The sequence below is a fragment of the Streptomyces araujoniae genome (assembly GCF_050871195.1).
In the GTDB taxonomy this organism is placed as follows: domain Bacteria; phylum Actinomycetota; class Actinomycetes; order Streptomycetales; family Streptomycetaceae; genus Streptomyces; species Streptomyces bacillaris.
In genome coordinates this window covers 4,002,783-4,231,455 of the sequence record NZ_CP194070.1, presented here as the reverse complement: position 1 = coordinate 4,231,455, position 228,673 = coordinate 4,002,783, and the positions used below count along the sequence as shown (strand labels likewise).

Sequence of the window (228,673 nt, the reverse complement as noted above, 5' to 3'; positions counted from 1 at the left end):
GGCGCGCACGACGGCGCGCGGGGCGGCGGAACGGCCAAAGGCACGCAGGGGGGAGCGTCCGGCAACGGCACGCGCAAGGGGAGCGCGCGGGGCGGCTGAAGGCGCACCGACGGCACGCACAACGACCGCACGACCAGCACCAGCACACACCAGGGGGATCCGGACCGATGACAGACGCTGCGATCGAGGCACGCGGCCTCACCATGACCTATGGGAGGGGAGGACGTACGCGTACCGCGCTGGACGGGTGCTCCTTCCGGCTCCCCGCCGGACGGGTCTGCGCGCTCGTCGGCCCCAACGGGGCAGGCAAGTCGACCCTGTTGAACCTGGCCGCCGGACTCGCCCGGCCGAACGCCGGTTCCCTCACCGTCCTCGGCTCCGCCGAACCCGCCGCCGTACGCGGGCGGATCGCGTACGTGCCCCAGGACAAGCCCCTGTACCCGCAGCTCACGGTGGCCGACACGCTGTGGGCGGGCGGCGAGCTGAACCCGGGGCGGTGGGACGCCGACGCCGCCCGGCGGATCGCCGCCCCGCTCCCGCCGAAGGCCCGGGTCCGGACGCTCTCCGGCGGGCAGCGGACCCGGCTCGCGCTGGCCCTCGCGCTGGGCAAGCGGCCCGAACTGATGCTGCTGGACGAGCCGATGGCCGACCTCGACCCCCTCGCCCGCCATGAGCTGATGGGCGTGCTGATGGCGGAGACCGCCGAGCACGGCACCACCATCGTGATGTCCTCGCACATCCTCACCGAGCTGGAGGGCGCCTGCGACTTCCTGCTCTTCGTCGACGGCGGGCGCGTCCGGCTCGGCGGCGAGGCCGAGGACATCGTCTCCGCCCACGCCCTGGTCACCGGCCTCACCGACCGCGAACTGGCCCCGCACGCCGTGGTCGAATCCCGGACGACGGGACGTCAGCTCACCGCTCTCGTACGGAAGGAGGGCCCCGTCGACGAGACCCTCTGGGCCGTCACGGAACCCTCCCTGGAGGAGCTGCTCCTCGCCCACCTCCGCTCCCCGGAGGCCCCACCGCTGCTCACGCCGAGCGCGGGCCTCGACGACTCCCGTCGGGCGGTGGCTGCCGCATGAGTACTCCTGTGGCCTCCTTGCGCGGGCCCGCCCGCGTCGTGCTGCGCCTGCACCGGAGAACCCTGTGGGTGGCCGGAGCGGCCGTCGCCGTGGGGATCGCCGGCCTGGCCGTAGTGGCCCTCTTGGCCGACCGGGCCGCCGCAGACCTCGCGAGCGCCGGCTGCACCCTGTCCAGCGACACCAACTCCTGCTTCGCCCCGGCACGCGACTTCGTCGAACGAATGATCCGTATCGACCAGTCGCTCACATACGCGGGCTTCGCCCTCATCGCGCTCCCCTCCGTCATAGCGGCCTTCGTCGCGGGCCCGCTGATCGCCAGGGAGTGGGAGACCGGGAGCATCAAGCTGTCCTGGAGCCAGTCGACGTCCCCCGCCGCCTGGCTGGCCGCGCGGCTCGTCACCTGCGCCGTGCCGGTGGTCGGCGGGATCGTGGTGCTGTCCGCCGTCTTCTCCTGGTCCAGGACCCATCTCGCGTATCCGTTCCCGGCCGTCTGGGAGCAGGCGACGGCCTTCGGCGCGACCGGCACGGTCCCGGTGGCCGGTGCGCTGCTGGCCCTGGCGCTGGGTGCCCTCGCCGGGCTGCTGCTGCGCCGCACGGTTCCGGCGCTGGCGGTGGCCCTGGCCGCATCCGGGCTGGTGACACTGATGCTCAGCACGGTGCGCTTCCACTTCTGGCCGATGGTGAAGGCCACCTATCCCCTGGAGGGCGCCTCCCCCGCCCCGAAGTGGTCGTACGTCGTCGAGGAGGGCTACGCAACGGCCGGAGGCGATCCGCTTCCCGCCGGCACCTGCTCCACCTCGTCCTTGAACTTCCGGGACTGCCTGGCCGGACACGACGTGCAGAACTACGTGCACTACCACCCCGCCTCCCACTACTGGCCCCTCCAACTCGTCGAGACCGGCATCCTGCTCGCCCTCGCCGCGCTCGCCCTGCTCGCCGCCTTCCGGGTCCTGCGCCGCCTCCACGGCTGAGGGCCCACGGCCGAGGACTCCACGACTGAGAGCGCCACCCCCGGCCGGGGCCCCACGGCTGTGGGCACCGCCTCCAGCCCCGAGATCGCCGCCGCCGCGGCCGGTGCCGCTCTCCGCACACTTCGCCGTCCGGGTCCTACAGGGGTGGACCCGGACGGCGAACACGCATTCGACAACCGTCACGTACAGTCACCGGGCGACCGACCCGCAGGCACACCGCTTCCTGGACGTCATGTCTCCGTTACCGGCTATTCAGACGCCCTTGCGACCCTCACGGAATGCAGCCAGCTGTGCCCGCCCCCCGCCGCAACGGGAGAGCCCGGGGCGGCGCGTCCGGGGACGTCCCGGACCGCGCCCCGGACCGCGACACGGGGTTTCCCGGGCCTTCCGCGATCTTTCCCGGCTCCGACGCGCCTGCTTCGCCCTCCACGCGGAACAATGGGTTCATGAGCCAGCAGCCCAGCTCCGAGGTCCCGGTCCAGCCCGCCCAGCCGTCCGCCGGCTCCGGTCGGCCGTCCGCCGCTCCGGCCCAGCCGTCCGTCGGCGCTCTCGCCGCGCACCGGCCGCGCGCCGTCGCGCACTCCTCCTCCGGCGGTGCCGGATTCTCCACCGCCGCCGATCTGGACCCCGATCTCGACGCCGACGCGGACGCGTACGAGCCCGACCGGGACGGCGACGAGCTGCCCCAGGGCCGTTTCCTGGACCGCGAGCGCTCCTGGCTCGCCTTCAACGAACGCGTGCTGGAACTGGCCGAGGACCCGGCGACTCCGATCCTGGAGCGGGCCAACTTCCTCGCGATCTTCGCCTCGAACCTGGACGAGTTCTTCATGGTCCGGGTGGCCGGCCTCAAGCGCCGCATCGCCACCGGCGTCGCCACCCGCTCCGCCTCCGGCCTCCAGCCCCGCGAGGTCCTCGACCTCATCTGGACCCGCTCGCGCGAGCTCATGGCCCGGCACGCCGCCTGCTTCCAGCAGGACATCGCCCCGGCCCTCTCCGACGAGTCGATCCAGCTCATCCGGTGGCCGGATCTGACCGAGAAGGAGCAGGCCCGCCTCTTCACCTTCTTCCGGCAGCGCGTCTTCCCCGTGCTGACCCCGCTGGCCGTCGACCCCGCGCACCCCTTCCCGTACATCTCGGGTCTCTCGCTCAACCTCGCCGTCGTCGTCCGCAACCCGGTCAGCGGCCACCGCCACTTCGCCCGGGTGAAGGTGCCGCCGCTGCTGACCCGCTTCCTGGAGGCGTCGCCGCAGCGGTACGTGCCCATCGAGGACGTCATCGCCGCCCACCTGGAGGAGCTGTTCCCGGGGATGGAGGTGCTGGCGCACCACATGTTCCGGGTCACCAGGAACGAGGACCTGGAGGTCGAGGAGGACGACGCGGAGAACCTGCTCCAGGCGCTGGAGAAGGAGCTCATGCGGCGCCGGTTCGGTCCGCCGGTGCGGCTGGAGGTCGAGGAGTCCATCGACCCGTACGTCCTGGATCTGCTGGTCCGCGAGCTGAAGGTGTCCGACTCGGAGGTCTACCCGCTGCCCGGCCCGCTCGACCTGACCGGCCTCTTCGCCATCGCCTCACTGGACCGGCCGGAGCTGAAGTACCCGAAGTTCGTCGCGGGCACCCACCGGGACCTGGCCGAGGTGGAGTCCGCCTCCGCGCCCGACATCTTCGCCGCCCTGCGCGAGCGCGACGTGCTGCTCCACCACCCGTACGACTCGTTCTCCACCTCCGTCCAGGCCTTCCTGGAGCAGGCTGCGGGCGACCCGGACGTGCTGGCCATCAAGCAGACGCTGTACCGCACCTCCGGCGACTCCCCGATAGTGGACGCCCTCATCGACGCGGCCGAGTCCGGCAAGCAGGTCCTCGTCCTCGTCGAGATCAAGGCCCGCTTCGACGAGCAGGCCAACATCAAATGGGCCCGCAAGCTGGAGGAGGCGGGGTGCCATGTCGTCTACGGCCTCGTCGGGCTGAAGACCCACTGCAAGCTCTCGCTCGTCGTCCGCCAGGAGGGCGACACCCTGCGCCGCTACTCCCACGTCGGCACCGGCAACTACCACCCCAAGACGGCCAGGCTGTACGAGGACCTCGGCCTGCTCACGGCGGACCCGCAGGTCGGGGCGGACCTCTCCGACCTGTTCAACCGGCTCTCCGGCTACTCCCGCCGCGAGACCTACCGCCGCCTCCTGGTCGCCCCGAAGTCCCTGCGCGACGGACTGATCGCCCGGATCAACAAGGAGATCGCCCACCACCGCGCCGGGCGCCCCGCCTACGTACGCATCAAGGTCAACTCCATGGTCGACGAAGCGATCATCGACGCCTGCTACCGGGCGGCCCAGGCGGGCGTGCCCGTCGACATCTGGGTGCGCGGGATCTGCGCCATCCGCCCCGGGGTCGCCGGGCTCTCGGAGAACATCCGGGTCCGCTCCATACTCGGGCGCTTCCTCGAACACTCCCGGGTCTTCTCGTTCGGCAACGGCGGCGAGCCCGAGGTGTGGTTCGGCAGCGCCGACATGATGCACCGCAACCTCGACCGCCGGATCGAAGCCCTCGTCCGGGTCACCGACCCCGCCCACCGCGCCGCACTCAGCCGACTCCTGGAGACCGGTATGGCCGACACCACCTCTTCCTGGCACCTGGGCCCCGACGGCAACTGGACCCGGCACGCCACGGACGCGGAGGGGCAGCCGCTGCGGCACGTCCAGGAGATGCTCATCGATGCCCGGAGGCGCAGGCGTGCGACGCCCTGACCACCCGACGACGACCCGCCCCACCACCGTGAACGGGGGCCTGCCGGGCCCGGAGTCTCCGGATCTCCCCGAGGCCCCCGAGGCTCCCGAGGCCCGTGCGATTCCGGAAGCCGGGCGTCCGGGGGGCGGCGGCCCGGACCACGCGGTTCCCGGCCCCTCCACCGCCCCCGCCCTCCCCGTCGGCACCGTCCCCGCCCCACCCTCCGACACCGCCCCCGCCCTCCCCGCCGACGGTGTGACCGCCCAGGCCGTGCTCGCGCCCTACCTCCAGGGGCAGGCGGCGGACTTCCTGCGCAGCCTGCGGCTCCACCGCGAGCACAGCGCCCCCTCGGACCCGGGCGGCCAGGGGGCCGAGGCGGCGGCCCGGGCCCTGCGGCGCTCGGCCCGGCGCATCAGCGGCTCGCTCCACACCTTCCGCACCGTCCTCGACCCGGTCTGGGCCGACCACCTCCGTACGGAACTGGCCTGGCTCTCCGGCACCCTCGCCCGCGAACACGCCTACGCCGAGCGGCTCACCCGCCTCCTCGACGCCCTGTGCCGGCTCTCGGGGGCCGCCCTCCCGGCGGCGCGCGGAACGAAGCCCGCCACCAAGCCGGGCACCCCACCGGCCACGACGGCCGCCGCCCGGACCGCCGGAGCCCCGGAGGCCCAGGGCCGGGCCGTCCTCGGCGTCGGGGCGGCCCGCGCCGGGGCCCTGCTGGAACGCCAGCTCACCCTGGCCCGGACCCGGGCCCACTCCGCCGCGCTCCAGGCCCTCGGCTCCTCCCGCTTCCACGCGGTCGCCGACGCGGTCGCGCTCCTCGCCTCCGACGTCCCGCTGGCCCCCGGCACCACCGGCCGGGGCGCCGAAGCACTGCTGGAGCCCGCCGAACGCGCCGAGCAGCGGCTGCTCGCGGCGGTGGTCGCCCTCCCCGCCGACGAGTCGGCGGAGCCGTACAACGAGGCGCAGGACGCGGCCTGGCACCAGGCCCGTCTGCTGCTGCGGCTGCACCGGTACGCCCACGAGGTCGTCCTCGGGGCCGCCGACCCGGTCCTCACCGGCGCCGGGCACGCCCTGGACCTGCACCGGGACGCGGCGGAGGCGGCCGCCGCGGCGGCAGCGGCGGCCCGCACCCCACGGATCGCCCCGGCCACCGCGTACGCCCTCGGGGTGCTCCACGCCGACCAGCGGCACGAGGTGGAGGCCGCGCGGGCGGTGTTCCGGGAGACCTGGCCGTACGCGACGGCCGTGACGGCCCCGTGAGCGCGCCCGGACAGCGCCCCCGCGCCCAGGACGACACCGTCCTGGCGGCGGGCTGCGTCCTGTGGCGGCGCTCTCCGGAGGGCGGCGTGGAGGTGTGCCTGGTACACCGGCCGAAGTACGACGACCTCTCCTTTCCCAAAGGGAAGCTGAAGCGCGGCGAGGACCCGCTCGCCGCCGCCCTGCGGGAGGTCCTGGAGGAGACCGGCCACCACTGCGCCCCCGGCCGCCGCCTCCCCACCGCCCGGTATCTCGTGGAGGGCCGCCCCAAGGATGTCGCCTACTGGGCCGCCGAGGCGACGGGCGGCGCCTTCGAACCCAACGACGAGGTGGACCGCCTGCTGTGGCTGGCCCCCGAGGCCGCCCTCGTACACCTCACCCAGCCGCGCGACCGCGAGCAGCTCACCGCGCTGATCGACACGCTCCCCGGCGCGCTTAGCGACGCGCTTCCCGACGCGCTTCCCGACGCCTGAGCCGCCGCCGCGCCCGGGAGGCACGGGACGCCCGGCGGGTGCCGGACCCGGCACCCCGGGACAACGGCCCCCGGCCGCCCGCACCCGCCTGCCCGACACGGTTCACCTGCCGTTCACTCTCCCCCGTAGGCCGCTTCACCTGTTCTGCCTAATTTCGGACGTACACGGTGCGCGGCGCCAGGCCGTAGCAACCCTCCTCATCGCACGCCGTCGTAGAACGAGACGACCACGGCGGCTCCTGGAAGGAACACCCGAAAGTGAAGCTTCAGCGCAAGAACCGGCTTCGTGCCACCGCGCTCGGTGCCCTCGCCGTCTCCGGCGCCCTGGTCCTCACGGCGTGCGGTTCGGACGACAACACCGGCGGTTCGACGCCCGGCAGCGGCGACAAGACCACCGCCGCGTCGAGCATCGACTGCGGCAAGGCCAAGGGCCAGCTCCGCGCCTCCGGCTCCAGCGCGCAGAAGAACGCCATGGACCTCTGGGTCAAGAACTACATGGCCGCCTGCTCCGGTGTGGAGATCAACTACAACTCGTCCTCCTCCGGTGAGGGCATCGTCGCCTTCAACCAGGGCACCGTGGGCTTCGCCGGCTCCGACTCCGCGCTGAAGCCGGAAGAGGTCGCCGAGTCGAAGAAGTCCTGCAAGACCGGCCAGGGCATCAACCTCCCGATGGTCGGCGGCCCGATCGCCGTCGGTTACCACCTGGAGGGTGTCGACAAGCTCACGCTGGACGCCCCGACCCTCGCCAAGATCTTCGACACGAAGATCAAGAAGTGGAACGACCCGGCGATCGCCAAGCTCAACGAGGGCGTGAACCTGCCGGACAAGGCCATCCAGGCCTTCCACCGCTCCGAGGACTCCGGCACCACGCAGAACCTCGGCAAGTACCTCGCCGCCGCCGCCCCGAACGAGTGGAAGTACGAGGCCGAGAAGAAGTGGCCGGCCCCCGGTGGCCAGGCCGCGTCCGGTTCCTCCGGCATCGCCGCCCAGGTGAAGCAGGTCGACGGCGCGATCGGCTACTTCGAGCTCTCGTACGCCAAGTCCCAGGACATCTCCACCGTCGCCATCGACAACGGCGGCTCCGCCCCGGCCGAGGCCACCTCGGAGAACGCCTCCAAGGCCATCGCCGCCGCCAAGGTCAAGGGCACCGGCAAGGACCTGGCCCTGGAGCTGGACTACGCCACCAAGGCCGACGGCGCCTACCCGCTGGTCCTGGTCACGTACGAGGTCGTCTGTGACACCGGCAACAAGCCCGAGACGCTCGACACCGTCAAGTCCTTCCTCTCCTACGCCGCCTCCGAGGACGGCCAGAAGATCCTGACGGACGCCGGCTACGCCCCGATCCCGGCCGAGATCAACGCCAAGGTCCGCGAGACGGTCAACGGCCTCTCGTAACCCTCCGCCGCCGGTCACCACGAGTGACCGCACGCCGCGCGGAGGCGACTCCGCGCGGCACCCGGCAGGCCGGCCCGGCGCACCCCTCCGGACCGGCCCGCCGACTCCACCCCGTACCAGCCCCAACCATCCGGTGCACCGCCGCCAGGGGAGTCCCCGGACTCCCCCACACAGACCGGAAAGACCATGGCTTCCACCACACCGATAGACACACCACCGGCCCCGCCGGCCCCACCGGAACGGGCCGTGCGCCCCAAGTCCACGGGCCGCACGGGCGACAAGATCTTCGTCGGCCTCTCCCGCGGCTCCGGCATCCTGCTGCTCGTGATCATGGCGTCGATCGCCGTGTTCCTCAGCTACCGGGCCGCCATCGCCATCTCGAAGGACGAGGGCAACTTCCTCACCACCTTCGACTGGAACCCGGCCGGTGACCCGCCGGTCTTCGGCATCGCCGTCCTGCTCTTCGGCACGGTCGTCAGCTCGATCATCGCGATGGTCATCGCGGTTCCGATCGCTGTCGGCATCGCGCTGTTCATCTCGCACTACGCGCCGCGCAAGCTGGCCGCCCCCATCGCGTACGTCATCGACCTGCTCGCCGCCGTCCCCAGCATCGTCTACGGCATCTGGGGCGCGCTCGTCCTGGTGCCGTACCTGGAGGGCCTGAACCTCTGGCTCGACCAGTTCTTCGGCTGGACGTACATCTTCGAGAAGACCGAGGTCGGCGTCGCCCGCTCGCTCTTCACCGTCGGCGTGCTGCTGGCGATCATGATCCTGCCGATCGTGACCAGCGTCAGCCGCGAGGTCTTCCTCCAGGTCCCGAAGATGAACGAGGAGGCCGCCCTCGCGCTGGGCGCCACCCGCTGGGAGGTCATCCGGCTCTCGGTGCTGCCGTTCGGCCGCTCCGGCATCATCTCCGCCTCGATGCTCGGCCTCGGCCGCGCGCTCGGCGAGACGATGGCCGTCGCCACGGTCCTCTCCCCGAGCTTCATCATCTCGCTGCACGTGCTCAACCCGGGCGGCGGAACCTTCGCGCAGAACATCGCGGCCAAGTTCGGCGAGGCCGACGAGTTCGGGCGGGACGCCCTGATCGCCTCGGGCCTCGTCCTCTTCGTCCTCACCCTGCTGGTCAACGGCGCGGCCCGGCTCATCATCGCCCGCCGCAAGGAGTACTCGGGGGCCAACGCATGAGCCACGCATCCACCGCCGTACAGGAACGCCCGACGCCGCCCGGCGGCCCCGGCGCACCGGAGTCCGGCCTGAGCAGCCGCTCGCTGCCCCGCCTGGCCCCCGTCGGCTTCGCCGCCGTCGCGATCGTCCTCGCCGTCGGCCTCGGCCTCGCCGCCGGCTGGCACAGCAAGGTGCAGTGGGGCATGATCGCCGCACTGTTCTTCCTGGCCATCTCGTACGCCGTCACCTCCGTGGTGGAGAACAGGCGCCAGGCCAAGGACCGCCTGGCCACCAGCATCGTCTGGGTCTGCTTCCTGATCGCGGTCATCCCGCTGGTCTCCCTGCTCTGGACGACGGTCTCCCGTGGCGCCGAGCGCCTGGACGGCTATTTCCTGACCCACTCCATGGCCGGTGTGCTCGGCTCGGAGGCCAGCGGCGGCGTCTACCACGCGCTGATCGGCACCCTGGAGCAGGTGGGCATCGCCACGGTGATCTCCGCCCCGCTCGGCCTGCTGACCGCCGTCTACCTGGTCGAGTACGGCAAGGGCTCGCTCGCCAAGGCCGTCACCTTCTTCGTCGACGTGATGACGGGCATCCCGTCCATCGTGGCCGGTCTCTTCATCCTGTCGATCATGCTGATCTTCGAGATCCAGCCGTCCGGCCTGATGGGCGCGCTCGCCCTGACGATCCTGATGATGCCGGTCGTGGTCCGCTCCACCGAGGAGATGCTCAAGCTCGTCCCCAACGAGCTGCGCGAGGCCTCGCTCGCCCTGGGCATCCCGAAGTGGCGCACCATCCTGAAGGTGGTCCTGCCGACCGCGATCGGCGGCATCACGACCGGTGTCATGCTGGCCATCGCCCGTATCGCCGGTGAGACCGCCCCGATCATCCTGCTGGTCTTCGGCAGCCAGCTGATCAACGCGAACCCCTTCTCGGGCGCCCAGTCCTCGCTGCCGTTCTACATCTACGAGCAGTACAAGATCGGCGAGGCCGCCTCGTACGACCGCGCCTGGGCGGCAGCCCTGGTACTGATCGCCTTCGTCATGATCCTCAACCTCGTGGCCCGCGGAATCGCCCGCTGGAAGGCCCCGAAGACCGGTCGCTGACGCGGCCATCAGCGACCTCCCGAAAGAAGCAGTGATTTCCATGGCCAAGCGCATCGACATCAGCGGCCTCACCGCCTACTACGGCAGCCACAAGGCCATCGAGGACATCTCGATGACCGTGGAGCCCCGCTCCGTGACGGCCTTCATCGGCCCCTCCGGCTGCGGCAAGTCCACCTTCCTACGCACCCTGAACCGGATGCACGAGGTCACCCCCGGTGGCCGCGTCGAGGGCAAGGTGCTGCTGGACGACGAGAACCTCTACGGCTCCAACGTCGACCCGGTCGCCGTGCGCCGCACGGTCGGCATGGTCTTCCAGCGCCCCAACCCCTTCCCCACCATGTCGATCTTCGACAACGTGGCGGCGGGCCTGCGGCTCAACGGCAGCTACCGCAAGAGCGAGCTGAACGAGATCGTCGAGAAGTCCCTGCGCGGCGCGAACCTCTGGAACGAGGTCAAGGACCGGCTGAACAAGCCCGGCTCCGGCCTCTCCGGCGGCCAGCAGCAGCGTCTGTGCATCGCCCGCGCCATCGCGGTCGAGCCGCAGGTCCTGCTGATGGACGAGCCGTGCTCGGCGCTCGACCCGATCTCGACCCTCGCCATCGAGGACCTGATCGGTGAGCTGAAGGAGCGCTTCACGATCGTCATCGTGACGCACAACATGCAGCAGGCGGCCCGGGTCTCGGACCGCACCGCGTTCTTCAACCTCGCGGCGGTCGGCAAGCCCGGCCGGCTCATCGAGATCGACGAAACGGAGCGGATCTTCTCCAACCCGTCGGTCCAGGCCACGGAGGACTACATCTCGGGCCGCTTCGGCTGAGCCGTACCTCCCCCTGATACGGCCTTGCGGTGCTGCATGGCGGTGCCACCACAAGGCGAAAGGGTCCGCCCCCGCTCTCCCTGGTACGGAGAGCGGGGGCGGACCCATGTACGTACGCGCTTCTGCGGGCCGGCCTCAGCCGAAGAGCAGCAGCACCGCGCCGTAGCTCAGCGCCGCGACGAGGGCGGCGGCCGGCATGGTGATGAACCAGCCGAGGATGATGTTCTTCGCGACGCCCCAGCGCACGGCGTTCACGCGCTTGGTGGCGCCGACGCCCATGATCGCGGAGGTGATGACGTGCGTCGTGGAGATCGGGGCGTGGAAGAGGAACGCCGAACCGAACATGATCGACGCGCCGGTCGTCTCGGCCGCGAAGCCCTGCGGCGGGTCCAGCTCGATGATCTTCCGGCCGAGCGTGCGCATGATGCGCCAGCCGCCCGCGTACGTACCCAGCGAGAGCATCACCGCACAGGCGATCTTGACCCAGACCGGGATCTCGTCGTTGGGGCCCTCGATGTCGGCGATGACCAGGGCCATCACCACGATGCCCATCGTCTTCTGCGCGTCCTGGAGGCCGTGGCCGAGCGCCATGCCCGCCGCCGAGACCGTCTGGGCGATGCGGAAGCCGCGCTTGGCCTTGTGCGGGTTGGCCTTCCGGAACATCCACATGATGCCGACCATCACCAGATAGCCGACGACCAGACCGATGATCGGGGAGAGGAACATCGGGATGACGATCTTCTCCAGCACCCCGGACCAGATGACGTCCGTCCCGCCGGCCAGCGCCGCCCCGACCATCCCGCCGAAGAGCGCGTGCGAGGACGAGGAGGGGAGGCCGTAGTACCAGGTGATGAGGTTCCAGATGATCGCGCCGACCAGCGCCGCGAAGAGGATGCCCATCCCCTTCTGCCCGACGGGCGTGGCGATCAGGCCCTCGCTGACGGTCTTGGCGACCCCCTGGCCCAGGAAGGCGCCGGCGAGGTTCATCACCGCGGCCATCGCCAGAGCCGCACGCGGGGTCAGCGCCCGGGTGGAGACCGAGGTGGCGATGGCGTTCGCGGAGTCGTGGAAGCCGTTCGTATATGTGAAGCCGAGCGCGACCCCGATGGTCACGACCAGCGCAAAGGTGTCCACGAGGTTCAGGACTCCTTGACCGCGATGGTCTCCACGGTGTTGGCGACGTGCTCGAACGCGTCGGCCGCCTCTTCCAGCACATCCACGATCTGCTTGAGCTTCAGGACCTCGATGGCGTCGTACTTACCGTTGAAGAGGTGGGCCAGCAGCTTGCGGTGGATCTGGTCGGCCTGGTTCTCCAGGCGGTTGACCTCGATCCAGTACTCGGTGAGGTTGTCCATGGTCCGCAGCCCCGGCATGGCCTCGGCGGTCAGCTCTGCCGCCCGGGCCAGCACCTCGATCTGCTGCTCGACGCCCTTGGGGAGCTCCTGGACCTGGTAGAGGACGACGAGGTCGACGGCCTCCTCCATGAAGTCCATGATGTCGTCGAGGGAGGACGCCAGGTTGTAGATGTCCTCGCGGTCGAACGGCGTGATGAAGGAGGAGTTCAGCTGGTGGAAGATCGCGTGGGTGGCATCGTCCCCCGCGTGCTCCGCTGCCCGCATGCGCTCCGCGATCTCGACTCGGGAGGCAGAATCCGCCCCGAGTAGTTCCATCAGGAGTTTCGAGCCCGTGACAATGTTGTCCGCGGATGCGGAGAACATGTCGTAGAAGCTCGTCTCCCTGGGGGTCAGACGAAAGCGCACGTGGGGTCCTCGGGATGCTTTGGATTCGGTCAGGCTGATGCTAGGCGCATCATCCGGCCACGGCTAACCGGCGTTCTTCAGTGTCGCCCATCGGGAACGGGGATCAGCACGGGCCCCCGGTCACGTTTCTGTCGGATTCGTTACGATATACCCGGCAGGGGTATATCGGGAGTCAGGTGCGCGGAACCCGCAGCGTGAACGCCCGGCGGACCAGCACCACCGGGCACATCAGGCCACATCAGGAGGACGCAGATGACCACCATCGAGACCACGGGCGCGGGAGCGGCACCGGACGCGGCACCGGGGCGGGAGACGGCACCGGAGCCGGGGCAGGCGGAGACCGGGGAGACCGTGACCGACCACGACCTCGGCATCCACGGCTACCACCACCAGAAGGACGAGCACCTCAAACGGCTGCGCCGGATCGAGGGCCAGATCCGCGGCCTCCAGCGCATGGTCGACGAGGACGTCTACTGCATCGACATACTCACCCAGGTCTCGGCCTCCACCAAGGCCCTGCAGTCCTTCGCCCTCCAACTGCTGGAGGAGCATCTGCGCCACTGCGTCGCGGACGCGGCGGTCAAGGGCGGCGCGGAGATCGACGCGAAGGTCGAGGAAGCCACGAAGGCCATCGCCCGCCTGCTGCGTACGTGACGCTTGGTCGGGGCGAGGCCGGGGCCGGTACGGACGTCGCTACGCGCGTCGGTACGGGCATGAGCGCGGGCGCCGGGCCGCCGCCGGCCGCGCCGTCGCGCGCGACCGGGACATCTGATGCGGGAGGATCACGGCGACCGGGTGGTCGCGGAGGCGACCGGGCGGCGTCAGCGTCGGCGGGCGCCCTGCCGGGGAACGGTCGTACACGCATCCGCGCCACCACCGACCCCACCGTCGAACAGCTCGCCCCGCACGGGGAACTCGCCCCCGGCGTACAGCTCCTCCGCGCCGTACAGCTCGTCTCCGCCGTGCAGCTCGTCCCTGACGTTGAGCACCTCGTCGATCCGGTCAGGACTGAGGCGCTCCTCACGCGCCGCCGAGGCCGCGATCATCAGCTCGCCGCACAGCTCGATCTCGGCGAGGGCCACGTAGTCCTGAGCGTTCGGAGCGCTGAGCGTCACCACCTGCGTCACCTCTCTCTGCCGTCGCCGACCCTGCGCCGATCGCCGACCCTTTCTGGCGCACCGGCTTCCTAGCCTAGGGAGCCCGGTACGTGCCGCGCATGGCACGGACGGACCATTTAGCCCCCTCCCAACCGGCCCCTTCCGTCCCGCCCTCCCCTCGGGACGGGCCGGCGGGCGGCCGTTCACCCCTGCCGGATCTCTCCCGTGTAGATGTCGTCCTCGTCCGGCAGCTTCACGGCGACCGGCGCCCCGAACCCGTACAGCAGCAGCGTCGAGACGACCGTGACCTCCGCCGCCTCCTGGCCCTCGGTGGCGAAGGTGAAGCGGTGGCGGACCTTCCGCAGCCGCCCCGCGTCGTCGAGGTACGCGTCGAACGGGACGGCGTCCCTGCTGAACCCTTTCGCCGCCGCACTCAGGGCACCGCGCGACTGCGGTGACGCGGCCCGCGCGGCCCGGCCGAGGTCGGCGACGCCCCGGTAGTGATGCACCGTCACGCCCGCCAGCTCCGACTTCCCCACGTATGTCACGTCACCGGCGTCCCTCAGCAGCTCGGCGGCGGCCATGGGGTCCGTGACGCCGCCGGTGAGGAGGTTGCCGTCCTTGAGGGCGGTCGTGTCGATCCTGACCCACTTGTCGTCGGGGACCCCGGCGCCGCGGTTCTTCATGTAGAGAGCGCCCGGCGCCAGCAGCTCGGTGATCGGCCGGTGGTCGTCGGCACCGGCCGCGTCGGTGGGCAGCACGACCTTGAGCCGCCCCGTCTGCGTACGGAAGTCGTAGACGCCCTGCCCCCGGATCGTCACCCGGGTGCCGCCGGCCGCCGTCTCCATCGACGTACGGGCTTCCGCGCCGCCCGCCTCCGCGAGGACGTCGGCGGCCCGGTCGAGCGTGTCGAGCGGGCGCTCGGCGGCCACGGCGCGCTGCCCGGATCCGTGGCTTCCACCGCCCCCGCCGCTCCCACCGCTCCCACCGTCGGCGCCGACGCAACCGGCGGTGACCGCGATCACCCCGGCCACGGCGAGGACGCGGGCAGCACGGGCCCCGCCTCCGTCCCTGTACTGCTGCACCACCATCGCCTGCCAACCCCCAACGACTGCCGCTCGGCCGAGCCCTCGCCCGCTCCGCATAACGACCACCGGCGCCCCCCGTCACGCCGCCCCGGCGCGTACGCCGTACGCCCGTGCCTCCGGCCCGCGCTCGGAGGCGGCCCCCAGTACCGTGGACGCGTGCACGAGGAACCCCCCGCCCCAGCCCGCGCCACGGCCCCGCACCCCCCTTCGTGCCCCCCGCCGCCGACCGCGGCGGAGCACCTGACCACGACGATCGAACGCGGCTCGTTCTGCCTGGCGCGCTGCACCTGCGGCTGGTCGGGCCCGGCGCGCAGATCCCGGGACCGGGCCCGCACGGACGCCACCGAACACCTCACGGCACCGCGGCAGCCCTGAGCCGGGCCTTCGTTTCCCGGCACCCAGGACATGGCCGGAACAACGTGGTCCCCCAGGCGCTGAGCACCTGGGGGACCACGTTCAGGAATTCAGGATTCCGGGACCGGGCTCCGGGATTCCGAGGCCGGGACCGGGCTCCGGGGATCGGGCTCCCGGGATCGCGCTCCGGGCTCCGGGGATCGAGCTCCGGGCTTCTGAGGCCGGGCTCCGGGAATCGGGCTCCGGGCTCCGGGCTTCTGAGGCCGGGCTCCGGGACTCCGGAACCCGGCTCCGACACTCCGGAACCGGGCAGGGCCTCCGAAGAGGCACGGGGCATCGGACGAGGAGAGGCCCGGGGGTCAGGCGGCGAGATCCTTCTCCCCCGGATTGCCCCGCCCGGTGCCGGGCCGCGGCTCGGGGATGCCCAGGGCGTCGCCGCGCTCCTCGGCGTACGCGGCGTCCGCCTTCTTCGACCGCACGATCCAGCCGACCCGGTCGGAGCGGGAGATCGCGGCCATGAGCGGGGTGAGCATGGCCATGGCGAGGGGCGCGAGCAGCAGGGCGACGGCCGTGCCGAGGGCGAAACCGCCGATGACGTCGGTCGGGTAGTGGACACCCATGTAGATCCGGCTGACACCCGCGAAGAGCGCGAGGCCGAGCGCGACGAAGCCGAACTTCCGGTTGGCGACGAAGATGCCGACGGCGAGGCCCATGGCGAGGGTGGAGTGGTCGCTGACGAAGGAGTAGTCCGTCTTGCCGTGGATCAGGACTTCCAGGCCCTCATGGTCGTTGAACGGACGTGGCCGTTCGACGAAGCCACGGATCGGGATGTTGATCACCACGGACAGCGCGGCGGCGAGCGGCGCCCAGACGAGCGCGGCGACGGTCGTCACCGAGTCGTCGACGCTCCCGCGCTTGCGCATGCTCCACCAGCACCAGAGGCCCACCAGGACGAGGCCGAACATGGTCCCGTACTCACCGACGAACTCCATGACCCGGTCGAACCAGGGGGGAGCGGCCTTCGCCAGCCCGTTGATGTCGTAGAGCAGACTGACGTCCGGGTTCGACCCTTCGAGTTCGAGTCCAGCCATCTGCTGCGGCCCCTTGCCTTGTCTGCTTCTTCTGTGGCGACGCGCGTCCGTGCGCGCCACCGTGGTCGAACCCCCGTGATTCGGTGTGGTCCCGTTCTCGCGCACGCATGGTCGGTGCGCATGCTGTCCGCTGTCCCTGTCCAGGGAACGGCCCGGCCCCCGCCCGCGTTCCACTCTCCACCGAATGATCACCATGACGTTATCGAAGAGTGACTGGTCGTCGCAGCTCAGGGCCCAGGCTTCACGGAGAGTTCCGGCCAGGGCCGACTACCCGTCAGTTCTTCCGGCGGACATTCACGGAGCATCCCCGGGAAGATCGGTCGGCAGAGCGGCGGCACCGTCCTTGGTGACCCGCGTCGCACCGAAGTAGTCAGGCGTATCGATCTTGTCGAACCGGATGACCGCTCCCGTGAAGGGGGCATTGATCATATAGCCGCCCCCGACGTAGATCCCGACGTGCCGGATGGCGCGCGAGTTGGTGAGGTCGTCCGAGAAGAACACCAGATCCCCCGGGAGCAGCTCGTCCCGCGAGGGGTGGGGTCCGGCGTTGTACTGGTCGTTGGCGACACGCGGCAGCTCGATGCCCACGGTCCGGTACGCGGCCTGGGTCAGCCCCGAGCAGTCGAACCGCCCCTGCTGCTCGGGCGTCCCGTTGCCGCCCCAGAGATACGGGGTGCCGAGCTTCTTCTGCGCGAAGTAGATCGCCCCGGCCGCCTGCCGGGAGGGGGCGACGCGGCCGACGGGCCGGGCGAAGCTCTTCTCCAGCGAGCGGATGATCTTGACGTAGTTCTGCGTCTCCTTGTACGGCGGCACACCGCCGTACTTGATGACCGCGTAGGCGCCGGCGTTGTAGGCGGCCAGCATGTTGTTGGTCGGATCACCCGGGACCTTCTTGACGTACCCGGCCAGCTCACAGTCGTACGAGGCGGCCGAGGGGATCGCGTCGGCCGGATCCCACACGTCCCGCTTGCCGTCCCCGTTCCCGTCGATCCCGTGCGTGGCCCAGGTCCCCGGGATGAACTGGGCGATCCCCTGCGCGGCGGCATGACTCTGCGCCCTCGGGTTCCAGCCGCTCTCCTGGTACAGCTGCGCGGCCAGCAGGGCCGGGTTGATGGCGGGGCAGAGGTTGCCCCACTTCTGCACGAGCGACTGGTACCGGGCTGGCACAGCCCCCTTGGCGAGCGCGACGGCCCCACCGCCCCCCACCCCGGCGAGTCCGGCGGCGGCCGAGTACGTACCGACGAGGAGCAGCGCCATGAAGCACGCCACCGCGCCCACGCCGATGCCACCGAAGACCCAGAATTTCCGCACCCCTCAACCATCCCCCATCGGGGAACCGTTCACGGGTGTTTTCGACGGTGTGTACGAGTCATCCGCGGCACACCACCGGCGCACCCGGAGCACACAGGGGCGTCACCGGCTCACCAGCCCCTCCCTCCCCGCCGAGGCCGGGCCCGAGCCGACCCGGCCTGTGACGAACGATCAGCCTCCATTCGCGGACCAGAAGTCGGAGTGGATGTTGGGCCGGGGGATGAGCTCCACGCCTTCGTAGAGGGGCGCGGTCGCCCTGCTGGTCGAGTCGGCCACCTCGGACTCACGGACGCAGGGTGTGTCCACCTGGAAGAAGGCTTGCCCTTCGCCACCGATACGCAGCCTGACGCCGAATCCGTCGCTGGTCCGGGCATAGATCGCAGGAAACTCCGCGTCGTTGTTCACGACAGTCATGCGGTATCCGCTCTCGCGCCAGAACCGGTCGACAACCCCCAAGAGGCTTCCCCTCCGCTCCGCAGAAATTTCCGTCATCACGACGCGCCTGCGCGACACGTCGCAACTGCCCACCGTTGTAGGGCCATGCGTCCACCGCAGCTCAGGCCGGATCTCACGCAGCACGGCGTCCAGGATCGCGTCAGAGCGCTCCGCGGCAGCCTGCATATCCACTTTCGGATCTCCATCCGTCACACAGCCGAACGCCCCCGCAGCAAGAATTCCGGCAATCAAAGCGGGTCGGAAATTGATCAAAGTGCGTTCTCCTGCTTGACCTGATGGCCGCGCCCCGCCACAACCATGGCAATGCTGTCAGCCGAAGCGGAGTCCACCTTCGGGTCGAAGTACTGCGAATGCGCGTCAAGCGAAAGGCGTCCGGGGCCGATGAGCGGAGGCCCCGGATCCACTGCGAAGCGCCGCGCGCCGAAGCCCTCGCTCGCCGGGTCCCTACCGAACCAGAGGTGGTCGTCGCCGGGGTGGGCGACATCCACCATCAGCGCTCCCGCGGGGCCGAGCGCGCGCCCCGCGGCTGCGAGCAGCCCCTGCTCCTTGGACGGCAGGCGGGTCACCACGTCATTGTCCGCAGCCCCGACGAATACGTGCTCTTTCCCCACGCCGAGATCCTCCGCACGGTCCACGCCAACGCCAGGGCTACCGACGAGGACGATGTCATCAACCCCGGGAATGCCCCCTACCTGCTGCGTCGCCGCTCCGACCGTCCGCGAACCGTACGAGTGCCCGATAGCCGTCATGTGCGGATCGTCGTGATCGTTCGAGACCGCCAGCCCAGCCATAAAACCCCGGAATGCGTGGCCTCCGGTCTCCGCTCGGCCGGTGCCGGCAACAGCCAGGCTGCTCAGGCCGTCCGGGCTCTGAGGCGCGTCGTACCCCAGCCAGACCATTGCGGCGCTTGAGTGGTCGATCTCCCTGGCGGCCGCGGCCGTATCGCGCGCCCGCTTCAGATCCCCCCTGGCGAACTCCTCGTCCAACGACGTATTCAGCCCGGGAACATAAGCGGCCACATTCCTCGACGTATCAGGATTCCCGTACGAAACGATCGCCCGCCCGTTCCCCTCGCCCCCGATGCCGAGCAGATACATCGGCGGCTCCCCCGGCTTCGGCACCGCCCGCAACTGCCGGTCGATCTCCCGCAGCGCGGCCAGCTTCGTCACCGCGTCCGCGTCGTCCCGCCCCGCCAGCTCCCCCATCAGCAGCTGGAGGTTGTCCCGGTTGGCCGCGTCCCGGACCAGGGCCGGAATCCCGTCCAGGTTGCCGATGAGATCCGGGTAGACCGCGAGGTACTCCTCGCGCCGGCCCTCCGTCAGCCCCGCCCACCACGCCTTGCGCTCGGCCGGGGACGCGTCCGTCGGGATGTCCCGTTCCAGGTACCCGTACGCCGCCTCCCGCACCGCGGCCGCGTCGCCCGCCGCATCCGTCCAGGTCGCCGTCCCCGCACCCAGGCCGCCCTCCGCCTTCAGCGCCCGAAGGATCCTCGCGTACCGCCAGTCCGCGTCGGCCGCCGTCCGCACGGCCCGGGCCACCCGGTCCGCGATGTCCTGGGCCGGGCCAGCGTTCGGGTTGGGCGCGACGAGCCCGGAAGGGCCGGACAGGCCCGGGTTGGGCACTCCGGCCGCCCGGCCGCCCGCCAACGGCTTTCCGTCGACCAGGCCCTCCCCCGCCGCCGGGTATGTCACGGAACCGTCCTGATGCACCGTGAACTCCAGGGCCGCCGCATCGTCGAGCGCCCCCTGGAGCACCCGCTGCTGGGCCTTCAGCTCATGAGCCAGGCTGTTCAGCGTGGTCCGGAGCAGCCCGCACTCCGTATAGACGTACTGGAAGTTCTTCGACAGCCGGCGCAGCCGCCCGACCGCCGCCCGCGCCGCCTCGCCCTTCTGCGTCCGGCCCAGGCCGTCCACGATCCGGGTGTCGATACGGTCCCGGGCGGCATCGGCACGGTTGCTGACCTGCCCCCACCCCTCGGCCGCCTCCTCCAGCTCGGCGCACTTCACCCCACGTAACTGCGCCCACGTCAACGCCACCCCCGGCCCACCCGCACCACCGGCCCCACCGACCCCGCTCACCGCTCCTCACCCCGACCGGAGCCAGGTCCGACACCCGCCCCGGCCTCAGCCCCGGGCCCCGCCCCTGCACCTCCCCCTGCCACCGTCACCCCGTCGAACGCCCCCTTGACCGCCTCGTTCACCGCGGACTGGGTGACGGCCACCGCCCGCAGCTTCCCGGCCAGGCTCCGGCACTCGTCGCGGGCGGTCTCGATCCGCCGCTCCCACGACGCCCGTACGGCACCCAGCTCGGCGAGCGCCGACAGCTCTCCGGCCCCGGCCATCAGGCCCGCGTGCGCCCGCTCCAACTCGGCCTCGACAGGACCGAGGTGCGCCACCAGCCCCTCCGTACCCCCGGCAGCCCGCAACCACGGCCCATCGCTGTGCTCAAGGTCGCCACCACCGCGACCGCCCCCGGCCCCCTCCTCCCCGCCACGCGGCTCGCCCCACCACCACGGCCGCTCACCGCCCAGCTGCCCCGCCCGCCCCACCGGCCCCAGTCCGCCCACGCCACCCGTTCCGTCCACACCGCTCACCCCGTCCTCGATCACGGAGCGGCACTGTCCCAAACACGGCCTCGTCGACATGCCGCCGACCCACACGGCGAAGAGCCGGACACAGGCGCGGACAAGGCGGGATCACGGGGCTTCTCGCCGCCCGACTCGGAGACAGGATTCACCCGGACGATGGACACGACCGCTCCACTTCCCCCTGCTGCGGCCATCCCTGACGGCGCATCGCCCCGGCTCACCGGCGCACCGGCAGCCCTCGAACGGCGCATCCGAACACGCCGTGCCCCGCGAACGCTGCAACCGCACCGGGAACCCATGGCCACCGTCGTTGCTCGCGGTCACACCGCGTGATACACAGAGTGACCAGGCAGATGCATGTGAATACCGGGACGCGCCGCAGGTCAGGGCGGCCATGTCGGTCGAACGTGCGAGATCCGGGTAAAGAGACCGGGAAGGCGTCGTGCGAGCGCGGTTTCATCAGCGAAGATAGAAGGCGTCCCGTGCCACACGGGCGCGGAGAAGCTAACTACCCAACAGGGGCGGTGACTTACATGATCCTGGCAGCAGAGAAGGGCGACATCACCACCATCATCGGCGGAATCGCCCCCAACTGGGGTCCGTTCGGCTCGCTGGGCAACGAAGCACGCATCATGATCGAGGTGGTGATGGCGATCGCCATCCTGCTCTGCCTCGGCATCGCGATCTGGGGCGCGGCGAAGCAGCGCATCGGGGCGACGGCGCTGCGCGACACGTTCAGCGCGGAGCAGGGCAAGGGCCTGATCGTGGCAGGGCTGACCGGCGTCTTCATCATCGGTTCGCTCGGCACGCTCTTCACCATCGTGTACGGAATGGCTGTCTGACCGACCGTCGGCCAGACCGCACCGGGCCGTCCCCGCCCGCTCCCCACCATCCGTCCGTCGTGCCCACCGGCTGAGGTTGCGTCTCCCTGATGTCGAGTCACTCCACCGCGCTCACGCGGCAACCAGCACAGCTACCGTCGTCATGCGCGGAACCGCACACGACCGAGGGAGCGAACGCGGCATGAGTCCCGGCGACGAGCACGACTATCGCAGTACGGACCAGGGCGGGCGCGCGGACGATCCGTACAGCACCCTCGGCGGCACCCGCCAGACCCGCACCCGCCTCCCGGACGGCGACGCGGGCCACCCCCACGCCCGCCGCCCCGTCCGCAACTCGCGCTCCCTCATCACGATCACCGGCGTAGTGGTCCTCCTCATCGCCGCGATCGCCTTCGCCAACCGGGGCGGCACGAGCAACGACGACAACGCCTCCCCCGGCACCAAGAGCCCCGGCTCCGCAGGCTCGGCCCCCACCGCCCCCACCGGCACCAAGCCGGTCCAGGGCAAGAACAACACCATCGCCTCCGGCTTCGCCCAGGACGAACAGGGAGCCCAGAGCGCGGCGGCGAACTACTCGGTGGCGCTTGTATCAGACGGAATGTTCGACAAGGAGCGCCGTCGTCAGATCTCCGAGGCCGTCTACGCACCGGACGTGGCCGCTGCACGCATGGACGACCTCGACAAGGTCTACTCCCAGGAGTCGTTTCTCACCAGCATCGGCCTCGATCCCGATGGCAAGGCACCGGAGGGACTGACCTTCATCTCCCGGGCCAACCCGGTCGGAACCAAGATCGAGAAGTATGCCGGTGACACCGCCACGGTCGCCGTCTGGTATTCCGCCCTGTTCGGTCTGGCCGGGGAGGGCTCGAAGAACCCGGTCTCCGAAAGCTGGTACACCACCACCTACCAGCTGAAGTGGGTCGACGGGGACTGGAGGGTCACCGACTTCACGCAGAAGGACGGCCCCGTGCCCGTCGGTCGGGACCAAGCGGCCTCCTCTGCCGAGGAAATGGCCGAAGCCGTTCAAGGGTTCGGAGGGTTCACCTATGCCCGGTAGCCAGTCCCACCGATTCCGATCATTGGCGGCAGTTTTCGTCGGCCTCCAGCTGGCAGCCGTGATGCTGGCAGGTCGCGCAGCAGCAGCTCCGACGCCGACGCCCTCCCCCGAGCCCTCCGAGGATCCCTGCGAACTGATTCGCGGCCCCGCCCGCGACTACTGCGAGAACGGCGAAGGCGCAGGCACCCGCACCCCCACCGACATCGACAACCCCGCCGACCCCCTCACCTCCCTCGCCCAAGGCTGTGCCGACGCCGCCGCCTGGATCGTCGGGAAGCTGAGCGAGGCCGTCGAGTCCACCGCCAACGTGGACTTCACGAACCCCAAGTTCCTCCAGCAGTACGCCGTCATCTTCGCGGCCTCCACCATCCTCACCCTCGTCCTCTGGCTCCTCGCCGTGGCCAAGCGGGCCATCCGCGGCGTCCCCCTCACCACCGCGATCTCCGAGGCCGTCGGCTTCCTCTGGCTCACCGTCCTCGCCTCGGCCTTCACCCCCCTGATCCTCTACACGATCGTCTCCGCCACCGACGGGGTCACCGACGTCATCGCCTCCTCCACCGGAGGCCAGACCGACGTGTTCTTCGGCTCGTTCGCCGAGGCCCTCAAGAAGGGCACCGACATCGGCGGCGGACCGATCATGCTGATCGTCGTCTCGCTCGTCTCGATCGTCGCCGCCGGCATCCTCTGGCTGGAGCTGGTCATCCGCGCCGCCCTGCTCTACGTCGGCGCCCTGCTCGGCATCGTCGTCTACGCCGGTCTCGTCGACAAGAACATGTGGGGCCACGTCCGCCGCTGGGCCGGCATCATGATCGCGGTGATCATGGTCAAGCCGGTCATCGTCATCGTCCTCGGACTCGCCGGAGCGCTCTCCGCCGGCGACGGCCCCGACGCCTTCTCCGCCGTCGTCTCCGGTCTCGCCATCATCCTGCTCGCCATCTTCGCCTCCGCCATGATCTACCGCTTCGTCCCCGGCTTCGGCGACGAGATCCAGGGCGCACGCACCAACCGCAAGCAGGCCACCGACGGCGCCCAGGCCGCCGCCCTCATCAGCTCCCCCGCCGCCCTCGTCTCCCAGGGCATCAAGACCCACAGCGGCCGCACCGAGCAGGGCGGCGGAGGCAGCGGAGGCGGTGCCCGCCCCGGCAACCCGGTCAGCGGCGGCGTCGCCGCACACAGCTCCCGTACCTCCGGAAGAAGCGGGGGCGGGGTCGGCGGCGGATCTGTCCCCTCCGCCGCACCCTCGCCCCGCAGCGGGTCCGCACCCACATCCGGGACCCCCCACAGCAGCCGCCCCTTCCGGGGAGGCGGCTCCGGCAGCACAGGTAACTCGAGCACAGGAGGTGGAGGGCGTTGACGACTCAGTCCCACACGATGACGCCCCGCCGTACGTATCTCATCGGCCGCGCCCGGCCGAACGCGATCGTCGGCAAGAACCGCGAGTCCGGCGAGATCGCCCTGATCATCGCCGGGGCCTTCCTCGGCATGATGAGCGGACTCCTCGTCCCCGTCCTCTCCCTCCGCATCGTCTGCCTCGTCGGCTTCCCGATGCTCGCCCTCGCCGTCGTGTACGTCCCGTACAAGGGCCGCACCTTCTACAAGTGGTTCGAGATCAACCGCAGCTTCAAGCGCTCCCTGCGCCGCGGCACCGCCTACCGCTCCGGCGCCATGGAGGCGGGCGTCCGCGCCGACGGCCGCGAGGTCGAGATCGGCCCGCCCCCCGGCATCGGCCGCATCAGCTGGCTCGCCGCCCCCTTCGGCCCCGACGAGATCGCCGTACTCCTCCACGCCGACCGACGCACCGTCACCGCCGCCATCGAGATCGAGGGGCCCGGCGTCGGCCTCCGCGACAGCGAGGACCAGGAAGCCCTGGTCGACCGATTCGGCACCCTCCTCAAGCACGTGGCCAACGGCGACGGCTTCGTCACCCGCCTCCAGATGCTGGCCCGCACCCTCCCCGCCGACCCCGACGCCCACGCCAAGGACGTCGCCCAGCGCGGCGACAAGCACGCCCCCGGCTGGCTCCAGGACTCCTACGACCAGCTCCAGTCCATGGTCTCCACCTCCAGCGAGCAGCACCGCGCCTACCTCGTGGCCTGCATGCACTACAGCCGCGAACTCGCCGCCGAGGCCAACGCCATCGCCCGCGCCGCCCGCCCCCACAGCGGCCGCCGACTCGACCGCGACGCCGGACTGGCCATCGTCATGGCCCGCGAGCTGACCGACATCTGCGCCCGCCTCGCCGAGGCCGACATCCGGGTCCGCCAGCCGCTCGGCCAGAGCCGCCTGGCCTCCCTCGTGCACTCCATGTACGACCCCGACCACCCCATCGACCACATCCAGGCGATGACCAAGCGCAACGCCTGGCCCGCCGAACTGGACGCGGTCGAGCCCACGTTCCTCCAGGCCAAGACCCGCGAGTCCACCACCCGCGCCCCGTGGTGCCACGCCACGGCCTGGGTGAAGGAGTGGCCGATGACCCCCGTCGGCGTCAACTTCCTCGCCCCGCTCCTCGTCCACACCCCCGACGTCATCCGTACCGTCGCCGTCTGCATGGACCTCGAACCCACCGAGGTCGCCATCGAGCGCATGCTCACCGAGAAGACCAACGACGACGCCGAGGCCAGCCGCCAGGCCAAGATGAACCGCACCGTCGACCCCCGCGACATCGCCGCCCACGGCCGACTCGACCAGCGGGGTGAAGATCTCGCCAGCGGTGCGGCCGGGGTCAACCTGGTGGGGTACATCACGGTGTCGTCCCGTTCCCCCGAGGCCCTCGCCCGCGACAAGCGGACGATCCGCGCCTCGGCCGGCAAGTCGTATCTCAAGCTGGAGTGGTGCGACCGCGAGCACCACCGCGCCTTCGTGAACACCCTCCCGTTCGCCACCGGCATCCGCCGCTGACCCGGGCACCACGGCCCGTCCCGTCACCCCCGCCACCCACCCGCAGGAAGAACCCCAACAAGAGAGGGCGTCGACGCCATGCGAGACCCCCTGTCCGCATTGTCGGATGCCTTCACCTCCTTCCTCTTCGGCAAGGTGGAGACGACCCGGCTCCCCGTCCGTACCTCGACGGGCCAGGCCCAGGCCGTCTACCTCCCCACCGCCGCCCCCGGCCTCGGCGACTCCGGCGTGATCATCGGACGCGAGGTCTACAGCGGCAAGGGCTACATCTACGACCCCTTCCAGCTGTACGGGCAGCAGCTGCCCGCCCCCCACTGGCTCGTCCTCGGCGAGTCCGGCAACGGCAAGTCGGCGCTGGAGAAGACCTACGTCCTGCGCCAGCTCCGCTTCCGCGACCGCCAGGTCGTCGTCCTGGACGCCCAGGGCGAGGACGGCGTCGGCGAATGGAACCTGATCGCCCAGGAGCTGGGGATAACCCCCATCCGCCTGGACCCGACCGCAGCCCTCAACGGCGGCATCCGCCTCAACCCCCTCGACCCCTCCATCACCACCACCGGCCAGCTCGCCCTGCTCCGCACGATCATCGAAGTCGCGATGGGCCACGGGCTCGACGAGCGGTCCGGCTTCGCACTGAAGGTCGCCCACGCCTACGTCACCGCGACCATCACCGAACGCCAACCGGTCCTGATGGACATCGTGGAGCAACTGCGCCACCCCAAGCCCGAGTCGGCCGAGGCGATGAACGTCGACATAGACGACGTACGGGCCTGGGGCCTGGACGTCGCCCTCGTCCTCGACCGGCTCGTCGACGGTGACCTGCGCGGCATGTTCGACGGCCCCACCACCGTCGGCATCGACCTGGACGCACCCCTCATCGTCTTCGACCTCTCGCACATCGACCGCAACTCGATCGCGATGCCGATCCTCATGGCGATCGTCGGCGTCTGGCTGGAGCACACCTGGATCCGGCCCGACCGCAAGAAGCGCATCTTCCTGGTCGAGGAGGCGTGGCACATCATCAACTCGCCCTTCGTCGCCCAGCTCTTCCAGCGCCTGCTGAAGTTCGGACGCCGGCTCGGCCTCTCGTTCGTCGCCGTCGTCCACCACCTCAGCGACGTCGTGGACGGAGCGGCGGCGAAGGAGGCGGCGGCCATCCTCAAGATGGCCTCCACCCGCACGATCTACGCCCAGAAGACGGACGAGGCCAGAGCCACCGGCCGGGTCATCGGCCTGCCCCGCTGGGCCGTCGAGATCATCCCGACGCTCACCCCCGGCATCGCGGTCTGGGACGTCAACGGCAACGTACAGGTCGTCAAACACCTCATCACCGAAGCCGAACGCCCCCTTGTCTTCACCGACCGTGCCATGACCGAAGGCTCGGCCGCCGACCCGGACGACCTGCTCCCCGACGACCTCCGGGCCGCGGAGCTGGAGACGGAGCAGCGGGCTGCCCGGCTCGAGAACCAGCAGCTGAACGAATCGTCCCGGTCCACGGTGGCCTGACATGGCACGCAGACCAGCAGTACAGGGTCCGCCCCCGGAACGGGGCCACCACCAGGCCCGTCGGCACAGCCCTCGCCAGGAGGAATCCGGCGGGGGCATCCCTGACGGTCTGCTGCTCGGACTGATCGGCTTCCTCTTCGCGGCGACCCTGCTCGCCTGGACGGCCACCGGCCTGTCCGGCCTCTTCACCCACGGCTCCTGGCCGGACAACGTCACTTTCACCCGAACCCCCCTGGCTCTGCGCGAACTGGCCACGGCCCCACAGGACCTCCCGGCCGCCTGGCCCCACACACCCCCGTCCCAGCTCTCCGGCTTCGGCCTGTTCTGGGGCCTCTTCATCGGCGAGCTGATGGTGCTGGTCGTGCTGACGGTGTTCGTGCTGGGGTCCGTGGCCCGCTGGCGGCTGGTACGGGAACGGCGCCGCGAGGAACGTCTGTACGGCTCGTACGGGACACCTCATCAGCCCGAGCACTCTCACGTACCCGAGAGTCCCCACGCGTCCCACCAGCCCAACGACACGCCCCACAACGCGCACGAGGCTCCGGCCCCAGGCCCGCTCACCCCACCGCCCCCGCTCACCAAGTCCCCTGAATCGCCACCCCGACCACAACCACGATCGCACCCGGCAGAGCAGGACACACGCCGGACAACCCCCGAGGCTCCACCCCAGCCACCCCCACCTGCCGCCCTCCTGCTCCCCTCCCCCCGCACGCCTCTCCTCGTCTACGCCCCCGCCCCCGACCGGCGCCCCACCGTCGTCCAGGCCGTCCGGGAAGCCGAGGGCCCCGCTCTCGTCGTCACCTCGGACCCCACGGTCTGGGCCGAGACGAAGGACGCCCGCGCCAAGCTCGGCCCGGTGCTCGTCTACGACCCCGGCCACCTCTGCGACACCCCGGCGCGCCTCCACTGGCCGCCCACCGCCGACTGCGAGCACCCCGACACCGCCGCCGTACGGGCCGCAGCCCTCCTCGCCCCGGTCCGCCCGCAGGCCAGGATCGACGCGGCGGTGGCCGACACCGCCCAGACGCTGCTGCAGTGCTGGCTGCACGCCGCGGCGGTGGACGGCCGCCCGTTCCGCCAGGTCGCCCGCTGGGCCTCGGGCTCCTCCGCCCACGAACCGGTACGCCTTCTCCGTACGCACCCCAAGGCCGCCTCCGGCCTGGCCGGCCTGCTGGAATCCGCGCTCACGGCCTATCCGGAACGGCGGGAGGTCGCACAGGAGTTGAATGTACGGGCCTTCTCGGCCCTCTCCTCGGTCCACATCCGGGAAGCCTGCACGGCAAACCGATCGGATTCGGCCGCGCTCGCATCTTTTGCCCGCGAGGGGGGAACGCTCTATGTGGTCGGTGAACCCATCGAGGATCCCCGCACCCGCCCCGGCGCGATGCCCCTCCTCACCGCGCTGGCCTCGCACGTGGTCGAGCACGGCCGCCGCATGGCCGCACGGTCATCCGACGGTCGGCTCGACCCACCAATGACGCTGGTCCTGGACGACGTCGCCGCCGTGGCCCCGCTCCCCCAGCTCCCCGAACTGCTCGCGAAGGGGGAGGACGTGGGCCTGCCCACCATCGCGCTCCTCCGCTCCCGCGAACAAGGCCGGGCCCGCTGGCAGCAACACCTGCACGCCCCTACCTTCGCCCCCGGCTCGGGCCACCCCCTCTGAGCGGCCTTGCGGCCGGCAGGAGAGAAACCCTACCCCTGCTCACGCTCCATCACATACTCCAGCTCCCAGGCGCCCGCGTCGCCCGGGACCGCCGTCCGCTGCCCGGAGGGTACGAACCCGAAGCGCCGGTAGAACGCCGCCGCCCGCGGGTTGTCCTCGTGCACATACAGCCGCACCCGCTCCAGCCGGGGCGCGGACAGCGACCAGCACCAGTCCACAGCCGCCCGGAACAACGCGTCGGCCACCCCGCTCCCCCGCACCCGGGGCTGGACGAAGACGCCCACCAGATGCCCCTGGACCATCTCGGGCGCCTCCCCGAAGCGCACATCGTCCTCCGGGCGCTCGACGAGCACGGTGACCGTGCCCACCCACTCCCCCTCGGGCGACTCCGCGACGAACTGCCGGACGTCCCCGCCCTCGGCAGCCGCCGCCGCACGGTCCTGCCAGAAGGCATCCGGCCGCGCGACCGCCGCCTCGTACGAATCCAGGAACGCCACGGGGGCCACCGGATCCTGAAGGGCCTCCAGCCGCAGCTGCCTGACGAGCGGCCACTCATCGGCCCGCACGGAACGCATCACATATCTCATGGCCCGATCCTCGCCCCGCCTCGGACTCGCCTCAACCGAGTATGTGAGCCTCACATACCGCGCTCGGGCCCGCTCCACGCCTCCGGTCGGCCATCGACGCTCATCGGGACCCGAGCCAGCGGACAGGTGATCGGTCAGGGCATCTCTTCCCCTGAAACGCAGAAAAGCCCCGCACCACAAGGGTGCGGGGCTTTCCCACAAAAATTGTTCGGCGGCGTCCTACTCTCCCACAGGGTCCCCCCTGCAGTACCATCGGCGCTGAAAGGCTTAGCTTCCGGGTTCGGAATGTAACCGGGCGTTTCCCTAACGCAATGACCACCGAAACACTATGAAACTATGAAGACCGGACATAAACACGGCCGTTCATTATTTCAGAACTAACACAGTGGACGCGAGCAACTGAGGACAAGCCCTCGGCCTATTAGTACCAGTCAGCTCCACCCCTCACAGGGCTTCCACATCTGGCCTATCAACCCAGTCGTCTACTGGGAGCCTTAACCCCTCAAAGGAGGTGGGAATACTCATCTCGAAGCAGGCTTCCCGCTTAGATGCTTTCAGCGGTTATCCTTTCCGAACGTAGCCAACCAGCCATGCCCTTGGCAGAACAACTGGCACACCAGAGGTTCGTCCGTCCCGGTCCTCTCGTACTAGGGACAGCCCTTCTCAATATTCCTACGCGCACAGCGGATAGGGACCGAACTGTCTCACGACGTTCTAAACCCAGCTCGCGTACCGCTTTAATGGGCGAACAGCCCAACCCTTGGGACCGACTCCAGCCCCAGGATGCGACGAGCCGACATCGAGGTGCCAAACCATCCCGTCGATATGGACTCTTGGGGAAGATCAGCCTGTTATCCCCGGGGTACCTTTTATCCGTTGAGCGACAGCGCTTCCACAAGCCACTGCCGGATCACTAGTCCCGACTTTCGTCCCTGCTCGACCCGTCGGTCTCACAGTCAAGCTCCCTTGTGCACTTACACTCAACACCTGATTACCAACCAGGCTGAGGGAACCTTTGGGCGCCTCCGTTACTCTTTAGGAGGCAACCGCCCCAGTTAAACTACCCATCAGACACTGTCCCTGATCCGGATCACGGACCCAGGTTAGACATCCAGCACGACCAGAGTGGTATTTCAACGACGACTCCACAACCACTGGCGTGGCCGCTTCACAGTCTCCCACCTATCCTACACAAGCCGAACCGAACACCAATATCAAACTATAGTAAAGGTCCCGGGGTCTTTCCGTCCTGCTGCGCGAAACGAGCATCTTTACTCGTAGTGCAATTTCACCGGGCCTATGGTTGAGACAGTCGAGAAGTCGTTACGCCATTCGTGCAGGTCGGAACTTACCCGACAAGGAATTTCGCTACCTTAGGATGGTTATAGTTACCACCGCCGTTTACTGGCGCTTAAGTTCTCAGCTTCGCCACCCCGAAGAGCAGCTAACCGGTCCCCTTAACGTTCCAGCACCGGGCAGGCGTCAGTCCGTATACATCGCCTTACGGCTTCGCACGGACCTGTGTTTTTAGTAAACAGTCGCTTCTCGCTGGTCTCTGCGGCCACCCCCAGCTCACGGAGCAAGTCCGATCACCAGGCGTGGCCCCCCTTCTCCCGAAGTTACGGGGGCATTTTGCCGAGTTCCTTAACCATAGTTCACCCGAACGCCTCGGTATTCTCTACCTGACCACCTGAGTCGGTTTAGGGTACGGGCCGCCATGAAACTCGCTAGAGGCTTTTCTCGACAGCATAGGATCATCCACTTCACCACAATCGGCTCGGCATCAGGTCTCAGACACATGTTGCGCGGATTTGCCTACACAACGTCCTACACCCTTACCCCGGGACAACCACCGCCCGGGCTGGACTACCTTCCTGCGTCACCCCATCGCTTACCTACTACAAGTCTGGTTCATCGGCTCCACCACTACCCTCAACTCCGAAGAGATCGGGCCGGCTTCACGGACTTAGCATCGCCTGATTCAGTACTGGGCGTTTCAAAGCGGGTACCGGAATATCAACCGGTTGTCCATCGACTACGCCTGTCGGCCTCGCCTTAGGTCCCGACTTACCCTGGGCAGATCAGCTTGACCCAGGAACCCTTAGTCAATCGGCGCACACGTTTCTCACGTGTGTATCGCTACTCATGCCTGCATTCTCACTCGTGAACCGTCCACCACTGCCTTCCGGCGCGGCTTCACCCGGCACACGACGCTCCCCTACCCATCCCAGCCCCCGTTGGGGGTACATGCTGGAATGACACGACTTCGGCGGTACGCTTGAGCCCCGCTACATTGTCGGCGCGGAATCACTTGACCAGTGAGCTATTACGCACTCTTTCAAGGGTGGCTGCTTCTAAGCCAACCTCCTGGTTGTCTCTGCGACTCCACATCCTTTCCCACTTAGCGTACGCTTAGGGGCCTTAGTCGATGCTCTGGGCTGTTTCCCTCTCGACCATGGAGCTTATCCCCCACAGTCTCACTGCCGCGCTCTCACTTACCGGCATTCGGAGTTTGGCTAAGGTCAGTAACCCGGTAGGGCCCATCGCCTATCCAGTGCTCTACCTCCGGCAAGAAACACACGACGCTGCACCTAAATGCATTTCGGGGAGAACCAGCTATCACGGAGTTTGATTGGCCTTTCACCCCTAACCACAGGTCATCCCCCAGGTTTTCAACCCTGGTGGGTTCGGTCCTCCACGAAGTCTTACCTCCGCTTCAACCTGCCCATGGCTAGATCACTCCGCTTCGGGTCTAGAGCGTGCAACTCAAACGCCCTGTTCGGACTCGCTTTCGCTACGGCTTCCCCACACGGGTTAACCTCGCTACACACCGCTAACTCGCAGGCTCATTCTTCAAAAGGCACGCAGTCACGACTGACAGCACAAGTGCTGCCAGCGACGCTCCCACGGCTTGTAGGCACACGGTTTCAGGTACTATTTCACTCCGCTCCCGCGGTACTTTTCACCATTCCCTCACGGTACTATCCGCTATCGGTCACCAGGGAATATTTAGGCTTAGCGGGTGGTCCCGCCAGATTCACACGGGATTTCTCGGGCCCCGTGCTACTTGGGTGATTCTCAAACGAGCCGTTGATGTTTCAGCTACGGGGGTCTTACCCTCTACGCCGGACCTTTCGCATGTCCTTCGCCTACACCAACGGTTTCTGACTCGCCTCACAGCCGGCAGACTGTGAAAGAGAACTCCCACAACCCCGCATACGCAACCCCTGCCGGGTATCACACGTAAACGGTTTGGCCTCATCCAGTTTCGCTCGCCACTACTCCCGGAATCACGGTTGTTTTCTCTTCCTGAGGGTACTGAGATGTTTCACTTCCCCTCGTTCCCTCCACACTGCCTATGTGTTCAGCAGCGGGTGACAGCCCATGACGACTGCCGGGTTTCCCCATTCGGAAACCCCCGGATCAAAGCTTGGTTGACAGCTCCCCGGGGACTATCGTGGCCTCCCACGTCCTTCATCGGTTCCTGGTGCCAAGGCATCCACCGTGCGCCCTTAAAAACTTGGCCACAGATGCTCGCGTCCACTGTGCAGTTCTCAAACAACGACCAGCCACCCACCACCCCACCCCAACAGGGGCAAGTTCACTGGGACCGGATCAGAAGGCAGACCAAACGGCCGCACCCTCAGACACCCAACAACGTGCCCGACACGACGCCCCGCTCACCACGTTCCACGCCCCGAAGAGCAGTACTAGCTGTGACCAGACCATCGTGCCGAATAGTCAACGTTCCACCCATGAGCAACCAGCACCGGACACTCGCCGGTGTACTGGCCCCTGACCAGGCAAAGCCTGGTAAGAAGTGCTCCTTAGAAAGGAGGTGATCCAGCCGCACCTTCCGGTACGGCTACCTTGTTACGACTTCGTCCCAATCGCCAGTCCCACCTTCGACAGCTCCCTCCCACAAGGGGTTGGGCCACCGGCTTCGGGTGTTACCGACTTTCGTGACGTGACGGGCGGTGTGTACAAGGCCCGGGAACGTATTCACCGCAGCAATGCTGATCTGCGATTACTAGCAACTCCGACTTCATGGGGTCGAGTTGCAGACCCCAATCCGAACTGAGACCGGCTTTTTGAGATTCGCTCCGCCTCACGGCATCGCAGCTCATTGTACCGGCCATTGTAGCACGTGTGCAGCCCAAGACATAAGGGGCATGATGACTTGACGTCGTCCCCACCTTCCTCCGAGTTGACCCCGGCAGTCTCCTGTGAGTCCCCATCACCCCGAAAGGCATGCTGGCAACACAGAACAAGGGTTGCGCTCGTTGCGGGACTTAACCCAACATCTCACGACACGAGCTGACGACAGCCATGCACCACCTGTATACCGACCACAAGGGGGGCACCATCTCTGATGCTTTCCGGTATATGTCAAGCCTTGGTAAGGTTCTTCGCGTTGCGTCGAATTAAGCCACATGCTCCGCTGCTTGTGCGGGCCCCCGTCAATTCCTTTGAGTTTTAGCCTTGCGGCCGTACTCCCCAGGCGGGGAACTTAATGCGTTAGCTGCGGCACCGACGACGTGGAATGTCGCCAACACCTAGTTCCCAACGTTTACGGCGTGGACTACCAGGGTATCTAATCCTGTTCGCTCCCCACGCTTTCGCTCCTCAGCGTCAGTAATGGCCCAGAGATCCGCCTTCGCCACCGGTGTTCCTCCTGATATCTGCGCATTTCACCGCTACACCAGGAATTCCGATCTCCCCTACCACACTCTAGCTAGCCCGTATCGAATGCAGACCCGGGGTTAAGCCCCGGGCTTTCACATCCGACGTGACAAGCCGCCTACGAGCTCTTTACGCCCAATAATTCCGGACAACGCTTGCGCCCTACGTATTACCGCGGCTGCTGGCACGTAGTTAGCCGGCGCTTCTTCTGCAGGTACCGTCACTTGCGCTTCTTCCCTGCTGAAAGAGGTTTACAACCCGAAGGCCGTCATCCCTCACGCGGCGTCGCTGCATCAGGCTTTCGCCCATTGTGCAATATTCCCCACTGCTGCCTCCCGTAGGAGTCTGGGCCGTGTCTCAGTCCCAGTGTGGCCGGTCGCCCTCTCAGGCCGGCTACCCGTCGTCGCCTTGGTAGGCCATTACCCCACCAACAAGCTGATAGGCCGCGGGCTCATCCTTCACCGCCGGAGCTTTCAACCCCCACCCATGCAGGCAGAAGTATTATCCGGTATTAGACCCCGTTTCCAGGGCTTGTCCCAGAGTGAAGGGCAGATTGCCCACGTGTTACTCACCCGTTCGCCACTAATCCACCCCGAAAGGCTTCATCGTTCGACTTGCATGTGTTAAGCACGCCGCCAGCGTTCGTCCTGAGCCAGGATCAAACTCTCCGTGAATGTTTACCCGTAATCGGGTGCACACATCACGAGAGCGGAACAACAAGGTCGGAATAAGACCCGTCGTTCACAGCGTCCTCGCTGTGTATCGCCTACCACCACCACACAGTGGCCGTAGGACTTTTCAAAGGAACCACCAACCTGCCGAAACAGGCCGGGGTATCAACATATCTGGCGTTGACTTTTGGCACGCTGTTGAGTTCTCAAGGAACGGACGCTTCCTTCGGTCCCGTATCACCGGGCCCCTCCGGGCGCTTCCCTTCATTCACTTCTTTGTCCTGCTGTCTTGCGTTTCCGACTCTATCAGACGCTTTCCAGTGTCCGATCCCGGTCGAAGCGGGTCCCGCTCCTCGCTTTCCAGGGCTCTTCGCTTTCGCGCTTTTCCCTTTCCGGCGAATCCGACTCTATCAGATCCTTTCGGGCCTGACTCCCAGTCAGCGGGGCTTGTCGTCCCGGCTGTTGGGCCGTTCCGACGCTCAAACTCTAGCGGATTCCTCCGGCGGCTCATAATCGGGCCTTCGAAATGAATTCCGGCATGCCGAAATCATCCCGAGTGGGAGATCGTGCGGAAGTTTGGTTGCCGCGTGCGCAGCGGGATGTGTCGTCACAGAACCGTTGCGGCTCCGTGGCAACCCGAAGAACCTTACGGATCGAGTGGGGCTGTGTCAACCCTGCCCCGAGTCGCCTGCGGGCATGAACTCCGGCCTGCGGCTCCGGGGCCTCAGTCCAGGTCGGTGAGGCGGCCGCCGGCGTCCGGCTGGGCGTGTTCCACCCGGCGCAGGAGGCGGACCAGGAGTTCGCCCAGGAGTCCGCGGTCCTCGCCGGAGAGGTCCTGGAGGAGGTCCTCCTCGAAGTCGGTCGCCATGCGCATCGCCTCGAGCCACTTCGCGCGGCCCTCGTCCGTCAGCTCGACGATGACGCGGACCCGGTTGTTCTCGTCGCGGTCCCGGGTGACCAGGCCCTCGCCGGCCATCCGGTCGATGCGGTGGGTCATGGCGGCCGGGGTGAGGCCGAGGCGCTTCGCCAGTTCGCCGGGGCCGAGGCGGTAGGGGGCGCCCGACAGGACGAGGGTCTTGAGCACCTCCCACTCGGCGTTGCTGATGCCGAGGGCGGCGAGCTGCCTCCCGTACGCGACGTTCATCCGGCGGTTCAGGCGGCCCAGTGCGGAGACGACCTGCTCGACCTGGGGGTCGAGGTCGCGGAACTCGCGCTGATAGGCGGCGATCTGTTCGTCGAGGCTCGGCTCGGCGGGGCCGGGCTCCTCGGTGCTCTCGGACATGGCGGGCAGTATGGCACGCCCCCACCACCCTTGAAGTCCTTCAGGCTGTAGTTTTCACCTTCTAATTTTAGTGCTAAAGTCTTCGAGTCTGAGTTTGGTTCGAGTCTTTGAGGTAGGTGAGTGTGACCAGGGAGATGGGCGCAGCGCTGCGGCGGATCCAGCTGGGCAGCGCGCTGAGCGCGTTCGGGCTCGGGTTCACCGTTCCGTATCTGTACGTCTACGTGGCGCAGGTGCGGGATCTGGGTGCCGGTACGGCGGGAGTCGTGCTGGCGGTCTTCGCCATGGCAGCGCTGGCCGTCCTGCCGTTCACCGGGCGGGCCATCGACCGGCGGGGGCCCCTGCCCGTGCTGGTTGTGGCCGCCGGTCTCGCCGCCGTGGGCGCGGCGGCCCTGGGGTACGCGAGCAGCGTGCCGGCCGCCGTGCTGTCGGCCGCGGTCCTCGGTGCGGGCACCGCAGTGATGCAGCCGGCCCTGGCCACGATGCTCGTCTGGTGCTCCAGCACCGCCACCCGTACGCGCGCCTTCGCCATGCAGTTCTTCCTGCAGAACCTGGGGCTCGGGCTCGGTGGGCTGGTGGGCGGTCAGCTGGTGGACGTGAGCCGTCCGGCCAGCTTCACCATGCTGTTCCTGATCGAGTCCGGGATGTTCGTGGTCCTCGGTGCCGTGGCGCTGACCGTGCGGATGCCCCGTACGGCTTCTCTGGTGGGGGCCCGTCCCGGTGACGGCTCCGCCAAGGGCGGGATGCGGGCGCTGCTCTCGCACCGGGCCATGGTCCAGCTGTGTGTGCTCGGGTTCGTGCTCTTCTTCGCCTGCTACGGGCAGTTCGAGTCGGGCCTCGCCGCGTACGGCACCGAGGCGGCCGGAATCCAGCCCTCGACGCTCGGCTTCGCGCTGGCCGCCAACACCGCGGTCATCGTCGTCGCCCAGTTCGTCGTCCTGCGGCTCGTGGAGCGGCGGCGGCGCAGCCGGGTCATCGCGGCGGTCGGTCTCATCTGGGCCTTCGCCTGGATCGTTGCGGGGTACGCGGGGCTCGGGCACGGCAGCCAGGCCATGGCGACGGCCGCGTTCATCTCGACGTACGCGCTGTTCGGGCTGGGCGAGGCGATGCTCTCGCCGACCGTGGCGCCGCTGGTCGCGGACCTGGCACCGGAGTCGATGGTCGGGCAGTACAACTCGGCGTTCGCCCTGTGCAAGCAGCTCGCGCTGGCGGTCGGCCCGGCGGTCGGCGGGCCGATGGGGGCCTCGCTGCACGGCCCCTACATCGTGACGTTCATGCTGTTCTCGCTGGGGATCACGGTGCTCGCGCTGCGGCTGGGGCGCCGGCTCACCCCCGTACAGGACCAGCCTTCGCTCGCCGCTGTGCCCTCGCGGGTGGTGGCCGTGTCGCTGCCGGACGGTGGCGGGGCGGCCGGTGCGGAGGCGGCAGACGGGGCCGTGTCGGTCACCGCGCCGGCCGCCGCGTCCGCCGCTGCCGGGCGCTGAGCCCGGCCCCCGGACGACGAGGAGTCACGAAGAGCCCTGTCCCGCCTTCAGCGGGGCAGGGCGAACTCGCACCAGACCGCCTTGCCGCCGCCCGGAGTGCGGCGGCTTCCCCATGAGGTGGCGATCGACGCGATGATCTCGATGCCGCGTCCCGCCTCGTCCGCCGGTTCGGCCTGACGACGGCGCGGCAGGTGGTCGTCGCCGTCGGTCACCTCGATGATCAGCCGCCGGTCCGTGCGGCGCAGCCCCAAGCGCATCGGCGGGGTGCCGTGCTGCAGCGAGTTGGCCACCAGCTCGCTGGTGGCGAGGACGCCGAGGTCCCGCAGCTCGTCCGGGAACCGCCAGGAGGTCAGGACCCCGGTGGCGAACGAACGGGCGCGCGGGGCGGCCTCGATGCCGCCGAGGAGGTCGAGCGCGGCGTTGTGGAACAGCTCCGCGTCGGCCCCCGTACGGGCGGGGTGCTGGACGACCAGGACCGCCACGTCGTCGTCGTGCTCGGCGGTCACCCCGAGGGAGCGGATCAGCCGGTCGCAGACCACCTGGGGCGTCCCCTTGGCGCCGGAGAGGGCGCGGGCGAGGGAGGCGACGCCCTCGTCGATGTCCTCGCTGCGGCGCTCGACCAGCCCGTCCGTGTAGAGGACCGCGGTGGAGCCGGGCGGCAGCGCGATGGTGCCCGAGGTGTGGATCCAGCCACCGGTGCCCAGCGGGGGTCCCGTGGGGTCGGCGGCCCGCTCGACCGTGCCGTCCTCGTCGCGGACGAGGATGGGGAGGTGGCCTGCGGAGGCGTAGACGAGCTGTCCCTCGTTCGGGTCGTGGACGGCGTAGACGCAGGTGGCGATCTGGGTCGCGTCGATCTCGGAGGCGAGGACGTCCAGCAGCTGGATGACCTCGTGCGGCGGGAGGTCGAGCCGGGCGTAGGCGCGGACGGCGGTGCGCAGCTGGCCCATGACGGCGGCGGCCCGCACGCCCCGGCCCATCACGTCACCGATCACCAGGGCGGTGCGGCCGGCGCCGAGGGTGATCACGTCGTACCAGTCGCCCCCGACGGCCGCGTCCGTGCCGCCGGGCTGGTAGGTGGCGGCGATCCTCAGGTCGTCGGGCTGCTCCAGCTCCTGCGGGAGCAGGGAGCGCTGGAGGGTGACGGCCGTCTCGCGGTGGCGGCGCTCACTGGTGCGCAGGCGCTCGGCGGCCTCGGCGTGGTCGGTGACATCGGCCGCGTAGACGAGGACGCCGCCCTCGCCCCTTCCGTCTCCCTTGCCGTCCGGCCGGCCGTCTCCCTTGGGGTCCGTTTCGGGGGTTCCGGTGCCGGTGGCCTCCGTGCTGTCCCAGGGAGCCACCGGGGTGCAGGTCACCGTGTACGAGCTGCCCCCCGCGGTCCGGCGGGACTTGACCGTACGGGCGGTGCCGCTGCGCAGGACCTGGTCCAGCAGCGGCAGCACGCTCAGCTCGGCCAGTTCGGGCAGGGTCTCGGCGGCGGGGGCGCCGCTGGGGCGGGAGCCGAAAGCCGTCTCGTACGCCTCGTTGACGTAGGCGACGCGGTGGTCCGGGCCGTGCAGCAGGGCCACGGCCACGGGGAGGCGGCCGAGGATCTCGCGGGCCGAGAGGTCGTCCAGGGCGGGGCCCGTGGCGGTCGGGTCGGAGGCGGTGTCGGGGGTTGCCGGAAGCGTGCCGTCCGGCCGGGCGGCCGCGGCCTGCGCCTGGGCGTACTCGGCCCGGGCGGCGGGGACGGGGCTGCGGTCGTCCCGCGCGGCGGCTCGACGCTGCGTTCCGGGAAGGCGGGCGCTCCAACGCGTGAAGTTCACGGAATTTCTGGCCTCATGTGTCGGTTCGGTGCGTCGCTGCTGGTCACTGTTGGTCACTGCCGGCCGGGTCACTCTGTGCAGGTGTGAGCCCACCTATGGTCACACGCCCAGTGTGACCGACCGTACTGACAGTTGCCGTCCGATCGCTGTCCGGGCGGGGTCCGGACGGCGTCCCGGTGGCGTCCGACGGGTGGCCCGCCGGCTGCCGGACGGCCCGCGCCGGCGGTGCGGTCGTGGTCGGACCGCTGGTCAGCGGGGGGTACGGGGCGGACGTCCGCCCGGCGGGTCCTCCGGCCGCTCGTCGGAGCCGGGGGGCGGTGAGAAGCCGTCGCCCGGTGGAGTGCTGTCGCCCGGCCGGATTCCGGTGCCCGGTGAAGTTCCGGCGCCCGGCGGGGTTCCGGCGCCCGGCGGAGGGGAGAGGTGCGGTGGAGTGGAGGGGTCCGGGGAGGCGGCGGGGCGGGGCAGGGTGCCGGGGCGCTGGGGGGCCACCGGGCCTCCCCCGGCCGCCAGTTCGAACTCGGCCCGGGGGTGTTCGAGCGAGCCGAGGGAGACGATCTCCCGTTTGAAGAGTCCGGCCAGGGTCCATTCGGCAAGGACGCGCGCCTTCCGGTTGAACGTGGGCACCCGGCTGAGGTGGTACGTGCGGTGCATCAGCCAGGCGGGGTAGCCCTTGAGCTTGCGACCGTAGACGTGGGCGACGCCCTTGTGGAGGCCCAGGGAGGCGACGGATCCCGCGTACGAGTGGCGGTACTCGGTGGGCGGGCGGCCGTCGAGCGTCGCGAGGACGTTGTCGGCGAGGACCTTGGCCTGGCGGACGGCGTGCTGGGCGTTGGGGGCGGTCTCCCTGCCCGGCTCGGCGGCGGTGAGGTCGGGGACGGCGGCGGCGTCGCCCGCGGCCCAGGCGTGCGGCATGCCCTCGACGGCGAGGGTGGCGGTGCAGCGGAGCCGGCCGCGGTCGGTGAGGGGCAGGTCGGTGGCGGCCAGCAGCGGCGACGGTTTCACGCCGGCGGTCCACACGAGCGTGCGGGTGGGGAAGCGGGAGCCGTCGCTCAGGACGGCCACCCGGTCCTCGCAGGTCTCCAGGCGGGTTTCGAGGCGTACGTCGACGCTGCGGCCGCGCAGTTCCCCGACGGCGTACCGGCCCATGGCCTCACCGACCTCGGGGAGGATGCGGTCGGAGGCCTCGACCAGGATCCACCGCAGGTCCGTCGGCTTGATGTTGTGGTAGTACCGCGCCGTGTAGCGGGCCATGTCCTCCAGTTCGGCCAGGGCCTCCACACCCGCGTAGCCGCCGCCGACGAAGACGAAGGTGAGCGCGGCGTCACGGATCGCGGGGTCGCGGGTGGCGGACGCGATATCCATCTGTTCGATGACGTGGTTCCGCAGCCCGATGGCCTCCTCGACCGTCTTGAAACCGATGCCGAAGTCCGCGAGGCCGGGGATCGGCAGGGTGCGCGAGACGGATCCGGGGGCGAGGACGATCTCGTCGTAACCGATCTCCAGGGCGCCGGTGCCGTCCTCCGCGGTGGCCAGGGTGGTGACGGTCGCGGTGCGCTTGGCGTGGTCGATGCGCTCGGCCTCGCCGATGACGATCGTGCACTGGTCCAGGACGCGGCGCAGCGGTACGACGACATGGCGCGGCGAGATCGAGCCGGCGGCCGCCTCGGGGAGGAACGGCTGGTACGTCATGTACGGCTCGGGCGTGACGACCACGATCTCGGCGTCCCCGCTCCTGAGTCTCTGCTTCAGCTTCCGTTGGAGACGCAGTGCCGTGTACATCCCGACGTAGCCGCCGCCGACGACGAGAATGCGCACACCTGGCCGGGTGCCGGGGGTCGTCCCCCGGGAGTCTGGAGCCATCACCACCCCATGACGCAACGGAGTCAGAGGTTTGTCCACAGGCCCGGCAAATTGTGTGACCGCGGGGTCCCGCGGGTCGGCCCGGTCCTGTCGGCCGGACGGCGGGGAAGCCGTGCAGGTCAGGTGTGCTGCGAGGGAGGAACGGGCGGGCGCGGGAAGGCGGTCGGCACGCTTCTGCGCCGGTCGGGGGGCGCACCATACGGAACTACCCCCTTCTGAATTGACGCGGGCTCAACTATGTTCGTAACCCGTCGGGAGTCGGGTGCGGATTTCGTTGTGCTCGCTCACCGGCTGACACGGCGGGGAAGTCTCCGGGGGGAGACGTCATAACCGGGGGAAGTTATGCAGATTCAGGATTCGCATGGGCAGTCCGCGCGCACGCACACGTCCACGGACCACGGACGTCTGGGTTCCGTGGGCGCGCTCGGTGTCATGAGTTCGGCCGACGCGGTGCGTTCCGCGGCGGCGGTGAGCGCGGCGACGATCGGAGCCGCCGCGACAGGGACGGCCCCGGCCGCCACCGGTGGCGCTCCGGCGCCCGGTGCGGCGGTGAACGGGCCGACGACAAACGGTTCCGGGCCCGGTGGCCCGGCTGTGAGCGGTTCGGCGGGCGGGGCGTCGTCCCCGGCCGCGGGCCTTCCGCGTTCGGCTCCGCTGCGCGTGGACGCGCAGCGCAATCTGGAGCATGTGCTGCGGGCCGCGCGTGAGGTCTTCGGTGAGCTGGGGTACGGCGCTCCGATGGAGGACGTGGCACGCCGCGCCCGGGTCGGGGTGGGCACCGTCTACCGGCGGTTCCCCAGCAAGGACGTGCTGGTGCGGCGGATAGCCGAGGAGGAGACCTCCCGGCTGACCGAGCAGGCGCGTACGGCTCTGGGGCAGGAGGAGGAGCCCTGGTCGGCGCTCTCCCGCTTCCTGCGGACCTCGGTGGCGTCGGGCGCCGGCAGGCTGCTGCCGCCGCAGGTGCTGCGCGTCGGGGTCGACGCGGAGGAGCCGGGCGCGGAGGTCTCGCCGGGCGCTGCTCCGTCGGTGGTGGGGGACGCGGGCGACGAGGCCCGTGTTCCGCAGCAGCGGCAGGGCGTGGCCCAGGCGGAGTTCCGGGTCGTCGGCCAGCGCACGGCGGCCGACGACGGGCTCGACGGGCTCGGTGAGGATTCGGGCGCGGCCGAGCTGCTGGAGGTCGTGGGCCGGCTGGTGGAGCGGGCAAGGGAATCGGGTGAGCTGCGCGGTGACGTGACGGTGGCGGATGTGCTGCTGGTCATCGCCACGGCCGCCCCGTCCCTGCCGGACGCCGCCCAGCAGGCGGCGGCCTCGGCACGGCTGCTGGACATCCTGCTGGAGGGGCTGCGGTCCCGGCCCTCGGTCTGACGACGCCCGTACGTCGGCCGCGGTCGGCCGCTCTGCTCCTGCTTGTCGACGTCGCCTGCGGCCGCCGCCTGCCACCGTCCTACGGCGGCGGGCGACGGCGGCGGGCGGAGAGCGGAGGACAGCGGTCGCGACAGGCGACCGGCGGGGGGCGGAAGGCGGCGGTCTTGGCGGGCGGCGAGGGTGCGGAATCAACCGTCGTACCGTCCGGCACCCGTTCGGCCGCACGTTCGGATGCGCCCGCCCCGTCGGAACCTCCGGCGAGGGTGGAGAGAGCGAAGCAGCAAGGATTCATTCCCCGAATGAGGGCCCTTTAGCACTCGCATTCGAGAAAACGCCCCGGATGAGTGGTTGGCGGCAGTGAGGGGCCAACGCGATTGAGCCATGTGGCAGTCTTGGCCGATATTCGGGTCCGAGGGTGTATACGGGGGCTTCCGCGATGAGCGGTAACGAGCAGCAGGAAGAGCCGCTCGACGAGATCGCAGCGGCGGGCAGGGGCACGAAGGCCGACGGGATGCCCTCCGGGCAGGTGCCGGCCCAGGCGGGACGCGGTCCGTCGGACGGTGGATCCGAGGGCGGGACCGTGCTGCCCGGGCCGTGGCCGGCCCTCGCCGGGGACGAGGCCCCCGGCGCGGGTTCCGGTGGCGGCGGTGAGGACATCGGCGCGTACGCGGTGCCGTCGCAGCGCGAGGGCCGCGGCGGGGCCCCCGATGTCGGGCTCTCCGACGCCCAGTTGATCGAAGGCATGCGGGACGGCGACAACCTCGCCTACGAGGAGCTGTTCCGGCGCCACTCGGGCGCGGTCCGCCGGTACGCCCGTACGTGCTGCCGGGACGGGCACACCGCCGACGACCTGACCGCCGAGGTGTTCGCGCGCACCCTCCAGGCCGTGCGGGGCGGCAAGGGGCCGCAGGAGGCCGTGCGGGCCTATCTGATGACCGCCGTCCGCCATGTCGCCGCCGCCTGGACCAAGAGCGCCAAGCGGGAGCAACTGGTCGACGATTTCGCGGTGTTCGCCGCGCAGGCCTCACGCACCTCGGAGCTGTCCGACGACGACACCCTCGACCTGGGCGCCGATGTGCTGGCGATGCACGAGGCCGAGCAGTCGATGGCCATGGCGGCCTTCCGGAGCCTGCCGGAGCGGTGGCAGGCGGTGCTCTGGCACACCACGGTGGAGGAGGAGTCGCCCAGCGAGATCGCCCCGCTGTTCGGCCTGACCGCCAACGCCACCGCCGTCCTGGCCAGCCGGGCCCGGGAAGGGCTCAAGCAGGCGTATCTCCAGGCCCATGTGAGCCAGGCGCTCACCACCGGGGGCGACTGCGCGCAGTACGCGGACCGGCTCGGCGCCTACGCCCGGGGCGGGCTGCGGATGCGGGCCGAGCGCGGGCTGCGCAAGCATCTCGACGAGTGCGCGAAGTGCCGGGTGGCCGCGGGCGAGCTGCAGCATGTGAACGCCGGGATCCCGGCACTGCTGCCGATCGCGGTCATCGGCTGGTTCGCCGCCGGGTACTCGCTCAAGGCGGCCGGTGTCGTGGCGGGCGGGGCCATGGGTGCCGCCGGGGCCGGAGCCGCCGCGGCCGCGACCGGCGGGGGCGCGTCCTCGGGTGCGGCCGCCGGATCAGCGGCCGCCGGGAGCACCGCGGGAAGCGCCGCGGGAGGGTCGTCCGCGGGGTCGGCCGGGGGTGCCGCCGCCTCCGAGGGGCTCGGCGCGCCCGCGAAGGCGGGGATCGCTGCCGCCGTCGCCGTGGCCGCCGCCGCCGGGCTGGTGTGGGCGCTCGTCGGTGACGACGCGCCGAAGCCGGAGCCCGAACCGGTCGCCAAGCCCCCGGCGATGGCGCCCGCCGACCCCTCGCCGGAGCCGCCCGCGCCCGCACCGGAGCCGCCGGCCGACCCCGACCCCGTACCGCCCGCGCCATCCGACCCGGAGCCGCGGCCGGACCCAGCGGAACCGGAACCGCCGGCCCCCGCGGAGCCGGCCCCGACCCCGCCGCCGCGCGCGGAGCCCACGCCCACCCCCTCGCCCGAGCCGCCGGAGCCGACGCCCCCGGCGCCGAGCCCGCCGCCGTCCCCGCAGCCCACTCCGAGCCCGAAGCCGCCGCCCGCGCCGCCGCCCGCCCCGACCGTCTACCAGGTCAGCGAGCTGCCGTACTCCCTGTTCGGCGACCACACCGAGCCGGAGGTGGTGATAGGACAGAGCAGCTGGATCTGGCAGCGTTCGAACGTGGCGATCGACGGCAGGCGGTACGCGCACGGGGTGACCGTGCACGGCCGGTCCTCCGTCACCATCCAGCTCAACCGCCCCTGCACCCGCTACGAGGCGATGGTCGGCGTGGACGACCTGTCGATGGGGCTCGGCGCGGTCCGCTTCTCCGTCTACAACGGGGACGGGGCGCGGCTGTGGCGCTCCCCCGTGATGCAGGGCGGGGACCCCGCCGTTCCCGTCGGTGTCGGGATCGGCGGCCAGTCGTCGATCCGGCTCGTGGTGGAGCCCGAGGGGCCGCTGGGCGCGGTGGCCCTGGCCGACTGGGCGGAGTCCCGGATCAGCTGCGCCTGAGCCCGCGGTCCCGGAGGGCCTGCGCCGGGGCCTTCAGCACTCGCGCCCGGCGGCGGGGCCTGCGCCGGGGGCCGGAGGGCCTGCGCCCGGGCCTTCAGCATCCGCGCCCGGCTGCGGGGCCTGCCCCGGAGCTGCGGGGCCTGCGCCCGGCTGCGTAGGCCTGCTCGTGGGGCTGATGGGGGGCGGTCGAGCCGGTCGGGCCGCTGGGACCGGTCGGCCCGGTGTAACGGGTGTGACCGGTCGGCCCGGTGTGACGGGTGTGACGGGTGTGTCCGGTCGGGCCGGGGTGTGCGGTCGGGCCGGTGGGGCTGTTTCACGTCACGGTTGGAGCGTGCGGCGGGACGGGACCACTCCGCCCGCCACCGCGCGCTGGCGCGGTGCCGCCGTGCCCGTCCAGCAGGTGCCCCGGCGGGCCAGCAGCCGCCGCAGCCACAGCTCGGTGGAGGCCAGCTCCGCCAGGCCGTCCAGCGGGAGCGGCTCGCCTTCCGACGCGGCGCGCAGGGCCTTGCGTACGACGCGGGCCTCGACCAGGCCCGCGTCGGCCAGGAGCGGGGCGTCGAAGAGGGCCATCAGGTCGGGCAGCGCGGTGCGCAGGCCGGTGCGGGTGACGGCGGTGGAGGTGGCCTGGGAGGGGGCTCCCCAGCCGGGCGGCAGGTCGTGGATGCCCGCCCCGCCGAGCACCCGGCGCAGGATCGCGGCCCGGGCGCCCGGCTGGACGCGGAGCGATTCGGGCAGCGCGCGGGCGGCCCGGACGACCTGGTTGTCCAGGAACGGGGCGTGCAGGCGCTGGCTGCGGATCTCCGCCGCCTGCTCCAGGATGCGGTGGTCGGCGGCGGCGCGGGCGAGGGTGGCGCGGGCGCGGGCCTCACCGGGGCGCTGGACGGAGGTGGGCCGGATCGCCGCCTCCTGAAGGCGAACCGATACTTCCGCCAGTGCCTCACCCGTCAGCCAGCGGGCCGCCGGGCCCGGGCGCGACCAGGCGAGGGCGGCGAGCGAGGCGTCGGCGGGGGTGGCGAGGTCGGGGGCGTACCGGTTGGCGTCGGGGAGGAGTCCGGCGGCGGTCTCCAGGCCGGTGCGGTAGGACGTCCGGGCCAGTCGGCGCGCGGCCCGGTAGACCGTCAGCGGGACGAACAGCGAGTGCGCGGTGGGGCCTTCGGCCTTGGTGAGGGCGGCGACCGGGCGCAGGAGGTGGCGTCTGCGCCGGTCCATCAGGAGGTCCGCGAGGCGGGCCGGGTGGGCGTCCAGGACCTGCCGGGCGCCGTGCCCCACCAGATGGTCGGCGCTGCCCGCGGCGAGGCGGCGGCGGTGGCGCTCGGCGACGACGAGCGAGGGGCCGGGCTCGTCGGTGAGCGGGCCGGTGCCCAACGAGGCGTACGGCAGGGCCTCTTCGCCCGCCGCGACGACGACGTGGTGCAGGCGCGGGTTGGCGGCGATGGCGCGGGCGCGCTCCAGTTCGTCCTCGTCGCCGCGGGTGGTGAGGTCGTTGAAGGTGACCGCGAGGAGCCGCTCCCCCGCCCCGGTGCCGTGGCCGAGGAGGGTGCCGGGCAGTCCGGGCAGTCCGGCGGCGAGCAGGGCGAGGGTGGCGGAGGCGCTGCCTCCGGAGAGGTCGGCGCCGATGCCCGCGACCGGGGCTCCCCGGGCCGCGCGCCGGTCGGCGGGGCCCATGCCGGGGACCGGCCCCGGGTCCTGCGGCAGGGTTTCGGGAGCGTGGCGGGGCGCCGTGAGCCGGGCGCGTACGGCTTCGACGAGCGCGTCCCGTACGCCCTCCACGGCGTGCACCGGGTCGACCTGGGGCGCGGCGACGGCGAGGGAGGCGACGGCCTCGTACCCGGTGATCTCCCGCGAGCCCTCCCGCAGGATCAGCGCGTGGCCCGGCGGGACCCGCTTCACCCCGGCGTACGGGGTGCCGTCGCCGAGCGCCTCGGGTGTCTCCGGGCAGGCGAGCAGGGCGGCGAGGTGGCCGATGTCGAGTTGGGCCTCGATGAGGTCGGCCAGCGGGAGGGCGGCGGTGGCGAAGGCGGTGCCACCAGCCCAGGGGGTGTGGAAGACGGGGCGGGCGCCGGCCAGGTCGCCCACCACGGTGAGGCGGCGGCCGATCTGGACGACGGCGGTGTAACTGCCGGGCCAGGCGGTGAGATGGCGCATCGCCCCGCCGCGCGCGGCGAGCAGCCCGACGCGCAGCTGTTCGTCGGTGGCCCCGCAGCAGCCGAGGACGGCGAGGCGGGTGGTGGGGGCGCCTTCGGGGGTGGCGACGCCGATGATCCGGATCTCGTCGGGGCGCCAGTCACCGACCGCCCAGAGCGGATCGGGGTCTCCCCACAGGAGTTGGGAGCCCACCGGGTGGACCGTGCGCCCCTCGCCGCTGTTGCCGACCGCACCGACGGTGCCGAAGCTCGCGGCGATACTGCTCCATCCCACCAACCAACGCATCGCCGCCTCCACAGGCTGTGGACAAGCGGCGCGCTGTGCTGGTCGCATCGCCGCTGCGGGACATGCTGCCACGACAGGGCCGCAGGAGAGGGGGTACGGACAGCGCACGCCGGATGAGCATGCGCCCCTGGCAAAGGCCGGGGACCGTGCGCCGCACCGCCTTCACCGCACCACCGGCAACGGAAGTGCTGATTCCGGGAGTTCGGGGCGGCCGGCCACCCGGCGGGCACGCGCGACACCGTACCGTCCGGGAGAGCGGAGGGAGTGTCACCGGGCCGGGGAGAGCGGTCGAAATCCGGCCATAGCCGGACCGTTGGCCATACCGTCACCGGACAGTCGTAATTCAGCCAATCTCATGAGGCTCCGCCGCCCGCGCACACCCGTCCGCGCCCCCCGCGGCGGGCCTCCACGCACAGTCCGGGAGGTGGGCCTCACCTCCCGGACCGGTCCGCCGCCCGCGGGGAATGGAGCGGCGGTTTCCCCCAGCCCACTGAGTCCAGTGCAGTGAGCCGACCCACGCGGTACCCAGCCAAGCCCCTCCCCCAAGGGCCGGGCCAGAGCGCACGGGCGGGCGCACGGCCACACACCAGGAGCACGCCGTCGCCCGGCCCGCGCACCCCCGGAGCGCGGGCCCGGCGGGCCGCACGGACAACAATCCCGCCATACGGACGTCCGCCCCTTAACGGTCGGGATGGGGAGAACTACGCTGTGTTTACTGGTGTTCTCGACAGGGGGGCATATTCCTCGGGGCTCGGCCATATGCGTGTGCAGGCGGAGTACGAGGGTTCGAACCTGGGGAGGCATCGGTACGAATGCCGCGCGCCGTCCTCGGTGACGCGGCGGCTGTCTGTGTGTCGAGGGGTGGCGCATGTCCAGGGAGCAACGCGGGCCGAACGAGAAGCTCGGCACGGTTCTCGCCCTCGCGGGAATCAGTAACGCCGGGCTCGCCCGGCGGGTCAACGACCTCGGAGCACAGCGCGGTCTGACACTTCGCTACGACAAGACCTCGGTGGCCCGGTGGGTCGCCAAGGGGATGGTGCCGCAGGGCGCGGCACCTCATCTGATCGCGGCGGCGATCGGGGCCAAGCTCGGCCGGCCCGTCCCGCTGCACGAGATCGGGCTCGCCGACGCGGACCCCGCGCCGGAGGTCGGCCTCGCCTTCCCCCGGGACGTGGGCGAGGCGGTCAGGTCGGCGACCGAGCTCTACCGGCTGGATCTGGCCGGGCGCAGGGGCGGCGGCGGGATCTGGCAGTCGCTGGCCGGTTCGTTCGCGGTGAGCGCCTACGCGACCCCCGCGTCCCGCTGGCTGATAACCCCCGCCGACCCGTCGGTCGCCCGCGACCCGACGGCGGCACAGGCGGCGATCCTCGGCGGCCGGAGCGGCGGCCAGGAGGCCGGCGGCGCACCCGGTCCGCGCGGGCCGCTGTCCGCGGCGGACGGCCGGGGTGCGCACATCCCGCACACACCCGGGGGCGCCCAGGGCGGCTCCGGCTCGGTGCCCGTGCAGCCCGGCCCGGAGTCGGTCGCGGACGCCTCGCCGCTGCGGGTGGGCCACAGCGATGTGATGAAACTGCGCGAGGCGGCCCAGGACGCCCGCCGCTGGGACTCCAAGTACGGCGGCGGCGACTGGCGTTCCTCCATGGTCCCGGAGTGTTTACGGGTCGACGCCGCGCCCCTGCTGCTGGGGTCGTACACCGACGAGGTGGGCCGGGCGCTGTTCGGCGCGGCGGCGGAGCTGACCCGGCTGGCGGGGTGGATGGCGTTCGACACCGGCCAGCAGGAGGCCGCCCAGCGCTACTACATCCAGGCCCTGCGCCTGGCCCGCGCCGCCGCCGACGTCCCCCTCGGCGGCTATGTGCTCGCCTCCATGTCCCTCCAGGCGACCTACCGGGGCTTCGCCGACGAGGGCGTCGACCTCGCCCAGGCCGCCGTGGAGCGCAACCGGGGGCTGGCGACCGCTCGCACCATGAGCTTCTTCCGGCTGGTGGAGGCACGCGCCCACGCCAAGGCGGGCGACGCGCCGGCGGCGGGGGCCGCGCTCAAGGGCGCCGAGAGCTGGCTGGAGCGGTCCCGGGCGGGCGACGCGGACCCGTCCTGGCTCGGCTTCTACAGCTACGACCGGTTCGCCGCCGACGCCGCCGAGTGCTACCGGGACCTGAAGGCCCCGCGCCAGGTCCGCCGCTTCACCGAACAGGCCCTCTCCCGGCCCACCGAGGAGTTCGTCCGCAGCCACGGGCTCCGGCTCGTGGTCTCCGCCGTCGCCGAACTGGAGTCGGGGAACCTGGACGCGGCCTGCGCGGCGGGCACCCGGGCGGTGGAGGTGGCCGGCCGGATCTCCTCGGCGCGCACGACGGAGTACGTACGGGACCTGCTGCACCGCCTGGAACCGTACGGGGACGAGCCCCGGGTGGCCGAGCTGCGCGAACGGGCACGGCCGCTGCTGGTGACGCAGGCCTGAGGGGGCGGGGACGTCGGGGGCGGGGACGTCCGGGCCCGGAGCGGAGGGGATTCCGGGGCCGGGGCGAGGTGACCGGCGGGTGGCTTCGTCACGCCCGCCGGTCGCCCCCGCCGGATACGCCGTCGGCCACGGCCTCCGGACGCCGTGTGCGCCACGCCCTGCCCGGATCGGGTTTGAGCCCGTTGTCAGTGGGTCAGTGCACTATCGGGGTGGGAGGTGGCGTGATGATGACGCACGCGGCGTACGACTGCGACGTGCTGGTGATCGGCGGCGGGATCGTCGGTCTGTCGACCGCGTACGCCCTCCAGCGGGCCGCTCCGGGCACCCGGGTCACGGTCCTGGAGAAGGAGCACGGCCCCGCCCGCCACCAGACCGGCCGCAACAGCGGAGTGATCCACAGCGGGATCTACTACCGCCCCGGTTCCCTCAAGGCCCGGTACGCCCTGCGCGGCTCGGCCGAGCTGGCCGACTTCTGTGCCGCGCACTCCATCGCCCACGCCACCACCGGGAAGCTGATCGTCGCCACCGAGCGGTCCGAGCTGCCCCGGCTGCACGGCCTGGTCCAGCGCGGCCGGGAGCACGGACTGCCCGTGCGGGAGCTGGGCCCGGCGCAGATCGCGGAGTACGAGCCCGAGGTCCGGGGCATCGCGGCGATCCGGGTCGCCACGACGGGCGTCTGCGACTTCTCGGCCGTCGCCGCCCGGCTCGCGGCCGAGGTGACGGCGGCGGGCGGCGTCGTGCGGTTCGGGGCGGAGGCCGTCGCCGTGGACCGGCGTGCCTGGGGCGTGGCGGTGCGGACGGCGGAGGGGCTGGTGGTCCGCGCCCGGACGCTGGTCAACTGCGCGGGGCTGCACTGCGACCGGGTGGCCCGGCTCGCGGGCGACGACCCGGGGGTGCGGATCGTGCCGTTCCGGGGTGAGTACTACGAGCTGGCCCGCCCGGAGCTGGTCCGCGGCCTGGTCTACCCGGTGCCGGACCCGGCCTTCCCCTTCCTCGGCGTCCACCTGACCCGGGGCTTCGACGGCTCCGTCCACGTCGGGCCGAACGCGGTCCCCGCCCTGGCCCGTGAGGGGTACGGCTGGCCGGTGGTGCGCCCCGGTGACCTGCTCTCCACGCTGAGCTGGCCGGGCACCTGGCAGATCGCCCGCAGACACTGGCGGTACGGGGCGGGCGAGGTGCACCGCTCGCTCTCGAAGTCCGCCTTCACCCGGGCCGTCCGGCGGCTGCTCCCGGAGGTACGGGAGGAGGACCTGCGCCCGTCGCCCTCAGGGGTCCGGGCCCAGGCGGTGCTGAAGGACGGCACGCTGGTCGACGACTTCCTGATCCGCGAGGCCCCGCACACCGTGCATGTGCTCAACGCGCCGTCGCCCGCCGCGACGGCCTCCCTGCCGATCGGGCGCGAGGTGGCGCGGCGGGCGCTGCGCCGGGCTCAGGAGACGGGGTGGAAGCCGCCCGCCGTAGAATCGGGGCATTGTGTCTGAGCAGCCCCTGAACCCCACCACCGCACCGGCCCCCGACTCCGGGACGGCCGACGAGGCCACGCCGGGCGGTCCACCCGCGACCGGCTCCGCGACCGAGGCGCCCACCGACGATGCGCCCGCGACCGACGCGTCCCCGACCGACGCGCACACCGCCGCCCCCGTGGCCGAAGCTCCGACTGGCGACGCGCCCGTGACCGGCGCGCACACCGCCGACGCCGTGGCCGACACCGTGGCCGAGGCTCCCGACGGCGATACGCCCGTGGCCGAAGCGCCGACGGGCGATGTGCCGGCGGCCGACGCGCACACCGCCAGCCCCGCCGACCCCGCCACGGTCCCCGCCTCCGCGATCGACCCGACCGACCCGACCGGGTCGTCCGACTCGACCGCCGCCGGCCTCCCGGCGGACGAGGCCGCCGCGCTGCGGGCCGCCTCCTTCGAGCGGGCCCGCCGGCTGCGCCAGGAGCCCCGCTTCCCCGGCGGCCCCGCCGCCGACCCGGCCGGCTCGCACCACGAGCGCCGGATCCGCAGCTTCCAGCCGCGCCGCAGCCGGGTCACCACCGGCCAGCAGGAGGCCCTGGAGCGGCTCTGGCCCACGTGGGGCCTGGACATCGACGGCAAACGCGTCCTCGATCTGGAGCAGCTCTTCGGCGGCCTGCCGGTCGTCCTGGAGATCGGGTTCGGGATGGGAGAGGCCACCGCGCAGATGGCCGCCGACGACCCGGGCACCGGCATCCTCGCCGTCGACGTCCACACCCCCGGCCAGGGCAACCTGCTGGGCCTCGCGGACAGAGCCGGCTCGACCAACGTCCGGGTGGCCAACGGCGACGCGGTGATCCTGCTCCGCGAGATGCTGGCCCCCGAGTCGCTCGACGGCCTGCGGGTCTACTTCCCCGACCCGTGGCCCAAGGCCCGCCACCACAAGCGGCGGCTGATCCAGCCCGAGTTCCTGGACCTGGTGGCCCCGGTGCTCAAGCCCGGCGCGATCGTGCACTGCGCGACCGACTGGGAGCCGTACGCGGAGCAGATGCTGGAGGTGCTGACCGCGCACCCCCGCTTCGGGAACACGGCGGCCGACGGCGGTTACGCGCCCCGCCCGGCGTTCCGCCCGCTCACCCGCTTCGAGGGCCAGGGCCTGGACAAGGGCCACGTCGTCCACGATCTGCTCTTCGCCCGCGTCTGACCCCCGCCCACCACACACGCGCACGCTCCGGCGCACCGCCGGGCAGACCGCAACCGCACAGACCGCCGTCGGGCAGACCGCAACCGCACAGACCGCCGTCCGGCAGACCTCCGCCGGACGGACCGTCACCCGGCGGGCCACCTCCCGGCCCGTCGGCGGACCAGCGTGGCCGAACAGCGAACCGTCCTGGCCGGATGCACGGTCGCCGGGTGTCAGTGGTCCTCGTTAGGGTCGAGGGGTGTCCGACGGTTCCGTGCAGTACCAGCAGCGGCAGCCGGCGGTCCCGGTCCTCCACGACGAGCAGCGGCTCGACGAGGTGCTGGGCGCCGTGCCGGAGCGCGGCCGGTGGAAGTACCGGCCGCGCCGCGTCGGCATGGTGTGGCGCAGCAAGGTGTTCCGCGCCGGGGCCGTGATCGTGGCGCTGGCGCTCTGCTGGCTGGTGATCCTGGCCCTCGTGCGCGAGGAGACCGGCCCGGAGGGGTTCCTCGTCGGCCTCGGCCTGGCGGTGCTCCCGGTGCCGCTGCTGATGGCCGCCTTCCGCTGGCTGGACCGGGTCGAACCGGCCCCCTGGCGCAATCTGCTCTTCTCCTTCGCCTGGGGAGCGTGCGCGGCCGCGCTCATCTCGATCATCGCCAACTCGTTCGCGGTGCGCTGGATAGCCACCGCCACCGCCGACCCGTCGAGCGCCGACGCGTGGGGGGCGACGGTGATCGCCCCGGTGGTGGAGGAGAGCGCCAAGGCCGTCTCCGTACTGCTGATCTTCATCTTCCGGAGGCGGGAGTTCCGGGGCGTGGTCGACGGGATCGTGGTCGCCGGCTTCACCGGTACGGGCTTCGCCTTCACCGAGAACATCCTCTATCTGGGCAACGCCTTCGGTGAGGACCAGCAACTGGGCAGTTCGGGCCTGGCGTCGATGACGGCGGGGACGTTCTTCGTACGGATCGTGCTGTCGCCGTTCGCGCACCCGCTGTTCACGGTCCTCACCGGCCTCGGCTTCGGCTTCGCGGTCATCAGCGCCCGCCACCACCGGCTCCGCCGGATCGCCCTGCCGCTGCTCGGCCTGCTCGCCGCGATGGGCCTGCACGCCCTGTGGAACGGTTCGGCGGTCTTCGGCGGGCTCGGCTTCTACGCGGTGTACGCGGTCGTGATGGTCCCGCTCTTCGGGCTGCTGACCTGGCTGGCGGTCTGGTGGCGCCGCCGCGAGCTGCGGACGCTCGCCGCCGAACTGCCCGCGTACGCCGCGGCCGGCTGGCTCACGCCGGCCGAGCCGCTGGCGCTCTCCTCGATGCGGACCCGGGGCATGGCCCGCGACCTGGCCCGCCACTGGCACGGCAGGCAGGACCGCTCCCGGGGCCGGGCGGCGGCCCGCGCGGTCGCCGAGTACGAGTCGTTCGCGACGACCCTCGCCGGGCTGCGCCGCCGCGCCCGCCATGACGCGGTGGGCCCGGACTTCGCCGCCCGGGAGCGGGAGCTGCTGCACCACCTCTGGCAGCGCCGGGACATCGCGTCCCCGGCCCTCACCCACGCGGCCCGCGTGACGGGCAGCGCCCCGCGCCCGTACCCGTACCGGCAGCCGATGCCGTACGGACAAGGACAGGGCTACGGCACCGGGCAGCCGCATCCGTACGGAAGCGGCCAGGGGTACGGGTACGGCTACGCCCCCGCCCAGCACCAGAACCCCGGCCACGGAACCCCCCACGGCCAGGCCCCCGGCCACGGAACCCCCACCTATGGCTATGGCTACGGCCAAGCCCCCCGGACAGACCGGCAGCCCTGACGTCGGGGGGTGAGCGTCAGGGCTGCCGGGGTTTCGAGGGGCGGGTGGTACGCGAACGACGTACCGGGATCTCAGACGTTGAGGCCCTTGCTGTTCAGCCAGGCGATCGGGTCCATGGCCGAGCCGCCGGCGGTGCGGACCTCCAGGTGGAGGTGGACGCCGGTCACGTTGCCGGTGGCGCCCATGCGGCCGATGGTGTCGCCGGTGCTGACCTTCTGGCCGACCGAGACGTCGATCGAGGACTGGTGGGCGTACCAGAGCTCGGTGCCGTCCTCCAGCTGGAGGACCGTGCGGTAGCCGTACGAACCGGACCAGCCGGCCGACGTGATCGTGCCGCTGTGCACGGCCTTGAGCGGCGAACCGGCCGCTCCGGCGAAGTCGGTGCCGGTGTGCTGGCCGGAGGACCACATGGCGCCGGACTGGCCGTAGGTCGAGGTGATCGTGTACCCGGAGGCGGGCAGGGTGTAGCTGGCGCGGAGCTTGGCGAGGCGCTCCTCCTCGGCCTTCTTCGCCGCCGCCTCCTCCGCCGCCTTCTTCTCGGCGGCGGCCTTGGCCTTCGCCTTGGCTTCCGCCTCGTCCTGCTGCTTCTTGGCCTCCGCGGCGGCCTTCTCGGCCGCGGCCTTCTCCTCGGCGGCCTTGGCCTCGGCGTCGGCGGCGGCCTGCTGCTGCTCGGCCTGCTGGAGGATCCGGGCACGCAGGGCCTCGCCCGCGTCGGTGGTGCCCTGCTCGGCCTCGGCGGTCGTGATGCCCGCGGAGGTGAGGGGGGCGGCCGCGGCGACCGGGGCGGCCTCGGCCTTGTCGGACATGAAGGCCCCGACGCCGGGAAGGGACTTGGCGTCGGGGAGGTTGTCCGCGATGGAATCGGGAAGGGAGATGGAGACGGGCGGCTTGGACTGGGCGGTGGCCATGCCACCCGCACCGACGGCCGCTATGACGCCGACCCCGAGGACGGTGGAGCTACGGGCGAGCCCCCGCTGCTTGGCCACGCGGTGCTTGCCGCGCACGGGACGGACGGACTCCGCGGTGGGGTTCCACTCCTCCCAGGTCCGCTCCGGACCGCCGAAGGCGTCGGCGCTCAGGGATGACGGGGCCTCAGGGGCAGGCTGGTTGGACGCCACGTGGGCGCACTCCTTTCCTTCCTTCTCGCCTACCGGGTTAGCTGACGGGTTCGGAGCAGGAAGGTCTCCTACGGGCCCCTCTGCCTCACAGTGGAGACACAGGCGTCCGATTCACCCCATGTAGGTGGTTCCCCGGTTCCCTTGCGGGATTCGGCGCTCGCGCACGGCGCCGTCCTGACGACGGCTGGGACGACCGCGCTGCGTTATCGAACGTTAATAGACAGGTGGGCCCGATTCCAAGCTGTTCCTGTTGATCATTAACGGCTACGACAGGGATTTACCCACAACAAACACCGCCAACCGGACAACATGACATCCCCTCACCCACACCTCTTTTTCTGACGGTATGTCAAACGTTATGCGGAGCGGCGCCCTTCAACTACGCACCGTGTCATCGCCCCGGCCCACGATCTTCACCGTCGTCCGCCGCGGCGGCTGCCCCTCCGCGGGACGGCTCACCGCGAGCAGCGCCATGTCGTCCGTCGACCGGCCGCCGGTGTGCAGCCGTACGTCGTCGGTGAGCGCCGAGAGCAGCTCCTCGGGGCCGGGGAAGATCCGGCCGCGGAGCCGGGCCTCGGGGTCGTAGAAGACGCCGTTCGCGTCCCGGGCCTCGGAGAGGCCGTCCGTGAAGGCGAGCAGCGTCGAACCGGGAGGCATCTCCCACTCGTCGGACCGGTCGGGCCACACCCCCAGGTCCATCCCCAGCGGCAACGCGGGCACGCTCGGCGCGAGAACCTCCAGGGCCCCGTCGGCGTGCAGCAGGATCGGCTCGGGGTGCCCGCGGTTGACGAGGCGCAGCGCGGCCGAACCGGGCGGGATCTCGGCCAGTACGGCGGTGATGAACCCCTCCATGGCGTCCAGCCCGTACCGCCGCGTCCCCTCCCGCGCGAGCGCCCGCTCCAGCCGCTGGGCCACGCCCTCCAGCGACCGCTCCTGCTCGGCGGCCTCCCGGAACGCGCCGATGATGACCGCCACCGCCTCCACGGCGTCCAGCCCCTTGCCGCGTACGTCCCCGACGACCAGACGCACGCCGTAGGGGGTGTCCGCCACCGCGAACAGGTCCCCGCCGACGAACTCGTCCGCCTGCGCCGCCTCGTACCGCGCGGCCACCTGGAGCCCGCCGATCCGCTCCGCCGGGGTCGGCAGCACGGCCCGCATGGCGGTCTCCGCGATGACCCGCGCCGAGGCCAGCTGCTCGTTGCTGCGGCGGACCACCCCGTTGATCACGAGGGCCAGGACGGCGGCGGTGAGGACAGTGATCATCTCGATGACCGGGACGACCTGGGTGGAGGTCCCGTCGGAGATCCGCATCGCGATGACGGAGAGGACCGAGGCCACCCCCGTACGGATGGTGCTGGCGAGCGAGAAGAAGGGCGCGGCGATCAGCGGCGCGGCCACGAACAGGGGGACGGCGGTGAAGTTGGCCGGGGCCAGCGAGTCGAAGAGGAGCCCGCCGCCAATCAGCAGCACCGGCAGCAGCCGGACGAACCGCCGGGTCCCGGCGGTCCGGGCCACCACCGGCTTCCCCCGCCCCGTGGAGCCGGGCGTGGCACGCCCGGGGATGCCGAGGCTCCCCCTCACGAGCCCGCGCCCCTTCTCCGCCATCCCCACCACCTGTGCACTCCTGCCCGGTCCGGCCACGGCTGCGGACGGTACCGCGCCCCGTCCAGGCTTCCCGGAGCCGCGCCGTGCGGCGACTCCTCATCGGCCAAATAGGGGGAAGCGGCCCCTTGCGCGGGCGGCCCCCGCCGGTCAGTCGGAGAGCCGGTGTTCCGCGTGGATCGTCAGCGCATCCCGTACGAAGGCGGCGGTGCCGTCTCCGTAGCGATCGTAGTTCTTTCCGAAGCGGGGATCGGCGGCGTACATCTCACCGAGCCCGATGACGTACGAACGGGTGAGCCCGGGACCCGTCTCCCCGGAGGCCAGCCACGCACAGTGCCGCCGGGCGACCTCCTGGGCCTGCTCGCCGCCCGGCCCGGCGCCGGCCTCCCGGGCCCGCGCCCAGTCGCGGGCGATGGCCTCGTGCTCGTCCAGGAAGGCCCGCTTCCCCTCCTCCCCCAGCGAGCGCCACCACCGGTCGCCCTCCTCGTACGCCGCACGCCCCCAGCGCTCGGTCACCTCCCGCTCGTGCGCGGTGTGGTCGAAGCCGTCGAACACTTCCTCGGCCATGAGTTCCACTCCCTCCTCCGTCTTGTGGAGAGTGGTCCGCACCGAGGCGATCTGCCGCCCGATGCGCGCCTGCTCCTGTTCGAGCAACCGCAGATGCGCCCTCAGCGCCGCCCCCGTGTCCCGCTGCCCTTCGAGTACGTCCTTGATGGCGGGCAGCGACAGCCCCAGCTCCCGCAGCAGCAGGATGCGCTGCAGCCGGACGAGGGCGTCCTGGTCGTAGTAGCGGTAGCCGTTGCTCCCGACCCGGCTCGGCGCGAGGAGACCGAGGTCCCCGTAGTGCCGGAGCGTGCGGCTCGTGGTGCCGGCCCTTCTGGCGATTTCCTGGATGGACCACTCCATGCCGGAAACGCTAGATCTTTACGCAACGTCAAGGTCAACCGGACAGCTCAGGTTCCGGAAACGACTCAGGCCCGGTACGCGATCAGTGATCTGCGTACCGGGCCTGGATCTTCAGTAGCGGGGACAGGATTTGAACCTGCGACCTCTGGGTTATGAGCCCAGCGAGCTACCGAGCTGCTCCACCCCGCGTCGGTGAACACAACTCTACGCCATCGGAGAGGGTGCTCCGACCACTTTTCCGTCGGGGCCCGCCGCTCAGCTGCGGCGGGCCCCGACGGGAAGGCTCTAGAGAGCCGCCGCCCCGGTGGGTGCGGGCGCGGGAGTGCGGTCGGTGAGCGGCAGGATCGCGGGCTCCGCGGCCTCGTTGAGGAAGACCCGCCGCACGACCCGCTCCGCGGCGTTTCCGTCGTCGAACTGGCAGAAGCGTTCCCGGAAGGCGGCGCGCAGGCCGGCGGCCTCCTGGCTCTGCCAGCGGCCGCTGCGGAAGGTGTCGATCAGCGCGTCCTCGGTGGTCGCCACGGCCCCCGGGGTGTCGCCGGGGCGGCCGGAGACGAGGTCGAAGGTGACACCGCGGCTCTGGGAGTAGACCTGCCAGTCGTCCGCGAAGACCACGATGGGCCGGTCCAGGTTGGCGTAGTCGAACGTGATCGACGAATAGTCGGCGATCAGCGCGTCCGAGGCCAGGCACAGGTCCTCGACCACCGGGTAGCCGGACACGTCGATGATGGCGCCCTGCTCCGCGAGGCGCTGCAGCCGGGGGTTCTGCGTGTAGAAGTAGTGCGAGCGGACCAGCAGGACGAAGTCGTCACCCAGCTCGGTGGCCACCCGGGCCAGGTCCAGGGTCGGGGTCCAGCCCTTCTGGTAGTCGCGGTGGGTCGGCGCGTACAGCACGGCGGTCTTGCCCGGAGCGATGCCGAGGTCGGCACGGATCCTGGCGACGTCCTCGGCGCCGGCCCGGTAGTAGACGTCGTTGCGCGGGTATCCCACGTCCAGCGACTCGAAGGCGGCCGGGTAGACCCGCTCCCAGTGCTCGGTGGAGTGCTCGTTGGAGGAGACGCTGAAGTCCCAGCGGTCCACGCGCTGCAGCAGCTTGGCGAAGTTCATGCCCTTCGCGGAAGCCGGGAAGTTCTGCTGGTCGATGCCCATGCGCTTGAGCGGGGTGCCGTGGTGGGTCTGCAGATGGACCTGGCCCGGCCGCTTGACGATGGCGTCGGAGAAGTTGACGTTGTTGACGAAGTACTTCGCCCGCGCCATGACCTCCCAGTAACGGCGCGAGTTGGGGACCACGACGTCGAGACCCTCGGGTATCTGGTCGGCGAGGTCCGCGCGGACCACCCAGACGCCCCGCACCTGCGGGGCCAGTTCCTTGGCCTTCTCGTAGATGGCGAGCGGGCTGCAGGCGGGGAGCCGGTTCCAGTACGAGCTGTAGACGGCGAGGTTGGGGTCGATGGCGCGGCGGCGCTCGACGGCGTACAGACCCGCGTACGCGCGCTTGCCGACCTTGACCTTCGCCTTGCGGGCCTTCTTCAGGCTGGTCTTCTTGACCCGGTCGACGAGCTCGGTGGTCTGGAAGGCGCGGTGCGAGCCCTTGGCCAGGGCGCGCATGTCGTCCCCGGTCTGCCCCTCGGGGAGCGTGAAGCCCTCCGGGAGGTGGCGGCGGTAGAAGGCCGAGGTGAGCTTGAAGAACTCCTCGCGGTCCGCGACCCTGACGCGCTCGGGGCGCTTGAGCGCGAACAGCATGTGGAACACCGCCCGCTCGAAGAGCAGGGGCCTCGCCCAGGCCAGTTCGGGACGCGCGGCGAGGAAGGCGAACAACCCCTCGTACTGCTGGAAGATGTCGAAGTGCTTGCGACCGGGCGTCTTGGTGATCGCGCCCTGACGGCGCTGGCGGTACTCGATGCCGACCTGGTTGAGGCATCCGATGCGCTCGGCCGTCACCATCGCCATGTAGGTGACCGGCGCGTCCTCGTACAGGCCCGGCGCGTACTGGAAGCCCTCCTTGAGGAAGAACTCACGACGGAACGCCTTGTTCCAGGCCACCAGGAACAGGTTGAGGTACTCGGGCCGCTCCTCGAGCCGGAACACGTCCGTGCCCGCCTGCTCGATCAGGTCGGCGGCCTCGGTGCGGCCGCCCTTGCCCCACCAGTAGGTACGCACATGGTCGAAGGCGAGGATGTCCAGCCCGCCGACGGCGTCCAGGCGGTCGGCCAGGGCCTGCAGCAGACCCGGCGTGTACGCGTCGTCGCTGTCCAGGAACAGCACGTACTCGCCCGTCGCCCGCGCGAGACCGGCGTTACGGGCCCGGCCCAGGCCCCCGTTCTCCGGCAGGTGCACGGCCTTGACCCGCTCGTCGCGGGCCGCGTACTCGTCGACGATCGCGCCACTGGAGTCCGGTGAGCAGTCGTTGACCGCGATGACCTCGATGTCCCGGAACGACTGGTCCAGGACCGAGTCCAGGCACTCGCGCAGGTACCCTTGAACCTTGAATATGGGTACGACAATGCTGAACCTGGGCATGGGTCAAAAACTCCTCGGATGCTAAGCGGAGGCGGAGGGGGAGTGGACCGGACAGGTCTCAGCACCCTATGTAGAGAATACATACGGCCTGGCAGGCGAAAATCCTGCGCGACAGCGGGGAAGATCCACCGGCGCAGCGGCTCCGGCCGCAGCTGGTCAAAGGGCCTGGGATGCCCGCACGCGTCCGGGACGCAGGCTCCTCGCCTCCATGTCGAGCGCCGTGGACCACGAAGGGTCCACAGCGCCTCTGGCGCCGATTCCACCGCCCGCCCGGCACCGCCCCGGCCCGCTCCCCCGACGGACGGCACGGGTGACGAACCCGACAGCGTCCCGGCCGGACGGAGCCGGTCGAGGCACTGAGGCAGCAGGCCGGAGGAGATTCCCCGCCCTGCGGTCGGTAGGCCGTGTGGGACTCGAACCCACAACCAACGGATTAAAAGTCCGCTGCTCTGACCAATTGAGCTAACGGCCCCGGTCGCATCACCCACGAGCATAGCCCGCCCGGTCCCGGCAGCCGATCCGGTATCGGTGTCGGGCCCTGTCGGGCTGCCGTCGTGTCCCTTTCGGGGCGGGTTGTGCTGTTGATGGGGTGGGGTGTGCCGTCCCGGGGAGGGGACGGCAACAGGGCCCGTACGTCACCGAGTCGGTTCGGTGGCGTACGGGCCCTGCCGGTCTGTCAGGCGGACCTGTTCAGTGGTCAGCCGTTGCGCTTCCAGCGCGGCTTGTCGTCGCGGCGGCCGAAGGAGCCGGTGTTGGTGCCGGTGTTGGCACCGCGGTGGTCGTCACGACGGCCGGTGGGGCGGTCGTGGCCGCCGGAGCGGTAGCCGCCGGAGGGGCGGTCGTCACGGCGGTCGCGGTTGAACGGGCGGTCGCCGCCACCGGAGCGGAAGCCACCGGAGGGGCGGTCGTCGCGACGGTCACGGTTGAAGGAGGGACGGTCGTCGCGACGCTCGAAGGGACGGCCACCACGGTCGTCACGGCGGTCGCCGCCGCCGGAGCGGAAGCCGCCCGAGGGACGGTCGTCACGACGGTCACGGTTGAAGGAGGGACGGTCGTCGCGACGCTCGAAGGAACGGCCACCACGGTCGTCACGGCGGTCGCCGCCGCCGGAGCGGAAGCCGCCCGAGGGACGGTCGTCACGACGGTCACGGTTGAAGGAGGGACGGTCGTCGCGACGCTCGAAGGAACGGCCACCACGGTCGTCACGGCGGTCGCGGTCCCGGTTGAACGACGGGCGGTCGTCACGGCGGTCGTTGCCGCGGTAGCCGCCACGGTCGCCACCCCGGTTGTCACGGCGCTCGTAGTTGCCCCGCTCGTCGCGGCGCTGCTCCTCGCGGGCGGCCGGCTGCTCGGGGACGGAGACGGCGGCCACCAGGGCGGCCTCCGCCTCGGCGGTGACCTCGGCCACGGCGGCCTCGGGGTCGTCGCCCCGCTCGCGGGCGGCGCGGGCGACCAGGCGGTCGGCCTCCTCGCGCAGCTCGACGGCGCGGCGCTGGACGCGCTCCAGCTGCTTCGTCAGGTCGGCGGCCTCGCGCTCGGCCTGCTTGGCGGCGTTGTTCGCGGAGTCGGCCTGGACCTCGGTGAGCGAACGGGCGCCGGTGATCTCGGCGACCTCCGGCTCGAAGACGCCCGCGCCCTGGACGATGTGGCGCGAGGCGTCGACGCCCGCGTCCTCCATCAGGCGGAAGATCTGGCGGCGCTGGTGCGGGAGCGCCAGCGAGACGACCACACCGGAGCGGCCGGCGCGGGCGGTACGGCCCGAGCGGTGCAGGTAGTCCTTGTGGTCACCGGCCGGGTCCACGTTCAGGACCAGGTCGATGCCGTCCACGTGGATGCCGCGGGCGGCCACGTCGGTCGCGACGAGCGCGTTGACGTACCCCTTCTTGAAGTCCTCCAGGACCCGCGTACGGGCGCCCTGGGTCATGCCGCCGTGCAGCGCGTCGGCCTTCACGCCGGACTCGATGAGCTGTTCGGCGATGCGGTCGGCGCCCAGCTGGGTGCGGACGAAGATGATGGTGCGGCCCTTGCGGGCGGCGATGGCGGCCGTGACCGGCGCCTTGTCCTTCGGCTTCACGACGAGGACGTGGTGCGACATGGTCGTGACGTTGCCCTGGGCGCTGTCGACCTCGTGCGTGACCGGGTCGGTCAGGTAGCGCTTGACCAGCGTGCTGATCTCGTTCTCCATGGTGGCGGAGAAGAGCATCCGCTGACCGCCCGCGGGGACCTGGTCCAGCAGCTCGGTGACCTCGGGCAGGAAGCCCAGGTCGGACATCTGGTCGGCCTCGTCGAGGACGGCGACCTGGACGTCCTCCAGGGAGCAGGCACCGCGGTTGATGATGTCGCGCAGCCGGCCCGGGGTGGCGACGAGGATGTCGACGCCGCGCTCCAGGGCGTAGATCTGGTTGCCCATCGACGTACCGCCGCAGACGACCTTCATCTTCAGGCCGAGCACGTCACCGTACGGCTGCAGCGCGTCCGCGACCTGCATCGCCAGCTCACGGGTGGGGGTGAGGATGACCGCGCGGGGCTTCTTCTTGTCGGTGCGGCCGCCGGCGAGCGCCGCCAGGGTCGGCAGACCGAAGGAGAGCGTCTTGCCGGAGCCCGTACGGCCGCGGCCGAGGATGTCCTTGCCGGCCAGGGCGTCCGGGATGGTCGCCGCCTGGATCGGGAAGGGGGTGGTCACACCGTTCTGCGCGAGCTTGCGGACGATGCCCTCGGGCAGGCCCAGGTCACCGAAGGTGATGGTCGGCTCGGCGTCGGCCTCGGCGGCCGGGGCGGAGTCGGAGGCGGTGGTGTCGGCGGGGGCGTCGGAGCCGGTGTCCGTCGCGGACTCCGCGGCGGCGGACGTGCCCGCCGGGGCCTCGGTCACCGCGGACTCGACGAGCTCGGTGAGCGCGTCGGTGTCGATGTTCTCGGGCATGACGGTGCGGTCAGAGCTGGAAATTGACATGCGAAATGCGAAACCTTCCGGAGTCTCGGCACGCGCCCATAACTCCGTGATTTCACAATTTCGACCGCCTCAATGCGGTCCAGCCACGGCAAGGGAGAGTACGCGCCACACGGCGCTCTTCTGTGTCGGCGCCGGGCAATGGGATCAAACGATCTACCACCATACGCACTCTCACCCACATTGCGCAACCCGCACCCTCCGAGTCTCCCGCTACACCGGCCCCACCTGCGGCGATGCCTCCGGCGTCCGCAGCGGCCTGCCCGTGTCCGCCCCGCCCATCGACTGCGTCCTCAGCTGTGCGGCGGGCGAGGCGGAGGGCGGCGGCTCGGAGGGCTCGGGGGGCTCCGGGTCGGGGTCCGGGTCCGGGTCGGGCGAAGGCAGCGGGGCAGGCGGCTCAGGGACGACCGGCGGCGGCTCCCCCGGGCCCGGCGTGGAGGGCGTCGGGGCCGGCGGATGGCCCGGGCGCGAGGGCTGCGGGGCGCCGGGCTCGGGGCGCGGGCCCTTGGTCGCGTCCGACGACGGCGCGGTGGCCGACGCGTCCGGGCTCGGCTCCTTCCCCGGGTTCTTCCGGTCCGTGCCCGCCTCGGCGTCGGCGGAGGAGTCGGAGTGGGGGTGGGCGTCACCGCCGCGGTGGCCGGTGCCGCCGGAACCGGCCACCGTCTCACCGTTCAGCTCGACGGGTCCGCCCGTCGAGTCGGCGGAGCCCGAGGGCCCCGGTCTGGCGCCGCCGTCGCCGACGCTCATACAGCCGGTGGACGCGGCGATCGTCAGCGCGGTGACGGCTGCCCAACGGACGGGGACGGACAACTTGCGCACGGGTGGCACCTCCGGGGCGAGGGGGCGGTGTTCCTGAAGGAAGCGGTGTTCCTGGGGGGCGGCGTTTCTGGGGGGGGTGTTCGTGGGGGGGGGCGGTGTTCGTTGGGGGCGGCGTTTCTGCGAGGGCGTGAGAGCGGGAGAGACGGGGCCTGTTGTCGTACGGCTACGAGCAGCACGCCGTACGCGGTGGCTGTGGTGCCGTGCCCAACTCCCCGGACCCCGCCGGAGACACGCCCGAAACCCCGCCCGCCCCGGCGCGCCCGCCCCGCAGGCCCCTCCCCGGGACCGGCACACCCACCTCGCGGCCCGTCAGCCGGGCCCGGTGAGCCCCGCCCGGCAACCCGTCACCCGGGCCCGGAACGCCCGCCCGGCAGTCCCTCCCCGAGCCCGGAACGCCCGCCCGGCAGCCCGTCACCGGACCCGTACGCGCTCCGCCGCCCGCTCCCCCGCCGCTATCCGAACCCGCCCGCAAGCTCCGCACCCAGGAACACCGCGCCCAGCCCCACCAGCAGCGACGCCACCACGTTGGCCGCGGCCAGGAAGGCCCGGCCCGTCTCGGCCAGGCGCAGGGTCTCGTACGAGAACGTGGAGTACGTCGTCAGCGCCCCGCACAGCCCCGTCGCCAGCAGGGCGTGCGCCGGGGAGGAGACCGCGGCCCCGGTCAGCACCCCGAGCAGCAGGCTGCCCGCCGCGTTGGCCGTGAAGGTGCCCCAGGGGAAGACGTACGCGACGCCGTGGCCCTGATGGCCCTGGACCGCCCGGTCCGTCAGATAGCGCAGGGGCGCGCCGACCGCCCCGCCGACCATCACCAGCAGCCAGTTCACCCCGTGCGCCCCTCGTCCCGTACCCGCCGCACGTTCCCGTCCAGCAGCCGCCTCGTCGCCACCGCGCCCGCCCACACCGCCGCCAGGGCCGCCAGGACCGTCGCCACCATGTACGCCACCGCCGCCACGAGTTCCTGACGGACCAGCAGGCCCGAGACGTCGGCCGCGTACGTCGAGAAGGTCGTGAACCCGCCGAGCACCCCGACCCCCAGGAACGGCCGGACCAGCGGGTGGGTCACCCGGCCCCGCTCCACGGTCAGCACCATCAGGACGCCGATCAGCGCGCAGCCGCTCACGTTGACGGCGAACACCGTCCACGGGAAGCCGCCTCGGGCGGTCGGCCAGAGCACCAGCGCGCCGTAGCGGGCGAGGGCACCCAGCGCGCCGCCCGCCGCGACCGCGCCCAGCACCGGGGCCTGCGGGGCAGCGGGCGGTCCCGGTTCCGGAAGCTCGTCCGGTGCCTGCTCGCTCACCCGTAGCCCAGAGCGTGCAGCCGCTCGTCGTCGATGCCGAAGTGGTGGGCGATCTCGTGGACGACGGTGATCTCGGTCTCGGCCACGACATCCTCGTGGGTCTCGCACATCCGCAGCGTCGGGCCCCGGTAGATGGTGATCCGGTCCGGCAGCACCCCGGCGTACCACTCGCCCCGGTCGGTGAGCGGGGTGCCCTCGTAGAGCCCGAGCAGGTCGGGGTCGCCGGGCTCCGGTTCGTCCTCGACGAAGACCGCCACGTTGTCCATCAGCCGCATCAGCTCCGGCGGAATCCGGTCGAGAGCCTGGCTGACGAGTTCCTCGAACTGTTCCCGCGTCATCTCCAGCACCCCGCCATTGTCACGTACCGGAGGCCGGTACGGGCAGGTGGCCGCGGCCCCTGATCCACTTCGCGGACGTTCCCGGTCCGGTTCGCGGTCGGTTCCCGATCCGGTTCGCGGACGTTCCCGATGCACTTCGCCGTCCGTTCCCGATCCGGTTCGCCGTCCGTTCCTGATCCGGTTCGCGGTGCGTTCCTGATCCACTTCGCCGCCGGCTCCCCGCATGGGCGGGGCCGTACCGGGGCATACGCGCCCAATGGTCCGCGTCCCGTTCCGTGCCGCAGCCCACCGCGTCCGGCACCGCCTCAGCCAGCTCGTCCGCCCGAAGTCCCCTGCGCGTACCCCCGGCGAAGCCACCGGCAGCCTGACAGGGGCCGGCGCCTCCCGCCCGTACGTCCGGGCCCTCGGCATGCTCGGCGTCGTCGTGGCCGGGGCCTGGCTCGGGCTGCTCGCCGTCGGGTCCATCCGTACACCGGTCGGGCCGATGGACACCAACATGACCCTGCGCCCGTCCCTCACCGGCGGCAGCAAGATCAACGTGTCCCCGCTGGGCGCCCTGGAGCTGGACTCGCACATCGCCCCGCTCCGCCTCGACGTGGACGTCGACCGCCTCGATCCGGTGCGCTCCCAGGCCCTGGTGGACCAGCCGGAACGGTTCTCCGGGCTCCAGGACGAGGTCACCCGGGACGTCGCCGCCGGCACCCGCGAGCTGGCCGTACGGTCCTGCGTCGCCGTGATCTCCGGGGCGACCGCCCTCGGCCTCGTCGTCTACCGCCGCCCGCGCCGCGCCCTGGCCGCCGGCGGGCTCGCGCTCACCCTGCTGGCCGCGTCGGGCGTCAGCGCGTACGCCACCTGGAACCCGAAGTCCGTCCTGGAGCCGAAGTTCTCCGGGCTGCTCTCCAGCGCCCCGTCGCTCGTCGGCGACGCGCGCTCGATCGTCACCGAGTTCGACATCTACCAGCAGGAGCTGGCCCGTCTGGTCACCAACGTCACCCGGCTGTACGACGCCACCTCCACGCTCCCCGTCTACCAGCCGGACCCCGGCACCATCCGCGCCCTGCACGTCTCCGACATCCACCTGAACCCGGCGGCCTGGCACATCATCGCCTCGCTCGTCGAGCAGTACGAGATCGACGTGATCATCGACTCGGGCGACACGATGGACCACGGCTCGGCCGCCGAGAACGGCTTCCTGGACCCGGTCCGCGACCTCGGCGCCCCGTACGTCTGGGTGCGCGGGAACCACGACTCCAAGGTCACACAGGCGTATCTGGAGAAGTTCCGGAACGTGCGCGTCCTGGACAACGGCCGGGCCGTCAACGTGGCCGGACTGCGGATCGCGGGCACCGGCGACGCCTCGTTCACCCCGGACCGCACCCGCCCGGTCGGCGGCAGGGCGGCCGCCGAGCTGGAGGGGATGCGGCTGGCCTCCGCCCTCCGCGACCAGGAACAGGCGGGCACCCCGGTCGACATCGCCGTCGCCCACGACCCGGCCACCGCCCGCCAGACCGACGGCACGGTCCCGCTGGTCCTCGCGGGCCACCTCCACAACCGGGTCAACGAACAGCTCAAGGGCGGCACGCGGCTGAAGGTCGAGGGCTCAACGGGCGGCGGCGGGCTGCGCGCGGTGCAGAACGAGAAGCCGGAGAAGGTGCGCGCCTCGGTGCTCTACCTGGACCGCGAGACCCGTCGGCTGCAGGCCTGGGACGAGATCACGCTCGGCGGTCTCGGGCTGACGACGGCCGAGGTCAGCCGCCATCTGCCGGAGGAGAACCTGGAGAAGGAGACCCCCGCCTCCCCCTCCCCCACGCCCTCTCCGACCGGCTCTCCGGGGCGGCCCACCCCCTCGCCGTAAACCGTTTTGGCGATAGCTCCACCCATCCCATATGCTTCTCACGTCCCCGACGCGCTGCAAAGCGAACCGGCGGGCCAATAGCCCTCATCGTCTAGTGGCCCAGGACGCCGCCCTTTCAAGGCGGTAGCACGGGTTCGAATCCCGTTGGGGGCACGTTTCACCGTGTGCGAGACTTGTTTCGCACATTGCTTGGTCCTGTGGAGCAGTTTGGAGTGCTCGCCACCCTGTCAAGGTGGAGGCCGCGGGTTCAAATCCCGTCAGGACCGCTGCAGTCCCTGTGGCTGCGTGGCTGGGTAGCTCAGTTGGTACGAGCGATCGCCTGAAAAGCGATAGGTCGCCGGTTCGATCCCGGCCCCAGCCACTTCTCGAAGGCCCCGTCCCGCGGACGGGGCCTTCGCCGTTCTCACCCCTTCCCGGCTTCCTCCACCGCCGGTTCGCGCCGCCGCCGCCAGGCCCGTACGCCGAGAGCCCCCAGCACCACCAGCACCACGGCTCCCAGCAGCACCGCGTCCGACACCCGCTCGCCCAGCTTCTGCGTCCACTGCTCGACCGCGAACGAGCTGTCGACCCCGAGCAGACCGGGGAGCGCGGTGGTTCCGTCGTACGCGAGGAAGAGCGCGCCCAGGCCGATGAAGAAGAGGCCCGAGAGCAGCGAGGTGGTGTGCAGCTCGAACCGGCCGAGCCGGACGGTCCGGCCGCGCAGCCAGCTGCGGCGGCCCAGGTCGAACCGTTCCCAGAGCAGGGCGAGGACGAAGAGCGGGACCGCCATACCGAGGGCGTAGACCGCCAGCAGCAGACCGCCGTAGACCGGGCTGCCGCTCACCGCCGCCACGGTGAGGACGCTGCCGAGGATCGGCCCCGCGCAGAAGCCCGCCAGGCCGTAGACCGCGCCCAGGGCGTAGACGGAGAAGGCGGTGGTGGGGCGGATCCGGCCGCTGATCTCCGCCATGCGCCTCGACGCGAAGCCCAGGCCGACGATCTGGGCGGCCCCGAGCGCGATGATCAGCCAGCCCGCGCCGGTGACCAGGGCGTCCCGGTGGCCGTAGAAGAGCCGGCCCGCGTACGAACCGGCGGCGCCGAGCGGGACGAGGGTGGTGGCGAGACCGGCGTAGAAGATGCCGGTACGGGCCAGCAGGCGCGAGGTGGAGTCGATGGAGTACGCGAAGAAGGCCGGGAGCAGCAGCGCGCTGCACGGGCTGACCAGGGCGAGCAGTCCGCCGAGGAACGCCGCGAAGTAGCCGATGTCCGCCGTCACTTGGCCGAGTCCTCGGCGTCCCCGGAGCTCTCGGAGCCCGTGGCTCCTTCCGAGCCCGTGGAGCCCGCCGTGCCGGTGGTCCGCGCCTGCTCCGCCGCCGCCTCGATCGCGCGCGTGAACGTCTCCTTCGGCTGCGCCCCCGCGATCGGGCGGCCGTTGATCAGGAACGACGGGGTGGACGTGGCGCCGATCCCGTACGCCTGCTCCTGGTCCTTCGCGACGGCCGCGCGGGCTCCCTCGCCGTCCAGGTCCTTCATGAACCGGGCCAGGTCCTCGACCCCGGCCTCCCGCGCGAGGGCCTTGACCCGGTCCTTGGAGAACCCCTTCTCCTTCGCCCCCTCGGCGTAGGCGGCCGCGTGGAACTCCCAGAAGCGGTCCTGCTGCCCGGCGGCCCAGGCCCCGCGCGCCGCGTTCTCGGACTCCTCGCCGAAGATCGGGAAGTTGCGCCACTCGATGCGCAGGGTGCCCTTCTCCACGTACTCCTCGATCAGCTCGGGCTCGGTGTCCCGGGCGAACTTGCCGCAGTAGCCGCACTTGAAGTCGGCGTACTCGATCAGGACGACGGGGGCGTCGGCGCGGCCCACCGCCAGCTTGTCGCCCGCGTCCCGGCGGGCCAGCTTCGCCAGTTCGGGGTAGACGCCCGCCTGGGCGTCGGCGGAGACCTCGGCGGCGGGGCCGGTGGCGGAGGTCTCCTCCGAGGAGCCGCCGGGAGCGGTCGCCTTGTAGGAGGCGAAGCCGAGGAGGCCGGCGGCCACGACGATCACCGCGCCGTAGACGAGGGGCTTGCGGGACGAGGGCCGGCCGCTCCCGGGCGCGGGCTTCTTCGACGCGGACGTGGGCTTCTTGGGCGTGGACATGCGGCACTCCGTGCTGTGGTGCGGAAGGAGAAGGGGAGAGGTGGTGCGGGTCGGGGCGGGAGCCGCGGCCTACACCCGGAGCACGGAGAGTTCGACGGGGGTCGGGGTGGCGGGGGCCGGGGCGCGGGCCCGTATCCCCGCGGGCTCCTCGGCCGACAGGGCGCCCGTCGTGGCGGGCGGCAGCCCCCACGGGGCGAGGCCGGGGGCCTGTTCGTACGCGGCGCGGGCCCGGGTCGGGACCGCCGGTTCGCCCTCGTGGTCGCGGAGCTTCCCGCAGCCGGGGACCCGGGTGCCCGTGCCGGCGGCCTCCGCCACGGGGGCCGGGACGACGGTGGTGGCCACCCGTACGGCAGCGGTCGACCCGGCGGTCGCCCCGGTCTCCGCCCGAGCGGAGACCGCCACCGGGGAAGGGGAACCGGCGGGGGCGGAGACCGCCACCGGCCCGCACAGCAGCCCCACCACGACCGCGAGCAGCGCCGTCAGACAGCACCACTGCGTACGGGACACGGGACCGGCACCTTTCGTACGGGGAGGGGCTGACGGGACGGGGCCGAGCGTTCGGCTGCCTGAAAGGGTACGTGGCGCGTGACGCACTCCGCCCGAAATGCGGTCGCCACTCCTCGTGCCCGGGTGAGATCCTGGGATCCGTATGTCTACTTCCTTCGCCGATCTCCAGTCCCAGCTCGGACAGCTCTCGCTCCGTGACGCGAACCGGCTCGGCCGGCGCCTCGAAGGAGCGCGCCGCATCCGCAAGCCCGAGGCCCGCCAGTCCGTGCTGGACGAGATCGCGGCCGAGGCGGGCAAGGCGGCCGACCGGCTCGCGGCGCGCGCGGCCCGGCTGCCGGCCCTGTCGTATCCCGAAGAGCTGCCGGTCAGCCAGAAGAAGGACGAGATCCTGGAGGCGATACGCGACCACCAGGTCGTGATCGTCGCCGGTGAGACCGGGTCCGGGAAGACCACGCAGCTGCCCAAGATCTGCATGGAGCTGGGGCGCGGGGTCCGGGGCATGATCGGGCACACCCAGCCCCGCCGGATCGCCGCCCGTACGGTCGCGGAGCGGGTCGCGGACGAGCTGAAGACGCCGCTGGGCGAGACCGTCGGCTGGAAGGTGCGATTCACCGACCAGGTGAACCCGGAGTCGACGTATCTGAAGCTGATGACGGACGGCATCCTGCTCGCGGAGATCCAGACGGACCGCGAGCTGCTGGCGTACGACACGATCATCATCGACGAGGCCCACGAGCGGTCGCTGAACATTGACTTCCTGCTCGGCTACCTGGCCCGGCTGCTGCCGCGCCGCCCGGACCTGAAGGTCGTCATCACCTCCGCGACGATCGACCCGGAGCGGTTCGCGCGCCACTTCGGGGACGCGCCGATCGTGGAGGTCAGCGGGCGGACGTACCCGGTGGAGGTGCGCTACCGCCCGCTCCTCGAAGAGGACAGCGAGGACTCCGACCGCGACCAGATCACGGCGATCTGCGACGCCGTCGACGAGCTGGGCCACGAGGCCCCCGGCGACATCCTGGTCTTCCTCTCCGGCGAGCGGGAGATCCGGGACACGGCGGACGCGCTGAACAAGCGCAACCTCAGACACACCGAGGTGCTCCCCCTCTACGCGCGCCTCTCGCACGCCGAGCAGCACCGCGTCTTCCAGCGCCATACGGGACGGCGCATCGTCCTCGCGACGAACGTGGCCGAGACCTCGCTGACCGTCCCCGGCATCAAGTACGTGATCGACCCGGGCAGCGCCCGCATCTCCCGCTACAGCCACCGCACGAAGGTCCAGCGGCTGCCGATCGAGCGGATCTCCCAGGCCAGCGCCAACCAGCGCAAGGGCCGCTGCGGCCGTACGTCGGACGGGATCTGCATCCGGCTCTACTCGGAGGACGACTTCGTCACCCGGCCGGAGTTCACCGATCCGGAGATCCTGCGGACCAACCTGGCCTCCGTCATCCTCCAGATGACCGCCGCCGGGCTCGGGGACATCGAGAAGTTCCCCTTCATCGACCCGCCGGACCACCGCAACATCCGCGACGGCGTGCAGCTCCTCCAGGAGCTGGGGGCGCTCGACCCGGCGGAGAAGGATCCGAAGAAGCGGCTCACCCCGCTCGGCCGCAAGCTCTCCCAGTTGCCCGTCGACCCGCGCCTGGCCCGCATGGTCATCGAGGCCGACCGCAACGGCTGCGCCCGCGAGGTCATGGTCATCGCCGCCGCGCTCTCCATCCAGGACCCGCGCGAGCGGCCCGCCGAGAAGCAGACCCAGGCCGACCAGAACCACGCCCGGTTCAGGGACGAGACCTCCGACTTCCTCGCCTTCCTCAATCTCTGGCGCTATGTCCGGGAGCAGCAGAAGGAGCGTGGCTCGTCCTCGTTCCGCCGGATGTGCAAGCAGGAGTATCTGAACTTCCTGCGCATCCGCGAATGGCAGGACATCTACGCGCAGCTGCGGACGGTCGCCAAGCAGATGGGGATCACCGTCGAGGAGCCCAAGGGCGACGAGTCGATCCCCGAGCAGGCGGTCCACACCTCGCTGCTCTCCGGGCTGCTGTCGCACATCGGGCTGAAGGACACCGAGAAGAACGAGTACCTGGGTGCGCGCAGCGCCAAGTTCGCGATCTTCCCCGGGTCGGCGCTCTTCAAGAAGCAGCCCCGGTTCGTGATGTCGGCCGAGCTGGTGGAGACCTCCCGGCTCTGGGCGCGGGTCAACGCCAGGGTCGAGCCCGAGTGGATCGAGCCGCTGGCCCAGCACCTCGTGAAGCGCACCTACAGCGAGCCGCACTGGGAGAAGGACCAGGCGGCGGTGATGGCGTACGAGCGGGTCACCCTCTACGGGGTCCCGATCATCGCCCAGCGCAAGGTCAATTTCGGCCGTATCGACCAGGAGGCCTCGCGGGATCTGTTCATCCGCAACGCCCTGGTCGAGGGCGACTGGCGCACCCACCACCAGTTCTTCCACGACAACCGCAAACTGCTGGGCGAGGTCGAGGAGTTGGAGCACCGCGCCCGACGCCGCGACATCCTCGTGGACGACGAGACGCTCTTCGACTTCTACGACCAGCGCATTCCGGAGCACATCGTCTCCGGGGCGCACTTCGACTCGTGGTGGAAGAACAAGAAGCGCGAGGAGCCGGACGCCCTCGACTTCGAGCGCTCCATGCTGATCAACGAGAAGGCCGGGGCCGTCACCAAGGACGACTACCCGGACTCCTGGCGGCAGGGGAAGCTCAAGTTCAAGGTGACCTACCAGTTCGAGCCGGGCGCGGACGCGGACGGTGTGACCGTCCACATCCCGCTCCAGGTGCTCAACCAGGTCACCGCCGAGGGCTTCGACTGGCAGATCCCGGGGCTGCGCGAGGAGGTCGTCACCGAGCTGATCCGCTCGCTGCCCAAGCCGATCCGCCGCCACTACGTCCCCGCGCCGAACTACGCGGAGAAGTTCCTGGACCGGGCCGTCCCGCTCCAGGAGCCGCTGCCGGCCACCCTCGCCCGTGAGCTGCACCGGATGGTCGGGGTGCCGGTCACGGCGGACGACTTCGACCTCTCCCGGGTCCCGGACCATCTGAAGATCACGTTCCGGATCGTCGACGAGCGGCGCCGGAAGGTGGCCGAGGACAAGGACCTGGAGGCGCTCCGGCTGAAGCTGCGCCCCAAGGCCCGCCAGGCGCTCTCCCAGGCCGCCGCGGCGACCGCGGGGCCGTCCGGCGAGTCCGTCGAGCGCTCGGGCCTCACGGACTGGACGATCGGCACACTGGACCGGGTCTTCGAGACGCGGCGGGCCGGGCAGCCGGTGAAGGCGTACCCGGCCCTCGTCGACCAGGGCGACACCGTGGCCGTACGGCTCTTCGACACCGTGGCCGAGCAGCAGCAGGCGATGTGGCGCGGCACCCGGCGGCTGATCCTGCTGAACATCCCGGTGAACCCGGCGAAGTTCGCCTCCGACCGGCTCACCAACCAGCAGAAGCTGGCCCTCTCCCGCAATCCGCACGGATCGGTCCAGGCCCTCTTCGAGGACTGCGCCACCGCCGCCGCGGACCGGCTGATCGCCGCGCACGGCGGCCCGGCGTGGGACGAGAAGGCGTTCCGGACGCTGTACGACAAGGTCCGCGCCGATCTCGTGGACCTGACCGTCCGCACGATCGACCAGGTGCAGCAGGTGCTGGCCGCCTGGCAGGCCTGTGAGCGGCGGCTGAAGGCGACCACCAGCCCGACGCTGCTCGCCAACGTCACCGACGTCCGCGACCAGCTGGCCCGGCTCGTGCCGCCCGGGTTCGTCACGGCCACCGGTCTGCGCCGGCTGCCCGACCTGATGCGCTACCTGGTGGCGGCCGACCGGCGGCTCCAGCAGATGCCGACGGCCGTGCAGCGGGACACCACGCGGATGGAGAAGGTCCACGAGATGCAGGACGAGTACGCCTGGCTGCTCGAACAGCTCCCGCAGGGACGGCCGGTGGCGCAGGAGGTGCTGGACGTCCGCTGGATGATCGAGGAGCTGCGCGTCAGCTACTTCGCGCACGCGCTGGGCACCGCGTTCCCCGTCTCGGACAAGCGGATCGTGAAGGCGATCGACGCCCTGGCGCCCTGAGGAGGAGGGTCCGGCAGGCGCCCCGGAGACGGTGACGGAGCCACCACCAGGAGTGAAGTCGACCTGACCCTCCCACCTCCTGTACAGTCTGGTTTCGCAGCAAGCCGCAAGGCAAGCAGCGAAAACCTGGTCCTGTGGAGCAGTTTGGAGTGCTCGCCACCCTGTCAAGGTGGAGGCCGCGGGTTCAAATCCCGTCAGGACCGCAGCAGAAGAAAGCCCGGATCTCTCCGATCCGGGCTTTCTCGCGTCTTGACGCCCTCCACCGTCGCCGGTACCCCGTAGGGACGAGGCTGTCCCTGTTCCCTCGGCGCTCTTCACGGCGGGGGACGGCCGGGCTCACCGGGAGGTGGCTCGTATGTCCGCGTCCACAGCACGACACGAGACCCGCGCACTGCTCCGCGCCCATCTGGCCGCCGCGTCCGGCTACGGCCACCTCACCCGCCACTGCCCCGTCTGCCACCGGCTGCTGCGCCTCGCCATGGAGCAGGGTGAGGGCGGGACCGCCCCGGAGTCCCCGCCGGCCGCCCAGGCGGCTCCGGAGCCCCCGGAGGGTCCGTCCGGGGCCCGGGAGCGCGCCGGGCGGCCCGCGGCTGCCGTGGCGGCCGAGGGCGCCGCCGTACCGACGGAGGGCGACGAGGGCCGGGACAGGGCCGAAAGGCCCTCCGGACGGTGACCATCGGCCGGGTGATTCCGCGTCCCGACAGTGGCACTCTCGGAGTTGGCAAGCATCATGCGGTGTGACGGGTGTCACCGAATGAGTTTTCAGACCGGGGGAGTTTACGCCTCCCCTACAAGTGGCGAATTTAATATGTGCAATTGCACCGGGGTGCCCGTTCGGCCGGACCGTTCCGTCCGGGGCTGTCCCACGGCGTCCGGGACGCTCACCCACACTCCCGCACAGACCCGCTCACAGAGCCACGAAGGGCGGCGGGACCGGGCATCCGGACGGCCCGGCGGGAACGGCGCGGCCGGCCCGGAAGCCGACCGACCACCCGGTTATCGGCCACCGGCCCCGCGTCCGGGAGACAGGCGTACGCGCCGCTCACGGGGGCATGAGAGGGCCCGGGAGGGCCCGGCGACCCCTTCTGCGGCGCCTTGGATTCCCAGGCGCCCCCGCGAATCCAAGGCGTTCACGGCCGGCCCCGGCGGGGCACAAAAAAGATCGCGCTGGACCCGGCGGAGTCCAGCGCGATCGAAACGACGCACCCGTTACACAGGTATGACGCCCGTTGGGGCAGGCGTCCGTCGAGTGGAGCTATGTATGGGCGGCCTGAGGTTGGGGGACCAGGCGGCTGCCCGATGGTGATGCTGTGCTGCTGTTGAGCGGCGTGACAGGGGTGTGTCAGGCCTCGCTGCGCTGCTGCGGAATACCCGCAAGCAGTGCGCGGACCTCTGCCTCGCGGTACCGGCGGTGTCCACCGAGCGTGCGGATGGACGTGAGCTTGCCAGCCTTGGCCCAACGGGTGACCGTCTTCGGGTCCACGCGGAACATCGTGGCAACCTCAGCCGGGGTCAGCAGCGGCTCGGCATCAGGGGTGCGAGCGGTCATGAGCGGCCTCCTCGGGAGAACCGAACCTTCTCGGTTCTTTCCTCTAAATTCTGCACCTTGACCCGCGTTGCCCGAAATGGCGGACGCGGGCCGAGTCGGTTATAGGACGAACGGCTTGTCCTCGGCACTACAACTACACCATCCGTCCAGCCGCGTCGGCCAAACCGATGGAATTGCCCTCCCAGGTGTTCATCAGCGACGGAAAGCCGATGGACCATGCCATAGCGGACAGTCACACCACCGTGACGATCAGTCACAGAGCGATCAGGAGTCGTCAGACCCCCCATAGAGTGCAATGCTGAGCATTCCGCCCTTACTTGGACGGAAGGAGCCCTCCCCGGACTCCTTGTCCTATTTTGGCACGAGGAGCAGGGATGGGCGCAAGGGACCTGTTAGTGCTATCCATCACGCTTGAGGCAAAGGCCCGGTTCGGGACGTAGGTCCTGGGACAGAAGACGTACGCTTCCGCCCCACCCACCCCACGTGTCCCACGGGACGCAGGTTCACGGCCCGTCAACTCTCCTTCGCGGACTCCGCCCAGGCGATCCGGCCGGCTCCCTCGACGGGCTCGCGCATCCCTCCTTCCCGCCCGTTCGATCTTCCGGTCCGTCCTGGATGAAGGATGCCCCGGTTCCGTCCTGTTGATGCCGCTGTGGGTCTTTTCACGTCAATTGGTGATCGGGACGACGGGACGCCGCGACGCGGGGGCGACCCGGCCGTAGAACCGGGCGGTCAGTTGGTGAACTGGCGGTCGCGGACCGCGCGCCACCGCTCCGCGAGCCGCGCGTACGCCGCCCCGGCCCCCTCGCCGTCACCGTTGCCCAGCGCGGCGAGCCCCTCCGCCACATCCGCCGCCGACCGGTCCCCGGCGAGCTGCTCGGCGGAGAGCGCGTGCACCAGACCCCCGTAGTCCAGCTCCACCAGCGAGCGCGGGTGGAACTCCTCCAGCCACCGCCCCACCTCCACCAGCCCCTCGGTGAGCGGCCCCTCCGCCACGTTCTCCCTCAGCGTCCGCAGCCCCCGGGCCAGCCGGCGCCGGGCCTCCACCATCGGCGTCCGGTAGCGCAGCACCGGCTCCCCGCCCTCGACGTCGGCCGCCACGTACTCCCGCTCCTCGTCCCGGAAGAGGACGAACCACCGCACCGGCACCTGCCACACCGTCGTCCGGATCCACGGCCGCGCGTCCGGGTTCCGGCGCCGCCAGCGCTCGTGGTCGGCCCGCGCCTGGCCCCGCACCACCTCCGGCAGCAGGGCGTCCAGCACGTTGGCCGGAAACATTCCCCCCTGCCCGCCCGGCCCCTCCAGCTCCTCCAGCGCCAGCCACCCCCGCAGCCTGGTCCGCCACGGACAGACGCAGACCACCCCGTCCACCTCCGCCACGAACGCGTCCCCGCTCTCGTGCACCGGCACCCCGACCGGCGGCGTCGGCACCAAGTCGGCCAGCGCGCGGCGCAGTTCGTCCTGGGCACCGGGCAGCACCGGGCGCTGCGCGTAGCGGGCCCAGTGGCTGCGCTCGGGCTCCGCGAAGGCGGCGAGCGGCTCGTACACCCGGAGGTAGGACGTGTAAGGGACGAACACTGAAGACACCACCGACATGCAGCGCATCGTGCCACGCCGGTTCACCCCCAGGGGGTGATCCTCCGCACGGGGGGAGATCCGCGCCGCCGGAGGACTTACGCTCTTGCCCATCGGACCGGCCGTGCCGGTCGGTCCGACGGCCCTCCCCACCCCTAGGAGGGCCTTCCGCCGCTTCGTACTTGGGAGTCACCACAGTGACCGATGTGACTGACGGCGTCCTGCACACCCTGTTCCACTCGGATCAGGGGGGCCACGAGCAAGTCGTGATCTGCCAGGACCGCGCCACCGGCCTCAAGGCCGTCATCGCCCTCCACAGCACCGCCCTCGGCCCCGGCCTCGGCGGTACCCGCTTCTACCCGTACGCGACCGAGGCCGAGGCCATCGCCGACGCGCTGAACCTGTCGCGCGGCATGTCGTACAAGAACGCCCTGGCCGGGCTCGACCACGGTGGCGGCAAGGCCGTCATCATCGGCGACCCGGAGAAGATCAAGACCGAGGAACTCCTCCTGGCCTACGGCCGGTTCGTCGCCTCGCTCGGCGGCCGCTACGTCACCGCCTGCGATGTCGGCACCTACGTCGCGGACATGGACGTCGTGGCCCGCGAGTGCCGCTGGACCACCGGCCGCTCCCCCGAGAACGGCGGCGCCGGCGACTCCTCCGTCCTCACCGCGTTCGGCGTCTTCCAGGGCATGCGGGCCTCGGCCCAGCACCTGTGGGGCGACCCGACGCTGCGCGGCCGCAAGGTCGGCGTCGCCGGGGTCGGCAAGGTGGGCCACCACCTGGTCGAGCACCTGCTCTCCGACGGGGCCGAGGTCGTGATCACCGACGTCCGCGAGGAGTCGGTGCGCCGCGTCACCGAGCTGCACCCCGAGGTCACGGTGGCCCCGGACACCGAGGCGCTCATCCGCACCGAGGGTCTCGACGTCTACGCCCCCTGCGCGCTCGGCGGCGCCCTGAACGACGAGACCGTGCCGGTCCTCACCGCCAAGGTGGTCTGCGGCGCGGCCAACAACCAGCTGGCCCACCCGGGCGTCGAGAAGGACCTGGCCGACCGGTCGGTTCTCTACGCCCCCGACTACGTGGTCAACGCCGGTGGCGTGATCCAGGTCGCGGACGAACTGCACGGGTTCGACTTCGACCGGTGCAAGGCGAAGGCGGCGAAGATCTTCGACACCACGCTGGAGATATTCGCACGTGCGAAGGCTGACGGGATTCCGCCGGCCGCCGCGGCCGACCGGCTCGCCGAGCAGCGGATGGCGGAGGCGCGTAACCGCTGACGTCCGGGCGGACGGCTCACCGGCCCGCGGGAGACCCCTGGGAGACCTGCGGGAGACAAGACTCACGCCGGTCGGCGGGTCGTCCGCCCAGAAGAGGTTAAAATCGCAGTTGACCAGCGGGGACGGGGCTCCCCACTGGTCCTGCACCGGGGCGCAAGACGCGGGCGGCGTACCGTATGGCCACGGAAGCAGGTACCGTTAAAGCCCTACGGGCGCGGTCTCTCCGTCGAGAGTCCGTCCTGAAACATGAACGCGTGTCAAGACTCTGGGGCCGTCGAGCCCCGTCACCGAGGGGGTCGAGCCATGGGGCGCGGCCGGGCAAAGGCCAAGCAGACCAAGGTCGCCCGCCAGCTGAAGTACAGCACTGGCGGGACGGACCTGTCGCGTCTGGCCAATGAGCTGGGCGCATCGCCTTCGAGTCAGCCACCGAACGCGGAGCCGTTCGAGGACGACGACGAGGAAGATGACCCGTACGCACAGTACGCGGATCGCTACAACAAGGACGATGACGACGATCAGGACGATCAGTCCGGTCCGTCGTCACAGCGCCGCGGCGCTTGACCTCGCGCTGACACATCAACCCGGTCCGGGCCTGCCCCGGGCCGGGTTCTGTGCGTCCCGAAACCGTCGGGGCCATCGGGCCCGCCGCATCCGCCGGCCTCCCGGAGACCGGCGGCTTCCGTGTGGTCCCGAACGGTGTCGCGGGCGCCGGGACGATCACCACCCGGCGCACCGCGGTCCCCGTCGTACGGATCAGCGTGCGTAGCCGCCGGTCAGCTCGGCGCCCGTGGCGTGGTCGCCGCGGTCGGTGATCTCACCGGCGACCCAGGAGTCGACCCCGCGGTCGGCCAGGGTGGTCAGCGCCACGTCCACCGAGTCGGCCGGGACGATCGCGATCATGCCGACGCCCATGTTCAGCGTCTTCTCCAGCTCCAGCTGCTCCACGTTCCCGGCCTTGCCGACCAGGTCGAAGACCGCGCCCGGCGTCCAGGTGGAGCGGTCCACCGTGGCGTGCAGCCCGTCCGGGATGACCCGGGCCAGGTTGTTCGCCAGGCCGCCGCCGGTGACGTGGCTGAAGCCGTGCACCTCGGTCGTGCGGGTGAGCGCCAGGCAGTCCAGCGAGTAGATCCGGGTCGGCTCCAGCAGCTCCTCGCCGAGCGTCCGGCCGAACTCCTCGACCTGCCGGTCCAGCGTCCAGCCGGCCCGGTCGAAGACCACGTGGCGGACGAGCGAGTACCCGTTGGAGTGAAGACCGGAGGAGGCCATCGCGATGACGGCGTCACCCTTGCGGATACGGTGCGGGCCCAGCAGCCGGTCGGCCTCGACCACGCCCGTACCGGCTCCGGCGACGTCGAAGTCGTCCGGGCCCAGCAGACCGGGGTGCTCGGCCGTCTCGCCGCCGACCAGGGCGCAGCCCGCGAGGACACAGCCCTCGGCGATGCCCTTCACGATCGCCGCGACACGCTCGGGGTGCACCTTGCCGACGCAGATGTAGTCGGTCATGAAGAGCGGCTCGGCCCCGCAGACGACCAGGTCGTCCACGACCATGCCGACGAGGTCGTGGCCGATCGTGTCGTAGACACCCATCTGACGCGCCAGGTCCACCTTGGTCCCGACACCGTCGGTGGCCGAGGCGAGGAGCGGACGCTCGTACCGCTTCAGCGCGGAGGCGTCGAAGAGACCGGCGAAGCCGCCGAGCCCGCCGAGGCCGGCGACCTCGGGGCGCTGGGTCTTCTTCACCCACTCCTTCATCAGCTCGACGGCGCGGTCACCGGCTTCGATGTCGACGCCGGCCGCCGCGTAGGAAGCACCTGTTGTCTCAGACATGGCCTGGGATCTTTCGTGTGGAGATACGGGGCTGGTGGGAGGGGCGGCGGCCCGTCCGGGTCACGGACGGCGCAGCGCGTCGGCCGCGGCGGTGGCCGCGGGCCCTGCCGCCAGCTCGGTCTCCAGCAGCTGCTTGCCGAGCAGCTCCGGGTCCGGGAGCTCCATCGGGTATTCACCGTCGAAGCAGGCGCGGCACAGGTTGGGCTTGTCGATCGTGGTCGCCTCGATCATGGAGTCGATCGAGATGTACGCGAGGGAGTCCGCCCCCATCGAGGTGCGGATCTCGTCCACGGTCATGCCGTTGGCGATCAGCTCGGCGCGGGTGGCGAAGTCGATCCCGAAGAAGCAGGGCCACTTCACCGGCGGCGAGGAGATCCGGATGTGGATCTCGGCGGCCCCGGCCTCGCGGAGCATCCGGACCAGCGCGCGCTGGGTGTTGCCGCGGACGATCGAGTCGTCGACGACCACCAGGCGCTTGCCCTTGATGACTTCCTTCAGCGGGTTCAGCTTGAGCCGGATACCGAGCTGGCGGATGGTCTGCGAGGGCTGGATGAAGGTCCGGCCGACGTAGGCGTTCTTCACCAGTCCGGCGCCGAACGGGATGCCGCTGGCCTCCGCGTACCCGATCGCGGCGGGGGTGCCGGATTCGGGGGTCGCTATGACCAGATCCGCCTCGACGGGCGATTCCTGGGCCAGTTTGCGGCCCATCTCCACCCGCGAGAGGTACACGTTCCGGCCGGCGATGTCGGTGTCCGGACGGGCCAGGTAGACGTACTCGAAGACACAGCCCTTGGGCTTCGCTTCTGCGAAGCGGGAGGTGCGGAGCCCGTTCTCGTCGATGGCGATCAGCTCGCCCGGCTCGATCTCGCGCACGTAGCTGGCGCCGCAGATGTCGAGTGCGGCGGACTCCGACGCGACCACCCAGCCGCGCTCCAGCCGGCCGAGCACCAGCGGGCGGATGCCCTGCGGGTCACGGGCGGCGTAGAGGGTGTGCTCGTCCATGAAGACGAGCGAGAAGGCGCCCTTCACATCGGGGAGCACCTTGGCGGCGGCTTCCTCGATGGTCAGCGGCTTGTCGTTCTCGTCGCGCTGCCCGGCGAGCAGCGCGGTCACCAGGTCGGTGTCGTTGGTCGCGGCGACCTGGGTGGCGCGGCCGTCCTTGCGCGGGAGGTCGGCGACCATCTCCGCGAGCTGGGCGGTGTTGACCAGGTTCCCGTTGTGGCCGAGGGCGATCGAGCCGTGCGCGGTGGCACGGAACGTCGGCTGCGCGTTCTCCCACACCGAGGCACCGGTGGTGGAGTAGCGGGCATGACCGACCGCGATATGGCCCTGGAGGGAACCCAGAGACGTTTCGTCGAAGACCTGCGAGACCAGTCCCATGTCCTTGAAGACGAGGATCTGGGACCCGTTGCTCACTGCGATGCCCGCGGATTCCTGTCCGCGGTGCTGCAGGGCATACAGTCCGAAATAGGTGAGCTTGGCGACCTCTTCACCCGGAGCCCAGACACCGAAGACGCCACAAGCGTCCTGGGGGCCTTTCTCTCCGGGGAGCAGGTCGTGGTTGAGTCGTCCATCACCACGGGGCACGGCACCGAGTGTAGGCGAGATCGACCACTGGTCCGAATTGGGGACCGGTCGGCAAAGCCGGGGCGGGGCGCGGTGAACGGCTCCCCGCGCCGCACCGGTCGGGTGTTTCGCGGGACTTCGAGCAGTGACGTTGCGTGATCGCGGAACCGGGCCGACGACGGGCGGGGGACGGGCGCGGGGGCTCGCAGCCGGGAAAGGAAGCCGGTTACCGGTCGGTAGCCGGGGGTGGGCGGTCCACGGTGGTGACCGTCCGGCCGTGGCGCTCGGTGAACCTGTCCGGAACCCGTCGCGGCCACTGGCCGAACGCTCGTTTCGTGGTGAGCCTCACACCGGCGGCCCGGATTCAGCCCTGTTCCGGAGCGCCTCCGGTCTGCTCCGGGGCGCCCTCGGTCTTCTCCGGGACGGCCTTGGCGGTGATGCCCCGGCCGTCGTCCGCCGTGATGGTGAGCGTGGAGCCCTTGATCGTGTACGTCGCCGGGCCGTCCAGGGCCGCGAGGACCGCGCGCTCCGTCTCCATCTCCGCGTCCGGGCAGAGCTTCTTGGTGCCGGCCGGGGGGCCGAAGGTGATGGTGGCGTCCTTGACGGTGGCCTCGCCCCGGTAGGAGTTGCAGCCGTAGTTGCCCTGGATCGTGCCGTCCTCGCCGAGGGTCAGATGGGGCACCCGCTCCTTCGGGAGGTCGGCGGGGACGGAGGTCGCCGTCTCCCCGTCGACCAGGGTGTTCACCGCCCACCGGGTGCCGGTCAGGTCGGCGGGCCGCTCCTCGCTGAGCGCCAGCGTGTCGCCGCCCCCGGCGGTGAGGGTGAGCTTCTCGCCGGAGAGCTTCGCCGTGAGTGCGCCGTCGAGGGCGGCGACCGCGGCCTTCTCGAACGCGTCGACGTCCTCCCCGCACGCCATCCCGGTCCGGCTCGGCTCGCTCAGGGTGATCCGGTCGCCGTCCACCTCGGCCTTCGCCCCGATGTGGTTGCAGCCGAAGTAGGCCGTGGCACGGCCCTTCGGGTCGATCTCCAGCCGGGAGCCCTCGGGGGCCTCGGTCTGCTTCCCCCCGACGGTCAGGGAGTCGACCTGCCACGCGACCCCGGTGACGGGCACATCGCTCCGCGCGGTGTCGCTGCCGCCGCCGGAGCCGGGGCCGGAGCCCGACTCCGTACCGCAGGCGGCGAGGGTGAGGAGGGCCAGGACGCTGATGCCGGTGCCGATACCGGCGCTGACGCCGGTGCCGCTGCCGGTGCTGACTTCCGTACGTTGTGTGCGCATGGCGATGTGACGGGACGGGGGCCCGATCCGGTTCCGCCCCCTGCTCCGACCGGGGTGTACGCCCCTCAGGCCATCAGGGGGAGCAGCCCGGCCAGGTCGGCCCGTTCGCCGCCGGCGCTGACCTCGGCGTCGGCCAGGGCCCGCGCCCACTCCGTCCGTCCGGTGGCGAGGCGGGCCCAGGTCAGCGGGGCCGTCTCCACCACGTTGGGCGGGGTGCCCCGGGTGTGCTTGGGGCCGCCGATGCACTGGACCACCGCGAACGGCGGCACGCGCACCTCGACCGAGCCCCCCGGCGCCCGGTCCGCGAGGGTGTCCGCCAGCAGCCGGGTGCAGGCGGCCAGCGCCTGCCGGTCGTACGGGATCTCCAGCCCGAGCGCCTCGTTGAGGTCGTCCGTGTGGACGATCAGCTCGACGGTCCGGGTCACCAGGAGGTCGGCCAGCCGCATGGAACCGACCCGGGTGGTCAGCAGCCGGTCCCCGGTGCCGGAGGCCGGGACGTCCGCGAGGAACCCGGCCTCCACCTCCTCGTACAGCGCGGGGAGGTCGGGGTGTCCGGCGGACGGGGGCGGGGCCGTGGCGTCCCTGACCGCCGCGGCGACGGCCGGCGCCCACTCCAGGAGGGTGGTCGCGGGCTTGGGTCCGGGCGGCTCCGGCAGGGCAAGGTCCCGGCTGACCGCGCCGAGCCCCAGCGCGATGTGCGCGACCAGATCGCGCACCGTCCAGCCGTCGAGCCGGGTCGGCCGGGCGAGCTGCTCGGGCGTCAACGCACGTACGGCGTCGCGGACATGGCCGAACTGGGCGAGGACCGCCGTCCGGGTCCTGAGGTGGTCGTAGGCGCGCGGGCGCTTCTTGGCCGGGGGCATGGGGCCGAGACTAACCGGCCCCACCCACAGCACCGGACCGCCCGTCCCGCACGCCCCGCTTCCCGCCACGGCCCGGCGCGTTCCTGGCGGCCCCGTCGTCACTGGCGGCCCCGTCGTCACTGGCAGCTCCGTCGTCACTGGCAGCTCCGGCGTTACCAGCGGCCTCCGCAGCCCCGTCGTCCCCCGCAGCCCCGGCAGCCCTGGCAGCCCTGGCAGCCCCGGCATCCACCGCACCCACCGCACCCACCGCACCCACCGCACCCACCGCACCCACCGTGAACGTCTCGCCGTTCGCCGGGACTCCGACGCCCCGCCAGGTGAACGGGACGCCCCGGGCCGCGTCCGGGTCGGGGCCGTCCATGAGGTGGAGGTGGAGGTGGGGTTCGGTGGTGTTGCCGGAGTTCCCCACGCGCCCGATCTCCTGCCCGGCCCGGACCCGGTCCCCGGCCTTCACCGTCAGCGAGCCGCGCCGGATGTGGGCGTAGACCGCGTACGTACCGCCGCCGAGGTCCAGGACCGCATGGTTGCCGAGGACGCGGTGCGCGCCCAGGACCGTCCGGACGGTGGCCTCGACGAGCATCAGGTAGGCGAGCGCGGGCAGCGAATTGCGGCTCAGGTGGTCGCGCTGGCCGTCGCTCGCCACCACCACCGTGGCGTCGGCCACCGCGAGCAGCGGGGCGCCGAAGGCCGGGAAGTCGCGGTTGCGGCGGACGACCGGCCACACCCAGCGGAACGGCGGCCGGGCCTGCGGGGCCCCGTCCGCCGCCTCCGGCTCGGCCACGATGTCGATCGCGTACGTCTGTCCGTACACGTGCGTCCCATGGCTCGGGACCTTGTCGGCCGGGCTGTTCAGGGCCGACCACCGCCCGGTCACCGGCGGTGCGACCTCCACCGGCTCCCGCGGCTCGCCCCGGGGCGCCCCCGCCCTCGCCTGGAGCGCGTTCGTGGTCAGCAGGAGCACCGCCACGACCGCCGCGGGCAGGAACGTGGTCGTCCACCCGGGGCCGGGCAGATCGGTGACGACCTCCGCGATCACCAGCGCGATCAGGACGAGCCAGGAGAGCCGGTGGGCCCTGGCCAGGACGTTCCGTGCGGACATGGTCGTTCCCCCTGTCGTCGGTCGGACCCGCCGTCCGTCGGCAGGCCCTACGGCGCCGCCGCCGTCAGCACCACCAGCAGCGGCACCACCCGGGTGGCCGGCACCTCGTACCGGCCCCGGCCGGCCGGCCGGAGCCAGCCCGCGCCGGTCAGCCGGCGCAGGTGGTGGTAGATCTGGCCGGTGGTCCCGACCGCGTCGAGCGCGGCCAGCTCGGCGGCCGTGCGGCGGCCGCCGAGGATCTCGCGGAGCAGGCGCAGCCGTACGGGATGGCCGAGCGCGGCGAGCGCGTCCGCGGCCGCCGATCCGCCGTCGGACGGGCGCTCGCCGTCCCCGCCCTCGCTGTCGAGCAGGGCTCCGGTGAAGGCGCCGTACTGCCACTCGTACCGCTCGCCGGTCGGCAGCCGGACCGCCCCCGTGAAGAGCACTCCCCCGTCGGCCCCGGTCTCCCCGGCCTCCGCGAGCCGCTGCTTCAGTCCGCCGAGCGCCCAGAAGTCACCGTCGCCCAGCCGGGGCGACCCGCCGTCCTCGCGGTCCTGCCCCTCCAGCGCCGTGAGCCGCCGTTCCAGCTCGGCGACCCGCTGCTCCAGCTCCATGACATCAACCTTACGTAATTACGTAATCTCCGACAACCGAGCGGGCGGAAAGGCCGAAGCCCCCGCCCGGACGGACCGGGCGGGGGCTTGGGACGTACGCGAGGTGACTCCGGCTCAGGCGAGCAGCGCCGGGATCGTCGCCTCGTGCGCCGTCCGCAGCTCGCTCAGCGGGATGGCGAACTCGCCCTGGACCTCGATCTCCTCGCCGTCCACGACACCGATGCGGACGACGGGCAGACCGCGCGCGCCGCACATGTCGGTGAAGCGCAGCTCCTCGCTGCGCGGGACCGCGACGACCGCGCGCCCCGCCGACTCGGAGAAGAGGAACGTGAACGCGTCCAGGCCGTCCGGCACGACCAGCCGGGCGCCGTTCCCGCCGCGCAGGCAGGACTCGGTGACCGCCTGGACCAGACCGCCGTCGGACAGGTCGTGCGCGGCGTCGATCATGCCGTCGCGCGAGGCCGAGATGAGGATCTCCGCGAGCAGCTTCTCGCGGCCGAGGTCCACCTTCGGCGGCAGGCCGCCCAGGTGGTTGTGGACGACCTCGGACCAGGCCGAGCCGCCGAACTCCTCGGCCGTGTCGCCCAGCAGGTAGAGGAGCTGGCCCTCTTCCGCGAAGGCGACCGGCGTGCGCCGGGTGACGTCGTCGATCACACCGAGCACGGCCACGACGGGCGTCGGGTGGATCGCCGTCTCGCCGGTCTGGTTGTAGAGCGAGACGTTGCCGCCGGTGACCGGGGTGCCCAGCTCCAGGCAGCCGTCCGCGAGACCGCGGGTGGCCTCGGCGAACTGCCACATGACGTCCGGGTCCTCGGGCGAACCGAAGTTCAGGCAGTTGGAGATGGCCAGCGGCTTGGCGCCGGAGGCGGCGACGTTGCGGTACGACTCCGCCAGCGCCAGCTGCGCGCCCGCGTACGGGTCGAGCTTGGCGTACCGGCCGTTGCCGTCGGTCGCCATCGCCACGCCCAGGTTGGAGTCGGCGTCGATGCGGACCATGCCCGCGTCCTCGGGCATCGCGAGGACGGTGTTGCCCTGCACGAAGCGGTCGTACTGGTCGGTGATCCACGCCTTGGAGGCCTGGTTCGGGGAGGCGACCAGCTTGAGGACCTGCTCGCGCAGCTCGGCGGCGGTCGAGGGACGGGCGAGGTTCCCCGCGTCGTCCGCCTGGAGCGCGTCCTGCCAGGACGGGCGGGCGAACGGGCGCTGGTAGACCGGGCCCTCGTGGGCGACCGTGCGCGGCGGCACGTCGACGATCTGCTCGCCGTGCCAGAAGATCTCCAGCTGGGAGCCCTCGGTCACCTCACCGATGACGGTGGCGATGACGTCCCACTTCTCGCAGATCTCCAGGAAGCGGTCCACGTTCCCCGGCTCCACGATCGCGCACATGCGCTCCTGCGACTCGCTCATGAGGATCTCCTCGGGCGAGAGCGAGGAGTCGCGCAGCGGCACGGTGTCCAGCTCGACGCGCATGCCGCCGGAACCGGCCGAGGCCAGCTCGGAGGTGGCGCAGGAGAGCCCGGCGCCGCCGAGGTCCTGGATGCCGTCGACCAGCTTCTCCCGGAAGATCTCCAGGGTGCACTCGATGAGGAGCTTCTCCTGGAACGGGTCGCCGACCTGGACGGCGGGGCGCTTGGCCGGGCCGGTCGACTCGAAGGTCTCCGAGGCCAGCACGGAGACACCGCCGATGCCGTCGCCGCCGGTGCGGGCGCCGTACAGGATGACCTTGTTGCCCGCGCCGGACGCCTTGGCGAGGTGGATGTCCTCGTGCTTCATCACGCCGATGCAGCCGGCGTTGACCAGCGGGTTGCCCTGGTAGCAGGCGTCGAAGACGACCTCGCCGCCGATGTTGGGCAGGCCCAGGCAGTTGCCGTAGCCGCCGATGCCCGCGACGACGCCCGGCAGGACGCGCTTGGTGTCGGGGTGGTCGGCCGCGCCGAAGCGCAGCGGGTCGACGACGGCGACCGGGCGGGCGCCCATCGCGAGGATGTCGCGGACGATGCCGCCGATGCCGGTGGCCGCGCCCTGGTAGGGCTCGATGTACGAGGGGTGGTTGTGCGACTCGACCTTGAAGGTGACCGCGTACCCCTGGCCGACGTCGACGACGCCCGCGTTCTCCCCGATGCCGACGAGCATCGCGTCGTTCTCGGGGACCTTCTCGCCGAACTGCTTGAGGTGGACCTTGCTGCTCTTGTACGAGCAGTGCTCCGACCACATCACCGAGTACATGGCGAGCTCGGCGCCGGTGGGACGGCGGCCCAGGATCTCGCGGATCCGGGCGTACTCGTCCTCCTTGAGGCCCAGTTCCTTCCAGGGCTGCTCGGCGTCCGGGGTCTCGGCCGCGTGCTTGACCGTATCCAGGCTCATGCGTTGACCAGCTTCTTGATGATCGAGGTGAAGAAACCGAGGCCGTCGGTGCGGCCGGTGCCGATGAGCGGCTCCACGGCGTGCTCCGGGTGCGGCATCAGGCCGACGATGTTGCCCGCCGCGTTGGTGATGCCCGCGATGTCGCGGAGCGAGCCGTTGGGGTTGCCGTCCAGGTAGCGGAAGGCGACCCGGCCCTCGGCCTCCAGCTCGTCGAGCGTGCGCTCGTCGGCGGTGTACCGGCCGTCCATGTTCTTGAGCGGGACGCTGATCTCCTGGCCCGCGCTGTAGTCGGCGGTCCAGGCGGTCTCCGCGTTCTCCACCCGCAGCTTCTGGTCGCGGCAGATGAAGTGCAGGTGGTTGTTGCGCAGCATCGCGCCGGGCAGCAGGTGCGCCTCGGTCAGGATCTGGAAGCCGTTGCAGATGCCGAGGACCGGCAGACCGGCCTTCGCCTGCTCGATGACCGTCTCCATCACCGGCGAGAAGCGCGAGATGGCGCCGGCCCGGAGGTAGTCCCCGTAGGAGAAGCCACCGGCCAGGACGACCGCGTCGACCTGGTGCAGGTCCTTGTCGCGGTGCCAGAGCGATACGGGCTCCGCGCCCGCGATGCGGACGGCGCGCAGGGCGTCCTGATCGTCGAGGGTGCCGGGAAAAGTGACGACGCCGATACGGGTGGTCACTTCTCCTCCTCCACCTTCACGACGAAGTCCTCGATGACGGTGTTGGCGAGGAAGGTCTCGGCCATCTCGTTAATACGGGCGAGGGCGGCGTCGTCGACCGGCCCCTCGACCTCCAGCTCGAAACGCTTTCCCTGACGAACGTCCGCGATTCCCTCGAAGCCGAGGCGGGGCAGCGCACGCTGCACCGCCTGTCCCTGCGGGTCGAGGATCTCCGGCTTGAGCATGACGTCGACTACGACGCGTGCCACTGGCACTCCCGGTGTGGTGGTGTGGTGCGGCTGTCTCTCCGGGGGGGTTCCCCAGACCCCCGCGGGTCCACTCAGCGTACCTGCCCGAAATTTCTACGCGGGTAGATATGAGACGGAACGGATACAGAACGGATACGGCGGCCGGACCCCCGCAGGTACGGCGTAGATCACACAGGTCCGGCGTAGATCACATCGGGATATCAGCCACGACAACAGGCAGGAAAAGTCCTGGGAAAGAATCACGCCGGGGATTGCGCTCGGACACGCGGAGGCAATTGGCTGGGCTTCACAATGCGGTGCCCGCCGCTGTACAAATGATTACCGGGGAAAACAGCATTGCCCCGGGGACACCGGAACAGTCGACATCCGTCGATCCGTATCCGCCTAACAGCCGGAAGGCCGGCCCATCGGCGCACGCCCGACGCGCCGAAGCCGTAGGAAAGGACCGATATCCGTGGCTCAGCGCGTAGTGGTTACGCTCTCCGACGACATCGACGGGGGAACAGCGGCGGAAACGGTCACCTTCGCCCTGGACGGGAAGACGTACGAGATCGACCTCAATCCCGCCAACGCCAAGAAACTGCGGAAGACGCTGGCGCCTTACATGGCGGCCGGCCGAAAGCAGACAAATGCCAGTAAGCACGGCAGGACCCCCGCCTCGTACCGCCACACCTCCCTCGCCCCGGACCCCGCGGCCGTCCGCGCCTGGGCCCGCTCGCACCGTATGGAGGTGCCGGCCCGCGGCCGCATCCCGAAGAAGGTCTACGAGGCGTTCAACGCGTCGGCCTGAGCCGGTCGCCACGTCGGCGCGGGGCATGACTCCACTGCGGCGCGGGACGGTGAACGCGTCGGCCCGAGAAGCGACTTCACGGCGGATCGAGGCCCGGCCCCGCGGCGGCGCCGGGCCGGGCCCACGGCTCCCCGCGACCGGCCTCACGCCCCGTCAGACCGGTCGCGGGGAGCCGACTTGCGCTACACCCCCGCAGGTCGGATAGAGTCTGGAGCACGCCGAGGGGCAAGGCCGAAAGGCCGAACCCCCAGCAGCGTGCGGGTGTAGTTCAGTAGTAGAACATCCTCCTTCCAGGGGGAAGGCGCAGTGTGCAATTCCTGTCACCCGCTCTGCACGACTCTTCGGACCACTCCGGTGGATCGGGTAGAGTAGTGATCGCTCCACCGGTGAAAGCCGAGTGGTTGCACTGCGGACGTAGCTCAGTTGGTAGAGCGCAACCTTGCCAAGGTTGAGGTCGCCAGTTCGAACCTGGTCGTCCGCTCCAGAACGACAGAGGCCCTGACCGATTTCGGTCAGGGCCTCTGTCGTGTCCGCTCCTCCCCCGCCATGACGTTTGTCATGGGCACTGGTGACAGCGCGCACTGCTCGCGGGCCCGCTCCGGCGGAACGCTTGAGGCATGACCAGCGACGACTTTCTCAGCGACCGGGCGGCCCGTCCCGTGGTGGACGGTCCCGTGATCGAGGCAGACGGGGTCCGCCGCAGCTACCAGGACGGTTTCGAGGCCGTCTCCGGGGTCTCCTTCTCCGTGGCCCGCGGCGAACTCTTCGCCCTCCTCGGGACGAACGGCGCGGGCAAGACCTCCACCGTCGAACTCCTGGAGGGCCTGGCCCGCCCCACCGCCGGGACGATCAGGGTCCTGGGCCACGACCCGTACCGCGAGCGCGCCGCCGTCCGGCCCCGGACCGGGGTGATGCTCCAGGAGGGCGGCTTCCCCTCCGACCTCACCGTCCTGGAGACCGCGCGGATGTGGTCGGCGTGCACCACCGGCGCCCGGCCCGCCGCCGAGGCCCTGGAGATGGTCGGCCTCAGCAGCCGGGCCCGGGTGCGGGTCAAGCAGCTCTCCGGCGGGGAGAAGCGGCGCCTCGACCTGGCGCTGGCCCTGACCTCGCGGCCCGAGGTGCTCTTCCTGGACGAGCCGACGACGGGGCTGGACGCGGAGGGGCGGCGCGACACCTGGGACCTGATCCGGGCGCTGCGGGCCGACGGCACGACCGTCCTGCTGACCACGCACTACCTGGAGGAGGCCGAGGCGCTCGCGGACCGGCTGGCGATCATGCACCAGGGGCAGATCGTGACGGCCGGGACCACCGCCGAGGTCACGGCGTCGCAGCCCGCCAGGATCCGGTTCACGCTGCCCGACGACGTACCGGCAGGGCGCCTCCCGCTCTCGCTGCGGGCGGGCGCGGAGGGGCAGCGGGTGGAGATCCGTACCGCCGCGCTCCAGGAGTCGCTGCACGAACTGCTCGGCTGGGCCAGGGAGTCGGGCGTCCGGCTGATCGCGCTCGACGCCCGCTCCGCATCGCTGGAGGAGGCGTTCCTCCAGATCGCGAACACCCAGCTCCGCTCCCGGTCCGAGGACCCGCGCGGGGCGGGGGCCGGGACCACGGACACGACGAAGAAGAAGGTGACGGCATGACCACGCCCACCGTCCTCGCGGACCGCACGGCCCCGCGCCGCTCCCCCTCGAAGGGATCGGCCTCCGGGCGGCGGCTGGCGGCGCTCGCCCGCGCCGAGCTGATCCTGCTGGTCCGCAACCGGTCCGCGATCTTCCTGGCCCTGGTGCTGCCGGTCGTGATGATCTTCTCGATCCGGGCCTCGCTCCAGCAGATCGACCTCGCCGGCACCGGGCTCTCCATCGCGGGAGCCGCGCTCACCGGCGGGATCGGCATCGTGCTGGTCCAGGTGGTCTACATGAACCTGGTCACCGGTTACGTCACCCGGCGCGAGGAGCTCGTCCTCAAGCGGCTGCGCACCGGCGAGGTCACCGACCGCGAGATCCTCACCGCCACCGCGCTGCCCTCCGTGGCCCTCGCGCTCCTCCAGTGCGTGCTGCTGGTCGTGGCCGGGGCGATCGCCTTCGACCTGAGCGCCCCGAAGCGGCCGGAGCTGTTCCTGCTGGGGCTGCTGGTGGGCTTCCTGATGATGGCCGCGCTGGCCGCCGCGACCTCCGCGATGACCCGGACGGTCCAGACCTCGCAGCTCACCACGTTGCCGCTGTTCTTCGTCTCGCTCTTCGGCTCCGGGATCTTCGTCCCGCTGGACGTCTTCCCGGACCGGCTGGCCTCGGTGCTCGAACTGCTGCCGCTGACCGGCGTGATGACCCTCGTACGGCACGGCTGGCTCGGCAACGCGGAGACCGGTGACCTGGTCACGGCCGGGGTGGCGGCGCTGGCCTGGACCGGGTTCGCGGTGTTTGCTGTGCAGCGGTGGTTCCGCTGGGACCCGCGCGGCTGAGCGGCACGGGGACTCCCGCGGGCAGCCACGGCTCTCACGGGGAGCGGAGACTCCCCCCGGGAACGGCCGGGCGGCCGGGCGGCTCCGACGGGGAGCGGCCGGGCGGCGCGGAGACTCCCCGCGGGGAGCGGACGGGCGGCACGGGGTCTCCTCTCGGGGACCGGACGAAGGGGCTGGACGAGGTGATCGGTCGGGTACGGGGCTGGCGGCGCGGGTGGCAGGAGCGGACCAAGCTCCAGCGCATCGACCTCTACACACGGGTCACGCTCTGCTCGCTCCCCTGGGTCTTCCTGCTCTCCTGGGGCCTGCTGCCGCTCGGCGCGACCCTGGACCACGGCCCGGTGGCGGTGGCCCTCGGCGCGGGCTTCTTCGCCGTGAACGCCGTCCAGTGCGTGCTGAGCAACCGCAATGTGGCGCCCGCCTTCGCCCACTACCGGGGCGCGGGCCCCTTCCCGCCGCGCCGGCTGCGGCTCCCGGCGGTGCTGCTGGCGGTGCTGACCGGGCTGCTGGTGGCCCTGGCGGCGGTGGGGGGCATCGACGACGCGGGGCTCTCCCTGCTGGTGCTGGACCTGCCGCTGGCGTTCACGGTGCCGTACGTACTGCTCGTCCCCGTCCGGACGTACCTGCTGCAGTGCGCGGCCTTCACGGTGGTCGTACTGGGGCTCCTGGCGACCGTCGGGGCGCCCGGCGGGCTGCTGCTCGGGGCGGCCGTCTCGCTGTTCATCGTCGTCCTGCTGGTGCTCGTCTCGACCCGGCCGAGCGCCTGGAGCCTGACGGTGATGTGGCAGGCGGAGGAGGCGCGGGACATGCAGGCGCGGCTCGCGGTGGCGGAGGAGCGGCTGCGGTTCGGCCGGGACATGCACGACGTGCTGGGCCGGAACCTGGCGGTGATCGCGCTGAAAAGCGAGCTGGCCGTGGAGCTGGCCCAGCGCGGGAACGCGGCGGCCGTGGACCAGATGGTCGAGGTCCAGCGGATCGCGCGCGCCTCGCAGCAGGAGGTACGCGATGTCGTACGGGGCTACCGCGAGGCCGACCTGCCCACCGAACTCCTGGGGGCGAAGGGCGTGTTGGAGGCCGCCGGGATCAGCTGCACCGTGGTGGGCGCGGACGGCCCGGCGGGGATCGGCGCGCCCCCCGCCGTCCAGGCGGCCCTGGGCTGGGTGGTCCGCGAGGCGGCGACCAACGTCCTGCGCCACGGGGACCCCCGGGTCTGCGTGATCCGGCTGACGACGACGGAGGGGGCGGTGGTGCTGGAGGTCGAGAACGACGGGGCGGGCGAACGGGACGGCTCCGGGGTGGCCGGAGGCGGTTCCGGAGCGGCCGGTGGTGGCTCCGGTCTGGCCGGGCTGCGGGAACGGCTGGCGGCCCTGGGCGGTTCGCTGGAGGCCGGTCCGGCCGGGGACGGCCTGTTCCGGGTCACGGCGACGGTCCCGCTCACGGCCCCGGGCGGACGCCCCTCCCCCGGAACCCTGTCGACGGAGGACCGATGACCACGACACGTACCGCCCCGCTCCGGGGCAGGCCGAGGCTCACCGCCCGTACCGCCTCCGTCCCGGGCAGGTTGATGGCTGCCGCCCGTACCACCTCCGCCCCCGGCAGGCCGACAGCCGCGGCCCCGGCCGCTCTCGTCCCGGCCCGCCGCGCCGGGGGACCGCCGACCACTCCCCGTACCCCCGCCGTCCGTGGTGAGCCGCCGACCGCCACCCGTACCGCCGCCGTCCTCGGCAGGCCGACGCCCACCGCCCGTACCGTCCGCGCCCGTACCGCCCTTCCGGAGGGAAGAGGATGACCGACGAAGGGGACATGACCACCGAGGAATCCGGCCGGCCCCTGCGGGTGCTGCTCGCCGACGACGAGCATCTGATCCGGGGCGCCCTCGCCGCGCTGCTCGCCCTGGAGGACGACCTCGTGGTCGTCGCGGAGGCGGCGAGCGGTCCGGAGGCGCTCGCGATGGCCCTCGCGCACCGGCCCGACGTCGCCGTCCTCGATCTCCAGATGCCGGGCGCGGACGGTGTGAAGGTCGCCACATCGCTCCGCGCCGAACTCCCCGGCTGCCGCACCATGATCGTGACCAGCCACGGCCGCCCCGGGCACCTCAAGCGGGCGCTGGCCGCCGGTGTGCGCGGCTTCGTCCCGAAGACCGTCAGCGCCCGCCGGCTCGCCGAGATCATCCGTACCGTCCACGCCGGAAACCGCTATGTGGACCCGGAGTTGGCGGCCGACGCCATCGCCGCCGGGGACTCCCCGCTCACCGCCCGGGAGGCCGAGGTGCTCGAACTGGCGGCGGACGGGGCGCCGGTCGCGGAGATCGCGGAGCGGGCCTCGCTCTCGCAGGGGACGGTCCGCAACTACCTCTCCTCGGCCGCCTCCAAGATCGGTGCGGAGAACCGGCACACGGCGGTGCGTCTCGCCCGCGAGCGAGGTTGGGTATAGTAGGCATCGCGCTGAGGCGCACTGCGGACGTAGCTCAGTTGGTAGAGCGCAACCTTGCCAAGGTTGAGGTCGCCAGTTCGAACCTGGTCGTCCGCTCCGCGAAGCGAAGGCCCCGGTCCCTCTGGACCGGGGCCTTCGCCGTATCCGCCTGCCTCTACGACCAGTTGGAGCCGGTCAGGACCTCGTACGCCTCGATGTACTTGGCCCGGGTGGCGTCCACGATCTCCTGCGGCAGCGCGGGCGGCGGCGTCTCGCTCGCGCGGTCCCAGCCGGAGGCCGGGGAGGTCAGCCAGTCGCGGACGAACTGCTTGTCGTACGAGGGCTGAGCGCGGCCGGGCTGCCAGGTGGCGGCGGGCCAGAAGCGCGAGGAGTCGGGCGTCAGCACCTCGTCGGCGATGATCAGCCGCTCGCCGCCGTCCTCGGTGGTCTCGTGGCCGAACTCGAACTTGGTGTCGGCCAGGATGATCCCGCGGTGGTGGGCGATGTCCCGCGCGCGGCGGTAGACGTCGAGCGTGGTCCGGCGCAGCTCGGCGGCGGTCTCCACACCGACCTGGCGGGCGACGTCCTCGTAACTCACGTTCTCGTCGTGGTCCCCGACGGCCGCCTTGGTGGCCGGGGTGAAGATCGGGCCGGGCAGCTCGGAGCCGTCGACCAGGCCCTCGGGGAGGCCGATGCCGCAGACCGTGCGGGAGTCCTTGTACTCGACGAGCCCGGAGCCGGTGAGGTAGCCGCGCGCCACGCACTCGACCGGGACCATCCGCAGGTTCCTGCAGACGAGGGTGCGGCCCGCCCAGTCGGCCGGGGCGCCGGCCGGCAGCTCGGAGGAGATGACGTGGTTGGGCACCAGGTCGGCGAGCTGGTCGAACCACCAGAGCGAGAGCTTCGTGAGGACGCGGCCCTTGTCGGGGATCTCGGTCGGCAGGACCCAGTCGTAGGCGGAGATACGGTCGCTGGCGACCATGACGAGGTCGCCCGCCTCGTTCCGGTACAGGTCACGCACCTTGCCGGTGTGCAGGTGGGTGAGGCCCGGAACCTGTACGGGCTCGGGCTTTTCTACAAAACCGGACACGGTGCCTCCGCGTAGATTGATCCAGGAGCGGTTCCGATTGTCCCGTACGGAGGCGGCGGGTGCGGGAGCGGGGCCGTGAACACGCCCGGCCGCGCTTCGGTCCTGCCTGCGGGTACGCCCGGGCCCGGTTCAGTCGCGCTTGCAGATGCGGTCGAGGAGGTTGGCCGTGGCCTGCTGGATACGGGCGTCGACATGGCCGGGGCGGTCCAGCGCCGGGGACCAGGCGAACGTGCCGGAGGCGAAGACGAGAGCGCCGGAGGGTGCCTGGTAGAGCGAGGTCTCCTGGTGGCGGGTGGCGCCTTCGGAGTCCTGGTACGGGGAGTGGGCGAGCAGGATGCGGCTGTCGTGCTCCGGCAGGCTCGTCCGGGGGAAGTAGCGGTCGGCCTCCCCGGCGACCAGACCGTCGATCTCGTCGCCGTCGGCCGCGCCCGTGGCGTCCCAGAGCCAGTGCTCGGCGTTGCGCACGACGAGCGGGCTGGGCTCGGGCACCCGGCCCGCGTACTGGATGCCCAGGAGCTGCTGCTCGGGCCGGTCCACCTCGCGCCAGAGGGCCGACTTCCCGGGGCCCCGGCGCTTGCGGCAGGTGAGCAGCCGGTCGGGGATGCCGGAGGCGGAGGGGGCGAGGCCCACCTGCCAGTACATGGTGTTGGCGGAGAGGAAGACGAGCGAGGTGCCGCCGTCGCGGGCGCGCTCGGCGGCGCGGCGCATGGGGGTGGTCCAGTACTCGTCGTGGCCGGGGAAGACCAGGCCCCGGTAGCGGCTGGGATCGATCCGGCCGGCGTGCAGGTCGCGGGCGTCGGCGTAGGCGAGGTCGTAGCCGTATCTCTCGGCCCAGCGGATGAAGTCGTAGGCGTGCCCCACGTGCAGCGGCAGTCCGGCCCCGGCGTACGGGCGGTCGAAGGAGATCGTGACGGCCGCGTCCTCCTCGCCCAGCAGCCGCCCCCGCTCGTCCCACGCGTGGTACAGGCTGGCGCCGGTGCGGCCGTCCTCCGGGTAGAGGTTGTACGCCTGCCAGGTGATGTCGGGAAGCAGGAGCAGCAGATCGGCGGGGTGGTCGTGGCGGACGGTGAAGGGGATGTGCGAGCGGTACCCGTCGGCGGTGGTCAGCACGGCCACGTACGCGCCGACCGACCAGTAGCTCGGGATCTGGAGCCGCCAGGACATCCACCAGTGGTGGCAGGAGACGGTCCGGTCGGCGGCCAGCGGCGGCGGCTGGACGATGCCGGAGAGGCGCGGGCTGGTGGTGATCTTGGCCGCGCCGTCGCCGCCGTAGTGTCCGATCCGGTAGACGTCGACCGAGAACTGCTGGGGCGGGTCCACGGTGATGTGGAAGTCGATGGCCTCGCCGGGGGCGGCCGCTCCGGGTGAGACGAATCCCTTGATCTGGCGGTGGACGTCGTCGGCGGTGCGGGTGCCGCCGCCGGTGGAGCGGGCGAGGTCCGCGTACCAGGGGACGACCTGCCCGGTGTCGTCGAAATAGTTCTCGCTGCCGCGCAGCCAGGGCAGCGGGCCCTGTCCGAAGGGGTCGCTCACCGCATGCGCGAGGGCGCCCGACTCCCACCGTCGAATCTGCTCCGCCCCCATGCCGCGCCCCTCCCTCGGGTCCCCCGGACAACTCCTGTGCGCACGATGTCAGCGCCGATCCCCAGCACATCACATAACGCACGCACTCCGTCACCCTTCGTCGCTAATTGACGGGAACGGAACCCTTTCTTCCGGTCGTTACGCACGACCGGTCGTGCTGTCATCCGATGTCGAGGGCCGCGTCCTGGTGGGGAAGGCCGCGTCCGGGCCCGTACGGCAGCTCATACCAGCCGCACCGGCTTGTCGGAGCGCACGCCCACCTCGGCCAGCCAGGACCGCAGCGGGTCCGGATCGCCGTCCTCGACCAGGCTGAGGACCGGCGTCGCGAGGTCCGCCCGGCGTTCGCCGTCGACGAGCAGCGCGGGGCCGTCCAGCCAGTCGAGCCCGGGGGCCGCGCCCGCCGTGTCCACGGCCGCGCAGCAGACCATGGCCGCGACGTGGTCGGCGAGCAGCTCGGTGCCCGTGCGCGGGGGCTGGAGCGGGAAGAGGGGCAGCGGGTCGGGGCCCCAGGCGTCGAGGGCGTCCGGTCCGGCGCCGGCCGCCGGCTGCGGGGCCGGGCCGGGTGCGGGGGCCCGGGCGTCGTCGCGGGCGACCGCAGCCCCGATGCCCGCGGCCAGCGCCTCCCCCGGCTCGCCGGGTCCGGCCAGGTGTTCCATGACCCGGGCGAGGGTGGGGACGGCCGGGTCGGCGGCGGAGGCCGGGGGCACGCCCATCGCGTCGAGCACCCGGTGCAGCCGGGCCGCCTCCGTACGCCACTTCCGGTCGACGACCTCTTCCGGATACCGCTGCCAGTCCACCGGGGCCCAGTCCGGACCGCTCTCCGCCGGGCCGCCGTGGAAGAGCCGGGCGGCGAGCAGGGAGGTGGCCTCGTCGGCCACGCCGGGCTCTTCGAGCAGGTCGCAGGCGGGGCGCTCGCCGAGCCGCGAGGTGAAGCCGTCGGCCAGCCGGTCCCGGCGGGACAGCTCGGTGAGGGCGGAGACCACCCCGGCGTCCAGCCGGGAGGGCCAGCGGCCCATCCGCCAGGCGGGCAGCGCGACCCGGGTCAGCAGCCGGTCCCAGCCGGCGTAGGCCAGCCCGACCTGTTCCTGGGCGGCGATGCGGAGCGCGTAGTCGACGTCCTGGGCGCGCATGGACGCGGTGACGGCCACGCACCGCTCCATCTCGGCGGCGTGCTCCCGGCAGGCCCGCAGCAGCAGCCGGGCGACCCAGCCGGTGAAGGCGGCCGGGGCGGAGCGGAGAGGGCTCCTGCCGGGCACGGCGGCGTCGGCCACGGCGGCGTCCAGGCCGCGGACGAAGCGGCGGGCGGCGGCTATGTCGGGGTGCGCGGAGGAGCTGGTGCCCGCCACGACGGGGGCGAGGACGGCGCGCAGCTCGGCGACGCGCATCCACCAGAGGAAGGGGGAGCCGATGACGAGGACGGGGGCGGGTGCCCCCTCCCCGGCCGCACGACCCCGGGCTTCCGACGCGGCCCCGAACCCGGAGCCCGCCGCACCGGCGGTCGCTCCGGTTCCGGAGCCCGCTCCGGCTCCCGCCGCGCCGGACGTGGCTCCGGCCCCGGCTCCGGTTCCGGCTCCTGATCCTCCGGACGGGGTTCCGGCCCCCGACGGGGCTCCGGGCGAGGCTTTGGGCCGCTTCCGGTGCGCGCGAGGGGTCCGTGGGGCGCGGTGGGTGCAGTCCTCCAGCCAGCTGTCGCAGTCCGGGGTCAGCGCTATGGCGGAGGGCGCGGGGACGCCGAGCCGGTCGGCCAGGTCCCGGACCAGCCGGTAGAGATCGGGGGCGCCCTCCTCCGCCACGGGGACGGTCGGGCTCACGGCGGGCCGGGCCCGCGCGACGGAGACCGCGACGGCGGCGGCCACCAGCAGCACCACGACGGCGACACCGGCCACCGCCCAGCGCACACCGTCCCAGACGGGCCCGCCGAGGTGCCCCTGGGCACCCGCGGCGAACAGCACGACGGCCACGGCCGCGGGCGTGATCACCACGGCCAGCGCCCTGCTGCGGATCCGCAGCAGGGCGAGCGCTCGGGCCTGTGCGGCCCGCGCACCCAGCTCCTCACCCACGTCGATACCGGACACGGCCGGATGTCACCCCCTCTGCCCCGCGACGGTTGCTCACTCCACCACTGTGGCACCCGTCACCGACATCGCAATGCCGGTGGGCCAAGTGCCGGAACGCTTGCGCCGCACCCTAGTTGGGGCCTCGGCGGGCGTCATCCGTCTGGCCCAGTCGTCACCCGATGGAATGGCTTTGGGCAAAGCTGCTGACGTGTCCGCGCCCGTAGGGCAGGGCGGGCGCGGGGCGAGGCCGGGGCGTACCCCGTGGTGCGTCAGTGTGCGTAACCGGGGTGCGGACGTGGTGCGTACCCGTGGTGAGTACCTCGTCCATCAGCGGGGTGCGTAGGCGCGGACAACCCGTGGTGCGTACGCGGACAGCCCCCCGTACCGCCCGCGTACGCCGGTGGCGTGCGGGACGGCGCGAGGGGCTGCGGAGCGGCGGAGCCGAGTTCGGTGACCGCGTGGGCGCCGGGAGAGGGCTCAGCCTCCGGCGGCCTTCAGGGCGATGTCCGTCCGGTGCTGGGAGCCGTCGAGGCGGATGCGGCCGAGGGCCGTGTAGGCGCGCTCACGGGCCGCGGCGAGGTCCTTGCCGGTCGCGGTCACCGAGAGGACCCGGCCGCCCGCGCTGAGGACGGCGTCGCCCTCGGCACGGGTCCCGGCGTGCAGGACGTACGCGTCGGGCGCATCCTGTGCCGCGACCTCCGCGAGCCCGTCGATCGGGTCGCCGGTGCGGGGGGTGCCCGGGTAGTTGTGCGAGGCGATCACGACGGTGACCGCCGCGTCGTCGCGCCAGGTGAGCGGCGGGAGGACGTCCAGGGTGCCGTTGGCGGAGGCGAGCAGGACACCGGCGAGCGGCGTACGGAGCCGGGCCAGGACCACCTGGGTCTCGGGGTCGCCGAAGCGGGCGTTGAACTCGATGACCCGGACCCCGCGCGAAGTGATCGCGAGGCCCGCGTAGAGCAGCCCGGAGAAGGGCGTGCCCCGGCGGCGCAGCTCGTCGACGGTCGGCTGGAGAACGGTGTCGAGGACCTCGTCGACGAGCTTGGGGTCGGCCCACGGGAGCGGGGAGTAGGCGCCCATGCCGCCGGTGTTCGGGCCCTCGTCGCCGTCCAGGGCGCGCTTGAAGTCCTGGGCGGGCTGGAGCGGCAGCACGGTGGTGCCGTCGGTGATGGCGAAGAGGCTGACCTCGGGGCCGTCGAGGAACTCCTCGATGACCACGCGGTCGCAGGAGAGGGCGTGGTCGCGAGCGGCGGCGAGGTCGTCGGTGACCACGACGCCCTTGCCCGCCGCGAGGCCGTCGTCCTTGACGACGTACGGGGCGCCGAAGGCGTCGAGGGCCTCGTCGATCTCGGCGGGGGTGGTGCAGACGTAGCTGCGGGCGGTGGGGACACCGGCCCCGGCCATGACGTCCTTGGCGAACGCCTTGGAGCCTTCCAGCTGCGCGGCTTCGCCGGAGGGGCCGAAGCACGGGATGCCGGCGGCGCGCACGGCGTCGGCGACCCCGGCGACGAGCGGCGCCTCCGGGCCGACAACCACCAGCCCGGCGCCCAGCTCGGCCGCGAGGCGCGCGACGGCGTCACCGTCGAGCGCGTCGACCGGGTGCAGTTCGGCCACCTCTGCGATGCCGGCGTTGCCGGGGGCGCAGTACAGAGCGGTGACCTCGGGGTCGAGGGACAGAGAGCGGCACAGGGCGTGTTCGCGGGCGCCGCCGCCGATGACGAGGACCTTCACGGGGTGCAGCCTAGCGGCCGGGGCCCAGGGGCCCGGCCAGCCGCCGGTCCGTGGACGGTGGGGAGGGGCGGCGGGGGTGCCTTGGGGGCTGCTCCGGGTACGGCCCCGGGGCCCCGGGGCCGTACCCGGAGGGTTGCCCTGGCAGCCGTACCCGGGGGCACTGGGGGGACATCCCCGGGGCATCACGGGGAGTGCACCGGGGCACTACCGGGAGGCGGCCCCGGCCACCGCTCCCCCGACCGCCGCCACCACCACGCCACCACTACTGCTCGTTCGTGAACTCCTCCACCACCGTGGCGCCCAGCTCGCGGACGATCAGTTCGTGGCCGGAGAGGGCGGAGTCGACGAGATCCGGGTCGTCGGCCTCGGCGGTGTCGTCCTCGGGGGCCACGGAGCGCGGCGGCTCGGAGGCGTACGCGTGGGAGGGCTCGGGGGCGGTGGGCGGCGCCGGGGTGTGGGCCTGCGGCCGGGGCGGCTGGGAGGAGGCCGGGGGTTGCGCGGCGGGCGGCTGCTGGGGGGCGTGCGCCGGATTGCCCTCGTACGCCATCGGGGCCGGACCGGCGGGTGAGGGCGCGGGGGCGGGCTGGTACTGCGGGGCCGGGGGGCGTGCGCCGCCGAGGGGCGGGGGGGCCGCGCCGCCGCCGGAGGTGTCGACGACCGCCTCGACGCGCCACTGGGCGTTGAACCGCTCGGCGAGCGCCTGCTTGAGGACCTCCTCGCTGCCGCTGCTCGCGAAGTTGTCCCGGGCTCCGGCGTTGATGAAGCCGAGTCGGAGGGTGGTGCCGTCGAACCCGGTCACCTGGGCGTTCTGGCTGAGCAGGATCCAGGTGAAGCGGCGCTTGTTCTTCACCGCCTCCAGGATGTCGGGCCACATGCTGCGGACCTGGCCGGCCCCTTGGCTCATGTCCTGGCCCGCCGTGGGGGCGGCCGGGGCGGAGGGGGCCGCGGGGGCGGGGGCGGCCGGTACGGGGGCGGTGGGCGGCGGGGTGGCCGGGCCGCTGCCGGGGGCGGAGGCGGTGGGCCAGCCGCCGGGGCGCCGGGCCGCCTGCTCGCCGCCGGCCGCGGTGGGCCAGGAGCCGGGCCGCTGCGCGGGAGCGGGGGCCGGGGACTCGGCGGGCGGCGGGGCGGCCTGGGGCTGCGGGGCTGCGGGCGAGGTGTAGGCGGCGGGGGCCTCGCCCCGTACGGCGGCGTCGGGGCCCGCGGGGGCCATGGGTGCGGCCTGCGGGGCGTGGGCCTCGGGCCCGGGAACGTATCCCATCGGCGCCACGGCGGCGGGCGGCGCGGAGAACGCGGCGGCAGCGGCGGCGGACGCACCGCGCTCCAGCCGGTCGAGCCGGGCCTGCATCGACCGCTCGTCGTCGAAGGCGGCCGGAAGCAGGACCCGGGCGCAGATCAGCTCCACCTGGAGGCGCGGCGAGGTGGCGCCGCGCATCTCGGTGAGCCCCTCGTTGACCAGGTCGGCGGCGCGGCTCAGCTCGGCGGCGCCGAAGACGGAGGCCTGGGCCTGCATGCGCTCGACGACATCGGCCGGGGCGTCGATGAGCCCCTTCTCCCCCGCGTCGGGCACGGCGGCGAGGATCACCAGGTCGCGCAGCCGCTCCAGCAGGTCGGCCACGAACCGCCGGGGATCGTTGCCGCCCTCGATGACCCGGTCCACGACCTCGAAGGCGGCGGCCCCGTCACCGGCGGCGAAGGCGTCGATGATCGAGTCGAGGAGCGAGCCGTCCGTGTACCCGAGGAGGGCGGTCGCCATGGCGTATGTCACACCGTCGTCGCCCGCACCGGCGAGCAGCTGGTCCATGACGGACATGGAGTCACGCACAGACCCGGCCCCGGCCCGCACGACGAGCGGCAGGACGCCGTCCTCGACGGGGCTGTTCTCCCGCCCGCAGACGTCGGCGAGATAGCTGCGCAGGGTCCCGGGGGGGACGAGCCGGAACGGATAGTGGTGCGTACGCGACCGGATCGTCCCGATGACCTTCTCGGGCTCGGTGGTGGCGAAGATGAACTTCAGATGCTCCGGCGGCTCCTCGACCACCTTCAGCAGGGCATTGAAGCCCGCCGGGGTGACCATGTGGGCCTCGTCGATGATGTAGATCTTGTAACGACTGGAGGCGGGCCCGAAGAACGCCTTCTCGCGCAGGTCACGGGCGTCGTCCACACCACCGTGCGACGCGGCGTCGATCTCGATGACGTCGATGGACCCCGGCCCGTTCCGCGCGAGGTCCCGGCACGACTGGCACTCCCCGCACGGCGTCGGCGTGGGCCCCTGCTCGCAGTTCAGACAGCGGGCGAGGATGCGCGCACTGGTCGTCTTTCCACAGCCGCGCGGCCCGCTGAACAGGTACGCGTGATTGACCCGGTTGTTCCGCAGGGCCTGCTGGAGCGGGTCAGTGACATGCTCCTGACCGATGACCTCGGCGAACGACTCGGGGCGGTAGCGGCGGTACAGCGCAAGGGACGACACATCTACGAGGTTATCGGGGCGCACTGACACCCGGCTCCACACGGCCCGTACAACCACCCTGGGGCGGGCCCGCACGACCATCCCCCGGCGGCCCGGAGCGGACCCCGCACGACCGCCTCCGGGACGGCCCGCACAGGCACCCCGGCGGGCAAGGCCCCCCGGGAGCGCAAGGACTCGGAAACGCAAGACCCCCCACGCACCCGCCAGAGCCGACCTACCCTTGCTGCCTTCCGGCCCTGGGGGAGTTCAGTCAGATAGCGCCACGTGAGGGGCTGACGCCCACCTTAGCCGATCCCCGCCCCCTCCGGTCCACCCGCCCGCCCCACCGGACGACCTGCGGGCCCGCTCCGGACGATCTTCGGCGAACGTGTTCGCGAGCACCCTCCAACGTCTTGTATTGTTTGCGGCGGAGGATTCGCCTAGTGGCCTAGGGCGCACGCTTGGAAAGCGTGTTGGGGGCAACCCCTCACGAGTTCGAATCTCGTATCCTCCGCCATTGCTCTCACCGGGCAATACGTCGAAGGCCCCCGCAGCTCGCTGCGGGGGCCTTCGCGGTTGTACGACCGCGTGCTCCCGGCCGATGGCGATCACCGGCTTCCGGTGCACGGCATCGCCCGCTGGTACGGCGGACAGGGCCGCTCAGGGGTGCGGCCTCTTGGCCATGACCGCGTACACCGGGGAGTCGGCGAAGTAGGGCTGCTCGCCCGCCTTCCCGTAGCCACACGTCTCGGCGGAAGTCAGGAGACTCTCCTCCCGAGGACGTGGGTCGCCGTGTAACCCGCCACTGCGGTCTCAGTCGTTGGTGGGCACGTCCCTGGCCGCGTAGTAGGCGTGCAGTGCGGCCTCGCTGCCTGATCCCAGGGCGGTCATGATCCGTTGGAAGCGGGCGGAGCGGAGATCGCCCGCCACGAGGACGCGGGGGTGCTGGTCGGTCGGCGGGCAGTATCCGTCCGGGCCCCGGGCCAGAGCGCCGGGCGGTGCGGTCGGGGCGTTGCCGATGCTGAGGTAGGCCGCATCCGCTGTGATCGTCCGCCGCGTGCCGTCCTGGCCCACTGCCTCCGCCGACAACTGGGTGCCCTCTTCGGCCTGCAGCGTCAGGTGCTCGACGGGGACGAGGGTGATGCGGGGATCGTCCCGGATTTCCTCGATCTTGTACGCGTCGGCTGCCGGGTACGCCACGAGCAGGCGGGTGTCCGTGGCCGGGTGGGCGCGCAGGAACGTGCCGATCGGGCGGTCGCCGCCCAGGACGAGGAGGGTGCGCCCCTGGGCGTCGTCGGCTTCGGCCTCCCAGAGCGGAGGCAGGGAGAGGGAGCCGGGGGCGGTGATCCAGGTGACGTCGTGGGGCTGGAGGGGGCCGACGCCGGTGGCGACGACGGCGTACGGAGCCGTGAGACGCGCACCGGTGTCGACCGTGACGGTCACCCGGTCATCATCGGCACGGAGTTCGGTGACACGCCTGCCGAGTTCGAGGCGGCACAGCTCGGTGCCCTTCAGCTCCGCCACGATGGCGTCGGCCAGGTCGGGGCCGTCGGTGTGGCCGCCGAGGACGTTGCTCAAGGCCGGGATCCGATAGAGATTGCGGCACAGCCGGTCCGGCTCGACCAGGACCGAACGCATGCCCACCCCGGCGGCCATACGGGCGGCGGCGCAGCCCGCCGGTCCTCCGCCGATGATGATCAGGTCGGTGTCGAACGGTGCGTCGGCCATGAGACTATTCCAGCACCAGGCTGGCCACACTCGTATCGAGTTGACCCATCACATGCTCGACGTCCACGAGTTGGTCCGTTCCGATCAGGCGCCGGGCGACAAGAAGACCGGCGTCGTGCACGTCCGGGCCGGTGGCCCCGCGCTTCGCAGGACGAGCGGCTCCGTCACGGGGCGCCACCGGGGCCGTCACCGACGCCTCACGCCGTACGGGTGCGCCCCAGGCGGAGCGCGGAGACGAGGAAGAAGACTCCGCCGACGAAGGCGTACCCGGCCAGGTTGGTGAGTGAGGCGCCGCCCTGGCCGGCCTGGGCGAGGAAGGTGGCGCCGGCGAGTGTGGAGATGCCCCCGCTGGCGATCATCGCCCACTGGCCGCCGAGTTGGCGGCGGCGGGCGGCGCCGACGACGAGCTGTACGAGGCCCGCGGTGATGGCCCAGACGCCCCAGACCCGCAGGACGGCGGGGATGCCGGACGTGGCGGCGACGGCGAGGCCGATGCCGGTGAGGGTGCTGAGCGCGATGTTCACGTACAGGCAGCGCACCGGCTGGGCGTGCGCCCGGGCGAGCCGGAGGTCGGCGACCGCGCACACCACATCGAACAGGGGGTAGATCACCAGCAGTGTGACCGTGAGCGCGCCGAGGGTGTCGGCGGTGGCGAACAGCAGGGCGGCCCACACCGCGGCGAACGCGAAACGCAGGAAGTACAGCTTGCGCAGGGCGGTGGGAACGCCGGTGGGGGCGGTAGCGACAAGGGTGTCCACGGGGATTCCTTTCAGATCAGATGCGTCGGGGAGAGCCGCCCGCCACCGGTGAGGGAGAACGTTCGGTCTCTTCTTGTCTCGCATTCAAGGCGCCGGGGAGGGTGTTGTCAAGACCGAACGTTCTCCCTCACCGGTGGGGTAGCCTGATGCCATGAGTGAGGGCACGGGAGCGAGCAGTACGTCGGCGCCGCGAGCGCGGCTGCTCGACACGGCGACGAGGATCTTCTACGCGGAGGGCATCCACTCCGTCGGCGTCGACCGGATCGTCTCGGAGGCGCAGGTCACCCGCGCCACGCTGTACCGGCACTTCACCGGCAAGGAGGACCTCGTCCTCGCCTATCTCGACCGGGCCGACCGGGGAATCCGGGCCGGCATCGAGGCCGCGCGGGCGGGTGAGCCGTCGGCGGCCGACGCGGTCCGGGCCATCGGCCGGTTCATCACCGGAGGCATCGAGAGCACCGGTTTCCGCGGCTGCGCCTTCCTCAACGCGGCGGCCGAATACCCCTATCCGGACCACCCCGTCCACCAGGCCGTCCTGGCCCACCGCCAGTGGTTCCTGGACACGGTCACCGAGTCGCTGGCCCAGGTCGGTGACCGGCCCGCCGAGGAAGCCGCCCGGCACTTCGTCATGCTCCGGGACGGGGCCATGGCCTCCGGCTGCCTCTCCGACCCGAAGCCGATCGCCGAGACCTTCCTCCTGGGGGTCGAGGGGATTCTGCGGGCGCGCGGGGCCTGAGCGACCGCGGCGGAGGGCAGAGGCCCATGCCGCACGCGGCAGGGCTCAGTTCCTGCGGGCCGTGATCATCAGAGTGGTGGGGTGCTGCCGTCCGGGATGGCCCAACTCCGTGACGGCCGTGGTGCGCAGGTCCGCCTGGGCCAGGGCTCTGCGCCAGCCGGCACCGTTCAGCTCCCACCGGGGCAACGGGGCCCGGCTGCCATCGGGAAGACGGAGCGGGCTGTGGCGCGGCTGCGACCCCTCGCTCGCCTCGCCGCCCGCGCGTCGCGGATGCGGGACCGAGAAGGCGAGGACCCCGTGGGGACGGAGATGGCGGGCGATGGCCGCCAGGAGCTGTCGGGGCTCGACCAGGCCGATCGCCCCGAAGACGGAGTAGACGATGTCGAAGACGGCCGTGGTGCGCTGCAGGTAGCGCAGCGCGTCACAGGCGAGCAGGGTGAGGCCGGTCATCTCTCCGTACCGGGCTCGGGCGTGCTGGATCTGCAGGTCGATCAGGTCGATGGCGGTGACCTGGGCCTGGTGGCGGTCGACGAGGTGGGCCGCGTTCTGCCCCTGCCCACAGCCGAGTTCGAGGACGCGCCGCCCGCGGAGCGAACGGCCCAGCACTTCCGCGCCGGGTCCGGCCCCTGGGTACGTGCCCCACTCCATACGGGCAGCCGGCGGCGTCGGCCCGCCGGAGGCCGGTCGGGTCTGGACGGCGTACGCGTACCACGGGGAGCCCTTGTTGATCACGCTGATCTCCGATGCTCAGAGTCTGGGGCGACGGTGGAGCCAGGGGGGAACGCCGCCCGGGCCGCTGCCGCGGCCCGGGGGCGGGTGCGTCAGCGGGCGGGCTCGACCCGGTACGCGTAGACCCGGGCGATCCACTCCTTCTTGAAGGTCTCCAGGTCCCGCCGGAAGGCCGCCATCGCGGCCCCGTAGGGCGCCACCACGCCGCCCGTCTGATCGGCCTTCGCCTGGCAGCCGTGGACCAGGCGGCCCCCCAGGGCCGCGTGGGCCTTGATGGATTCGATGCGGCGGTGCTCGTTGAACCAGGCCCCGTGGTAGAGCTCGTCGAGCATCCGGCCCTCGTCGTCGTCAAGGCCGAAGACGACCGACGTGGCCGCGGGGAAGAACCAGCACGGCCCGATGTTGGAGATGTGGCCGTCCAGTTCCACCTTGTTCAGCGCCATGAGCGTGGCCGCCTCGTGCAGCATCCGCAGATGACCGGCCGTGATGCCCGGCAGGTCGGCGGAGGCGAGCAGATCACCGCGGAAGAGGTGGCCGTAGACCTCGTAGGCGGTACGAAGCACCAGCGCGGGATCACTGGTGGGCTCGGCATGCTCCCTGATGAAGTCCAGGGCCAACTGCTCGACCGCGCTGCTGGTCGTCTCGTGGGTGTGCAGGAGTCCGTCGCGGACCTTCTCCCACTCCACCACCAGCCAGCTGTGCGATTCGAGTCGGAAGAAGTACTCCGCCGACTCGATGGCAAGGGTGCGTCCGTCGACCCGGACCCCGGGGAGGCGGTTCCAGCCGGGATGGAACGCGGTGGGAAGTTCCACTTCGATGCTGCCGACGGCAGCGAGGCTCGCACTGCTCATGACTTCTTCTCCCTTTTGTCGTCGTATTCGGGCACAGGAATGCCCGGGAACGGAAAGGCGGATTCGCCTGGCATGCCTGGCCGTGATGGGAAGATCGCCTGTTCCGCTGGTCCCGGGGTGGCGATCGGGATGAACTGTAGGCGAACCCTGAATTCCCCACGCCGCATCGGCCGCCTCCGGGAGAAGAATTTTCCGGCCGCAGGTCTCATGCCCCATGAGACCTCGTCATACCTACATCCTCCGCGGTTCATCGCCGACCGCTTCGCGACCACCCCGCTCCGTACTCGGCCGGAAGCGGAGCGCATACTGGCCTCATGCCCGATGAGGCCGTAGAAGGCCCCCGGAGGAGAATTGAATGATTTCTGAAAATATTACCGATGATGTGCGCGCACGACTTCGGGATATCGGACGGTGAGCGTGGGCGGCGCGGGGATCCCGCGCCTGCAGGAACTCACGTACATCGAATCGGCCGCCCTGGCGGTGGCCGGCGGCGAACCTTTCGAGCGCATCCGCCTGGCCATCCTCGACCGCGCCGAGGAGTTGGCGCGCGGCACCCAGCACGACGGCTCCTTCGATCCGGCGAAGTGGCACCGGCGTCGGACCGACCCGATGAGCTACGTGCACAACACCGTCGACGTCCTCAAGGAGCTGATGCGCCTCGGCTGGGTGGAACGGCACGTGCTGCCGTCGAGTCCGCGATCCGCCTACGCCCACGCGGATGTGACCTATGAGGCGACACCCTCCGGCCTGGCCTGGGCGGAGCTGGTCCGGCACGACCGGCTGGGCGGCTACAACGCGCTGGTCGGAGCGCTGCTGAACGCGCATCCGCAGTTCGAGGGCTATCTGCGTCTCGTCGGGGCGCGACCGGACAGCACGACCGGCCATCTGACCGTGCCGCTGCTGCGCAACGACGGTCCGTCGGGCAGCAGCCACGAGCGGTACCTGACCGCGTTCGTCTCCCATGTCACCGACGCCTCGCGCGCCGGGGACCTGGGCTGGAGCGCGCCCCCCGACGTCATCGAGGAGAGCCTCCGCGGCTACGTCACCCGCGCCGTGCAACGGGCGGAGGCCCGGGCCGAGCAGCTGCGCGCGGAGCAGCTCCGCGCCAAGGAGCGTCACGCGAAGCAACGCTCGGCGGCCGGGGCCGGGGTCCGTGCCAGGGTCGGGGCCGAGACCCGTCCGGATGAACCGCCGGTCAGCCGCAAGCGGTTCATCACGCTGTGCGAGGAGGCGGCCGTCCGCCTCTCGTTCGCCTCCGCCGGCTGCCCGATGGACTACATCAGCCACGAACTGCTCCGGCGCTGGACCAGATTCCTCGGCCTCGCCAACTTCAGCTACTACGCCCCGGGGCCGACCGCCCTGCGCCTGTGGGCCACGGGCCGGGTCGACGGGTCGGGCGACCGGCTCGACTTCCAGCGCCGCGTCGGGCGCGAGGTGAGGGCGGCGGCCCTGCAGGCTCTGCCGCAGATCTGGAGCACCCCGGACGGTCACCTCGACGACGCCTCGTACCACCCCGTCTGGCGCATCCGGGCGGCGGTCTGCTGGAAGCTGCGGATCAGCGACGACGAGTTCGACGCCGCTATCGACGCCGCGTACCGCGGTGAGTTCCCCGACCTCGGATTCAGGGTTCATCTGGACGAGGCGATCCAGCTCAGGGCCCCGGGATCGGTCCGGCCGCTCGTGCTGCGGCACAGTACGGGACACCACCGGGTTTTCCACGTGATGAGCCTCTTCGGGGCCCATAACAACGAGGAGGCTTTGACCTCATGAATTCTGGCACGCTCCTTCCTGGTGTCGTCTGGATCAAACGGGAATGGAACTTCCGGCAGAACCCCTTCCCCTCCACGGGAATCGCGCGGGTAGGCGGAATCGATGATCGCGAGAACGGTCTCCTGTACGAGCCGGAGATCCACGCCGATCAATTGCGCGAGGTTATCGAGAAGTTCGTCCTGGGAATGTCGTTCTCCGGGCTGAAGTTCGGCTATCTCTGGTCGGCCGGCGTCCTTCCCCACGATTCCGATGCCCGGGGTTTCGGCAAGTCGGTGCTCATGCAGCACCTGACGAGAAGGATCAACGCGGACCTCGGCCGTGCCGTCTACGAGGAGGTCGGCCTGGACGCGTCGGATGCCGAGGAGGTCCCGATCTGCTCACTCTTCACCAGCTTCGACACCGTTCATGTCCGCTCGCTGGGCGCGGCTCTGTTCGCCGCCGTCGAGTACGCGGTGAAGTTCCGCGCGGAGGAGGCCCCGACCCTCGCGGGGCAGCTGCGGACCCGGCTGGCCGAGCGGATCGGTGACTCCGATGTGAAGGCGCTGACCAAGGCCGTCGCGGACAGCCATCGCGCCGTCCGCGGCAGGACGCTGGGACCGCCGGACGACAAGTTGATCGTCGCCCTGTGCGACGAGGAACCGCACGCCGCCGCGGACTACCTGACGAAGGTCTCCCCGATCTCCCGATCGCGGAACGGGGCCGTGCACATGGCCACCTTCCTGGTCTTCGCCGCCGCCGCGGGCATCAAGCACGTTCTGCTCTGCTGCGACCAGCTGGAGGACCTGGCCAGCACGACGACCGCGAAGGCGAAGCGCGATCTGGAAGTCGCGCGCTTCCGCGATGTCATCGTGGAGACGCTCCCGATGGCGGACATGGTGACGCTCATCGCCACCATGCACCCCCGGGCCTCCCTGGCGATGAAGAACGCCTGGGTACTCGCCGACCTGCCCAGCTTCGACCTCACACCGGGCAACCGGTTCAGCACGGTGGAGCTGCCTCCGCTGCACGACGCCGCCCAGGCCGCCCAGTTGCTCAAGCGCTATCTCGCGGCGGCGGCCACGGAGAGCAGGCAGCGCGACGACCTCCACCCGTTCACCGACGACGCCGTCGCCAGGCTCTTCGAACGGTCGGCCCGCAAGCCGCGTGACGTCCTGCGTACGGCGCACAACGTCCTGGTGGCGGCCTCGGGGCAGAACCTGTCGAGCATCACCGGGTCCGACGTGGAGGGCATCCTCGCCCTGCCCGGTCAGCAGTCGGCGGAGGCCCAGAACGAGATCCCCGGCACCCTCGACTGGAGCCGTGGCTGACTGCCGGCAGCCCGGGACTCAGCAGCCGCGGGTCAGCTCTGTCCACAGCGACAGCTCGGGGGCGGTCCTGAAGTACGTGCCCTTCCCGGGCTCGGGCGTGACGAGGTGCTCGTAGCGCCGGACCAGATCGGCCACGGCGGTCTCGACACGGCTCCCCATCTCCTGGCGCAGCGCCCGGTCCCAGTCGAAGTCGCATGACTCGTCGTGCAGCCGCGCACGCGGTAAGAACCGGCAGGCGGCCCAGTGGATCAGCTCCGGGGCGTAGGTGATGAGCCTGCCGTGGCCCTGCCGTCGGCTCTTGGGGATCCTCTGCAGCGCGTCCCGCGCCGCCCCGTACGCCTCGACGGCGCGCAGGACGCCCAGCGGGGTCATGCGGGCGTGGAAGAGGGACCGGTAGGCGGGCGAGCCGATGTCGTCCCAGAGCGACATCAGCCCCTCGGCGCTCGCGGCCCGGTGGGCGAGTTCGGGTCCCGGGCCCGAAAGGCAGGCAAGGGCCCTGGTGACCTCCGGCAGGAGATAGGTTCTGCCCTTCGGGCCTCCCGTCACCCCACGTCGCACGCAGAAGCTCCAGCCCTCCCAGTCGGCGTCCACCAGCCGTCCGATGTCGGGGCACAGGAGCAGGCGGTCCTGAGCGTTCCGGATGTTCCGGTACCGGTCCGCGCACCCGAACAGCCTGCGGGCCCGCTCCCGCTCCGCACCGCAGTAGACCTCCACCTTCAGCAGGGTGCGCGCCAGGTGGTCGGGTCCCAGCTCGTCCAGTACGAGAGCCATGGCCCTGAGCCGCTGATGGCCGTCGATCAGCTCGGTTCCATGGATCCAGACGCGGTCGGCGAACCCCTCCGACCGCGCGGGAACGAGGGTGTCGGCTCCCAGGACGATCCAGCCGGGCAGTCCGAAGTCCTCCGGGCTCTCCCGGGCCCGCTGTTCCAGCGCGAGCGTCTCGGGGGTGTCGTGCAGATAGCCCCGCGCCGTCCGCAGGCGCCGGGCGGAGTCCGCACCCGTCACGAGCCCGACCAGTTCGGCGGCCGGGACCTCGAGCTGGAAGGACCGGGAGAACCGGGACGCGCTCAGCGGGCGCAGAAGGATGCTCGGGCCGCCGCTCGGTGCCGGTGCGTCAGGAAAACCCTCGTTCATGATCTGCTCAACGCCGCCCACGCCAAAGCGTGGCGTGCGCCGGGTCGCCGAAAATGACACACCCCCTCGTCAGCACGTCCGGAGAGGAAGTCTCCGCGGCCGGCCCCGCGCTCCGTGGGTGATGCGACGGCAAACAGCCACGCCTTCTCTGGACGCACGCCCTGCCCCCTGGAAGAAAGCCGCAGGCTCCGCCGGGTTTCGGACCACCGTCCGCAGCAAGGCGAACGACGCCTTTCGGACAACCCTGGACCATCCGGGGGACCCGGGACAACCCGGAGCACCGGACACCGCCTCTCACAGGCCGGACACAGCGTCGCCACAGGTGAGTCGGGGCCGTGCTGTTCGTCCGCGTCCCGTCACGCACTCGGAAGCCGGAAGTACGAGGAATGATGACCAGATCCCAGCAGGGCCGCACCAACCGCCTCACCCGCCCCTCGATCGCCATCGCCGCGGCCGTCGCCATGACGGCGGGTGTCGTTGCCGCCGCGCCCGACGCGACGACCGCGCAGCCGGGGCCGAAGCTCAGCCTGATCGCCGCCTCCGCGTCGGTGACGCTCGACTCGTGGAAGGAGGACCCCGGGGTCTATCTCGATCTCGGGACCTATCTCACCTCGGAGAACGGGGCCTTCGAGCTCAAGGTGACCCGTAAGTCCTACAAGGACCCGGTCGTCGCCGCCCAGATCATCCGGGACGGGAAGAAGACGCTGACCAAGGCGCTCCCCGCGGGGCTGGTGAAGGACTTCTCCGGACTGCCGGACTTCGCGCGGATCAGCGTCATCGACGCGGCGGGGAAGTCGGTGCTGGAGAGGACCGAGGCCTTCTGTCCCAACAACGCGTCCGGGCGGGTGCGGCCCGATGCTCCCGCCAACTCGAAGTATCCGCAGAGCTGTCCGGTCAACCCGTTCACCCTCGGCTCGGTGTGGGGCGTGGAGAACGGGTGGGCGGCCAACACCTACGCCGGGTACTACTCCGACGCGGTCCAGCTGCCGGCCGGGACGTACACCGCCAAGATCTCCGTGACCAAGAAGTACCGCGACCTCTTCGGCATCGCGGACAAGCAGCAGAGCGTCAAGGTGACGGTCCGGGAGCGCAGTTGGGAGGGTGAGGGAGACGGCGAGGAAGTGTCCGCGCCCTCTGCCGGGGCCGCCGCCTCCAAGACCGCCGCCGCGTCCGGGCACGACGCCCACGCCGGGCACGGTGCCGCTCCGGCCGCCGCCTCCGCCCACGCCGGGCACGGCGCCCCTGCCCGTACCGACGCCCCCGCCGCCGCGACGACCGGTGCCGGGGCCACGTTCAACGTCGGTCACGGGCCCTACCCCCCTGCGCCGCCCGCCCTCCCCTGGGCGCTCAAGAGGCAGGCCACCGAGAAGGGCGTCCTCGGCGGGCAGGGGTTCTCCGCCGCGGCGATCGGTGACCGGGCCGGGCAGACCGACGGGTCGCGGCAGGCTCCCGGTGCGCGGCCCAACGCCGAGCGGCCCGCCGGAAAGGCGACCGTGCCCGATGTGCCCAAGCCCGACCTGCGCTCGCTGCCCGCGTACGGCATCACCATCAGCGACGGTGACGAGGACGTGCCCGGCAAGGACTACCTCGCCTTCAGCGCCAACGTGTGGAACGCGGGCCCGGCCAAGCTCGTCGTGGACGGCTTCCGCTCCCCGGGGAAGGAGCTGATGGACGCGTACCAGTACTTCTACGACGCCCAGGGCAAGCAGGTCGGCTACACCCCGACCGGCACCATGGAGTGGGACCCGCGCCCCGGTCACGAGCACTGGCACTTCACGGACTTCGCCAGCTACCGGCTGCTGAAGGCCGACCGGAAGGAGACCGTCCGCAGCGGCAAGGAAGCCTTCTGCCTGGCCAACACCGACGCCGTCGACTACACGGTGAAGAACGCCAACTGGCACCCGGAGAACACCGACCTCTCCACCGCGTGCGGCCAGGAGAACTCGATCTCCGTCCGGGAGGTGCTCGACGTCGGCTCCGGTGACACCTACACCCAGGACCTGCCCGGCCAGTCCTTCGACATCACCGACCTGCCGAACGGCACGTACTACATCCAGGTCCTCGCCAACCCGGAGAACCGGCTCAAGGAGACCGACCTCAGCAACAACAGCGCCCTGCGCAAGGTGGTCCTCGGAGGGAAGAAGGGCGCCCGTACGGTGGCGGTTCCCGCCCATCACCTGGTGGACGCCAACTGATCCGCGGCTCATCGCCTTCTCTGCGCCCCCTGTGATGCCGGCCCCGGGTCCCGCCCCGGGGCCGGCATCACCCGCTCTCCCCCACCGCCCGCCGGTCCGTGATCCGCGCCGTCGCGTCCGCGTCCAGGTGGGCGGTGCCCTCCGGGCCGCTGACCGTGACGCGGACGCGTGGCCCCACCCCGTCGCCGGTGCCCGGGGTGATGTCGATGCGCCAGGTCTCGGGGGTGCGCACGCCCAGGGTCGTGCGGGCCTCGCGGACGAGGGCGGGGAAGAGTTCGTACGGGAGGGTCTGGAGGTGGAACGTCCCGGTGGGCGGGCGCGCGGAGTCGCCGCTCACCGTCATGCGCCGGTCCTCGATGGTGACCTCGGTGACGAATCCGGTCTCCACCCGGCTCTCCAGCTCCATCGCGGTCGCCCGCATCCGCCCGAAGGTGAGCAGGGAGGAGGACGGGCCGGAGACCGTGGTGGAGGTCGTGAACGTGCGGGAGGTTGAGGACGACCGCGAGGGGGAGTCGGGGGGTGTGTCCCCGTCGCTCACCTCCGTGAACAGCGGGCCCCGGAAGAGGAGCACCACCAGCGCCGCGCCCGCCAGGAACGCGAGCAGGGCCAGCAGGCACCACGAGCCCTCGTCCACGTCCGGGTTGCTCACCAGCGTGGAGTCGGGCGCCGAGTCGATCTCCGCCTCCTCGGCCCGGCGGGACCACTCGGGGGTGGGACGGGTGACGATCCGTACGTCCCAGGGCTTGTCCGGGCGGTACTCGACGACCGCGATGCCGCGTGGGCGGTAGGCGGGGAGGTCGACCAGGTTGATGTGCTGGGTGGTCTTCACGCGGTAGGCCGGCCGGGCGTCCTCCGGTTCCGGGGCCACGGTGAGCCTGAACTTGACCGGTACGTCGGCCGATTCGCCGCCGGTCGCCCGGAGGTCCTCGATCCGGGCCAGGGCGAGCCGGCGGACCGGTGGTTCCCCGCCCGCCGGGCGTCGCTTCCCGCCGAGCACCGCGAACAGGATCAGGAGGGCCAGGACCCCGCCCCCGGCGACGAAGACCCGCATGTCCTCCAGGATGACGCCGACCGCGACGGCCGCCAGCGCCGCACCGGTCACGACGGACGTGGCGGTCAGGCGGAGGACCGCCAGGCGTCGGCGCGAGGGTGGGCGGGGAGATGGGTGTACGGCCGGATCTCCGGACGGGCTCCCGGGCACGTCCCCTGCCGGGCTGCCGGGCGAACCGGCCGGAAGTCCGAGTGTATGTCCCTTGGTCGTCGCCTTGTCGGGCTCGTCGTTGCTCGCCGGGCCTCGTTCCCGCCCCTGCCCCGTTGTCCCCATATCCGTGATTGTGACGGTCGGGGGCAGATCGGGGCAGAGGCGGGAACGTAAGAAAAGCGGGGGAGAGGGTGTCAGTCCTCGCCCTCCAGGTTGCCCTCCGTCTCCAGGTACACCTGGCGCAGCGCTTCGAGGACCGCCGGGTCCGGCTTGGCCCACATGCCGCGGGACTCGGCCTCCAGGAGGCGTTCCGCGATGCCGTGCAGGGCCCAGGGGTTGGCCTCCTGGAGGAACTGGCGGTTCTCCGGGTCGAGGACGTACGTCTCGGTGAGCTTGTCGTACATCCAGTCCGCGACCACGCCGGTCGTGGCGTCGTAGCCGAAGAGGTAGTCGACCGTGGCGGCCAGCTCGAACGCGCCCTTGTAGCCGTGGCGGCGCATCGCCTCGATCCACTTCGGGTTGACGACCCGGGCGCGGAAGACGCGGGAGGTCTCCTCGACGAGCGTGCGGGTGCGGACGGTCTCGGGGCGGGTGGAGTCGCCGATGTACGCCTCCGGGGCCTTGCCCTTGAGCGCGCGCACGGTGGCCACCATGCCGCCGTGGTACTGGAAGTAGTCGTCGGAGTCCGCGATGTCGTGTTCGCGCGTGTCGGTGTTCTTCGCGGCGACCTCGATGCGCTTGTAGGCGCTCTCCATCTCCTCGCGGGCCGGGCGGCCGTCGAGTTCGCGGCCGTAGGCGTAACCGCCCCACACCGTGTAGACCTCCGCGAGGTCGGCGTCGGTGCGCCAGTCGCGGGAGTCGATGAGCTGGAGGAGGCCGGCGCCGTACGTGCCGGGGCGCGAGCCGAAGATCCTTGTGGTGGCCCGGCGTTCGTCGCCGTGCTCGGCCAGGTCGGCCTGGGCGTGCGCCCGTACGTAGTTCCGCTCGGCCGGTTCGTCGAGCGAGGCGGCGAGGCGTACGGCGTCGTCGAGCAGCCCGATCGTGTGCGGGAACGCGTCCCGGAAGAAGCCCGAGATGCGGAGCGTGACGTCGATGCGCGGGCGGCCCAACTCCTCGTACGCGATGGGCTCCAGGCCCGTCACACGGCGCGAGGCGTCGTCCCAGACGGGGCGGATGCCGAGCAGCGCGAACGCCTCCGCGATGTCGTCGCCCGCCGTGCGCATCGCGCTCGTACCCCAGAGGGAGAGGCCGACCGAGGTGGGCCAGTCGCCGTTGTCGGTGCGGTAGCGGGTCAGGAGGGAGTCGGCCAGCGCCTGGCCCGTCTCCCAGGCGAGCTTGGAGGGGACCGCCTTGGGGTCGACCGAGTAGAAGTTGCGGCCCGTGGGGAGGACGTTGACCAGGCCGCGGAGCGGGGAGCCGGAGGGGCCCGCCGGGACGAAGCCGCCGTTCAACGCGTGCACGGCGTGGGTGAGTTCGTCGGTCGTCGCCGCCATGCGCGGGACCACCTCGGTGGCCGCGAAGGTCAGGATGTCGGCCACGGCGTCCGGCAGGCCCGCGGCGACCCCGGCCACTGCGGCCGGGTCCCAGTCCGCGTCGTCCATCGCCTGGACCAGGGCGCGCGCCTGCTCCTCGATCGCGTCCGCGTCCGTGCGGGTGGCCGCCGACTCGTCGAGGCCCAGCGCCTCGCGGAGGCCCGGGAGGGATGCCGTACCGCCCCAGATCTGGCGGGCGCGGAGGACGGCGAGCACCAGGTTGACCCGGTCGTTCCCGGCGGGCGGGTTGCCCAGGACGTGCAGGCCGTCGCGGATCTGGACGTCCTTGATCTCGCAGAGCCAGCCGTCCAGATGCATGATGAAGTCGTCGAAGCCCTCGTCCTCCGGGCGGTCCTCCACCCCGAGGTCGTGGTCGAGCTTGGCGGCCTGGATCAGCGTCCAGATCTGCGCGCGGATGGCGGGCAGCTTGGACGGGTCCATCGCCGCGATCTGCGCGTGCTCGTCGAGGAGTTGCTCCAGGCGCGCGATGTCGCCGTAGCTGTCGGCGCGGGCCATCGGCGGAACCAGGTGGTCGATCAGCGTGGCGTGGACGCGGCGCTTCGCCTGCGTACCCTCGCCCGGGTCGTTCACCAGGAACGGGTAGACGAGCGGGAGATCGCCCAGGGCCGCGTCGGGGCCGCAGGCGGCGGAGAGGCCCGCGTTCTTGCCGGGCAGCCACTCCAGGTTGCCGTGCTTGCCCAGGTGGATCATGGCGTCCGCGCCGAAGCCGTTGTCCTCGGCGGAGGCGGCGATCCAGCGGTAGGCGGCCAGGTAGTGGTGGGACGGCGGGAGATCGGGGTCGTGGTAGATCGCGATCGGGTTCTCGCCGAAGCCGCGCGGCGGCTGGATGAGGATGAGCAGGTTCCCGCGCCGCAGGGCCGCGAGGACGATGTCCCCGTCCGGGTTGGCGGACCGGTCCACGAACATCTCACCGGGGGCCGGGCCCCAGTGCTCCTCCACCGACTCCCGCAGCTCCTGCGGGAGTTCGGCGAACCAGCGGCGGTAGTCGGCGGCCGGGATCCGGACCGGGTTCTTCGCCAGCTGCTCCTCGGTCAGCCACTCCTGGTCGTGGCCGCCCGCCTCGATGAGGGCGTAGATCAGCTCGTCGCCGTCGCCGGAGACCAGGCCCGGGATGCCGTCCTCGGGGCCGAAGTCGTATCCCTCGGCCCGCAGCCGGCGCAGCAGGGCCACGGCGCTGGCGGGGGTGTCGAGGCCGACCGCGTTGCCGATGCGGGAGTGCTTGGTCGGGTAGGCGGAGAGGACCAGCGCGATGCGCTTCTCCGCGTTGGGGATGGTGCGCAGCTTCGCGTGGCGTACGGCGATACCGGCGACCCGGGCCGCGCGCTCGGCGTCGGGGACGTACGCCGGGAGTCCGTCCTCGTCGATCTCCTTGAAGGAGAACGGGACCGTGATCAGCCGGCCGTCGAACTCCGGCACCGCGATCTGGGTCGCCGCGTCCAGCGGGGAGACGCCCTCGTCGTTCTCCTCCCACGCGCTGCGCGGGCTGGTGAGGCAGAGCGCCTGGAGGATCGGCACGTCGAGCTGGGTCAGCGCGCCCGCGTCCCACGACTCGTCGTCGCCCCCGGCGGACGCCTCGGCGGGCTTGGTGCCGCCCGCCGCGAGGACGGTGGTCACGATGGCGTCGGCGGCGCGGAGCCGGTCGACGAGGTCGGCCTCCGGGGTGCGGAGGGACGCGACGTACAGCGGGAGCGGGCGGCCCCCGGCGTCCTCGACCGCCGTGCACAGCGCCTCGACGAACGCGGTGTTCCCGCTCATGTGGTGGGCGCGGTAGTAGAGGACGGCGACGGTCGGCGCACCCTCGGGCACCGCACGCGCCTCCCGCTCCAGCGGGCCCCACGCGGGGGCGGGGGCGGGCGGCTCGAAGCCGTGGCCGGTCAGCAGCACGGTGTCGGAGAGGAACCGGCCGAGCTGCTCCAGGTTGGCGGGCCCGCCGTGCGCGAGGTACGCGTGGGCCTCGGCCGCGATCCCGATCGGCACGGTGGAGGCGGCCATCAGCTGCGCGTCCGGAGCCTGTTCACCGGTCAGCACGACGACCGGGCGCCCGGTGGCCAGCACCGCGTCGAGCCCTTCCTGCCACGCCCGTACGCCGCCGAGGAGACGTACGACGACGAGGTCGACGCCGTCCAGCAGCTCCGGCAGGCCGTCGAGGTCGACGCGGGAGGGGTTGGCGTAGCGGTAGCTGACGGGCCCCTCGGAGGCGCGGGCGCTCAGGAGGTCGGTGTCGGACGTCGACAGGAGCAGGATCATGCTGCGTCAGGCCTTCCTCGGGGTGTCCACGCCCCGGGCGGTGTCGGAGGGTCTCCCCGCGCGGTCCGGCGGCTACCGGGCGCTCGGGGAAGGGAGTTCCTGACTCGTCCGGCAGCCGGTGGTGGCGGCGGCCGGACTCACAGTGGCGGGACCGCGCCGGAATCGCACCGGGCTTCCTCCCCTGTCGCCGTCTGGCGATGGCGGCCTGAACGGACCACCTTCTGCATCCTAAGCGGCGGGGGTGGGGGCGGGGCAGGGGGCGGGGGTGCGGTGGTGATCACTGTTTCCGGTGACGGCGACCGGTCCGCCGCCTCCGCCGCCCAGGTCGCGGCCATCGGCCCGCCGCCGGTCCACCGCCCCTGTCCCGCAGACCACCACCGCAGGCCCGCCTTCAGCCCGCCGCCCCTGTCCCGCAGGTCACAGCCTCGGGCCCGCCGCCGGTCCGCCGCCGCCTTCCCGCAAGCCACCGCCGCGGGCCCGCGACCAGTCCGCCGCCACCGACCCGCAGACCACCACCGCGGGCCCGCCTTCAGCCCGCCGCCCCTGTCCCGCAGGTCACAGCCTCGGGCCCGCCGCCGGGAGCGGCCCGGTCGGTATGCTCGCCGCCATGCCCGATTCCGCCCCCTCGCCCGTTTCCGCGGGTGGCGCCTCCCCCCGCGCCGGTGGCGACGCCTGCCCCGGAACGCTGCGGCTGCACCGGGCGGACGACGGGGCGCTGGCCCGCGTACGGATACCCGGCGGCGTCCTGGACCCCGCCCGGGCGGACGCGCTCCTGGTGGCGGCCGAGCGGTTCGGGGACGGTGAGCTGCATCTCACCTCGCGGGGCAACGTCCAGCTGCGCGGCCTCGGTACGGAGTGCGGCGGCGGGCTGGCCGGCCTGCTCACGGACGCCGGGCTGCTGCCCTCGGCCGCGCACGAGCGGGCCCGCAACATCGTGGCGTCGCCGCTGGCGGGGTTGGACGGGTCGCCGTCGCTGGCGGGTTGGCTGGCGGAGCTGGACCGGCTGGTGTGCGGCTCGCCCGCCGCCGCGGCGCTCTCCGGCCGCTTCCTCTTCGCCCTGGACGCGGGCGGCGGTGACGTGGACGCGCTGGGCGCGGACGTGACCCTGATCGCCCGGGGGCCGGACGCCCTGCTGCGGATCGGGGCCGGGGACGAGGTGTTCCGGGTCCCGGCCGACGCGGCCCCGCGCGCCGCGCTCCGGGCCGCCGAGGCGTTCCTCCGCGCCGCCCACGGCGGAGCGGCCGCCCACGCGGCAGCAGCCGCCCCAGGCTCCGGCGCCCTCCAGGACTCCGACTCCCCGGCCTCCGCCGCCTCCCAGGACTCCGGCTCCTCGGTCCCCGCCGCCTCCCGGGCTTCCGGCTCCCCGGCCTCCGCCCCTCAGGCCTCCGCCGCCTGGCGCGTGAGGGACCTGCCCGACGACGTACGGACCGAGCTGGTCCGGTCCATCGGCGCGACGGCGGGCCCGGCCGTCCACCACCCCCGGCCCCGTCCCCGCAAGGCGGCCGCCCCCGCCCCGGGGCCGGTCGGCGCGACGGCCGCGGTGAGCGTCGGCGTACCTCTGGGGCGGCTCACCCCGGCCCAGTGGCGGCTGCTCACGGAGACGGCGAGGAGGTACGGCGGCGAGCTGCGGCTCACCCCGTGGCGCGGGATCGTCGTCCCCGGCCCCTTCCCCCGGCAGGAGGCGGCGGAGGCGCTCCGCGCGCTGGCCGGGGCCGGGCTGATCACCACCGCCGACTCCCCCTGGACCGGCGTCGGCGCCTGCATCGGCCACCCCGGCTGCGCGAAGTCGCTGGCCGACGTACGGGCCGAAGCGGGGGCGGTCGTATCCGGAGAGGGGTCCGCCGCCACGGCCGCCGGGAGGTCCGCCGCCGGGGCCGAAGCGGGGGCCGCCGTCGGGCGGCCCGGGCGGCTCCCTGTGTACTGGTCCGGGTGTGAACGCCGCTGCGGCCACCCCCACGGGGAGTGGATCGACGTGGTCGCCGCACCGGACGGGCACCGGATCTCGCACGTACGGGGTGAGCGGCGGGAGCCGACGACGACCGTACGGAACGACGACCCGGCACGGCTCGCGGCAGCGGTGGCCGAGGCCCGCGCCCTCTGACGCAACACCCGATTCCTCTGACGTATCAGCTGAAGAAAGCGACAGCACTGTGCACCAGTACGAGAAGGACGGACCGGCGATCTACCGCCAGTCCTTCGCCACCATCCGCGCGGAGGCGGATCTCGCCGGGCTGCCCGCCGACGTCAGCCAGGTCGCCGTCCGGATGATCCACGCCTGCGGCATGGTCGACCTCGTGACGGACCTCGCCTTCTCGCCGAACGCCGTGGCCGACGCCCGCGCCGCCCTGCGCGCCGGCGCACCGATCCTCTGCGACGTGGCGATGGTGGCCAGCGGGGTCACCCGCAAGCGGCTCCCGGCGGACAACGACGTGGTGTGCACGCTCTCCGACCCGTCCGTGCCCGGGCTGGCCGCGAAGATGGGGACGACGCGGAGTGCGGCGGCCCTGGAGCTGTGGCGGGACCGGCTGGAGGGTGCCGTGGTCGCGGTCGGCAACGCGCCGACGGCCCTGTTCCGGCTGCTGGAGATGATCGAGGAGGGGGCCCCGCGCCCCGCGGCGGTCATCGGCGTCCCGGTCGGCTTCGTCGGCGCGATGGAGTCCAAGGAGGCCCTGGCCGCGCACCCGTCGGGCCTGGAGCACCTGATCGTCCGGGGCCGGCGCGGCGGCAGCGCGATAGCGGCGGCGGCGCTGAACGCCATCGCGAGCGAGGAAGAGTAGTGATGAGCGAGTCCAGCGGCAGCACGGGCCGTCTCTACGGTGTCGGGCTCGGCCCCGGCGACCCGAACCTGATGACGCTGCGGGCCGTCCAGGCCATCGGCGAGGCGGACGTCATCGCCTACCACAGCGCCCGCCACGGCCGCTCGATCGCGCGCTCCATCGCCGCCGCCCACCTGCGGCCGGACCACATCGAGGAGGCCCTGGTCTACCCCGTCACGACGGAGACCACGGACCACCCGGGCGGCTACCGGGGCGCGTTGGAGGAGTTCTACGAGAAGGCCGCGGCCCGCCTCGCGGCGCACCTGGACGCGGGCCGGACGGTCGCGGTCCTCGCCGAGGGCGACCCGATGTTCTACGGCTCGTACATGCACATGCACAAGCGGCTGGCCGACCGGTACGCCACGGAGGTCATCCCGGGCGTCACGTCGGTGAGCGCGGCGGCGGCCCGCCTGGGCACGCCCCTCGTGGAGGGCGAGGAGATCCTCACGATCCTGCCCGGCACGCTGCCCGAGGAGGAGCTGACGGCCCGTCTCGCGGCCACCGACACGGCGGTGGTGATGAAGCTGGGGCGCACGTTCCCGGCGGTGCGCGGCGCGTTCGAGGCCTCCGGGCGGCTCGCGGAGGCGCGGTACGTGGAGCGGGCGACGATGGCCGGGGAGCGTACGGGCGAACTGGCGGACATCGACCCGGCGTCGGTGCCGTACTTCTCGGTGGCGGTGCTGCCCAGCCGGGTGGACGCGCCGCGCCCCGCGCCTTCGGCCTCCGGCGACGTGGTCGTGGTCGGCACCGGCCCGGCGGGCCCGCTGTGGCTGACCCCCGAGACGCGGGGCGCGCTGGCGGCGGCGGACGCCCTGGTCGGCTACACCACCTATCTGGACCGGGTGCCGGTCCGCCCCGGCCAGGCGCGGCACGGCTCGGACAACAAGGTGGAGTCGGAGCGGGCGGAGTTCGCGCTGGACCTGGCCCGGCGGGGCCACCGCGTGGCGGTCGTCTCGGGCGGCGATCCCGGGGTCTTCGCGATGGCGACGGCGGTGCTGGAGGTGGCGTCGCAGGAGGAGTACGCGGGGGTTCCCGTACGGGTCCTGCCCGGCGTCACCGCGGCCAACGCGGCGGCGGCGCGCGCCGGCGCACCCCTGGGCCACGACTACGCCACGATCTCCCTCTCGGACCGCCTCAAACCGTGGGAGGTCATCGCGGAACGCCTCCGCGCGGCCGCCTCGGCGGACCTGGTGCTGGCGCTGTACAACCCGGGCTCCGCATCCCGTACGTGGCAGGTCGGCAAGGCCCGTGATCTGCTTCTGGAGCACCGCTCTCCGGACACCCCGGTGGTGCTGGCGCGGGACGTGGGCGGCGCGACGGAGTCCGTCCGTACGGTGCGGCTGGCCGATCTCGACCCGGCGGAGGTGGACATGCGGACGCTGCTGATCGTGGGCTCGTCGCAGACGCGTTGGGTACGGCGGGGCGAGTCGGGCGAGTCCGTCGTGTGGACCCCGCGCCGCTACCCGGAGGTGTAGAGGCCCCGTACCCACTCCCCGGCCTCGTCGGGCGTGGCGGCCACCGGCACCCCTTCCGGAACCGGCGGCCGCCGCACCACGACGACGGGAATCCCGGCCTGACGGGCGGCGGTGAGCTTGGGCGCGGTGGCATCGCCTCCGCTGTCCTTGGTGACGAGGACATCGAGGCGGTGGCGGAGGATGAGCTCCCGCTCCCCTTCGAGGCTGAAGGGCCCCCGGTCGAGCAGGACTTCCATCCTCCGGGGGTGGGGCAGCTCCGGCGCGTCGACGGACCGTACGAGGAACCACATCGCATCGAGGCCGGCTCCGGCGAAGGCGGCGAGCCCCATCCGCCCGGTGGTGAGGAAGACCCGCTCACCCAGTGCGGGCAGCAGCTCGGCCGCCTCGGCGAGGGAGGCGACGGAGTGCCAGCGGTCACCGTCCTGGGCGACCCAGCCCGGCCGGCGGAGGGCGAGAAGAGGAACATGGGCCTGCGCGGCGGCCAGGACCGCGTTCCGGCTCATGGTGGCGGCGAAGGGGTGGGTGGCATCGATCACGGCGTCGACGCGGTGCTCACGTACCCACAGCGCAAGTCCGTCGGGCCCCCCGAACCCGCCGACGCGCACGTCACCGGGCGGCAGCCGGGGAGCGGCCACGCGCCCGGCGAGGGAGGTGGTGACGCGCACGCGCGGTTCACCGGCAAGGCGCTCGGCCAGCCGCCGGGCCTCGGTGGTCCCTCCCAGAACAAGAACATGCTTCACGTGCATCATCGGAACGGACTCTTCTCATGAACGACGCTCATGACCGCTGAGGCGCGGGGCGGTCGCAGTGCCCAACTCAAACACACCGGTCTGCGCCCCGGCTGGACGACCGGTGCGTGCGCGACGGCGGCGACGACGGCCGCGTACACGGCGCTGCTGACCGGCGACTTCCCGGACCCGGTGAGCATCACGCTGCCGAGGGGCCAGGCACCGGCGTTCGCGCTGGCGGTGGAGGAGCTGGGGCCGGACCGGGCGTGCGCCGGGGTGGTGAAGGACGCGGGGGACGACCCGGACGTGACGCACGGGGCGCTGGTGAGGGCGACGGTACGGAGGCTGCCGCCGGGCTCCGGCGTGGTGTTCCGGGCGGGCTCCGGCGTCGGTACGGTCACCCTCCCCGGCCTGCCGCTGGACGTCGGGGAGCCCGCGGTGAACCCGGTGCCGCGCCGGTTGATGCGTGAGCACGTGGAGCGGGTGGCGGCGGAGCACGGGGAGCCGGGCGACGTGGAGATCACCGTCTCGGTCGACCACGGCGAGGAGATCGCCCGCTCGACGTGGAACGGCCGCCTCGGCATCCTGGGCGGCCTGTCGATCCTGGGAACGACGGGGGTGGTGGTCCCGTACTCCTGCTCGGCCTGGATCGACTCGATCCGCCGGGGCGTGGACGTGGCACGGGCGGCGGGCCTGACCCATGTGGCGGGCTGCACGGGCTCGACCTCGGAGCGCACCGTCCGCGCGGAGTACGACCTGCCGGACATCGCGCTGCTGGACATGGGCGACTTCGCGGGCGCGGTCCTGAAGTACGTACGCCGCCACCCGGTCGACCGCCTCACGATCTGCGGCGGCTTCGCCAAGCTCTCCAAACTGGCCGCGGGCCACCTGGACCTCCACTCGGCCCGCTCCCAGGTCGACAAGGCCTTCCTGGCCGACCTGGCCCGCCTGGGCGGCGCGACGGAGGAGCTGGCGTCCCGGATCACCACGGCCAACACGGGTCTGGAGGCCCTGCGGCTCTGCGAGGCGGCCGGGGTGCGCCTGGGCGACCTGGTGGCGGCGCGAGCCCGGGACGAGGCGCTGTCCGTGCTGCGGGGCGCCCCGGTGGGGGTGGACGTGATCTGCGTCGACCGGGCGGGGATGGTGGTGGGAAGGGGGTGAAGCCCTGGCCCACCAGGTCTCCGCACCTCGCCGGCCGGTCGCTCCGTGGCCTGCGAGGAAGCGTTCTCCGATGCTTCGAAGGACCAAGGCTGTGTCAGCCGCACGGTCTACGCTGCAGCACGACAGCCCACCCCGACGGCCTCCACCCCTTCGCCGGACCCCAGCTCCTCCACACCGGCCTGAACAACGCCACCGCCCCTGGCACGAGATCAGCAACGCCGACCCCGGCCCATGGCCCCGGCGCCTCGCGACCGCCACCACCTGGCTCGCCCAGCGCAGGGCTCGCCGAACGGCAACCCGGCCGGTGCTCCTGCGGACTTGGCACCTGTTCGTACTCGGCCGGCCACGCACGCCGCCGGCAGCTATCGGTGTCAGACGCCAGGACCGGGTGCGCAAAGTGTGATGAATGGGACATGGGCGTAGCGTTTACAGGGCGAAAAGTTCGGACGCACCAAGCCGGGGCGCCTCGCGACCACGGCTGGCTGGTCCACTTCGCCGTCCAGGCCTGTCGAGCACACCCCGCGGTTGTCGGAAGGACTCGTAATGAGCACGATCACCACCGCTGACGGCACGACCATCTTCTACAAGGACTGGGGTCCGCGTGAGGGTCGTCCGATCGTCTTCCACCACGGCTGGCCACTGAGCGCGGACGACTGGGACGCGCAGATGCTGTTCTTCCTCGCCGAGGGGTACCGCGTCATCGCGCACGACCGGCGGGGGCACGGGCGCTCCGACCAGAGCGCGGACGGCCACGAGATGGACACCTACGCGGCGGACGTCGCATCGCTGACGGACGCCCTCGATCTTCAGGGCGCCGTCCACATCGGGCACTCCACGGGCGGCGGTGAGGTCGCCCGCTACGTGGCCCGGGCCAAGCCGGGACGGGTCTCCAAGGCGGTGCTGGTCGGTGCGGTCCCGCCGGTCATGGTGAAGAAGGACTCCAATCCCGGCGGCACTCCCCTGGAGGTCTTCGACGGATTCCGCACCGCACTGGCGGCGAACCGGGCGCAGTTCTACATCGAGGTGGCCTCGGGGCCCTTCTACGGCTTCAACCGTCCGGGAGCCGAGGTGTCCCAGGGCCTCATCGACCGGTGGTGCTGGCAGGGCATGATGGGCGCCGCGAACGCCCACTACGAGTGCATCAAGGCGTTCTCGGAAACCGACTTCACCGAGGACCTCAAGAAGATCGACGTCCCCGTCCTCGTGGCTCACGGCGACGACGACCAGGTCGTCCCCTTCGACGACTCGGCGCCGCTGTCCGCGGAGCTCCTGCCGAACAGCACGCTCAAGGTCTACGAGGGGTACCCGCACGGGATGCTCTCGACGCACCCAGAGGTCCTCAACCCGGACATCCTCGCCTTCCTGAAGGCCTGACACGGAGCTGGAAAGGCAGCCCCAGGGAGGGGCCGCTACCGGAGCGGGCCCGGCCCGTCAGCACCCACCCCGCTCCCGCCCCACCGCATACAAGTGGCTGTCCCGGAACTGCTCCGCCCCCAGCGTCCGCCCCACCATGATGACCGCCGTCCTGATCACGCCCGCCGCCTTCACCTGCCCGGCGATCGAGTCCAGCGTGCCCCGCAGCACGATCTCGTCCGGGCGGGACGCCATCGCGACCACCGCGGCCGGGCAGTCGGCCCCGTAGTGCGGCAGCAGCTCCTCCACCACCCGGTCCACGTAGCGGGCCGCCAGGTGGAGGACGATCAGGGCACCGCTGCGGCCCAGGGTGGCCAGGTCCTCGCCGGGGGGCATGGCGGTGGCGCGCTGGGCGACGCGGGTCAGGATCACCGTCTGGCCGACCGTGGGGACCGTCAGCTCGCGCTTCAGGGAGGCGGCCGCAGCGGCGAAGGCGGGGACGCCGGGGACGATCTCGTACGGGATCCCCGCCTCGTCCAGGCGCTTCATCTGCTCGTTCACCGCGCTGAAGACCGACGGGTCCCCCGAGTGCAGCCGCGCCACGTCGTGGCCGTCCGCGTGGGCCCGGGCCAGCTCGGCGGTGATCTGCTCGATGTCCAGGTTCGCCGTGTCGACCAGGCGGGCGCCCTCCGGGCACTCGGCCAGCAGCTCGACCGGGACCAGGCTGCCCGCGTACAGGCAGACCGGGCTGGCGGCGAGCAGCCGGGCGCCGCGCACCGTGATCAGGTCGGCGGCGCCGGGGCCCGCGCCGATGAAGTACACGGTCATGGTCTCTCTCCAATGTGCGAACGTGCTTCCGAGGCCGGGGGTTTGCGCACCGACCACTGCGTCACCGGCATCGCCTGCCGCCAGCCCGTGAACCCGCCCACCGGGACCGCGTGCGCCACCGCCAGCCGGGTCAGCTCCCCGCCGTACACGCGGTACCGCTCCCCCAGCAGCGCCTCCGACTCCAGCGTCACCGTGTTCGCCACCAGCCGGCCCCCCGGCCGCAGCGCCTCCCAGCACGCGTCCAGCAGCCCCGGGGCCGTCAGACCGCCGCCGATGAACACCGCGTCGGGCAGGTCGAGTCCGGCCAGGGCGGCGGGGGCCGGTCCGGTGACGACGTGCAGGCCCGGGACTCCCAGGCGGTCCGCGTTCCGCGTGATCCGCTCCGCCCGCACCGGGTCCCGCTCCACGCTCACCGCACGGCAGGTGCGGTGCGCACGCATCCACTCGATCGCGATCGATCCCGAGCCGCCGCCCACGTCCCACAGCAGCTCCCCGGGCGCGGGCGCCAGGGTCGCGAGCGTGGCCGCCCGGATGTGGCGCTTGGTGAGCTGGCCGTCGTGTTCGTACGCCTCGTCCGGCAGGCCCGGGACCGTGCCCAGCCGCAGCGCGTCCGCCGCCGCCCGGCACTCGACCGCGATGACGTTCAGGCGGTCGCCGGGGGCGTGCGCCCAGCTCTCGGCGGTGCCGTCCGCGTACGCCTCCGCCTCACCGCCCAGCTGCTCCAGCACCCGCATCCGGCTCGGGCCGAAGCCGTGGGAGGTCAGGAGGGCCGCCACCGTGGCGGGCGTCGTCGCGTCCGCGCTCAGGACCAGCAGCCTGCGGCCCTCGTGGAGGGAGAGCGCGAGCCGCGCCGCCGGGCGGCCCACCAGCGTCACGACCTCCGTGTCCTCCAGGGGCCAGCCCAGCCGCGCGCAGGCGTACGACACCGAGGACGGGTGCGGCAGCACGCGCAGCGCCCCCGCCGCCACCCCCTCCGGCCCCAGCTCCTCCGCGAGCGCGCGCCCGATCCCGTAGAACATCGGGTCCCCGCTCGCCGGCACCGCGATCCGGCGCTTCCCGTGCTCGGCCAGCAGCCGGGGCACGGCGGGGCGCAGCGGCGAGGGCCACGCCACCCGCACGCCCGCGCACTCCGGCGGGAGCAGGTCCAGCTGGCGCGCCCCGCCGATCAGCACCTCCGCCTCCCGCAGCGCCTCGCGCGCCCCGGCGGACAGGCCCGCCCAGCCGTCCGCCCCGATCCCCACGACGGAGACCGGGTGCGTCGGCGGAACGGAGGCGGGACGGGCGGTGGACACAGGCGGACGACCTCGATCGCGGGGGGCCGGCGGGCAGGCGCGGGCGGACACATGGGCAGGCTCAACGTTGCCGCACTTTACTGAACGTGCTGCTCCGGGCCCTCCAGCGGGTGAATCAGGGGCGGATCCGCGGGTGAATCCGGAGGGGAATCGCGCGTCGTGTCGAGAATCCCCTCCCCGCACCGACGTCCCCTGTGTCAGCGGAGGAGAAAGAGTGATGGAGGCGACGGTCATGAAGTATCTGGTGATGGTCCAGGGCACCCAGGCCGACTACGACGCGCAGTCCGGCAAGGGGTCCCCGGGCAGCCCCGTCTGGGACGAGAAGGCCATGCGGGAGATGTTCGCCTACATGGGCGGCATCAACGACGACCTCGCGGAGACGGGCGAGCTGGTGACCGGGTACGGGCTCCGGGAGCCCGCGCAGGGGCGGGCCGTCAGCGTCGACGCCGAGGGGCGTCCGGTGGTCTCGGACGGGCCGTACGGGGAGACGAAGGAGCTGCTCGCCGGGTTCTGGATCCTCGACTGCGAGAGCCTGGAGCGGGTGACCGAGATCGCCGCCCGCGTGGCGCGCTGTCCGCAGCCCGCCGGGGCGCCCGAGTACCCGGTGCTCATCCGTACCGTCGACGGCGGCATCGACGACTGACCGCACGGAGATAACCGACCTCACGGAGACGACTGACCGCACGGAACAGGGAGACGGATGGACCGGAGTGACGGAGCGTCCGCATCGATCGAGGACCTGCTGCGCCTGCACGCGCCGCAGGTCCTCGGCGCGCTCGTCCGCCGTTACGGCCACTTCGACCCGGCCGAGGACGCCGTCCAGGAGGCCCTGATCGCCGCCGCCGGACAGTGGCCGGAGGAGGGCGTGCCCGGCAATCCGCGCGGCTGGCTGATCCGGGTCGCCTCCCGCCGCCTCACCGACCGGCTCCGCAGTGACGAGGCCCGCCGCCGGCGCGAGGCGACCGCGGCCGCCCTGACCCCGGCCGACGCGTTCGTCACCCCGCCGCCGGGAGAAGGCCTCGCCGGACCGGGCGGCCGGGCGCCCTCCGAGGACGACACCCTCACCCTCCTCTTCCTCTGCTGCCACCCCGCCCTCTCCCCCGCCGCCCAGATCGCGCTCACCCTGCGGGCGGTCGGCGGGCTCACCACGGCGGAGATCGCCCGCGCCCATCTGGTCGGGGAGGCGACGATGGCGCAGCGGATCAGCCGGGCCAAGCGGGCGGTGCGGGGCGCGGAGTTCCGGGCCCCGGAGCCCGAGGACCGGGACCGGCGGCTCGCGGCCGTCCTCCAGGTCCTCTACCTGGTCTTCAACGAGGGGTACACCGCCACCGCGGGCCCCGAGCTCCACCGCACCGACCTGGCCCGCGAGGCGATCCGGCTCACCCGTGCCGTACGCCGGCTCCTCCCGCACGAGGGGCGCGTGACCGGGTTGCTGGCGCTCATGGTCCTCACGGAGGCGCGCACCCCGGCGCGCACCGGCCCCCACGGTGAGCTGATCCCCCTCGACGAGCAGGACCGCTCCCTCTGGGACCGTACGGCCATCGCGGAAGGCACCGCCCTCGCCGAGGAGGCGCTCACCCAGGGGCCCGCCGGTGACTACCAGCTCCAGGCCGCCATCGCCGCCCTGCACGACGAGGCCGGGCGGGCCGAGGACACCGACTGGCCGCAGATCCTCGCCCTGTACGACCTCCTCGTCCGCCGCACCCCCGACCCGGCCGCCGCGCTGGGGCGGGCGGTGGCCGTCGCCATGGTGCACGGGCCGCGCGCCGGACTGGCGGAGGCCGACGCGCTGGCGGCGGACCTGCCCGGGGAGGGCCGCTACCGGCTCGACGCCGTACGCGCCCATCTCCTCGAGCGAGCCGGGGAGTCGCGGGCAGCCCGGACCGCCTACCTCGCCGCCGCCGAGCACACCCTCAGCCGGCCCGAGGCCCGGTACCTCCGCGACCGCGCGGACCGGATCGACAGCTGACTGCCCTCTCCCGCAGGGCCGTTCACTCCCGCCGCCCGAAGAACTCCACCTCCGCCACCGCCGTCCGCCGGTCCTCCCCGGACCCGTACGCCGCGTCGACCGTGATCCGCGCCCGGACCGTCCCCGACCCCCGTACGTCGAAGGTCTGCTGGCCCGCCTGGTCGCGCAGCCGCAGCGTCCGGCTGCTCTTCTCCCCGTCCCGCGAGGTCAGTTCGACGGTGATCCGGGCCGGGCGGCCCTGCGTGAGGAACTCGTCCTTGCGCGCCGACGTCCCCGAGAACACCACGATCTTCATCATCCGCACCGGCTGCGCGAAGTCCGCCTCCAGATACTCCCCGACGCCGTCCCCGGCCTTCTCCGGTGCCCAGTAGCGGTTGTTGAACCCGTCGAACGCGGCGGCCGCCGGGTGCTCCCCCGCCTCGCTGGACGCGCGGTACGCGGCGGGCGGCAGCGACTCCGGCGTGCCCGTCTCCTCCCTGGCCAAGCCCAGCAGTCCCGACAGGTGCGGCAGCGCGAACCAGACCCCCACCGCCAGCAGGACCAGCACCACCGGCAGCCCGACCCTCGGCCGCCGCCACCCGCGCCGGGGCCGCGACCCCGCCGTGTGCCCCCTCCGGGACCGCGACCGCCCCCCGCCCAGCAGGCGCCGCCACCACGACGGGCGGGCGGCCGGGGCCGGACCGGGGTCCAGGACGAGCGCGCAGCGGATGCAGAGGGTGCGGTCGGGGGCGTTCTCCGTACGGCAGTTGGGACAGACGCGTGGTGCGCCGAGGGGGCGGGGGTCCGTCGCGCCCGCCGAGGGTGCCGGTGGCCGCCGCCCTCCGTCCGGCCAGGCGTCGGGGCCGGGCGCCGGACCGGGCGGCTCCTCCCCTGGGCGGCGGGGGGCGGCGGTGCCGGAGGCCGGGGGCGGTTGCGGGGACGGTTGCGGGGGCTGTTGGGGCTGTTGGGAAGGTGACGATGGTACGGAGGTGGGTGCGGCAGGCGGTACGGGCGGGGTGACGGGTCCGAGCCCAGGCGGCGTCACGGGCGCGGGAGCAGGCGGCGTCGCGGCCGGGCGCGGGGGCGCGGGCGGGGTGACGGGAGGGGGCGCGGGGGTTAGGGGAACGAGCGCGGGCGCACCCGGGGACGGGGATGCGGACGGGGGTACGGGAGCGGGCCCCGAGCCCGAAGCGTGCCCAGGAACGGAACCTGAAGCGGAACCTGGAGCAGAAGCAGAAGCAGAAGCAGAAGCGGAACCGGAGCCCGAAGCCGGGCCCGTCGAAGGCCCGGACCCAGGCGCCCCAGAAGCAGAGGCCGGCCCAGGCGGCGCACCCGCACCCTGCCCCGCACCCGGCCCATGACCCTGCCCCGGCCCCGGCCCCGGCGAGGCGTCGGGCCCCTCCTCCTCCCACCCCAGAAACGCCTCGCAGGCCGCGCAGAACTCCCGCCCCCGCGCGTTCCGGTGCCCGCACTCCTCGCAGATCACCGCTCACCACCGCCTTCCCCGTCGGGAGGCAGCACGTCAGGAGGCAGCAGCTCCAGCGTGAACCCGACGTGCGCCGGGACCTCCGCACCGATCAGCTCCTCCAGCCGCACCCGGTCCACCGCCCGCCCCGGTCCAGCGGCTCCGCCCACCCGCACCCGTACGGTCACCCAGGGCGGCCCCCCGCCCGGCAGCGGCGTCCCCGGCCCGGTCGACCAGGCCGTGCCCCCGCTCTCGACGATCTCCGGCTCCGTGCCGGTCTCCAGCCGCAGCGCCTCTGCCAGCCCGCCCACCGTCCCGCGCCGGGCGTGCCGGGTGACCGCGCTCCGGACCGCCGCCCTCCGCACCTCCGTCGGGCTGTCCTCGTGCGGCTCCACCGCCACCCACCGGGCCAGCCAGTCCAGGAAGTCGTCCGGGGCGCTGCGCGGGTCCAGGTGGGCGGGCAGGTTGTCGATGGTGAGCAGGACGGGGGCGAGGACGTCGTCCAGGGCGGCCAGGAAGCGCTGGAGGAAGTCCTGCTCCAGGTAGACGGCCGGAAGCTGGTCGATCAGGGGATGCGGCGTCGGCAGCCCCGCCACCCCGAGACGCCCACGCCCGCCCCCGCCCGCACCCGGACGCGCCCCCTCCGCCGAACCGGAACCCGAGCCGAAACCGGAGCCCGTACCCCCGCCCGGCCCCGTACCCCCACCCCCACGCATCCCCTCAGGCCCCCCTCACCCGCAGCTGGTGCTCATAGCTGAAGACCAGCGCGTGCGGGTCCAGCGGGATCTTCGCCGTCGCCTCGGTCCGCTCGCCGGTCACCGGGTCGGCGCGGTAGAGGCGTACGTCCTCCACCAGGTCCACCCCCGGCACCCGCTGGAGCACCGCGAACGCCTCGCCCGACTGGACCGGCCGGCCGAACGGCCACCCCGCACCGGCCGGGCCCCCGGTGAGCGGGTTGAAGTACCCGTACAGCGCGGCCAGCGCACTCTCCCGGACCCGCTCCGCCACCGCGCCGCGCTCCGCCAGCACCCGGGCGACGACCGTGACGCCCTGGTAGAACGGCGGCTCCACGACCAGCCGGGCACCGATCGGGCGGCGGGCGTCCAGGTGGCCCGCGATGAGGGAGAGCGTGTGCGGGGGCGGGACCAGCTCGTCGAACTCGATCCGGCCCTGCTCGTCGCTGCGCCCGGCGGGAACGACCAGCAGCCGCACCCCGCCCGCGGCCTCATCCGCATCCGCCCCCGAGCCCGCTCCCGCTTCCGTACCGGCCCTGATGCAGTGCACCCGGGCCGCGTCCGGGGCGATCTCGCGGGCCAGCAGCTCGTAGTCGTGCGGGACCACCGCCCGGTGCAGGGTGCGCAGGGTCATGGGCCCGCGCACCCGGGCGCTCTCCACGCTCTCCCCGTCCACGCCCCCGAGCGCCGGTCGTCGGTTCTCGACCCGGGCGATGTACGGGATCGAGCTGCGGAGCACCCGGAGGGTGGAGCGGGCGACGTTGCCGCGGAGCCCGCCCCCCGTACGGTAGGAGCGGACGCGCACGGTGGCGCCCTTGACCGGGACGCGGCCGAAGTGGCGTACGGATCCGTCCCGTTCGCGGACGGCGGGTCCGAACTCCACGCGCCCCGAGTTCGGGTCGAGCGTGATGTGCCGGTCCTCCGGGCCGGAGTGCGCGAAGTCGTCCACCCGGGTCCAGCGGGTGGTGTCCGAACCCGTCAGCCCGTCGGACGCCCCGGACGGGTCCGTCACCTCCACCACGAACTCCCCCGGCACCACCGGCGGCCGCGCCACCCGGAACACCTGCCCCGGCACGCCCTCCGCCTGGCCCAGCACCTCGTCCGTGACCGTCTCGGAGTGCTCGGCGGGGACGGTCGCGCCGATGGTGAACGCGGTGATGCCCCGGACGACGGGCGGGGCCATGTACGTCGGCCGGCCCGGCTCCGCCTCGATCAGCCGGCACCGCAGCCAGCCCCCGGTCCGGCGCACGACGGCGGCCGGGACATGGGTCCTCGGGAGGTGGAGGATCAGTTCGCCGGAACGGTTGAAGCCCCCGGTGTCGTCCTTCTCCACCTCGCAGACCGCCCAACTCGCCCCGTCCCAGGCCTCCCAGAGGATCGGCGGCCGTGCCGGGTCGACCCCGACGCCCTCCACCGTGCAGTCCAGCCGGAGCGCCAGGACACCCGCGGGGACGGCGGCCGAGAGACCCACGTACAGGCAGTCGCCGGGGGCGGGGGTGGCGCCGAAGACGGGGATCTCCCGGCCGAGCGTCAGCTCCTCGGTGCGGTCGACGGCCTCGCCGGGCGAGGGCCAGGTGGCGAGGTGGGCGAAAGCGCAGGGCACGATGGTGAGTTGCTCGGAGGTGGTGAAGACGACCGCCTCCTCCGTCTCCGTGCGTACGGTCGCCACCTCCGTGCCCGCCCGCACCACGACCGCTTCCGGACGGGGCGCGGAGAGCCGGAACGTCACCTCGGTGTGGGCGGCGGTCGGCGGGTGGAGCTGGACGCCGATCAGGTCCAGGAAGGTGAGGTAGCTCTTCTCCGGAACCCGGTTCACCCGGTAGACGAGCTGGTCGACCATGGTGGCGAACGCCTCGATCAGCGTCACCCCGGGGTCGGACACGTTGTGGTCGGTCCACTCCGGGCAGCGCTGCTGGACCAGGCGCTTCGCCTCGTCGACCAGCCCCTGGAAGGTGCGGTCGTCCAGCTGCGGGCTGGGCAGGCTCATGCGCCCGTCCCTTCGTCGTCGGGCGGCAGGTCGGGACTCTCGCCGTGCTGCGGGATCACGTAGAAGGGGAAGACGAGGTTGCGCGGGTCGTTGGAGCCCCGCACGGTGTAGCCGATGTCGATGTAGAGCACGCCGTTGTCCGCCTCGTCGAACCGCACCACGACCTCCACCACCTCGATCCGGGGCTCCCACCGCTCCAGCGCGAGCCGTACCTCGTAGGCGAGTTGGCCAGCCGTCCCCGCGTCCGCCGGGGCGAACACGTAGTCGTTGACCGCGCAGCCGAACTCCGGCCGCATCGGCCGCTCACCGGGCGAGGTCGCCAGGATCAGCCGGATCGACTCCTCCAGCTCGTGCTCGCCGCGCACCAGGGCGATCGACCCGGTGGCGTCCGTACGCGGCGGGAATGCCCAGCCCGCGCCGATGAACTGCTGTCCCATGACCTGCCCTTCACCTTCCGATCAGTACGGTCGCGCAGCCGGACACCACCGGGGAGCCGCAGCCCGCCAGGTCCCCGACTCGGGCCGCGGGCCGGCCGCCGATGAGCACGGTGGTGCTGCCGGGCGGGGCGATGGCGGACGGCGGGTGGCCCGCGGGCGAGGAGCACAGGTGGGCCGTGCCGACGGTGGCGGCGGGCCGGCCGCCGATGAGCACGGAGGGCACACCGGGCGGGCCGACCGTGCCGGGGTGGCCGGTGGGGTCGCCGACGCGAGCGGCGGGGGCGGCCCCGGCTGCTGGGGACATGGGCGGAACTCCTTTCCTCGCCTCGCTGCACGGACCGTCAGTTGAGCTTGACCATGGGGGCGTTGACCTCGACCGTGGTGCCGCTGCGGATCCCCGTACGCCGGGTGCCGTCGACCGTGACCTCGCCGCCGCGCACCTGGACCGGGCCGTCCGTGGAGAGGCCCACCGTGCCGTTGCCGCCGTCCAGGGCCACCCCGTTGCGCGAGGTCAGCGTCACGCTGTCACCGGCCAGTTCGAGGGTGCCGCGCCCGGCGTCCAGGACGACCCCGTCGGCCGCGCGGATGGAGACCCGCTCGGTGGCCTCGATGGTCACGGAACCGTCGCTGTTGATGACGATGGCGCCGCCCGTGCGGTCGAGGTCGATGGTGAGCCTGCCGTCACCGGTACGGAGCCGGATGCCCTGGGGGCCGTCGGCCGCGTCCAGCAGCTCCAGCTGGTTGCCGCCCCGGGAGGCGAAGGCACGCCGGTTGACCGCACCGCTGGTGGGGTCGACGAGGGGAACGTCACCGCCCCCCGGCGATCCGCCGCCTCCCCCTCCCGCGAGAACGCCGCCCGGGAGAGCGCCGCCCGCGAGAGCACCACCAGGGCCACCAGGGAGGGCACCACCAGGGCGAGCACCGCCCGCCCCCGGCGCCCCGGCCGCGCCGCCGGCGAGCGATCCGCCACCGGGCGATCCGCCGCCGCCCGGACGGTCCTGCCCGTTGTAGAGCCCGGCGAGCACGTACGGCCGGTCCAGATGCCCGTGCTCGAAGCCGACCAGCACCTCGTCGCCCACTTCGGGGATGAACGCCTCGCCGCCCCCCGTACCGCCGGACTGCGCCGTGCGCGCCCAGTCGCTCGCGTACTCGTCGGAGAGCCACGGAAAGCGCACCTTGACCCGCCCCGAGCCCTCCGGATCCTGGGTGTCGGTCACGGTCCCGCTGACCAGCCCCGCACACCGCGAACCACCGTCCACCGGGCCGGAATCGGTCAGCCCGTACAGCGAGCGCTCCTGCTGCCCCGACACCGTGATCCAGGTCTCGTACCCGCGTACGGCGTCGAAGACATGGCGCGAGGCCGTCACCGTGTACCGGCCCTCGAAGGGCGCGCCCACCGCGTTCAGCGCCACCGCGCTCCCCGCCCGCACCTCCGGATTGCCCCGGATCACCGCCTCCAGCTCCGCGAACGACCCGGCGATCCGCTCGGCCAGCGCCTTCGCCGCCTGGTCGACCTGGGCCTGGGCCCCGTACGCCGCATCCGTCACCACGAACCGGGCCTCCCCGAACGGCGCCGACACCTCCGCCGCCGTCACCCCCAGCTCCAGCGTCGACGACGCACCCGCCGGGGCCCGCCCCACCAGCGGCTGCTTCGCCTGGACGTCCCAGCCGCGCACCTCCACCTCGGAGACCTGCTCGGCCGCCGAGACCCCGGCCCGGCAGCTCAGCAGATTCGCCCCCAACTCCAGGACGAGCGGATCACGTTCGGCGCGCGCCGAGGCGTCCGGGGCGCCGCCTGCCTCGGCCGGCCGGGTGATGTGGAGCTGCCCGTCCCGTACGTAGACCTGAGCGCCCGCCTCCTCCGCCAGCCCGCGCACGAACTCCCAGTCCGTGACGTTGGGTTGGGCGATGTGTTCCAGGACGGGCCCGGCGACGTCGACCGGCCCCGGCTTCAGTCCGGCGCGCTGGGCGACCTGGCCGCAGATGTCGGCCAGGGTCATGTTCTGGTAGCTGGCCACCCGCCGCCCCCGGAAGAGCCGGTGCGACTCGTCGAACCCTCGGACGACGGTGAAGGTCCCGGTCTCGTCCAGCTCCACCTCCAGCGCGGTGACCACGCCCTCCAGCAGCGGGACGGGGGCCGTGGAGCCGCCCGCGCGGGCCAGCAGCCGGGCCTCGGTGCCGATCTTCAGCCCGGCCTGCTCCAGCAGCACCCGGTCCGGGTCGCGGAAGCGGAGGAGGAAGAGGTCGGGGAGCGTACGGCTGTCGTCGACATAGCCCTCGACCAGCGTGTTCACGAACTTCGCGGGCAGCGGCGAGCCGCCGAACTCCACGGCCAGCGCGGTGGACACCCCTTGCTGAGCCATCAGCCGCGCCCCCTGCCGATGCCGGTGCTCGTGACCGAGCCCATGCCGGTACCGGTACTCGTGGCCGTGCCCGTGCCGGTGCCGGTGCCCGCACTCGTGCGCGCACCCCGCCCCGGGCCGGGGGTCCCGCCCCTGGCGCCCCTGAGGCGGGCCAGCTCGTCCAGGGCGGGCAGCAGGAGCTGGGTGCCGGGCGCGAGGCGCATCGGGTCGTCGATCCCGTTCGCCTCCGCGATCACCCGCCAGGCCCCGGCGTCCCCGTACTCCCGGTGGGCCAGCGAGGGCAGCGAGTCGCCGGAGCCGACCCGGTGGACGCGGCGGGCGGCCAGGGCACCCGAGGTCGGGTTCTGCCCCGGGGTCTCGCCGCTGATCTCCTCCATGGTGACCTGACAGACGGCCCGGATCGGCACGCCCGAGGTGGTGAACAGCGTGTACTTGGCAGCGACTTGACTCACGTAACCGGGAAAGCCGGTCAGTCCGCCCCAGTGGAAGACGACCCACGGCGGGGACGAACGCTGCTGCTGCCGGGTCTCGTCCGTCGGCACACAGCACGCGAAGAGCTGCTCCACCGAGGTGACGACCCGGGTGTCCTGGGTGTCGCTGGCGTCGAAGAACATCTCGACGGTGAGCTTGCTGGGCTGCGAACCCTGGTACTCCGGGGGCCCCGCACTCTTCGCCCCCTTCGCCGGGCTCCGTTTCCAGGAAGCCGCCTTGGTCAGGCTCAACTCCTTGGGGTTGAACTGGAAGTCGATCCGCCCGCACGGCCCGCCGGGCGTCAGCCCGCCCCCGGTCGGCGGGGTCCGCAGCTCCAGGTAGGCGTGCTCCAGCTTCGGCCTGGCCGAACCGCCCTTCGCCGCCGACGCCACCCCCGACGTACCGGCCGCGCTGAACGCGATGGGACCCGCACCGCTCATCGCGCTCAGCCCTCCATCACGTAACCGTGGTGGGCGATCTCGATCGTCTCCATCGCCACCTTGGGCGACTCGGGTGTGAAGGACGGCCCGGTCCAGCGCACCGGCACCACCTCCAACAGCCCCCACTGCGCGACCCTTTGACCGTCACCCGTACGCGCCTCGATGTGCGCGGTCTTCCGGCTGAACCCGGTCGTCATCGTGGCGAACCAGCGCGCCACCTTCTCCGTCTCGCGGGTGAGCGGCCGCGACAGCTTCACGTTGGAGTACTTCAGCCGGGTCGGCAGCTGCCACAGATGCCCGTTGTTGCCGCCCTCCTCCCGCGTTTCGAGGACCACTTCGCAGCCGAGGCCCTCACACGTGTTGAACGACCCGAGTTCGATGTCGTCGATCGTCACGACGAAGCAGACGCTGACGGCGGGGTCGCTGTCCTGTGCGGTGGCCATGGCGCGTACCTCCTTCTTCTTCCCGGTCGGTCGGGGGAGCGGGTGTTGGTTCGGTGCCGGGTGCTGATTCGGGGCCGGGTGGCTGCTTCCCTGCCGGATGCCGGGTGCCGGGTTCAGTGCCGGGTGTTGATGAGACGGCCGGCACGCTCACGCTCCAGCCGGAGGTCGTTCCTGAGCAACCGGCTGAGCGGGGCGTAGAGGGCCCGGACCAGCTCGTCGGTGACGGGCGGCGCCGACGCACCCGTGGGGGCGCGCGCTGCCGCTGCCGCATCCGCCGCGGAGTCGCCACCGGGTCCCGTCCAGGGCTCGGCCTCCGTCTCCGCTACGGGATCGGGCTCGGCCACGGGGTCGGGTTCGGGGGGCGGCGGTTCCTCGGCCGCCTCGGCGGCACGCTGGACGACGGGCCGGGAGGTGCCGGTGGGCGGCCGGGGCGTCCCGGTCAGCGGCACGGAGGTCCCGGTGAAGGACGGACCCCCGCCCGCCGCCGGGTTCGGGGCCGCGAAGACCACGCTCCCGTCCGCCATCCGCTGGGCCACCCCGGCGGCCACGGCGACGGCCCCGGCGGTGGGGAACCCGCGCGGACTCCCGCCGCCCCCTGCCACCGGGACCCGCGCCACGGAGGCGGGCACGGGCGGCCCTGCGGTGGCCGCCCGGCGCTGGACGGGTGGTGCGGAGGTGGCACGGGCGGGGGCCAGCGGCACGCCGGGCCCGGAACCCGTACGGAGACCCGCCCCGCCGTCCCACTGGACCGGCACGCCCTCGGACGCAGTGGCGGCGCCAGGCACTGGTGTCCCTGCCTCTGCCCCCGCCTCCGCGCCCGGTCGGACGGCCCGCTGTACGTCAACGTTCTGCGGGACGAGGGGACGGTCTCCCAGCAGCGGCACGACGGGCCCGCCACCGGCGGAAGCGGTCGGGGAAGGAGCATCGACCGCCCGCTGAACAGACCCCCCGGAGTCACCGGCGCCGGCTGAGCCGACCGGCCCGGAAGAACCGGGCGAACCAGGTGAGCCGGGCGAACCCTGGGACACGGCCCCCACCAACGGATCGTCCCCAAGAAGCGGTGCGGCACCTTCGCCGCCCTCGCCCGCCGCCGCCCCGGCATCAGGTGGCGGCTCAGGCGCAACCGGGTCGACAGCGGAAGCGGAGACAGGGCCGGAGGCAGGAGCCGGGGCAGGGCCTTCTGAGGCGACAGGAGCGGCACCGGACGCGGATGCGGCGGCCTGGCGCTGGGCGGTAGGCGGAAGACCAGGCAGGGGCGCCCCCAGCCCAGGCACGCGTCGGCCCGCCGGAGGCACGACCCCCCGCTGAACATCGACACTCCGGGCCGGGCCCTCAGACGCAACCGTCGGCCCAGAGGCGGAGGCAGGCCCGGACGCGGAAACCTCCACCCCGACGTCCCGCTCCCCCACCAGACGCCGTACGGGCAACTCCTCCCCGCCCCCGAGGCCGCTCTCCGCCCCGGCGGCGGACGTCAGGGCCGGAACGTCACCCCCGTACAACCGCTGTACGGGTACGGGTACGGGCAGCGCGGCGGGCACGGCCACCGCCCCCGGAACACCCCCGCCCCCGCCCACCCGAGGCCCGAAGAAGGTGACGGCCCCCTCCCGTAACGGCATCTCCACCGCCCGCTGAGCCACCGAAGCCGATGCCACCCCAGCCCCCGGCGCCGCTCCCTCCACCACACCGACCCCGCGAAGGAGCCCTCCAGGGGCGTCCGGACTCACCAGATGCCCCAGCGGCCGCCCCAGCGCGGTGTCCTGCCGAGTGGTGAGCGAAGCCTCGAACTCCATTGATGCGAAGGTCAGTTGCTGTGCGCTCACCACACGCTGAAGCGGCGCCAGCCGGTTCACGTCAACGCGCTCACGACGGTCGGCACCGACAGACGCACCGGCATCACCGCCGGAGCGAACGCCACCGGAGCGAGCACCAAGGCCGCCCCGCAGCCAGGACATCAGTCCCATACCCCTCGACCCTCCTCCCCGCCTACTGCCCGTTGAGGCGGGCGACCTGGGCGACGAACTTCAGGCGTTCCGGATGTTCCAGATCCAGCAGGTCGTCCAGCGGCCAGTGGAAGTGGTAGGCGAGGTACGCGACTTCCTCGTAGAGCAGGTCGGCCGCGTACGTCACGATTCCCCCAGGCGGCCACCGGCGAGATTCACCGCGAACTCCTCGTCGCAGGCGGGGCAGGTGACGGCGGCCCGAGTGTGCCCCTCGGCGTTGACGCGGCGGTAGAAGTCCTGGAGGAAGGCCAGGTCGGAGGCGAACAGGTCCTCGATGACGCCCGGGTGGATGTCCTCGACCGTGCCGATGCGGGTGACGACCCGGGAGATGAGGATCACCGACAGATACGCCGAGTTCTCGCGCACCCGGTCGTCCCGGAGCGGGACCAGCTCGTCGCGGGCGGTGGCGAGGCGCATCACGCCCGTACGGTGGACGGTGCCGGACTCGTCGACGTAACCGCGCGGCAGCTCGAAGGTGAACTCGGTCCGCAGTGGCTCCTGTTGGCGTACGCCGACACCGCCGCGCCCGCCCTCGGCCCGCTGCTCGGACGAGGGCCCCGGGAACTCGACCGCCCGGCGCATCAGTCGAGTTCCATGCTCTCGTAGGTGATGGCCAGCTTCTCCGTGAGCACCGAGGTGTCACCGGCCTTGAGCGTGCCGATCTCCAGGGACTTGGGCCAGGCGTTGATGAGCTTGTAGCGCTTGATGGGCAGGCCCTCGTAGTCGTAGACGATGACGGCGCCGTTGCGGCGGGCGTTCGTCATGCGGCCGAACCGCGAGTCCTTGATCCAGCGTTCGAAGCTGTTGTCCTCGGTGAGGCCACGCGTCACGGTGACCTCGCCGGCCTTGGGGCGGCCGGGCAGCTTCTTGATGGCGTACTTGCCGTCGGCGGTGTTCTGCTTCAGCTCGATGACGTCCTGCTCCATCTTCAGACCGCTGACCTCGGTGATCTGCTTGATGATGACGCTGTCGAATTCGAGGCCGAAGGAATGCCCGACGGAGCTGTCGAGGTCGGGAAGGGGCACAGCGGACTCCTCACACCAGGCTCGGGTACGGGCTGTCACTCATCGATGCCGCCGCTGCCGCCCGCGCCACCGGTCAGCTGGGAGAGCCGGAAGACGACGAACTCGGCCGGTCTGACGGGGGCGACACCGATCTCGCAGATGACCTGACCCGCGTCGATGCTCTCGGGCGGGTTGGTCTCGCGGTCGCACTTCACGTAGAACGCCTCCTCGGGCGTCAGCCCGAACAGCGACCCCTTCCGCCACTCGTTGACCAGGAACGCCGATACCGTCCGCCGGACACGGGCCCAGAGCGCGTCGTCGTTCGGCTCGAAGACGACCCACTGGGTACCGGCGAGGATCGACTCCTCCAGGTAGTTGAAGAGCCGGCGGACGTTGAGGTACCGCCAGGCCGGGTCGGAGGCGAGCGTGCGCGCTCCCCATACGCGGATGCCGCGGCCGGGGAAGGAGCGGATGCAGTTCAGCCCGATCGGGTTGAGCAGGTCGTGCTCGCCCTTGGTCAGCCGGGTGGCCAACGCGACGGCTCCGCGCACGACTTCGTTGGCGGGGGCCTTGTGCACCCCGCGCGCGTCGTCGTTGCGCGCCCACACCCCGGCGATGTGCCCGCTGGGCGGTACGAGGGTGGCGCGGCCGGAGGCGGGGTCGGCGACGCTGATCCACGGGTAGTAGAGGGTGGCGTACTTGGAGTCGAAGTTGGCCTGCTCGGTGCGCCAGCCCCGGATCTGCTGCGGGGTGAGTCCGGGCGGCGGGTCGAGGATCGCGATGCGGTCGCCCATCAACTCGCAGTGGGCGATGATCCCTTGCTGGACGGCGACGACCGACTCCAGGTCCAGCAGCCCGCGCTCGTACGCGCTCATCAGATCGGGCACCGCGACCATGGTGACCTCTTCGACCGCTTCGAGGCCGCCGAGCCCGGTGCGGCGGTCGGCATCACCGACGTACGCCTCCGGGGCCAGCGCACCGGCACCGCCGGCGGCCGGGGCGGCGGGGGCGAGGGTGACCGTCTGCGGTTCGGGCGCGGCGGGGGCGGCGCCGCGGCCCGACTCCCGTACCTCGATCAGTTCGGAGCGGGCGTTGACGCGGGTGGCGACGTTCTCCTTGCTGCGCTTGGTGGTGACGGAGGGGTACGTCTCCGCGACCTGGCCGTCCCGCCTGATGATGAACTGGAAGACGTCGGCGGGCGGGTCGTCGCCCTCCACCGGGGCCACTTCGACGGTGATCTCACCGGTGACGCCGGGCCGGGGGCGTACGGCGTAGGGTCCGACCTGCGCCTCGGCACCGGCGGGCAGCTCACCGGCGGGCGCCCCGCTCTCCCCCGCCTCCTCCACTTCCCCCGCGGGGGCGTCCCCGATACGCACGACGTAACAGATGCCGCCGCCGTTGGCGAAGAAGCCGTAGACGGCGGAGGCGAGGTAGGCGCCGTCGACGAAGTCGCCGAACGTGGCGATGAACTGGCTCCAGTTGGTGATCAGCGTCGGCTCGTCGAGCGGCCCCTTCTGGGCGAAGCCGACGAAGGCGGCGACCGAGGTGCCCACCCCTTCGATCGGCCGGGATCCGGACTCGACCTCTTCGACGTAGACGCCGGGGGACAGGTACGACGGCATAGGGCCTCTCCTCGACACACTCCTGGCTCTGCGCTGCGCGACGCCCGTCATTCTCGCCACCGGATCGATCACCGGGAACGGACGCTCGGCCGCCCTGCCGCGCATCGGGGGCTGCCCGATGAGGCAACCCGGCGGCTCCGACCGACCTGCCACCGCCTGCCCCGAGGACGGCCCGGGTGCGCTCGGCGGGCCTCCGACGCCGCCGCCACCCTGGCAAGGCAGGCACCACGTCCGGGCAGGCCCATGGCTGGCGGGAGGGGCGCATGAAGGCGGTTCCGGAGCAGCCGTCACCCGCGCCCGCGCACCGGGAGACCGCACAGCGTGCGGAGCCTGCCCACACGGACGCACCGACCGAGGCACACCCCCGCACCACCGCCACCGCCACCAGCACGGCTACAACCGGACCCCCCATCACCGCGGGCACGGCGACGGCGGCCCCCACCCAGGACCGCCGCCGCATCCAGCAACTCCAGCGCCTGGCCGGCAACGCGGCGGTCTCCCGCCTGGTGGCCCAGCGCTACACGGCCCCGGTGAAGCCGCCCCCCGCCCAGTCCCCCCGCTTCCGCGCGGTGAAGGCGGACGTAGCGGCGAAGAGGACGAAGCTCGCCGCCCACGCCCCGCCCGCGGCGGAGTCGAAGGCCTCCCAGGACGCGGCGGTGGCACCGCCGGACGACAAGGTGGCACAGGGCAAGGCGGCGAACGCCGAGAAGATGAACGCGGCGAAGCCCGGGGAGTTCGACAAGAAGGCGTTCGTCGACGCGGTGAACAAGGCGATCGACGCGCAGGCCCCCAAGAACCTCGACGAAGCCGACAAGTTCGCCGGGTCCGGCAAGGCCGAGCAGGTCAGGGCGGAGGTCGACGGAAAGGTCACCGACGGCAAGGAGTCCTCCGCCAAGGACATCGAGACGGCGACGAAGGCCCCGCCCGACACCTCGGCCGCCCAGGAGAAGGCCGTCACCCCGCTCGCCCCCGACCGTCCCCCCGCCGACCCCGGCGCCCCCTCCGCCACGGACGCGGTGCCCGAGAAGCAGCCGGCGGCGGTCACGGACTTCTCGGAGGGCCCCGCCGCCAACGAGAAGGCGATGGCGGACGCGGAGGTCACCGAGGAACAGCTCGCCAGGAGCAACGAACCGGAGTTCACGGAGGCGCTCTCCGCGAAGAGGACGGCCGAGACGGACGCGGCGAAGGCCCCGGCAAAGGGCCAGGCGGCGGAGAACACGCAGCTCTCGGCGGCCAAGGCGAACGCGGCAGCGTCGGGCGCCCAGGCGATGACGGCCTTGACCGCAACAAGATCAGCCGCAGGCAAGCAGGTCGACGGCGGCAAGAACGACACGAAATCCAAGGACGAAAAGAAGCGGGCCGAGGTCACGGCGAAGCTCCAGAAGGTCTACGACGCCACGAAGAAGGACGTGGAGGAGACGCTCTCCGGCCTGGACAGGAAGGTCGACACGGCGTTCACGTCCGGGGAGAAGGCGGCCAGGGACGCGTTCACGGCGGACCACAAGAGCCGGATGAAGAAGTACAAGGACAAGCGGTACTCCGGCCTCAGGGGCAAGGCCCGCTGGGTCAAGGACAAGTTCACCGGCCTCCCCAAGGAGGCCAACGACCTCTACCAGGAGTCCCGCAAGCTCTACGTCTCCCGCATGCAGACGGTGATCTCCTCGGTGGCCGACCTGATCGGTGCCGAACTGGGCAGGGCGAAGGCCCGCATAGCCAAGGGCCGTAAGGAGCTGAAGGCGGAGGTCGACCGACTCCCCACGGACCTGCGCCAGTTCGGCGAGGAAGCGGCGAAGGACTTCGCGGGCAAGTTCGACGACCTGGAAGCAACGGTCGACGAGAAGTCGGAACAGCTGGTCCAGGACCTGGCCCAGAAGTACACGGCGGCGCTGAACAAGATCGACGAGGAGATCACGAAGCTCCAGGAGGCCAACAAGGGCCTGATCGACAAGGCGAAGGACGCCATCGCCGGGGTCATCAGGACGATCAACGAGCTGAAGAACCTCCTCCTCGGCATCCTCGCCAAGGCCGCCTCCGCGATCATGAAGATCATCAAGGACCCGATCGGCTTCCTGGGCAACCTGGTGACGGCGGTGGGCGCGGGCCTGAACCTGTTCATCACGAACATCGCGGACCACCTGAAGACGGGCCTGGTCTCCTGGCTCCTGGGCACGGCGGTGAAGGCGGGCCTGGACCTCCCGGCGAGGTTCGACCTCAAGGGCATCATCCACCTGATAGGCGGCCTCCTGGGCCTGACCTGGGACAGCATCCGGACCCGCATCACCCGCAAGGGCGTCCCCGACGAGGCGATGTCCAAGGTGGAGACGTCGGTCCCGGTAGCCGCCTCCCTGGCCCGCGAAGGCCCGGCCGGCGCGACCAAGGAGATTCAGGCCGAGACGGGCGACCTCAAGTCGACGATCCTCGGCAAGCTGACGACCTACCTGATCCCCACGGTCCTCATCGCGGGCATCACCTGGATCATCTCCCTCCTGAACCCCGCGTCGGCCTTCGTCCGCGCGGTCAAGGGAATCATCGACATCGTCACGTTCGTCGTGACGCAGGGCGCCCAGATAGCGGACTTCGTCAACGCGGTCCTGGACGCGGTCATAGCGATAGCCAACGGCGCCCAGGCCGGCGTCCCCAAGCTCATAGAAGCCGCCCTGGCCACCAGCGTCCCCCTCCTGATCGGCTTCCTCGCCGCCCTCCTCGGCATCGGCGGCCTCGCCAACAAGGTCAAGTCGGTCTTCCAGTCGGTCTCCCGCCCGGTCACGCGAGCCATCGACAAGCTCGTCGACTTCATCGCCAAGAAAGGCAGGGCGCTCTGGAACAAGCACAAGGGCGACAAAGGAAAGGCTGGCCCGGATAAAAGGAAGCCGGGCGAGGGCCGCCCCCTGGATCCGAACTGGGAAACCGTCAATTTCTCTGCGAGCGGGCACGGGCATCGACTCTTCGTCGTGGCGGCCGGGACCAAGGCGACGCTGATGGTCGCCAGCACGGAACAGCCGGTTGCGAACTACCTCAACCACGTGCTCACCGACGAAACGACTCGCTCCGAGACCAAACAGAAGGCTCAGGAAGCGCTCCAGTTGGCGACCACCGCTGGGAGTCAGGCGAACGACATCGCGAAGCTCGCGGCACACGTTCCCGAGAAGAAGGAAGTGGCGTCCAGGCAGAAGATGTCCAAGGAGCAGGCAGAGCTCTCCGGCGACCAGAGAAAGCTCGCCGACTTACTCAAAGGAATCTTCGAACAGAAGAACTCTATCGAGCCCTGGCTCGGCAAACCCGTCGCTAACGTACCGAAAGGACTACTCGGATACGACGTACGGCCGGACAGCGGAACCTTCCTGTACGGCGGCACCTACTCATTCCTGCAGATTCAACGCGCAGGCGGATTCGGGTCGGCTGACAAAAACAGCTTCCCGATGGTGCACGTCAACACGGACGAAAACGTTCAGAAGGGTGCAGGAATCCTACGGGCCGACATGGAGGTAATCAAGGCGTACCGCGCCGAGATCGCCGCCCACCAGGACAAGCTGAAGGACGACGAAGCTGACGAAGCCCCGGATCTCGAGGGCAATCCTGATGGTCTCGCGAACCAGCTCGAGAAGGGAGCAAACAAGAAGCGGCCATTCAACATGGGGATCCGCAAGCAGATGGAAGCCATCGTGGACTTCCTTCGGAAGGGTGAACTTCTCACCGGAGTCGAGGTGAAAGTCGGGAAGAAACGTATCGACTACACTGCCCGGATGAGCATCAATGGCAAGACGCAGCATGTCATGATTGAGTACAAGCACGTGACCGGCACGCTCAGCAGCGAACGCCGCTCCGAGCTAATAGCCAAGCTGACGGCTCAGCTTACCGGCCAGATAGAAGGCGGTCGCAGAAAGTACACCAGCCACATCATCGAATGGCCCGAGTTCAGCGGCCTCGACGCACGCTCACAGACAGCGTTTCGTGAAGTCATCGAGGATGCCGTGAAATTGGGTAAGGGTGTGGGCGTCGACGTTAGATGGAACGGGTGACGGCTATGGGTAATTCGTACGCCGCGGGCAGCGAGTTGGTTGTTCGGGCGAAGCCTTCCGAAAGTTCGATGCTACGCAAAGCTGTTGCTGCGCTGTGCCGATACACCGGCGAGGGATTGCAGCCGAAAGGCGACCGCAGTACGCGCTTCCTCGACGGGGAGGGAGAAGCTATGACGGTTACCCTCACGCATCCTGCCCACTCGGCGCTCAACTCCTGGGTTCAAGTCAGTCTTGGCGATTTCGAGCCGGACGGCGTCGGCGTGATCTTCCTGACGGTCCATCTGGACGAACCTGGGGACTCCCTCATGCAGGGATGGGAGATGGCCGTTGCCCTGACATCACAGCTCGTGGCGTGCCTCAACCCTGGCCTGGCGCATCTGACTGCATGGCACCTCGACGGGCACGGGCAGATCTACCCGTCCACCCACCTTCGCCCCGGCTCCAACCTGCCGGACGAGTTCGGACCATGGACCTATGTATCCGGTGAGAGGCTCACCGACCAGGTTCGCGTTCGACTCTCGGCGCTACCTGGATACGCTTCCCAGCCACTCGGGAATGGCTGGCTGGTCAGGGCAGTCGAAAATCCCGGAGCCGAGCCGACCGAACGGTTCCGGAACGCGCTGAGGGACCTGGATACCGAACCGATCAACTACCGAGCAGCCCGGCTGACCGCCGCTTGACCGGTTCACCTCACCGCCAGGACGCACAGCCGCCTCGTGGCCGGAGGTGAACGGCTTCTCCCGTATCGGATGGTCGAACCCCTCGGGAAGAACTGACACCCGTCGCCCCGTACACCGCCACCCCTGCACCGACCCGACACAAGCCTCTCCACTGTCTATTAGGGGCTATATTAGAATGAGTTCATGAGCAACGATATCCCCTACAGGCCAGGCGAAGGCCCCACTGCCAACGTCTCCGTCAGCCTGCACTCGGGCAACATCGCCGCCGTCCGCGCGCGCGTCGGGAAGCGTGGGTTCTCCGCCTACGTGGATGCCGCTGTGCAGCGGCAGATCGAGCGGGACAACCTCGCCGAGCTGACCGCCGCGCACGAGGCGGAGCACGGTGAGTTCAGCCAGGCGGAGATCGACGCCGCCCGTGCCCTGCTGCGCGGAGACGCCGACGGCGGCATGGGGAGCGCGGCTTGATGAGCCGGTCGGGCACCCTCGTCCTGGACAGCGAAGGGCTCTCCAAGGTGGTGGCCGACGATCGACAGGTCATGGCCCTGGTCCGAGGGGCCGAGAAGGAAGACATGAGGGTGGTGACCAGCATCCTCACCCTCATCGAGACGCACCACGCTCGGGTGAATTCCGCCCGCTTCAACTGGGCTGTCTCACGGCTGAACGTAGAGCCGGTCTCCGAGGAGATCGGGCGGACGGCGATGGGTCTGCTGCTTGATGCGGGCCTTCACGGGCACAAGTACGCCATCGACTCCGTGGTCGCCGCCACCGCACTCCATGCCCCGAAGCCCGCCGTTGTACTGACCTCCGACCCGGAGGACCTGGCCATGCTCTGCGGCGACCGCGTGAGGATCGTCAAGGTCTGATCCCTGACCTCAGGTCACCAGCCCCAGATACGGCCCGAACTCCGAGGCCAAAGTCAGCCGGCCCAGTTTCTGGTACTCCCGCTGGATCGCGTGGATCAGGGTCTCCATCGTCACCGCCTCGCCCGAGTCCGCCGCCAGGTAGGCCGCCGTCACCGCGATCGAGCGGATGTTGCCGCCCGCCAGCTCGAAGTTCTCGGCGCAGAAGGGGAGGTCGAGGTCCGGGCCCCGGGGGATGGTCGGGCCCAGGCAGCGGTTCCAGAGGAGGAGGCGTTGGGCGGGGTCGGGGACGGGGAAGTCGATGACCAGGTCCAGGCGGCGGGTGAAGGCGTCGTCCAGGTTGGCGCGGAGGTTGGTGGCGAGGATGGCCAGGCCGTCGAAGGACTCCATGCGCTGGAGGAGGTACGCGCTCTCCACGTTGGCGTAGCGGTCGTGGGCGTCCTTCACGTCCGAGCGTTTGCCGAAGATCGCGTCCGCCTCGTCGAAGAGCAGCACGCCGTTCACCCCGGCCGCCTCCGTGAAGATCCGCTCCAGGTTCTTCTCCGTCTCGCCCACGTACTTGTCGATGACCGTCGCCAGGTCGACCGTGTACAGGTCCAGCCCCAGATCCGCCGCGATCACCTCCGCCGACATCGTCTTGCCCGTGCCGGAGTCGCCCGCGAAGAGCGCTGATACCCCTCGGCCCCGGCCGCCGCCCGGCCGCATCCCCCACTCCCCCAGCACCCGGTCGCGGTGCCGGGCGCGGGCGGTGAGTTCGCGGAGCTGGGTGTGGGTGTCGGGTGGGAGGACCAGGTCGTCCCAGGTCACCGTCGGTTCGATGCGGCGGGCCAGGCGGTCCAGGCCGGCCGCGTTCTGGGCGCGGGCTCCCCGGCGTACGTGGTTGGGGGTCAGCTCGCCCCCGGCCAGCCGCGCCGTCTGGGCCGCGCTGCGGGCGGCAGCCGTCAGCTGTTCCGGGGTGAGCAGGAAGGGGGCCAGCAGGTCGTCCGGGGCGAGGGCCGGCGGCAACGGGGACGGGGACCAGCTCTCGTACGCCTCCCTCCACAGCGCCCCCCGCGCCCCCGGCTCCACCCTCGGCGCGTGCAGCAGGAGTGGCGGGACGGAGGACCAGGACGCGTCCCAAGGGGCCCGGCCCACCAGGACCGTCGGGACCGGAGTCGCCGTGAGCAGCCTCAGCAGCTGCGGGCGCTCCCGGGACACCGCGTCCAGCGGCGCGCAGACCAGGCCGGCCCCGGTGAGGCGGGCCTCGCGGACCAGGGCCCGTACCGCATCGACCGGAGTCGGGTCCTCCGCCAGCCGTGCCAGGTCCAGGCCCAGCACCTCCCGGCCCGCCAGGCTCAGCGCCGACGCGGCCAGGGCCGTGCCCGCGCCGCCCTGGTCCTCGCTGAGGTACGCCAGCGGCACGCCGTCGGCCAGCACCCCGGCGAGAGGTGCCGGATCCCCCACGCCCCGTACCGGCTGCCACGGCGCCAGCAGCTCCGCCAGCCGCGGGTCCGGGGTGTCGTCGCCCAGCAGATGCGCCGCCACCCGGTCCGGCACCCGCAGGGCACGGCTCAGGAACGGGCGGTCCAGGTCCTCCACCAGCAGCAGTCCCCCGGACCGGAGCGGCGCCCCCGCCGCCAGCCGGGCACGGGCCCCGGGGTCGGAGGAGGCCGCTCCGCACAGCCCCAGTGCCAGGCCGGTGGACGGGCGGCGCCGGGTCACGTCGTCGTTCAGGTAGGCGTAGAACGCCTCGAACCGGTCGTCCAGATCCGGTACGAGCGCGATGAGCAGGATCTCCGTATCGAGGGGGGTGAGGGCGAACTCCCGCGCCAGTGCGTCCAGTCGGGAGGCCGCACCGCCCTCGCCGGGAGGAGGCACGGCCGGAAAGGCCCTCGCCCCCTCCTCGTCCAGCAGCCGCGTGACGCTCTCGTCCGTCAGATACAGCCCCCGGAAGTCGTCGTCCGGGTCCGGGTCGGTGGAGCGGCGCAGCTCCACCGCGTGCCGGATGCGCCGCTCCACCGTCGCCGCCCGGGCGAGGAGGTGGCGGAGGTTCGGGTCGGCGGCCTCACGACCGGTCGTGGGGGCCGTGCCCTCCTGCGGCGTCATGCCCCGCGCCCCGACGATCCGCCACCCCGCGTCTTCGTGCTCCGCCGCTCCTCAGCGGTGCCCCGCCCGTCCTCCGGAGTCCCCCGTGTGCCCCGCGTCTCCGTGATGCGCAGCGACACCGCCCGTGCCCGCGACTCGCCCGACCCCGGCCCCGCCCCCGGCGGCTCCCGCGCCGGACGGCCCGGACGCGACCCGTACACCGGCAACGCGCCCCGCCCCGGATGTACTTCCGCCCCGGCCTCACCGGGCGCGGGAACATCCCCGAACTCCGCCCGCAGCCCCTCGTCGCCCACCGGCGGGCCCGCCTCGTAGACCGGGGAGGCCGTCACCGGGACGCTGATCACCAGGTCCAGCGAGGGCTTCAGCTCGCCCCCCAGAGCGCTCCACACATCGGCGAACGACCGGTCCTCCGGCGGCGGCAGCGCGATCGACATCGGGACGGCGGCACCGACCTCCGCCAGGGTGCCCCCGAGCAGGGCCGGCGGCAGCGCCTCGTACCGCAGCAGGCAGGCCAGCAGCGAGGAGAGCAGCCGGTGTTCGTCCTCCGGGCGTTTCGTCCACGCCGTGATCAGGTACGACAGCTTGAAGTAGCGGGGCGGGCGGCGGCGCGCGACGATCGCGCCGCGCTCGTCGTACTCGTTGTGCAGCCCCCGCTCCCGCCGTCGCATGTCCTCCCGGATGTCATACAGGTAGAGGTTGACCATCGGCGCGTTGACCTTGGCCGCCCACTCCCGGGTCGGGGCGTCGAAGACCACCGCGATCTGACGGCCCTCCAGCACCTCGGCCCGGATGAGGGCCCGCAGGACGTCGTCCACTTCATGGATCATCCGGTGACCGCCTCCGACGCGTAGGGCCGGCTCATGAGCGGCCCGCGAAGTCCGGTGGCTGGAGGTTGCGCTGCACGACCAGCACCGGTTCCTGGAGTCGTGGCAGGTCACGGGCCTCTGCCCGGAGGACGCGCGGGCCGAGGGTGTCCTTGCGCAGCACCAGCACCTGCACCTCGAAGGTGCCGTCACGGCCGACCCGTACCCCGGACCGGTCGGCGGTGATGCCGATGTTCCACGTGAAACGTACGGTCTCGCCCGGCGGATAGTCCTTGCCCCGGGCCAGCACCGGCTGCCCCGGCCTGGCGACCTGCGGAGTCACCGTCAGCGAGGGTTTCAGGACCCGCAGCCGGTCCACCGCCTGGTTGTTCACCGTACGGAGGTCGGGCAGCGCGCCGCGCACGGTGGCCCGGACATCACCGGTGATCGCCTCCCGGTAGGTGGCCGTCTGGACCACCTCGATCCGGCCCCCGGCGGGGATCGTGCACGGGCGGGCCGCCGTGCACCGGTTCAGAGGGGTCAGGGTGCGGTCCCTCGCCGCCGCCGGGCGGGGCCACGTCGCGCCGAGGACGACCCCTGTCGCCGTGTCCGGGCCCGCGTTGGTGATCGTGAAGCGGGCGCGGGCCGGGCGCCCCACGTACGTACGGTCCGGGCTGACATCCGCCCGTACCGCGAGGTCCGAGGCGGGCGGCGGGGGTGGCGGAGGCGGCGGTGGAGTGGGCGGGTCCGGCGGGACCGGGGGCTCCGGCGGCTCCGGGGGTGCCAGCACCTCGAACCGTGCCGTGTCCGTCCCCGTATTGCCCGCCGCGTCCGTGGCCGAGCAGGAGACCGTGGTGATCCCGACCGGGAAGAGAGAACCGGAAGGCGGCGTGCAGGTCACCGGAAGCTCGCCGTCCTGGGCGTCCCTCGCGGTCGCCGTGAAGCTGATCCGTACGCCGTCGGGGCCGGTGGCCCTCGCCGTACGGTCGTCCACCGTGACCACCGGGGCGTTGACGTCGTTCACGGCGATGCTGATCCGCTGCTGGAACTCCGGCTCGGCCACGGCGGCGGGCCCGAGCGCGTCCGCCCCCGGCACCTGCGTCCCGAGCGTGAACTGCACGGTGCAGGTGAGGGTGGTCCCCTGCGGGGCGTCGGCCGCCACGTCGACTGTCTCCGTGAAGACCGCCGTACCCCCGCTGGTGAGACTGCGGGTGGGCGGGTCGAGGGTGACGGTGAGGTGCGGGTCGCACTCCTCCAACCGGTGGCCGACGGAGGTGGGGAGGTTCTCGAACCCCTCGATGACGGCGTCGGTCACCCCGTCGCCGGGGATGCCGCTCAGCATGCGGCCGTCGGTGGCGGCGACGATCCGCTCGGCCTGGTCCGGCTCGTGCCAGGGGTCCTGATAGGTGGGGCTGCTGTAGCCGTCGCCGTTGAGCCCGTCGCCGTTCTCCGTCGTCACGTCCACGGCGATCACCCGTACGCCCTTGTCCTGGAGGGCGATCAGCGCCTCCTGGAAGGGGATGCCGTTGCTCGGATCGTGGCTCGACGCGTCCCCGACCAGGACGACGACCGGGCTGGAACCCTCCCGGAAGACCGTCCCGCCGTCCGCCCCTCCCGCCACCTTCCACAGGGCGTAGAGCCAGTCCTCGGACGGGCCGCTGCTGCGGAAGCCGCGTGAGGTGTCCAGCCGGTCGACCCCGGCCTGGACGTCCTCGATGTCCGCCGTCAGCTCTTGGAGCACCGCGAACTCGGCCGTCGGATCGTCGAACTCGTCGCCGTACGTGGCCACGGCGAACCGCGAGTCCGGCTGCTCGGCACGGACCGCTTCGGTGATGTCCCGCAGCCCCCGCTGCACGTCCTCGATCGGCTCGGCCATGCTCCCGGTGCCGTCCACCAGCAGGACCACATCCGGCCGGGGCGGGATGGCCGGAGTCCGTACCCGCTTCTCCAGGCTCGTCGAACCGCCCGGGTCGAGCGTCTCCTCCAGCGTCGCCGGGGTGACCCACGGCTCCGGCGGCTCGGGGTCGGCGGCCCAGGGCGCCCCGGCCGCCCCCGACGCGGGAGCGAGGACGGCGGTCAGCAGGAGGACGAGGGCCGGCGCGATCGAGCGGCGCGCGGGGCGGAAGCGGGGTCGGCGGGTGGCACGGCGGCGAAGGGACCACCACGACGCACCCGCACCCGCTCCGGCCCCGGGCTCCGGCCAGGCCCCGGGCGCGGACCCGGACCCGGACGACGCGCGCGATCCCCAGCCGAGCCGGCCGAGCACCGACGACGTACGCGGCCCCGAGCCGAGCCCGCCGAGACCCGACGACGCACACGATCCCGAGCCGGACCGGCCGAGACCCGACGGCGTACGCGTACGCGGCCCCGAGCCGGGCCACCAGGCCCTACGCCCCCAAGCCCCGCGCCCCGACGACGTACGCGATCTCGACCCCGGCCACCACGACGTACGCGACCCCACAGTGATCCTCCCCCGCCGCCCTCCCGACGGACACGGCTCCCACCCACCGTCGCGCCCGCGGGCCTCCCCGTACAGCGGAGAGCGAGTCAGTCACACAGGAAGACCGGCTGCCCGATCGGGCAACGGCGTTCGCCGTCAGCCGGCGGTCGGGTCAGATCAAGCCCTGCCGCATCGCGTACGCCACCGCGTGCGACCGGTTGCGCAGTTGCAGGCGGGTCATCACGGAGTGCAGCACGTTCTTGATCGTGCGCTCCGAGTACGCCAGCTTCACCGCGATGTCCGCCGTGTCGTACCCCTCCGCGACCAGCCGCAACACGTCCACCTCGCGCGCCGCCAGCCCGGTGAAGTGGAGCCCGCGCGGGCCGAGCACCTGGCCCTGGAGCCTGCCGACCTCCTCCAGCAGGCGGCCGAGCAGGTCGGACGGGAGGTGCCCCTCGCCGCGCGCCACCGTGCCGATGACCTGCACCAGATGGTCCGGCGTGGACTCCGAGCGCCGGACGACCCCGGCCACGCCGCACTCCGCCGCGCTCACCAGCTTCTGCTCGTCGATGTCCGTGGTGACCAGGACCGTCCGGCAGGTGGTGGTCCGCTGGATGCGGCGCAGGATGCGCAGCACGTCCTCGTCGACCGTGTCCACCACCACGACCACAACCTGGGGCGACACGTCGTCGGCCTCCCGCTCCAGGACGCTGACCTCGGGGCGGGCCCGTAGCTGACTGGCCACGCCTGCCTGGGAGATGGGGTCCTGCGCCCGTAAGGCGACCGTGATGCGCTCCATGCGAATGCTCCCCCTGAATTCGGCACCAGCCGGAAGCGTCACACAGCATGCACAACAGGCTCCACAGCTGTATTCGTCCGCCTCATCCGTCGTGAGGCGGACTGAAGATTCCCGTTCTTACCCGCGAGGAAACGAGACGGTTGCCCCGGGCACCGCATCTGCCCGAAAGTGTTCCTCCACGGCCGATGTCCCACCCCCGGACCGGTCCTACGGTCCGCCGTATGAGTCTTACGGCAAGCCTCGACGCGACGTCCGTCACCGCCGCACCCGGCGAGGTGACGGCCCTTCCGCTCCAGATCCTGAACTCCGGCCGGACCGTGGAGGAGTACCACTTCGAGGTGGTCGGCGCGTGTGCCGCCTGGTCGGCGGTGGAACCCGCCGTGCTCTCCCTCTACCCGGGCGACTCGGGGACCGTATCGCTCATGCTGCGGCCGCCGCGCGACGCGACGGTACCGGCCGGCGAGACGACGTTCGGGATCCGGGTGATGCCGAGGGGCGAGGCGGCCGACACGGTGGTGCCCGAGGGCCGGGTGACGGTCCTGCCGTTCACGGAGACCACCGCCGAGTTGGTCCCGCGCAGCTCCAACGGGTCGCGGAGCGGCCGCCACCAGCTCGCCGTAGACAACCGGGGCAATGTTCCGGTGACCGTACGGCTGGGAGCCCGGCCCGGTACGGAACAGGCGCGGGTGGACTTCGACGTCCCCGAGCTGCGGATCGAGCCGGGCGAGGCGCGGTTCGGGAAGCTGCGGGTCCGGCCGGCCCGGCGGATGTGGCGGGGTACGCCGGTGACGCACCCCTTCCAGGTGTCCGCCGCCCCGCAGGCGGCCGAGGGCGAGGAGGCCCCGCCCCCCGTCCTGGCCGACGGCTCCTACCAGCAGGACCCGATCCTTCCGCGGTGGCTGCCGCGCGCCCTGATCACCGCCGCCGTGCTGGTCCTCGCGCTGGTCGGCCTCTGGTACGCGCTGCTGCGCCCGGCGGTGACATCGGCGGCCCGGGAGGCGGTGACGCCCGAGGCGGTACGGTCCGCGGCGGCGGCCGACCGGAGCCGGGCACCGGACGGCACCGGTCCCGACGGTTCCGGCCCGGACGGTACGGGGCCCGGGGGCAGCGACTCCGCCGGTACGGGTACGGGCCCGGGCGGCGCGTCCGGCGCCACCCCGTCCCCCGGCGCCTCCGGCGCATCCGGCCCGGGCAGCGGCACCGGCGACCCCGCCGCGGGCACCCCGACGAGCGCCCAGGTCCGGGTGCAGGACGGGGTGGGCGGCGGCCCCAACACCGGGACGGCCCTGGAGGTCCCGGCGGGTCACACCTTCCAGCTCACCGACATCGTCGTGCAGAACCCGCAGGGCGACGCGGGGACGGTCACCGTCACGGCGGGCGGGAACACCAGCGTCCTGAGCCTGGGCCTGGAGAACTTCCGGGACTCCGACTACCACTTCGTCACCCCGATCCAGGTGCCCGCGGGCAGCAAGGTCACGATGACCATCGACTGCCGACGGGTCGGCAGGCCGGTGGGCGCCCCGGCCCCCGCACGCTGCTCGACCTCGATGTTCCTGGGCGGCACGATGCGCGCGGACACGACGGGCTGACGCGGGCGGGGCGGCCGAGCGGGCTCGGTGAGCGTTGCCAGGCGGGCAGGCCGGACGAGCGGGCGCAGGCCCGGCGGGCGCCCGGGCGGGCCAGGCGGGCGGGCCAGGCGGGCGGCCCGGGCAGGCCCAGCGAGCGGTCCCAGCGAACCGGCCCGGGGCACAATCCCGGGCAGCAGCTCCGACGCGCAACCCGCGGCACAGCGCCGGGACGCGACCAGCGACGACGCCCGGGCACGCGACCCGCCACGCGGCACCGGCCCGCCACGCGGCCCCGGCCCGCCACGCGGCCCCGGCCCGCCACGCGGCCCCGGCCCGCCATGCGGCCCCGGGCGACAGCCCAGCCGTCGCTACTCGGCCGGAGCCTCCTCTTCCTCCTCCTCCGGCTTCTTCTCCTCCGCCCGCTGCACGAACGCCCCCTGGACGTCAGCGGGTTGCTCGTCCTCGTCCTCCGTGGCGGTGCGCTGAACGGCAGGCGCGGAGGCTGGGGCGGGAGTGCCGGCTACCGGGGGCGCCACGGCCGGGGCCACCTCGGCTGCCGGGGCGGCGGGCTCCGGCGCCGGATCGGCCAGCACCCGTTCCGCGTTCGCCACGGCCTCGCGCTCGAACCGGTCCGACGGGTCGCTCACCCGGATCCCGCCCGGCGCCTCCGTCCCCTCCACGGGCCCGTTGCGCTGCTGGATCACATGGGTCAGCTCATGGGCCAGGGTCGTACGGCCCTGCGGCGAGGCGGGATCGTACGCGTCGCGCTGGAACACCACGTTGTGCCCGACGGTGTACGCGTGCGCCCCGACGCCCTTCGCCGACGCGTCGGCGGCCCCGTCGTGGTGGATCCGTACGTCGGAGAAGTCGGCGCCCATCCGGCGCTCCATGTCCGCCCGGGTGTCGGTGTCCAGGGGCGAGCCGCCGGAGGAGATCACATCGTGCACGGGCGAGCGCTGCTCACCGCCCGCCCCGTCCCGTACAGGCGCCCCGTCCGGCGCGGGCGCCTCCTCCTGCTCGGCCCCGGCGGAGGAGGACGCCGACCGGGCCCGCTGGACCAGGGGGCCGAGCGCGCTGTTGCCGACGGTGCGCTGGAGCAGGCCCATCCCGGCCGCACCGACGACGTCGGCCCGGCCGGTGGCCGCCGCCCGGAAGAGGTGGTGGGCCCGCGCGGAGGGATCGCGCCCGTGGCCCTGCCCCTGGTCCTGCTCGCCGTGGGTGTCCCGCCCGAGGGCCGCGCGCTCCCCCCGGTCCTGGTGGTCCGGATGATCCTGGTGCCCGGCGTGGTCCTGGTGGCCGTGGTCCTGCTGCTCGCGCTCGCTGTCGTACGCGTCCATCCTCATCTCCCCTGACCGTACGGTCGCCGCCCTTCCACGATCGCGGCGCCCGGCCGGCCCCGTCCAGCCCGCCGCCGGGCCGGTCCGGGGCACCCGGGGCTGCCTCATCGGGCAGCGGCGCGGCACGGACGGGCCACGGAACACCCGAGGTGACGGCCCCGTCACCCCCAGGCAGGGGGCAGAGGCGCAACCGGAGTCACTGGAGTCGCCGTCGGCTCACGCCCTCGGGATCATCGGAGGTATGAGCAAGAGCGACGGCGGCAAGAGCGCCGGTACCGACAAGAACCCCACCCTCCGGATCGCCCAGCAGCCGGAGGCGGACGGCCTCCTCGCCCGCAGCCCGCTGGCCGCCCTCGTCGGCATGCTCCTGGACCAACAGGTCCCGATGGAGTGGGCGTTCACGGGCCCGTACACGCTGGCGGAGCGGATGGGCGCGGACGATCTGGACGCCGCCGGGATCGCCGCGTACGACCCCGAGGCCTTCACCGCCCTCTTCACCACCAAACCGGCCCTCCACCGCTACCCCGGTTCCATGGCCCAGCGGGTCCAGCAGCTGTGCCAGTACCTCGTGGCGGAGTACGGCGGGGACGCGAGCGCGGTGTGGCGGGACGCGGAGAGCGGGGAGGAACTGCTGCGGCGGCTGAACGAGCTGCCCGGTTTCGGCACGCAGAAGGCCCAGATCTTCCTGGCACTGCTCGGCAAGCAGTTCGGCGTACGTCCGCCGGGGTGGCGGGCGGCGGCCGGGGCGTACGGGGAGGAGGGCTCGCGCCGGTCGGTCGCGGACATCACCGGCCCGGAGTCGCTGGCAGAGGTACGCGCGTACAAGCAGGAGGCCAAGGCGGCGGCGAAGGCGGCGAAAGCGAAGAAGGCAGCGCCGAAGACGACGAAGTAGACCGCGGGGAACAGGCCCCCGGAAGACAGAGGGACAGCTGATGACCGGAATGCACACTCCAGCACGCAGCCGGACAGAACAGTCGGCGGAAACGATCAAAACCGGCCATTGCTGTTCCCAGAGGCCACCCCACTCGCTAGCTTTCGCAGCAGCTTTCGCAGCACATCCGTTCGCACGTCCATCACGTCTCGACCGGAAGGACTCTTGTGCACGCAACACGTCGCAGAGCCATGGCAGTTGTGGCCGCCACCGCTCTGGCCACGCCGCTCCTCCTGGGCGCCGCCCCGTTCCACGGGCCTTCGCACGGGCACGGCCATTCGAAGCCCGGGGCAGGTCACTCGACGGGCCCCTCGAAGGAAGCGGTCAAGCTGTCCCGGGAGCTGGTGAAGAACGCGTCGGCACGTGACGCCTACCGCCACCTCCAGCAGTTCCAGGCGATAGCCGACTCGGCCGGCGGCCACCGGGCGGCGGGCTCGCTCGGCCACGACGCATCGGCGGCGTACGTCTACCGGCAGCTCCAGCGCGCCGGGTACCAGGTCTCGTACCAGGCCTTCTCCTTCGTCTACACCGAGACCCTGGCCGAAAAGCTCGCCGTGGTCTCGCCCTCGCCGCGCGATGTGACGATCAAGGCGATGACGTACACCCCGTCGACCCGGGTGGGCGGCCTGACGGCGGGGCTCGTCGCCGTCCCCGTCGACGACACGACCGGCTGCGAGGCGTCCGACTACGCCTCCGCCAACTTCACCGGCAAGATCGCGCTGATCAAGCGCGGCGGCTGCGCCTTCGCCGAGAAGCAGGCGGCGGCAGCGGCGGCCGGAGCGTCCGGGGCGGTCATCTACAACAACACCGAGGGCGTCCTGTCCGGCACGCTCGGCGAGATCTCCGCGGGCAGGATCCCGACCGGCGGGGTCACGCAGGAGGAGGGCGAGAAGCTCGCCGCCGACGCGGCCGCCGGTGACGTGACGGTCTCCTTCGAGATCCGGGAGCTCCAGGAGAACCGCACCACCCGCAACGTCGTCGCGGACACGCGCACCGGCAAGGCCGCGAACACCGTGGTGCTCGGCGCCCACCTCGACTCCGTCACCAAGGGCCCCGGCATCAACGACAACGGCTCGGGCTCCGCCGGTCTGCTCGAAGTCGCCCTGGAACTGGCCAAGTCGAAGAGCAAGCCCGCCAACAAGGTGCGGTTCGCCTGGTGGTCGGCCGAGGAGAACGGCCTGCTCGGCTCCGAGGCGTACGTCGCGTCGCTCTCCGAGACGCAGCGGCAGCAGATCAAGCTCTACCTGAACTTCGACATGATCGCCTCGCCCAACGGTGTCCAGTTCGTCTACGACGGCGACGACTCCGACGGCGTCGGCGCGGGCCCCGGCCCGGAGGGTTCCGCCCAACTGGAGCGGGACATCAACGAGTTCCTCGACAGCAAGGGCAAGAAGCACGAGGGCACGGACTTCACCGGACGCTCGGACTACGGGCCGTTCATCGAGGTGGGCATCCCCTCGGGCGGTACGTTCACGGGCGCCGAGGGCCTCAAGACGGCGGCCCAGGCGCGGACTTACGGCGGCCAGGAGGGTGTCGCCTACGACCCCTGCTACCACGAGGCCTGTGACGACCTGAGCAACATCAGCATGAAGCACTTCGACGTCAACATCGACGTGATCGCCAACGCGGTCGGCACGTACGCCCACGACCTGCGCTCGCTGACCCGCCCGGTCACCCCGTCGCCCAGCACCGGCACGCCGGGCAGCGGCGGCGGCCTGCACGACGGCCACGGCCACGAGGTCACGGAGTAACACCTTCGCCCTCGGCCCACGCCCGAACACGCACACAGGCACCGGGACCGGGACCGGGACAACACACGCACACACCGAGCACGCCGCAGGCGCAAGGGGACCACCACCCCCGGCCTGCGGCGTGCTCGCGCGTCCACCCATCCACACGTCCGCCCGCCCATCCACACGTCCGCCCGCCCATCCACCCCCGCTCCCCCGGCTACGGGGCGGTCCCCACCCGTACGGGGGAAACCCTGTACCGGTATCCAGCGCTATGCGCCGCTCTACAACGTTTCGCAGGCCACCGCAGTGGGGTTCCCCGGCTGCGCCCGACGCCCCTTGACCGGTAGGCTTTCCGTGTGATCTTCAAGCGCATCGGAAATGGGCGGCCATACCCCGACCACGGCCGGGAAAGCACCCGACAGTGGGCGGATGTCGCGCCGCGTCCGGTTCGCCTGGACCAGCTCGTGACCACCAAGGGCCAGCTGGACCTGGAGACCCTCCTCGCCGAGGACTCCACGTTCTACGGCGACCTCTTCGCCCACGTCGTGAAGTGGCAGGGCGACCTGTATCTGGAGGACGGGCTGCACCGGGCGGTGCGGGCCGCGCTCCAGCAGCGCCAGGTGCTGCACGCACGCGTCCTCGAACTGGGCTGACGCCACCGCACAGGCCCTCCCCGGCCCCGCAGCCCTTCCCCTGCGCGCCCGCACACATATCACCCTCATAACAGCGGCACACGGATTCGGGCCTTTCGGGTGCTTTCGCGCTCATCCGGGTGCCATACGTTGATCATTTAGTACGCGGCATCACCAGGCCCCACTACGCTGCCTCCATGAGCATGCTCACTCCCCCCGGCATGGGCGGAAAGTACCGCATCACGGGCAACACCCACCCCCGCATGCGCCGCCCCCGGAACCGCTGGCGGATCGTCCTCGCGGGCGTCTCGGCAGTGGTGGCCCTCGGCCTGGCCGGCTGGGGAACCCTGCAGCTCATCGACGTCTTCACGGGCGGCGACCAGAGCGCCAGCGCCGCCGGCCACCAGCGGGACTGCCCCAAGCCGACGCCGGCCCCGGCGGTCCCCGCGAAGACCCTCCCGAAGCCGGCCGCCATCAAGGTCAACGTCTACAACGCGACGACGACGACCGGGCTCGCCAAAGCGGCGGCGGACGAGCTGAAGAAGCGCGGGTTCACCGTCGGCGAGGTGGGCAACGCCCCGGAGGCGTACGACAAGAAGGTCCCCGGCCCCGGCGTGCTGCTCGGCGCCCCGGCGGCCGTGGACGGCAGCTTCGCCGTCCTGGGTACGCAGCTGCCGGGCACGGTGCAGAAGACCGACACCCGGAAGACGGCGGAGGTCGACCTGATCCTCGGGGCGAAGTTCAAGGCGTTCAGCACCCCGGCGGAAGCGACCGCCGCCATGACGGCGCTGACGAAGCCGTCCCCGGCACCGTCGTCGACGTCCTGCGCACCGACGGCACCGAAGACGAAGAACGGCTGACCGGGCCCGGCGCCCGACGGAAAGCGCCCGCTCGAAGCGGACACTCCTCGGCACCACCGCAGCCCTGCAGAGCCCGGAGCACCGCCGAGCCCGGAGCGGCCGCAGAGCACGCCCGCCCGCAGCACCGTAGGGGAACGGCCGCCGCCGGAGAGTGTCTCTCCGGCGGCGGCCGTTCCCCTACGGTCTCCTGCTCCCCGCGGCTACCGGCTACCGGCTACTCCGCGGTGCCGTACATCCGGTCCCCGGCGTCACCGAGCCCCGGCACGATGTAGCCGTTCTCGTTGAGCCGCTCGTCGACGGAGGCGGTGACGACGGTGACGGGGGTGCCCGCCAGCTCGCGCTCCATCACCTCGACGCCTTCGGGGGCGGCGAGCAGGACGACGGCGGTGACATCGTCGGCGCCGCGCTTGATCAGCTCCTGGATGGCGGCGACGAGGGTGCCGCCGGTGGCCAGCATCGGGTCGAGGACGTAGACCTGGCGGCCGGAGAGGTCCTCGGGCATCCGGGTCGCGTACGTCTCCGCCTGGAGCGTCTCCTCGTTGCGGATCATGCCGAGGAAGCCCACCTCGGCGGTGGGCAGCAGCCGCACCATGCCGTCCAGCATGCCGAGCCCGGCGCGCAGGATCGGGACGACGAGGGGGCGGGGGTGCGAGAGCTTGACACCGGTCGTGGGCGTGACCGGGGTGTCGATGTCGACCTGCTCGGTCCGCACATCCCGGGTGGCCTCGTACGCGAGGAGGGTGACCAGCTCGTCGGCGAGGCGCCGGAAGGTCGGGGAGTCGGTGCGCTTGTCGCGCAGCGTGGTCAGTTTGTGCGCCACCAGCGGGTGGTCGACGACGTGGATCCGCATGCGTCAACAGTAACCGTGCCTTCCGGCACTCTGCGCTGGCATCAACCACCTGTTCGGGGGGAAGGTGGGGGCATACAGACCCAGCGTTGGGGTGGTGTGTCGATGGCGGACGGGGAACAGCCGCGGAGCGCGGGCTCACGCAACGTGAGCGACGCGCCCGACGCGCGCGGGGCGCAGGACGCGCCGGGCGATGTCACGGACGCGCAGGAGAGTGACGCGGCCCGGCGCCGGCGACGCGCCCAGTTCCTCCGTGAGCTGCACGAGGCGAAGCAGCTGCGCGACCGGGTCCAGCCGCGCAGGGCGCGTGCGGCCCGTATGCGCCAACAGATGCGGATGCGCACGTTCCGCTGGTGAGGCAGCCCGGAGACGTCCCGTACCACCGGCGCACTCCCCCTCCGATCGGGTCCCCCGGCGGTTCCGTCAGGACGACGCCCGACCAGGCACTCCTGGAACTGATGGCCGACGCAACGGTCGAAGAGGTCTCGCTCGGCGCTTGTTTCTGCCACGATGCCGATTGGGCGGGGCTCAGAGCAGACGGATTTTCCGTCTGCCCTCCCGTCGGACCGATTCACCTATGACCAGTGGGAGAGTCACGGTGTACTTCGCCGCACTGCTCGCGCGCACCGAAGACGGGTGGGAAGCGAGCGATACAGAGCTCGACGATGTGGAGACCCTGTCCGATCTGACGGATCTGGCCCAGGAGGCCTCGGTGGACGAGGACACGGTCCTGGTCTACATCGAGCAGGAGGGCGCCTGGTTCGGCATCCTCCGGGTGGACGGTGAGGAGGACCCCCGGATCTACGTATCGGACGCGTCCGCCGCCGCCCGCTCCTCCTACGGGGAGATCCTACTCACCGACGAACTGCTCGGCCGCGAACCAGGGGCCGAGGACGAGATCGCCGCATTGGAGGAGCTGGTCGACCTGGACGGTACGGAGGACGGCGAACCGACCGGCCCGACCGCGAAGGCAACCTCCCCGGCCTCCTCCGCCACCACCACCGACACCGACGCCACCTCCGAATCCGACTCCGATTTCGACTCCGACGCGGTCCCGGCGGGCCCGATCGGTGAGCTGGGGATCCTCGCGGACTTCGGGATCTCCGAGAAGGACCTGCTGACCCTGCAGACCGACGCGCTGACGGAGATCGCGGACGTGCTGGGGGCATCGGAGGTCCTGGAAGCGGTCCGCTAGGCCGGACCGCACGGCGGGCGGGTAGGGGGACGGGCTGCAGGTTCACGCCTGCACGCCTGGCTCGCGACGCACGGGCGGGCGGCCGCGCACGCCCGGCCCGGGGAGAGGGCGCACGACGACCGCACGCCATGCGCACCCCTGCCCCGCCCTCCTCCTCTTCCCACCCACTTCCCACGCCTCATGTGTTCGCTAAGGTCCGCGGGTGACCGCACGACCGCCGAACCCTTCCCCCCGGCCCACCCCGGACCCCGTACGCGTACCTGTGCCGGACCCCGACCCCGTACGCGATCCGTGGCAGGCCCCGATGCTCCGCGCCCTGGCCGAGGCCGAGGAGGCGGCGACGACCGGTGACGTCCCGGTCGGCGCCGTCGTCCTGGGCCCCGACGGCAGGGAACTGGCCGCCGCCCACAACGAGCGCGAGGCCACCGGCGACCCCACGGCCCACGCCGAGGTCCTGGCCCTGCGCCGGGCGGCCGAGGCGGTGGGCGAATGGCGGCTGACCGACTGCACCCTGGTGGTCACCCTGGAGCCCTGCACGATGTGCGCGGGCGCCCTGGTGCAGTCCCGGGTGGCCCGGGTCGTCTACGGGGCCCGCGACGAGAAGGCGGGCGCGGCCGGCTCCCTCTGGGACGCCCTCCGCGACCGCCGCCTGAACCACCGCCCGGAGGTCATCGCGGGCGTCCTGGAGACGGAGTGCGCGAGCCGGCTGACGGCCTTCTTCCGCACCCGCTGACCGGGGCGGGCCCGCGCCCCCCGGAACCGATTTCTGTGCACGCCCCGGGATGGTCTAAGCTCTCTCTCGGTAGCGTGTCCGAGCGGCCGAAGGAGCTCGCCTCGAAAGCGAGTGTGGCGTAACCCGTCACCGTGGGTTCAAATCCCACCGCTACCGCTTCTGACGCCCCCTCGATCTGCGGAAACGCGATCGAGGGGGCGTTCTGCTTCTACGGACGCAAGGCCTCTGCGGCGGGAAGAGGCCGACACGGCGAGGGTGGTTGTCCTCCGCGCACCCGCCGCAGAGGAGGTCACGGCCGGTGGACGTATGCCGTACGGCGGTGACGGAAGCCGTCCAACAGGCTCGCAGGTCCGCACGTCCGTGGCCGACAAGGAGAGGGTCACCCGCCCTCCACGGGATGGGGCGCGGGCCGGACGCGAGTCGGGACGCGGCACGGCAACCGGTGCAGTACGACCGTGCCGCCCGCACCGGACGCCCCGTCCACCACGACCTCCTCCGCCTGCCCCGGAGGGATCGCCCCGCCACAGCTGTCACACACCACGCCGGGCCTCCCGCCACGTACGTCCCAGCTCCACGGCCTTCGGACAGGGGCGGCGGCCCGCCCTGCACACCGCGCAGGCCACGGTGTGGCCGAGGAACACGCGATACAGAGCGTCCGGCCCAGCCACCCGCTCCCCGGCCGTCACCACACCGGCTCCTGCTCCGGCCCCTGCTCCCTCTCCGTCTTCGCGCACCTGGGGCATCCACAGGCGGGAAGTCGCTGCGAGGTGTCCGGCTCGTCGAGCGGATTCACTTCGGCCCGCTCGCGCAGGACGCGAACGTTCCCCTCGCGATTCACCACGTACACCTTGATCGTCATCATGGGCAGCCACCCCGTCGCGTTGAGTGAGATACGCGGACGTTAGGTAAGGGCCGTGCGCATACGCCAGCGATGTGCATGAGTGTGCACATACTGCTAGCGCCATGGGCAATGGCCGATAACTCTCCCTTGACTCGCCCCTTCTGTGCCCTCACCTTGGTGCACATCAACGCACCATTCGTCCGCCGGAGGCAGCAGTGGACTTAGAGTTCGTCGGAATCGACCCCGAGACAGGGCAGAGCGGATCTCCCACGGTATGGGTGGACCCGGAGACCAGGGACATCGTCATGCAGAGCTACACGGCCGACGAAGCGACCCGTGAAGCATGCGTCCGCAACACCGCCCCCGGCCACGCCCGGGGGATTCCCGACCACGAGACCGTCATCCGTGTCCCGGCCCGCATGGTGCCGGCGCTCAGGAAGGCCTGCGATGCCGCAGAGCGTCAGCTTTGACGAACTCCTCAAGTCCACCCGGCACTCTGCGGTCCACCTCGAAATGCGGGACACGTACGGCGTCGGCGACGAGGCCGCGGACTTCGCCACCTGGCGGCGTACCGGCCGACGGGATACAGACCCGGCATCCGCGTACTGGGCCCCGTGGGTCGACCTCGTTCAGAGCGCCGTCTCCCGTGGAGTGGCCGTCCGCCGAGCCCGCGTCGTGTCCGAACCGGTCACGGAGTACATCCGCTACGAGCACGCGGGTACGGTCGTCAACATCGTTGCCGGGGAGCAGGTTCGGTGGCTGCCGCGCCGCCAGGCCGTCGAACTGATGCTTCCGGGCTCCGACTTGTGGATCTTCGACGGGCAACAGGTTCTCTTCAACCACTTCACCGGTTCCGGCGACTGGTCCGACCCAGGGCTCGAACTCCGCACCGAACCGCACATCGTGAAGCAGTGCGCCGACGCCTTCGAAGCCGTGTGGGCACGCGCCACACCGCACGACCAGTACGCCCTGTCCTGACAGAAAGCACCCGCGCCACCATGCCCATCTCCCCGTCGTCCTCCGCCCAGGCAGCTCGCGAGAACGTGGCCCGCCGGCTCCGGGAACTCCGGCAGGATGCCGGCCTGACCGTGACCCAACTGGCTGCCCAGTGCGGCTGGCACCACGCCAAGACGTCCCGGATCGAGAACGCGAAGACGCCACCCTCGGCCCGGGACATCCGTAACTGGTGCCAAGCCTGCCGGGCACCCGGCCGAGCGGAAGACCTGATCTCCGCCTCCCGCCAGGCCGAGACGCTGTACACGGAGTGGCGGCGCCGGGTCCGCACCGGACTGCGCCGGCTCCAGGAGAGCTACCTGGAGCTCTACCGCACCACCAGGGTGTTCCGCGTCTACTCACCGACCCTCGTGCCGGGCCTCGTCCAGACCGAGGGGTACGCCGCCGCCCTGCTCAGCACGAACGCCCGCCTGCTCGAAGTCCCCGACGACGGCCCGGAAGCGGCGGCCGCCAGGGTCGAGCGGTCCCGGATCATCCGGGAGCCGGGCCACCGGGTCCTGCTCCTCATCGAGGAGTCGGTGCTGTACTTCCAGCTCGGCTCCACCGACGCCGTCGCCGGTCAGCTCGGGCACCTGCTGTCCGTCGGAGCGCTGCCGACCGTGTCGCTGGGCATCATCCCCATGGCCACTCGGGAGCGCGCGCTGTGGCCGCAGGAGACCTTCCACATCTACGACGACACCCTTGTCTCCGTGGAGTTGCTTTCCGCGCAGGTCAACATCACCCAGCCCAGTGAGATCGACCTGTACCTCAAGGCGTTCGAACAGCTACGAGGCATGGCCGTGTACGGCGCCGAGGCCCGGGCGCTGATCGTGAAGGCGATCGATGCCCTGACCTGATCGAGGGGCGACGGCTGTGCCACCGCAGACGGGCGGCCGTCCCCACATCCACAGGGCGGCCCGAAGCTCGGGTCCCCAGCTCCGGGTCTCGGGTTCCGAGCTTCGGGCAGGTCGGTTCACGCTTTAGGGGGGTACGTGGGCGGGGGCCCGGCCCGAAGCTCGGGTCCCGGGACGCGGGCGTCGGGATGCGAGCCCCGAGACCCGAGCGCCTTCTTTAACCGGCAGGTAGGAGAAGGGGTTTGGGAGAACCTCCCAACCTCCCCACCCAGGTCACAGCTGGGGAAGTATGACTAATCGTGACAGCTTGCGGCGCAACGTCACGGCTGCTTACGGTTCGAGAACTGAACGACCCCGACAGGTGCTGAGAACACCAAGCCGGGGTCTAACCGCAAGATCGCTAACGATGAAGGACGATCCCATGGCTGCCCGCCAGACTAGCTCCGCCCCGCAAACTCCCGTACTTTCCAACGCGTACCCCATGGCGAACCCGGGCTACGGCAAACGGACGGCACCCGACCAATTCCCTCGCACGAGGGCGGACTTCACTGCTCTCCCCACCCGGGAACGGTACGTGGCCGGGTTCATCGACCACCTCCCCGAGGGCGCATCGATGAGCGTGAAGCAACTGGCCAAGCAACTCCCGCTCTACGGCCAGCAGGCCATCTCATCAGCGCTCACGGCCCTGTCCGTGGCAGGCCACTTACGCCGCGTCCGATGCCCGGTGGGCGCGGGCGAGCAAACCCGCTGGGTCTTCCGCACCTTCTGGTCCCGCACCGCACGGGACAACGCATGGTGGACCACCCTCCTGGCAACAGAGACGGCCACCGAGGCGGCGACCATCAAGGCCCCCGGCCCCACACCGAACGCCCTCGCACCGGCACCCACAGCCGTACCGCAGCAACGCACCCCGGCACCGGCACCGGCACCGGCTCCGACCGCAAGGCCCGCAGCCGACGCCACCGAGCCCGGCCCGTCCCCCGCCTACCTCGCCCTGGCCAGCCTGGGCCGCAACGACCACCGCCTGGCCCTCTCCGCCGACGACTGCGCGACCCTGGAACCCCGGGCAATGCAATGGCTGGCCCGAGGCGTCACCGTGGACTACCTGACCAGCGCCCTCACCGCAGGCCTCCCCGCCGAGATCAGCTCCCCCGTCGGCTTCCTCCGCCGCCGCCTCACCGACAAGATGCCGCCCCGCCTGCCCGCCGAGAGCACCACACCGGCGACCACCACCGCGCCCGCCCGCCGCGTCCTCGTCGAATGCACCGACTGCGGCCGCCTCGGCCGGCCCGAAGCCCTCCCCGACGGCCTCTGCCGCCCCTGCCGCGAAACCCACAGCAACGGGGCCGGTGACTTGACACCCGCGCCCACCGAGGGACCGGACGTCAAGGCCCACATGGCCAACCTCAGGGATCTCCTCAGATCCGTCTGACACGAACGGTCGCCGGCCGCCTGAACCGCAGGTCACGAAGTATCGTCCCCGCTCACGCGGGGGTGGCCCGCGCTTGGCTCTGTCGCCTGCCTGGGAGAGAGGGGGCTCCCGGCATCCGCCGGGGAAAGTAGGTCGGGGGAAGCGGCATCGGGGGACAGCCGCTTCCCCCGGTGGGAACAGGGGCCCGGTCAGCCGTCGCGGTCAGGGGGGTTCGCGCGGCGGCAACCCACAGTGGGTGCCTGTTCCGAGGGCTCCGGTTCCTGCCAGGGCCGGAGGCCTCGGGATCCATCGTGCCGGGGCGCGGAGGCCGTTTCCGTGGGCGAAAGGCCCCGATCGGCGGGTCGTAAGGCCTTAAAGAGGGCGTCAGTGAGGTGACGCAGCCACTGGATACGGCCATACGTGCGGATACAATCTGCCGATCGCACGCTGGGTTCGGGGCGGGGTCCACGGGGAGGCAAGGGCAGTGGCGCAAGCGAGGAAGATCGCGCTCTACATAGTGGTGGTCTTCGTGCTCTATACGATCATCACCTCTCCCAAGCGGTCCGCCGAGCTGGTGGGGGTAGGGTTCGAAGGCGTTTCCAGCGCCGCCCAGAGCGTCGGCGACTTCATGACCGAACTGGTCAAGTAGCGAAAACCGTAGGGGTACCGATGATCCGCCACCTGGTCCTGTTCAAGCTGAACGAAGGCGTCGAGCGGGACGATCCGCGGGTCGTCGCCGGGGACCGTGCCTTCCGGGAGCTGGAGGGGCAGGTCCCGGAGCTGGAGTTCTGGGAGTGCGCCTGGAACATCACCGACCGGCCGATCGCGTACGACTACGCCATCAACTCCGCCGTCGCCGATGAGGACGCCCTCAAGCGCTATATCGAGCACCCCGCCCACCAGGCCGCCGCCGGCCAGTGGCGCGAATTCGCCACTTGGGTGATCGCGGACTACCCCTTCTGATCCCTGCTCACGGTCTGACCCGCGAGCCCGATCAGCTGCCCCTCGCCCTTCGGTGAGGGGTTTTCTTGTCGGGTTTAAAACCCGTTATGCCGTCAACACGGCATTTTGCGGTGCTTGCACACAGTGGACATGTCTTGTGATGCTATGACCGCTTTTGACGGATGAGTTGATCGTAGTTGACCGCGAAGGGGTGGCGTCACCGTGCCGGCCAGTACAGCGCCTCAAGTGCCACCCCAGTCCGTTCAGCCGGCCTCGGCCGTCCCCCAGGGGGCCCACCAGGGGAGCCAGAGCACCCACGGGGCTCTGGGCGCCCCGGGGCCCCTGCGGGAGGCCTCGCCCGGTGTCGCCCCCTCAGGTCCCGGCCAGGGCCCTCAGGCCGCCCCCGCCGACGAGATCCAGACCGAGACCCCCGACCCCGCCGCCCCGCCCGCCAGAACCCGCGGGGCGGACACCAGAGCCCTCACGCAGGTGCTCTTCGGGCAGCTCAAGGGGCTGGAGCGCGGGACCCCGGAGCACGGGCGCGTCCGGGCCGCCCTCATCGAGGCGAACCTCCCGCTGGTGCGGTACGCCGCCGCCCGCTTCCGGAGCCGTAACGAGCCGATGGAGGACGTCGTCCAGGTCGGCACCATCGGCCTCATCAACGCCATCGACCGCTTCGACCCGGAACGCGGCGTCCAGTTCCCCACTTTCGCGATGCCCACCGTCGTCGGCGAGATCAAGCGCTACTTCCGCGACAACGTCCGCACCGTCCACGTCCCCCGCCGGCTGCACGAGCTCTGGGTCCAGGTCACCGGCGCCACGGAGGATCTGACGACCGCTCACGGGCGCTCCCCCACCACCGCCGAGATCGCGGAGCGGCTGAAGATCTCCGAGGACGAGGTGCTCGCCTGCATCGAGGCCGGACGCTCGTACCACGCCACCTCCCTGGAGGCCGCCCAGGAGGGCGACGGACTCCCGGGGCTCCTCGACCGGCTCGGTTACGAGGACCCCGCGCTCGCCGGTGTCGAGCACCGCGACCTCGTACGCCACCTCCTCGTCCAGCTCCCCGAGCGCGAGCAGCGCATCCTTCTCCTGCGCTACTACTCCAACTTGACCCAGTCTCAGATCAGCGCCGAACTAGGCGTCTCCCAGATGCATGTGTCAAGGCTCCTGGCCAGAAGTTTCGCCCGACTGAGGTCCGCAAACAGGATCGAGGCGTAACCGGAACGGGTAGACCGTCAGGACAGCGGTTCTGACGGCATAAATGGCTCACACCCCTTGTTTCCAGGGCGGATTCGGCGTTGAGATGTCGACATGTCACTACAGCGTGTTGCCGACATGTGACATTCTGCTCGAAGCGCGTTTGCCGCAGCCCCGCCTCCGGTATTCAGGTGGAGGCTGCGTTCCTCCGATGGTCGCGGCCACCGCGACCGTCCGCGACCTCAAGGGGGTGGCATGTCCGAAGAACAGGGCAGCTCGAAGGTGCTCACGCTCACCAAGAGCGTGCCGGCACCCGCCGTGCTCACCAGCTCGCCGGAAGCCATCGACACCCGCACTCTGTCCCGCTCCCTGTTCCTGCGGCTCGCCGCGCTCGGCCCCGCCTCGGGTCCCGACGGAACGGACAGTCCGGAGCGGACCTACGTGCGGGACACACTCATCGAGCTGAACCTCCCGCTGGTGCGGTACGCCGCGGCGCGGTTCCGTAGCCGCAACGAGCCGATGGAGGACATCGTCCAGGTCGGCACCATCGGCCTGATCAAGGCGATCGACCGGTTCGACTGCGAACGGGGCGTGGAGTTCCCGACCTTCGCGATGCCGACCGTCGTCGGGGAGATCAAACGCTTCTTCCGCGACACCTCCTGGTCCGTCCGGGTCCCCCGGCGCCTCCAGGAGCTGCGGCTCGCGCTGACGAAGACCAGCGACGAGCTGGCGCAGAAGCTCGACCGCTCCCCGACCGTGCCCGAGCTCGCCCGGGCCCTCGGCGTCTCCGAGGAGGACGTGGTCGACGGCCTCGCCGTCGGCAACGCGTACACCGCCTCCTCGCTCGACTCCCCCTCCCCCGAGGACGACGGCGGCGAGGGCTCCCTCGCGGACCGCCTCGGCTACGAGGACGCGGCGCTGGAGGGCGTCGAGTACCGGGAGTCCCTCAAGCCGCTGCTGGCCAAACTCGCCCCGCGCGAGCGGCAGATCATCATGCTGCGGTTCTTCGCCAACATGACCCAGTCGCAGATCGGCGAGGAGGTCGGCATCTCCCAGATGCACGTCTCCCGGCTGCTCACCCGCACCCTCGCCCAGCTCCGGGAAGGGCTCATCTCCGACTGAGGCCTGCACGAGGGTTCCGATGTGACGGGGCGTCAGCCACACTGGCGCGATGCCGCGTCCGACGCCTCAGAACCCTCGGGTACGCCCCGCACGCCGGCCCCTCGGCCGCCGAGGCACCCTGATCGCCGCCTCGGCGGCCGCGCTCTGCCTGGGCGGCGGCCTCCTGGCCGGATGCGGGGGTGGCCCCGGCGGCGGTTACGCGGCCGTGGGCGCGGCCGGCGGCGGGCCGGAGGGCGGACGGGCCTCCGGTCCCCCTGGAGACGTGACGCTGGTCCCGTTGGACGGCGAGGGGGAAGAGGGGCGTCCCGGCGGCGGAGAGCGGTCCCCGGGGCGGTCGCCGGAAGGGCCCTCAGAGGGGTCACCGTCGCCCGGCGGTGCTGCCGCAGAGCCTGTGGGCGATGAGGGGCGTACGGGGGCGGGCCCGGCGCCGGCAGGGTCGCCCGGGTCGTCCGCCGGCCCCGGAGCCAGGGCGGGGAGCGGGGGCGGCGGGGGGCCTGCGAACGTGCCGGGTGAGGGCCGTCCGTCCCCGACCGGCCCCGGGGGCCGACCTTCTCCGACGCCTCAGACGCCTCGGCCGGGCAAGCCCGCCGAGCCCTCGCCGCCGGGCAGCCCCGGACCCGGCACGCCCCCTTCCCCGGCCGCCCCGGCCTCGCTGGCCCTCAGCGCTCCTCAGCGGGCGGCGGCGGACCGGCGGTGGTGCGAGCGGGTGACCGTGGAGTTCCGCAACACCGGTGGCTCCCCGGCCCGTTCCGGGACCGTCACCTTCGCCACGCACGTCATCGGGGCCCTCGGCGTCGACTGGGCCACCATCAGGACCAGCCAGCCGTTGCCCTCGCCCATCGCGGCCGGTTCCACGCGCTCGGAGACGTACACCGTCTGCCTGGAGTCCTGGCGCGTCCCCCTGGGCATGCGCGTGGAGACCCGGGACGTCTCCGCCGTCTGGGAGTGAGGCCGGAGGACCGGGGGCCGCCGAGGGAGGAGAAGAGCCGCCGGAGGGAAGAGGAAACGCCCGTGGCGTGGCAGCGGGCGCGCGGTGCGGGTCCGCCGTCCGCCCCACGGGCGTTCCGGTCGTACGGAAGTCGAGAAGCCGTACGGGAGTTGCACGCCCCCGTACCGAAGTGCGACCCCGTGCCGAGGTCGTACCGGCCTCGTAAGAGGTCCTGCGAGGCCGTGCGGAAGCCGTACAGGTTCTCACCGGCTCGTACGGAAGCCGTACCGAAACCGTGCGGGCCTCACCAGCCCGTACGGAAGCCGTACAGGGCCCCTACGCAGCCGATGGGTTGCGGTCGGGTCGGTCAGCTCAGGGCGAGCCACGCCACCGCGCCGAGGATCACGACGACCGCGACGACCGCCGCGATCACCCCGACTCTCGGGCCGGACGAGGTCGCGGCCGGCTGCGCGTGGCGCTGCGGCTCGCCCTCGTCGACGAAGGCGCGGAACATCTGCGTGCTGCCCGCCGGATCAGGGGTGCCCTCGGGGCCCGGCTGAGGGGCGTGGGGGTTGTGTGCCATGGGGCAGGACCCTAGCGAACTCGGGCCTGCCGCCCAACCCCCGGGGGCGTCCGGCGGCCCGTCCGACCAGCGGCGGAGAGCCGGGCAGCGGATGCAGGAGCGGGCTTGACCGGGGGTCTACGGAGGCTTTGGTGTTCCTTTACTTCTGCAAGGCCCTTTTCGTTTGCCTGTAGCAACCAACGGCTTCTATGGTTGCTCTAAGCAACAACATGGCCGGTGATGCGACCGGCGACATGACCGGCAACACAGTCATCGGTGCGCTGGAGGTTCCGTGGCCGCGCGGAGTCGGTACGAGGAACTGGCCCGGCAGCTCAGCGCTGTCGGGGCCGTCAAGCGGGGGCTCGCCCGCGCACTGCCCCCCGAGTGTCCCGGCGGCTCCGCCGCCGTGCTGACGCTCCTGGACCGGCACGGCGAGATGCGGCTCAGCAGGCTCGCCGAGCTGATGGCCGTGGACCTCTCGGTGACCAGTCGCCACGTGGCCCATGTGGCCGAGCACGGCTGGATCGAGCGGTCCCCCGACCCGGCGGACAAGCGGTCCCGCATCCTGCGGCTGACCGCCGGAGGCCACGCGCAGCTCGACGAGCTGACGCGGCGGACCACCGACGTGTTCGCCCGCAACCTCTCGGACTGGTCCGACGACGACGTCGGCCGGCTCAACGAGCTGCTGTCCCGGCTGCGCGACAGCTTCGCCTGTCGCGGACCCGGTGGCTGCGCCCCGGGAAGCCACTCCGGCGAGTGCCGGAACGGCTCGATCGACGACGCGTACACCCGTACATCTGTTTAGCAGAAGCAAATACGCACGGATAAGGAACTCAATGGCTACGACCACACCGACCGGTGTGCGGGGCGGCCACGCCAAGCACGGAGGTCATGGAGGCCACGCGAGCCCCGGCGGCTCCGCAGGCTCCGGCGTCTCCGACGGCACGCCGATGACACACCGCCAGATCATGGAGGCGCTGACCGGGCTGCTGCTCGGCATGTTCGTCGCGATCCTGTCGTCGACGGTCGTCTCCAACGCCCTCCCCGAGATCATCTCCGACCTCGGCGGCGGCCAGAGCGCCTACACCTGGGTCGTCACGGCCTCGCTGCTGGCCATGACCGCCACCACCCCCCTCTGGGGCAAGCTCTCGGACCTCTTCAGCAAGAAGCTGCTGGTCCAGATAGCCCTGATCATCTACGTCCTGGGCTCGGTCGTCGCCGGGCTCTCCACCAGCAGCGGCATGCTCATCGCCTGCCGGGTGGTCCAGGGCATCGGCGTCGGCGGTCTCTCCGCCCTCGCGCAGATCGTCATGGCCGCGATGATCGCCCCGCGCGAGCGCGGCCGCTACAGCGGCTACCTGGGCGCCGTCTTCGCGGTCGCCACCGTCGGCGGCCCGCTGCTCGGCGGTGTCATCACCGACACCAGCTGGATGGGCTGGCGCTGGTGCTTCTACGTGGGTGTGCCGTTCGCGGTCATCGCCCTCGTCGTGCTCCAGAAGACCCTGAAGCTCCCCGTCGTCAAGCGCGAGGGCGTCAAGGTCGACTGGTCCGGTGCGTTCTTCATCAGCGCCGCCGTCTCGCTGCTGCTGATCTGGGTGACCTTCGCGGGCGACAAGTACGACTGGCTGTCCTGGCAGACGTACGTGATGGTCGCGGGCTCGGTCCTGCTCGGCCTGGTCTTCGTCCTCGTCGAGTCGCGCGCCGCCGAGCCGATCATCCCGCTGCGCCTCTTCCGTAACCGGACCATCACCCTTGCCTCCGTCGCCTCGCTCTTCGTCGGCATCGCGATGTTCGCGGGCACGGTCTTCTTCAGCCAGTACTTCCAGCTCGCGCGCGGCAAGTCGCCGACCATGTCCGGCGTCATGACCATCCCGATGATCGCGGGGCTCTTCCTCTCCTCGACCGTCTCCGGCCAGATCATCACCAAGACCGGCCGCTGGAAGGCCTGGCTGGTCAGCGGTGGGTTCCTGGTCACGGCCGGGCTCGGACTGCTCGGCACGATCCGCTACGACACCGAGTACTGGCACGTCGCCGCCTACATGTTCGTCATGGGCCTCGGCATCGGCATGATGATGCAGAACCTGGTCCTCGCCACGCAGAACCAGGTCGCCCCCGAGGACCTCGGCTCCGCCAGCTCCGTCGTCACCTTCTTCCGCTCCCTCGGCGGTGCGATCGGCGTCTCGGCGCTCGGTGCCGTCCTCGGCAACCGCGTCACCCACTACGTGCAGGACGGCCTCGCCGCACTCGGCCCCGAGGGCGCCAAGCTCGGCCACGGCGGTACCGGCGGCGGGGGCATCCCCGACCTGGACAAGCTGCCCGAGCCGTTCCGCCTGGTCATGGAGGCCGCGTACGGGCACGGCGTCGGGGACGTCTTCCTCTACGCCGCCCCGTGCGCGCTGATCGCCTTCATCGTGACGCTCTTCATCAAGGAGGTCGCGCTGAAGAGCAACGCCACTGTGAGCGAGCCTCAGGAGACCGCCGGGGAGACCGCCTCGGAGTCCGAGGTTCCGGCCGCCGTGGAAGCCGGGGTTCCGGCCGCCGTCGGTGCCGCCGCTCTCGTCCCGGAGGGTGTGGCAGGAGTCACCTCCGTCGCCACGGACACGGTGTCCTCCGAGGCCGTGGCCCCGTACGGCTCCGGCCAGGGCACCCCCGTCCACGGCGTCGTGCGCGGCGCCGAAGGGGTTCCGGTCGCCCGCGCGGCCGTCACCCTGATCTCGCTGGACGGCCGTCAGCTCGGGCGGTCCGTCGCCCGGAACGACGGCGGGTACGGCCTGGACGCGCCGGGCTCCGGCAGCTACGTCCTGATCGCCTCCGCCGACGGTTTCCAGCCGCAGGCGTCCACGGTGGTCGTCGGCGCGGAGCCGCTGGCCTTCGACATCCTGCTCTCCGGTACGAGCGGACTGGCCGGGACCGTCAGGGCCGCCGAGTCCGGTGCGCCGGTCGAGGGCGCGATGGTCATCGTCACCGACGTCCGGGGCGATGTCCTGGCCACCGGAACCTCCGGCGGGGCGGGCGAGTTCGCGTTCGGCGAGCTGGTCCCGGGCTCCGTGACCGTCGCGGTCAACGCGGCCGGGTTCCGCCCGCTGGCGCTGCCGGTGGAGATCGGCGGGCAGGGCGTCACCCGCGTCGAGGCCGCGCTGCGGGCCGGTGCGCTGGTCCGGGGCACCGTGCGGGCCGGGGCCGCCCTGTCGCCGCTGGCCGACGCCCGGGTCACGCTGATCGACGCGGCGGGCAACGTGGTCGCCACCGCGACGACCGGCGAGGACGGCGCGTACGCCTTCACCGACCTGGACGCGGGCGAGTACTCGGTCGTCGCGACCGGCTACCCGCCGGTGGCGGGCGCGGTGACCGTGACCGGCACGGGGATCGACGGACACGACGTCGAGCTCTCCCACCCGGGTGAGTGACCGTCCCTGGGTCTTTCCCGCCCGGGCGAGTGACCGGCCCTCGGTCTCTCCCGCCCCGGCGAGTGACCGGCCCTCGGATTGATCCTTCCCTCACCCGCGCGCGTGCCCCTTGGGGAGAGCGCGTGAACACGTGAAGGGATCGCAAAGCCCCCTGGCCGGGCAGTACTTCTTGCGGAGAGGCTGTCGCGGCCGGGTGGAAAGGGGCCCCGGTGGTGGGTACGGCAGGCAGGGGACGGCCTGCCGTACCCACCCCGGGGCCCGACTCATGTGGCCCCCGGGGCCATGGAGCCAGGAGTAGGAGAGAGATACGTATGGGACTTCGCGCACAGGTACGGACGCGGGACGGCTGGGCGGTCCAGCACGCCGTCGTGACGGTCACCGACATGACCGGCACCCAGGTGCTGCGGGCCGCGGCCGACGAGGACGGGGCCGTCCGCACGGACGGGTCCCTGCCGGCCGGCGCGTACACGGTCATCGTCACGGCGGTCGGGTACGCCCCCGCCGCCTCCACCGCCCTCGTCACGGCGAGCGGCCGGATCGAGGGCGGGCAGATCGTCCTGGCCCGGCAGGGCGGGATCGCGCTGCCGCCGCCGGGCACCTGGTCGCTGGATCCCGCCCACTCCTCGGTCGGCGCGGTCGCCCGGCACCTCGGGATCTCCAGCGTGCACGGGCGGTTCACCGACTTCGCCGGGCGTATCGAGATCGCCCAGGACGTCTCCCGCTCCCGGGTCGACGCGGTGATCGGTGCGGCGAGCATCGACACCGGCAACACCATGCGGGACAAGCACCTGCGCTCCCCCGACTTCCTGGACGTCGACCGCTACCCGGAGATCACCTACCGCTCCACCGGCCTCACCCCGGCGGGACCCGACCGCTGGACCGTCCACGGCGAGCTGACCATGCACGGCGTCAACCGCCCCGTCGACCTCGACCTGACCTACCTCGGCACCGGACCCGACCCGTGGGGCGGGGTGCGCGCCGCCTTCCACGCCACCGCCGAACTGCGCCGCGACGACTTCGCGATGAACTACAACCAGGTCGTCCAGGCCGGTATCTCGGCCATCGGGACCACCCTGCGCGTGGAGCTGGACATCCAGGCCGTCCAGGGCGAGGCGGTGCCGGGGTAGCCGGAGGGGACACGGAGGACCGCCGGTGGAGGGGGCGGATGCGGTGGGCCCGGTGGACGGGGGTCGGCTCCGGCTGCGGTGGTTCGCTGCCTCCGTCCGGCGCCCGCGCGGTCGTAGGGTGGGGCCATGGCTCCCCAGATCGCGACCAACACCACCGTGGACCTCGATGAGTTGCTGGCGTTCGTACGCCCCCGGCACCGGGCGGTCCTGCTGACCACCCGGGCCGACGGCCGCCCCCAGGGCTCCCCGCTGACCTGCGGGGTCGACGATGCGGGGCGGCTGGTCATGTCGACGTACCCCGAGCGCGCCAAGACCCGGAACGCCAAGCGGGACGAGCGGGTCAGCGTGATCGTCCTCTCCGACGCGTGGGACGGGCCGTGGGTGCAGATCGACGGTACGGCGGAGGTGCTCGACGCCCCGGAATCGGTCGAGCCGCTCGTCGAGTACTTCCGGAACATCTCGGGTGAGCATCCGGACTGGGACGAGTACCGGGCCGCCATGGTGAAGCAGGGCAAGTCGATCATCCGGGTCACCCCGGAGCGCTGGGGGCCCGTCGCGACCGGCGGCTTCCCGGCCCACCTGGCGCCGGGGCGCTGATGCCCGGTCCGGGGACGGTGCCGGGGACGGTTCCCGGGGAGGGGCGGGGACTGCCCTCGCCGGAGCTTCTCGCACGGGCCCGGCTGCTGGTCGCGCCCGGGCTGAGCGCCTCTCTCGTACGGGAGTTGGAGCGGATCGCCGGGCGGGACGCCGAGCCGTCGGCGGACGGCGTGACGGCGGGCGGGCCGCTTCTCTGTGTGGGGGCCGCGCTGCCCGACGGCCTGCCTACCGGCCGGCTGCTCTGGTTCCACAGCGTCAACGCCGGTACGGACCCCCTGCTCGCCGCGGGACCGTGGCCCGCCGGAGCGCTGCTGACCCGGACCGTGGGGCGGATGGGCGAGCGGATCGCCCAGTACGTCCTGGGCTGGGTGCTCGCCGAGTGCCAGGCCGTTCCCGAGTACGTCGCCCAGCACGCCCGCGCCGAGTGGCGGCGGCTCCCCACGGAGCTGGTCGCCGGGCAGACCGCCCTCGTCTACGGCACCGGGCGGATCGGCGGGGCCGTCGCCGCGCTGTTGCGGGGCTGCGGGGTGCGGACGGTGGGGGTGGGCCGGACCGTGCGGACCGGGGCGCCCCCGGCGGGCTTCGACCGGGTGATCGGGGCGGAGGAGGACCCGGAGGCGGAGGTGGAGGAGCTGGCGGGGGCACGGTGGGTCATCGCCGCGCTGCCGTCGACCGGGGCGACGGAGGGGTTCTTCGGGGCGGGCCGGTTCGCGGCGGTGCGGGGCGCCACGTTCGTCAACGTGGGGCGGGGCGCGACCGTGGACCCGGTGGCGCTGGAGGGCGCGCTGCGGGGCGGTGGGGTGCGGCGCGCGGTGCTGGACGTGCTGCCCGAGGAGCCCGCCGCGCCCGGCGACCCGGTCTGGCGGCTGCCCCGTACGGTCATCACCTCGCACTCCGCGGGGATCACCGCCGATGAGGACGTGGCCCAGGACTTCGCCGCCTGCTGGGAGGCCGTGGCGTCGGGCCGCCGGCCGGAGCTGGCGGTGGACGTGGGGCGCGGTTACTGAGGTCGCCGGTCTCGGTCGGCGGCAATCCGGACGGGGCGCGGCTGATGAGATCGTCGGCCATGGTGAGCGGCGATCGGCATGGGACGCGGTTACCGAGGTCGCCGGCCACGGTGGGCGGCAATCCACATGGGGCGCGGCTGATGAGGTCGCCGGCCACGGTGAGCGGCATGGGACGCGGTTACCGAGGTCGCCGGCCACGGTCGGCGGGGGTGGCCGGGGATCCCGTCCGTTCGCGCATCGCCTCGATGCCCGCGATCAGCAGGTCCAGGGCGAAGACGAAGTCCCGCTCCCGCATCTCCTCGACCGTGTCGCCGCCCCGGGCCGCCATCAGGTCGTCCGAGGCCTCGACGACCTGCCGCAGGTGCGGCTGGGACCGGATCGTGCCCATCGCGTGCCGGTGGTACGCGTCCTGGGTGAGCCCCGTCGCGTCACACCGCGCCTTGAAGTGCCCCTCGACCGTGCCGAATCCGTACACGAACTGGAAGACCGCCGAGAGCGCGCCCGTCTGCCGTTCCAGGGGCAGGCCGGTGGCCCGGATGACGTCCATGACGGCGGACGAGAACAGCACCGAGTTCGGGCCGATGTTGAGGAACGTCCCGGCGAGCGGGGAGATCCAGATGTGCCGCACGATCAGCTCGCGGTAGTCGCGGGCGAGTTCGCGCAGCCGGTCCCGCCAGTCGGCGTCCTCGCGCGGCGGGGCGATCTCCGCGTAGACCGAGTCGAGCGCCAGCTCCAGGAGGTCGTCCTTGGTGTCGACGTACCAGTAGAGGGACATCGCGGTGACGTCCAGTTCGGCGGCGAGCCGGCGCATGGAGAACTTGGCGAGCCCCTCGGCGTCCAGCAGCCGTACGGACGCCTCGGTGATCCGGTCGCGGTCCAGGCCCGCCGGGGACTCGGTGCGGCGGGAGCGCGACGGGGCCCGTCGGTCGAGCCACACACTGGTCCGCGCGGGGCTCTTCGCGGGGTCGGACGCGGACACCATGGCGCACACTCTCCTCGTCTTACGGGGCCGCCCCCGCCGGTACGGTACGGCCCTGCCCTCGCGGGGCCGCCCCCGCCGTACGGTCCTGCCGCCTGACGGCTGCTGATGTTCGCCCGTCGGCTGCCGGCCGCCGGGAGGACGTACGTAACGGATGCTTACCGTCCGGTACGTACGTCGTCCCCGATGCTATGCCGCCGGTCCCGTCGATTCTGCCCGCCCTCCGGCCGTCCCAGGCCCCTCACCGGCCCGGTCTTCACGGCCGCCCCGCCCGCCCGGGCCGCTCGGGGCCCCGCCCGGGCCGTTCCGGCCGGCCCGACCGGGCACCCGGTCGGGCTTCCCCGCCCCGTCGGGCTCTCCCGCCCGACCGGGCTTCCCCGCCCGGCCGGAGCTCCCCGCCCCGCCGGTCGCCGCCTCCGCCCGTTCGGCCCGGCGCAGCAGCAGCGCCGCCAGCAGCCCGCCCGCCAGCACCGCCACCGCGCCCACCAACTGGCTCGTCTCCAGGCCCGACGCGAACGCGTCCTTGATGACCGCGCGCTCCCCCGGCCCGTCGGCGGCGGCCAGGGCGGCGGGCAGCGACGCAGCCCCCACGGCGGCCGGTACGAGGGCGGCGAAGCGGATGTTCAGGACCGCGCCCAGCACCGCCACCCCGAGGCCGTTGCCGAACTCCGCCAGCGTGCCGTTGACCCCCGCGCCCACCCCGGCCTTCTCCGGCGGGATGGCGCTCATGATGGCGTTGGCCATCGCGGGCATCGCGAGGGCGATCCCCGCGCCCATGACGACCAGGCCGAGCAGCATCCCGGTGTAGCCGTCCCGGCCGAGCACCGCGACGGCCGCGAGACCGGCCGCCAGCGCGCTCATCCCGGCCGCGATCGTCGCGGGCGTCCCCAGCCTCGGGACGAGCCGGGCGCCCAGGCCGGTCAGGTTGAGGGCGACCACGGTCAGCGCCATCGGCGCCGTCCTCAGACCGGCTTCCAGCGGTCCGTACCCGAGCACGAACTGAAGGTGCTGCGTCAGCAGGAAGAGGGAGCCGCCCATCCCGAAGGCGACCAGGATCGCGCCCGCCACCGCGCCGATGAACTTCTGGTTCCGGAAGAAGTGCATGTCGAGCATCGGGTAGGGGATGCGCAGCTCCCACAGGACGAACCCGGCGAGCACCACGACCCCGGCGAGCGCCGTCAGCAGCACCCGGGCCGACGACCAGCCGTGCTCGGGGCCGGAGATGATCGCGAACACGACCGCCGTCATCCCGACCGTGGAGAGCAGCGCGCCGAGCAGGTCGGGCCGGTCCCCGCGCGGGTTCCTGAACTCCGGTACGAGCCGCACGACGGCGACCAGGCCGATCAGGGCGACCGGGATGTTGATGAGGAAGATCGCGCCCCACCAGAAGTGGTCGAGCACGAGCCCGCCGACGAGCGGGCCCGCCGCGAACCCGAGGGAGTTGACGGTGGCCCAGAGGCCGATCGCCCTGACCCGCTCGGAGTCGTCGAAGATCTGCACGACGACGGCGAGTGTGGTGGTGATCAGCAGCGCGCCCCCGACCCCCATCCCGGCGCGGGCCGCGATGAGCTGGCCGGAGGACTGGGCGAGCCCGGCCGCCAGCGAGCCGATGCCGAACAGGGCGAGCCCCACGGCCAGCATCTTCTTGCGTCCGTAGCGGTCGGCGGAGCTGCCCGCCGTGAGCAGCAGACCGGACTGGACCAGCGAGTAGGCGTTGATCATCCACTGCACATCGGCGGTGGAGGCGTCCAGCTCCGTGGTGAGGGAGGGGATCGCCACGTTGAGGACGGTGTTGTCGAGCAGCACGGTGAGCTGGGCGAGGCAGATGACGCCAAGGATCAGCCAGCGCTGCGGATGCCCCTGAGGGGCCGGTTCGGTTCGCGGTGCGGCGGGCGCCGTCATGCGGGCTCTCCTTCGTCGGTCTCGGGTGTCCCTGTGTCCGGCGCGGCCGCTGGGCGGACCGGCAGGCGGACGGAGCGGGTGCCGCCCGCCCGCTCGGACGGCGCACAGACGTTCGTTACGGAGCACAGACGCTCGTACGGTGTATAGGACGTGGACGTCGTACACCGTAAGGCAGTCCTTTTACGGCGTACAAGTCAATTGGGGTGCCGCCCCCGGCCGTGTCGATGGGCCCCGCGCGACCCGAGCGATACGGTTCCGACGCCTGTGCGCGATCCCCGCCGACCCGACCGGAGAGAGCCATGTCACCGCATCGCCGTATCCCGCAACTCCTTCTCGCCGCCGCCCTGTCGGCGACCCTGATCGGCTCCCCGGCCGCCACCGCGGCCACTCCCGGCCGCGGGGTTCCGCTGCGGGTGGCCACGTACAACATCCATGCCGGGGCGGGCATGGACAACGTCTTCGATCTCGACCGGCAGGCCGACGAACTCCGTCTGCTGGGCGCCGATGTGATCGGCCTTCAGGAAGTCGACCGGCACTGGGGCGCCCGCAGCGAGTGGCGCGATCTCGCGGGCGAGCTGGCACAGCGGCTGGGCATGTACGTGTTCTTCGCCCCGGTCTACAGCCTGGACCCGGCCCGACCGGGCGGCCCCCGGGCCGAGTTCGGGGTGGCCGTGCTGTCCCGGTACCGGATCGTGAGCGCCGAGAACCACGAGATCACCCGCCTCTCGACCCAGGACCCGGACCCGGTCCCCGCCCCCGCTCCGGGGTTCGCGGAGGCCGTCGTGCGGGTGGAGGGGCGGTCCCTGCACGTGTACGTCACCCACCTCGACTACCGCCCGGACCCCGCCGTACGGACCGCCCAGGTCGCCGACACCCGGCGGATCATGGCCGGGGACCGGGGCCCGAAGGTCCTGCTCGGCGACTTCAACGCGGAGCCCGGCGCCCCGGAGCTGGCCCCGCTGTGGGAGGGGCTGACGGACGCCGACCCGGGGGCGCCGACCTTCCCTGCGCGGGACCCGGTCAAGCGGATCGACTACGTGGCGGTGGCGAAGGGGACGGCCGAGGTGCGGCGCGCCTGGGTGCCGGAGAGCGCCGCCCCGGGCCACGCCTCGGACCACCGGGCGGTCGTGGCGGACCTGGTGGTGCGGGGACGGTGAGCGCGGACGCCGGGGGCCGGTGAGCGGGGCGAGTCCGGAGTCTGATCCTTTACGGTCGTGGCGCTCTCTTTCGGCGGCCGACGACGTCTTACAGTCCGAGCACCGCTCATGGACCGCTGCCCACGGGGGACGCACCAAGGAGGGCGGACTCACGCCCGAGCACGCGGTACGGAGAAAGGCCCGCCCATGAGCACCCCGCACGGACTGCAGGACCTGCTGGACACCCATACCGCCCGGGGATCCGCGCCGGGAGCGGTGGCGCTGGTCGCCCGGGGCGACCGGAGGGGCCAGGGCGGCCGGGGCGAGCGGGTGGAGGTGGCGGTGGCCGGCTCGGCCACGCTCGCCGGGAGCACGCCCATGCGCCGGAACTCCCTCTTCCGCCTCGCCTCGGTCACCAAGCCGATCGTCGCGGCCGCCGCCATGACCCTGGTCGAGGACGGCGTGATCGCCCCCGCCGACCCGGTCGCCGCCTGGCTCCCCGAACTGGCCTCGCCGCTGGTCGTGCGGACCCCGCAGAGCCCGGTGGACGACGTGGTGTCGGCGGTGCGCCCGATCACCGTCCTCGACCTGCTGACCTTCCGGGCCGGGTACGGCTTCCCGTCCGACTTCGCGCTCCCCGCCGTCGCCCCACTGTTCGCCGAGCTGAAACAGGGCCCGCCCCGGCCGCAGGACGTGCCCGGGCCGGACGCCTGGATGGCCGCGCTCTCCCGTATCCCGCTGCTCCACCAGCCGGGCGACGGCTGGCTCTACAACACGTGCTCCGACATCCTCGGGGTCCTCGTGGCCCGCGCCGCCGACCGGCCGCTGCCCGCCTATCTGGCGGAGCGGCTGTTCGAGCCCCTCGGCATGGCGGACACCGGCTTCTCCGTGGCGCCCGGTGCGCTGGACCGGTTCACCGGCTACTACCGTGCGGGGGAGGGGAGTCCGGCGGGCGGTCCGGAGCTGGTGGACGCGCCGGACGGGCAGTGGAGCCGGCCGCCCGCCTTCCCCTCCGGAGCCGGGGGGCTGGTCTCGACCGTCGACGACTGGTGCGCCTTCGGCCGGATGCTGCTCGCCGGGGGCCTGGCGGACGACGGGCACCGGGTGCTGGCCGCGGAGTCCGTACGCCAGATGCTCACCGACCACCTCACCCCGGCCCAGCGCGCGGAGAGCGGGCTCTTCACGGAGGGCCAGGGGTGGGGGTTCGGCGGCTCGGTGGACGTGGAGATCACGGCCCCGTGGAACGTACTCGGCCGCTACGGCTGGATCGGCGGCACCGGCACCTCGGCCCACGTCATCCCGTCCACCGGTACGGTCGCCGTCCTGCTCACGCAGATGGAGCTGGCCGGACCCGCCGCACCGCGCCTGATGCGGGACTTCTGGACGTACGCGGCCGGGTTCTGATCCCGGCCCGCCGGGAGCCCGGCCACCGAGAACCGGTCGCCGGGGCCCGGCCGCGTACGCCGTGATCCATCAACTGACCGGCTGCGTCAGGTCGTAGAAGGTGGCGCTGCCGACGGTGACCTCGGTGAAGTTCTCCGTCACCCAGGCCGAGATCTGGGAGGAGGTGCCGGAGCCGCCCATGCCGCCCCCGCCTTCTCCGCCGCCCATGCCGCCCCCGCCCATGCCGCCGCCCGAGACGAAGTAGTGGATCCTGCCCTCCTCCACGTACTTCTTGAACTGGGCGAGCGTCGGTGACGGGTCGCTGCCGTTGAAGCCGCCGATGGCCATCACCGGCTCTCCGGTGGCGAGTTGGTAGCTGGCGGCGTTCTGGGCGCCGATGGCGGCGGCGGCCCAGGTGTAGTCGTCCGCGTCCTTCGCCAGGAGGGCCTCCGCCTCGGCGGAGACGGACGCGCCGTTGAGCAGCCCGCCCATACCGCCACCGCCGCCGCCCCTCATGCCCTCACCGGGGGAGGTCGGCATGCCACCGGCCGGCATGCCACCGGTGGCGTTGCCCTGCTGATTGCCCTGGCCCTGACTGCCCTGTGCCTGGCCCTGCCCCTGACCGGGGAACTGCCCCTGGCCCTGGCCCGGGAACTGCGCCTGGCCGCCCGGCGGTTGCATCTGTGCGCCACCGCGCTGCCCGCGCCCGTCGCCGTCGCCCCCGTCCGGACCACCACCGGGTCCGCCCCGGCCGCCGCCACCGCCCGGCCCGCCCATCCCGAACCCGGCGCCCGACGGCCCCGCGGTCACGATCGACCCCTGGTGCCCCGTGCCCAACGTGCTGACGGTGTACGCGGCCGGCGCCGCCAGCGAGGCCGCGAAGCTCAGCCCCACCACCGCGAGGGCCAGCGCCCGGCCCCCCACGACGAGCAGCCCCGCGGCCCCCACCAGACCGCCCACGAGCACCGCCCACCGCAGCCACGGCAGGTACTCCGGGGTGCGGCCCAGCAGCACGTACGCCCAGACCACCGTCACCGCCACGGTCCCCGCGAGCACCGCCCTCGGCCACCAGGCGGCCCGCTCCTCCCAGAGCACCACGGCCCCCATGGCGACCAGCGCGGCGATGTAGGGGGCGAGGGCCACCGTGTAGTACTGGTGGAAGATCCCCGCCATGAAGCTGAACACGGCTGCGGTCATCACCAGCGCCCCGCCCCAGGCCAGGAACGCGGCCCGCGCGGAGTCGGTCCGGGCCGCCTTCCGGGTCAGCCAGAGACCGGCGAGCAGCAGGATCAGCGCGGCGGGCAGCAGCCAGGCGATCTGGCCGCCGACCTCGGAGTTGAACATCCGCCCGATGCCGGTCTCGCCCCAGCCGCCGCCACCGCCTCCACGGCCGCCACCGCCCCCGCCGACGCTGCCGGTCTCCTCACCGTTGATCCGGCCGAGGCCGTTGTAGCCGAAGGTCAGCTCCAGGAACGAGTTGTTCTGCGAACCGCCGACGTACGGCCGCGACGACGCGGGCATCAGCTCCACGATCGCCACCCACCAGCCACCGGCGAGGACCATCGTCAGTGCGGACAGGGCGAGTTGGCCGAGCCTCTTCCGTACGGAAACGGGCGCGCACACCGCGTACAGCAGGGCCAGCGGCGGCAGGATCAGGAACGCCTGGAGGGTCTTCGTCAGGAACGCGAGCCCGACGGCCGCCCCCGCCCAGAGCAGCCACTTCGTCCGCCCGTCCTCCAGCGCCCGCAGCACGCACCACACGGTGACGGTCATCAGCAGGGCGAGCAGCGCGTCCGGGTTGTTGAAGCGGAACATCAGCGCGGCGACCGGCGTCAGCGCGAACACGCCGACCGCGATCAGCCCGGCGACCGGCCCGAACCGGCGGCGTACGGCGGTGTTCAGCACGGCCGCCGTGGCGACGCCCATCAGGACCTGGGGGGCGAGGATCGCCCAGGAGTTGAGGCCGAAGAGCCGCACGGACAGGGCCATCGGCCAGAGGGCGGCCGGGGGCTTGTCGACGGTGATGGCGTTGGCCGCGTCCAGCGAGCCGAAGAAGAAGGCCTTCCAGCTCTGGCTGCCGGCCTGGACGGCGGCGGAGTAGAAGGAGTTGGCGTATCCGGAGGCGCTGAGGTTGACGAAGTAGGCGACCCCGACGGCCAGGAGGAGCCCGTACAGCGCGGGGCGTGCCCAGCGGGGGCCGGCCCCCGCTCGGGGTGGCGGCGCGGGGGCCGGGATCGAGGGGACGGCGGCGGTGGTCGTGGTCATCGGAGGTCCTCGGAATCGGGGGCGCGGTGGGGCTCCGGGGTGCGGCGGGCACCGGCCGGGAAGACCCAGGCGCGCAGGAGCAGGAAGCGGAGCACGGTGGCGGCGAGGTTGGCGGTGATCAGCACGGCCAACTCGGCGCTGTGGGACGGCGATCCGGAGGCCGCCCCGAGCGCGGCGAGCGAACCGCTGGTCAGGGCGAGGCCGATCGCGAAGACGACGAGCCCCTGGGCCTGATGGCGTACGGCCCCGCGACGGCCGCGTACGCCGAAGGTGAGACGGCGGTTGGCGGCGGTGTTGGCGACGGCGGAGACCAGGAGCGCGGCCCCGTTCGCGACCTGCGGGCCGACGCCGAGCCGGAAGAGGGAGTACAGGGCGAGGTAGAAGAGGGTGGAGAGGACCCCGACGACGCAGAACCCGACCAGTTGGCGGGCCAGTCCGCGCGGCACCCCGGTCAGCGCCCGGTCGCGCGGGTCGTCCCCGAAGGGCCGGGCAAGCCGGTCCAGCGGCAGCGCGCCGACGGCCAGCGCCCGCCCCACCCGCCACACGCCTTTCAGGTCCTCGGTGGCCGTCCGCACGATGTGGACGGTGGAGTCGGGGTCGTCGATCCAGTCGACGGGCACCTCGTGGATGCGCAGCCCGGCCCGCTCGGCCAGGACCAGCAGCTCGGTGTCGAAGAACCAGCCGCTGTCCTCCACCATCGGCAGCAGCCGCTCGGCCACCTCGCTCCGGATCGCCTTGAACCCGCACTGGGCGTCACTGAACCCGGCGGCGAGGGAGGAGCGCAGGATGAGGTTGTAGGCGCGCGAGATGAACTCCCGCTTGGACCCGCGTACCACCCGCGCACTCCGGGCGAGCCGGGAGCCGATGGCCAGGTCGGAGTGGCCGGAGATCAGCGGGGCGACCAGCGGGAGGAGGGCGTTGAGGTCGGTGGAGAGGTCGACGTCCATATAGGCGAGGACGGGTGCGTCGGAGGCCGACCAGACCGTACGGAGCGCCCGCCCGCGCCCCTTCTCCTCCAGCCGCACCGACCGCACCCCGCGCAGCTCCGCCGCGAGCGCGGCCGCCACGGCGGGGGTGGAGTCGGTGGACGCGTTGTCCGCGACGGTGATGCGGAAGGCGTACGGGAAGGTGCGCGAGAGGTGGTCGTGGAGGCGCAGGACGCAGGGGCGGAGGTCCTTCTCCTCGTTGTACACGGGGACGACGACGTCGAGCACGGGGGCACCGGAGGCGGCGGGATCCCGGAGGCCGGCCGGGAGGTGTTCCCGTACGGGCAGGTGTCCGCCCCTCTTCTCCGCGGTGCTCCCGGCTGTGCCGCCGTCCGCGCGATGGCTGCTGGGGAGGCTGTCGGTGGTCATGCTCCGACGTTCGCCAACCGCGCTGTCACACGGGTGTGGTGAGCCTGTCCCTGTCCTGTGAACCCTGGGGGGCGGCCGGTCCGGCACCCCCTGGCCCCTGGTGAGCGGCCGGTTCGGCGGGCAGCTCGACCGCGAAGACCGTACGGCCGGGCGCCGACTCCACCCGTACGCGCCCGCCGTGCGCGGAGACGACGGCCTGCACGATGGCGAGGCCGAGACCGGTGGAGCCGGTGGCCGTGGAACGGGTTGCCGTGGAGCCGGCCGGGCCGGCGGCCGTCGAGCCGGTGGAGGGCGTGGAGCCGGTGGCGGCGGTGGAGGCCGTGGTCTTCTCGGCGGCTGCCCCGCGGGTGCGGGAGGCGTCCCCGCGGGCGAACCGCTCGAAGACGTGCGGCAGCAGCTCGGCCGGGATCCCGGGCCCGTCGTCCCGTACCTCCAGCGTCACCGCCCCTGCGGTGGACCCGGGCGAGGGCGGCCGTACGGAGACGGTCACCGTGGTCCCCGCGGGGGTGTGGGTACGGGCGTTGGCCAGCAGGTTCACCAGGACCTGCTGGAGCCGGGCGGGATCGGCGCGTACGGTCACGGGCTCGTCGGGCAGCTCCAGCCGCCAGCGGTGGTGGGCGTCGTCCCCGGTCTCCACGGCGGCGTCCGCCACCCGGGCATCGCTCACCGCGTCCACGACCAACGGCAGCAGATCAGTGCTCTCGTACGAGAGCGGGCGTCCCGCATCGAGCCGGGCGAGCAGCAGCAGATCCTCCACCAGCCCGGTCATCCGGTCCGCCTCCGACTCGATCCGCCCCAGCGCGTGCCGGGTCACGGGGTCGGCGGCCGACGCGCCCCCGCCCGACGCACGCCGGGTCAGCTCGGCGTACCCCCGGATCGAGGCGAGCGGGGTGCGCAGCTCATGGCTGGCGTCCGCGACGAACTGCCGGACCCGGGTCTCGCTCTCCTGCCGGGCGGCCAGCGCCGAACCGACGTGGCCCAGCATCCGGTTGAGCGCCGCACCGACCTGCCCGACCTCGGTACGGGGGTCGGCCTCGGCGTCCGGGACGCGTTCGAGGAGCGCCACCTCACCGCTGTGGAGCGGGAGTTCGACGACCCGGGCGGCGGTGGCCGCGACCCGGCGCAGCGGACGCAGGGCGACCCCGACGAGGACGGTGCCCGCCAGGGAGGCGGCGACGAGCCCGGCCGCGGTGACGCAGACCTCGACGACGATCAGGGTGGTGAGGGCGCCGCTCACCTCGGCGGTGGGAATCCCGACGAGGACGGTCCGGCCCTCGGCGGTGGTGGCGGCCTCCACGCGGTAGCCGCCGAGGCCGGGCAGCTCGACGCTCCGGGCGTCCTCGCCGGTTCCCGGAGCCGCCGCCTCCAGCGCCCGCTGCTGCGCCGCCGTCAGGGGCTTGGCGCTCTCCTGGGAGCGGAGGCCGCTGTCCTCGACGACGACCTTCGACGCGGTGACGTCCCCGTCGTCGACGACGGCCCCGAACGTGCCGAGCGGCTGCCCGCCGCCCCCGATGAAGCCGAGCGGACCGGCGTCCCGCAGGGCCGTGGGCAGCAGCGCCTCGGGCACCACGCCCTCCGGTGCCGAACCCTCCGGCACCGGACCCGGCCCGGGCGGCCGCTCGGCGCGTACGGCGATGGAGTGGAGCTGGTCGTCGAGCTTGCCGTACAGGTAGCTGTGGAACGCTATGGCGGTGACGGACCCGATGACCGCCGCGACGACGGCGATCAGGGAGACGGCGGAGACCACGAGCCGGGTCCGCAGGGTCCACGGCCGCCGCAGCGCGCCCGGTCCCCGCAGGCGCCTACTCACCGGGCTTGATCAGATACCCCGCGCCGCGCCGGGTGTGGATCATCGGTGTCCGTCCGGCGTCGATCTTCTTGCGGAGGTAGGAGATGTAGAGCTCGACGACGTTGGCCTGGCCGCCGAAGTCGTAGTTCCAGACCCGGTCCAGGATCTGCGCCTTGCTGAGCACCCGGCGCGGGTTGCGCATCAGGAACCGCAGCAGCTCGAACTCGGTGGCGGTCAGGTGGATCGCGTCCCCGCCCCGGCTCACCTCGTGGCTGTCCTCGTCGAGCACCAGGTCCCCGACGGTGAGCGTCGACTGGCCGCGCCCGGCGGCCAGCGCCGTGCCCGAGCGGCGGATCAGCCCGCGCAGCCGGGCCACGACCTCCTCCAGGCTGAACGGCTTGGTCACGTAGTCGTCGCCGCCCGCCGTGAGCCCGGCGATCCGGTCCTCCACGGCGTCCCGGGCGGTGAGGAAGAGGACGGGCACGTCGGCGTGGTCGCGCCGGAGCCGGCCCAGGACGGAGAGCCCGTCCATGTCGGGGAGCATCACGTCCAGGACGACCGCGTCCGGGCGGAAGTCCCGGGCCGCGCGCACGGCCCCGGCCCCGTCACCGGCGGAGCGCACCTCCCACCCCTCGTACCGCAGGGCCATCGAGAGCAGCTCGGCGAGCGGAGCCTCGTCGTCCACGACCAGGACGCGCACGGGCGTACGGTCCGGCCGGAGCAGTTCGGTACGCCCGTGGGGCGCGGTGTCGGTTCGCCCCTGGGGCACCGTGGTCGTCGTCATGGAACCACCCTGTGAGGCGCCCGTGAGAGAACCCTGACCCGTTTCTGTGAATTGCCTGAGAAAGCGGGTCCCGTCCCTCAGGCGACGGGCCCGAACAGCGTCTCCGCGTTCCGGTAGCAGACGGCCCGCAGCCACGCGTCCCCCAGCCCGAGCCGCTCCAGGGCCTCCAGCTGGTGTGCGTACGGGTACGGGATGTTCGGGAAGTCCGTCCCGAGCAGGATCCGGTCCCCGAGATCGGCGAGCCGCCCGCGCTCCGCCACCGGGAACGGGGAGAACCCCTCGCTGAAGTCGGTGAACGCCATCGTCGTGTCGAGCCGCACCTCCGGGTACGCCTGCGCCAGCGCCAGGAACTCCCCGTACTCCGGCATCCCCATGTGCGCCACGATCAGCCGCAGCCGGGGATGGCGCGCGAGGAGCCGCCCGACCGGCCCCGGCCCGGTGAACCGCCCCGGCGCGGGCCCGGACCCGCAGTGCATGACGACGGGCACCCCGGCCTCCGCGAGCATCCCCCAAACAGGCTCCAGCAGAGGGTCGTTGGGGTCGTACGCACCCACCTGGAGATGTGATTTGAAGACCCGCGCCCCGCTCTCGACGGCCTCCTTCACGTACACCTCCACTCCCTCCTCCGGGAAGAGGGTCGCGGTGTGCAGGCAGTCGGGCACCCGGGCGGCGAAGTCCGCGGCCCAGCCGTTGAGCCAGCGGGCCATGCCGGGCTTGTGCGGATAGAGCATGGAGGTGAAGCGGAGCACCCCGAACGACCGGATGAGGGCGAGCCGTTGCTCCTCCTCGTGCCGGTAGGTGATCGGCCACTCCCTCCCGGTGAGCGGCCCGACGGAGTCGAAGTAGGCCCAGACCTTGCGCAGGACCCGCTCGGGCATGAAGTGGGTGTGGACGTCGATGAGCCCGGGCAGCCCGAGCCGCTCCCGGAACCGCACGACGTCGAGGCTGTCGTCCTGCACCTCAAGGCTGTCGTCTTCCACACGCAGCTCCTCGCAGGTCTCGCCGATCAGGGTCAGAACAACCCACCCTGCACGCCGCCGCCCGCGATGTCGATGAGGGGGACACCTACTTCGCCCTTCTCCGCCTTCCCCTCCGTCTCCGCCCTCTCTGCCCTCCCCTCCGTCTCCGCCCGCTCCTCCGTCTCCTCCCGGGTGACGGCCGCCAGCTCCCACCCGGTGATCAACCGCGTATCGAGCACGATCACGCCCTCCCGGTCGTCCACGGCAAGATGCAGATCGGGCCCGGCGGCAGCCACCAGCCGCCCCGCGACCACACCCCCGTCGACCAGCTCGCTCACGGCCCGCGCGGCACGGGCCGACCGGTCGAGCCCGAACATCCCCGCATGATCGACGACTTCGAGAGGCAAGGGCTCCAACGACTCCGGCCAGCCGCGCCCTTGAAGCCCGACGGCCCGCCCGTACAGCTCCGCCACTTCGTCGAACCGCTCCCGCTCGCCCGGCAGTTGCCCTCGCACGGCCCGCTTCCGGGCGTACGGAATCCGGTCCGGCACCCCGAGGGCGGCCCGCAGCACCTCCTCGGTCCGCCGGGCGGCCATCAGGGGGCCGCGCCCGAGCCAGGTGAACGCCACGGCCCCCTGCTCCCGCAGCCGGGCCCCGCCGCGCTCCTCCCGGGTGATGCCGACCTTGACCAGGGCGGGCCCGAACCAGGCGAGATAGACGCGGTACGGACGCGGGTCGTCGGCCAGGGTGTCGGCGGCCACCGAGTGGGCCCGGTCCAGCCGCGCGCACTCCGGGCACCGGCCCCCGGTGGAGCGCGCGGGCACGACGGCGGCGACAGGACACGGATTCCCCCGGGCCCCCACACAGTGCCGCTCCCCCACGGCCCGGAACCCGAGCCCGCTCCCGTACGCGAGAACGCTCACGCGCCGCTCACGCCCGCGGATCCAGCCCAGCTCCGGCCTGTCCCCCGGCCACGCGACCCCGGTACACCGCCACCCGAAGGCCACCCGAACTCCGCTCTCCGCACCGGACGAGGCGGCTCGCCACGCCACACGAAGCGGCTTCAAGCCCCCGGGGCCCCGCTTCCAGGCCCCGCCCGTCAAGGCTAACGACCGCCGGTGACAACGCCCCCGGTGGCGCCGGGCGCGCCGACGCCTTCGATCCGCCGCCGCATCCCGGCCATGCGGCGGACGAACCGCCGGTTGAACCAGGCCATCCACCCCAGGAACGCCGCCCCGAACCCGAGCCCCCACACGCCCGCCACCAGGTTCCCGGCGGCGAACCAGAGCAGCGGGATCCCGAAGAGCAGCAGCCCCAGCACGGGGAAGGCCCACCACTGATGGCGCCGCAGCTTCGCCTCCCGGCGCCGGATCAGCCGGACCATGACGGCCTGCTCGGCCGGGTCGTCGGGCAGCTCACCGTTCCTGGCGATCCGCCGCTCCAGCTCCGGCACCCGGGCGGCCTCGGTCCCCACCGCGCGGGCGTCCCGACGCCGGCGCCGCATCACGTACCAGGCCATGAACCCGGCGTAGACGAGCCCGCCGGCCAGAATCCCGGGCCACCCCGACCACCCGTCGAAGGCCAGCCGGATACCTATCCACACCACGAGCACCAGCAGCCCCACGGCCCACCACTCGTCCTGCCACCGCTGCACCTGGCCGTGCCTCCGCGACCTCATCCGGCAACCTCCGAGCCGGGCGCGTCCCTCACACCCCGTACCACCTCGGGTACCCCGTCAGGGTCGGCCGACGCGTAGGCACCCTCAGGGGCGGGGAACGTACGGCTCACAGGCGATGCCGTCACCGTCACTGTCGAGGTGGTCCCCATACCCCGGGTCGCCCGGGTGCAGGGGCGCGGCTCCGGCCTCCCGGGCCGCGTCGCAGTTCTCGTAGTACACACCGCCGGGCTCATCGCTCGACGGGTCCTCGGCCCCGGCCACTTCCCGTACGTCGGCGGAGGTGATCACACCCGAACGGACGGTGTAGGTGCCCTCGAAGAGCTTGAGGCTGCCGTCGGTCTGGAGGGCCTCCAGCTCGGCCCGGACCGTGTCCCCCTGGACGCCGAGGATCCGGACGGTGTCGCGCTCGGTGTCGGCCAGGCCGTCGACGAAGGCCTGGTAATCACCGGCGAGGTTCTTGCCACCCAGCTCCCAGGCCGCCCGGTAGTCGCGGTCGTTGACGGCGTCGAAGTAGGCGACGACGGTGGCTTCGGCGCCGAGGGCGGCCGAGGTGGAAGGCGATGGACTCGTCTCGGGCGCCTTCGTCCGCGTCTCCGTGTCCGTCCGCGTCTCGGGGGAGGCGGTGACGGTGCTGGTCACCGTGGCGGTGACCTCGGCAGGAGCCGAGGACGAGGGCGCGGCCACGGAGGTGGACACGGGCGCGACGCTCTCACCGGCCCCGCCGGACCCGCTCCCGCCACAGGCCCCCGCCCCGAGAATCCCGACGGCTCCCACGACCACCGCGCAGCCCGCGCTCCGCAGCCCTGACCGAAGAAGTCCGCCGTTCTCGCCCATCACACACCTCGCCGAGGAACCCCGCCCTTCCAGCTTCCTCCCGCGCGAGCGCCCCCGCCCCTCGATCTTGTACGGACGGCCGCCTCGGGCGGGACCGGGGGGCGCTGGAGCCCGGGCCGGGGCCGGGGCGGTAGGCGCTCGGGCGGGGGCCAGGACCGTGGACGCTCGGGCGGGGCCCGGACCATGGGCGCTCGGGCTGAGGGCCGGAACCGTAGGCGCTCGGGCGGGGGCCGGACCGCAAGCGTCCCGCCACCCGCCGTACCGCCCGCCCCCCCTCCGCCCAGCCCCCTCCGCCCGGCGGGCGCCCCCGCCTGCCCCCGCCTGCCCGCGTCCGCCCCCGGGGCTAGGATCCGGACCATGGCGCTGACGCAGACGCACATGGACCGGTTCGAGGCCTCCATGCCCCGTCTGGAGGCCATCGCCTACCGGCTGCTCGGCTCGTCGGGCGACGCGGAGGACGCCGTACAGGACACGTTCCTGCGGTGGCAGGCGGCCGACATCGACCGCATCGAGGTCCCCGAGGCCTGGCTGACCAAGGTCCTCACCAACGTCTGCCTCAACCAGCTCACCTCGGCCCGCGCGCGGCGCGAGTCGTACGTGGGCCAGTGGCTGCCGGAACCGCTGCTCGCCGGGGACCCGATGCTGGGCCCCGCCGACACGGCCGAGCAGCGGGAGTCGGTCTCGTACGCCGTACTCGCCCTGATGGAACGGCTCTCGCCCAACGAACGGGTGGTGTACGTGCTGCGGGAGGCGTTCGACTACCCGCACCGCAGGATCGCGGAGATGCTCGACATCACCGAGGCCTCCTGCCAGCAGCTCCTCCACCGCGCCAAGAAGCACATCGCGGAGGGCAGGGCCCGTACGGAGATCGACGCGGAGGCCGCCCGGCCGGTCGTCGAGGAGTTCCTCGCCGCCGCGACCAGCGGCCGGACCGAACCGCTGGTGCGGCTGCTGACCTCGGACGCCGTCGCGATCGGCGACGGCGGCGGAAAGGTGCCGGCCCGCACCAAGGCGTTCGAGGGGGCCGTGGCGGTCGCGAAGTTCATGCGCGGCCTGTTCAAGCCGGGCAAGGCCAAGCGCGACCTGGTGGGCGGCTCCGCCGAGATCCACGCGACGACCGCCAACGGCTCCCCCGCCCTGGTGGCGGTGGTCGACGGCCGGGTCGTGGGCATCCTGTGCCTGGAGATCACGGCGGAGGGCATCGCCGCGTTCCGCAGCCAGGCCAACCCCGACAAGCTGGAGCGCGCGACGAGGCGGTGGGCGGCCGCGGAGCACGGGGAACCCCTGTTCCACGCCTTCTGACCCACCCACGTGACGCAGGTCACACCGCACCCCTGTCAGGAATCGACGGGCTGCCCGGTTCAAGGGGCGAAGCCGCGCGAGACAGGAGCACAGGCCATGCAGCACGGAAACGCACAGGGACAGGGACACGTTCAGGAACACGGGCACGGACGCGCTCAGCACCGCGTCGTCGTTCTCGGGGCCGGATACGCCGGAGCCATCGCCGCCGGCCGCCTCGCCAGGCGGCTGCGCCGCGAGGACGTCGCCATCACCCTCGTCAACGCCGAGCCGGACTTCGTCGAGCGGGTCAGGATGCACCAGTTGGCGGTCGGGCAGGAGCTCAGGCCCCGCCCGTTCAGCGAGATGTTCGCGGGTACGGGGGTGCGGCTGCGGCTCGCGAGGGTGACGGCGGTCGACGTGGACGGCAGGACGGTCTCGATCACGGAGGCGGAGCCCGGCGGGTCCAGCGCGTCCGGGGCGTCCAACGGGTCCGGGGCGTCCAACGGGCTCGGCAGCTCCAGCGGGTCCAGCACGTCCGAGGGCCTCGGCGCCTCCGGCGGCTCCGACGGGCTCGGCAGCTCCAGCGGGCTAGGCGACTCCGGCGGCTCCGGCATCGAGGAACTCCCCTACGACACCCTCGTATACGCCCTCGGCTCCACCTGGAACACCCACGACGTCCCCGGAGCCGCCGAGCACGCCCACGACATCGCGGGCCGCCCCGGCGCCCTCCGGCTGCGCGCCCGCCTGGCCGCCCTGGGCGCCGGACAGCCCGTGGTCGTCGTGGGCGGCGGCCTCACCGGCCTGGAGGCGGCGACCGAGATCGCCGAGGCCCGCCCCGACCTGCAGGTCACCCTCGCCGCCCGAGGCGCCCTGGGCGACTGGCTCTCCCCCAAGGGCGCCCGCCACCTGCGGAAGGTCATGGCGGGCCTGGGCATCACGGTCCACGAGAACACGACGGTCACCGGGGTCGGGGCCGACCACGTCACCACCGCGGCGGGCGACCTGCCCGCATCGGCCACGATCTGGACGACGGGCTTCGCGGCCCACCCGATCGCGCGGGCGACCACGCTGAGGACCGACGCCACGGGCCGGATCGAGGTCGACGGCACGATGCGCTCGCTCTCCCACCCGGACGTGTACGCCATCGGCGACGCGGCCCTGGCACAGGGCCCCGGCGACCAGCCGCTCCGCATGTCGTGCGCCTCGGGCATCCCCATGGCCTGGCAGGCCGCCGACGCGATCGCGGCCCGCCTGACCGGCACCAAGTGCCCGACCGCCCCGCTGCGTTACTTCAACCAGTGCATCTCGCTCGGCCGCAAGGAGGGCCTGATCCAGTACGTCACCGCCGACGACCGCGCCCGCACGGCCGCCCTGACGGGCCGTCTGGCCGCGTTCTACAAGGAACTGGTCTGCAAGGGCGCGGCCTGGGGCGTGGCGAACCCGACACTTGCCGTCCCCTCCCGCCGCCGCCCCACCGTCGTACAGCCCGCTCCGGTTCCCACACCGGCACCGGAGGCGACAACGGCTTGAGGCTCCGCCCCAGGATCCCCCGGAGGCGCTCCCCATCCGCGGGATCCTGGGCGCCCCGCTCGGGCACCATGCGGCACTCCCCGACAGAGCCCCGCCCCTAGTCCCCATGGGCAGGAATTTGGGCTTCCGGTACAAGGACTGCGGCAGTCGGCCTCAGAGGTGTTCGGGCGGGAGAAATATGAACCTGACAGAGGCTCTGGACAAGGCGGTAGCCGCCCTGAAGGCCCCGCTGGAGCCGACGGACCGCGAGCAGGGCTGGACGGACGACCTGCGGCGAGAGATCCAGGAGGAGATCTCGGTCCACCGCTCCGCCCTGCGCCGCCACGGCCCCTGGATGGCCTCCTACCTGCGCCCCCGCCTCGACGAGTGGATGGCACGCGAGGGCGTACAGCCGGGACGTCTCCACGAGGCGGTCATGAACGCACAGACCCACCTCACCGACGCACACACCTAGAGAAGAAGGTCCCTCCCCAAAACCCTGCGATGCTGACACCCTGATCGAGAGGGGCGACAGCGATGCAATGGAAGATCCACGGCGAACGCCCGGTCTACGAGAACCACTGGGTGAACCTGTGGGTCACCGACATCGAGACCCCGGACGGCAACCGCTTCGACCACCACGTCGTCAAGCTCCGCAACCTGGCCGTGGCCGCCGTCGTCAACGAACGCCGCGAGGTCCTGATGATGTGGCGCCACCGCTTCATCACGGACACCTGGGCCTGGGAACTCCCCATGGGCCTGGTCGAGAACGACGAGACCCCGGCCGAAGCGGCGGCCCGCGAAGTCCTGGAGGAGACGGGGTGGCGCCCCGGCCCGGTAAGACCCCTGATCTACGCCGAACCGGCCAACGGCATCACCGACTCGCAGCACCACCTCTTCCGCGCCGACGGAGCCACGTACGAAGGCCCGCCGACCGAGAAGAACGAGTCGGACCGCATCGAGTGGATCCCCCTGACCGACATCCGCACCATGATCGACCGCCGCGAAATCGTCAGCAGCGGCTCCCTGGTCGGCCTGCTCTACATGCTCATGGACGAGGCGATCCGCTGACCCGAGGCCGGGTAGGCGCTGCCCGACGACGAAGAACCCCTACGCGTCAAAGGCGTATTCGAGGATGTACGAAGCAGAGTCGAGGGTCATCTCGTTGACTTCGACCGCACGGCCCTCGTCGGTGAAGGCGGTCCGGCAGATCAGCATGACGGGCGTCCCGGTCGAGAGCTTCAGCTGCTCCGCCTCGGCTGCCGTCGGCATGCGGGACCGGATCTCCTCACGGAAGTGGACCGGCTCCGAACCGAGTTCGGCAAGCCGCGCGTAGGTGCCGCCGGGCCCGGTGTCCTCCTGAGCGATGGCCGACCCGGCCACCAGACCGGCCGGCAGATACGACGTGGCAAGAAGCACGGGCTTGCCATCCAGCACGAAGCGCCGACTACGAACACACACGGGTTCGCCCTCTTCCACCCCCAGCACACGGGCCACATGCTCGGGCGCCCCCTGCTCGGTGACGCGCACTCGGTCGACGACCAGAGTCCGGTCCTCGGTGTCGACGGACCAGACGGACCGGCCCTCACCCCACTGGGACCGGGCCAGGCGCTGGATGCCCTGGCGACGCAGCGGGCGGAACGACCGCACGAAGACCCCAGCGCCCTTGCGCGACTCGACGATGCCCTCGCTCTGCAGAACACCGAGCGCCTGCCGGGCGGTCATCCGAGCGACACCGTGATCCGCCATGAGGTCGTTCTCACCCGGCAACCGATCACCGGGCCGGTACTGCCCGGCCTGAATGGCGTCCCGCAGCTCGTCGGCGATCCGCTGATACTTCGGCTGCCGCTTGGCGCCCTCGGTGGACATGAGTGGCCTCTCCCTCGCCTCTCTAGACACCCTAGGGCTTTCTTTCACGAAAGAAACGTACGTTCCAGCTGTGGAACGTGCCCGCTCCGAGACACCCGGGCCAGGGCACACGCCTCCGAAGTAGCGTTGACATCTCTAGAGATCCACTGTTTCACTTCAGATGTCTAGAGATGTTGCCGACCGGCGGCGACTCCTGAACAAGGGATGCGCTCATGCCGTCTTCCAAGAGCGACGTGAAGCCCGGCGCCCAGCCGACAACGGCGGGCCTGCCGCTCTCCGACAGGGGAGACCACCAGCTCACCACGTCGAGCACGGTCACCCCGGAAGATCCGGGACACCACCCGCCGCACTCCAGCCCCCGGTCCGCGCGCTGGCGCCGGATCCCCGTCGACCTGGCACGAGAGGCGGCAGGGAAGTCGGCGGCCACACGCATCGACCGGGCGGTGCGATGCCAGCTGTCCGCACACGACGAGGGTGAACACTTCGGCCTCCTCACCGACACAGGCACATACGGCACCGCACTGTGGCTCCGCTGGCACGGACCGGACGAGGCGCAACTCGTCGTACTCCCCGACTGCCCCGTGACCGCCCCCGAACCCGACGGTGACGGCTGCCGCCTGTTCGCCGACCACACCGCGCAGCACACCTGGGAGAACGCCCTGGAGCAGACCCCAGAACGTTCCTGATCGCCCGCTCCGGCCCCAGGGACAGCCTGCGCATCTCCCCGGACGTTGCAGGTCGGCCGCGAGAACCCCAGCCCTCACTCCTCCTGGAAGAGTGAAGCCCCATGGCGACCACCCGCATCGGCCTCGACCGGCTGCCGCCCGCCGCCCTCGCCGCCCTCGAAGAGCACACCGGCTCCCTCCTCACGGTCGAGGAGACGGCCGAGGGCTTCAACAGCGAGATCGCGGCCCGCGTCACCTCCGCAACGGGCACCTGGCACATCAAGGGCCTGCGCACCGAACACCCCCGCGCCTGGACCCAGCGCCGGGAGGCCGCCATCGCTCCCTTCCTCACCGGCCTGGCCCCCGCCCTCCACTGGCACGTCGAAACCGCAGGCTGGGACCTCCTCGGCTTCGAAGCCCTCACCGGCCACCACGCCGACTACGCCCCCGGATCCCCCGACCTCCCCGAAGTCGCCGCCCTCCTGAGCCGCCTGGGCGAGACCCCGTGCCCCGGCATCGAACTACGCCACGCCGAACAGCGCCTGGAGCGCTACGCCGCCCACCCCGACGACCTCCGCTTCCTCGCCGGACCCCACCTCCTCCACACCGACCTGAACAACGCCAACGTCCTCGTCGACGACCACGCTCCCCCGGGCGACCGGGCCCGCCTGGTCGACTGGGCCTGGGCCACCTGTGGCGCGGCCTGGCTCGACGCCGGCTACTGGGTCATCTGGCTCATCGCCGCCGGACACGCCCCCGCATCCGCCGAGCGCCGGGCCGCCGAGATCCCCTCCTGGCACACCGCCCCCGCCGAAGGCATCACCGCCTTCGCCGCCGCCAACCACAACCTCTGGGCCGAGATCAGTGCCGACGCTACCGACCCTTGGGCCCTGCGCCTCGCGACAGCCGCCGCCACCTGGCACGCACACCGCCGGGCTGGTTGAGCCGAGCTCTCCGCCCAGCAAGAGGCAAGATCAACAGAGACGTGAGAAGAAGTGAGATCAAACGAGGAAGGCCCCCACCCTCTGAGGAGGGTGGGGGCCTTTACCTGGTACTACCTGTGCACTCGGCAGGATTCGAACCTGCAACCTTCTGATCCGTAGTCAGATGCTCTATCCGTTAAGCTACGAGTGCTTGGCGTTCCGGGCTTTTCTGCCTGGTCGGCGTTGCGGGAACAACATTACATGACCTGCGCCGTGACGCGAAATCCATTGCCTCCACCACCTCTGAACTGCGAAAACACCCTTCCGGGGTGGATCTCGGCCGTCCCCTTGACCACGGCGTGCCAGCGTCCCGGGGGCGGGAACGGCCGAAGCCCCGTGCCGGGGGCACGGGGCTTCGGGGTGGAGCGGAGGCGGAGGGATTTGAACCCTCGATGGGCTTTAAGACCCAAACCGCATTAGCAGTGCGGCGCCATAGACCGGACTAGGCGACGCCTCCTCCGCACGCCTCGCGCGGACGCGAGTGGGTGCGTGCAGATGATGACACAGTCGAACGCCGTGCCACCAATCGCCGCTCACGTTACTAGCCGTGCGGGGGGCAGGGCAAAGCACTTCGGCGTGGTGGCGCAACGTCCGGGCGGGAGGCGCGTTAGAGAGGCGGGGGGCTTCGGCCTCCGCCGGTGGGGCGCATGCGTGGCCCGCCGCCCTCGCTGAGATTGCCGAGCTAGCGGGAACCAGCGCTAGCCGAGATACAGGAGCCCGCATGCTGCGTCGTCTCGCCCTCACCGCCGTCGTCACGCTCGCCGCGGTGTCCGTCACCGCTCCCGGCGCCTCCGCCCTCGCGGGCGCCTCCGGGCAGGTGCCTTCCGCCCTGCCCACCTCCGGGCCGCTCGCCGCCGTCCAGCCCGCCCTCGGGCCGCTGCCCATGCCGCTGCCGCAGCTGCCCTCGTTCCTGGGCGGAGGCAGCGGCGGGGGCGGCACGGTGGACGAGCCCGCCGCGCGGACCCGGCTCACCGTGACCGTGGAGCGCTCCGGGGTGGCCGGTGCGGACGGGACGTTCGAGCTGACCTGCGGGCCCACCGGGGGGACCCACCCGGAGCGGCAGGGGGCCTGTGACCGGCTCGCGGAGGTCGGGGGTGCGCGGGCGGGGCAGGACCTGTTCCGGCCCGCGCCCGAGGGGACCATGTGCACCATGATCTACGGCGGCGACGCCTCCGCCCGGATCGTCGGGACCTGGGAGGGCCGGCGCGTGGACACCACCGTGACCCGGGGCGACGGCTGCGAGATCGCCCGCTGGAACAACCTCGTGCCGGTCCTTCCCGACCTGCGGTAGGGCTCCGGCCGGACCGGGTGAGCCCTCGGCGGGCCCCGGAAGGACACCGGCCCCGCACCGCGTCCGCGCACGTCACCGGGTGCGCGGACGCCCGCGTCGGGGGCCGGTGGCGTACACGGCGTACACAGAACCTTGGTGAGAGCTGCCCCTCATCCACCGCCCCCGGGCACTCCCCTGGCCTTAGACTCCTCCAGTGACAGTCCGGGACCCGAGGGGCAAGATGGGGCCGGTTGTCGGCAAGGTGCGGTAATCAGGGAGGAAGCGTCGTCGTGAGCAGCAGGCCGTCCCGAGGCACTGCTCGCCTCGCAGCCATACTCGATGCCCTTCCGGACGGGCTTCTGCTCGTCAATTGCAACGGCACGGTCGTCAACGCCAACGCCATCGCCCTCGAAATGTTCGAGACCCCGGGCACCGCGCTCGTCGGTCGCGGACTGCTCGACCTGCTGCCGGAGTTCGACTCCAGGCTGATCCCGGGATCGATGCGCCGGCCCGACGCTGCGGACGAGCAGGGCAGGACCAAGCCGACGCGCATGATCGCGCGCCGCACCGACCGGCACGAGTACCCGGTCGAGGTCACCAGCGCCGGCCTGGACAGCGGTCAGGCCGCGTACAACGACATCCACTCCAGCTACACCGGCGACGAGCTGCTCATGATCGTCGTACGGGATCTCTCCGGCACCGTCGACACCGAGGCCGAGCTGGCCCGTTCGCAGCGCCAGACCGAGATGATCCTGCGCGCCGCGTCCGAAGGCGTCGTCGGCACCGACACGGACGGGCGCGTCGTCCTCGTCAACCCCGCCGCCGCCCAGATCCTCGGCTTCCGGGCCAGCGACCTCGGCGGCCAGGAGCTGCACCCGCTGATCCTGCACTCGCGGGCGGAGGGCGAGCCGTTCCCGTACGAGGAGTCGCCGCTCGCCGACACCCTCAAGTCCGGGCGCAAGCACCGCGTGCGCGGTCAGGTGCTCTGGTCCAAGAGCGGTGCCCAGGTGCCGGTGGATCTGACGACCGCGCCGGTACGGGACGGGGACCAGCTCGTCGGCGCGGTGATGACGTTCACCGACCGCCGCCCGTACGAGGAGCTGTCCGCCCAGCACAAGAACGTCGTCGCCGAGCTGACCAGGAGCCACTCCGACGAGGTCACCGCCCTCAAGGAGGCCCACGCGGCCGAGCTGAAGGCGCTCGAGGAGGCCCACACGGCCGAGCTGGCCGACCGGAGCGAGCGGTACGCCGCCGAGCTGGAGGAGCAGGCCGAGCGGCTCGCCTCCCTAGGCGCCCAGCACGCCCAGCTCACGGCCGTCCTCGGCGGTTCGCTGCGCGGGCCCCTGGAGGAGCTGCGCGGGGAGCTGTCCACGCTCGCCGCCGACCCGGCCGGGCAGCTGTGGCCCGAGGCCAACCAGATCCTGCACCACCTCGCCGCCGGATACGCCCGGATGACCACCCTCGTCGACAACGTCCTGGGCTACCAGCGCCTCGACGCGGGTGTGGAGGGGCTGCACAAGGCCCCCGCGCTGGTCGACGGGATCGTGACGGGCGGGATCGACGGGGCGGTCGAGCTGATCGGACCCGGGCGCGCCCAGTTCGCCGTGCACGCCCCGCCGATCGAGGCCGAGGTCGACGCGCGTCAGCTCGCCACCGCCCTCGCCCACCTCGTCGCGGACGTCTGCGGTGTCGATTCGACCGGCAAGACCCGGGCCGTCCCCGGGGGCGGTTACGTCGACTCCACCGTGGTCGTGGCCGCCGCCCAGCGCGGCGATGTCGTACGGATCGAGGTCCGCGGGCCCTTCGCCGGGGGTGACCCGGTGCACCAGCCGATCGTCCGCGGCATCGTCCAGGCGCACGGCGGGGTGCTGCAGACCCACGAGATGCCGGGGATGAGCGGCAGCGCGTACGTGCTCGACATCCCGATCGGCGCCGGTGGGGGCACCATCGCGCCCCCGGAGGCGCCGGTGGACGTACCGGCCGATCCGTCCCCGGTCCCCCCGGCCGAGGCCGTCGGGGCGCCGGGCGTCACCAGCGGCGGGCGGCGGCGGGCCCGCCGGTCGTCGACCGACGCGTTCCTAGACGCCCCCGGCGCACCCGAGGCCGAGGCCCCGGCGGCGGAGAGCCCCGCCGACGGTCCCGTCGCCGAGCCGACCGGGCGGCGCCGGGCCCGTCGTGGGCCCGCCGCCCCGGAGGAGCAGGCGGCTCCCGAGCCGGTCCCGGCCCAGCAGGGCGAGGGATCGGGGCGTCGGCGCGGCCGGCCCAGCCCGGCGGAGGCCGGAGCGGTGGGCGCCGGAGCGGTGGAGAACGATTCGGCGGGGAGCGGTCCCGCCGGTGGTGATCGCGGCGGTAGCGGCGGTGGTCCACTGGCCATCGGGGCGGCTCCGGGCGGGCCGGTCGCGGGCGGAGCCGGGGAGGGTGAGCGGGGGGCTGCCGCGCTTCAGCAGGCCCATGCCCAGGCTCCGCAGCCCCAGCGGCAGGCCCTCGCCCTGACCTCCTCCGCGCCCTCTGAGGGGTCCGTCGTCACCGCGGCCGAGGGCGCCCAGGGCGCCGGGCGTCCCCAGCGCGGCCAGACCGTGCCGCCGCAGGGCGTTCCGGCCGACCCGCAGCAGCCGGTACCGCCCGCCGGGCGACGGGCGCGGCATGAGGACGGGGACCACCTCCCGGCGCTTCCCGCCCTCGCGGCCGGCAGCGGCGGTACGGGGGTGGGCACGGGCCAGGGCCAGGAGCAGGCCCCGGGGGCCCAGGGCGTCCAGGGGGGTCCGAACCCGTCCCCGGCCGACGCGCACGCCCAGGCACAGGTCCAGGCCCAACAGCCCGGTGGGCGTCGGGCCCGCCGGGCGCTGGCCGCCGCCCAGGAGCGCACCGCCGCCGAGGCCGGTCCGCGTACCGCCTTCGCCCTGCCGCCCGCCGAGGCGGACCGGGCGCCGGCGGCCCAGGGCCCTGCCCCCGTACCCGTACAGGCGCCGGGCACCGCCCCCGTACCGCCGCCCGGCGACGACAGCCACCACGAGCGCACCGCGCCCGAGGCCGGTCACACGCCTCCGCAGGCCCACCCCGTGGCCCCGCACGCGCCCCACCACGCCGACCGGCCCGTCGACGGCGTACCGCAGGCCGGTACGGCCGACGCGACGCCCGTACCCGCGCCCGCTCCGGGCCCGGCTCCTGCTGCCGCCCGCGACGACCAGCAGTCCTGGGGGGCCGGCGTGCCGCAGGCTCCGGCTCCGGTTCCCGGGGCGGCGCCGCACGGCTCCCGCCCCGCCGCGGACGACCGGTCCTGGGGCGGCAACGGGCAGACCACCCACACCACCGGAACCGCGGCCGCCGGCCCCGCTCCGCACCCGGCCGACGCGGGAGCGGGCGCCCCGGTGCCGGACGCGCGGCGGCAGCCGCTGCCCGCCGAGGAGCCGGCGCCGGGCATCAACCCGGACTCCACCCAGGGACGGGCGTTCAGCGTGCGGACGCTGGGCCAGGGCGTGCCCTTCGCCCAGCACCTCCCCCAGCAGGGCCAGTCCGCCCCCCAGCCGAACCAGCCCGCCCAGCCCGCCGCGTCGCAACCGAGCCTCGGGGGTGCCGGCCGACGTCGCAAGCTCGCCGCCCCGCCGGAGGGCGAGCGCTCCTCGGCCCAGCCGACCGCCCCGGCCCCGGACCCCGGTGCCGCCGCTCAGGGCGGGCCCGGCCAGCAGCCCGCACCCGCCCCTCAAGAGGCCCAGGCGGCCCAGGCGGCGGTCCCCGGCTCCGGCCAGTTGCTGGCGCCCCCGGTCTCCGAGGGGCGCGCGTACGCCATAGGGGCGCCCGACGAGGGCGCCGAGGGTCCGGAGCCGCTGGACGGGCCCGGGGGAGCGGTCGAGGTCGCCAACCGGCCGCAGCCCCAGCCCCTGGACGACGAGCTGCCCCCCGAGCCGCTGGACAACCCGCGCCGGCTGCTCGTCTGGCCCGCCCCCGACGTACCGACCCAGCAGGCGCTCAGCGACCGCGGCTACCGCCCGGTGATCGTCAACTCCCGTGAGGAGGTCGACGCCCAGATCGCCGCGTTCCCCGCCGCGCTCTTCGTCGACCCGCTGACCGGGCCCATCACGCGCAAGGCCCTGCAGTCGCTGCGCCAGGCGGCCGTCGCCGCCGAGGTTCCGGTGCTGGTGACGGCCGGTCTCGGGCAGGCGTCCCGGGAGGCCGCGTACGGGGCCGACCCGGCCGTCCTCCTCAAGGCGCTGGCCCCGCGCGACAGCGAGCAGCACCCGCCGCGCGTCCTCCTGATCGAGGAGCAGGCGGAGATCGCGGCAGCGCTGGAACAGACGCTGGAGCGGCGCCAGATGCAGGTCGCCCGTGCGGCGACCGACAGCGAGGCCGTCGATCTGGCGGGGCGCATGCGGCCGAACCTGGTGGTCATGGACCTCATGCAGGTACGCCGTCGGCGCGCGGGGATCATCGACTGGCTGCGCGCCAACGGGCAGCTGAACCGCACCCCGCTGGTCGTCTACACCTCGGCCGAGATGGACCCCTCGGAGCTGCCGCGACTGGCGTCCGGGGAGACCGTCCTGTTCCTGGCGGAGCGCTCCACGAGCGACGAGGTGCAGTCCCGGATCGTCGACCTGCTGGCGAAGATAGGGACCAACTGACGGCGGAGAACGCGGAGAACGGGGCGGGGGCGGTACGGAGTTCCCGTACCGCCCCCGCCCCCGCCCCCGCTCTTGTTCGGCCCGATCCTGTCCGGCCCGGCCTGTTTCACGTGAAACAGGCGAGCGGAAGGGTCAGAGCTGCGTGACGTCCAGCTCCCCGTCCGCGTACTGCTTCCGGATCACCTTCTTGTCGAACTTGCCGACGCTCGTCTTCGGCACCGCCGGGATCACCGACCACCGCTCCGGCAGCTGCCACTTGGCGATGCCCGAATCGGCGAGGAACGCCTTCAGCGCCTCGTAGTCGACGTCGGCGGCGCCCTCCTTGAGGACGACGGTCGCGAGCGGCCGCTCGCCCCACTTCTCGTCCGGGACGGCGACGACGGCGGCCTCCGCGACATCCGGGTGGGCCATCAGGGCGTTCTCCAGCTCAACGCTGGAGATCCACTCTCCGCCGGACTTGATGACGTCCTTGGCCCGGTCGGTGAGGGTGAGGTAGCCATCGGTGCTGATCACGCCGACGTCGCCGGTCTTCAGCCAGCCGTCCTCGCTGAACTTGTCCTCGGGCCGCAGGTGCTCGCCGTCGGACCCGCCGTAGTACGCGGCGGCGATCCAGGGGCCGCGTACCTCCAGCTCACCGGCCGACTCCCCGTCCCACGGCAGGTGCTCGCCCGCCGGGCCGACCAGCCGGGCCTCCACACCGGCCGGGAAGCGGCCCTGGGTGATGCGGTACGGCCACTCCTCCTCGGCGCTCAGTCCGGCGGGCGGGTGGGCCATCGTGCCGAGCGGCGAGGTCTCGGTCATGCCCCAGGCGTGGCAGAGCCGGACGCCGATCTTGTCGTACGCCTCCATCAGCGAGGGCGGGCAGGCCGCGCCGCCGATGGTCACGTTGGCCATCGAGGAGAGATCGCGCGGATGGGCGGTGACCTCGGCGAGGAGGCCCTGCCAGATGGTGGGGACGGCGGCGGCGTGGGAGGGGCGCTCGCGCTCGATCATCTCGGCGAGCGGGGCGGGCTGGAGGAAGCGGTCCGGCATCAGCATGTTGACGCCGCTCATGAACGTGGCGTGCGGAAGTCCCCAGGCGTTCACATGGAACTGGGGGACCACGACGAGCGTGGTGTCCTTGTCGGTCAGCCCCATCGACTCCGACATGTTGACCTGCATGGAGTGCAGGTAGATCGAGCGGTGGGAGTAGACGACGCCCTTGGGGTCCCCGGTGGTGCCGGAGGTGTAACACATGGCGGCGGCCTGGCGCTCGTCCAGCTCCGGCCAGTCGTACGTGGTCGGGCGGCCCGCGATCAGCTCCTCGTAGTCGTGCACGCGCGGCGCCACACCGTCGAGCGCCGAGCGGTCACCGGGGCCGGAGACGACCACGTGCTCGATGCTCGGCAGGTGGGGCAGGAGCGGTACGAGGAGCGGCAGCAGGGTGCCGTCCGCGATGACCACCTTGTCGTCCGCGTGGTTGACGATCCAGGCGAGCTGCTCGGGCGGCAGCCGGAGGTTGAGGGTGTGGAGCACGGCGCCCATGGAGGGGATCGCGAGGTACGCCTCGACGTGGACGGCGTTGTTCCACATGAGGGTCGCGACACGCTGGTCGCCGTCGACGCCCAGCTCGTCGCGGAGCGCGTTGGCCAGCTGGGTGGCGCGGGTGCCGATCTCGGCGAAGGTACGGCGGTGCGGCTCTGCTTCGCCGGTCCAGGTCGTGACCTGTGACTTCCCATGGATGGTCATCCCGTGGTGCAGGATGCGGGTGACAGTCAGCGGTACGTCCTGCATGGTGCTCAGCACGGCGTCCTCCCGGTGGGCGCTACGCGGCAGTAGGGTTGGCCTGATTCTGCGCACATACCACGCGGTATGTCACTACTCGCGGGAGAAATTCCTGGCCATGGGCGTGCCCCGACCCTGGCCGGGGGCGCGCCCCGACGAACCGGGGAGCGTTCAGGAGGGGCCCGGCCGCCTCAGCGCACCGGGGTCAGCTCCGGGTCCTCGCGGAGCTTGCCGAGGGCGCGGGAGACGGCGCTCTTCACCGTACCGACCGACACACCCAGCACCTCGGCCGTCTGGGCTTCGCTGAGGTCCTCGTAGTACCGCAGCACGACCATCGCGCGCTGGCGGTCCGGGAGCTTGAGCACCGCGCGCCACATCGCGTCGTGCAGCGACTGCTGCTCGGCCGGGTCGGGCGCCGGGGTGCCGCCCTGCTCCGGCAGTTCCTCGCAGGCGAACTCGTCGACCTTGCGCTTGCGCCACTGCGAGGTCCGGGTGTTCAGCAGGGCACGGCGGACATAGCCGTCGAGCGCCCGGTGGTCCTCGATCCGCTCCCAGGCGACGTACGTCTTGGCGAGCGCGGTCTGCAGCAGGTCCTCCGCGTCGCACGGGTTCGCGGTGAGCGAGCGCGCGGTGCGCAGCAGGACCGGGCCCCGCGCCCGGACGTACGAGGAGAACGACGCGTACGGCGTGTACGCGTGGTGGCCGGCGGCGGTGGCGGAAGCCGCCCTGGAGGCGCCCGTGCAGACTGGCGTGGTCATGTACTCAACGCTAGGAGCGGGGCCCGCCCGGGGGATCGCCCCCAGGTCGCGAAGCGCCGTCCGCCTCAGGTTGTAGGGGTGGTCCGCCCTCCACCTCCTGAAGGTGGACGGGACACCGTCCGGCCTTAAGGGTCCCCCCGGCCCGCCTCGGGGTCCCCGCGCGGACGGTTCAGCCGTCGGCCCCGAGGATCAGCCCGGACGTCGGCACCCCCGTACCGGCCGTGACCAGCGCCCTCGCCGCCCCCGGCACCTGGTTCACCGACGTGGAGCGGAGCTGCCGGACGGCCTCCGCGATGCCGTTCATCCCATGGAGGTACGCCTCACCCAGCTGCCCCCCATGGGTGTTCAGGGGCAGCGTGTCCGCCGCGACGAACGCCCCGCCCTCCCCCGGGCCGCAGAAACCGAACTCTTCCAGCTGCATCAGGACGAACGGCGTGAAGTGGTCGTAGAGGATACCCACGTCGATGTCGGCCGCCGACAGCCCCGAACTGCGCCAGAGCTGCCGGGCGACCACCGCCGTCTCCGGCAGCCCGGTCAGCCCGTCCCGGTAGAAGCTCGTCATCTGCTCCTGCGACCGGCCCGCCCCCTGCGCCGCCGCCACGACGACGGCGGGCGGCCGGGGCAGATCACGGGCGCGCTCCACGCTCGTCACGACGAGGGCCTGGCCGCCGTCGGTCTCCTGGCAGCAGTCGAGCAGCCGCAGCGGCTCCACGATCCAGCGCGAGGCGGCGTGGTCGGCGAGGGTGATCGGCTTCCCGTAGAAGTACGCCGCCGGGTTCCGGGCCGCGTGCCGGCGGTCGACCACGGCCACCTGCCCGAAGACCTCCGGCCCGAGGCCGTACGTGTGCAGATACCGCTGGGCCGCCATCGCCACCCAGGAGGCGGGGGTGAGCAGGCCGGACGGCAGGTTCCAGCCGAGCGCCGCGCCCTCGGCGGTGGGCTCGCGCCTCTGGACGCCGGAGCCGAAGCGGCGGCCGGAGCGCTCGTTGAACGCCCGGTAGCAGACGACGACCTCGGCCACCCCGCTCGCCACCGCGAGGGCGGCCTGCTGGACGGTGGCGCAGGCCGCGCCGCCTCCGTAGTGGACGCGGGAGAAGAACGACAGCTCCCCGATGCCGGCCGCCTGGGCGACGGTGATCTCGGGGCTGGTGTCCATGGTGAAGGTGACGAGGCCGTCGACGTCGGCGGGGGTGAGTCCCGCGTCGTCGAGGGCGGCACCGACGGCCTCGACGGCGAGCTTCAGTTCGCTGCGGCCGGAGTCCTTGGAGAACTCGGTGGCCCCGATACCGACGATGGCAGCCTTTCCGCCGAGCGTGTCGGGCCTGCGGATGCTCATAGGGGCCTCGCATCGTGGGACCTGCGGGGCTGGTGGGGCTGGTCGGGCTGACAGGGCGCGTGGGGGAGGGTGACGGTGACCTTGCCGGTGACGTGTCGGCCCCTACGGTTGTCGCCCGCTACGGCGACTTCTACAAGGGTGTGGTTTTCGCCCTCTATAGGAGTGCGGTTTGCGCTGTCCAAAGGGGTGCTGTCTGCGCTGTCCACGGTGGTGATGCGGCCGGTCAACCGGAGCACGTCCCCCGGGTAGTTGGGGGCACCGAGCCGGATCGCGACCTTGCGGAGGACGGCGGTGGGCCCGAAGTGGTCGGTGATGTAGCGGCCGACCAGCCCGTTGGTGGTGAGGATGTTCATGAAGATGTCCGGTGAGCCCTTCTCCCGGGCCAGTTCGGGGTCGTGGTGCACGTCCTGGTAGTCGCGCGATGCGATGGCGCCCGCGACGATGAGCGTGCGGGTGACGGGGATCTCCAGGGGCGGCAGGGTGTCCCCGACGCGGCACGGGCCCTCCACGTCCTCCATGTACTCCGCGCCCTTGACGCCTTCCGCGCCCTCCGCGCCCTCCGCGCCCTCCGCGTCTTTCACGACGAGTCCTCCTGACTGCCGTCCTCCGCCAGCAACAGGCCCAGTTCCTCCAGCACTTCACCGCCGCAGCCGAGGTACGCGGAGAGCTGGCGGCCCCAGAGGAAGTGCCGGTGGACCGGGTGGTCGAGGTCCGCGCCGGTGCCGCCGTGCAGATGCTGGCCCGTGTGCACGACCCGCCGGCCCGCCTCCGAGGCCCACCAGGCAACCGTCAGCGCCTGTGCCCGGTGGTCCAGTCGTCCGTCGTACCGCCAGGCGGCCTCGTACGCCGTGACCCGGATCGCCTCGGTGTCCATATGGGCGTCGGCGGCGCGGAGCAGGACGCCCTGGTTGGTGGAGAGCGGGCGGCCGAACTGCTCGCGGGTGGTGGTGTGGTGGACGGTCCGGGTGAGGGAGCCCGCGCAGACGCCCGCCTGGAGCCCGGCGAAGGCGATCCGGCTCGCGGCGAGGACGGAGGAGCAGGCCCCCGGGCCCGTACCGAGGGATTCTCCCCGTACGCCGTCGAGGCCGAGCCGCCCCGCCGACCAGGGCGCGGTCGTCTCCACGGGCACCACGCTCAGCCCCGGCGCCCGGGTGTCGACGATCCACATCCCCCGCTCCGCGTCCGCGACCAGCACCTGGGTGGCGTCCCGCAGCCACGGCACCCAGGGCACGGCCCCGTACAACGCCCCGTCCACCAGGGTCACTTCACCGCGCACCGGCAACGCGCCCGTCGCCACCGCCGTACCGTCGCACAGGGCGGGCAGCAGCCGCTCGCGCTGCTCCGCCGTTCCGTGCTCGGCGACCGGGAGGATCCCGTACGCACAGGTCGCCGCCAGCGGGACCTGGGCGGTGGTCCGGCCCTGTTCCTCCAGGAGCAGGACCAGGCCGAGGAGCCCGATGTCCGCCACCGCGCCGGGCAGCCCGGCGGTGCACAGCTTCTTCCACAGCCCCGCGTCCGTCCCCGTCCCGGCGGCCACCAGCCGCTCGTGCGTCGACAGGTCACCGAGGATCCGCGCGGCCAGTCCCTGTGCGGCGGCCTGGTCCTCGCCCGGGGTGAAGTCCATCTCAGCCGCCCTCGCCCGCCCGGAAGACCGGGAGCTCCAGATCGGGGTCCGTACGGAGGAACTCCAGCCGTACGGGCAGGCCGACGCGGACCTTGTCGTACGGCACACCCACCACGTTCGCGACGATCCTTACCCCTTCGACGAGTTCGACCAGCGCGACGGCGTACGGGCCGCCCTCGCCCGACGGGTCGCAGGCGGGGAAGGACGGGTGGTGCATCACGACATGGCTGAAGACCGTGCCCTCACCGCTCGCCTCGACCGTGTCCCACTCCTGGCCCGCGCAGGCGTTGCAGCCGGGGAGCCAGGGGAAGCGGAGGGTGGCGCACCGCGTGCAGCGCTGGATGAGGAGGCGGTGTCCGGCGACCCCGGACCAGAACCCGGCGTTGTCGCGGTTGATGACGGGGCGGGGGCGGAGGGGTGCCTTCCGCCCGGTGGGGCGCTCGGTGGAGCGCTCGGTGGAGCCCTCGGTGGAGCGCTCGACGGGCCGGTACTTGAGGATGCGGAAGCGGTGCGTCCCTGCTGGTTCGCCCTCGGCGCGGACGTCCATGCGGGTGGTGACGAAGTAGCCGGTGCCGAGCTTGGTGGTCTTGCGCGGGGAGACGGACTCGATCACGGAGTCGTAGCTGATCAGGTCGCCGGGGCGGAGCGGGCGCAGATACTCCTGCTCGCAGTCGGTGGCGACGACGGAGGTGTATCCGGCGCCGTCGAGGAGGCGGAGGAGTCCGTCGTACGCGGGTGAGCGGCCGGTACCACCGTCGCCCCCCGGGGCCTCCAGGTCCTCGGGGGCTCCAGAGGCTTCCAGGTCCTCGGGTGCACCCGGGTCCGGGGCGAGACCGCGCATCGTCCAGGCCTGGAGCATGGTGGGCGGGGCGACGGCGTCGGGACCCCGGTAGGCGGGCGAGGTGTCGCCCATCGCCTCGCACCAGTGGCGGATCATGGGCGCGTTGACGGGGTCCTTGCCGGAGGCGGCGGTGGCGGCGGGGCGGCCGGCGTAGGCGGCGAGCCGCTCGTACAGAGGATCCGGGGCATCGGCCCGCGCGTCCTGGGCGCCCGGGTTCACCGCTTGCCCCGGCTTCATCGCTTGCCCCGGGTTCACCGCTTGCCCCGGGTTCACCGCTTGCCCCGGGTCATCCCGAGCCGCATGGTGGCGACGATCTCGCGCTGCACTTCGCCGACGCCGCCGCCGAAGGTGTTGATCTGCGCGGCCCGGTTCATCCGCTCCAGCTCCCCGGGCACGCCACCCGCTCCGAAGCAGCCGGCCGACCCTCCCCGCAGCAGCCCGGCGTCCCCCACCACCTCCTGGCACATCCGGTAGACCTCCACCGCGCTCTCGGTCCCAGCGAACTTCACGCCGCTCGCCTCGCCGGGGGCCAGTGCACCGGCTCCCACCGCCCCGACGAGCCGCCAGTTGAGGAGCCGGGTCGCCGCGAGCCGGGCGTACGCCTCCGCGAGCCGGGCGCGAGCCCACGGCTCGTCGATCCGGCGGCGCCCGGTGGCGGGGTCGGGGGTACGGGCGTGGGCGAGGGCCTCCTCGTAGAAGTCCTCGGCCTGCATGCCGATGGCGGCGAGGGCGACGCGTTCGTGGTTGAGCTGGTTGGTGATGAGCCCCCACCCCCGGTTCTCGTCGCCGACCAGATGCGAGACGGGTACGCGTACGCCGTCGTAGTACGTGGCGGTCGTGGTCAGCCCGCCCACGGTCTCGATGGGCGTCCAGGAGAACCCGGGGCCGTCGGTCGGCACGAGGATGATCGAGATGCCGCGGTGCTTGGGGGCGCCCGGGTCCGTACGGCAGGCGAGCCAGATCCATTCGGCCTGCTGGGCGTTGCTGGTGAAGATCTTCTGGCCATGGACCACCCATTCGTCGCCGTCCCGTACGGCACGGGTGCGCAGGGCCGCCAGGTCCGTACCGGCTTCGGGTTCGCTGTAGCCGATGGCGAAGACGAGGTCGCCGCTGAGGATGCGGGGGAGGAAGTACGCCTTCTGCTCCTCGGTGCCGTACTTCATCAGGGTCGGACCGACGGTGTTGAGGGTGACCATGGAGACGGGGGCACCGGCCCGGTACGCCTCGTCGAAGAAGACGAACTGCTCGTCGGGGCCTCGCCCCTGACCGCCGTACGCCACGGGCCAGCCGAGGCCGAGCATGCCGTCGGACCCGATCCGCCGGAGCAGCCGCCGCTGTTCGCCCGGGTCGTCGCGCCAGCCTCCCGCCGCGGGCAGTACGGAGGCGAAGTAGGCGCGCAGTTCGGTACGCAGTCGCTGCTGGCGCTCCGTCGGGGCGAGGTGCACGGAGGCCTCCCAGGGCAAGGATCACGACGGTCGAACACTTTCTGACTATCCGTCAGATTCAGGTCGGACGTCAAGGCCGGGAGCAACGGCGACAGCCCGTACGGGGCACCGAAGTGCCGTCGTACGGGCTGTCGTTCGGTGTCCGGGACCCACCCCCCGGAAGGTCCCGGACACCTGATCACCGAGGAGGAGCCACCCTCGGGGTCAGTGGTTCGTCACCGGAGAACGATCACCAGAAGAAGGGGGTGAAGTTCACGGCGACGCTGTGGTCCGACTGGTCGATGGCGGTGAGGGCCGAGCCGCTCACCTGGGCCGAGGTGTTCTGGTTCGAGGCGCCGGGCCCTACGGCCTGCTGCTGGGTCGTCGAGGAGTTGCCGGTGTTGGCACCGCCGACGCCGCTGCCGCCGACGGTCGCCACGGCCGCGTTCGATCCGTCGTTCGCGAAGGAGCCGTTGTCCGCGAGGGCCACACCGCCGCAGAGTGCGGCGGTCAGGGGCAGCGCGGCCACTGCGGCGAGAACACGAGCGGTACGGATGCTTGCCATAGGAGTTCCTCCAGGAACCGGAAGCCCGGCTTCATAGGGTGCGTGCGCTTCGGACAACCGATGCGCTGCGGGCACTTGACGCACTTCACGTGCTCGGAGCACGCCATATGCGGCTGTTTCCCGGGCGGTTGGCCGACCGTCCCGGTGCTGGTCACGACGTCGCGAGACCAGAGTTGCCCAGCGCACCCCCGGCGAACCGCGGTGGACCACCTGATTCCCTCGCACGTATGAGGAGGAGGCGGTAAACCTCCCGCGGCACGGAGAAGCGCCGGCCCCCGCGACGCCCGCGCTCCAGCCGCCCCCGGCAAGGGCAGAAAGGTTCCCCCACCACGCCCCCCGCCTGGCGTCCCGACCACCCCCACTTCCCTAACTCGAACGTTTGTACGAAACTGGATCCATGGCCACCATCGACCGGCAGGCCGCCACCCTGGCCCTCGCCCACGCCCTCGCCGCCGCCGGGCGCGGGCTCCCCGTCTTCCCCCTGTCCGCCACCAAGCTCCCCGCGCTGCGCTCCCCCCACCACGGCGAGCAGCCGCCGGTCCACTGCCGGGGCGCCTGCGGGCTGCCCGGCCACGGGGTGCACGACGCCACCACGGACCCCGCCGCCGTCCGCGCCCTCTTCGCCGCCGCGCCCCGGGCCACGGGCTACGGCATCGCCTGCGGCCGCGCCCCGCACCGGCTCATCGGCATCGACCTGGACATCGACACGTCACACGGCAACGACTCGGTGGGCGCCCTCCGGCAACTGGCGCTCCAGCACCTGTTCACCATCCCGCCGACGGTCACGGTGCTCACCCCGAGCGGCGGCCGCCACCTCTGGCTCACCGGCCCCGCCGACACCACGGTCCCCAACTCTGCCGGACGCCTCGCCCCCGGCATCGACATCCGCGGCAGCGGCGGCTACCTGGTCGGCCCCGGCTCGGTCACCACCCACGGCCGCTACCGCCTGGCCCCCGGCACCGCCCGCCTCACCCCGGCGCCCTGCCCCCGCGCCCTGCTCCGCCTCCTCACCCCGCCGAGACGCCCGACGGGCCCGCTCGCCGGCGAGACGCCCCCGGGCCGCCGGGGCGAGGGCCTGATCCACTTCGTCCTGGCGGCCCACGAGGGCCAGCGCAACACCCGGCTGTTCTGGGCCGCCTGCCGGGCCTACGAACACGGCTTCGGCGACGCCCTGGCCGACGCCCTCACCGCCGCCGCGATCCGCACGGGCCTCACCGAACAGGAGGCCCGCGCGGCGATCGCCTCGGCGGAACGGCTGACCCGGGGACGGAGGTAGGGGGCGGTGCAGCGGGGGCGGGGCAGTGGGGGGTGTCGGTGGCGACGGGAGGCTGCGGCAGGGCTCGGCCCCGCCAGGACACCGCCCGCCCCGGCCCGCCCCGGTCTGCCCCCGCCCTGGTCCCGCCCCCGCCCCGGGCTCGACGCCGCTCCGACCCCGCCCGCTCCGGGCCCGGTCCCGCCCGCTACGAGCCCGATTCCGCCCGCCTGCCCGGTCGCGGTCCGCCCCGGTCCCGCCCGCTCCGGCCCCCGTCCCGCCCTGATAGAACCCACCCATGACCCACAGATTCACCGCGCGCTCGGTGTGCGGACTCGACGATCCGGAACAGGACGACTGCGTGCTGGCCGGGCTGGCCGAGTCGGACGACGAGGGAGCCTTCTCCCTGATGTTCATGTGCGACTTCGCCGAACCCGACGAGCAGGAGATCGCTCTCGGCTTCGACACCCACTGCCTGGTCACCCCCGACCAGAACACCGCCTACGGGTGCGTACGCGAGGTGGAGCTCGACGGAGACATCCTCCGCGTCACCCTGGACCCCGCGTCCCTCGGCGCCCTGGGGCTCTCCGACCCCCTGATCGAGATCACACTCGCCGCACCGCCGGCCGACGTCGCCCGCATGCGCACGGTCCTCGCCGAGGTCCTCGCCTTCGGCCGCCCGGACGCCCGCCCTGTGGTGAAGAACCTCCAGGGCCCGTGGTGAAGGACCTCCAGGGAGTCTCCGGCGGACACGCGAACGGCCCCCGACCAGGGATTCCGGTCGGGGGCCGTTCGCACTGTTCCTGCTGCGGTGGGTGTGGGATTTGAACCCACGGTGACTCGCGCCACGACGGTTTTCAAGACCGTTCCCTTAGGCCGCTCGGGCAACCCACCCCGCGTCCGTCGCCCCGGGCCGTGGCGGCCGACGGGCCGTCAGGCGTCGCGGGGACGGTCGACGCGTAGGACAGCCTAGCCGGTCAGCTGTCGCCCTCGCGCTGGCCCAGGGTGACTTCGGCAGTGGAGGTCTTGCCGTCGCGCTCGTACGTCAAGGTCACTTTCTCGCCGGGCTTGCGGGTCCAGATCTCGCCGATGAGGGTGGGACCGCTGTCGATCACGGTGTCGTTGAACTTGGTGATCACGTCGCCGGGCTTGAGGCCCGCCTTGGCGGCCGGGCCGTTCGGGGTGACGGAGGGGGTGCCGGCCGCGCCCTCGGGGGAGATGGCGGCGCCGCCGGTCTTCTCCTCCATGGAGACGGTCGCGCCGATCACCGGGTAGACCGGCTTGCCCGTCTTGATCAGCTGCTCGGCGACGTTCTTCGCCTGGTTGATCGGGATCGCGAAGCCGAGGCCGATCGAACCGGCCTGGGACTGGCCGAGGCCGCCGCCCGTCGACTGGATCGCGGAGTTGATGCCGATGACCGCGCCCGTGGCGTCCAGCAGCGGGCCTCCGGAGTTGCCCGGGTTGATCGAGGCGTCCGTCTGCAGGGCGCTCATGTACGAGTTCTTGCTGCTGGAGCCGTCCCCGGAGGCGACCGGGCGGTTCTTCGCGCTGATGATGCCCGTGGTGACGGTGTTGGAGAGGCCGAAGGGGGCGCCGATCGCGATCGTCGAGTCGCCGACCGCCACGCTCTCCGAGTTGCCGAGGGGGAGGGGGGCCAGACCCGCCGGGGGGTTCTTGAGCTTCAGCACGGCCACGTCGTAGCCCTGGGCCCGGCCGACGACCTCGGCCGCGTACTTCTTGCCGTCGGAGAACGTCGCCGACAGCTCGCCGGACTCCGCGGCGGAGGCCACCACGTGGTTGTTCGTGAGGATGTGGCCCTCCTTGTCGTACACGAAGCCCGTGCCCGTGCCGCCCTCGCCGTCGCCGCCCTGCGCGTCGATCGTGACCACGCTGGGGAGCGCCTTCGCCGCGACCCCGGCCACGGTGCCCGCCGGGCGCTTGAGGTCCCTCGGGGAGTCCGACGCCGAGACGGTGGTCGAACTGCCGGAGGAGCCGTTGTCGTTGCGGTCGGCGGCCCAGAAGCCGAGCGCGCCGCCGATGCCGCCGGCGACCAGGGCCGCCACCGCGACCGCCGCGATCAGTCCGCCCGCGCCCCGCTTCCCGGAGCCCTGGGAGGGGGTGTGGCCGGGCTGCGGGGACGGGGCGCCCCAGACCGGGCCGCCGCCGCTCCCGTTGCCGACGCCGCCGCCGGGCGTGTGGGCCGCGCCGCCGCCCGCGTACGACGGGACCGCGGGCGGGGGCGGGGGCCAGGAGGCGGCGCCCGCGGGGGGCTCGGGCGCCGCCCCGTACGGGGAGTGCGGGGGCTGGTGGGGGTGCGGGGGCGTGTGGGCCGTCGCCGCGTGGTCCTGGGGCGTGCCCTGGGCCGTGGGGGTGTGGCGCGGTGCGTCCACATGCGTCGGGGTGGCGGGCGGGGTCGCCGGGGCGGCGGGGGGTGTCGCCTCAGCGGCCGTCGTGTCCCGGGGCTCGTCCCGTACGTTCTCCGCCGCCGGGTCGGGAGCGGTGGCGGGCACGGGAGGTGCGGGCGGAACGGACGGCACGGCCGGTACCGCGTTGCCCTCGGTGCCCTCGTTCTCTGTGCTCACAGCTCTCTACTCCTCGGTTCCACTCGGCATCCAGTCGGCATTCGGCAAGAAATCCGCTGTGCAGGTGTCTGCGGTCAGCTTTTCCCACGGCGCGTCTGGCCACTGTAAGCAGGACCTGTGCATCCGCACACCAATCTTTACATCAGACAAAACAGACCTCCAGGGTGACATGTGCTCAGCCACCCCCGTGGCGGTGACACCATGGCGCCCGTGACCCACGCACGGCAGCGCAGCACCCACACCGCGATCCAGGTCGTCGCCCACCGCGGGGCCTCCGACGACGCCCCCGAACACACCCTGGCCGCCTACCGCAAGGCGATCGAGGACGGGGCCGACGCCCTGGAGTGCGATGTCCGGCTGACCGCCGACGGCCACCTCGTCTGCGTGCACGACCGCCGGGTGAACCGCACGTCGAACGGGCGCGGCGCCGTCTCCGCCCTGGAGCTGGCCGACCTCGCCGCCCTCGACTTCGGCTCCTGGAAGGACCGCGAGGAGTCGCCCGACTGGGATCCGGCGCCGGGCGAGCTGACCTCCGTACTCACCCTGGAACGGCTCCTGGAGCTGTTCACCGACGTACGGGCCACCGGGCGGCCGCTCCAGCTGGCCATCGAGACGAAGCACCCCACCCGTTGGGCCGGGCAGGTCGAGGAGCGGCTCCTGCAGCTGCTGAAGCGCTTCGGGCTGGCCGAGCCGCCGGCCGACGGGCCCTCCCCCATCCGCATCATGAGCTTCTCCGGCCGCTCCCTGCACCGCGTCCAGGCCGCCGCGCCCGCGCTGCCCACGGTCTACCTGATGCAGTTCGTCTCGCCCCGGCTGCGCGACGGCCGGCTTCCCGCCGGAGCGCGGATCGCCGGACCCGGCATGCGGATCGTGCGCAGCCACCCCGGATACATCGAGCGGCTCCACCGGGCGGGCCACCGGGTCCACGTGTGGACCGTGAACGAACCGGCCGACGTGGAGCTGTGCGCCGAACTCGGCGTCGAGGCGATCATCACCAACCGCCCCAAGCAGGTCCTGTCCCAACTGGGCCGCATTTAGCACACAACAGGCACGCGAAGCACCCCCCGTACCACCCCGGCGGGGAGTACACCGGCGCACTCGTCGAGCGTTTCTTCGTGACGAGTGCGTCACCGACAGCCCCCTGGCCGGTTTCCGGCGCAGCTCAGTGGGGCATCCAACCCGTGGCGTGGGGCGAAGGAGGTCTCGGGGGTGGCGTTGGTGGTGGCACAAGAGGTGCCTGCGTCGTCGAGCATGGCCGTTCCCCATGGCCCTGCGGGCGTGGGGCAGGCACGACACCGGATGCGTGAGCAGTTGCGCGGCAACGGGGTGTCGGACGCGGTCGTGGACGACGCCGTTCTCATCCTTTCCGAACTGCTCAGCAACGCCTGTCGGCACGGCAGGCCACTGGGGCGGCACGCGGACGTCGGTGACGGCGACATCCTGGCCGCGTGGCGCGTGGACACGGGCGGCGGCCTCACCGTGGAGGTCACGGACGGCGGCGGGCCCACCCGCCCGGTTCCCTCCACCCCCTCGGTGACGGCACGCGGCGGGCGCGGGCTCAACATCATCAGCGCCCTGGCCCAGGAGTGGGGCGTACGGGACGACTCGTCGGGCGAGGTCACGGTCTGGGCCCACGTCCCCTCCCCGAAGCCGCCCGAGATCGGCGCGGTCGGCGGACTCACCGGGTTCGAAGGGCTCGACTTCTCCGACGTCCTCGACGACGCGAGCTGACCGCCCTCGACCGCGGAGTCGTGGAGTTGCGCAGTCGCGGGCGCGGGTACGCGGGTACGACGAAGGTGCCGCGGGCGTGTCCACGGCGACGGACTCACGGGCGCGCGGGTACGGCAACAGTCCGACGGGCCCGCGTGCGTACGACGTCGGTCCCACGGGCGCGCATGTACGACGACGGCCCCATGGGCGCGCGTGCACGACGACGGTCCCACGGGCGCGTGTACGGCGACCCGGTCGCGGGCGGCTAGGCTCGCGCCGAGACCGCACTGTCGCAATCGGGAGAACGCCCACCATGGCCAAGAAGCGCCCTCAGACCAAGGCCGGGAAGCAGCAGCTCAAGGACGGTGAGATCCCGGTCGTCGGGGCCCGTGAGCCCTGCCCGTGCGGTTCGGGCCGTCGCTACAAGGCGTGTCACGGACGCGCCGCCGCCCAAGCCGTGACCGAGCTGGTCCACCGCCCGTTCGAGGGACTGGCGGGCGAGTGCGACTGGGTCGCCCTGCGCGAGCTGGTGCCCGCCGCCACCGTCGAGCTGACGCTGAAGGGCGGACTGCCCGAGGGCGTTCCGTCGGTGACCCTCGCGACCGTGCTGCCGATGGCGTGGCCCGCCCTGCGCCGCGACGACGGCTCCGTCCTCCTGGCCCTCCAGAACGACACCTCCTCCGGCGACCTGAGCCGCGACCTCGCGGACACCCTCCAGCGCGCCCTGGATGTCGAGCCCGGCACCCCGGTCACCGCCCGCCGCGTACCGGCCGACGGGCCGCGCCTGCAGGATCTGCTCGACCCGGAGGGCGCGTTCGAGCCGGTCGTCCACACCGGGTTCGAGTTCTGGGTCCCCGACGCGGAGAACGCCACCCCGGAGGTGTCCGCCTCCCTGGAGCGCGCGAACGCCGCCGCGATCCCGACGGTGCTCCTCTCCGGCGTCGACGCCGCGTACTGGTGCGAGACCCCGGAGAAGAACCACCTGCGCTGGGTCATGCCGCACCCCGAGGAGCAGCTCCTCGACGCGCTCGCCCGGCTGCACGCCGCCGGCACCTCCTCGCTCGGCGAGAACACCCGGCTCGTCGGATCGTTCCGGGCGCACGGGCTGGTCGTCCCCGTCTGGGACCTGCCGACCTCGATGGGCGCCGAGGCGTGCGAGAAGCCGGCCGTCGCGTTCGCCGAGCGACTGGCGGCGGCGCTCGCCTCCGACGCCCCGCTCACCGCCGAGGAGCGGCGCGCCCGCGGCGGCCTCACCAACCGCCAGGTGACCCTCAGCTGACCCTGCCGGGACCCCTGCCGCGCACGGTGACTCGCGTCACAACTCGCCGTACTCACAAGTAAATCGGCGTCCCCGTAGGCGAGATCGAATTTGCGAACGGCAGATCTCTTGTTACCGTTCTAGAAGCCCGGTCGCTGGTGCATCCCCCGTCGCCAGCGACCGGGCGTCTTCGTCTTCGGATGTCTCCGTCGCCGGATCTCTTCCCCGCCGGACGTCTTCGTCGTCGGCCACTCGCGCCCCGGCCCGCCCGCTCGCCCGACGCGCTCGATCAGCGCCGGACGCCCGCTCAGCCCGACGGTTCGCTCAGGCCCACGGTTCGCTCAGCCCGATGCCTCCGGCCGGCCCGATGCTTCGGGGGTCGGCGCCCGGTCGGATCCGGCGCGCAGCAGCAGCGGCGCCTCCTCCACCGGCCCCGCGCCCGCGTACTCCGCCACCGCCGCATAGGCATCCGGCCCGCCCGCCGAGGGGCTCCTCGGGGTCTCGCAGCTGCCCGGCTCGTCGTGGGCCGGGAGGGCGCAGTGCAGTTCCACGGTCCGGCCGCCCGGCCCCATCAGCGTGACTACGGAACGGAGTTCGGCTCCGGAGGTGTTGCGGTAGTAGGCGCGCGCCCAGGTCTCGCCGCCACCGGTCATGACACAGGTCTGCGCCTCGACCCCCTCCGGCGCGACCAGCTCGGGGCCGCACCGGGCCGCGTCACCGGCAGGTGATGCCGAAGGGGACGGCGATGCGGAAGTACGGAGTTCCGCCGCCGCACCGGAATCCGTATACACATCATCAGAAAGCTTTTCCGCACGCATTTCTGATGAACTGTCCGGAGAATGGACGTCCGCCGATCCGGCGTCCGGGGCGCCTCCGGGATCGGCGGAGGCAACGATCGGAATCAGGCACGCGAAGGCCACGGCAGCCGTGAGGCCGATCATGCGGAGATTCATGGTGGCCCCCTTGCCGACTGCGCGCGTGACCGGGCAGCGCCGGTATCCGAGCGACGCGGGTGACCCGGCCGGCACGCGCACGCGCCTACGCGCGTATGCGAGGCCGACGATATCCACGCGAGGCGGGCGACCGGGCCGTCCTCCGCCCGTTCACCACCGATACGGCCCGGCTCACACCCGTACGAGTGAGCCGGGCCGTACGCCGTCGCACACCTGCCACCGCGCGGACCGCCCGCGTACACCTGCCGCAGCGGGCCGACCGCGCGTAGGCCGACCGCACCCCGTCAGTACGCAAGCCGGGCCAGCGCACGCCATCAGTACGCAAGCCGGACCGCGCACGCCGTCGTTACGCGCATGGGCCCGCGCACGCCGTCAGCCCGCGCGCCACCGGCTCAGACCGTTAACACGCGCGCGCCACCGGCTCAGGCCGTCCATACGCGTGCCACCGGCCCGGTCCGTCAGTACGCGAGTCGGCTGCCGCCGTCCGGGGCGCTGGTGCTCGCCTCGACCAGGGCGTCCAGGACCGCCTCGACATCCGGGAGCCAGGGGGCCGCCGCCTCCGCCCGTCCGCCGCCGCCCTTCGTGATCCGGCGGAGGACCGGGGTCGAGGGCACGGGGGCCGCCAAGGGGGCGGGGGGCCGCTCCCAGCGGACGTGGCCCGCGCCGATCTCGGAGGGGGGCAGGACGAGATAGCCGCCCTCCCCGTGGAACCGGAGCGAGCTGGGCACCCAGTCCTTGCTGTACAGCAGCTCACCGAGCCGCTCCAGCGTGTACGGGGCCACCAGCAGCGACCACCGGGTGGGCGTCGCGACGACGGGGCCCAGCCGCATGCCCATCCGGTCCAGCGCGACCAGCGCCCGCGCACCGGCGAGCGCGGGCAGGCTCACGGCGCACGGCGCACGGCCGCCGGTCGCCAGGATCACCGGGGCGGTGGGGCGGTTGGTCCACCACCAGCGCACCATGCGCTCGTCCGTGGTGGCCGCCGGCAGTACGGGATCGAAGGGGTGCGCGCCGGGAACGGCGCAGTCGGGGTCACGACAGACGCAGCCGAGGCCGCGCCCCTCGCGCAGGGCGGCCGGCGCGGTCCCGGCTCCGGGGAGCACGGGCCACTGCCACGCGGTGGCGAAGGTCAGGGCCGCTTCCAGCCGGGCGGCACCCTCCTTGCGCCGGAGCCGGAGCCTGCGTCGCCTTCCGAGGATCTCGCGCATGAGCGCTCGTTCCTTTCCGTTGAACGCCGAGTCCACATGACGTAGACGCGTGTGGGACATCGCGTGCACGTCTCTTCGCTGTGCGTACGTGCTCATGAGGTTCTGCGGTACGGGCGTGCCTTCGGTACCGAGCGTGAGCCGAGCCGAGCCGAGTGGAACCGATCCGAGTGGAACCGATCTGAGGTGGTGCCGAGCTGTGTGGAGCCGGGGGCGCCCGCCACGGGCGCCTCGTGCCTACCGGCCGGGCCCGGTCCCCGCCGCGTCGGGCGGAGGCGTGACCGCCACGTGATCGCGACCGTCACGGGTAAGGACGTTCCGGACCCGCTGTCAGGTTCCTGAGCGATCACATCCGCCCGTGAGCGTCTGCCCCGAGCATCGTCGATTACGTACCCAGCCTGCCCGGAATGACGCTGTCCCGGGCATTTCACCCCGGCCGAACCCCTTGTTGAGCTGCCCCAGTCGACCGCAAATCGGCGCCGGAGGGTACATTTTTCGGCCAACTTACCCAACACTGGAAGAGCGCCGGATGACACCGGAGAGGCCCGGAAGCGGTGCCGATCCGGCGAGCCTCCAGGGGACAATACTGGACATCAGGTTACTTGTGCGTGTACATGTGGATGCATTGATAGTGGCGCAGAATCACATGGGGGTTTGCGATGCTATTCGACAAATCGCACCAGCATGAGAGCTGGCTGTCATGAGCGCCCCTCACCTGCCGAAAGTGGCTGGAATCGATCCAGAGGTTCCGGTTTCAACGCAAGCTGCCGTTCCTCTGAAGGAGATCCCGGCGGCGCCCGGAGCCTTCATCCAGGACCGCCTCGCGGGCTGGGTCTCGGACCTCACGACCCTGCACGAACTCACCGAGCGGCTGGCCGCCACCGCCACCCTCGACACCGCCCTGAACGAGCTGCTGCACGCCGGAGCCGCCCTCGTAGGCGCCCGCCGCGGACTCCTCGTACTGGAACGGGCGGACACCACGCCCCCGGCCACCACCCTCGGTCTCGGGCTCGGCCCCGCCGACCTCGGGCACCTGGAGACCGTGGAGCGCTCGGCCACCGCCCTGGGCCGGGTCCTCGACGGTCCCCCGGACGCCGCGGACGCGCGGGACGGGATCGCCACCCCCGACCTGCTCGGTGACCAGGACGTCGACCCCCGCCACCGCGAGGTCGCCATCCGCCTCGGGTACGCCGCCAGTTACGCCCTGCCCCTCGCCTCCGAAGCGGCGGGCCGGCTCGGCGGTGCCGTCTGGTTCTACGACGAGCCGGGCGAGCCCTCGGAGAAGCAGCGCCACCTGGTGGGCCTCTACGCGCGGTACGCCACCGAGCACCTGGCCCGCCTGACCGAGCTGGAGCGGGCCCGCGCCGACCTCGCGACCGTCGCCGAGGAGCTGCTGCCCAGCCGGCTGCCCCGCGTCCCCGGCGTCCGGCTGGCCGCCCGGCACCGGACCGGGCCCCGGGGCGGCGGCGACTGGTACGACGCGCTGCCGCTGCCCGACCACGCGCTCGGCCTCGCGGTCGGCTCCGTCGGCGGCTCCGGACCGAGCGCCATGGCCGCCATGGGCCGGCTCCGCGCCGGCCTGCGGGCGTACGCCGTGATGGAGGGCGAGGACCCCGTCGCCGTACTCTCCGACCTGGAACTGCTGCTGCGGCTCACCGAGCCCGCGCGGACCGCCACCGCCCTCTTCGCCTACTGCGAGCCCGCCGCCCGCACGATCGTGCTCGCCGGGGCCGGGCACACCCCGCCGCTGATCCTCGGCGACCGGCGCTGCGAGTACGTCGAGACCACGCTCTCCGCCCCGCTGGGGATGCTCGCGTGCTGGGAGGCACCGAGCGTGGAGCTGTCCCCCGCACCGGGAGAAACGGTGCTGCTCTACACGGACGGCCTGCTCCGCCGCACCGGCGACGCCATGGACCGCGCCTTCGCCCGGCTGCACTCCGCGGCCGCCTCCGTGCCGAGGGCGGACCGGCACGACCCCGCCGCCGTCACGGACCACGTCCTGCGCGCGATGCTGCCGGACGGCCTCGACCGGAGCGACTCCACCGAGGACGTGGTCGTCCTCGCCGCACACTTCGACTGAGGCGGCGTCCCCCGTGCCCGAGGGGCCCGGTGGGACCTCCTGAGTAACAGGTCTTTCGGCCCTGGGCCCCCTTCCGTACGCCCGTACGATGGGGGGTGGTCCAGCGTCGTATCAAGGAGAGTCACACGTGTCTGAGGAGCTCATCCCGGAGACCCCGGAGCAGGAGACCGAAGAGAACGAGGCAGCGGAGCCGATCAAGCAGCGGAAGAACGGCCTGTACCCGGGCGTCTCCGACGAGCTCGCCGAGAACATGAAGTCGGGCTGGGCCGACACCGAACTGCACGACCTCGCCCCGGTCCCGCAGGCCGGGCACACCGCCGCCCGCCGCGCCGCGCTCTCCGCGCGCTTCCCCGGCGAGCGCCTGGTCATCCCCGCGGGCAACCTGAAGACCCGCTCCAACGACACCGAGTACGCGTTCCGCGCCTCCACCGAGTACGCGTACCTCACCGGCGACCAGACCCAGGACGGCGTCCTCGTCCTGGAGCCGACCGGCGAGCAGGGCCACCGGGCCACGATCTACCTGCTGCCCCGCTCCAACCGGGAGAACGGCGAGTTCTGGCTGGACGGCCAGGGCGAGCTGTGGGTCGGCCGGCGCCACTCCCTCACCGAGGCCGAGCAGCTGCTGGGCATCCCCGCGAAGGACGTCCGCGAGCTGGCCGCCGCGCTGTCCGAGGCCACCGGCCCGGTCCGCAACGTGCGCGGCCACGACGCCTCCATCGAGGCCGCCCTCACCGACAAGGTGACCGCCGAGCGCGACGAGGAGCTGCGCGTCCACCTCTCCGAGGCCCGCATCGTGAAGGACGCCTTCGAGATCTCCGAGCTGGAGAAGGCCTGCGACGCCACCGCGCGCGGCTTCGAGGACGTCGTCAAGAGCCTGGACAAGGCCGAGGCGAC

182 protein-coding genes, 14 tRNA genes, 3 rRNA genes, 1 other RNA gene, 1 pseudogene and 2 riboswitches (1 of these 203 running past the window's edge) are annotated in these 228,673 nt (G+C 72.1%); of the genes and pseudogenes, 98 read left to right on the top strand and 103 right to left on the bottom strand.

The window, feature by feature from the left end; genetic code table 11:
* Nucleotides 1-167 precede the first annotated feature (167 nt).
* The 9 genes from ACQ9ZG_RS17990 (at nt 168) to pstB (ending at nt 10,991) form a co-directional block, all read left to right on the top strand.
* Nucleotides 168-1,082, top strand: coding sequence for an ABC transporter ATP-binding protein (locus ACQ9ZG_RS17990; RefSeq protein ID WP_109916526.1), 915 nt, complete (start codon nt 168-170; stop codon nt 1,080-1,082).
* Entirely contained in the window at nt 1,079-2,053 is a 975-nt protein-coding gene (locus tag ACQ9ZG_RS17985; protein ID WP_109916525.1) for an ABC-2 membrane transporter-related protein, read from the top strand. The genes ACQ9ZG_RS17990 and ACQ9ZG_RS17985 overlap by 4 nt, the downstream gene beginning before the upstream one ends.
* A gap of 446 nt (nt 2,054-2,499) precedes the next feature.
* Entirely contained in the window at nt 2,500-4,794 is a 2,295-nt protein-coding gene (locus tag ACQ9ZG_RS17980; RefSeq protein WP_084993489.1) for an RNA degradosome polyphosphate kinase, read from the top strand.
* Entirely contained in the window at nt 4,781-6,037 is a 1,257-nt protein-coding gene (locus ACQ9ZG_RS17975) for a CHAD domain-containing protein (protein WP_499280841.1), read from the top strand. The genes ACQ9ZG_RS17980 and ACQ9ZG_RS17975 overlap by 14 nt, the downstream gene beginning before the upstream one ends.
* Nucleotides 6,034-6,507 (top strand): NUDIX hydrolase, encoded by a 474-nt coding sequence (locus tag ACQ9ZG_RS17970; protein WP_109915343.1) that lies wholly within the window; start codon nt 6,034-6,036, stop codon nt 6,505-6,507. Before ACQ9ZG_RS17975 ends, ACQ9ZG_RS17970 begins: the two co-directional genes overlap by 4 nt.
* Nucleotides 6,508-6,764: 257 nt before the next feature.
* A complete protein-coding gene (gene pstS / locus ACQ9ZG_RS17965; RefSeq protein WP_084993495.1) occupies nt 6,765-7,901 on the top strand; it encodes a phosphate ABC transporter substrate-binding protein PstS in 1,137 nt (378 codons plus the stop codon).
* Between the two features lie 186 nt (nt 7,902-8,087).
* Nucleotides 8,088-9,089 (top strand): phosphate ABC transporter permease subunit PstC, encoded by a 1,002-nt coding sequence (pstC, locus tag ACQ9ZG_RS17960; protein WP_026237956.1) that lies wholly within the window; start codon nt 8,088-8,090, stop codon nt 9,087-9,089.
* Nucleotides 9,086-10,174, top strand: coding sequence for a phosphate ABC transporter permease PstA (gene pstA, locus ACQ9ZG_RS17955; RefSeq protein ID WP_028419700.1), 1,089 nt, complete (start codon nt 9,086-9,088; stop codon nt 10,172-10,174). The genes pstC and pstA overlap by 4 nt, the downstream gene beginning before the upstream one ends.
* Nucleotides 10,175-10,214: 40 nt before the next feature.
* Complete coding sequence (gene pstB, locus ACQ9ZG_RS17950) at nt 10,215-10,991, top strand: phosphate ABC transporter ATP-binding protein PstB (RefSeq protein ID WP_028419701.1); 777 nt, start codon at nt 10,215-10,217, stop codon at nt 10,989-10,991.
* Nucleotides 10,992-11,126: 135 nt separating this feature from the next.
* Here the strand turns inward: pstB and ACQ9ZG_RS17945 are convergent, their stop codons facing one another.
* Together ACQ9ZG_RS17945 and ACQ9ZG_RS17940 are read right to left on the bottom strand one after the other, a co-directional pair.
* Complete coding sequence (locus ACQ9ZG_RS17945) at nt 11,127-12,125, bottom strand: inorganic phosphate transporter (protein WP_018490412.1); 999 nt, start codon at nt 12,123-12,125, stop codon at nt 11,127-11,129.
* 5 nt (nt 12,126-12,130) lie between these two features.
* Complete coding sequence (locus ACQ9ZG_RS17940) at nt 12,131-12,751, bottom strand: DUF47 domain-containing protein (RefSeq protein ID WP_026237957.1); 621 nt, start codon at nt 12,749-12,751, stop codon at nt 12,131-12,133.
* A gap of 252 nt (nt 12,752-13,003) precedes the next feature.
* Here ACQ9ZG_RS17940 and ACQ9ZG_RS17935 point away from each other — a divergent pair, with 252 nt between their 5' ends.
* Complete coding sequence (locus ACQ9ZG_RS17935) at nt 13,004-13,405, top strand: metal-sensitive transcriptional regulator (RefSeq protein ID WP_109915342.1); 402 nt, start codon at nt 13,004-13,006, stop codon at nt 13,403-13,405.
* A gap of 167 nt (nt 13,406-13,572) precedes the next feature.
* On the opposite strand, the gene ACQ9ZG_RS17930 is transcribed toward ACQ9ZG_RS17935, so the two are convergent.
* Both ACQ9ZG_RS17930 and ACQ9ZG_RS17925 read right to left on the bottom strand, forming a co-directional pair.
* Nucleotides 13,573-13,869, bottom strand: coding sequence for a hypothetical protein (locus ACQ9ZG_RS17930; RefSeq protein ID WP_109914587.1), 297 nt, complete (start codon nt 13,867-13,869; stop codon nt 13,573-13,575).
* Between the two features lie 182 nt (nt 13,870-14,051).
* Entirely contained in the window at nt 14,052-14,939 is an 888-nt protein-coding gene (locus ACQ9ZG_RS17925; protein ID WP_499280837.1) for an SCO4651 family lipoprotein, read from the bottom strand.
* A 153-nt stretch (nt 14,940-15,092) separates the two neighbouring features.
* On the opposite strand from ACQ9ZG_RS17925, the gene ACQ9ZG_RS17920 reads away from it, so the two are divergent.
* Nucleotides 15,093-15,311, top strand: a complete 219-nt coding sequence (locus ACQ9ZG_RS17920) for a hypothetical protein (protein WP_146225757.1) — start codon at nt 15,093-15,095, stop codon at nt 15,309-15,311.
* Between the two features lie 338 nt (nt 15,312-15,649).
* On the opposite strand, the gene ACQ9ZG_RS17915 is transcribed toward ACQ9ZG_RS17920, so the two are convergent.
* From ACQ9ZG_RS17915 to ACQ9ZG_RS17895, 5 genes are all read right to left on the bottom strand, one after another.
* The gene (locus tag ACQ9ZG_RS17915; RefSeq protein ID WP_028419704.1) at nt 15,650-16,381 is read right to left on the bottom strand and encodes a phosphatase PAP2 family protein; all 732 of its coding nucleotides are present in this window, start codon (nt 16,379-16,381) and stop codon (nt 15,650-15,652) included.
* 294 nt (nt 16,382-16,675) lie between these two features.
* The gene (locus ACQ9ZG_RS17910; RefSeq protein WP_018490419.1) at nt 16,676-17,692 is read right to left on the bottom strand and encodes a C40 family peptidase; all 1,017 of its coding nucleotides are present in this window, start codon (nt 17,690-17,692) and stop codon (nt 16,676-16,678) included.
* A 171-nt stretch (nt 17,693-17,863) separates the two neighbouring features.
* Complete coding sequence (locus tag ACQ9ZG_RS17905; protein WP_181398282.1) at nt 17,864-18,319, bottom strand: hypothetical protein; 456 nt, start codon at nt 18,317-18,319, stop codon at nt 17,864-17,866.
* A 77-nt stretch (nt 18,320-18,396) separates the two neighbouring features.
* Nucleotides 18,397-20,184 carry an alpha/beta hydrolase gene (locus ACQ9ZG_RS17900; protein ID WP_499281615.1) on the bottom strand — a complete coding sequence of 596 codons (1,788 nt, stop codon included), beginning with the start codon at nt 20,182-20,184 and terminating at the stop codon, nt 18,397-18,399.
* Nucleotides 20,185-20,222: 38 nt separating this feature from the next.
* A complete protein-coding gene (locus ACQ9ZG_RS17895; RefSeq protein ID WP_499280836.1) occupies nt 20,223-20,756 on the bottom strand; it encodes a hypothetical protein in 534 nt (177 codons plus the stop codon).
* A 512-nt stretch (nt 20,757-21,268) separates the two neighbouring features.
* Between ACQ9ZG_RS17895 and ACQ9ZG_RS17890 the strand changes: the two genes are divergently transcribed.
* From ACQ9ZG_RS17890 to ACQ9ZG_RS17865, 6 genes are all read left to right on the top strand, one after another.
* On the top strand, nt 21,269-21,577 hold the full coding sequence (locus ACQ9ZG_RS17890; protein ID WP_018490423.1) for a DUF8827 family protein: 309 nt from the start codon (nt 21,269-21,271) through the stop codon (nt 21,575-21,577).
* A gap of 181 nt (nt 21,578-21,758) precedes the next feature.
* Nucleotides 21,759-22,634, top strand: a complete 876-nt coding sequence (locus ACQ9ZG_RS17885) for a DUF8175 domain-containg protein (RefSeq protein WP_109915469.1) — start codon at nt 21,759-21,761, stop codon at nt 22,632-22,634.
* Complete coding sequence (locus ACQ9ZG_RS17880) at nt 22,624-23,988, top strand: hypothetical protein (RefSeq protein ID WP_109915468.1); 1,365 nt, start codon at nt 22,624-22,626, stop codon at nt 23,986-23,988. The genes ACQ9ZG_RS17885 and ACQ9ZG_RS17880 overlap by 11 nt, the downstream gene beginning before the upstream one ends.
* Nucleotides 23,985-25,535: an SCO6880 family protein gene (locus ACQ9ZG_RS17875; protein WP_026237962.1), complete on the top strand. Its 1,551-nt coding sequence runs from the start codon at nt 23,985-23,987 to the stop codon at nt 25,533-25,535. Before ACQ9ZG_RS17880 ends, ACQ9ZG_RS17875 begins: the two co-directional genes overlap by 4 nt.
* Before the next feature lie 78 nt (nt 25,536-25,613).
* Nucleotides 25,614-27,038, top strand: a complete 1,425-nt coding sequence (locus ACQ9ZG_RS17870; RefSeq protein ID WP_109915467.1) for an ATP-binding protein — start codon at nt 25,614-25,616, stop codon at nt 27,036-27,038.
* 1 nt (nt 27,039) lies between these two features.
* Nucleotides 27,040-28,701 carry a type IV secretory system conjugative DNA transfer family protein gene (locus tag ACQ9ZG_RS17865; protein ID WP_499280834.1) on the top strand — a complete coding sequence of 554 codons (1,662 nt, stop codon included), beginning with the start codon at nt 27,040-27,042 and terminating at the stop codon, nt 28,699-28,701.
* 29 nt (nt 28,702-28,730) lie between these two features.
* Here ACQ9ZG_RS17865 and ACQ9ZG_RS17860 read toward each other — a convergent pair whose 3' ends face one another.
* The 5 genes from ACQ9ZG_RS17860 to ACQ9ZG_RS17840 all read right to left on the bottom strand — a co-directional run bounded on the left by ACQ9ZG_RS17860 (nt 28,731) and on the right by ACQ9ZG_RS17840 (nt 35,924).
* Nucleotides 28,731-29,288 carry a GNAT family N-acetyltransferase gene (locus ACQ9ZG_RS17860; protein ID WP_109914288.1) on the bottom strand — a complete coding sequence of 186 codons (558 nt, stop codon included), beginning with the start codon at nt 29,286-29,288 and terminating at the stop codon, nt 28,731-28,733.
* Between the two features lie 206 nt (nt 29,289-29,494).
* Nucleotides 29,495-29,611: ribosomal RNA gene (gene rrf / locus ACQ9ZG_RS17855) — 5S ribosomal RNA — on the bottom strand.
* Between the two features lie 78 nt (nt 29,612-29,689).
* Nucleotides 29,690-32,814 (bottom strand): 23S ribosomal RNA (locus ACQ9ZG_RS17850).
* Nucleotides 32,815-33,119: 305 nt separating this feature from the next.
* A 16S ribosomal RNA gene (locus ACQ9ZG_RS17845) occupies nt 33,120-34,645 on the bottom strand.
* The 16S, 23S and 5S rRNA genes sit together here, the layout of an rRNA operon.
* 721 nt (nt 34,646-35,366) lie before the next feature.
* Nucleotides 35,367-35,924 (bottom strand): MarR family winged helix-turn-helix transcriptional regulator, encoded by a 558-nt coding sequence (locus ACQ9ZG_RS17840; protein WP_018488375.1) that lies wholly within the window; start codon nt 35,922-35,924, stop codon nt 35,367-35,369.
* Nucleotides 35,925-36,058: 134 nt separating this feature from the next.
* On the opposite strand from ACQ9ZG_RS17840, the gene ACQ9ZG_RS17835 reads away from it, so the two are divergent.
* Nucleotides 36,059-37,405, top strand: coding sequence for an MFS transporter (locus ACQ9ZG_RS17835; protein WP_499281614.1), 1,347 nt, complete (start codon nt 36,059-36,061; stop codon nt 37,403-37,405).
* A gap of 47 nt (nt 37,406-37,452) precedes the next feature.
* On the opposite strand, the gene ACQ9ZG_RS17830 is transcribed toward ACQ9ZG_RS17835, so the two are convergent.
* Complete coding sequence (locus ACQ9ZG_RS17830; RefSeq protein WP_386695064.1) at nt 37,453-39,207, bottom strand: ATP-binding SpoIIE family protein phosphatase; 1,755 nt, start codon at nt 39,205-39,207, stop codon at nt 37,453-37,455.
* A gap of 249 nt (nt 39,208-39,456) precedes the next feature.
* Entirely contained in the window at nt 39,457-41,067 is a 1,611-nt protein-coding gene (locus ACQ9ZG_RS17825; RefSeq protein WP_499280832.1) for an NAD(P)/FAD-dependent oxidoreductase, read from the bottom strand.
* A gap of 414 nt (nt 41,068-41,481) precedes the next feature.
* On the opposite strand from ACQ9ZG_RS17825, the gene ACQ9ZG_RS17820 reads away from it, so the two are divergent.
* Nucleotides 41,482-42,432 (top strand): TetR/AcrR family transcriptional regulator, encoded by a 951-nt coding sequence (locus ACQ9ZG_RS17820; protein ID WP_499280830.1) that lies wholly within the window; start codon nt 41,482-41,484, stop codon nt 42,430-42,432.
* 436 nt (nt 42,433-42,868) lie between these two features.
* Complete coding sequence (locus tag ACQ9ZG_RS17815; protein WP_499280828.1) at nt 42,869-44,983, top strand: sigma-70 family RNA polymerase sigma factor; 2,115 nt, start codon at nt 42,869-42,871, stop codon at nt 44,981-44,983.
* A 318-nt stretch (nt 44,984-45,301) separates the two neighbouring features.
* Here the strand turns inward: ACQ9ZG_RS17815 and ACQ9ZG_RS17810 are convergent, their stop codons facing one another.
* Nucleotides 45,302-47,413, bottom strand: coding sequence for an asparagine synthase-related protein (locus ACQ9ZG_RS17810; RefSeq protein WP_106961794.1), 2,112 nt, complete (start codon nt 47,411-47,413; stop codon nt 45,302-45,304).
* Nucleotides 47,414-48,281: 868 nt separating this feature from the next.
* Between ACQ9ZG_RS17810 and ACQ9ZG_RS17805 the strand changes: the two genes are divergently transcribed.
* The 4 genes from ACQ9ZG_RS17805 (at nt 48,282) to ACQ9ZG_RS17790 (ending at nt 54,309) form a co-directional block, all read left to right on the top strand.
* Entirely contained in the window at nt 48,282-49,871 is a 1,590-nt protein-coding gene (locus tag ACQ9ZG_RS17805; protein ID WP_499280827.1) for an NsdA family TPR-like regulatory protein, read from the top strand.
* A 224-nt stretch (nt 49,872-50,095) separates the two neighbouring features.
* Nucleotides 50,096-51,352: an L-2-hydroxyglutarate oxidase gene (gene lhgO / locus ACQ9ZG_RS17800; protein WP_499280826.1), complete on the top strand. Its 1,257-nt coding sequence runs from the start codon at nt 50,096-50,098 to the stop codon at nt 51,350-51,352.
* 283 nt (nt 51,353-51,635) lie between these two features.
* Nucleotides 51,636-52,532 (top strand): tRNA (guanosine(46)-N7)-methyltransferase TrmB, encoded by an 897-nt coding sequence (trmB, locus tag ACQ9ZG_RS17795; protein WP_499281613.1) that lies wholly within the window; start codon nt 51,636-51,638, stop codon nt 52,530-52,532.
* Nucleotides 52,533-52,770: 238 nt separating this feature from the next.
* Nucleotides 52,771-54,309 carry a PrsW family intramembrane metalloprotease gene (locus tag ACQ9ZG_RS17790; RefSeq protein ID WP_499280825.1) on the top strand — a complete coding sequence of 513 codons (1,539 nt, stop codon included), beginning with the start codon at nt 52,771-52,773 and terminating at the stop codon, nt 54,307-54,309.
* A 71-nt stretch (nt 54,310-54,380) separates the two neighbouring features.
* Here ACQ9ZG_RS17790 and ACQ9ZG_RS17785 read toward each other — a convergent pair whose 3' ends face one another.
* The 11 genes from ACQ9ZG_RS17785 to ACQ9ZG_RS17735 form a co-directional block, all read right to left on the bottom strand.
* Nucleotides 54,381-55,427: a M23 family metallopeptidase gene (locus ACQ9ZG_RS17785; RefSeq protein WP_028420179.1), complete on the bottom strand. Its 1,047-nt coding sequence runs from the start codon at nt 55,425-55,427 to the stop codon at nt 54,381-54,383.
* 11 nt (nt 55,428-55,438) lie between these two features.
* Nucleotides 55,439-55,593: riboswitch (cyclic di-AMP (ydaO/yuaA leader) on the bottom strand.
* Nucleotides 55,594-55,802: 209 nt separating this feature from the next.
* The gene (locus ACQ9ZG_RS17780; RefSeq protein ID WP_181398229.1) at nt 55,803-57,032 is read right to left on the bottom strand and encodes a PP2C family protein-serine/threonine phosphatase; all 1,230 of its coding nucleotides are present in this window, start codon (nt 57,030-57,032) and stop codon (nt 55,803-55,805) included.
* A 147-nt stretch (nt 57,033-57,179) separates the two neighbouring features.
* Nucleotides 57,180-57,935: a MerR family transcriptional regulator gene (locus tag ACQ9ZG_RS17775; protein ID WP_109915327.1), complete on the bottom strand. Its 756-nt coding sequence runs from the start codon at nt 57,933-57,935 to the stop codon at nt 57,180-57,182.
* Nucleotides 57,936-58,050: 115 nt separating this feature from the next.
* Nucleotides 58,051-58,124: transfer RNA gene (locus ACQ9ZG_RS17770), tRNA-Met, on the bottom strand.
* Nucleotides 58,125-58,220: 96 nt separating this feature from the next.
* A complete protein-coding gene (locus ACQ9ZG_RS17765; protein WP_018488389.1) occupies nt 58,221-60,452 on the bottom strand; it encodes a bifunctional glycosyltransferase/CDP-glycerol:glycerophosphate glycerophosphotransferase in 2,232 nt (743 codons plus the stop codon).
* Between the two features lie 398 nt (nt 60,453-60,850).
* A tRNA-Lys gene (locus ACQ9ZG_RS17760) sits at nt 60,851-60,924 on the bottom strand.
* A gap of 225 nt (nt 60,925-61,149) precedes the next feature.
* The gene (locus ACQ9ZG_RS17755) at nt 61,150-63,372 is read right to left on the bottom strand and encodes a DEAD/DEAH box helicase (protein WP_499281612.1); all 2,223 of its coding nucleotides are present in this window, start codon (nt 63,370-63,372) and stop codon (nt 61,150-61,152) included.
* A gap of 240 nt (nt 63,373-63,612) precedes the next feature.
* A complete protein-coding gene (locus ACQ9ZG_RS17750; RefSeq protein WP_018488405.1) occupies nt 63,613-64,218 on the bottom strand; it encodes a hypothetical protein in 606 nt (201 codons plus the stop codon).
* A 452-nt stretch (nt 64,219-64,670) separates the two neighbouring features.
* Nucleotides 64,671-65,042 (bottom strand): fluoride efflux transporter FluC, encoded by a 372-nt coding sequence (locus tag ACQ9ZG_RS17745; RefSeq protein ID WP_018488406.1) that lies wholly within the window; start codon nt 65,040-65,042, stop codon nt 64,671-64,673.
* Entirely contained in the window at nt 65,039-65,515 is a 477-nt protein-coding gene (locus ACQ9ZG_RS17740; RefSeq protein ID WP_028420174.1) for a FluC/FEX family fluoride channel, read from the bottom strand. Before ACQ9ZG_RS17740 ends, ACQ9ZG_RS17745 begins: the two co-directional genes overlap by 4 nt.
* On the bottom strand, nt 65,512-65,862 hold the full coding sequence (locus ACQ9ZG_RS17735) for a metallopeptidase family protein (RefSeq protein ID WP_015610126.1): 351 nt from the start codon (nt 65,860-65,862) through the stop codon (nt 65,512-65,514). Before ACQ9ZG_RS17735 ends, ACQ9ZG_RS17740 begins: the two co-directional genes overlap by 4 nt.
* Nucleotides 65,863-66,109: 247 nt before the next feature.
* On the opposite strand from ACQ9ZG_RS17735, the gene ACQ9ZG_RS17730 reads away from it, so the two are divergent.
* The 4 genes from ACQ9ZG_RS17730 to ACQ9ZG_RS17715 all read left to right on the top strand — a co-directional run bounded on the left by ACQ9ZG_RS17730 (nt 66,110) and on the right by ACQ9ZG_RS17715 (nt 68,069).
* Nucleotides 66,110-67,708 (top strand): metallophosphoesterase family protein, encoded by a 1,599-nt coding sequence (locus ACQ9ZG_RS17730; RefSeq protein ID WP_109916219.1) that lies wholly within the window; start codon nt 66,110-66,112, stop codon nt 67,706-67,708.
* Between the two features lie 80 nt (nt 67,709-67,788).
* Nucleotides 67,789-67,861: transfer RNA gene (locus tag ACQ9ZG_RS17725), tRNA-Glu, on the top strand.
* Between the two features lie 38 nt (nt 67,862-67,899).
* Nucleotides 67,900-67,974: transfer RNA gene (locus ACQ9ZG_RS17720), tRNA-Asp, on the top strand.
* A gap of 21 nt (nt 67,975-67,995) precedes the next feature.
* Nucleotides 67,996-68,069: transfer RNA gene (locus ACQ9ZG_RS17715), tRNA-Phe, on the top strand.
* Between the two features lie 42 nt (nt 68,070-68,111).
* Here the strand turns inward: ACQ9ZG_RS17715 and ACQ9ZG_RS17710 are convergent.
* The 3 genes from ACQ9ZG_RS17710 to ACQ9ZG_RS17700 all read right to left on the bottom strand — a co-directional run bounded on the left by ACQ9ZG_RS17710 (nt 68,112) and on the right by ACQ9ZG_RS17700 (nt 70,327).
* Nucleotides 68,112-68,963 carry a cytochrome c biogenesis CcdA family protein gene (locus tag ACQ9ZG_RS17710; protein ID WP_028420172.1) on the bottom strand — a complete coding sequence of 284 codons (852 nt, stop codon included), beginning with the start codon at nt 68,961-68,963 and terminating at the stop codon, nt 68,112-68,114.
* Nucleotides 68,960-69,820, bottom strand: a complete 861-nt coding sequence (locus ACQ9ZG_RS17705) for a DsbA family protein (protein WP_109916220.1) — start codon at nt 69,818-69,820, stop codon at nt 68,960-68,962. Before ACQ9ZG_RS17705 ends, ACQ9ZG_RS17710 begins: the two co-directional genes overlap by 4 nt.
* Nucleotides 69,821-69,889: 69 nt before the next feature.
* On the bottom strand, nt 69,890-70,327 hold the full coding sequence (locus ACQ9ZG_RS17700) for a hypothetical protein (protein ID WP_499280821.1): 438 nt from the start codon (nt 70,325-70,327) through the stop codon (nt 69,890-69,892).
* Nucleotides 70,328-70,469: 142 nt separating this feature from the next.
* Between ACQ9ZG_RS17700 and hrpA the strand changes: the two genes are divergently transcribed.
* The 3 genes from hrpA (at nt 70,470) to ACQ9ZG_RS17685 (ending at nt 75,075) form a co-directional block, all read left to right on the top strand.
* Nucleotides 70,470-74,402 (top strand): ATP-dependent RNA helicase HrpA, encoded by a 3,933-nt coding sequence (hrpA, locus tag ACQ9ZG_RS17695; protein WP_109916444.1) that lies wholly within the window; start codon nt 70,470-70,472, stop codon nt 74,400-74,402.
* Nucleotides 74,403-74,530: 128 nt separating this feature from the next.
* A tRNA-Asp gene (locus ACQ9ZG_RS17690) sits at nt 74,531-74,605 on the top strand.
* A gap of 152 nt (nt 74,606-74,757) precedes the next feature.
* On the top strand, nt 74,758-75,075 hold the full coding sequence (locus ACQ9ZG_RS17685; RefSeq protein WP_499280820.1) for a DUF6274 family protein: 318 nt from the start codon (nt 74,758-74,760) through the stop codon (nt 75,073-75,075).
* 669 nt (nt 75,076-75,744) lie between these two features.
* Here the strand turns inward: ACQ9ZG_RS17685 and bldC are convergent.
* Both bldC and ACQ9ZG_RS17675 read right to left on the bottom strand, forming a co-directional pair.
* Nucleotides 75,745-75,951 (bottom strand): developmental transcriptional regulator BldC, encoded by a 207-nt coding sequence (gene bldC / locus ACQ9ZG_RS17680; RefSeq protein ID WP_003949541.1) that lies wholly within the window; start codon nt 75,949-75,951, stop codon nt 75,745-75,747.
* 732 nt (nt 75,952-76,683) lie between these two features.
* Nucleotides 76,684-77,547: a DUF8083 family protein gene (locus ACQ9ZG_RS17675; protein WP_109914543.1), complete on the bottom strand. Its 864-nt coding sequence runs from the start codon at nt 77,545-77,547 to the stop codon at nt 76,684-76,686.
* Between the two features lie 176 nt (nt 77,548-77,723).
* Between ACQ9ZG_RS17675 and ACQ9ZG_RS17670 the strand changes: the two genes are divergently transcribed.
* Entirely contained in the window at nt 77,724-78,806 is a 1,083-nt protein-coding gene (locus ACQ9ZG_RS17670) for a Leu/Phe/Val dehydrogenase (RefSeq protein WP_109914541.1), read from the top strand.
* Nucleotides 78,807-79,109: 303 nt separating this feature from the next.
* Nucleotides 79,110-79,367, top strand: coding sequence for a DUF3073 domain-containing protein (locus tag ACQ9ZG_RS17665; protein ID WP_018488416.1), 258 nt, complete (start codon nt 79,110-79,112; stop codon nt 79,365-79,367).
* A gap of 192 nt (nt 79,368-79,559) precedes the next feature.
* Here the strand turns inward: ACQ9ZG_RS17665 and purM are convergent, their stop codons facing one another.
* The 9 genes and pseudogenes from purM to purS form a co-directional block, all read right to left on the bottom strand.
* Nucleotides 79,560-80,633, bottom strand: a complete 1,074-nt coding sequence (gene purM / locus ACQ9ZG_RS17660) for a phosphoribosylformylglycinamidine cyclo-ligase (RefSeq protein WP_018488417.1) — start codon at nt 80,631-80,633, stop codon at nt 79,560-79,562.
* Nucleotides 80,634-80,693: 60 nt separating this feature from the next.
* On the bottom strand, nt 80,694-82,220 hold the full coding sequence (gene purF, locus ACQ9ZG_RS17655) for an amidophosphoribosyltransferase (protein ID WP_028420165.1): 1,527 nt from the start codon (nt 82,218-82,220) through the stop codon (nt 80,694-80,696).
* Nucleotides 82,221-82,563: 343 nt separating this feature from the next.
* The gene (locus ACQ9ZG_RS17650) at nt 82,564-83,475 is read right to left on the bottom strand and encodes an META domain-containing protein (protein WP_258311993.1); all 912 of its coding nucleotides are present in this window, start codon (nt 83,473-83,475) and stop codon (nt 82,564-82,566) included.
* 65 nt (nt 83,476-83,540) lie between these two features.
* Nucleotides 83,541-84,338: a maleylpyruvate isomerase family mycothiol-dependent enzyme gene (locus ACQ9ZG_RS17645; protein ID WP_028420163.1), complete on the bottom strand. Its 798-nt coding sequence runs from the start codon at nt 84,336-84,338 to the stop codon at nt 83,541-83,543.
* Nucleotides 84,339-84,600: 262 nt separating this feature from the next.
* Nucleotides 84,601-85,437, bottom strand: a pseudogene (locus tag ACQ9ZG_RS17640) (M23 family metallopeptidase); the annotation flags it as partial.
* A gap of 47 nt (nt 85,438-85,484) precedes the next feature.
* Entirely contained in the window at nt 85,485-86,030 is a 546-nt protein-coding gene (locus tag ACQ9ZG_RS17635) for an ArsR/SmtB family transcription factor (RefSeq protein ID WP_499280818.1), read from the bottom strand.
* A gap of 114 nt (nt 86,031-86,144) precedes the next feature.
* The gene (purL, locus tag ACQ9ZG_RS17630) at nt 86,145-88,394 is read right to left on the bottom strand and encodes a phosphoribosylformylglycinamidine synthase subunit PurL (protein WP_109917148.1); all 2,250 of its coding nucleotides are present in this window, start codon (nt 88,392-88,394) and stop codon (nt 86,145-86,147) included.
* Nucleotides 88,391-89,071 (bottom strand): phosphoribosylformylglycinamidine synthase subunit PurQ, encoded by a 681-nt coding sequence (gene purQ, locus ACQ9ZG_RS17625; protein WP_028420160.1) that lies wholly within the window; start codon nt 89,069-89,071, stop codon nt 88,391-88,393. Before purQ ends, purL begins: the two co-directional genes overlap by 4 nt.
* Nucleotides 89,068-89,319 (bottom strand): phosphoribosylformylglycinamidine synthase subunit PurS, encoded by a 252-nt coding sequence (purS, locus tag ACQ9ZG_RS17620; protein WP_010056446.1) that lies wholly within the window; start codon nt 89,317-89,319, stop codon nt 89,068-89,070. The genes purQ and purS overlap by 4 nt, the downstream gene beginning before the upstream one ends.
* Before the next feature lie 454 nt (nt 89,320-89,773).
* On the opposite strand from purS, the gene ACQ9ZG_RS17615 reads away from it, so the two are divergent.
* From ACQ9ZG_RS17615 to ACQ9ZG_RS17575, 9 genes are all read left to right on the top strand, one after another.
* Nucleotides 89,774-90,109, top strand: a complete 336-nt coding sequence (locus ACQ9ZG_RS17615) for a histone-like nucleoid-structuring protein Lsr2 (RefSeq protein ID WP_026237593.1) — start codon at nt 89,774-89,776, stop codon at nt 90,107-90,109.
* A 257-nt stretch (nt 90,110-90,366) separates the two neighbouring features.
* Nucleotides 90,367-90,438 (top strand) — tRNA-Gly (locus tag ACQ9ZG_RS17610).
* Nucleotides 90,439-90,517: 79 nt separating this feature from the next.
* A tRNA-Gly gene (locus ACQ9ZG_RS17605) sits at nt 90,518-90,593 on the top strand.
* Nucleotides 90,594-90,726: 133 nt separating this feature from the next.
* On the top strand, nt 90,727-91,746 hold the full coding sequence (locus ACQ9ZG_RS17600) for an ABC transporter ATP-binding protein (RefSeq protein WP_109917149.1): 1,020 nt from the start codon (nt 90,727-90,729) through the stop codon (nt 91,744-91,746).
* Nucleotides 91,743-92,564 carry an ABC transporter permease gene (locus ACQ9ZG_RS17595; protein ID WP_109917150.1) on the top strand — a complete coding sequence of 274 codons (822 nt, stop codon included), beginning with the start codon at nt 91,743-91,745 and terminating at the stop codon, nt 92,562-92,564. Before ACQ9ZG_RS17600 ends, ACQ9ZG_RS17595 begins: the two co-directional genes overlap by 4 nt.
* Before the next feature lie 182 nt (nt 92,565-92,746).
* On the top strand, nt 92,747-94,054 hold the full coding sequence (locus ACQ9ZG_RS17590; RefSeq protein WP_109917151.1) for a sensor histidine kinase: 1,308 nt from the start codon (nt 92,747-92,749) through the stop codon (nt 94,052-94,054).
* Entirely contained in the window at nt 94,051-94,353 is a 303-nt protein-coding gene (locus ACQ9ZG_RS17585) for a hypothetical protein (RefSeq protein WP_146225861.1), read from the top strand. Before ACQ9ZG_RS17590 ends, ACQ9ZG_RS17585 begins: the two co-directional genes overlap by 4 nt.
* Nucleotides 94,350-94,997, top strand: a complete 648-nt coding sequence (locus tag ACQ9ZG_RS17580) for a response regulator transcription factor (protein WP_018488431.1) — start codon at nt 94,350-94,352, stop codon at nt 94,995-94,997. The genes ACQ9ZG_RS17585 and ACQ9ZG_RS17580 overlap by 4 nt, the downstream gene beginning before the upstream one ends.
* Before the next feature lie 23 nt (nt 94,998-95,020).
* Nucleotides 95,021-95,093: transfer RNA gene (locus ACQ9ZG_RS17575), tRNA-Gly, on the top strand.
* A gap of 58 nt (nt 95,094-95,151) precedes the next feature.
* Here the strand turns inward: ACQ9ZG_RS17575 and ACQ9ZG_RS17570 are convergent.
* The 6 genes from ACQ9ZG_RS17570 to ffs form a co-directional block, all read right to left on the bottom strand.
* On the bottom strand, nt 95,152-96,066 hold the full coding sequence (locus ACQ9ZG_RS17570; protein WP_109917152.1) for a phosphoribosylaminoimidazolesuccinocarboxamide synthase: 915 nt from the start codon (nt 96,064-96,066) through the stop codon (nt 95,152-95,154).
* A 129-nt stretch (nt 96,067-96,195) separates the two neighbouring features.
* Nucleotides 96,196-97,650 (bottom strand): N,N-dimethylformamidase beta subunit family domain-containing protein, encoded by a 1,455-nt coding sequence (locus ACQ9ZG_RS17565; RefSeq protein WP_018488433.1) that lies wholly within the window; start codon nt 97,648-97,650, stop codon nt 96,196-96,198.
* A gap of 221 nt (nt 97,651-97,871) precedes the next feature.
* Nucleotides 97,872-99,725, bottom strand: a complete 1,854-nt coding sequence (locus ACQ9ZG_RS17560; RefSeq protein WP_499280814.1) for a hypothetical protein — start codon at nt 99,723-99,725, stop codon at nt 97,872-97,874.
* A 459-nt stretch (nt 99,726-100,184) separates the two neighbouring features.
* Nucleotides 100,185-101,435 (bottom strand): phosphoribosylamine--glycine ligase, encoded by a 1,251-nt coding sequence (gene purD, locus ACQ9ZG_RS17555; protein WP_018488435.1) that lies wholly within the window; start codon nt 101,433-101,435, stop codon nt 100,185-100,187.
* A gap of 262 nt (nt 101,436-101,697) precedes the next feature.
* Nucleotides 101,698-103,902, bottom strand: a complete 2,205-nt coding sequence (locus tag ACQ9ZG_RS17550) for a DNA polymerase III subunit gamma and tau (protein WP_499280812.1) — start codon at nt 103,900-103,902, stop codon at nt 101,698-101,700.
* Between the two features lie 180 nt (nt 103,903-104,082).
* Nucleotides 104,083-104,179, bottom strand: an RNA gene (ffs, locus tag ACQ9ZG_RS17545) — signal recognition particle sRNA small type.
* A gap of 131 nt (nt 104,180-104,310) precedes the next feature.
* Between ffs and ACQ9ZG_RS17540 the strand changes: the two genes are divergently transcribed.
* Nucleotides 104,311-104,398: transfer RNA gene (locus ACQ9ZG_RS17540), tRNA-Ser, on the top strand.
* A 296-nt stretch (nt 104,399-104,694) separates the two neighbouring features.
* On the opposite strand, the gene ACQ9ZG_RS17535 is transcribed toward ACQ9ZG_RS17540, so the two are convergent.
* Both ACQ9ZG_RS17535 and ACQ9ZG_RS17530 read right to left on the bottom strand, forming a co-directional pair.
* On the bottom strand, nt 104,695-105,609 hold the full coding sequence (locus tag ACQ9ZG_RS17535) for an FAD-dependent oxidoreductase (protein WP_109914198.1): 915 nt from the start codon (nt 105,607-105,609) through the stop codon (nt 104,695-104,697).
* A gap of 197 nt (nt 105,610-105,806) precedes the next feature.
* Nucleotides 105,807-106,367 (bottom strand): hypothetical protein, encoded by a 561-nt coding sequence (locus ACQ9ZG_RS17530; protein ID WP_109914197.1) that lies wholly within the window; start codon nt 106,365-106,367, stop codon nt 105,807-105,809.
* A 151-nt stretch (nt 106,368-106,518) separates the two neighbouring features.
* Here ACQ9ZG_RS17530 and ACQ9ZG_RS17525 point away from each other — a divergent pair, with 151 nt between their 5' ends.
* Nucleotides 106,519-107,103 (top strand): TetR/AcrR family transcriptional regulator, encoded by a 585-nt coding sequence (locus ACQ9ZG_RS17525; RefSeq protein WP_109914195.1) that lies wholly within the window; start codon nt 106,519-106,521, stop codon nt 107,101-107,103.
* 45 nt (nt 107,104-107,148) lie between these two features.
* On the opposite strand, the gene ACQ9ZG_RS17520 is transcribed toward ACQ9ZG_RS17525, so the two are convergent.
* Together ACQ9ZG_RS17520 and ACQ9ZG_RS17515 are read right to left on the bottom strand one after the other, a co-directional pair.
* Entirely contained in the window at nt 107,149-107,835 is a 687-nt protein-coding gene (locus tag ACQ9ZG_RS17520) for a class I SAM-dependent methyltransferase (protein ID WP_109914194.1), read from the bottom strand.
* A gap of 89 nt (nt 107,836-107,924) precedes the next feature.
* On the bottom strand, nt 107,925-108,683 hold the full coding sequence (locus ACQ9ZG_RS17515) for a hypothetical protein (RefSeq protein ID WP_109914193.1): 759 nt from the start codon (nt 108,681-108,683) through the stop codon (nt 107,925-107,927).
* A gap of 411 nt (nt 108,684-109,094) precedes the next feature.
* Between ACQ9ZG_RS17515 and ACQ9ZG_RS17510 the strand changes: the two genes are divergently transcribed.
* Nucleotides 109,095-110,453 (top strand): hypothetical protein, encoded by a 1,359-nt coding sequence (locus ACQ9ZG_RS17510; protein ID WP_109914192.1) that lies wholly within the window; start codon nt 109,095-109,097, stop codon nt 110,451-110,453.
* Nucleotides 110,450-111,760, top strand: coding sequence for a hypothetical protein (locus ACQ9ZG_RS17505; RefSeq protein ID WP_258311930.1), 1,311 nt, complete (start codon nt 110,450-110,452; stop codon nt 111,758-111,760). The genes ACQ9ZG_RS17510 and ACQ9ZG_RS17505 overlap by 4 nt, the downstream gene beginning before the upstream one ends.
* An 18-nt stretch (nt 111,761-111,778) precedes the next feature.
* Here ACQ9ZG_RS17505 and ACQ9ZG_RS17500 read toward each other — a convergent pair whose 3' ends face one another.
* On the bottom strand, nt 111,779-112,894 hold the full coding sequence (locus ACQ9ZG_RS17500) for a hypothetical protein (protein WP_109914191.1): 1,116 nt from the start codon (nt 112,892-112,894) through the stop codon (nt 111,779-111,781).
* Nucleotides 112,895-113,280: 386 nt separating this feature from the next.
* On the opposite strand from ACQ9ZG_RS17500, the gene ACQ9ZG_RS17495 reads away from it, so the two are divergent.
* Complete coding sequence (locus ACQ9ZG_RS17495) at nt 113,281-115,089, top strand: lysyl oxidase family protein (RefSeq protein ID WP_499280807.1); 1,809 nt, start codon at nt 113,281-113,283, stop codon at nt 115,087-115,089.
* A gap of 67 nt (nt 115,090-115,156) precedes the next feature.
* Here ACQ9ZG_RS17495 and ACQ9ZG_RS17490 read toward each other — a convergent pair whose 3' ends face one another.
* Entirely contained in the window at nt 115,157-116,191 is a 1,035-nt protein-coding gene (locus ACQ9ZG_RS17490) for a hypothetical protein (protein ID WP_109915920.1), read from the bottom strand.
* A 293-nt stretch (nt 116,192-116,484) separates the two neighbouring features.
* The gene (gene cobN, locus ACQ9ZG_RS17485) at nt 116,485-120,090 is read right to left on the bottom strand and encodes a cobaltochelatase subunit CobN (protein ID WP_109915918.1); all 3,606 of its coding nucleotides are present in this window, start codon (nt 120,088-120,090) and stop codon (nt 116,485-116,487) included.
* A 93-nt stretch (nt 120,091-120,183) separates the two neighbouring features.
* Nucleotides 120,184-120,269: riboswitch (cobalamin riboswitch) on the bottom strand.
* 416 nt (nt 120,270-120,685) lie between these two features.
* Between cobN and ACQ9ZG_RS17480 the strand changes: the two genes are divergently transcribed.
* The 3 genes from ACQ9ZG_RS17480 to ACQ9ZG_RS17470 are packed head-to-tail and all read left to right on the top strand — an operon-like array spanning nt 120,686 to nt 124,381.
* Nucleotides 120,686-122,191, top strand: a complete 1,506-nt coding sequence (locus tag ACQ9ZG_RS17480) for a ferredoxin-like domain-containing protein (RefSeq protein WP_499280805.1) — start codon at nt 120,686-120,688, stop codon at nt 122,189-122,191.
* A gap of 49 nt (nt 122,192-122,240) precedes the next feature.
* A complete protein-coding gene (locus tag ACQ9ZG_RS17475) occupies nt 122,241-122,867 on the top strand; it encodes a precorrin-8X methylmutase (protein ID WP_028420125.1) in 627 nt (208 codons plus the stop codon).
* A 2-nt stretch (nt 122,868-122,869) separates the two neighbouring features.
* The gene (locus ACQ9ZG_RS17470; protein ID WP_499280803.1) at nt 122,870-124,381 is read left to right on the top strand and encodes a precorrin-2 C(20)-methyltransferase; all 1,512 of its coding nucleotides are present in this window, start codon (nt 122,870-122,872) and stop codon (nt 124,379-124,381) included.
* Here ACQ9ZG_RS17470 and ACQ9ZG_RS17465 read toward each other — a convergent pair.
* Nucleotides 124,366-125,130, bottom strand: a complete 765-nt coding sequence (locus ACQ9ZG_RS17465; RefSeq protein ID WP_109916222.1) for a cobalt-precorrin-6A reductase — start codon at nt 125,128-125,130, stop codon at nt 124,366-124,368. The genes ACQ9ZG_RS17470 and ACQ9ZG_RS17465 overlap by 16 nt on opposite strands.
* Before the next feature lie 30 nt (nt 125,131-125,160).
* Between ACQ9ZG_RS17465 and ACQ9ZG_RS17460 the strand changes: the two genes are divergently transcribed.
* The gene (locus tag ACQ9ZG_RS17460) at nt 125,161-126,270 is read left to right on the top strand and encodes a cobalt-precorrin-5B (C(1))-methyltransferase (protein ID WP_109916223.1); all 1,110 of its coding nucleotides are present in this window, start codon (nt 125,161-125,163) and stop codon (nt 126,268-126,270) included.
* 543 nt (nt 126,271-126,813) lie between these two features.
* Entirely contained in the window at nt 126,814-127,644 is an 831-nt protein-coding gene (locus ACQ9ZG_RS17455) for an alpha/beta fold hydrolase (protein ID WP_109916224.1), read from the top strand.
* A 57-nt stretch (nt 127,645-127,701) separates the two neighbouring features.
* Here ACQ9ZG_RS17455 and cobM read toward each other — a convergent pair whose 3' ends face one another.
* The gene (gene cobM, locus ACQ9ZG_RS17450) at nt 127,702-128,451 is read right to left on the bottom strand and encodes a precorrin-4 C(11)-methyltransferase (protein ID WP_109916225.1); all 750 of its coding nucleotides are present in this window, start codon (nt 128,449-128,451) and stop codon (nt 127,702-127,704) included.
* Nucleotides 128,448-129,743 (bottom strand): precorrin-6y C5,15-methyltransferase (decarboxylating) subunit CbiE, encoded by a 1,296-nt coding sequence (cbiE, locus tag ACQ9ZG_RS17445; RefSeq protein WP_499280801.1) that lies wholly within the window; start codon nt 129,741-129,743, stop codon nt 128,448-128,450. Before cbiE ends, cobM begins: the two co-directional genes overlap by 4 nt.
* Before the next feature lie 232 nt (nt 129,744-129,975).
* Between cbiE and ACQ9ZG_RS17440 the strand changes: the two genes are divergently transcribed.
* On the top strand, nt 129,976-130,386 hold the full coding sequence (locus ACQ9ZG_RS17440) for a YciI family protein (RefSeq protein ID WP_109914663.1): 411 nt from the start codon (nt 129,976-129,978) through the stop codon (nt 130,384-130,386).
* A gap of 57 nt (nt 130,387-130,443) precedes the next feature.
* Entirely contained in the window at nt 130,444-131,712 is a 1,269-nt protein-coding gene (locus tag ACQ9ZG_RS17435; protein WP_499280799.1) for an RNA polymerase sigma factor, read from the top strand.
* A gap of 22 nt (nt 131,713-131,734) precedes the next feature.
* Here the strand turns inward: ACQ9ZG_RS17435 and ACQ9ZG_RS17430 are convergent, their stop codons facing one another.
* The 13 genes from ACQ9ZG_RS17430 to ACQ9ZG_RS17370 all read right to left on the bottom strand — a co-directional run bounded on the left by ACQ9ZG_RS17430 (nt 131,735) and on the right by ACQ9ZG_RS17370 (nt 144,657).
* Nucleotides 131,735-132,262: a discoidin domain-containing protein gene (locus ACQ9ZG_RS17430; RefSeq protein WP_109914880.1), complete on the bottom strand. Its 528-nt coding sequence runs from the start codon at nt 132,260-132,262 to the stop codon at nt 131,735-131,737.
* A 911-nt stretch (nt 132,263-133,173) separates the two neighbouring features.
* Nucleotides 133,174-133,752 carry a phage tail protein gene (locus ACQ9ZG_RS17425; RefSeq protein WP_499280797.1) on the bottom strand — a complete coding sequence of 193 codons (579 nt, stop codon included), beginning with the start codon at nt 133,750-133,752 and terminating at the stop codon, nt 133,174-133,176.
* Nucleotides 133,753-133,876: 124 nt separating this feature from the next.
* Complete coding sequence (locus ACQ9ZG_RS17420) at nt 133,877-135,877, bottom strand: putative baseplate assembly protein (protein WP_499280796.1); 2,001 nt, start codon at nt 135,875-135,877, stop codon at nt 133,877-133,879.
* Entirely contained in the window at nt 135,874-136,314 is a 441-nt protein-coding gene (locus tag ACQ9ZG_RS17415; RefSeq protein WP_018488492.1) for a GPW/gp25 family protein, read from the bottom strand. Before ACQ9ZG_RS17415 ends, ACQ9ZG_RS17420 begins: the two co-directional genes overlap by 4 nt.
* A 10-nt stretch (nt 136,315-136,324) precedes the next feature.
* Nucleotides 136,325-136,618: a PAAR domain-containing protein gene (locus tag ACQ9ZG_RS17410; RefSeq protein ID WP_386694978.1), complete on the bottom strand. Its 294-nt coding sequence runs from the start codon at nt 136,616-136,618 to the stop codon at nt 136,325-136,327.
* 37 nt (nt 136,619-136,655) lie between these two features.
* A complete protein-coding gene (locus ACQ9ZG_RS17405; protein WP_109917620.1) occupies nt 136,656-138,677 on the bottom strand; it encodes a VgrG-related protein in 2,022 nt (673 codons plus the stop codon).
* Complete coding sequence (locus ACQ9ZG_RS17400) at nt 138,677-139,588, bottom strand: CIS tube protein (protein WP_499280794.1); 912 nt, start codon at nt 139,586-139,588, stop codon at nt 138,677-138,679. The genes ACQ9ZG_RS17405 and ACQ9ZG_RS17400 overlap by 1 nt, the downstream gene beginning before the upstream one ends.
* 5 nt (nt 139,589-139,593) lie before the next feature.
* Nucleotides 139,594-140,031: a phage tail protein gene (locus ACQ9ZG_RS17395; protein WP_109914406.1), complete on the bottom strand. Its 438-nt coding sequence runs from the start codon at nt 140,029-140,031 to the stop codon at nt 139,594-139,596.
* Between the two features lie 113 nt (nt 140,032-140,144).
* A complete protein-coding gene (locus ACQ9ZG_RS17390; RefSeq protein WP_499280792.1) occupies nt 140,145-140,816 on the bottom strand; it encodes a hypothetical protein in 672 nt (223 codons plus the stop codon).
* A gap of 1,198 nt (nt 140,817-142,014) precedes the next feature.
* On the bottom strand, nt 142,015-142,158 hold the full coding sequence (locus ACQ9ZG_RS17385; RefSeq protein ID WP_018099790.1) for a DUF6760 family protein: 144 nt from the start codon (nt 142,156-142,158) through the stop codon (nt 142,015-142,017).
* Nucleotides 142,155-142,613: a hypothetical protein gene (locus ACQ9ZG_RS17380; protein ID WP_109914731.1), complete on the bottom strand. Its 459-nt coding sequence runs from the start codon at nt 142,611-142,613 to the stop codon at nt 142,155-142,157. The genes ACQ9ZG_RS17385 and ACQ9ZG_RS17380 overlap by 4 nt, the downstream gene beginning before the upstream one ends.
* Nucleotides 142,613-143,056 carry a phage tail protein gene (locus ACQ9ZG_RS17375; RefSeq protein ID WP_018488498.1) on the bottom strand — a complete coding sequence of 148 codons (444 nt, stop codon included), beginning with the start codon at nt 143,054-143,056 and terminating at the stop codon, nt 142,613-142,615. The genes ACQ9ZG_RS17380 and ACQ9ZG_RS17375 overlap by 1 nt, the downstream gene beginning before the upstream one ends.
* A 35-nt stretch (nt 143,057-143,091) precedes the next feature.
* On the bottom strand, nt 143,092-144,657 hold the full coding sequence (locus ACQ9ZG_RS17370) for a phage tail sheath family protein (protein WP_109914730.1): 1,566 nt from the start codon (nt 144,655-144,657) through the stop codon (nt 143,092-143,094).
* Between the two features lie 263 nt (nt 144,658-144,920).
* Between ACQ9ZG_RS17370 and ACQ9ZG_RS17365 the strand changes: the two genes are divergently transcribed.
* From ACQ9ZG_RS17365 to ACQ9ZG_RS17350, 4 genes are all read left to right on the top strand, one after another.
* A complete protein-coding gene (locus ACQ9ZG_RS17365) occupies nt 144,921-148,676 on the top strand; it encodes a hypothetical protein (RefSeq protein ID WP_258312033.1) in 3,756 nt (1,251 codons plus the stop codon).
* 5 nt (nt 148,677-148,681) lie between these two features.
* Nucleotides 148,682-149,356, top strand: coding sequence for a hypothetical protein (locus tag ACQ9ZG_RS17360; RefSeq protein ID WP_146225533.1), 675 nt, complete (start codon nt 148,682-148,684; stop codon nt 149,354-149,356).
* A 183-nt stretch (nt 149,357-149,539) separates the two neighbouring features.
* Nucleotides 149,540-149,821 carry a hypothetical protein gene (locus tag ACQ9ZG_RS17355; RefSeq protein WP_109914728.1) on the top strand — a complete coding sequence of 94 codons (282 nt, stop codon included), beginning with the start codon at nt 149,540-149,542 and terminating at the stop codon, nt 149,819-149,821.
* Entirely contained in the window at nt 149,821-150,219 is a 399-nt protein-coding gene (locus ACQ9ZG_RS17350; protein ID WP_109914727.1) for a DNA-binding protein, read from the top strand. Before ACQ9ZG_RS17355 ends, ACQ9ZG_RS17350 begins: the two co-directional genes overlap by 1 nt.
* 9 nt (nt 150,220-150,228) lie before the next feature.
* On the opposite strand, the gene ACQ9ZG_RS17345 is transcribed toward ACQ9ZG_RS17350, so the two are convergent.
* The 4 genes from ACQ9ZG_RS17345 to ACQ9ZG_RS17330 form a co-directional block, all read right to left on the bottom strand.
* Nucleotides 150,229-152,301 carry an ATP-binding protein gene (locus tag ACQ9ZG_RS17345; protein ID WP_499280789.1) on the bottom strand — a complete coding sequence of 691 codons (2,073 nt, stop codon included), beginning with the start codon at nt 152,299-152,301 and terminating at the stop codon, nt 150,229-150,231.
* Nucleotides 152,298-153,128, bottom strand: a complete 831-nt coding sequence (locus tag ACQ9ZG_RS17340) for a Pvc16 family protein (RefSeq protein ID WP_499280788.1) — start codon at nt 153,126-153,128, stop codon at nt 152,298-152,300. Before ACQ9ZG_RS17340 ends, ACQ9ZG_RS17345 begins: the two co-directional genes overlap by 4 nt.
* 31 nt (nt 153,129-153,159) lie before the next feature.
* Complete coding sequence (locus ACQ9ZG_RS17335; RefSeq protein WP_499280786.1) at nt 153,160-155,370, bottom strand: VWA domain-containing protein; 2,211 nt, start codon at nt 155,368-155,370, stop codon at nt 153,160-153,162.
* Between the two features lie 346 nt (nt 155,371-155,716).
* A complete protein-coding gene (locus ACQ9ZG_RS17330; RefSeq protein ID WP_019765090.1) occupies nt 155,717-156,343 on the bottom strand; it encodes a helix-turn-helix transcriptional regulator in 627 nt (208 codons plus the stop codon).
* 221 nt (nt 156,344-156,564) lie between these two features.
* Between ACQ9ZG_RS17330 and ACQ9ZG_RS17325 the strand changes: the two genes are divergently transcribed.
* The gene (locus tag ACQ9ZG_RS17325; RefSeq protein ID WP_499280785.1) at nt 156,565-157,932 is read left to right on the top strand and encodes a COG1470 family protein; all 1,368 of its coding nucleotides are present in this window, start codon (nt 156,565-156,567) and stop codon (nt 157,930-157,932) included.
* 347 nt (nt 157,933-158,279) lie between these two features.
* Here ACQ9ZG_RS17325 and ACQ9ZG_RS17320 read toward each other — a convergent pair whose 3' ends face one another.
* Nucleotides 158,280-159,248 (bottom strand): eCIS core domain-containing protein, encoded by a 969-nt coding sequence (locus ACQ9ZG_RS17320; RefSeq protein ID WP_499280783.1) that lies wholly within the window; start codon nt 159,246-159,248, stop codon nt 158,280-158,282.
* A gap of 241 nt (nt 159,249-159,489) precedes the next feature.
* Between ACQ9ZG_RS17320 and ACQ9ZG_RS17315 the strand changes: the two genes are divergently transcribed.
* The 4 genes from ACQ9ZG_RS17315 (at nt 159,490) to ACQ9ZG_RS17300 (ending at nt 163,404) form a co-directional block, all read left to right on the top strand.
* Nucleotides 159,490-160,140, top strand: coding sequence for an HhH-GPD-type base excision DNA repair protein (locus ACQ9ZG_RS17315; RefSeq protein WP_099221105.1), 651 nt, complete (start codon nt 159,490-159,492; stop codon nt 160,138-160,140).
* A 230-nt stretch (nt 160,141-160,370) separates the two neighbouring features.
* Nucleotides 160,371-161,930 (top strand): M28 family metallopeptidase, encoded by a 1,560-nt coding sequence (locus ACQ9ZG_RS17310; RefSeq protein ID WP_109916693.1) that lies wholly within the window; start codon nt 160,371-160,373, stop codon nt 161,928-161,930.
* A gap of 338 nt (nt 161,931-162,268) precedes the next feature.
* A complete protein-coding gene (locus tag ACQ9ZG_RS17305; protein WP_003955420.1) occupies nt 162,269-162,565 on the top strand; it encodes a type II toxin-antitoxin system VapB family antitoxin in 297 nt (98 codons plus the stop codon).
* A gap of 200 nt (nt 162,566-162,765) precedes the next feature.
* Nucleotides 162,766-163,404, top strand: a complete 639-nt coding sequence (locus tag ACQ9ZG_RS17300; protein ID WP_028420111.1) for a LytR C-terminal domain-containing protein — start codon at nt 162,766-162,768, stop codon at nt 163,402-163,404.
* A 214-nt stretch (nt 163,405-163,618) separates the two neighbouring features.
* On the opposite strand, the gene upp is transcribed toward ACQ9ZG_RS17300, so the two are convergent.
* Complete coding sequence (gene upp, locus ACQ9ZG_RS17295; RefSeq protein ID WP_018488512.1) at nt 163,619-164,254, bottom strand: uracil phosphoribosyltransferase; 636 nt, start codon at nt 164,252-164,254, stop codon at nt 163,619-163,621.
* 102 nt (nt 164,255-164,356) lie between these two features.
* Between upp and ACQ9ZG_RS17290 the strand changes: the two genes are divergently transcribed.
* The 13 genes from ACQ9ZG_RS17290 (at nt 164,357) to ACQ9ZG_RS17230 (ending at nt 174,491) form a co-directional block, all read left to right on the top strand.
* Complete coding sequence (locus ACQ9ZG_RS17290) at nt 164,357-164,608, top strand: hypothetical protein (RefSeq protein ID WP_028420110.1); 252 nt, start codon at nt 164,357-164,359, stop codon at nt 164,606-164,608.
* Between the two features lie 241 nt (nt 164,609-164,849).
* Complete coding sequence (locus ACQ9ZG_RS17285; protein WP_109916694.1) at nt 164,850-165,446, top strand: tRNA adenosine deaminase-associated protein; 597 nt, start codon at nt 164,850-164,852, stop codon at nt 165,444-165,446.
* 304 nt (nt 165,447-165,750) lie between these two features.
* On the top strand, nt 165,751-166,179 hold the full coding sequence (tadA, locus tag ACQ9ZG_RS17280) for a tRNA adenosine(34) deaminase TadA (RefSeq protein WP_028420108.1): 429 nt from the start codon (nt 165,751-165,753) through the stop codon (nt 166,177-166,179).
* Between the two features lie 68 nt (nt 166,180-166,247).
* Nucleotides 166,248-166,335: transfer RNA gene (locus ACQ9ZG_RS17275), tRNA-Ser, on the top strand.
* 900 nt (nt 166,336-167,235) lie between these two features.
* Nucleotides 167,236-167,490: a hypothetical protein gene (locus tag ACQ9ZG_RS17270; RefSeq protein WP_109916696.1), complete on the top strand. Its 255-nt coding sequence runs from the start codon at nt 167,236-167,238 to the stop codon at nt 167,488-167,490.
* Nucleotides 167,468-167,998 (top strand): DUF6879 family protein, encoded by a 531-nt coding sequence (locus ACQ9ZG_RS17265; RefSeq protein WP_109916697.1) that lies wholly within the window; start codon nt 167,468-167,470, stop codon nt 167,996-167,998. Before ACQ9ZG_RS17270 ends, ACQ9ZG_RS17265 begins: the two co-directional genes overlap by 23 nt.
* A 20-nt stretch (nt 167,999-168,018) precedes the next feature.
* A complete protein-coding gene (locus tag ACQ9ZG_RS17260) occupies nt 168,019-168,870 on the top strand; it encodes a helix-turn-helix domain-containing protein (RefSeq protein ID WP_109916698.1) in 852 nt (283 codons plus the stop codon).
* Between the two features lie 418 nt (nt 168,871-169,288).
* Complete coding sequence (locus ACQ9ZG_RS17255; RefSeq protein ID WP_181398325.1) at nt 169,289-170,299, top strand: MarR family transcriptional regulator; 1,011 nt, start codon at nt 169,289-169,291, stop codon at nt 170,297-170,299.
* 463 nt (nt 170,300-170,762) lie between these two features.
* Nucleotides 170,763-170,927 carry a hypothetical protein gene (locus ACQ9ZG_RS17250; protein WP_018489958.1) on the top strand — a complete coding sequence of 55 codons (165 nt, stop codon included), beginning with the start codon at nt 170,763-170,765 and terminating at the stop codon, nt 170,925-170,927.
* A 20-nt stretch (nt 170,928-170,947) separates the two neighbouring features.
* Entirely contained in the window at nt 170,948-171,241 is a 294-nt protein-coding gene (locus ACQ9ZG_RS17245; protein WP_003967684.1) for a Dabb family protein, read from the top strand.
* 393 nt (nt 171,242-171,634) lie between these two features.
* Nucleotides 171,635-172,441 (top strand): RNA polymerase sigma factor SigF, encoded by an 807-nt coding sequence (locus ACQ9ZG_RS17240; RefSeq protein WP_050451220.1) that lies wholly within the window; start codon nt 171,635-171,637, stop codon nt 172,439-172,441.
* Between the two features lie 234 nt (nt 172,442-172,675).
* Nucleotides 172,676-173,542 carry an RNA polymerase sigma factor SigF gene (locus tag ACQ9ZG_RS17235; protein WP_018489955.1) on the top strand — a complete coding sequence of 289 codons (867 nt, stop codon included), beginning with the start codon at nt 172,676-172,678 and terminating at the stop codon, nt 173,540-173,542.
* Nucleotides 173,543-174,248: 706 nt separating this feature from the next.
* Entirely contained in the window at nt 174,249-174,491 is a 243-nt protein-coding gene (locus ACQ9ZG_RS17230) for a hypothetical protein (protein WP_028415705.1), read from the top strand.
* A gap of 346 nt (nt 174,492-174,837) precedes the next feature.
* Here ACQ9ZG_RS17230 and ACQ9ZG_RS17225 read toward each other — a convergent pair whose 3' ends face one another.
* A complete protein-coding gene (locus ACQ9ZG_RS17225) occupies nt 174,838-175,053 on the bottom strand; it encodes a hypothetical protein (RefSeq protein WP_084993639.1) in 216 nt (71 codons plus the stop codon).
* A gap of 271 nt (nt 175,054-175,324) precedes the next feature.
* Between ACQ9ZG_RS17225 and ACQ9ZG_RS17220 the strand changes: the two genes are divergently transcribed.
* From ACQ9ZG_RS17220 to ACQ9ZG_RS17200, 5 genes are all read left to right on the top strand, one after another.
* Entirely contained in the window at nt 175,325-175,837 is a 513-nt protein-coding gene (locus ACQ9ZG_RS17220) for a MarR family winged helix-turn-helix transcriptional regulator (RefSeq protein ID WP_028415707.1), read from the top strand.
* 145 nt (nt 175,838-175,982) lie between these two features.
* On the top strand, nt 175,983-178,439 hold the full coding sequence (locus tag ACQ9ZG_RS17215) for an MFS transporter (RefSeq protein WP_499281611.1): 2,457 nt from the start codon (nt 175,983-175,985) through the stop codon (nt 178,437-178,439).
* Nucleotides 178,440-178,750: 311 nt separating this feature from the next.
* Nucleotides 178,751-179,566 (top strand): YceI family protein, encoded by an 816-nt coding sequence (locus tag ACQ9ZG_RS17210; RefSeq protein ID WP_028415709.1) that lies wholly within the window; start codon nt 178,751-178,753, stop codon nt 179,564-179,566.
* A gap of 126 nt (nt 179,567-179,692) precedes the next feature.
* Nucleotides 179,693-180,163 carry a PPOX class F420-dependent oxidoreductase gene (locus tag ACQ9ZG_RS17205; RefSeq protein WP_028415710.1) on the top strand — a complete coding sequence of 157 codons (471 nt, stop codon included), beginning with the start codon at nt 179,693-179,695 and terminating at the stop codon, nt 180,161-180,163.
* A complete protein-coding gene (locus tag ACQ9ZG_RS17200) occupies nt 180,163-181,170 on the top strand; it encodes an NAD(P)-dependent oxidoreductase (RefSeq protein WP_499280780.1) in 1,008 nt (335 codons plus the stop codon). Before ACQ9ZG_RS17205 ends, ACQ9ZG_RS17200 begins: the two co-directional genes overlap by 1 nt.
* A 178-nt stretch (nt 181,171-181,348) precedes the next feature.
* Here the strand turns inward: ACQ9ZG_RS17200 and ACQ9ZG_RS17195 are convergent, their stop codons facing one another.
* The gene (locus ACQ9ZG_RS17195) at nt 181,349-182,152 is read right to left on the bottom strand and encodes a TetR/AcrR family transcriptional regulator (protein WP_109914488.1); all 804 of its coding nucleotides are present in this window, start codon (nt 182,150-182,152) and stop codon (nt 181,349-181,351) included.
* 186 nt (nt 182,153-182,338) lie between these two features.
* The gene (locus tag ACQ9ZG_RS17190) at nt 182,339-184,051 is read right to left on the bottom strand and encodes an MFS transporter (RefSeq protein ID WP_499280779.1); all 1,713 of its coding nucleotides are present in this window, start codon (nt 184,049-184,051) and stop codon (nt 182,339-182,341) included.
* A gap of 299 nt (nt 184,052-184,350) precedes the next feature.
* Here ACQ9ZG_RS17190 and ACQ9ZG_RS17185 point away from each other — a divergent pair, with 299 nt between their 5' ends.
* Together ACQ9ZG_RS17185 and ACQ9ZG_RS17180 are read left to right on the top strand one after the other, a co-directional pair.
* Nucleotides 184,351-185,208 (top strand): endonuclease/exonuclease/phosphatase family protein, encoded by an 858-nt coding sequence (locus ACQ9ZG_RS17185; protein ID WP_109917309.1) that lies wholly within the window; start codon nt 184,351-184,353, stop codon nt 185,206-185,208.
* 186 nt (nt 185,209-185,394) lie between these two features.
* Entirely contained in the window at nt 185,395-186,591 is a 1,197-nt protein-coding gene (locus tag ACQ9ZG_RS17180; protein WP_499280777.1) for a serine hydrolase domain-containing protein, read from the top strand.
* 69 nt (nt 186,592-186,660) lie between these two features.
* On the opposite strand, the gene ACQ9ZG_RS17175 is transcribed toward ACQ9ZG_RS17180, so the two are convergent.
* From ACQ9ZG_RS17175 to ACQ9ZG_RS17140, 8 genes are all read right to left on the bottom strand, one after another.
* The gene (locus ACQ9ZG_RS17175) at nt 186,661-188,835 is read right to left on the bottom strand and encodes an ArnT family glycosyltransferase (RefSeq protein WP_499280776.1); all 2,175 of its coding nucleotides are present in this window, start codon (nt 188,833-188,835) and stop codon (nt 186,661-186,663) included.
* Complete coding sequence (locus ACQ9ZG_RS17170) at nt 188,832-190,190, bottom strand: bifunctional glycosyltransferase family 2/GtrA family protein (protein WP_181398431.1); 1,359 nt, start codon at nt 190,188-190,190, stop codon at nt 188,832-188,834. Before ACQ9ZG_RS17170 ends, ACQ9ZG_RS17175 begins: the two co-directional genes overlap by 4 nt.
* Before the next feature lie 25 nt (nt 190,191-190,215).
* A complete protein-coding gene (locus ACQ9ZG_RS17165; protein WP_109917611.1) occupies nt 190,216-191,970 on the bottom strand; it encodes a sensor histidine kinase in 1,755 nt (584 codons plus the stop codon).
* Nucleotides 191,971-191,992: 22 nt separating this feature from the next.
* Nucleotides 191,993-192,763, bottom strand: a complete 771-nt coding sequence (locus tag ACQ9ZG_RS17160; protein ID WP_028415718.1) for a response regulator transcription factor — start codon at nt 192,761-192,763, stop codon at nt 191,993-191,995.
* A 77-nt stretch (nt 192,764-192,840) separates the two neighbouring features.
* The gene (locus ACQ9ZG_RS17155; protein WP_375138371.1) at nt 192,841-193,743 is read right to left on the bottom strand and encodes an amidohydrolase family protein; all 903 of its coding nucleotides are present in this window, start codon (nt 193,741-193,743) and stop codon (nt 192,841-192,843) included.
* Nucleotides 193,744-193,775: 32 nt separating this feature from the next.
* The gene (locus tag ACQ9ZG_RS17150) at nt 193,776-194,729 is read right to left on the bottom strand and encodes a DUF2797 domain-containing protein (protein ID WP_109917608.1); all 954 of its coding nucleotides are present in this window, start codon (nt 194,727-194,729) and stop codon (nt 193,776-193,778) included.
* Nucleotides 194,730-194,827: 98 nt separating this feature from the next.
* Complete coding sequence (locus ACQ9ZG_RS17145) at nt 194,828-195,400, bottom strand: hypothetical protein (RefSeq protein WP_084993660.1); 573 nt, start codon at nt 195,398-195,400, stop codon at nt 194,828-194,830.
* A gap of 84 nt (nt 195,401-195,484) precedes the next feature.
* Entirely contained in the window at nt 195,485-196,096 is a 612-nt protein-coding gene (locus ACQ9ZG_RS17140) for an excalibur calcium-binding domain-containing protein (RefSeq protein ID WP_258312497.1), read from the bottom strand.
* Nucleotides 196,097-196,591: 495 nt separating this feature from the next.
* Between ACQ9ZG_RS17140 and sigJ the strand changes: the two genes are divergently transcribed.
* The 4 genes from sigJ (at nt 196,592) to ACQ9ZG_RS17120 (ending at nt 200,095) form a co-directional block, all read left to right on the top strand.
* On the top strand, nt 196,592-197,536 hold the full coding sequence (gene sigJ / locus ACQ9ZG_RS17135) for an RNA polymerase sigma factor SigJ (RefSeq protein ID WP_028415723.1): 945 nt from the start codon (nt 196,592-196,594) through the stop codon (nt 197,534-197,536).
* Nucleotides 197,537-197,632: 96 nt separating this feature from the next.
* Nucleotides 197,633-199,045 (top strand): NAD(P)/FAD-dependent oxidoreductase, encoded by a 1,413-nt coding sequence (locus ACQ9ZG_RS17130; RefSeq protein WP_109914906.1) that lies wholly within the window; start codon nt 197,633-197,635, stop codon nt 199,043-199,045.
* A 178-nt stretch (nt 199,046-199,223) separates the two neighbouring features.
* Nucleotides 199,224-199,499 (top strand): hypothetical protein, encoded by a 276-nt coding sequence (locus ACQ9ZG_RS17125; RefSeq protein WP_109914907.1) that lies wholly within the window; start codon nt 199,224-199,226, stop codon nt 199,497-199,499.
* A 62-nt stretch (nt 199,500-199,561) separates the two neighbouring features.
* The gene (locus tag ACQ9ZG_RS17120) at nt 199,562-200,095 is read left to right on the top strand and encodes an NUDIX hydrolase (protein ID WP_109914908.1); all 534 of its coding nucleotides are present in this window, start codon (nt 199,562-199,564) and stop codon (nt 200,093-200,095) included.
* 39 nt (nt 200,096-200,134) lie between these two features.
* On the opposite strand, the gene ACQ9ZG_RS17115 is transcribed toward ACQ9ZG_RS17120, so the two are convergent.
* On the bottom strand, nt 200,135-200,893 hold the full coding sequence (locus tag ACQ9ZG_RS17115; RefSeq protein ID WP_109914909.1) for a GntR family transcriptional regulator: 759 nt from the start codon (nt 200,891-200,893) through the stop codon (nt 200,135-200,137).
* 212 nt (nt 200,894-201,105) lie between these two features.
* Here ACQ9ZG_RS17115 and ACQ9ZG_RS17110 point away from each other — a divergent pair, with 212 nt between their 5' ends.
* Nucleotides 201,106-201,579, top strand: a complete 474-nt coding sequence (locus ACQ9ZG_RS17110) for a hypothetical protein (RefSeq protein ID WP_309076612.1) — start codon at nt 201,106-201,108, stop codon at nt 201,577-201,579.
* A gap of 101 nt (nt 201,580-201,680) precedes the next feature.
* Entirely contained in the window at nt 201,681-202,502 is an 822-nt protein-coding gene (locus tag ACQ9ZG_RS17105; RefSeq protein WP_109914910.1) for an aminoglycoside phosphotransferase, read from the top strand.
* Between the two features lie 117 nt (nt 202,503-202,619).
* On the opposite strand, the gene ACQ9ZG_RS17100 is transcribed toward ACQ9ZG_RS17105, so the two are convergent.
* Together ACQ9ZG_RS17100 and ACQ9ZG_RS17095 are read right to left on the bottom strand one after the other, a co-directional pair.
* Nucleotides 202,620-202,692: transfer RNA gene (locus tag ACQ9ZG_RS17100), tRNA-Arg, on the bottom strand.
* Nucleotides 202,693-202,907: 215 nt separating this feature from the next.
* Nucleotides 202,908-202,998, bottom strand: a tRNA-Ser gene (locus ACQ9ZG_RS17095).
* 264 nt (nt 202,999-203,262) lie between these two features.
* Here ACQ9ZG_RS17095 and ACQ9ZG_RS17090 point away from each other — a divergent pair.
* Nucleotides 203,263-203,832, top strand: a complete 570-nt coding sequence (locus ACQ9ZG_RS17090; RefSeq protein WP_028415741.1) for an SSI family serine proteinase inhibitor — start codon at nt 203,263-203,265, stop codon at nt 203,830-203,832.
* Nucleotides 203,833-204,101: 269 nt separating this feature from the next.
* On the top strand, nt 204,102-208,427 hold the full coding sequence (locus ACQ9ZG_RS17085) for a PAS domain-containing protein (protein WP_499280772.1): 4,326 nt from the start codon (nt 204,102-204,104) through the stop codon (nt 208,425-208,427).
* A gap of 132 nt (nt 208,428-208,559) precedes the next feature.
* Here ACQ9ZG_RS17085 and ACQ9ZG_RS17080 read toward each other — a convergent pair whose 3' ends face one another.
* The 8 genes from ACQ9ZG_RS17080 to ACQ9ZG_RS17045 all read right to left on the bottom strand — a co-directional run bounded on the left by ACQ9ZG_RS17080 (nt 208,560) and on the right by ACQ9ZG_RS17045 (nt 216,739).
* Nucleotides 208,560-210,212, bottom strand: a complete 1,653-nt coding sequence (locus ACQ9ZG_RS17080; protein WP_028415743.1) for a long-chain fatty acid--CoA ligase — start codon at nt 210,210-210,212, stop codon at nt 208,560-208,562.
* Nucleotides 210,213-210,382: 170 nt separating this feature from the next.
* Nucleotides 210,383-210,949, bottom strand: a complete 567-nt coding sequence (locus ACQ9ZG_RS17075; RefSeq protein WP_018489921.1) for a SigE family RNA polymerase sigma factor — start codon at nt 210,947-210,949, stop codon at nt 210,383-210,385.
* 169 nt (nt 210,950-211,118) lie between these two features.
* On the bottom strand, nt 211,119-212,285 hold the full coding sequence (locus ACQ9ZG_RS17070) for a lipid-transfer protein (protein ID WP_084993701.1): 1,167 nt from the start codon (nt 212,283-212,285) through the stop codon (nt 211,119-211,121).
* On the bottom strand, nt 212,282-212,803 hold the full coding sequence (locus tag ACQ9ZG_RS17065) for a MaoC family dehydratase (protein ID WP_181398136.1): 522 nt from the start codon (nt 212,801-212,803) through the stop codon (nt 212,282-212,284). The genes ACQ9ZG_RS17070 and ACQ9ZG_RS17065 overlap by 4 nt, the downstream gene beginning before the upstream one ends.
* A gap of 59 nt (nt 212,804-212,862) precedes the next feature.
* Nucleotides 212,863-213,909, bottom strand: a complete 1,047-nt coding sequence (locus tag ACQ9ZG_RS17060; RefSeq protein WP_109914762.1) for an acyl-CoA dehydrogenase family protein — start codon at nt 213,907-213,909, stop codon at nt 212,863-212,865.
* Nucleotide 213,910: 1 nt separating this feature from the next.
* Nucleotides 213,911-214,987: a bifunctional MaoC family dehydratase N-terminal/OB-fold nucleic acid binding domain-containing protein gene (locus ACQ9ZG_RS17055; protein ID WP_109914763.1), complete on the bottom strand. Its 1,077-nt coding sequence runs from the start codon at nt 214,985-214,987 to the stop codon at nt 213,911-213,913.
* A 32-nt stretch (nt 214,988-215,019) separates the two neighbouring features.
* A complete protein-coding gene (locus ACQ9ZG_RS17050) occupies nt 215,020-216,195 on the bottom strand; it encodes an acyl-CoA dehydrogenase family protein (protein WP_109914766.1) in 1,176 nt (391 codons plus the stop codon).
* Between the two features lie 229 nt (nt 216,196-216,424).
* Nucleotides 216,425-216,739, bottom strand: a complete 315-nt coding sequence (locus tag ACQ9ZG_RS17045; RefSeq protein ID WP_084993710.1) for a hypothetical protein — start codon at nt 216,737-216,739, stop codon at nt 216,425-216,427.
* A 397-nt stretch (nt 216,740-217,136) separates the two neighbouring features.
* Here ACQ9ZG_RS17045 and ACQ9ZG_RS17040 point away from each other — a divergent pair, with 397 nt between their 5' ends.
* Nucleotides 217,137-218,015 (top strand): bifunctional DNA primase/polymerase, encoded by an 879-nt coding sequence (locus tag ACQ9ZG_RS17040; RefSeq protein WP_084993712.1) that lies wholly within the window; start codon nt 217,137-217,139, stop codon nt 218,013-218,015.
* Between the two features lie 274 nt (nt 218,016-218,289).
* Nucleotides 218,290-218,715, top strand: a complete 426-nt coding sequence (locus ACQ9ZG_RS17035) for an Imm10 family immunity protein (protein ID WP_109914215.1) — start codon at nt 218,290-218,292, stop codon at nt 218,713-218,715.
* Between the two features lie 85 nt (nt 218,716-218,800).
* On the opposite strand, the gene ACQ9ZG_RS17030 is transcribed toward ACQ9ZG_RS17035, so the two are convergent.
* Together ACQ9ZG_RS17030 and ACQ9ZG_RS17025 are read right to left on the bottom strand one after the other, a co-directional pair.
* Nucleotides 218,801-218,885: transfer RNA gene (locus tag ACQ9ZG_RS17030), tRNA-Ser, on the bottom strand.
* Between the two features lie 83 nt (nt 218,886-218,968).
* Complete coding sequence (locus tag ACQ9ZG_RS17025) at nt 218,969-220,573, bottom strand: S1C family serine protease (protein ID WP_499280769.1); 1,605 nt, start codon at nt 220,571-220,573, stop codon at nt 218,969-218,971.
* 201 nt (nt 220,574-220,774) lie between these two features.
* Between ACQ9ZG_RS17025 and ACQ9ZG_RS17020 the strand changes: the two genes are divergently transcribed.
* The 3 genes from ACQ9ZG_RS17020 (at nt 220,775) to ACQ9ZG_RS17010 (ending at nt 223,562) form a co-directional block, all read left to right on the top strand.
* On the top strand, nt 220,775-221,611 hold the full coding sequence (locus ACQ9ZG_RS17020) for a glycerophosphodiester phosphodiesterase (RefSeq protein ID WP_018489911.1): 837 nt from the start codon (nt 220,775-220,777) through the stop codon (nt 221,609-221,611).
* Between the two features lie 84 nt (nt 221,612-221,695).
* Nucleotides 221,696-222,304 carry an ATP-binding protein gene (locus ACQ9ZG_RS17015; RefSeq protein ID WP_078562468.1) on the top strand — a complete coding sequence of 203 codons (609 nt, stop codon included), beginning with the start codon at nt 221,696-221,698 and terminating at the stop codon, nt 222,302-222,304.
* Between the two features lie 292 nt (nt 222,305-222,596).
* On the top strand, nt 222,597-223,562 hold the full coding sequence (locus ACQ9ZG_RS17010; protein WP_109915520.1) for a DUF5926 family protein: 966 nt from the start codon (nt 222,597-222,599) through the stop codon (nt 223,560-223,562).
* 320 nt (nt 223,563-223,882) lie between these two features.
* On the opposite strand, the gene ACQ9ZG_RS17005 is transcribed toward ACQ9ZG_RS17010, so the two are convergent.
* Nucleotides 223,883-224,194 carry a hypothetical protein gene (locus ACQ9ZG_RS17005; RefSeq protein WP_050451207.1) on the bottom strand — a complete coding sequence of 104 codons (312 nt, stop codon included), beginning with the start codon at nt 224,192-224,194 and terminating at the stop codon, nt 223,883-223,885.
* A 758-nt stretch (nt 224,195-224,952) separates the two neighbouring features.
* Nucleotides 224,953-225,702, bottom strand: coding sequence for a bifunctional DNA primase/polymerase (locus ACQ9ZG_RS17000; protein ID WP_109915521.1), 750 nt, complete (start codon nt 225,700-225,702; stop codon nt 224,953-224,955).
* A 697-nt stretch (nt 225,703-226,399) separates the two neighbouring features.
* On the opposite strand from ACQ9ZG_RS17000, the gene ACQ9ZG_RS16995 reads away from it, so the two are divergent.
* Nucleotides 226,400-227,779, top strand: coding sequence for a PP2C family protein-serine/threonine phosphatase (locus ACQ9ZG_RS16995; protein WP_499280766.1), 1,380 nt, complete (start codon nt 226,400-226,402; stop codon nt 227,777-227,779).
* A gap of 127 nt (nt 227,780-227,906) precedes the next feature.
* On the top strand, nt 227,907-228,673 hold the 5' portion of the coding sequence (locus tag ACQ9ZG_RS16990) for an aminopeptidase P family protein (protein WP_109917036.1). The gene runs 715 nt beyond the window's last position; the window shows 767 of its 1,482 coding nt (coding positions 1-767); it begins with the start codon at nt 227,907-227,909; its stop codon lies off the right edge, out of view.

What these genes read in the sequence shown, in the direction of transcription:
- ACQ9ZG_RS17990 (WP_109916526.1), top strand. Translation starts at nt 168, where the DNA reads ATGACAGACGCTGCGATCGAGGCACGCGGCCTCACCATGACCTATGGG.
- ACQ9ZG_RS17985 (WP_109916525.1), top strand. Translation starts at nt 1,079, where the DNA reads ATGAGTACTCCTGTGGCCTCCTTGCGCGGGCCCGCCCGCGTCGTGCTG.
- ACQ9ZG_RS17980 (WP_084993489.1), top strand. Translation starts at nt 2,500, where the DNA reads ATGAGCCAGCAGCCCAGCTCCGAGGTCCCGGTCCAGCCCGCCCAGCCG.
- pstC (WP_026237956.1), top strand. Translation starts at nt 8,088, where the DNA reads ATGGCTTCCACCACACCGATAGACACACCACCGGCCCCGCCGGCCCCA.
- pstA (WP_028419700.1), top strand. Translation starts at nt 9,086, where the DNA reads ATGAGCCACGCATCCACCGCCGTACAGGAACGCCCGACGCCGCCCGGC.
- pstB (WP_028419701.1), top strand. Translation starts at nt 10,215, where the DNA reads ATGGCCAAGCGCATCGACATCAGCGGCCTCACCGCCTACTACGGCAGC.
- ACQ9ZG_RS17935 (WP_109915342.1), top strand. Translation starts at nt 13,004, where the DNA reads ATGACCACCATCGAGACCACGGGCGCGGGAGCGGCACCGGACGCGGCA.
- ACQ9ZG_RS17925 (WP_499280837.1), bottom strand. Translation starts at nt 14,939, where the DNA reads ATGGTGGTGCAGCAGTACAGGGACGGAGGCGGGGCCCGTGCTGCCCGC.
- ACQ9ZG_RS17915 (WP_028419704.1), bottom strand. Translation starts at nt 16,381, where the DNA reads ATGGCTGGACTCGAACTCGAAGGGTCGAACCCGGACGTCAGTCTGCTC.
- ACQ9ZG_RS17890 (WP_018490423.1), top strand. Translation starts at nt 21,269, where the DNA reads ATGATCCTGGCAGCAGAGAAGGGCGACATCACCACCATCATCGGCGGA.
- ACQ9ZG_RS17885 (WP_109915469.1), top strand. Translation starts at nt 21,759, where the DNA reads ATGAGTCCCGGCGACGAGCACGACTATCGCAGTACGGACCAGGGCGGG.
- ACQ9ZG_RS17880 (WP_109915468.1), top strand. Translation starts at nt 22,624, where the DNA reads ATGCCCGGTAGCCAGTCCCACCGATTCCGATCATTGGCGGCAGTTTTC.
- ACQ9ZG_RS17870 (WP_109915467.1), top strand. Translation starts at nt 25,614, where the DNA reads ATGCGAGACCCCCTGTCCGCATTGTCGGATGCCTTCACCTCCTTCCTC.
- ACQ9ZG_RS17865 (WP_499280834.1), top strand. Translation starts at nt 27,040, where the DNA reads ATGGCACGCAGACCAGCAGTACAGGGTCCGCCCCCGGAACGGGGCCAC.
- ACQ9ZG_RS17860 (WP_109914288.1), bottom strand. Translation starts at nt 29,288, where the DNA reads ATGAGATATGTGATGCGTTCCGTGCGGGCCGATGAGTGGCCGCTCGTC.
- ACQ9ZG_RS17840 (WP_018488375.1), bottom strand. Translation starts at nt 35,924, where the DNA reads ATGTCCGAGAGCACCGAGGAGCCCGGCCCCGCCGAGCCGAGCCTCGAC.
- ACQ9ZG_RS17835 (WP_499281614.1), top strand. Translation starts at nt 36,059, where the DNA reads ATGGGCGCAGCGCTGCGGCGGATCCAGCTGGGCAGCGCGCTGAGCGCG.
- ACQ9ZG_RS17825 (WP_499280832.1), bottom strand. Translation starts at nt 41,067, where the DNA reads ATGGCTCCAGACTCCCGGGGGACGACCCCCGGCACCCGGCCAGGTGTG.
- ACQ9ZG_RS17815 (WP_499280828.1), top strand. Translation starts at nt 42,869, where the DNA reads ATGAGCGGTAACGAGCAGCAGGAAGAGCCGCTCGACGAGATCGCAGCG.
- ACQ9ZG_RS17810 (WP_106961794.1), bottom strand. Translation starts at nt 47,413, where the DNA reads ATGCGTTGGTTGGTGGGATGGAGCAGTATCGCCGCGAGCTTCGGCACC.
- ACQ9ZG_RS17805 (WP_499280827.1), top strand. Translation starts at nt 48,282, where the DNA reads ATGTCCAGGGAGCAACGCGGGCCGAACGAGAAGCTCGGCACGGTTCTC.
- lhgO (WP_499280826.1), top strand. Translation starts at nt 50,096, where the DNA reads ATGATGACGCACGCGGCGTACGACTGCGACGTGCTGGTGATCGGCGGC.
- ACQ9ZG_RS17780 (WP_181398229.1), bottom strand. Translation starts at nt 57,032, where the DNA reads ATGGCGGAGAAGGGGCGCGGGCTCGTGAGGGGGAGCCTCGGCATCCCC.
- ACQ9ZG_RS17775 (WP_109915327.1), bottom strand. Translation starts at nt 57,935, where the DNA reads ATGGAGTGGTCCATCCAGGAAATCGCCAGAAGGGCCGGCACCACGAGC.
- ACQ9ZG_RS17765 (WP_018488389.1), bottom strand. Translation starts at nt 60,452, where the DNA reads ATGCCCAGGTTCAGCATTGTCGTACCCATATTCAAGGTTCAAGGGTAC.
- ACQ9ZG_RS17755 (WP_499281612.1), bottom strand. Translation starts at nt 63,372, where the DNA reads ATGCCCGAGAACATCGACACCGACGCGCTCACCGAGCTCGTCGAGTCC.
- ACQ9ZG_RS17730 (WP_109916219.1), top strand. Translation starts at nt 66,110, where the DNA reads ATGGTCCGCGTCCCGTTCCGTGCCGCAGCCCACCGCGTCCGGCACCGC.
- ACQ9ZG_RS17705 (WP_109916220.1), bottom strand. Translation starts at nt 69,820, where the DNA reads ATGTCCACGCCCAAGAAGCCCACGTCCGCGTCGAAGAAGCCCGCGCCC.
- hrpA (WP_109916444.1), top strand. Translation starts at nt 70,470, where the DNA reads ATGTCTACTTCCTTCGCCGATCTCCAGTCCCAGCTCGGACAGCTCTCG.
- ACQ9ZG_RS17685 (WP_499280820.1), top strand. Translation starts at nt 74,758, where the DNA reads ATGTCCGCGTCCACAGCACGACACGAGACCCGCGCACTGCTCCGCGCC.
- bldC (WP_003949541.1), bottom strand. Translation starts at nt 75,951, where the DNA reads ATGACCGCTCGCACCCCTGATGCCGAGCCGCTGCTGACCCCGGCTGAG.
- ACQ9ZG_RS17675 (WP_109914543.1), bottom strand. Translation starts at nt 77,547, where the DNA reads ATGTCGGTGGTGTCTTCAGTGTTCGTCCCTTACACGTCCTACCTCCGG.
- ACQ9ZG_RS17665 (WP_018488416.1), top strand. Translation starts at nt 79,110, where the DNA reads ATGGGGCGCGGCCGGGCAAAGGCCAAGCAGACCAAGGTCGCCCGCCAG.
- purM (WP_018488417.1), bottom strand. Translation starts at nt 80,633, where the DNA reads ATGTCTGAGACAACAGGTGCTTCCTACGCGGCGGCCGGCGTCGACATC.
- ACQ9ZG_RS17650 (WP_258311993.1), bottom strand. Translation starts at nt 83,475, where the DNA reads ATGCGCACACAACGTACGGAAGTCAGCACCGGCAGCGGCACCGGCGTC.
- ACQ9ZG_RS17645 (WP_028420163.1), bottom strand. Translation starts at nt 84,338, where the DNA reads ATGCCCCCGGCCAAGAAGCGCCCGCGCGCCTACGACCACCTCAGGACC.
- ACQ9ZG_RS17635 (WP_499280818.1), bottom strand. Translation starts at nt 86,030, where the DNA reads ATGGAGCTGGAGCAGCGGGTCGCCGAGCTGGAACGGCGGCTCACGGCG.
- purL (WP_109917148.1), bottom strand. Translation starts at nt 88,394, where the DNA reads ATGAGCCTGGATACGGTCAAGCACGCGGCCGAGACCCCGGACGCCGAG.
- ACQ9ZG_RS17600 (WP_109917149.1), top strand. Translation starts at nt 90,727, where the DNA reads ATGACCAGCGACGACTTTCTCAGCGACCGGGCGGCCCGTCCCGTGGTG.
- ACQ9ZG_RS17595 (WP_109917150.1), top strand. Translation starts at nt 91,743, where the DNA reads ATGACCACGCCCACCGTCCTCGCGGACCGCACGGCCCCGCGCCGCTCC.
- ACQ9ZG_RS17585 (WP_146225861.1), top strand. Translation starts at nt 94,051, where the DNA reads ATGACCACGACACGTACCGCCCCGCTCCGGGGCAGGCCGAGGCTCACC.
- ACQ9ZG_RS17580 (WP_018488431.1), top strand. Translation starts at nt 94,350, where the DNA reads ATGACCGACGAAGGGGACATGACCACCGAGGAATCCGGCCGGCCCCTG.
- ACQ9ZG_RS17565 (WP_018488433.1), bottom strand. Translation starts at nt 97,650, where the DNA reads ATGGGGGCGGAGCAGATTCGACGGTGGGAGTCGGGCGCCCTCGCGCAT.
- ACQ9ZG_RS17535 (WP_109914198.1), bottom strand. Translation starts at nt 105,609, where the DNA reads ATGGCCGACGCACCGTTCGACACCGACCTGATCATCATCGGCGGAGGA.
- ACQ9ZG_RS17525 (WP_109914195.1), top strand. Translation starts at nt 106,519, where the DNA reads ATGAGTGAGGGCACGGGAGCGAGCAGTACGTCGGCGCCGCGAGCGCGG.
- ACQ9ZG_RS17515 (WP_109914193.1), bottom strand. Translation starts at nt 108,683, where the DNA reads ATGAGCAGTGCGAGCCTCGCTGCCGTCGGCAGCATCGAAGTGGAACTT.
- ACQ9ZG_RS17505 (WP_258311930.1), top strand. Translation starts at nt 110,450, where the DNA reads ATGAATTCTGGCACGCTCCTTCCTGGTGTCGTCTGGATCAAACGGGAA.
- ACQ9ZG_RS17500 (WP_109914191.1), bottom strand. Translation starts at nt 112,894, where the DNA reads ATGAACGAGGGTTTTCCTGACGCACCGGCACCGAGCGGCGGCCCGAGC.
- ACQ9ZG_RS17495 (WP_499280807.1), top strand. Translation starts at nt 113,281, where the DNA reads ATGATGACCAGATCCCAGCAGGGCCGCACCAACCGCCTCACCCGCCCC.
- cobN (WP_109915918.1), bottom strand. Translation starts at nt 120,090, where the DNA reads ATGATCCTGCTCCTGTCGACGTCCGACACCGACCTCCTGAGCGCCCGC.
- ACQ9ZG_RS17480 (WP_499280805.1), top strand. Translation starts at nt 120,686, where the DNA reads ATGCTCGCCGCCATGCCCGATTCCGCCCCCTCGCCCGTTTCCGCGGGT.
- ACQ9ZG_RS17470 (WP_499280803.1), top strand. Translation starts at nt 122,870, where the DNA reads ATGAGCGAGTCCAGCGGCAGCACGGGCCGTCTCTACGGTGTCGGGCTC.
- ACQ9ZG_RS17465 (WP_109916222.1), bottom strand. Translation starts at nt 125,130, where the DNA reads ATGATGCACGTGAAGCATGTTCTTGTTCTGGGAGGGACCACCGAGGCC.
- ACQ9ZG_RS17460 (WP_109916223.1), top strand. Translation starts at nt 125,161, where the DNA reads ATGACCGCTGAGGCGCGGGGCGGTCGCAGTGCCCAACTCAAACACACC.
- ACQ9ZG_RS17455 (WP_109916224.1), top strand. Translation starts at nt 126,814, where the DNA reads ATGAGCACGATCACCACCGCTGACGGCACGACCATCTTCTACAAGGAC.
- cobM (WP_109916225.1), bottom strand. Translation starts at nt 128,451, where the DNA reads ATGACCGTGTACTTCATCGGCGCGGGCCCCGGCGCCGCCGACCTGATC.
- ACQ9ZG_RS17440 (WP_109914663.1), top strand. Translation starts at nt 129,976, where the DNA reads ATGAAGTATCTGGTGATGGTCCAGGGCACCCAGGCCGACTACGACGCG.
- ACQ9ZG_RS17435 (WP_499280799.1), top strand. Translation starts at nt 130,444, where the DNA reads ATGGACCGGAGTGACGGAGCGTCCGCATCGATCGAGGACCTGCTGCGC.
- ACQ9ZG_RS17420 (WP_499280796.1), bottom strand. Translation starts at nt 135,877, where the DNA reads ATGAGCCTGCCCAGCCCGCAGCTGGACGACCGCACCTTCCAGGGGCTG.
- ACQ9ZG_RS17415 (WP_018488492.1), bottom strand. Translation starts at nt 136,314, where the DNA reads ATGGGACAGCAGTTCATCGGCGCGGGCTGGGCATTCCCGCCGCGTACG.
- ACQ9ZG_RS17410 (WP_386694978.1), bottom strand. Translation starts at nt 136,618, where the DNA reads ATGTCCCCAGCAGCCGGGGCCGCCCCCGCCGCTCGCGTCGGCGACCCC.
- ACQ9ZG_RS17405 (WP_109917620.1), bottom strand. Translation starts at nt 138,677, where the DNA reads ATGGCTCAGCAAGGGGTGTCCACCGCGCTGGCCGTGGAGTTCGGCGGC.
- ACQ9ZG_RS17400 (WP_499280794.1), bottom strand. Translation starts at nt 139,588, where the DNA reads ATGAGCGGTGCGGGTCCCATCGCGTTCAGCGCGGCCGGTACGTCGGGG.
- ACQ9ZG_RS17395 (WP_109914406.1), bottom strand. Translation starts at nt 140,031, where the DNA reads ATGGCCACCGCACAGGACAGCGACCCCGCCGTCAGCGTCTGCTTCGTC.
- ACQ9ZG_RS17380 (WP_109914731.1), bottom strand. Translation starts at nt 142,613, where the DNA reads ATGCGCCGGGCGGTCGAGTTCCCGGGGCCCTCGTCCGAGCAGCGGGCC.
- ACQ9ZG_RS17370 (WP_109914730.1), bottom strand. Translation starts at nt 144,657, where the DNA reads ATGCCGTCGTACCTGTCCCCCGGCGTCTACGTCGAAGAGGTCGAGTCC.
- ACQ9ZG_RS17365 (WP_258312033.1), top strand. Translation starts at nt 144,921, where the DNA reads ATGAAGGCGGTTCCGGAGCAGCCGTCACCCGCGCCCGCGCACCGGGAG.
- ACQ9ZG_RS17360 (WP_146225533.1), top strand. Translation starts at nt 148,682, where the DNA reads ATGGGTAATTCGTACGCCGCGGGCAGCGAGTTGGTTGTTCGGGCGAAG.
- ACQ9ZG_RS17355 (WP_109914728.1), top strand. Translation starts at nt 149,540, where the DNA reads ATGAGCAACGATATCCCCTACAGGCCAGGCGAAGGCCCCACTGCCAAC.
- ACQ9ZG_RS17350 (WP_109914727.1), top strand. Translation starts at nt 149,821, where the DNA reads ATGAGCCGGTCGGGCACCCTCGTCCTGGACAGCGAAGGGCTCTCCAAG.
- ACQ9ZG_RS17345 (WP_499280789.1), bottom strand. Translation starts at nt 152,301, where the DNA reads ATGACGCCGCAGGAGGGCACGGCCCCCACGACCGGTCGTGAGGCCGCC.
- ACQ9ZG_RS17340 (WP_499280788.1), bottom strand. Translation starts at nt 153,128, where the DNA reads ATGATCCATGAAGTGGACGACGTCCTGCGGGCCCTCATCCGGGCCGAG.
- ACQ9ZG_RS17330 (WP_019765090.1), bottom strand. Translation starts at nt 156,343, where the DNA reads ATGGAGCGCATCACGGTCGCCTTACGGGCGCAGGACCCCATCTCCCAG.
- ACQ9ZG_RS17325 (WP_499280785.1), top strand. Translation starts at nt 156,565, where the DNA reads ATGAGTCTTACGGCAAGCCTCGACGCGACGTCCGTCACCGCCGCACCC.
- ACQ9ZG_RS17320 (WP_499280783.1), bottom strand. Translation starts at nt 159,248, where the DNA reads ATGGACGCGTACGACAGCGAGCGCGAGCAGCAGGACCACGGCCACCAG.
- ACQ9ZG_RS17315 (WP_099221105.1), top strand. Translation starts at nt 159,490, where the DNA reads ATGAGCAAGAGCGACGGCGGCAAGAGCGCCGGTACCGACAAGAACCCC.
- ACQ9ZG_RS17310 (WP_109916693.1), top strand. Translation starts at nt 160,371, where the DNA reads ATGGCAGTTGTGGCCGCCACCGCTCTGGCCACGCCGCTCCTCCTGGGC.
- ACQ9ZG_RS17300 (WP_028420111.1), top strand. Translation starts at nt 162,766, where the DNA reads ATGGGCGGAAAGTACCGCATCACGGGCAACACCCACCCCCGCATGCGC.
- upp (WP_018488512.1), bottom strand. Translation starts at nt 164,254, where the DNA reads ATGCGGATCCACGTCGTCGACCACCCGCTGGTGGCGCACAAACTGACC.
- ACQ9ZG_RS17290 (WP_028420110.1), top strand. Translation starts at nt 164,357, where the DNA reads ATGGCGGACGGGGAACAGCCGCGGAGCGCGGGCTCACGCAACGTGAGC.
- tadA (WP_028420108.1), top strand. Translation starts at nt 165,751, where the DNA reads ATGCTCCGCGCCCTGGCCGAGGCCGAGGAGGCGGCGACGACCGGTGAC.
- ACQ9ZG_RS17265 (WP_109916697.1), top strand. Translation starts at nt 167,468, where the DNA reads ATGCCGCAGAGCGTCAGCTTTGACGAACTCCTCAAGTCCACCCGGCAC.
- ACQ9ZG_RS17260 (WP_109916698.1), top strand. Translation starts at nt 168,019, where the DNA reads ATGCCCATCTCCCCGTCGTCCTCCGCCCAGGCAGCTCGCGAGAACGTG.
- ACQ9ZG_RS17255 (WP_181398325.1), top strand. Translation starts at nt 169,289, where the DNA reads ATGGCTGCCCGCCAGACTAGCTCCGCCCCGCAAACTCCCGTACTTTCC.
- ACQ9ZG_RS17245 (WP_003967684.1), top strand. Translation starts at nt 170,948, where the DNA reads ATGATCCGCCACCTGGTCCTGTTCAAGCTGAACGAAGGCGTCGAGCGG.
- ACQ9ZG_RS17235 (WP_018489955.1), top strand. Translation starts at nt 172,676, where the DNA reads ATGTCCGAAGAACAGGGCAGCTCGAAGGTGCTCACGCTCACCAAGAGC.
- ACQ9ZG_RS17225 (WP_084993639.1), bottom strand. Translation starts at nt 175,053, where the DNA reads ATGGCACACAACCCCCACGCCCCTCAGCCGGGCCCCGAGGGCACCCCT.
- ACQ9ZG_RS17215 (WP_499281611.1), top strand. Translation starts at nt 175,983, where the DNA reads ATGACACACCGCCAGATCATGGAGGCGCTGACCGGGCTGCTGCTCGGC.
- ACQ9ZG_RS17210 (WP_028415709.1), top strand. Translation starts at nt 178,751, where the DNA reads ATGGGACTTCGCGCACAGGTACGGACGCGGGACGGCTGGGCGGTCCAG.
- ACQ9ZG_RS17205 (WP_028415710.1), top strand. Translation starts at nt 179,693, where the DNA reads ATGGCTCCCCAGATCGCGACCAACACCACCGTGGACCTCGATGAGTTG.
- ACQ9ZG_RS17200 (WP_499280780.1), top strand. Translation starts at nt 180,163, where the DNA reads ATGCCCGGTCCGGGGACGGTGCCGGGGACGGTTCCCGGGGAGGGGCGG.
- ACQ9ZG_RS17195 (WP_109914488.1), bottom strand. Translation starts at nt 182,152, where the DNA reads ATGGTGTCCGCGTCCGACCCCGCGAAGAGCCCCGCGCGGACCAGTGTG.
- ACQ9ZG_RS17190 (WP_499280779.1), bottom strand. Translation starts at nt 184,051, where the DNA reads ATGACGGCGCCCGCCGCACCGCGAACCGAACCGGCCCCTCAGGGGCAT.
- ACQ9ZG_RS17185 (WP_109917309.1), top strand. Translation starts at nt 184,351, where the DNA reads ATGTCACCGCATCGCCGTATCCCGCAACTCCTTCTCGCCGCCGCCCTG.
- ACQ9ZG_RS17180 (WP_499280777.1), top strand. Translation starts at nt 185,395, where the DNA reads ATGAGCACCCCGCACGGACTGCAGGACCTGCTGGACACCCATACCGCC.
- ACQ9ZG_RS17175 (WP_499280776.1), bottom strand. Translation starts at nt 188,835, where the DNA reads ATGACCACGACCACCGCCGCCGTCCCCTCGATCCCGGCCCCCGCGCCG.
- ACQ9ZG_RS17170 (WP_181398431.1), bottom strand. Translation starts at nt 190,190, where the DNA reads ATGACCACCGACAGCCTCCCCAGCAGCCATCGCGCGGACGGCGGCACA.
- ACQ9ZG_RS17160 (WP_028415718.1), bottom strand. Translation starts at nt 192,763, where the DNA reads ATGACGACGACCACGGTGCCCCAGGGGCGAACCGACACCGCGCCCCAC.
- ACQ9ZG_RS17145 (WP_084993660.1), bottom strand. Translation starts at nt 195,400, where the DNA reads ATGAGGTCGCGGAGGCACGGCCAGGTGCAGCGGTGGCAGGACGAGTGG.
- sigJ (WP_028415723.1), top strand. Translation starts at nt 196,592, where the DNA reads ATGGCGCTGACGCAGACGCACATGGACCGGTTCGAGGCCTCCATGCCC.
- ACQ9ZG_RS17130 (WP_109914906.1), top strand. Translation starts at nt 197,633, where the DNA reads ATGCAGCACGGAAACGCACAGGGACAGGGACACGTTCAGGAACACGGG.
- ACQ9ZG_RS17125 (WP_109914907.1), top strand. Translation starts at nt 199,224, where the DNA reads ATGAACCTGACAGAGGCTCTGGACAAGGCGGTAGCCGCCCTGAAGGCC.
- ACQ9ZG_RS17120 (WP_109914908.1), top strand. Translation starts at nt 199,562, where the DNA reads ATGCAATGGAAGATCCACGGCGAACGCCCGGTCTACGAGAACCACTGG.
- ACQ9ZG_RS17115 (WP_109914909.1), bottom strand. Translation starts at nt 200,893, where the DNA reads ATGTCCACCGAGGGCGCCAAGCGGCAGCCGAAGTATCAGCGGATCGCC.
- ACQ9ZG_RS17110 (WP_309076612.1), top strand. Translation starts at nt 201,106, where the DNA reads ATGCCGTCTTCCAAGAGCGACGTGAAGCCCGGCGCCCAGCCGACAACG.
- ACQ9ZG_RS17105 (WP_109914910.1), top strand. Translation starts at nt 201,681, where the DNA reads ATGGCGACCACCCGCATCGGCCTCGACCGGCTGCCGCCCGCCGCCCTC.
- ACQ9ZG_RS17090 (WP_028415741.1), top strand. Translation starts at nt 203,263, where the DNA reads ATGCTGCGTCGTCTCGCCCTCACCGCCGTCGTCACGCTCGCCGCGGTG.
- ACQ9ZG_RS17075 (WP_018489921.1), bottom strand. Translation starts at nt 210,949, where the DNA reads ATGACCACGCCAGTCTGCACGGGCGCCTCCAGGGCGGCTTCCGCCACC.
- ACQ9ZG_RS17070 (WP_084993701.1), bottom strand. Translation starts at nt 212,285, where the DNA reads ATGAGCATCCGCAGGCCCGACACGCTCGGCGGAAAGGCTGCCATCGTC.
- ACQ9ZG_RS17065 (WP_181398136.1), bottom strand. Translation starts at nt 212,803, where the DNA reads ATGGAGGACGTGGAGGGCCCGTGCCGCGTCGGGGACACCCTGCCGCCC.
- ACQ9ZG_RS17060 (WP_109914762.1), bottom strand. Translation starts at nt 213,909, where the DNA reads ATGGACTTCACCCCGGGCGAGGACCAGGCCGCCGCACAGGGACTGGCC.
- ACQ9ZG_RS17055 (WP_109914763.1), bottom strand. Translation starts at nt 214,987, where the DNA reads ATGAAGCCGGGGCAAGCGGTGAACCCGGGCGCCCAGGACGCGCGGGCC.
- ACQ9ZG_RS17045 (WP_084993710.1), bottom strand. Translation starts at nt 216,739, where the DNA reads ATGGCAAGCATCCGTACCGCTCGTGTTCTCGCCGCAGTGGCCGCGCTG.
- ACQ9ZG_RS17040 (WP_084993712.1), top strand. Translation starts at nt 217,137, where the DNA reads ATGGCCACCATCGACCGGCAGGCCGCCACCCTGGCCCTCGCCCACGCC.
- ACQ9ZG_RS17035 (WP_109914215.1), top strand. Translation starts at nt 218,290, where the DNA reads ATGACCCACAGATTCACCGCGCGCTCGGTGTGCGGACTCGACGATCCG.
- ACQ9ZG_RS17020 (WP_018489911.1), top strand. Translation starts at nt 220,775, where the DNA reads ATGGCGCCCGTGACCCACGCACGGCAGCGCAGCACCCACACCGCGATC.
- ACQ9ZG_RS17010 (WP_109915520.1), top strand. Translation starts at nt 222,597, where the DNA reads ATGGCCAAGAAGCGCCCTCAGACCAAGGCCGGGAAGCAGCAGCTCAAG.
- ACQ9ZG_RS17005 (WP_050451207.1), bottom strand. Translation starts at nt 224,194, where the DNA reads ATGACCGGTGGCGGCGAGACCTGGGCGCGCGCCTACTACCGCAACACC.
- ACQ9ZG_RS17000 (WP_109915521.1), bottom strand. Translation starts at nt 225,702, where the DNA reads ATGCGCGAGATCCTCGGAAGGCGACGCAGGCTCCGGCTCCGGCGCAAG.
- ACQ9ZG_RS16995 (WP_499280766.1), top strand. Translation starts at nt 226,400, where the DNA reads ATGAGCGCCCCTCACCTGCCGAAAGTGGCTGGAATCGATCCAGAGGTT.